At 37.1% G+C, this 230,686-nt stretch carries 184 protein-coding genes and 1 tRNA gene (2 of these 185 cut by a window edge); 67 read left to right on the forward strand and 118 right to left on the reverse strand.

Going from position 1 to position 230,686, the window contains the following annotated elements:
• The 5 genes from SOM16_RS09225 to SOM16_RS09245 form a co-directional block, all read right to left on the reverse strand.
• Positions 1-367: the 5' portion of a hypothetical protein gene (locus tag SOM16_RS09225; protein WP_320463717.1), read on the reverse strand. The gene continues 305 nt to the left of window position 1, outside the view; 367 of the gene's 672 nt are visible here — the first part of the coding sequence; it begins with the start codon at positions 365-367; its stop codon lies beyond the left edge, outside the window.
• Between the two features lie 14 nt (positions 368-381).
• Complete coding sequence (locus tag SOM16_RS09230) at positions 382-1,638, reverse strand: hypothetical protein (protein WP_320463718.1); 1,257 nt, start codon at positions 1,636-1,638, stop codon at positions 382-384.
• A 1-nt stretch (position 1,639) separates the two neighbouring features.
• Positions 1,640-1,816 carry a hypothetical protein gene (locus SOM16_RS09235; RefSeq protein ID WP_320463719.1) on the reverse strand — a complete coding sequence of 59 codons (177 nt, stop codon included), beginning with the start codon at positions 1,814-1,816 and terminating at the stop codon, positions 1,640-1,642.
• A 568-nt stretch (positions 1,817-2,384) separates the two neighbouring features.
• Positions 2,385-2,705 carry a hypothetical protein gene (locus SOM16_RS09240; protein ID WP_131539899.1) on the reverse strand — a complete coding sequence of 107 codons (321 nt, stop codon included), beginning with the start codon at positions 2,703-2,705 and terminating at the stop codon, positions 2,385-2,387.
• A 126-nt stretch (positions 2,706-2,831) separates the two neighbouring features.
• On the reverse strand, positions 2,832-4,613 hold the full coding sequence (locus SOM16_RS09245) for an ATP-dependent nuclease (protein WP_320463720.1): 1,782 nt from the start codon (positions 4,611-4,613) through the stop codon (positions 2,832-2,834).
• A gap of 454 nt (positions 4,614-5,067) precedes the next feature.
• Between SOM16_RS09245 and SOM16_RS09250 the strand changes: the two genes are divergently transcribed.
• Genes SOM16_RS09250 through SOM16_RS09260 form a run of 3 tightly spaced genes read left to right on the forward strand, consistent with a single transcriptional unit; the run spans position 5,068 to position 9,623 of the window.
• Positions 5,068-5,490 (forward strand): (deoxy)nucleoside triphosphate pyrophosphohydrolase, encoded by a 423-nt coding sequence (locus SOM16_RS09250; RefSeq protein ID WP_320463721.1) that lies wholly within the window; start codon positions 5,068-5,070, stop codon positions 5,488-5,490.
• Between the two features lie 4 nt (positions 5,491-5,494).
• On the forward strand, positions 5,495-8,647 hold the full coding sequence (locus SOM16_RS09255) for a DEAD/DEAH box helicase (protein ID WP_320463722.1): 3,153 nt from the start codon (positions 5,495-5,497) through the stop codon (positions 8,645-8,647).
• Positions 8,648-8,663: 16 nt separating this feature from the next.
• Complete coding sequence (locus SOM16_RS09260; RefSeq protein WP_320463723.1) at positions 8,664-9,623, forward strand: HNH endonuclease; 960 nt, start codon at positions 8,664-8,666, stop codon at positions 9,621-9,623.
• Positions 9,624-9,699: 76 nt separating this feature from the next.
• Here the strand turns inward: SOM16_RS09260 and SOM16_RS09265 are convergent, their stop codons facing one another.
• The gene (locus SOM16_RS09265) at positions 9,700-10,311 is read right to left on the reverse strand and encodes a GIN domain-containing protein (protein WP_320463724.1); all 612 of its coding nucleotides are present in this window, start codon (positions 10,309-10,311) and stop codon (positions 9,700-9,702) included.
• Positions 10,312-10,801: 490 nt separating this feature from the next.
• On the reverse strand, positions 10,802-12,169 hold the full coding sequence (locus tag SOM16_RS09270; RefSeq protein ID WP_320463725.1) for a S41 family peptidase: 1,368 nt from the start codon (positions 12,167-12,169) through the stop codon (positions 10,802-10,804).
• A 1,569-nt stretch (positions 12,170-13,738) separates the two neighbouring features.
• Here SOM16_RS09270 and SOM16_RS09275 point away from each other — a divergent pair.
• Positions 13,739-14,485, forward strand: a complete 747-nt coding sequence (locus SOM16_RS09275) for a LytTR family DNA-binding domain-containing protein (RefSeq protein ID WP_320463726.1) — start codon at positions 13,739-13,741, stop codon at positions 14,483-14,485.
• A gap of 231 nt (positions 14,486-14,716) precedes the next feature.
• A complete protein-coding gene (locus SOM16_RS09280; protein WP_320463727.1) occupies positions 14,717-15,805 on the forward strand; it encodes a sensor histidine kinase in 1,089 nt (362 codons plus the stop codon).
• Positions 15,806-15,867: 62 nt separating this feature from the next.
• Here the strand turns inward: SOM16_RS09280 and SOM16_RS09285 are convergent, their stop codons facing one another.
• The 18 genes from SOM16_RS09285 to metG form a co-directional block, all read right to left on the reverse strand.
• Complete coding sequence (locus tag SOM16_RS09285; protein ID WP_320463728.1) at positions 15,868-17,049, reverse strand: lanthionine synthetase C family protein; 1,182 nt, start codon at positions 17,047-17,049, stop codon at positions 15,868-15,870.
• A gap of 2 nt (positions 17,050-17,051) precedes the next feature.
• Positions 17,052-17,588 (reverse strand): hypothetical protein, encoded by a 537-nt coding sequence (locus tag SOM16_RS09290; RefSeq protein ID WP_320463729.1) that lies wholly within the window; start codon positions 17,586-17,588, stop codon positions 17,052-17,054.
• A gap of 7 nt (positions 17,589-17,595) precedes the next feature.
• Entirely contained in the window at positions 17,596-17,988 is a 393-nt protein-coding gene (locus SOM16_RS09295; protein ID WP_320463730.1) for a hypothetical protein, read from the reverse strand.
• Positions 17,989-17,995: 7 nt separating this feature from the next.
• A complete protein-coding gene (locus tag SOM16_RS09300; RefSeq protein WP_320463731.1) occupies positions 17,996-20,203 on the reverse strand; it encodes a peptidase domain-containing ABC transporter in 2,208 nt (735 codons plus the stop codon).
• Entirely contained in the window at positions 20,181-23,357 is a 3,177-nt protein-coding gene (locus SOM16_RS09305) for a lantibiotic dehydratase (RefSeq protein ID WP_320463732.1), read from the reverse strand. The genes SOM16_RS09300 and SOM16_RS09305 overlap by 23 nt, the downstream gene beginning before the upstream one ends.
• Positions 23,354-24,274 (reverse strand): LLM class flavin-dependent oxidoreductase, encoded by a 921-nt coding sequence (locus SOM16_RS09310; protein ID WP_320463733.1) that lies wholly within the window; start codon positions 24,272-24,274, stop codon positions 23,354-23,356. The genes SOM16_RS09305 and SOM16_RS09310 overlap by 4 nt, the downstream gene beginning before the upstream one ends.
• 1 nt (position 24,275) lies before the next feature.
• Positions 24,276-25,418 (reverse strand): lanthionine synthetase LanC family protein, encoded by a 1,143-nt coding sequence (locus tag SOM16_RS09315; protein WP_320463734.1) that lies wholly within the window; start codon positions 25,416-25,418, stop codon positions 24,276-24,278.
• Positions 25,419-25,482: 64 nt separating this feature from the next.
• The gene (locus SOM16_RS09320) at positions 25,483-26,613 is read right to left on the reverse strand and encodes a lanthionine synthetase LanC family protein (RefSeq protein WP_320463735.1); all 1,131 of its coding nucleotides are present in this window, start codon (positions 26,611-26,613) and stop codon (positions 25,483-25,485) included.
• A gap of 8 nt (positions 26,614-26,621) precedes the next feature.
• A complete protein-coding gene (locus SOM16_RS09325) occupies positions 26,622-29,048 on the reverse strand; it encodes an outer membrane beta-barrel protein (protein WP_320463736.1) in 2,427 nt (808 codons plus the stop codon).
• Positions 29,049-29,132: 84 nt separating this feature from the next.
• Positions 29,133-29,348, reverse strand: a complete 216-nt coding sequence (locus tag SOM16_RS09330; protein ID WP_320463737.1) for a class I lanthipeptide — start codon at positions 29,346-29,348, stop codon at positions 29,133-29,135.
• Between the two features lie 11 nt (positions 29,349-29,359).
• Positions 29,360-29,569: a class I lanthipeptide gene (locus tag SOM16_RS09335; protein WP_320463738.1), complete on the reverse strand. Its 210-nt coding sequence runs from the start codon at positions 29,567-29,569 to the stop codon at positions 29,360-29,362.
• 609 nt (positions 29,570-30,178) lie between these two features.
• Positions 30,179-30,841, reverse strand: a complete 663-nt coding sequence (locus SOM16_RS09340) for a S41 family peptidase (protein WP_320463739.1) — start codon at positions 30,839-30,841, stop codon at positions 30,179-30,181.
• 58 nt (positions 30,842-30,899) lie between these two features.
• On the reverse strand, positions 30,900-31,307 hold the full coding sequence (locus SOM16_RS09345; protein ID WP_320463740.1) for a hypothetical protein: 408 nt from the start codon (positions 31,305-31,307) through the stop codon (positions 30,900-30,902).
• Between the two features lie 319 nt (positions 31,308-31,626).
• The gene (locus SOM16_RS09350) at positions 31,627-32,151 is read right to left on the reverse strand and encodes a hypothetical protein (protein ID WP_320463741.1); all 525 of its coding nucleotides are present in this window, start codon (positions 32,149-32,151) and stop codon (positions 31,627-31,629) included.
• A gap of 605 nt (positions 32,152-32,756) precedes the next feature.
• Positions 32,757-33,242 (reverse strand): site-specific integrase, encoded by a 486-nt coding sequence (locus tag SOM16_RS09355; RefSeq protein ID WP_320463742.1) that lies wholly within the window; start codon positions 33,240-33,242, stop codon positions 32,757-32,759.
• Positions 33,243-33,298: 56 nt separating this feature from the next.
• Complete coding sequence (locus SOM16_RS09360) at positions 33,299-34,027, reverse strand: phage integrase SAM-like domain and Arm DNA-binding domain-containing protein (protein WP_320463743.1); 729 nt, start codon at positions 34,025-34,027, stop codon at positions 33,299-33,301.
• A 311-nt stretch (positions 34,028-34,338) separates the two neighbouring features.
• Positions 34,339-34,410: transfer RNA gene (locus SOM16_RS09365), tRNA-Arg, on the reverse strand.
• A gap of 75 nt (positions 34,411-34,485) precedes the next feature.
• The gene (metG, locus tag SOM16_RS09370; protein ID WP_320463744.1) at positions 34,486-36,594 is read right to left on the reverse strand and encodes a methionine--tRNA ligase; all 2,109 of its coding nucleotides are present in this window, start codon (positions 36,592-36,594) and stop codon (positions 34,486-34,488) included.
• Between the two features lie 40 nt (positions 36,595-36,634).
• Here metG and SOM16_RS09375 point away from each other — a divergent pair, with 40 nt between their 5' ends.
• Both SOM16_RS09375 and SOM16_RS09380 read left to right on the forward strand, forming a co-directional pair.
• Positions 36,635-37,534: an LD-carboxypeptidase gene (locus SOM16_RS09375; protein WP_320463745.1), complete on the forward strand. Its 900-nt coding sequence runs from the start codon at positions 36,635-36,637 to the stop codon at positions 37,532-37,534.
• Position 37,535: 1 nt separating this feature from the next.
• Complete coding sequence (locus SOM16_RS09380; RefSeq protein WP_320463746.1) at positions 37,536-37,943, forward strand: DoxX family protein; 408 nt, start codon at positions 37,536-37,538, stop codon at positions 37,941-37,943.
• Between the two features lie 106 nt (positions 37,944-38,049).
• On the opposite strand, the gene SOM16_RS09385 is transcribed toward SOM16_RS09380, so the two are convergent.
• The 12 genes from SOM16_RS09385 to SOM16_RS09440 form a co-directional block, all read right to left on the reverse strand.
• Positions 38,050-39,681, reverse strand: coding sequence for a RagB/SusD family nutrient uptake outer membrane protein (locus SOM16_RS09385; RefSeq protein WP_320463747.1), 1,632 nt, complete (start codon positions 39,679-39,681; stop codon positions 38,050-38,052).
• Positions 39,682-39,700: 19 nt separating this feature from the next.
• Positions 39,701-42,817, reverse strand: coding sequence for a TonB-dependent receptor (locus SOM16_RS09390; protein ID WP_320463748.1), 3,117 nt, complete (start codon positions 42,815-42,817; stop codon positions 39,701-39,703).
• 515 nt (positions 42,818-43,332) lie between these two features.
• The gene (locus SOM16_RS09395; protein ID WP_320463749.1) at positions 43,333-44,844 is read right to left on the reverse strand and encodes a RagB/SusD family nutrient uptake outer membrane protein; all 1,512 of its coding nucleotides are present in this window, start codon (positions 44,842-44,844) and stop codon (positions 43,333-43,335) included.
• Between the two features lie 27 nt (positions 44,845-44,871).
• Entirely contained in the window at positions 44,872-48,069 is a 3,198-nt protein-coding gene (locus tag SOM16_RS09400) for a SusC/RagA family TonB-linked outer membrane protein (RefSeq protein WP_320463750.1), read from the reverse strand.
• Positions 48,070-48,335: 266 nt separating this feature from the next.
• Complete coding sequence (locus SOM16_RS09405) at positions 48,336-49,748, reverse strand: RagB/SusD family nutrient uptake outer membrane protein (RefSeq protein ID WP_320463751.1); 1,413 nt, start codon at positions 49,746-49,748, stop codon at positions 48,336-48,338.
• An 11-nt stretch (positions 49,749-49,759) separates the two neighbouring features.
• Entirely contained in the window at positions 49,760-52,732 is a 2,973-nt protein-coding gene (locus SOM16_RS09410) for a TonB-dependent receptor (RefSeq protein ID WP_320463752.1), read from the reverse strand.
• Positions 52,733-53,018: 286 nt separating this feature from the next.
• A complete protein-coding gene (locus SOM16_RS09415) occupies positions 53,019-53,561 on the reverse strand; it encodes a DUF1735 domain-containing protein (RefSeq protein ID WP_320463753.1) in 543 nt (180 codons plus the stop codon).
• A gap of 29 nt (positions 53,562-53,590) precedes the next feature.
• The gene (locus tag SOM16_RS09420) at positions 53,591-55,228 is read right to left on the reverse strand and encodes a SusD/RagB family nutrient-binding outer membrane lipoprotein (RefSeq protein ID WP_320463754.1); all 1,638 of its coding nucleotides are present in this window, start codon (positions 55,226-55,228) and stop codon (positions 53,591-53,593) included.
• Between the two features lie 10 nt (positions 55,229-55,238).
• The gene (locus tag SOM16_RS09425) at positions 55,239-58,379 is read right to left on the reverse strand and encodes a SusC/RagA family TonB-linked outer membrane protein (protein WP_320463755.1); all 3,141 of its coding nucleotides are present in this window, start codon (positions 58,377-58,379) and stop codon (positions 55,239-55,241) included.
• 798 nt (positions 58,380-59,177) lie between these two features.
• A complete protein-coding gene (locus SOM16_RS09430) occupies positions 59,178-60,686 on the reverse strand; it encodes a SusD/RagB family nutrient-binding outer membrane lipoprotein (RefSeq protein WP_320463756.1) in 1,509 nt (502 codons plus the stop codon).
• A 19-nt stretch (positions 60,687-60,705) separates the two neighbouring features.
• Entirely contained in the window at positions 60,706-63,876 is a 3,171-nt protein-coding gene (locus tag SOM16_RS09435) for a SusC/RagA family TonB-linked outer membrane protein (protein WP_320463757.1), read from the reverse strand.
• A 564-nt stretch (positions 63,877-64,440) separates the two neighbouring features.
• Positions 64,441-66,936, reverse strand: coding sequence for a M14 metallopeptidase family protein (locus tag SOM16_RS09440; RefSeq protein WP_320463758.1), 2,496 nt, complete (start codon positions 66,934-66,936; stop codon positions 64,441-64,443).
• 86 nt (positions 66,937-67,022) lie between these two features.
• Between SOM16_RS09440 and SOM16_RS09445 the strand changes: the two genes are divergently transcribed.
• A complete protein-coding gene (locus SOM16_RS09445; RefSeq protein ID WP_320463759.1) occupies positions 67,023-68,321 on the forward strand; it encodes a UDP-N-acetylmuramoyl-tripeptide--D-alanyl-D-alanine ligase in 1,299 nt (432 codons plus the stop codon).
• 150 nt (positions 68,322-68,471) lie between these two features.
• Here SOM16_RS09445 and SOM16_RS09450 read toward each other — a convergent pair whose 3' ends face one another.
• The 5 genes from SOM16_RS09450 to SOM16_RS09470 form a co-directional block, all read right to left on the reverse strand.
• Positions 68,472-71,330: a TonB-dependent receptor gene (locus SOM16_RS09450; RefSeq protein ID WP_320463760.1), complete on the reverse strand. Its 2,859-nt coding sequence runs from the start codon at positions 71,328-71,330 to the stop codon at positions 68,472-68,474.
• A 180-nt stretch (positions 71,331-71,510) separates the two neighbouring features.
• On the reverse strand, positions 71,511-72,002 hold the full coding sequence (locus SOM16_RS09455; RefSeq protein WP_320463761.1) for a gliding motility lipoprotein GldH: 492 nt from the start codon (positions 72,000-72,002) through the stop codon (positions 71,511-71,513).
• Positions 71,971-73,482 carry a regulatory iron-sulfur-containing complex subunit RicT gene (gene ricT, locus SOM16_RS09460; protein WP_320463762.1) on the reverse strand — a complete coding sequence of 504 codons (1,512 nt, stop codon included), beginning with the start codon at positions 73,480-73,482 and terminating at the stop codon, positions 71,971-71,973. The genes SOM16_RS09455 and ricT overlap by 32 nt, the downstream gene beginning before the upstream one ends.
• A gap of 2 nt (positions 73,483-73,484) precedes the next feature.
• On the reverse strand, positions 73,485-74,633 hold the full coding sequence (locus tag SOM16_RS09465) for a hypothetical protein (protein ID WP_320463763.1): 1,149 nt from the start codon (positions 74,631-74,633) through the stop codon (positions 73,485-73,487).
• A gap of 190 nt (positions 74,634-74,823) precedes the next feature.
• A complete protein-coding gene (locus SOM16_RS09470) occupies positions 74,824-75,552 on the reverse strand; it encodes a DUF3575 domain-containing protein (protein WP_320463764.1) in 729 nt (242 codons plus the stop codon).
• 184 nt (positions 75,553-75,736) lie between these two features.
• Here SOM16_RS09470 and ruvX point away from each other — a divergent pair, with 184 nt between their 5' ends.
• The 7 genes from ruvX to SOM16_RS09505 all read left to right on the forward strand — a co-directional run bounded on the left by ruvX (position 75,737) and on the right by SOM16_RS09505 (position 80,646).
• Complete coding sequence (ruvX, locus tag SOM16_RS09475; protein ID WP_320463765.1) at positions 75,737-76,153, forward strand: Holliday junction resolvase RuvX; 417 nt, start codon at positions 75,737-75,739, stop codon at positions 76,151-76,153.
• Positions 76,154-76,161: 8 nt separating this feature from the next.
• Positions 76,162-76,797: an O-methyltransferase gene (locus SOM16_RS09480; RefSeq protein ID WP_320463766.1), complete on the forward strand. Its 636-nt coding sequence runs from the start codon at positions 76,162-76,164 to the stop codon at positions 76,795-76,797.
• A gap of 52 nt (positions 76,798-76,849) precedes the next feature.
• On the forward strand, positions 76,850-77,521 hold the full coding sequence (locus SOM16_RS09485) for a glucosaminidase domain and LysM peptidoglycan-binding domain-containing protein (RefSeq protein ID WP_320463767.1): 672 nt from the start codon (positions 76,850-76,852) through the stop codon (positions 77,519-77,521).
• 50 nt (positions 77,522-77,571) lie between these two features.
• Complete coding sequence (locus SOM16_RS09490; protein WP_320463768.1) at positions 77,572-78,408, forward strand: glucosaminidase domain-containing protein; 837 nt, start codon at positions 77,572-77,574, stop codon at positions 78,406-78,408.
• 48 nt (positions 78,409-78,456) lie between these two features.
• A complete protein-coding gene (locus tag SOM16_RS09495; RefSeq protein WP_320463769.1) occupies positions 78,457-79,212 on the forward strand; it encodes a hypothetical protein in 756 nt (251 codons plus the stop codon).
• A complete protein-coding gene (locus tag SOM16_RS09500; RefSeq protein ID WP_320463770.1) occupies positions 79,209-79,532 on the forward strand; it encodes a hypothetical protein in 324 nt (107 codons plus the stop codon). The genes SOM16_RS09495 and SOM16_RS09500 overlap by 4 nt, the downstream gene beginning before the upstream one ends.
• Before the next feature lie 91 nt (positions 79,533-79,623).
• Positions 79,624-80,646, forward strand: a complete 1,023-nt coding sequence (locus tag SOM16_RS09505; protein ID WP_320463771.1) for a DUF3078 domain-containing protein — start codon at positions 79,624-79,626, stop codon at positions 80,644-80,646.
• Here SOM16_RS09505 and SOM16_RS09510 read toward each other — a convergent pair whose 3' ends face one another.
• Positions 80,647-81,372: a siderophore-interacting protein gene (locus SOM16_RS09510; protein WP_320463772.1), complete on the reverse strand. Its 726-nt coding sequence runs from the start codon at positions 81,370-81,372 to the stop codon at positions 80,647-80,649.
• A gap of 94 nt (positions 81,373-81,466) precedes the next feature.
• On the opposite strand from SOM16_RS09510, the gene SOM16_RS09515 reads away from it, so the two are divergent.
• A complete protein-coding gene (locus SOM16_RS09515; RefSeq protein ID WP_320463773.1) occupies positions 81,467-82,456 on the forward strand; it encodes an AraC family transcriptional regulator in 990 nt (329 codons plus the stop codon).
• Positions 82,457-82,463: 7 nt separating this feature from the next.
• Here the strand turns inward: SOM16_RS09515 and SOM16_RS09520 are convergent, their stop codons facing one another.
• A complete protein-coding gene (locus tag SOM16_RS09520) occupies positions 82,464-84,887 on the reverse strand; it encodes a DUF5916 domain-containing protein (protein WP_320463774.1) in 2,424 nt (807 codons plus the stop codon).
• 187 nt (positions 84,888-85,074) lie between these two features.
• Between SOM16_RS09520 and ffh the strand changes: the two genes are divergently transcribed.
• The 6 genes from ffh to SOM16_RS09550 all read left to right on the forward strand — a co-directional run bounded on the left by ffh (position 85,075) and on the right by SOM16_RS09550 (position 91,338).
• A complete protein-coding gene (gene ffh / locus SOM16_RS09525; protein WP_320463775.1) occupies positions 85,075-86,415 on the forward strand; it encodes a signal recognition particle protein in 1,341 nt (446 codons plus the stop codon).
• 269 nt (positions 86,416-86,684) lie between these two features.
• Complete coding sequence (locus SOM16_RS09530) at positions 86,685-88,223, forward strand: YifB family Mg chelatase-like AAA ATPase (RefSeq protein ID WP_320463776.1); 1,539 nt, start codon at positions 86,685-86,687, stop codon at positions 88,221-88,223.
• Between the two features lie 526 nt (positions 88,224-88,749).
• A complete protein-coding gene (locus tag SOM16_RS09535; RefSeq protein WP_320463777.1) occupies positions 88,750-89,157 on the forward strand; it encodes a GxxExxY protein in 408 nt (135 codons plus the stop codon).
• A gap of 364 nt (positions 89,158-89,521) precedes the next feature.
• Positions 89,522-89,893: a hypothetical protein gene (locus tag SOM16_RS09540; protein WP_320463778.1), complete on the forward strand. Its 372-nt coding sequence runs from the start codon at positions 89,522-89,524 to the stop codon at positions 89,891-89,893.
• 111 nt (positions 89,894-90,004) lie between these two features.
• The gene (locus SOM16_RS09545; protein WP_320463779.1) at positions 90,005-90,580 is read left to right on the forward strand and encodes a Crp/Fnr family transcriptional regulator; all 576 of its coding nucleotides are present in this window, start codon (positions 90,005-90,007) and stop codon (positions 90,578-90,580) included.
• A gap of 80 nt (positions 90,581-90,660) precedes the next feature.
• Entirely contained in the window at positions 90,661-91,338 is a 678-nt protein-coding gene (locus SOM16_RS09550; RefSeq protein ID WP_320463780.1) for a type 1 glutamine amidotransferase domain-containing protein, read from the forward strand.
• Between the two features lie 56 nt (positions 91,339-91,394).
• Here the strand turns inward: SOM16_RS09550 and SOM16_RS09555 are convergent, their stop codons facing one another.
• The gene (locus SOM16_RS09555; RefSeq protein ID WP_414692255.1) at positions 91,395-91,664 is read right to left on the reverse strand and encodes a hypothetical protein; all 270 of its coding nucleotides are present in this window, start codon (positions 91,662-91,664) and stop codon (positions 91,395-91,397) included.
• A gap of 365 nt (positions 91,665-92,029) precedes the next feature.
• On the opposite strand from SOM16_RS09555, the gene SOM16_RS09560 reads away from it, so the two are divergent.
• On the forward strand, positions 92,030-93,412 hold the full coding sequence (locus SOM16_RS09560) for an MBL fold metallo-hydrolase (protein ID WP_320463781.1): 1,383 nt from the start codon (positions 92,030-92,032) through the stop codon (positions 93,410-93,412).
• A gap of 207 nt (positions 93,413-93,619) precedes the next feature.
• Here SOM16_RS09560 and SOM16_RS09565 read toward each other — a convergent pair whose 3' ends face one another.
• Positions 93,620-94,867: a glutamate-5-semialdehyde dehydrogenase gene (locus SOM16_RS09565; protein WP_320463782.1), complete on the reverse strand. Its 1,248-nt coding sequence runs from the start codon at positions 94,865-94,867 to the stop codon at positions 93,620-93,622.
• A 263-nt stretch (positions 94,868-95,130) separates the two neighbouring features.
• Complete coding sequence (gene proB / locus SOM16_RS09570; RefSeq protein ID WP_320463783.1) at positions 95,131-96,210, reverse strand: glutamate 5-kinase; 1,080 nt, start codon at positions 96,208-96,210, stop codon at positions 95,131-95,133.
• Between the two features lie 224 nt (positions 96,211-96,434).
• Between proB and SOM16_RS09575 the strand changes: the two genes are divergently transcribed.
• The 4 genes from SOM16_RS09575 to def all read left to right on the forward strand — a co-directional run bounded on the left by SOM16_RS09575 (position 96,435) and on the right by def (position 101,052).
• Positions 96,435-98,585 (forward strand): S9 family peptidase, encoded by a 2,151-nt coding sequence (locus SOM16_RS09575; protein ID WP_320463784.1) that lies wholly within the window; start codon positions 96,435-96,437, stop codon positions 98,583-98,585.
• A gap of 90 nt (positions 98,586-98,675) precedes the next feature.
• Complete coding sequence (locus tag SOM16_RS09580; RefSeq protein ID WP_320463785.1) at positions 98,676-99,128, forward strand: hypothetical protein; 453 nt, start codon at positions 98,676-98,678, stop codon at positions 99,126-99,128.
• Between the two features lie 26 nt (positions 99,129-99,154).
• Positions 99,155-100,387: a pitrilysin family protein gene (locus SOM16_RS09585; protein ID WP_320463786.1), complete on the forward strand. Its 1,233-nt coding sequence runs from the start codon at positions 99,155-99,157 to the stop codon at positions 100,385-100,387.
• 104 nt (positions 100,388-100,491) lie between these two features.
• Positions 100,492-101,052, forward strand: a complete 561-nt coding sequence (gene def / locus SOM16_RS09590) for a peptide deformylase (RefSeq protein WP_320463787.1) — start codon at positions 100,492-100,494, stop codon at positions 101,050-101,052.
• 249 nt (positions 101,053-101,301) lie between these two features.
• On the opposite strand, the gene SOM16_RS09595 is transcribed toward def, so the two are convergent.
• The 3 genes from SOM16_RS09595 to SOM16_RS09605 are packed head-to-tail and all read right to left on the reverse strand — an operon-like array spanning position 101,302 to position 103,349.
• Complete coding sequence (locus SOM16_RS09595; RefSeq protein WP_320463788.1) at positions 101,302-101,940, reverse strand: hypothetical protein; 639 nt, start codon at positions 101,938-101,940, stop codon at positions 101,302-101,304.
• A 52-nt stretch (positions 101,941-101,992) separates the two neighbouring features.
• Positions 101,993-102,238, reverse strand: coding sequence for a NifU family protein (locus SOM16_RS09600; protein WP_154280643.1), 246 nt, complete (start codon positions 102,236-102,238; stop codon positions 101,993-101,995).
• A gap of 34 nt (positions 102,239-102,272) precedes the next feature.
• Complete coding sequence (locus SOM16_RS09605) at positions 102,273-103,349, reverse strand: Mrp/NBP35 family ATP-binding protein (protein WP_320463789.1); 1,077 nt, start codon at positions 103,347-103,349, stop codon at positions 102,273-102,275.
• Positions 103,350-103,480: 131 nt separating this feature from the next.
• On the opposite strand from SOM16_RS09605, the gene SOM16_RS09610 reads away from it, so the two are divergent.
• From SOM16_RS09610 to SOM16_RS09620, 3 genes are all read left to right on the forward strand, one after another.
• Positions 103,481-105,628: a biosynthetic peptidoglycan transglycosylase gene (locus SOM16_RS09610; RefSeq protein WP_320463790.1), complete on the forward strand. Its 2,148-nt coding sequence runs from the start codon at positions 103,481-103,483 to the stop codon at positions 105,626-105,628.
• Positions 105,629-105,714: 86 nt separating this feature from the next.
• Positions 105,715-106,257 carry a hypoxanthine phosphoribosyltransferase gene (hpt, locus tag SOM16_RS09615; RefSeq protein WP_320463791.1) on the forward strand — a complete coding sequence of 181 codons (543 nt, stop codon included), beginning with the start codon at positions 105,715-105,717 and terminating at the stop codon, positions 106,255-106,257.
• 52 nt (positions 106,258-106,309) lie between these two features.
• On the forward strand, positions 106,310-106,969 hold the full coding sequence (locus SOM16_RS09620; protein WP_320463792.1) for a phosphatidylserine decarboxylase family protein: 660 nt from the start codon (positions 106,310-106,312) through the stop codon (positions 106,967-106,969).
• Between the two features lie 92 nt (positions 106,970-107,061).
• Here the strand turns inward: SOM16_RS09620 and SOM16_RS09625 are convergent, their stop codons facing one another.
• From SOM16_RS09625 to trmD, 3 genes are all read right to left on the reverse strand, one after another.
• A complete protein-coding gene (locus SOM16_RS09625; RefSeq protein ID WP_320463793.1) occupies positions 107,062-108,237 on the reverse strand; it encodes a mechanosensitive ion channel family protein in 1,176 nt (391 codons plus the stop codon).
• Between the two features lie 123 nt (positions 108,238-108,360).
• Positions 108,361-108,708, reverse strand: coding sequence for a 50S ribosomal protein L19 (gene rplS / locus SOM16_RS09630; RefSeq protein WP_025141628.1), 348 nt, complete (start codon positions 108,706-108,708; stop codon positions 108,361-108,363).
• A 137-nt stretch (positions 108,709-108,845) separates the two neighbouring features.
• A complete protein-coding gene (gene trmD / locus SOM16_RS09635; RefSeq protein WP_320463794.1) occupies positions 108,846-109,520 on the reverse strand; it encodes a tRNA (guanosine(37)-N1)-methyltransferase TrmD in 675 nt (224 codons plus the stop codon).
• A gap of 234 nt (positions 109,521-109,754) precedes the next feature.
• On the opposite strand from trmD, the gene SOM16_RS09640 reads away from it, so the two are divergent.
• Positions 109,755-110,819, forward strand: a complete 1,065-nt coding sequence (locus SOM16_RS09640) for a serine hydrolase domain-containing protein (RefSeq protein ID WP_320463795.1) — start codon at positions 109,755-109,757, stop codon at positions 110,817-110,819.
• A 126-nt stretch (positions 110,820-110,945) separates the two neighbouring features.
• Here the strand turns inward: SOM16_RS09640 and rimM are convergent, their stop codons facing one another.
• The gene (gene rimM / locus SOM16_RS09645; protein ID WP_320463796.1) at positions 110,946-111,473 is read right to left on the reverse strand and encodes a ribosome maturation factor RimM; all 528 of its coding nucleotides are present in this window, start codon (positions 111,471-111,473) and stop codon (positions 110,946-110,948) included.
• 143 nt (positions 111,474-111,616) lie between these two features.
• On the reverse strand, positions 111,617-112,177 hold the full coding sequence (locus SOM16_RS09650) for a 30S ribosomal protein S16 (RefSeq protein ID WP_132531325.1): 561 nt from the start codon (positions 112,175-112,177) through the stop codon (positions 111,617-111,619).
• A 144-nt stretch (positions 112,178-112,321) separates the two neighbouring features.
• On the opposite strand from SOM16_RS09650, the gene SOM16_RS09655 reads away from it, so the two are divergent.
• The gene (locus SOM16_RS09655; RefSeq protein WP_320463797.1) at positions 112,322-112,843 is read left to right on the forward strand and encodes a 5' nucleotidase, NT5C type; all 522 of its coding nucleotides are present in this window, start codon (positions 112,322-112,324) and stop codon (positions 112,841-112,843) included.
• A 254-nt stretch (positions 112,844-113,097) separates the two neighbouring features.
• Here the strand turns inward: SOM16_RS09655 and SOM16_RS09660 are convergent, their stop codons facing one another.
• Positions 113,098-116,118, reverse strand: coding sequence for a VIT domain-containing protein (locus tag SOM16_RS09660; RefSeq protein WP_320463798.1), 3,021 nt, complete (start codon positions 116,116-116,118; stop codon positions 113,098-113,100).
• Between the two features lie 186 nt (positions 116,119-116,304).
• On the opposite strand from SOM16_RS09660, the gene SOM16_RS09665 reads away from it, so the two are divergent.
• A complete protein-coding gene (locus SOM16_RS09665) occupies positions 116,305-116,628 on the forward strand; it encodes a heavy metal-binding domain-containing protein (RefSeq protein WP_090497467.1) in 324 nt (107 codons plus the stop codon).
• An 85-nt stretch (positions 116,629-116,713) separates the two neighbouring features.
• Here SOM16_RS09665 and pfkA read toward each other — a convergent pair whose 3' ends face one another.
• From pfkA to SOM16_RS09685, 4 genes are all read right to left on the reverse strand, one after another.
• Positions 116,714-117,697 (reverse strand): 6-phosphofructokinase, encoded by a 984-nt coding sequence (pfkA, locus tag SOM16_RS09670; RefSeq protein WP_320463799.1) that lies wholly within the window; start codon positions 117,695-117,697, stop codon positions 116,714-116,716.
• Positions 117,694-119,388, reverse strand: a complete 1,695-nt coding sequence (locus tag SOM16_RS09675) for a protein-disulfide reductase DsbD family protein (RefSeq protein WP_320463800.1) — start codon at positions 119,386-119,388, stop codon at positions 117,694-117,696. Before SOM16_RS09675 ends, pfkA begins: the two co-directional genes overlap by 4 nt.
• 147 nt (positions 119,389-119,535) lie before the next feature.
• Positions 119,536-119,985, reverse strand: a complete 450-nt coding sequence (locus SOM16_RS09680; RefSeq protein ID WP_320463801.1) for a protein-disulfide reductase DsbD N-terminal domain-containing protein — start codon at positions 119,983-119,985, stop codon at positions 119,536-119,538.
• Between the two features lie 7 nt (positions 119,986-119,992).
• Positions 119,993-120,769: a biotin--[acetyl-CoA-carboxylase] ligase gene (locus SOM16_RS09685; protein ID WP_320463802.1), complete on the reverse strand. Its 777-nt coding sequence runs from the start codon at positions 120,767-120,769 to the stop codon at positions 119,993-119,995.
• Positions 120,770-120,813: 44 nt separating this feature from the next.
• Between SOM16_RS09685 and rsfS the strand changes: the two genes are divergently transcribed.
• The 3 genes from rsfS (at position 120,814) to SOM16_RS09700 (ending at position 124,062) form a co-directional block, all read left to right on the forward strand.
• Positions 120,814-121,188, forward strand: a complete 375-nt coding sequence (gene rsfS, locus SOM16_RS09690) for a ribosome silencing factor (protein WP_320463803.1) — start codon at positions 120,814-120,816, stop codon at positions 121,186-121,188.
• Between the two features lie 27 nt (positions 121,189-121,215).
• Positions 121,216-123,324 carry an ATP-dependent zinc metalloprotease FtsH gene (gene ftsH, locus SOM16_RS09695; RefSeq protein WP_320463804.1) on the forward strand — a complete coding sequence of 703 codons (2,109 nt, stop codon included), beginning with the start codon at positions 121,216-121,218 and terminating at the stop codon, positions 123,322-123,324.
• Positions 123,325-123,417: 93 nt separating this feature from the next.
• On the forward strand, positions 123,418-124,062 hold the full coding sequence (locus SOM16_RS09700) for a LutC/YkgG family protein (protein WP_320463805.1): 645 nt from the start codon (positions 123,418-123,420) through the stop codon (positions 124,060-124,062).
• A 2-nt stretch (positions 124,063-124,064) separates the two neighbouring features.
• Here SOM16_RS09700 and SOM16_RS09705 read toward each other — a convergent pair whose 3' ends face one another.
• From SOM16_RS09705 to SOM16_RS09715, 3 genes are read right to left on the reverse strand one after another with little or no spacing between them, the layout of a single operon-like run.
• Complete coding sequence (locus SOM16_RS09705) at positions 124,065-125,060, reverse strand: hypothetical protein (protein WP_320463806.1); 996 nt, start codon at positions 125,058-125,060, stop codon at positions 124,065-124,067.
• 52 nt (positions 125,061-125,112) lie between these two features.
• The gene (locus SOM16_RS09710; RefSeq protein WP_320463807.1) at positions 125,113-125,646 is read right to left on the reverse strand and encodes a hypothetical protein; all 534 of its coding nucleotides are present in this window, start codon (positions 125,644-125,646) and stop codon (positions 125,113-125,115) included.
• 11 nt (positions 125,647-125,657) lie between these two features.
• Positions 125,658-126,089, reverse strand: coding sequence for a hypothetical protein (locus tag SOM16_RS09715; RefSeq protein WP_320463808.1), 432 nt, complete (start codon positions 126,087-126,089; stop codon positions 125,658-125,660).
• A gap of 286 nt (positions 126,090-126,375) precedes the next feature.
• Between SOM16_RS09715 and SOM16_RS09720 the strand changes: the two genes are divergently transcribed.
• The 3 genes from SOM16_RS09720 (at position 126,376) to SOM16_RS09730 (ending at position 130,068) form a co-directional block, all read left to right on the forward strand.
• Positions 126,376-128,256, forward strand: coding sequence for a sensor histidine kinase (locus SOM16_RS09720; RefSeq protein WP_320463809.1), 1,881 nt, complete (start codon positions 126,376-126,378; stop codon positions 128,254-128,256).
• Entirely contained in the window at positions 128,256-128,909 is a 654-nt protein-coding gene (locus SOM16_RS09725) for a response regulator transcription factor (protein ID WP_320463810.1), read from the forward strand. Before SOM16_RS09720 ends, SOM16_RS09725 begins: the two co-directional genes overlap by 1 nt.
• Before the next feature lie 79 nt (positions 128,910-128,988).
• Positions 128,989-130,068 carry a ketoacyl-ACP synthase III gene (locus SOM16_RS09730; protein ID WP_320463811.1) on the forward strand — a complete coding sequence of 360 codons (1,080 nt, stop codon included), beginning with the start codon at positions 128,989-128,991 and terminating at the stop codon, positions 130,066-130,068.
• Here the strand turns inward: SOM16_RS09730 and SOM16_RS09735 are convergent.
• The 5 genes from SOM16_RS09735 to SOM16_RS09755 form a co-directional block, all read right to left on the reverse strand.
• Positions 130,065-131,555 carry a tetratricopeptide repeat protein gene (locus SOM16_RS09735; protein WP_320463812.1) on the reverse strand — a complete coding sequence of 497 codons (1,491 nt, stop codon included), beginning with the start codon at positions 131,553-131,555 and terminating at the stop codon, positions 130,065-130,067. The two genes, SOM16_RS09730 and SOM16_RS09735, sit on opposite strands and share 4 nt — an antisense overlap.
• A 148-nt stretch (positions 131,556-131,703) precedes the next feature.
• Complete coding sequence (locus tag SOM16_RS09740) at positions 131,704-132,447, reverse strand: zinc ribbon domain-containing protein (RefSeq protein ID WP_320463813.1); 744 nt, start codon at positions 132,445-132,447, stop codon at positions 131,704-131,706.
• Positions 132,447-133,544, reverse strand: a complete 1,098-nt coding sequence (locus tag SOM16_RS09745) for a Nif3-like dinuclear metal center hexameric protein (protein WP_320463814.1) — start codon at positions 133,542-133,544, stop codon at positions 132,447-132,449. Before SOM16_RS09745 ends, SOM16_RS09740 begins: the two co-directional genes overlap by 1 nt.
• A gap of 1,435 nt (positions 133,545-134,979) precedes the next feature.
• Positions 134,980-135,351: a TM2 domain-containing protein gene (locus SOM16_RS09750; RefSeq protein ID WP_320463815.1), complete on the reverse strand. Its 372-nt coding sequence runs from the start codon at positions 135,349-135,351 to the stop codon at positions 134,980-134,982.
• A gap of 4 nt (positions 135,352-135,355) precedes the next feature.
• Positions 135,356-135,658, reverse strand: coding sequence for a DUF2752 domain-containing protein (locus tag SOM16_RS09755; RefSeq protein ID WP_320463816.1), 303 nt, complete (start codon positions 135,656-135,658; stop codon positions 135,356-135,358).
• 184 nt (positions 135,659-135,842) lie between these two features.
• On the opposite strand from SOM16_RS09755, the gene mfd reads away from it, so the two are divergent.
• The 3 genes from mfd (at position 135,843) to SOM16_RS09770 (ending at position 140,625) form a co-directional block, all read left to right on the forward strand.
• Entirely contained in the window at positions 135,843-139,181 is a 3,339-nt protein-coding gene (gene mfd, locus SOM16_RS09760) for a transcription-repair coupling factor (RefSeq protein WP_320463817.1), read from the forward strand.
• A gap of 89 nt (positions 139,182-139,270) precedes the next feature.
• Positions 139,271-140,407, forward strand: coding sequence for an ATP-binding protein (locus SOM16_RS09765; RefSeq protein WP_320463818.1), 1,137 nt, complete (start codon positions 139,271-139,273; stop codon positions 140,405-140,407).
• Positions 140,407-140,625, forward strand: a complete 219-nt coding sequence (locus tag SOM16_RS09770) for a DUF3820 family protein (protein WP_320463819.1) — start codon at positions 140,407-140,409, stop codon at positions 140,623-140,625. The genes SOM16_RS09765 and SOM16_RS09770 overlap by 1 nt, the downstream gene beginning before the upstream one ends.
• Before the next feature lie 623 nt (positions 140,626-141,248).
• Here the strand turns inward: SOM16_RS09770 and SOM16_RS09775 are convergent.
• Positions 141,249-141,965 carry a DsbA family oxidoreductase gene (locus SOM16_RS09775; protein WP_320463820.1) on the reverse strand — a complete coding sequence of 239 codons (717 nt, stop codon included), beginning with the start codon at positions 141,963-141,965 and terminating at the stop codon, positions 141,249-141,251.
• 194 nt (positions 141,966-142,159) lie between these two features.
• On the opposite strand from SOM16_RS09775, the gene SOM16_RS09780 reads away from it, so the two are divergent.
• Positions 142,160-144,124: a PQQ-binding-like beta-propeller repeat protein gene (locus tag SOM16_RS09780; RefSeq protein WP_320463821.1), complete on the forward strand. Its 1,965-nt coding sequence runs from the start codon at positions 142,160-142,162 to the stop codon at positions 144,122-144,124.
• A gap of 48 nt (positions 144,125-144,172) precedes the next feature.
• Here SOM16_RS09780 and SOM16_RS09785 read toward each other — a convergent pair whose 3' ends face one another.
• Positions 144,173-146,821: a M14 metallopeptidase family protein gene (locus tag SOM16_RS09785; RefSeq protein ID WP_320463822.1), complete on the reverse strand. Its 2,649-nt coding sequence runs from the start codon at positions 146,819-146,821 to the stop codon at positions 144,173-144,175.
• Positions 146,822-147,160: 339 nt separating this feature from the next.
• Between SOM16_RS09785 and SOM16_RS09790 the strand changes: the two genes are divergently transcribed.
• Positions 147,161-147,547 carry an acyl-CoA thioesterase gene (locus SOM16_RS09790; RefSeq protein ID WP_320463823.1) on the forward strand — a complete coding sequence of 129 codons (387 nt, stop codon included), beginning with the start codon at positions 147,161-147,163 and terminating at the stop codon, positions 147,545-147,547.
• Between the two features lie 162 nt (positions 147,548-147,709).
• Here the strand turns inward: SOM16_RS09790 and SOM16_RS09795 are convergent, their stop codons facing one another.
• From SOM16_RS09795 to SOM16_RS09805, 3 genes are read right to left on the reverse strand one after another with little or no spacing between them, the layout of a single operon-like run.
• Complete coding sequence (locus tag SOM16_RS09795; protein ID WP_320463824.1) at positions 147,710-148,519, reverse strand: phosphatidate cytidylyltransferase; 810 nt, start codon at positions 148,517-148,519, stop codon at positions 147,710-147,712.
• 47 nt (positions 148,520-148,566) lie between these two features.
• Positions 148,567-148,773: a putative signal transducing protein gene (locus SOM16_RS09800; protein WP_320463825.1), complete on the reverse strand. Its 207-nt coding sequence runs from the start codon at positions 148,771-148,773 to the stop codon at positions 148,567-148,569.
• On the reverse strand, positions 148,754-149,680 hold the full coding sequence (locus tag SOM16_RS09805; protein WP_320463826.1) for a CPBP family intramembrane glutamic endopeptidase: 927 nt from the start codon (positions 149,678-149,680) through the stop codon (positions 148,754-148,756). The genes SOM16_RS09800 and SOM16_RS09805 overlap by 20 nt, the downstream gene beginning before the upstream one ends.
• 43 nt (positions 149,681-149,723) lie before the next feature.
• Between SOM16_RS09805 and dusB the strand changes: the two genes are divergently transcribed.
• Both dusB and apaG read left to right on the forward strand, forming a co-directional pair.
• Positions 149,724-150,731: a tRNA dihydrouridine synthase DusB gene (gene dusB / locus SOM16_RS09810; RefSeq protein ID WP_320463827.1), complete on the forward strand. Its 1,008-nt coding sequence runs from the start codon at positions 149,724-149,726 to the stop codon at positions 150,729-150,731.
• A 35-nt stretch (positions 150,732-150,766) separates the two neighbouring features.
• Entirely contained in the window at positions 150,767-151,153 is a 387-nt protein-coding gene (gene apaG / locus SOM16_RS09815) for a Co2+/Mg2+ efflux protein ApaG (RefSeq protein WP_320463828.1), read from the forward strand.
• Positions 151,154-151,226: 73 nt separating this feature from the next.
• On the opposite strand, the gene SOM16_RS09820 is transcribed toward apaG, so the two are convergent.
• Complete coding sequence (locus SOM16_RS09820) at positions 151,227-151,922, reverse strand: zinc metallopeptidase (RefSeq protein WP_320463829.1); 696 nt, start codon at positions 151,920-151,922, stop codon at positions 151,227-151,229.
• A gap of 543 nt (positions 151,923-152,465) precedes the next feature.
• Entirely contained in the window at positions 152,466-153,305 is an 840-nt protein-coding gene (gene purU, locus SOM16_RS09825; RefSeq protein WP_320463830.1) for a formyltetrahydrofolate deformylase, read from the reverse strand.
• Between the two features lie 147 nt (positions 153,306-153,452).
• Here purU and SOM16_RS09830 point away from each other — a divergent pair, with 147 nt between their 5' ends.
• Positions 153,453-154,823: a DNA recombination protein RmuC gene (locus tag SOM16_RS09830; RefSeq protein ID WP_320463831.1), complete on the forward strand. Its 1,371-nt coding sequence runs from the start codon at positions 153,453-153,455 to the stop codon at positions 154,821-154,823.
• Between the two features lie 41 nt (positions 154,824-154,864).
• On the opposite strand, the gene SOM16_RS09835 is transcribed toward SOM16_RS09830, so the two are convergent.
• From SOM16_RS09835 to nadA, 5 genes are all read right to left on the reverse strand, one after another.
• The gene (locus SOM16_RS09835; RefSeq protein ID WP_320463832.1) at positions 154,865-155,476 is read right to left on the reverse strand and encodes a trypsin-like serine protease; all 612 of its coding nucleotides are present in this window, start codon (positions 155,474-155,476) and stop codon (positions 154,865-154,867) included.
• Between the two features lie 223 nt (positions 155,477-155,699).
• Entirely contained in the window at positions 155,700-156,713 is a 1,014-nt protein-coding gene (locus tag SOM16_RS09840; protein WP_320463833.1) for a PDDEXK nuclease domain-containing protein, read from the reverse strand.
• 6 nt (positions 156,714-156,719) lie between these two features.
• Complete coding sequence (thiL, locus tag SOM16_RS09845) at positions 156,720-157,760, reverse strand: thiamine-phosphate kinase (protein WP_320463834.1); 1,041 nt, start codon at positions 157,758-157,760, stop codon at positions 156,720-156,722.
• 69 nt (positions 157,761-157,829) lie between these two features.
• The gene (locus SOM16_RS09850; protein ID WP_320463835.1) at positions 157,830-159,056 is read right to left on the reverse strand and encodes a dicarboxylate/amino acid:cation symporter; all 1,227 of its coding nucleotides are present in this window, start codon (positions 159,054-159,056) and stop codon (positions 157,830-157,832) included.
• Between the two features lie 66 nt (positions 159,057-159,122).
• The gene (gene nadA, locus SOM16_RS09855) at positions 159,123-160,175 is read right to left on the reverse strand and encodes a quinolinate synthase NadA (RefSeq protein WP_320463836.1); all 1,053 of its coding nucleotides are present in this window, start codon (positions 160,173-160,175) and stop codon (positions 159,123-159,125) included.
• Positions 160,176-160,570: 395 nt separating this feature from the next.
• On the opposite strand from nadA, the gene nadB reads away from it, so the two are divergent.
• Positions 160,571-162,157, forward strand: coding sequence for an L-aspartate oxidase (gene nadB, locus SOM16_RS09860; protein WP_320463837.1), 1,587 nt, complete (start codon positions 160,571-160,573; stop codon positions 162,155-162,157).
• Between the two features lie 60 nt (positions 162,158-162,217).
• Positions 162,218-162,733, forward strand: a complete 516-nt coding sequence (locus tag SOM16_RS09865; RefSeq protein WP_320463838.1) for a gamma carbonic anhydrase family protein — start codon at positions 162,218-162,220, stop codon at positions 162,731-162,733.
• Here SOM16_RS09865 and SOM16_RS09870 read toward each other — a convergent pair whose 3' ends face one another.
• The 5 genes from SOM16_RS09870 to SOM16_RS09890 form a co-directional block, all read right to left on the reverse strand.
• Positions 162,734-164,293: an Ig-like domain-containing protein gene (locus tag SOM16_RS09870; protein ID WP_320463839.1), complete on the reverse strand. Its 1,560-nt coding sequence runs from the start codon at positions 164,291-164,293 to the stop codon at positions 162,734-162,736.
• Between the two features lie 207 nt (positions 164,294-164,500).
• Complete coding sequence (gene mnmG, locus SOM16_RS09875; protein ID WP_320463840.1) at positions 164,501-166,363, reverse strand: tRNA uridine-5-carboxymethylaminomethyl(34) synthesis enzyme MnmG; 1,863 nt, start codon at positions 166,361-166,363, stop codon at positions 164,501-164,503.
• A gap of 98 nt (positions 166,364-166,461) precedes the next feature.
• Complete coding sequence (locus SOM16_RS09880) at positions 166,462-168,324, reverse strand: ABC-F family ATP-binding cassette domain-containing protein (RefSeq protein WP_320463841.1); 1,863 nt, start codon at positions 168,322-168,324, stop codon at positions 166,462-166,464.
• Positions 168,325-169,859: 1,535 nt separating this feature from the next.
• Positions 169,860-170,297: an rRNA maturation RNase YbeY gene (ybeY, locus tag SOM16_RS09885; RefSeq protein ID WP_320463842.1), complete on the reverse strand. Its 438-nt coding sequence runs from the start codon at positions 170,295-170,297 to the stop codon at positions 169,860-169,862.
• Positions 170,298-170,422: 125 nt separating this feature from the next.
• On the reverse strand, positions 170,423-173,737 hold the full coding sequence (locus SOM16_RS09890; protein WP_320463843.1) for a DUF4175 family protein: 3,315 nt from the start codon (positions 173,735-173,737) through the stop codon (positions 170,423-170,425).
• Positions 173,738-174,704: 967 nt separating this feature from the next.
• On the opposite strand from SOM16_RS09890, the gene SOM16_RS09895 reads away from it, so the two are divergent.
• Complete coding sequence (locus SOM16_RS09895) at positions 174,705-176,207, forward strand: family 16 glycosylhydrolase (RefSeq protein WP_320463844.1); 1,503 nt, start codon at positions 174,705-174,707, stop codon at positions 176,205-176,207.
• A gap of 46 nt (positions 176,208-176,253) precedes the next feature.
• Complete coding sequence (locus SOM16_RS09900; RefSeq protein WP_320463845.1) at positions 176,254-178,626, forward strand: phosphocholine-specific phospholipase C; 2,373 nt, start codon at positions 176,254-176,256, stop codon at positions 178,624-178,626.
• A 185-nt stretch (positions 178,627-178,811) separates the two neighbouring features.
• Here the strand turns inward: SOM16_RS09900 and SOM16_RS09905 are convergent, their stop codons facing one another.
• Together SOM16_RS09905 and SOM16_RS09910 are read right to left on the reverse strand one after the other, a co-directional pair.
• The gene (locus SOM16_RS09905; RefSeq protein WP_320463846.1) at positions 178,812-179,381 is read right to left on the reverse strand and encodes a DUF2911 domain-containing protein; all 570 of its coding nucleotides are present in this window, start codon (positions 179,379-179,381) and stop codon (positions 178,812-178,814) included.
• Between the two features lie 52 nt (positions 179,382-179,433).
• Complete coding sequence (locus SOM16_RS09910) at positions 179,434-179,619, reverse strand: hypothetical protein (protein ID WP_320463847.1); 186 nt, start codon at positions 179,617-179,619, stop codon at positions 179,434-179,436.
• Positions 179,620-179,890: 271 nt separating this feature from the next.
• Here SOM16_RS09910 and SOM16_RS09915 point away from each other — a divergent pair, with 271 nt between their 5' ends.
• The 5 genes from SOM16_RS09915 (at position 179,891) to SOM16_RS09935 (ending at position 187,564) form a co-directional block, all read left to right on the forward strand.
• Entirely contained in the window at positions 179,891-180,517 is a 627-nt protein-coding gene (locus SOM16_RS09915; protein ID WP_320463848.1) for a TetR/AcrR family transcriptional regulator, read from the forward strand.
• Positions 180,514-181,833, forward strand: coding sequence for a TolC family protein (locus SOM16_RS09920; protein ID WP_320463849.1), 1,320 nt, complete (start codon positions 180,514-180,516; stop codon positions 181,831-181,833). Before SOM16_RS09915 ends, SOM16_RS09920 begins: the two co-directional genes overlap by 4 nt.
• Before the next feature lie 8 nt (positions 181,834-181,841).
• A complete protein-coding gene (locus tag SOM16_RS09925; protein ID WP_320463850.1) occupies positions 181,842-182,879 on the forward strand; it encodes an HlyD family secretion protein in 1,038 nt (345 codons plus the stop codon).
• 7 nt (positions 182,880-182,886) lie between these two features.
• The gene (locus SOM16_RS09930; protein ID WP_029281631.1) at positions 182,887-184,434 is read left to right on the forward strand and encodes a DHA2 family efflux MFS transporter permease subunit; all 1,548 of its coding nucleotides are present in this window, start codon (positions 182,887-182,889) and stop codon (positions 184,432-184,434) included.
• A gap of 544 nt (positions 184,435-184,978) precedes the next feature.
• Positions 184,979-187,564: a phosphoenolpyruvate carboxylase gene (locus SOM16_RS09935; RefSeq protein ID WP_320463851.1), complete on the forward strand. Its 2,586-nt coding sequence runs from the start codon at positions 184,979-184,981 to the stop codon at positions 187,562-187,564.
• 102 nt (positions 187,565-187,666) lie between these two features.
• On the opposite strand, the gene SOM16_RS09940 is transcribed toward SOM16_RS09935, so the two are convergent.
• From SOM16_RS09940 to SOM16_RS09960, 5 genes are all read right to left on the reverse strand, one after another.
• On the reverse strand, positions 187,667-187,915 hold the full coding sequence (locus SOM16_RS09940; protein WP_109928908.1) for a DUF6952 family protein: 249 nt from the start codon (positions 187,913-187,915) through the stop codon (positions 187,667-187,669).
• Positions 187,915-188,223, reverse strand: a complete 309-nt coding sequence (locus SOM16_RS09945; protein ID WP_320463852.1) for a thioredoxin family protein — start codon at positions 188,221-188,223, stop codon at positions 187,915-187,917. The genes SOM16_RS09940 and SOM16_RS09945 overlap by 1 nt, the downstream gene beginning before the upstream one ends.
• Positions 188,224-188,238: 15 nt before the next feature.
• Positions 188,239-188,871, reverse strand: coding sequence for a peroxiredoxin (locus tag SOM16_RS09950; RefSeq protein WP_320463853.1), 633 nt, complete (start codon positions 188,869-188,871; stop codon positions 188,239-188,241).
• Between the two features lie 223 nt (positions 188,872-189,094).
• Positions 189,095-191,479 carry a S9 family peptidase gene (locus SOM16_RS09955; protein WP_320463854.1) on the reverse strand — a complete coding sequence of 795 codons (2,385 nt, stop codon included), beginning with the start codon at positions 191,477-191,479 and terminating at the stop codon, positions 189,095-189,097.
• Positions 191,480-192,528: 1,049 nt separating this feature from the next.
• Positions 192,529-193,713 carry a hypothetical protein gene (locus SOM16_RS09960; protein ID WP_320463855.1) on the reverse strand — a complete coding sequence of 395 codons (1,185 nt, stop codon included), beginning with the start codon at positions 193,711-193,713 and terminating at the stop codon, positions 192,529-192,531.
• A gap of 120 nt (positions 193,714-193,833) precedes the next feature.
• Between SOM16_RS09960 and SOM16_RS09965 the strand changes: the two genes are divergently transcribed.
• Positions 193,834-194,355: a YfiT family bacillithiol transferase gene (locus SOM16_RS09965; RefSeq protein ID WP_320463856.1), complete on the forward strand. Its 522-nt coding sequence runs from the start codon at positions 193,834-193,836 to the stop codon at positions 194,353-194,355.
• A gap of 19 nt (positions 194,356-194,374) precedes the next feature.
• Here the strand turns inward: SOM16_RS09965 and SOM16_RS09970 are convergent, their stop codons facing one another.
• The 8 genes from SOM16_RS09970 to SOM16_RS10005 all read right to left on the reverse strand — a co-directional run bounded on the left by SOM16_RS09970 (position 194,375) and on the right by SOM16_RS10005 (position 199,839).
• Positions 194,375-195,094: a heavy-metal-associated domain-containing protein gene (locus SOM16_RS09970; RefSeq protein WP_320463857.1), complete on the reverse strand. Its 720-nt coding sequence runs from the start codon at positions 195,092-195,094 to the stop codon at positions 194,375-194,377.
• A gap of 142 nt (positions 195,095-195,236) precedes the next feature.
• The gene (gene ygiD, locus SOM16_RS09975; RefSeq protein WP_320463858.1) at positions 195,237-196,079 is read right to left on the reverse strand and encodes a 4,5-DOPA dioxygenase extradiol; all 843 of its coding nucleotides are present in this window, start codon (positions 196,077-196,079) and stop codon (positions 195,237-195,239) included.
• A gap of 67 nt (positions 196,080-196,146) precedes the next feature.
• Complete coding sequence (locus SOM16_RS09980) at positions 196,147-196,719, reverse strand: YceI family protein (protein WP_320463859.1); 573 nt, start codon at positions 196,717-196,719, stop codon at positions 196,147-196,149.
• Between the two features lie 143 nt (positions 196,720-196,862).
• A complete protein-coding gene (locus tag SOM16_RS09985; protein ID WP_320463860.1) occupies positions 196,863-197,423 on the reverse strand; it encodes an AraC family transcriptional regulator in 561 nt (186 codons plus the stop codon).
• Positions 197,423-197,926 (reverse strand): DUF3347 domain-containing protein, encoded by a 504-nt coding sequence (locus tag SOM16_RS09990; RefSeq protein WP_320463861.1) that lies wholly within the window; start codon positions 197,924-197,926, stop codon positions 197,423-197,425. Before SOM16_RS09990 ends, SOM16_RS09985 begins: the two co-directional genes overlap by 1 nt.
• Before the next feature lie 74 nt (positions 197,927-198,000).
• Positions 198,001-198,813 carry a hypothetical protein gene (locus tag SOM16_RS09995; protein WP_320463862.1) on the reverse strand — a complete coding sequence of 271 codons (813 nt, stop codon included), beginning with the start codon at positions 198,811-198,813 and terminating at the stop codon, positions 198,001-198,003.
• 2 nt (positions 198,814-198,815) lie between these two features.
• Entirely contained in the window at positions 198,816-199,352 is a 537-nt protein-coding gene (locus SOM16_RS10000) for a heavy-metal-associated domain-containing protein (protein WP_320463863.1), read from the reverse strand.
• Between the two features lie 82 nt (positions 199,353-199,434).
• On the reverse strand, positions 199,435-199,839 hold the full coding sequence (locus SOM16_RS10005; RefSeq protein WP_320463864.1) for an HYC_CC_PP family protein: 405 nt from the start codon (positions 199,837-199,839) through the stop codon (positions 199,435-199,437).
• Between the two features lie 94 nt (positions 199,840-199,933).
• On the opposite strand from SOM16_RS10005, the gene SOM16_RS10010 reads away from it, so the two are divergent.
• The gene (locus SOM16_RS10010) at positions 199,934-200,644 is read left to right on the forward strand and encodes a peptidylprolyl isomerase (protein ID WP_320463865.1); all 711 of its coding nucleotides are present in this window, start codon (positions 199,934-199,936) and stop codon (positions 200,642-200,644) included.
• Between the two features lie 111 nt (positions 200,645-200,755).
• Positions 200,756-201,523, forward strand: a complete 768-nt coding sequence (locus tag SOM16_RS10015; protein ID WP_320463866.1) for an exodeoxyribonuclease III — start codon at positions 200,756-200,758, stop codon at positions 201,521-201,523.
• Between the two features lie 62 nt (positions 201,524-201,585).
• Here the strand turns inward: SOM16_RS10015 and SOM16_RS10020 are convergent, their stop codons facing one another.
• The 10 genes from SOM16_RS10020 to SOM16_RS10065 all read right to left on the reverse strand — a co-directional run bounded on the left by SOM16_RS10020 (position 201,586) and on the right by SOM16_RS10065 (position 210,647).
• Positions 201,586-201,744 carry a hypothetical protein gene (locus SOM16_RS10020; RefSeq protein WP_320463867.1) on the reverse strand — a complete coding sequence of 53 codons (159 nt, stop codon included), beginning with the start codon at positions 201,742-201,744 and terminating at the stop codon, positions 201,586-201,588.
• Between the two features lie 6 nt (positions 201,745-201,750).
• Positions 201,751-202,311, reverse strand: coding sequence for a 5-formyltetrahydrofolate cyclo-ligase (locus SOM16_RS10025; RefSeq protein WP_320463868.1), 561 nt, complete (start codon positions 202,309-202,311; stop codon positions 201,751-201,753).
• 213 nt (positions 202,312-202,524) lie between these two features.
• Positions 202,525-203,085, reverse strand: a complete 561-nt coding sequence (efp, locus tag SOM16_RS10030; protein ID WP_320463869.1) for an elongation factor P — start codon at positions 203,083-203,085, stop codon at positions 202,525-202,527.
• Between the two features lie 107 nt (positions 203,086-203,192).
• Entirely contained in the window at positions 203,193-203,753 is a 561-nt protein-coding gene (efp, locus tag SOM16_RS10035; RefSeq protein ID WP_320463870.1) for an elongation factor P, read from the reverse strand.
• 506 nt (positions 203,754-204,259) lie between these two features.
• Positions 204,260-204,874, reverse strand: a complete 615-nt coding sequence (locus tag SOM16_RS10040) for an ABC transporter ATP-binding protein (protein WP_320463871.1) — start codon at positions 204,872-204,874, stop codon at positions 204,260-204,262.
• Positions 204,875-204,954: 80 nt separating this feature from the next.
• Positions 204,955-205,500, reverse strand: a complete 546-nt coding sequence (locus SOM16_RS10045; protein ID WP_320463872.1) for a GNAT family N-acetyltransferase — start codon at positions 205,498-205,500, stop codon at positions 204,955-204,957.
• Between the two features lie 537 nt (positions 205,501-206,037).
• Positions 206,038-206,823, reverse strand: coding sequence for an acyl-ACP--UDP-N-acetylglucosamine O-acyltransferase (lpxA, locus tag SOM16_RS10050; RefSeq protein WP_154281849.1), 786 nt, complete (start codon positions 206,821-206,823; stop codon positions 206,038-206,040).
• On the reverse strand, positions 206,820-208,235 hold the full coding sequence (locus SOM16_RS10055; RefSeq protein ID WP_320463873.1) for a bifunctional UDP-3-O-[3-hydroxymyristoyl] N-acetylglucosamine deacetylase/3-hydroxyacyl-ACP dehydratase: 1,416 nt from the start codon (positions 208,233-208,235) through the stop codon (positions 206,820-206,822). Before SOM16_RS10055 ends, lpxA begins: the two co-directional genes overlap by 4 nt.
• Positions 208,225-209,301, reverse strand: coding sequence for a UDP-3-O-(3-hydroxymyristoyl)glucosamine N-acyltransferase (gene lpxD / locus SOM16_RS10060; RefSeq protein ID WP_320463874.1), 1,077 nt, complete (start codon positions 209,299-209,301; stop codon positions 208,225-208,227). The genes SOM16_RS10055 and lpxD overlap by 11 nt, the downstream gene beginning before the upstream one ends.
• 122 nt (positions 209,302-209,423) lie before the next feature.
• Positions 209,424-210,647: an HD domain-containing protein gene (locus tag SOM16_RS10065; protein WP_320463875.1), complete on the reverse strand. Its 1,224-nt coding sequence runs from the start codon at positions 210,645-210,647 to the stop codon at positions 209,424-209,426.
• 111 nt (positions 210,648-210,758) lie between these two features.
• Here SOM16_RS10065 and SOM16_RS10070 point away from each other — a divergent pair, with 111 nt between their 5' ends.
• The 5 genes from SOM16_RS10070 to SOM16_RS10090 all read left to right on the forward strand — a co-directional run bounded on the left by SOM16_RS10070 (position 210,759) and on the right by SOM16_RS10090 (position 215,451).
• The gene (locus SOM16_RS10070) at positions 210,759-212,312 is read left to right on the forward strand and encodes a PglZ domain-containing protein (protein WP_320463876.1); all 1,554 of its coding nucleotides are present in this window, start codon (positions 210,759-210,761) and stop codon (positions 212,310-212,312) included.
• A gap of 75 nt (positions 212,313-212,387) precedes the next feature.
• Complete coding sequence (tsaE, locus tag SOM16_RS10075) at positions 212,388-212,804, forward strand: tRNA (adenosine(37)-N6)-threonylcarbamoyltransferase complex ATPase subunit type 1 TsaE (RefSeq protein WP_320463877.1); 417 nt, start codon at positions 212,388-212,390, stop codon at positions 212,802-212,804.
• Between the two features lie 51 nt (positions 212,805-212,855).
• Positions 212,856-213,392, forward strand: a complete 537-nt coding sequence (locus SOM16_RS10080; RefSeq protein WP_320463878.1) for a hypothetical protein — start codon at positions 212,856-212,858, stop codon at positions 213,390-213,392.
• Positions 213,393-213,487: 95 nt separating this feature from the next.
• Positions 213,488-214,714, forward strand: coding sequence for an alanine dehydrogenase (locus tag SOM16_RS10085; protein ID WP_320463879.1), 1,227 nt, complete (start codon positions 213,488-213,490; stop codon positions 214,712-214,714).
• A 59-nt stretch (positions 214,715-214,773) separates the two neighbouring features.
• Positions 214,774-215,451, forward strand: coding sequence for a M15 family metallopeptidase (locus SOM16_RS10090; RefSeq protein WP_320463880.1), 678 nt, complete (start codon positions 214,774-214,776; stop codon positions 215,449-215,451).
• A gap of 124 nt (positions 215,452-215,575) precedes the next feature.
• On the opposite strand, the gene SOM16_RS10095 is transcribed toward SOM16_RS10090, so the two are convergent.
• The 8 genes from SOM16_RS10095 to SOM16_RS10130 all read right to left on the reverse strand — a co-directional run bounded on the left by SOM16_RS10095 (position 215,576) and on the right by SOM16_RS10130 (position 226,058).
• Positions 215,576-216,076: a phosphoglycerate mutase family protein gene (locus tag SOM16_RS10095; protein WP_320463881.1), complete on the reverse strand. Its 501-nt coding sequence runs from the start codon at positions 216,074-216,076 to the stop codon at positions 215,576-215,578.
• 98 nt (positions 216,077-216,174) lie between these two features.
• Positions 216,175-217,545 (reverse strand): RagB/SusD family nutrient uptake outer membrane protein, encoded by a 1,371-nt coding sequence (locus SOM16_RS10100; RefSeq protein WP_320463882.1) that lies wholly within the window; start codon positions 217,543-217,545, stop codon positions 216,175-216,177.
• A 14-nt stretch (positions 217,546-217,559) separates the two neighbouring features.
• Entirely contained in the window at positions 217,560-220,871 is a 3,312-nt protein-coding gene (locus SOM16_RS10105; protein WP_320463883.1) for a TonB-dependent receptor, read from the reverse strand.
• A gap of 74 nt (positions 220,872-220,945) precedes the next feature.
• Positions 220,946-221,965, reverse strand: a complete 1,020-nt coding sequence (locus SOM16_RS10110; protein WP_320463884.1) for a FecR family protein — start codon at positions 221,963-221,965, stop codon at positions 220,946-220,948.
• A gap of 64 nt (positions 221,966-222,029) precedes the next feature.
• Positions 222,030-222,569, reverse strand: coding sequence for an RNA polymerase sigma factor (locus tag SOM16_RS10115; protein WP_320463885.1), 540 nt, complete (start codon positions 222,567-222,569; stop codon positions 222,030-222,032).
• An 89-nt stretch (positions 222,570-222,658) separates the two neighbouring features.
• Positions 222,659-223,705 carry an aminotransferase class I/II-fold pyridoxal phosphate-dependent enzyme gene (locus tag SOM16_RS10120; protein WP_320463886.1) on the reverse strand — a complete coding sequence of 349 codons (1,047 nt, stop codon included), beginning with the start codon at positions 223,703-223,705 and terminating at the stop codon, positions 222,659-222,661.
• 3 nt (positions 223,706-223,708) lie between these two features.
• Positions 223,709-224,722 carry a glycosyl hydrolase family 18 protein gene (locus tag SOM16_RS10125; protein WP_320463887.1) on the reverse strand — a complete coding sequence of 338 codons (1,014 nt, stop codon included), beginning with the start codon at positions 224,720-224,722 and terminating at the stop codon, positions 223,709-223,711.
• 7 nt (positions 224,723-224,729) lie between these two features.
• Positions 224,730-226,058, reverse strand: a complete 1,329-nt coding sequence (locus SOM16_RS10130; protein ID WP_320463888.1) for a D-alanyl-D-alanine carboxypeptidase — start codon at positions 226,056-226,058, stop codon at positions 224,730-224,732.
• Between the two features lie 51 nt (positions 226,059-226,109).
• Between SOM16_RS10130 and SOM16_RS10135 the strand changes: the two genes are divergently transcribed.
• The 3 genes from SOM16_RS10135 to SOM16_RS10145 form a co-directional block, all read left to right on the forward strand.
• Positions 226,110-227,357 (forward strand): aspartyl protease family protein, encoded by a 1,248-nt coding sequence (locus tag SOM16_RS10135; RefSeq protein ID WP_320463889.1) that lies wholly within the window; start codon positions 226,110-226,112, stop codon positions 227,355-227,357.
• 86 nt (positions 227,358-227,443) lie between these two features.
• Complete coding sequence (locus SOM16_RS10140) at positions 227,444-229,954, forward strand: zinc-dependent metalloprotease (RefSeq protein ID WP_320463890.1); 2,511 nt, start codon at positions 227,444-227,446, stop codon at positions 229,952-229,954.
• A 216-nt stretch (positions 229,955-230,170) separates the two neighbouring features.
• Positions 230,171-230,686, forward strand: partial view of a phosphodiester glycosidase family protein gene (locus SOM16_RS10145; RefSeq protein ID WP_320463891.1) — the 5' portion only. 351 nt of this gene lie beyond the right edge of the window; 516 of the gene's 867 nt are visible here — the first part of the coding sequence; the start codon lies at positions 230,171-230,173; its stop codon lies off the right edge, out of view.

Raw genomic sequence — 230,686 nt, forward strand, 5'->3', positions numbered from 1 at the left:
TATTCAATTCCAATATTACATTTGTATTCTTGAGATACTCAATATCGAAATAAGGTTTCAGTTCCGAATAATCAAAGTCTTTTGCATTGTAGAGTATGTCAATGTTCTTTTGGTACATCCCTTTTGAAACGTTTTTTGGTGTATTACGCTTCTTTTCTTTGAGAATCTCTATTTTCTTTTCTAGCTCACTCAATTCCTCTGATTTTAAAACTTGACTGATGGTGCTAGTAGAACACATCCAATAATTACCTCCACCGGAATCATCAGTTTTGACTTTAGGCTTTTTTAGGTTTGCTATAAAAGCCATTCTACTTCTATCACCTTTTCTAATGAACTTAATTACATTGGAAACTGAAATCTTTTTCATATCTGAGTTTTTAACTATTCTAATTCATTCTTACCATACAATAAAACATTAGAAATCAAATACCTTAATTTGAATTTGGTATCATATTCCATTTCCAACACTTCCGCCTTAGAGCACAATTCCAGTAATTGCTTAATATTAGATATCTCATTGTCAACATCTTTCCTAAAGAGATCACTTAACTCTTCAACACCTTTAAACATTCCTCTCTTAGAATTTACTCTTTCAAAAATCTTTGCTCTTAATTCATCAGGAGTATGCTTGTTTTTCATAAAATGTATGTCACTGTAAACACGATCTACTTCTCCAATTAAATCGCCAATGATCTGGTGAGCTTCGACAAATGTAACAGCAGCAATTGTATGCTGAAAAGTCTTTTTAAATTTTATTCCTTCTATCTCCCTATTTGGATAAAGGAATATTTTGCCACCGATTTCTTTTTCCAAGTTAAAATCAATTGTGCTGTAGAATCCTAAAGATGTATTACCTTGGTCTTCATTTCGAATAGTTATGGAGGCTCTTAATTTACCAAACCTTTTAAGGTAATATTCTTTATTAGAAGTTATAGTAATCTCTATTTTTGCTTCACTGATTGCTAAACTTGTAATGTCAAACTTGTAATTTTCATCCTGTTGTAATTTGTTTAATTCAAGCATCGTCAGTGCAAATGTTTCCGCTACGCCATATTCTTTGTACTTTCTGGTGTTGAAGCTCTTTACAAAATAGTCTCCCTTTTGATTATCCTTCAAAATGCGAAACAATTTTTCTTTTGATGATTTATTCTTTCTCGCATAATAATCAGCCCAAGAATTATTTATAGAATTTAATAGATTCTGGTCTCGATGATTTGTTTTGATATAGTTAATATGCTGACTGAGTTTTCTGTCGTCGTAAAATAAACTGAGGGAATCATAGATTGACATTCCTTCGATTTCACCTAAGTCCTCTGCTTCTTCATTTGCACAATTTGCAAGAATAAAAAACACGTCTTTTTCATTATTTTTCACAAACTCAACCTTAGTATCTTTACCTTCACATAAAACCCTATAAGTTTCAAACCTTTTGGTGTAATTTTCAACAATGGCTTTAATAGCGCCTATTTTATCTATGGTGATTTTGTCATCAGTAATCTCGTAGGTTTCTTCCACGAATTGTTTTACCTCATGGTTTTTAAGTATGTCAAACAAATCTTTCGAAGTAACCTTTTTATTTATATCTTGAATTTTTTCAAGACTATAAGTTTTTTGATTGAAGTAATCTAAAGTATCCATATTACCCTTTCTCCTCTATTGTACGCTTGAAAGACAAACCATCTTGTTTTACATCCATAAACTTACCTGTTTGAGCAGCTCCTTTTACCCATTGCTCTTTCTCGCGGTTAAAAGTTTCTGAGCGGTCTTTTACTGCCCCGTGCCTGCGACTATCGCCAAGCTTTCCATTTGTTGCCATTGCTTTAAAATTGAATAATGAAGAAATCGTACTCCATAAATTGAGCACATAATTTAATTCCAGAAATAAGCAAGGCTGGTAACCCCAAGGCATAGGGGAAAAAGAGTACGATTTTGTAGTCTGAAAAGTATATTATTTATACTTTTGTACATGCTAAATAACGAGGCTATCTCAATGTTCGCATTCTAATTCCCTTGGTGCGAATGATAAATTTTATAAGGCTCAGGATATGTCGAAGTTTCCTGAGCTTTTTATTATTTTAACAAACCTTATAATATTAGTCTTATCTATTAGACAAATATATTGAAATGCGCATTTGTTTAGTAATTTAAGTTATTAACAATTTGTTAGCTAAAATAATTAGCCTCTGTCAGTTACATTCTTTTTTTATTTATAATTTTAGTCAAATAGCCAATTCTAAACCGAATCAGAAGTATTGAATCTAATTTGACAAAGGACCTTAGGAAGTTATTCGCTTTCCTCCTGTTATTATAAAATATAGCGCTACTAAAAGATAGGCTACAAAAAAAGGGCTGACAATTTTTATTGTTGCCCGCCCATTTATTTTCTAGTCTTGATCAGCTTGACTACCTTCTTTGAGATCCCATTTAGTAAAATTCTCGGACAGCCACTTCAATACATCAACGCGCATTACTATATTAGATGGCAAATGTTCGTGAATAATTGCCTCTACTAACCTGCACTGTTTCTTCATTGTTAAGTTTTTTAACTTTGCAAATTCATTAATGAGCGGTACGATCTCATATTTTTCATGCCTATCAAATCTATCTCTATCAATTTTGCCTCTGATATTAGGGTTATCACCTGGAACGTGATGCGGATTGTATCCATTAAAATAAAGTTCCGATTCTTTGTAAACGTATGACATATTGTAATATTTAGCTAGTCAACTACATTGATGACTATTGGCTTAGTGTATTTAAATATTTTGCCAGTTTTAATTTCTCCCCATTGGATTAGGAGAAGTTATCATTTTTGACGTCCTACGACATCTTTATCCCAATGCTCTATGCAGCTCAGTTTCCAAATGTTCTATATCAGTCCACTCCACGCAATTTTGTGGCGTCTGTGCATCGTGGTCTACTAACGCGTCCAACAACTGCCTGATTATCTTGAATTTACTTTCATCTTCTGATAAGGTAAGAATCGCATTGTATGGCTTTTCCTTTGATACTTCCATGTCAAAATATGCTTTTTCAAAATTTGGGAGAGATGCGAGCAAACGAACCTTTGTACCTTCAGGCTTGGCTAAAACTGCTTTAAGGATATTGGGATTGTTTCCCCAAGCTGGGTTTCCTTTACCATCTTTTGTTTTTGGCATATCACTATCGTGCAAAACAGAATAGCTCGCCCCAAAATGGTTGAGGATTTTGACTAGAGAAACGATAGTAGCTTTTCCCCTTGCTCTAATGATATGTAAGTCTTTGTATTCCTCAGGAAGTTTGGATTTGATATAATTGAAAGCAGTATATTCGGTGTCACCTTCAACCACAAGCACCTTTCCGCCAAAAAGAAATTCCGCCACATATGGATCACAGATATTCAATAATTTCAGATTTTCTTTGTCGCCATCATCGAGTTTTGCTTTATCCGGACGAAAGATTGTCGTTCCTTCCACATCGCCTTCCGCATTACGCTCTACACGTATAATAGTGGTATTGTCCCTTGAAAAATCAATAAAAATTGGAGAATGAGTGGTTACCATCACCTGCCAATTCCCAAACCCCGGCAAATCGTACAGAACCTTGCAAGCTTCTCTAATTGCGTTTGGATGTAAGCATATCTCAGGTTCGTCAATAAGTAATATATGTGGTCGAGTTGGCACATCATCAGCCATTTTCGGCCTTGTCGTTTCCGAGATATATTTAAGAGCTGTCCAAAGAAGAGTTCTTCTTGCTCCACTCCCTTGTTTGTCTATCGTACTCATATATCCATCCATAGGACCCATCAAAAGATCAGCGGTCCACTTGAAAAGGACAGACTCAGACTTACTATCTGGCTGCGCGTCAAAATTTATTTTATAATTGGGAAATACCTTATCTATTAACTTGCTCAGCTCGTCATTTGCAGAATCAATCTGGCCACGAGTATCCTTGATCACTTTATTCTGAACTACTTCTATGGCATCAAGCATCTTGTGATACTCATTTTTCTGCTCTTCGGTTTTCAACTGGTTTACCTTTTCCAAAATGCCGGCCATCAGGAGTTTTTTTATTGCCTCAGCCTGATCTTCAGGTTTACTGAACGCATCAACCTTGTGCGGCTCAGGCCTTCGTGTATTTGCTACCCCTGCCGGACCAAAGGGCGCCTTTGTTGTATGCCAGTCTCCTGCCGTGACATCCCAGCCACGTCTTATCGGAGCGCCGACATTAGCCCAGGTCCATTTCTCCTTTACCAAAAGCTCACCATTCTCGGTTACATCCACCCACTGTTTTCCAACACGCTCTTCATAGACGATAGTATGTAGTTCGATTTCGGGAAGGTTTTCCGGATTAATAAAGTTATTGGGGAAATCATCCTGTTTAATCTTTGCCTCATTAGAGCCTTCTGACATAACCAGTTCGTAGGCTCGAAGAAGGGAACTTTTGCCGGCATTATTTGACCCCACCAATACGACAATATCATTGAGATCTATGTGCACTGCTTTAGGCCCAATACACCTGAAATTCTTCACGATCAATTTTACTAACCGTGGATTTTGCATATTTGCTATAATCTCATTTTCTTCGTCACTTACACTAGTCTTAACAACTTTGGTCTCTTTAGATTTTGCCATGGTTTAATTTTTATTGGCAAATTAGGTATTAGAAATTCTCATATTGTACGGGAAACCGTAAATACACAATGTTGAGTAACTGAATACTTGGCTACTCATTCCGCATCTAAACTATTCCGCTTAACATAATTCTTCATGAATTTTGGTGAGAAATTCTGATTTTATTATCCTCGGAGGATTTAATACCACACAAAATAACCGAAATTAAGATTTATATACTTCCATATTGATTAAACCAGTTATTCACAAGATGACGAATAACTACATTTACTGAGATATATATAAGAGTTTGTTACCCCAATGCCTCACATTTTTCGATACTTGAGTAGAAGATTAATAATTAATAATTTATAATAACTTAAATTAAGTTTGTAATATAAGCTAAAAAATATCCCATGCTATATAATTCAGATATATGCTAGACCAGTAGTAATCACAATCAGCAATTAACGTCATGTCATCAGATAAAGCTATTATTAAAAAAATCTTCCAAGTAAGCTGTGCCATCATAGTATCCCAGAACAAAAAAATACTGGTTACCCAAAGAAGTTCAAGCATGTCATTACCATTAAAATGGGAATTCCCCGGTGGTAAAATTGAAAGAGAAGAAAGCCCGGAACAAACAGTTGTCAGAGAAATTAAAGAAGAGCTACATATTGAAATTAGCATTAGTAATAAATTGCCATCGATGACTCACAACTATGAAAACTTTAGTATCATTCTCAATCCTTTTATCTGCAAAATAGAACAAGGTGAGATAAAACTCAGCGAACACCAAGCATTCCGTTGGCTTAATCCTAATAAGTTATTAGATTTGGATTGGGCAGAAGCTGATATACCAGTGGCTCAATATTACCTACAAACGCTCAATAAATAAAAATATGTCTTTTGAACTCGGTCTGTACGAACAATTGATTACCAAAATAATTGCTTCAAAACTTGACCAAATGGATGAGGAAAAGTTCTTCATTCAAAAAGCTGTACTCGATAAATCAGAAGCTGCTAGATACTTAAGTGCTTATCTTTCCGAAACTATTCAGTTTGCTTTACAACAAATAAAGGAAGGCGAACACGGCGGCATTCAAAAGAAAATTGAACTATCCAATCAGATTATACAGGTACTTATTTCTGCGTTACCAGATTTAACCCTAACCAATAACCTGATCACATCTGAGGGGCAACTATTAGAAGCCGTGTTATCCATTGAAGATTCACCTTTCCCTGATCTAAAGGAGCATATAAAGCAGATTATGCCTTATACAAGATTAAGTCAGAGCGAATTATTTACTGGTAGTAATGCAGGCATTTCTTTAGAAAGTGAAATTAAAAAAGAAATTCTATCTGCCGATGAAATCTGTTGGCTTGTATCCTTCATCAAGTTTTCGGGCATTAGGATTTTTAAAGATGAACTGCAAACTTTCACCAACAGTGGCCGGAAATTGAAAATCATCACCACTACATATATGGGTGCTACCGATGTAAAGGCAATAGAATTTCTGTCCGGCTTGAAGAACACAGAAATTAAAGTTTCTTATAACACAGAGCATGAACGGTTGCATGCAAAGGCTTATTTGTTTATAAGAAAATCAGGTTTTGATACAGGTTATATTGGCTCTTCCAATTTGTCCCGTTCAGCATTGACCAACGGCTTAGAGTGGAATTTGAAGGTTACCCAAAAAGAAATTGGACATATTATAGATAAGTTTAAAAAAACCTTCGATACCTACTGGGCCGATAAGGAGTTTGAAAGTTATACTATCGGTACTGACAAAGCCAAATTAACCAGTGCTTTAAAGCAACAAAGCACCAGCAATGATCGGGGCATTTTATCTTTCTTTGACATCACACCCAAACATTTCCAACAGGAGATTTTAGAACAATTGGAATCTGAACGGATTAATCATCATCGCTATAGGAACCTCATTGTTGCTGCCACCGGTACAGGTAAAACCGTTATTTCCGCATTCGACTATAAACGGTTCAAGGATCATAACTCGCAGGCAAGATTACTCTTCATCGCGCACAGAAAAGAACTGCTTGAACAGGCTCAGGATATGTTTCGCCATGTGTTACGTGATGCCAACTTTGGAGATTTGTGGGTAGATGGAATAGAACCGATGCAATATGAGCATATTTTTGCATCCGTTCAAACCCTGAACAACCGCTTGCCCGGTTTTAAACTAAGTGCTAACTTTTACGATTTTATCATTATTGATGAGGTACACCATATTGCTGCAAACACCTACCGTCCAGTCTTAGACAAGTTTAACCCTCAAATATTGCTTGGTTTGACTGCTACCCCGGAGCGGATGGACGGCGTTGACATTTTAAAAGATTTTGATCATACCATCGCAGCAGAAATCAGGCTGCCAGAGGCATTAAACAGTAAACTACTTACTCCTTTTCAATATTTTGGCATATCCGATTCAGTGGATCTTAGTCAGGTTCAATGGAAAAATGGCAAGTATGAAAGTAAGGAGCTCACTAAAATTTACACCAGTGATGACCGCCGGGTTCAAGAAATCTTAAATAACTGCGAACTTTACCTCACCGATGTTCATCAGGTAAGAGCGCTTGGCTTTTGTGTAAACACCGAGCATGCAAGGTATATGGCAGAAAAATTCGTTTTCTATGGTTGGAAGGCAGATTACTTAACTTCTGAGAATGCATCTGTTAAACGGGACGGAATGCGTAAGCGTTTATACAATAAAGAAATTAATTTTCTGTTTGTGGTAGATATGTTTAATGAAGGAATTGACATCCCAGAAATTGATACTGTGCTATTTTTACGACCTACTGAAAGCTTAACCATTTTCTTGCAACAATTAGGCCGGGGTCTGCGCCTGGCAACAAACAAAGATTTTCTAACGGTGCTGGATTTTGTAGGTCAGGCACGTGTAGAGTATGACTTTGAACATAAGTTTAGGGCACTCGTAGGAAAAACGAATACACCTATTTTGAAAGAAGTGGAAGAAAATTTCCCGCACCTGCCACTAGGTTGTAGCATAGTTTTAGAAAAGAAAGCAAAATCTGTAATTCTCGCTAATATTAAAGCAGCAACAGGTCTAAACCGTAGGCAACTTATTGTTAAGCTTCAGAATTTCAAGCACCAATCGACACTTACTCTATCTCTGCAAAACTTTCTAAACTTTACAGGTTTGGAATTAGCCAACGTCTATAAAAAGGGGAGTTGGAAAAGGTTATGTGCAGACGCAGGATTAATTGAGAATTTTCAAGAGCCTCTAGAAATTCAGATTACCAAAGGCATTAAAAAACTCATGCAGTCTAATTCTATTTCTTACTTTAGATTTCTTTTGAATTTTATTGAAAATGATTTCAGTATTAGTGCACATGTTACCGAGCAGGAAAGGTTGATGAACCTTATGTTCTATTATGACTTTTTCCAGTCCGATAATAAATCTGATTACAAAACCCTATCGGATTCTTATCGGGCATTGAGATCAAACCGTATAATGTTAGATGAATTAAGTGAAGTAATTCATTACCTTAACCGACAGGTTAAATTTGTAGAAAAACCGATCAGCCTACCATTTGCATTTCCATTAAGAGTACATAGCAGATACAATAGAGATCAGATTTTGGTCGCACTGCAACTGCATCAATTTGAAAAAGCTTCATCCAATCGCGAGGGGGTAGCTTTGAATAGTAAGCTCAATACAGAAGCCCTATTTGTTACTTTAAAAAAATCAGAAAAAGAATACTCTCCGACAACATTATATGATGACTATGCTATTAGTGAAACACTATTTCATTGGCAGTCCCAAAATGCAACGAGTTCAACCTCTCCCAAAGGCAGATCTTACATTGAACAAAAAAAACTAAACAAATACATTTTAATCTTTGTGCGAGAGCAAAATGATGATGAGTTTGGTAATACCATGGGCTATGTATTTCTAGGAAAAGCAGGCTTTTTAGAAAGTAATGGAGATAAACCAATGAATATTAAATGGCTGCTTGATGAACCCATGCCGGCATACCTATGGAAAGACACCGCTAAATTAGCCCAAGCTTAAACATAAATTAGAAATATTGAACTCCGCCCTCAAGAAATACCTCAAAGCATTTATAGGCCTTAAACGTGGTATTACTAAATATGGCCTTGCGCCACATAAGCCAGTTTTATTACTAAGCCTAATTGAACTTATAGATAAAGGTGCAGTAACTAACAATCAATTTGAAGTAAATGCCGATTTGGTAGCAACTTTCAAAGAAAACTGGCTTTTACTTGTTCCGACATTACATCAATCAGATTTTACTCAGCCGTTTTACTACTTACAAAGTGAAAAAGTAGCAGGAAAATCCTTTTGGTCGTTACAGCCTAATTTGGGCATGCAAATTAATTCGCACATTAAATCAGTGAACCGATTAAGCGAAATTTGTGCCTTTGGTTACTTTGGTCCAGAGCTCGCTATTCTATTGATTGATAAGACAAATAGAATAATTGCAAAAAATCTTTTATTGGATACTTATTTCTCCGCTTATAAAGCTAATTATATATCTGCGAAAAATCATGGAGAAGGCTATCTGCACCAACAGGAAGAGTTTGTATTAAATGAACCAGTGACAAACTATAAGCGGGTTATTATTAACACAGAAGAAGATATCTTTGTGCGTAACGGACTCTTCAAAAGGCTCATCCCTAAACTCTACGGTAATCAATGTAGCATTACTGGCATGCAGCTCAGTAGCACATTTGGCCATAGCTTTGTTGACGCTTGCCATATCGTACCTTTCAATGTCAGTCATAATGACAAAGTAACAAATGGTATCGCTTTATGTCCAAATTTACACCGTGCTTTTGATCGTGGACTCGTTAGCATCTCCAATGACTATACGGTTTTACTTTCGAGTCATTTAATTGAAAACGAGAAACATACTTATGCATTAAATAGCCTAGTTCATAGAAAAATTATATTACCAAAAGAACGAATCCATTTTCCTGAGCTTGCTGCAATAACATGGCACAGGGAAAATATTTTTAAGAATTAATAGTAATGTCCAAATAAGAATTTTTCTTACAAAAAAAGCCACCCAATTGGTAGCTTTAACTTTTGATCGATATTTTTTATTTTGCTAAAACCATAGCATTTTGCGCAGCTTCCATGATGCTTTCAGAAGCATATGATTCTGATTTAAGACTCGAAAAGTCAGCTAATTTTACATTCATCATGTTGCTAGCGATCATTGTACTTTGATCGGCAGTACCATTTAATTTTAATACCGCATCATCCTTAACGATGGTATATAAACTGCCTGCTGTAGTTTTAATCTTAGCTGTGGCACTCTGATTCAAAAATAACTGTAGGTATTTTACATCGAAATTATTGTTGGTTACCACAACTGATTGACCATAGGCTTCAATTCTTTCCAAATCCTTTACGGTAATATTAAGTGTTACCTGGCTGGTTTCTTCCGAATTGATAAACAAGGTTTTTCCATCAGTTGATACGGAGGTTTTGGCAGCGTTATAGTTACTCTCACCTTCTATATTTTGCTTGTTACCTTGGGTTAAAACGATTTTCACATTCCCGCTTACCCAGATCCTGTTGAATTTTGATAATGAAGAAGTTTCTGTTTCTGCTTCAACTGGTTCAGCGGCAAAAGTTGCAATTGCTGATGAAGTAAATAATACTACTGTTAATGCTGCTGCGAATAATGTTTTTGCGAAGGTTTTCATATCGTTTATTTAGGTTTTTGCTCTTGTTTGTTATTAAGACGCGGCTGTCCATCAAATGTTTCAGGCAAAAACCTCGTATTATACCAGCATCAGTAACCAGTAGACCAATGCCTGTATTTTCTAGACGAACCTTAGCGAATCTAAAGCCTGACTTGTGTCAAGCTATCATTGTGGCAATTGAACAAACTGATTAATTTAAGCCCGTTTCATCGATTTTTTTAAGCTCACTAATAAATAGAGAGTTACTAGAATTTTTTGGCGTGACAGGGTCAATTAACATCGGTTTACCCATATAAGTCTTATTATTCGTCTTTTAAAACCCTGAACACATTAATAAAATGCAGGCATATCCAAAATTTGGTTTAAAAAACAAGAGAAGTTACGCTATTCATATCCTAATTATTAATTTTTTAAACCTCTAGATAAAAATCATCTCCCTAGCATTAGCACAATAAAAACTATTGAATTAATAACCGTCTAAGAAGCCTAACTATTTTGCCAGGCTTAACAAGCAAGAGAGTAAGGGATCTTCATTTGCGATGAGTTGCAAATGACTGGTTTTAATAAGCAGGTCTGGAATAACGGTCTGATTTGAGTAGCTTTTACAATCCACGCCCTCATCGAGACTGGTTGAAATGGAGACGGTGATTCTGCTATTTGGTAAAATTAAATGATATGATTCCCCAAAATCAGTAGTTTTCTCCCCTGTCGGCTCACCTATCAGGGTAGCCATCTTAAATTTCTTCACACCATCAGCTAACATGTTGGCGCTTGAAAAAGTAATAGGCCCTGTCAATAGGTACACTTTTCCATCAAAGAAAAGATCCGGGCTAATGTATCTTGGTTCTTTTGGCATACAGTCTCCGATTTTCCAGATGCTATTATTGAGCTGTTGAAGGTAATGATTAGCAGTATCCCCATTGGAGATCAATAAATCCTTATATGCCTGACTGATTTTCCAGTTTTTTATGCCCGATAGATTGTACCTGGATTTATTAAAGTAGCCAAGTAATAAGTCAGCGTTAATCGAATTACCCCCCGTATTCTTTCTGATGTCAATAGCGACAGCCCGGATTCCATTCCGTTTGACTACCGAAAAACAAGAATCAAAAAACTTCATGTAAGGCTCATAGTTACCCTCTAGCGTATTTAATTGGATATAGCCCAGCTTATTCTCCATCACTTTGAATTCAAATGGTTTACCAGCAATATTTGGGAAAACGTCTTTTATGAGTTTACCCAAGCTGGTTCCTGCTTCGATTCTTTTCTTGAGATGCTGTCCTTTAAAGCGATAATCAATTATAAATGGAGCTTTGAGACCTGACAGGTAAAGGTTATAGCTTAACATCCTCGTTGCTATTGCTTTTTTATAGGCTTCCTCTCCACCGCTAAAGCCTATTGCCTTTTTGTAGAATTTAGAGATTGAGATATGATTTACCGAAAGAATTTCGGCCCCTGCGGGAATAATATCACTATTTAATTTCCCATTGCTAAATAGATGCATCTTTTCGTCTGCAACAAATGCTATCGGCAGAAACAATGGCTTTGCATAATCCGATTTAAATACTGACTGGATAATTGTGGGTGAAGTATGGGCATCTCCCAGTATAGCGGTTAGTGCGCTAAGTTGAAGAGTGAAGATTTTGGTATTCACGGAATCGTGTAGACTTTCTATTAGCTGCTTAGATTCCTTTTTATATCTGGATTCCGAACAATACAAAAAAGGATTATAGTGCACCTCCAGCAAAAGTTTATTAAAATATTCAAGGTCAAAAATGGCCTCTTTTTTGGAGATTTTCTGGGCTAGACCGTTTGATGTAAATGATAACAACAATAAAACGAAAGCAATAGTTCTCATACCAATAAGGGGGTTTACCAAAGACGGTTAAAATTCATGATTGGTTGCATCAAGAATCCACGTTCAAATGCGCTTTTAACTAATCACTTCCTACTTTGTGATTTGCTTTTTTTTAGTACAACGTATCTGCGCTCAGTTAAAATTAATAAAACACCAATAGAATTCAGTAAAACAAATAAAAATGATATATCTGCATGGGTATCTTTTTTTTTGCAAAGACTTTAAAATATTAAAGAAGCATTGATCGAAAACGAGTTTTAATGTATAATAAAGTCAGAACAAAGTCTTGAAAATTAATAATTTGCACAGCAATGATCTGGTTTGAATCTAAGGAAGTGGTCCCGACGAAGCCAGAACAAGCTTTATTTAAATAACGTTCTGACTAACAATTGCTTGCAAAACATAAACACGACTCACTAACTGTCAAAATGACCGTTTTTGGGCTCAAGTTATCACTCAAATCTACAAAATTGAGTCGTTTACACAAAAAAAATCATCTAAATACAACCAGCTAAAATATTTGGAAATTAAAAAATGATTTCCGCGAACATTTCGGTAACAACAACATACATTTACCCTAATTTTGTGACAGAAAACTAATTAATTAACCCTAATTCTGTGACGAAATATTCACTAATTAACCCTAATTTTGTAACAAAAAGTAGTTTTGCAATTAAAGATTGTCAAATTTTATCAGGTATCTCAAATCGAGAATTACCTAGCCTTGGTTAAAAACATAATTCTAGATTAGCTAGCAGGTTTTGTGGATTATGTAGAGGAAATGATCAGGCAATGGGACAGAGATGATTGATACATGGGAGAGATAAATAATAATTTACCTTTAGAGCTTAACTACCTCAAATGACAAAAGCAACCCACCGTAAAATACAGTTATTCCTTTTTGCCCTATGCGTATTGGTATGTGGGTTTTATTACTATTACTATAAAGGAATAGGGAACTAAATAATACTGCTGTTAATGCTGCTGCGAAAAATGTTTTTGTTAAAGTTTTCATATCTTTTATATTTTAGTTTTTTGCTATTGTTTGTTATTAAGAAGCAGCTTCCTGACAAACGTTGCAGGCAAAAACCTTATATTATACCAGCATCGGTAATGGTTAGACCAACGCTTTGCTCTGTATACTGACCGGGATTAAATCAAATGAATTGTATTCATACTCATCTCTTAATGGTTTTCATTTTTTCTGAATTACCTTCAACTTCTCCATTACTATCTAGCTTTTTGTATATAATTGATAGATGTAAAGAATGCTTTCTAGCATGAGTGTATAAATAATGAGGCCTTATTATGTTGAATATGAATCCGATGTTTGTCTATAATAATTAGCCAAATAATAATTGTTGTTATTAAGGCATGTTACAAAAGATGTATGCTTAATGGCATATAAGCAACAAAAATACTTCTTTACTTAAAATCTATTTCAATTCTTTATCTTAAAATAAATAATTGATATTGTTGCATTTTTTATACAAGATATCTATATTCACGGATATAAAGCCTATTTTACATGAATTAGTTACCCTTCAACAATCTAGATGCTCTTAATAAATGTATAATTGTATTGTTATTGACGATGAATCACACTCTGCTCAAGGTTTAAAAGGATATATAGAAAAGATTCCAGACCTTAACCTGATTGGCTGTTTTACTAATCCCCTGGAAGCATTACGCTTTATCCGTTCAAATAAATCTATTGACCTTGTATTACTGGATGTGGATATGCCTGAGCTTTCGGGAATTGAATTAGCGAAGTTAATTAGGAATATGACCACTAAGCTAGTTTTTACAACTGCCCATACTAGATATGGTTATGAAGCATTCGAAGTTAAAGCAGATGGGTATTTGCTTAAGCCATTTTCTTTAGGAAGATTTTTTGAGATCGTAAACAGCCTTTTTCCTAAAATTGATAACGAGATAGCTGCTGCACCTCAACTTGAAGCTTTTGAAGATTTCTTCTTTGTGAAAAGTAAAGGAGATAATCTTAAAATTGTTAAAGTAAGGTATTCAGATATTATTGCTGTAGAGAGTAAATTAAATTACATTCTGATACAAATGAAGGACCGTAGCGTATTAACGTACATGTCTCTAACCGAAATATCATCAAAATTAACAACTAATAGAGGTTTTGTCCAGTTTCAGCGAAGCTTTATTATAAATACTGATCATATCAGCACCATTGAAGGCAATATGATCAGTATGGATAACGGAAAGAAAATAACTGTCGGCGATTATTTCCGAAAGGATTTTCAAGAATTCGTAGTTAGACTCCTTCTTAAAGCCAAAAAGAGAAAGTAGCTTAAAAGTTATATGTAACACCTGTTAGGGTTATACTTATAGTGTGAGTAGTCGGATCGGTGTTTTTTCTATTTTCCACTGGCTTTGAGGATTTGAAAATAAAAATCGTAAGCTTTGTCAATTTAGTTTGTTTTTGTTTCATCTTTTTGATTGAAAATTAGATGAAACGATGCCCCTAAAAAAAGTTGTTATACAAACAGTGTGTTTTTCTATTTACAAGACTACTCTTACATGAAATCATTTGTTTTAAGAAAAAGTTGGCTACACATATTGATTTGGTCCATATTCATTGGATATGAGACCATCATCGTAGGGGTTGTCTTTGGTATTTTCGGAAATCCGTTAACATATATAGCGCATTACACCATTATAATCTGTTATTTCTATTTACTATCAATAAAAGGGCTGAACTGGGCTTTAAATGGCAAAGGATCTAGGTTTTTTAAGCTCCCTGCTATGCTAATTATTGCCATAGCAAGCTACATACTTATCAACTTTATTGCAGATAATTTACTTATACGCATCGGCGCCATTAATCACGTAAAAAGAATTGATTTAGATGAAGGATATATCCTAAAAGAAATATATCGATGCATTTATTTTACTGGTCTGGCTACAGCCTTTTATTTTCTTTCAACCTATTTGAAAGAAAGAGAGAAAACAGTTCATCTTGAAAGGATGCGACTGCAGAATATCATAGCCGAAGAAAAAATGCAAAGTTCCTTATCAAAGGCTCAGAATGATTTTCTAAGGGCGCAAATTAATCCTCATTTTTTATTCAATTCATTAAATTGTGTTTACCACAATATAGATAATGATCCTGACCTTGCGAAGGAAGCGATAATTATTGTTTCAGAAATTATGCGATATGCAGTTGAAGCTTCTCATAACAACGGTTTAATACTGGTGAATAATGAAGTAAATCAGGCAAGAAAGCTGGCCAAATTACATAAAATAAGAACAGTAGGGAACCAATTTCTCGAGATTTACATGGATGAGGAGGCAGTTCAATATTATATTATTCCACTTGTAATATTAACACTGACAGAAAATATCTTTAAACATGGCAATTTAAATGATCTCACTCATGAAGCTATGATTTCAGTCTTCATGGGCGATGACAAACTTCATATTCATTCGACAAACAAAATCAATGAAAATCCATCAACAGGTGGCACAAATAGCGGTTTATCGAACATTAGAGAAAGATTGTCTGCAACTTATGGGAACGGTTTTTATTTCCATTGTGAGACTGAAAATGACACTTTTAATGTTCGCATCTCAATTCAAACCCAAACGCTAAAACGGTTAAATAAATAGTCTAATTTGATATTTTAAGTATTTGAAGGACTTAAATTCTTTTAATTTCCCCCATCTAAATCCTAACTAATAAGGAAAGCCCTGTCCCATTTAGGTTCGATATTGGATATTGATGAAATAAGAATCAAACCGATTCCGGCTACTCCCTCAATTACGTTTTCTACCTCCTTATATTCGGGATTGGAATATGCTTTGTAACCGGCAAGGCCATTTTTAAATGTTGCCTGTGTGATGGTTTTATTGTACCAGTATTCAGCGGCATCCTTGTATATCAGTTCATCAGTCCATTGATAAAATCTGTTGAATATATGGGCAATACCTGCTGTGCCATGACAGAGACCCGCATCAAAAACTTTATTTATTTTCAAATCTCTTCTTTTAGCGTTGCAGATTGCAATTTCTTTGAATTTTGATAAAAGTTTATCGCTTTTTAAAGCTATCGATGCACGGTAAATCGCAATAGCATTCCCAAGATCTCCATAACACCATCCCAATCTGCTATTCATTCCCAGAAAATCCTCGCTAACATATCCGGGAAAACATGAATTATATGTTTGCTGATTGTTTTGGCAGGATAACAAAAATTCTACTGACGCTATCAATAATCTTTTTAGCTCCTGATTATGACAATCTGTTTCCAGTTGTCTCGCTAGCAAAATTATTCTACTTGATACCCCATGGGCAAGGCTTAGATTGGCAACAGGGAGTGGAATGCTATCAAGTGATGTATGCCAGGTTATTCCCCTGCTACTAACGATTGAATTTGATATTATCAGATTAATGTAGCTCCTAACTTCCTCAGAGCTGGATAGCTCCATCTCTTGGAGATAGAACCAAATACCATCAGCGCCATGGAGAAAGTCAAAGTTTTTTGAATCATTATAAATACCCATTTCCATTACAATGCATTCATGAATATCCTCTTTGTCATATTCCAATTCTAAAAACCCTTCTTTAACCATCAAGTCTATCGCCCAAAAAATGCCTGCTAACCCTGAACAGTGTGTAGATGAATACCATTCGGAATGAATTTTTTCTATTGTGATTTCAAAAATCTCATTTGCCTTTTCATGATATTTCTTATTACTAAAGCATTTTTCATAGTAGAAATAAAATAAACATATCCCTACAGTCCCGTTCATCAGCCCAGGTTTTAGCGTGCTATAGTTCACAGTTGAGAGCTCATCAGCAATCTGATGGATTTTGTCTACAGTTTTCAAATCCTCGAGCAGCGTTTTCCACATGTTTATCTAAAGTTTTTAATTATGGAATTTGGATATATTTCTTTCAGTACCACATCGGTCATTCGTGAAAGATCTTCTGAAGAATATTTATCTTCTATTATCATTACCGATATGTACGCTTCCACTGAATTACTTTCATAAAGGACTTCCTTATCAATTTTCATAATTGAATTTGTAAATTTCAATTGTGAGAGTAAAAACAACTTATACCAGAGTTGATACACTTTAAACAATTCCTTTGCTCGTCCATCAATTCTCTGGGTGACATAATATAAGACCCGTTTTGAGTTAAGAAAATCGTCGATGATCTTAATTACTGTGTAAGAAATGCGTTGGTCAAAAACACCATTTTTTTCTTGGGATTGGATAAAATTAAATTCAAAAATGGAAAAGTCAGAATCCGTATAAAAATTCACCACGTCTTCTTGCCAATATCTCGTAAAATTAACAGAGTAGTCTACATCATTATCAGTAATAAATTTATAATCATAGTCACCAATGCTGATGTATGAGTAAGGTTCAATATCATCGCGCCCCATTTTCAGCCTATTTGATAAGAGTTTTTATAACATTATCCTCAGAATCAACAACAATCTTCAATTGTCCAGATACTGGATATTTTAGTTTAGCACCTTTTAATAAAGAAATACTGTATATCTCTTCGCTGTTTGATGAAAGTTCCTTTAATTGTAAAAATCTGATATTAATTTTTCTATTATCATTTAAAGAAACTTCTCTCACCAAATTCTCTAGTTGATCATGATCCTTACCATTTAGCTTCACCTTTCCGGCCATACCTATTTTATCAGAATAATAAATATAGATAGCAATATTCCTATACCGCTTGGTTTTAAAAGCGAATAAAAAAATAGCCAATGCAAATGTGCCGATCAGATAAGCAATTAAAGGTGTCAACAGTGTTTTATTTTTCAATTTCATTGATCAATTAATTAAAAATTTCCTGTTCAGATAATTGTTTTCTAACTAAATTATAATAATCTCCCTTTTTCAACATAAGCTGATTTAAATCGCCTTGCTCAGTTACAAGACCATTTCTCATGACGATTACATTGTCTGCAAATTGAATTGTACTTAGCCTGTGAGCGATAAGTAAAACTGTTTTTCCAATAAAGAATGTTCTTAAATTTTTGATAATCTCATATTCAGTTTCTGCATCCAGTGAGTTAGTTGCCTCATCAAAGAAAATGTAATCAGGATTCTTATAAACAGCACGCGCGATGAGTATACGTTGTTTCTGACCTTGACTTAAGCCTTTCCCTTCATTACCTATCATAGTATCAGCATTCATAGGAAGTGATTCGATATATTCTTCAAGGGAAGCAATTTTTATTGCATACTTTAAGCGTTCATAGTCTGTAGTTTCACTCATGCTAACGTTAAAGGCTATGGTTGTATTAAATATAAAACTTTCCTGTAAAACTACGCCGCAAGCACTTCTCCATTTTGCTAGATCAATATTTCTGAAGTCTATATCTCCAATATTTATTAAACCTGTGTAATTCTCGTAGTATCCCAACAAGATCTTTAATAGTGTCGTTTTTCCGCTACCGCTCAAGCCGACTATTGCGGTAACCTTTCCTTTTGGTAATAAGATGTTAATGTCTTTGAGCAAGAATGACTGATCTCTGCCGGGATATTCAAAAGACACATTATCAATGGATATACTATTTGATCCTTGAAATACAGGTGTTTTGATTGCCCTTCCACTCTGTTCATCTTCATTTTTCACACTCCAAATATCATACAACCTATCGAAGCTTATTTTTGCATCCTGTGCACCTAAGACGGTATTTACTACCTGCGAGATTGGAGCAATAAGCTGACCAATTATAAATTGAATTGATATCATCTCACCAATAGTTAACCTTGATTTAATTACAAGAGACACAGAGAAATAGGTTAATAATACCTGAGTGCACTGAAAAATAAGTGTGGCTCCTGATTCCTGAAACATTGAAATGTTAAAACTCTTAAATGAGTTTTTTATGAGCCCTGCCTGTTGTTCTTTCCACTTATCAAAATAAGCATTTTCAGCATTGTTGATTTTAAGGTCATGGATGCCGCTTATTATTTGAACAAGTAAACTTTGGTTTAATGAAGAAAATTCGAATCGTTCATGATCGATTGATTTGCGTTTGTTCAAAAAGAATGTAATCCAAGCCAGATACGTCATAGCGCTCAAAACAAACAGAATTAAAAATATAATATTGAAGTATGCCAACACTGTTGCATAGACAACTATACTTAAAATACTAAAAACAAATGAAAATGATGTCTTTGTAATAAATTGCTCTATCCGGTTGTGATCACTGAAGCGCTGGATAATATCCCCGATTTTTCTAGATTCAAAGAACGGCAGAGGCAACTTAAATAGTTTTCCCAAGAAAGAAGATAGCATGGAATAGTTTATCTTACTACTTAAATGTAAGGTAATTCTGCTTCTGATCATTGAAAAAATGCTACTGCTTATAATAACCATCAGTTGACCCAAGAGTATATACTTCACAAAAGTAATATCGCCTGAACTGATACCTAGATCAACAACAGTCTTTGAAAAGAATGGAAGTATAAATTGCAGGGATAGCACCAGCATAAATCCCCAAAGAATTACCAGAAAATACAGTTTATTATTTTTAATATGCTCAAGAAAGAAAGGAGTCATCCTACTTGAACTTCCTGTCTCTGTTTGTGAGTTAAATTTATCAGTAGGTTCAAATACCAGACAAGCGGCTAAAGCATTGTTTGCACTAAAAATCTTTGTTGACAACTTTTCGCTGGTAAGACTACTCATCCCTTTGGCAGGGTCACCAATCAGAAATCTTCCAGATTTGTACGAAAATATAACGGTGAAATGATTCTTTTGCCAATGGATAATTATCGGACTTATTTCAAGCACTTTCTTTATATTGTCAATGGACATTTCGACACAATCAGTCTCTAGCCCAATCTTTTCCGCAGCATTTTTTAGCCCAAACATTGATGTCCCACGAATCTCAAACTCTGATCTTGATCTTATAAATTCGGTGTTAAAATTCTTCCCAAAAAATCTGCAAACCATTCGTAGGCATGCAACCCCACAATCCATTGAACCCGTTTGATACACGAAGTGTTTATATGTTCGAAATAAATTCATTATGATATTTTAATTGTCCAAGTTGAGTCCGGTATTGTTGCTCCATTAATGAGTAGAAAGCATATTCATGAATTCTGTTTTTTGATGTCACAAACCTTACGACTGACATGTGAATGAAACTTGCCAAATATTCATTGCTCAATGCCGTTTCATACGCTGCATAATTGTTTTTGTAAACATCAGCCAATTCAGATTCAAATAAGGTTATGAGATGCTTAAGTTGCGATATGTCTTCGGTCCCGATCCTATCGTTTTTAAAGTATTCGATAATGGTATCCTTATTTTCCCTGAATTTTGTTGTTAAATGCCTTCTTTGCGTCTTGTTTCCATTAAATTCCCTTGCAAACCCATCTCTTCTTTTTAATACGAAATCATATCTTCCCTGTAAATCAATGTCAAAAGCACTCAGATAGACATCGATAATAGACAGTCCGATGAGCCAGTAACTCGATTGAAGCCCCTTCTCATCAAGAATTGACTGACAGCTTAGTGCAAATTCACTATCCAAACTGAATATTTGTTCTGCTGCAACAATCAGATTGCCGCCATAACGCTCAAGTTCCCTATTATAGGCCTCTGAAACTACGTTTGAAATCATCTGGTTAGTTATAAATGGTTCAAGGGCTTTAGAAATTATCTTAAGTACCTCACCATAATCGTCCTTTGAAGTCAGGTGAAATCTAACCCTTAAATGGAATTCAGGATCAGTATACTTTAAAAAGAACCAATTACTACAATATCCTTTTTCTTGTATTAAAATTTTCCGAAGTTGGGATATCGCTGTTCTCAAAATTTTCGAGCTATTTTTAATCCCGGCATAAATTTTCAGGTAAACCCATTCATCGCCAATGTAAAACTGTCTTTGCACATCATCATCAAAATAAATTTGGTTATTATTCTTTTCCTGCTGTCTATAGTCAGATTTGAGGGGAATGATAACTTCATTGAATAACTCTCCAATACTATTTTTAAATAAACCATTTGCAGACTTGTCTCTAATAACTTCCTGTAACGTAAAGGAAGGTAAGGCTTTAACCTCCTCAACAAATACATAAAAGAGGTGTTTATATTCCAAATTGATATAAATATCATGTTGCCTACCAGTTATAGTAAATTCCATGGGAACGTCATTTTTCACTAGCACGCTCCGAATACCCTCCATCATTTGCTTTTCCTCCAGCTGGAAAAATTTATTTATATCAGTAGTATTGAGATACCATGTAGCTGGATAAAAAATGTTATTCTTGTATACAATTCTTGGGATAAATCTAAATAGGTGCTGAAGCGGCTCGATGTCTATAGTTAAATTTATATATCCAGGTTGGACGGTGTCTTGCAAATCGCTCAACAACTTGTACAATGGTAAAGGATTATTATTGAAATTATGGGCATTTGAAAGTCTTGGAATAACTTGTTTTTTCAACTTTCTGGAGTATAATATTAATTCTCCGTTAAGCATACCGATGTATAAATCATCGACTGAGATCATGCCCGATTCCAGAGCGTTCGATTTCGAATAATAACAGATTTCAAATGGTCTGTATTTTGGCCTAGCCATAATATTACCAACTCTATAATCCGTAAGATGATTGATTTCTGCAACTATCTTATTTGGGAAGCATGATTCTTCATATTCGGCAATATCTTCTACAAGTGATTTAATATCTTCGTCCATAAAACCAAATCGTCCTAATAAACATGCTGCACTGCTAGCTCCTATTTGGCCAAAAGTATTCCAGATTTTACCTGTTTCATCTGTAGTTAAGTTTACAAATGCATTAAAGGTAGCTGGAAGATACTTTTCATTTGTATCAAGATTGGACAAATCTTTTTCCATTAAAATTATTTCTCTAGCGCCTTTTTTTCCGGCATCGAGTATTTTTGCGAACAATAGCGCATGTCTGGATTTATCCCAGTTTAAGGTTGTTGTACTTCCCGATGGAGGTGGCATTATAGGAATATCATCGATAAATGGTGTAAACTCCATGAAATCCTTATTAACCATCCCATAACCTATCCCCATTTCCGGATCAATCACCTCTGAAACTTTTACAAACTTATCGTCATATCTATCCGCAAATTTCTTTTTGAAATCCTTTAACGTAGGATTTGATCTAGGTGTGCAAAATTTAATGAATGCGGCTGTGCCAGAAATTATGTCATTTAAAATTTCCTGTTCCAGCATTGCCGGTTCTTCAGGTTTAATAATCGCATCAACCTGAATAGCAAACTTTGCAGGAAAAAGCTTATCAAGTGAGGCTGCCTTTTTAATGATTTCCTGGTAAGTTTCTAAATGAGTAGCTTGGGTATTGGATTCGATTTTCTTAATCATGCTCGCAATGTCAAAAAATATATTTTGACTTTTGTCCAGAAAAGCCTGATTATCTTCGTTGGATATCGTGGCCTTGCTAGCCAATGTGTTTCTTACCTGAATGTCAAATTCCTCCCCGTTAAGATTAGGATCAAGTTCAGATACGAGAATCTTGGAATCGATGAGCTCATGGATGAACCCGGTAGCTTCTTCTTCAGTGATATCTTCGCAGGTAAGGGAATCCGTCAGCTCACTAAATGAGCCTCCCTTACGAGAAATTTTTAATATAGTTTCGATGTACTCGTTTTTTTCAAAACTCGACAAACTATAGGACCTATTTCCATCGGCAATAGAATACTCAACATATCTAACAGAATCCCCAACATTATACATCGTGTTATTTGGAAAATATTTGAGAATACGTCTTAGTTTTCTATCTGTTAGGATGTATTCGACAAAAGAAGCCAAGAAACCCATATCCAGTCTAACATTCGCTTCAAAGGGAAAAATATCAGGGATCTTAATACTGTTTTCCTTACCGAAAGTGCCTATTCCGCATCCGGAAAACATTCCGAAAGGCGTGGAACGGGTGGCCATTCTGATTATATATTTCAGCGCGGTTAATCGAAACTTACTTATTTTTTTATCGTTCAGATTCTCTCCCTTCATAAACGAATCAACCTCATAGGAGAAGTCGGGAGAGGCTATATAAAGAGCTTCACGGAATTCATTTCTTTGAAAAATTGAACGAAGATATTCATCAATATTTTCAGTTTGCTCAAGTAAAACTGGAACAGAATATAACGGTATGCGATAAATAAATTGGTTGAATGAACTGATCATAAATAATTCAAGTTAAATTTTTCGTTAAGTAGATGTAGGGTATCAAGTTTAGCTTCACTATGGAAACTTTTATCGGCAATGATGAAGTCTCCTAAATTATATTTCTCTCCAATTTCAAGAATTTTATCTGTCACAAAATTTGGGCATCCAATAAGCGTATTAACTACAGGCCTTATTGGTGCTTTCGAGGCAAGTTCTTTAGCTTTTTTTTCATCTTTCGCGCAAATTATAGCTAAAGCAAAGCTAACCTCTGGATCTCGGCCATTAGCAGCATGGAATTGATCTCTATATCTATTAAGCAAATCAGGACTTTCAGTCAAACTCTGTAAATCATGAAATGTTGATTTACAAAAATTAAGGTTATTTTCTAGTGCAAAACCAAGGTTGTGACAAAAAGAACCTAATAGATATAAGTCAGGAGTTGTTCCTAAAAATGGTGGGATAAGGATTTCTTCTTTTTGAGCATGTAACTCTTCATTCTGAAAAAATCCAGTAACAGCTTTAATATTTTTCAGATAATTATCTGGCCTTTTTTTAAAAAGCCTTTGAGATAACAGCTGAGAAACTTTTAATGAGGGAGTACCGTTTGAAAAACCTAAATGTACCCGACCAGGAAATATATTTGCTAACAGTTTGTAGTTTAATGCAACAAGATACGGGGAATGATAATTAATCAGAACACCTCCAACACCTATTTTTATTTGTTCTGTATTTGCCAATAATAAAGGAAGCAAAGTGTCTGGAGTTGACCAGGGACTTGATTTATAGAAATTATGGTGTTCAGTTAGCCAAAAGCTTTTATAACCAAGCTTATCGGCTAATTCACAATACTTGAAAATTTCTTCAATCACCATCATACTGTTTATGTCTGATTGCAGGTAGCCGAACTCTAATATCCCAATGTTTATTTTTCTCATATCAGCTAAGTAATAGTATATCGTCCCAATAATTTTCTTCGATCTCTGGCAGAAATGAGAGGCATAGCCCAGTTAACCCTTCTAATATTGACATGTTATTTAACTTAGGAGACCTGAGATCTGAATGTTCTAACCATGTGCGTGTAGTATTATTCCAATGATCGAATGCATCTGAAAAAGCCTTAAGGTTTGTTGCAATAAACAACCTTCTATACATATGCATTATTCCTGAGGAGCCATGGCAAACGTAAATATCAGTGACCAGATTTTCTTTTGGGTTCAGTCTGGAAGTTGTTGCAAGTCCTATCTCAATAGCATCATCAATCACTGATTGGTTCCTCGTATTTTTTCCAATTTGGATGAATGCCAAGGCGATGGACAAATCGCCATAACACCAAGCTAATCTGCATTTATAATTGGCATCATTCGAAGAGTGATATAGCCCATAATCTTCATTTATCCAACTTGGATAAATTGAATCAATCTCTTCGCCAAAACAGTCTCGTCTGTGATTCCTCAAATACAGAAGCCCTTCCGTTATCATTTTGTTGATTAAAAGATCATTAAGCCCTTTATCCAGGCATTTTGACATAATCAGCAACTGTCCAGGTAAGCCGTGTGCTAAACCGAAGTCATAGTCTCTAATATCGGTTCCCTCCAGAATTAAATTATGTATCCGAAGGCCATAGGAATCTCTTTTTGACATTAGAAGGAAATCGTTAATCAGATGTCCTGCATAAGCCTTCACCTTTGGTTGTTCAAGTCTTTTCGAAAAATAGAATAAAACCCCCATCGGTCCATGTAAAAAATCCGAAGTTCCTTTAGCAAAATCATCTCTGGCTAGATTAAATAGCAGTTCATCATATCCACTGAAACTTTCTTCAAAATCAAAATCAATAAAATTATACTTATTCAAATGCCAAAACGTATAAGCTATGCCAGTAATTCCTTCGGACAGACTATGGATAATTTTCATTTTTCCATATTGTTCCTCATTCAAACTAGTGATAATGTATTCTAAAAGCGCAAAGCTTTTTTCTTCGAATGCTGAGACTTTAATCTGTTTTGATAAATAAAAACCTAATAGAGCAAGGCCCGATGCACCTTCAAACAAACCCAACATCAAACCTTCGTCCTTTTGCATGAGCACTCTATCTAACTTCTCAATTAGTTTTGACGGATAATTTCGTTTACTCATAGCATTCATATCAATTCAAATGATGTATTTTCAAGAACAACGCCTTGTTATCTGACAATAAGGAGCCAAAGGCTCCAGTGACTCCCTCTTGAAAGGACATTAATTTAAATAGTCTGGATTTATCCATGGCTATCATCGCTTCGATATTTTGGCTTAGCAGACTATAAGTTCTTATCTTCCATTTTGCACCAACTTTAGTCAAAAAATCATTATTGCAGATTTCACCAATCAAATCAAAATACAAATACATGCCAGATGCCCCATATAGTAATGATACATCGTTTTGCACTTCCATTCTGTCTAATGATCTTCTCCCAGTCGCAATAGCCATTAGCGTCGCTTCTTCGTAGATTGAACAATTCTGCGTAATTTTCGCCCCCTTTAATAGCGCATATAGGATACCACAATCTCCATAACAAAGACTCAGCGAACTGACGTTTTTATCGCCAACAAAGTCCCCAAAAAAGCATGGAAAATCTGCTTCTTTTCTTTGCTTCATTATAAATTTAAGAAAGTTTTCGAGTAGGTGCTTGACTTTATCATCATCCGGATATATCTCCAGGTAGTTACTCAAAAATGCGATGTAAGCTGATAGACCGTGTCCTATGCTTAGATAGATTTTTTCACCTGCAAAACAGCTATTAAAATAATGGAGCCCATCACTATCGATTTGCGAATGATCAATCAGCGCATCACGCAATACTTTTAGTAGTGAATGATCTGGATATTCTGACATAAAGCAAAATGCCGGATAAAAAGCACCAATGAAAGGATCAAAAATCTGATTTTCTAATAATTCTTTAACGCCAGATTCTAAGCTGCCAGCAAGCTGAATCAACAGTTCGTGTACATCATAGACTTTTGCTAAACGTGGTCTTGTTTCATGAATAAGATAGATGAGGTCAGTAAGATCAAATAGCCAGGCCTCGTGCCTGTATCCCCTGTTAAATCTATCGATGCATTCTTCAAAAAATTCATAAAAAGCCTCTTCATCTTCCTTGCGCTTGAACTTTTCTGACCTGTAATAAAAAAACAGCGCAAACCCCGCAAGTCCGTTTCTTATACCTAAGTTATAGATTACATTCGAATTGTCGTGAATTGTCTGCCCCCATTGAGCAGACATTCCTTTTAATTGGAGCATTTTCATTTCTAATTTGATTTAAACCTGGAAGATTCTTGCTTAGCTGATGTATTGGGCGGAGTTGCTGATCTCAGTTTTCCTAAGTTCACTGTTAATGAAAATTTAAATCTTCGGATATTTTGATTATAGATACCTTGGGAATTATATCCATCATAATATCGTTGGCGATCCTGCAGGTAAGTATTAAATAGGTCATTAACATTAAAGGCAATGGAAAGCTTATCTTTAAAAAATTCTTTTTTTAATCCTGTATTAAAATAAGACCTACTTGCTATAAACATTTGATTCGATCGGTTAGGTCCATAAAATCCATAGCTAAATTCCAAGAATGTTTTTTTTGCAATTTCTATTTGATGGTAAGTAAAGCCATATATCAGGCCGAGCCGCCTTTGATCCAGTGAACTTGTAAAAAACCCTGGATTGAAACTTGACTTATAGAAAAATCCAGATATTGAGACTTGCCCGCTCCATTTACCATCAAAAAAAGAAAATGTTGGTGCAAGGGTAAAATAAAACATTTTATTATTGCTTGCATTTTCAGGTCTTACAAGTGTAAGGATTGAATTTTCGACTTGCCTACGTTGTAACAGTATAACATTCCTGGTATATTGATAACCAAAATTAAAGGTTAAGTAGCCCTTATACATGTTTCCGATCCCAATGCCATAAGTAAAGCTAGGATTCAGGTTTTCATTGCCCTGCTGGATAGTAAATTCGTCTATATATCTTTCGTAGTTATTGAGATAACCGTAGTAAGGTCTGTTTATAGTCCTATTTAAGGTAAGGGTTGTTTTAATATCCTTTCCGTTGTAGCTAAGGGAAAAATTTGGGAAGAAGTTTCTAAATGATCTGGCACGTTCGCCTCGACTGATCAAATCTTCATTAATCATCTTTGTATCTTCGAAACGTAATCCCGCAACCGCACTAAGTAAAGGACTGAATTTGTGTTTGAATTCAGAATATAAAGCGTTAGTATTCTCGCTGTACCCAAGGTTACTGGACCGATTAAAGTCTTTATATAAATTATTATTTCTTAAAGTGTCGTAACTGGTGTTATTGGTTATACTACCCCTTGTTATCTTACCTCCGAATTTCAAAGTGTTATTTTTATTGAAAATTTTCTCGTTATCTAGTTGAAAAATATACTGATGACCTTCAAGGGGTATATTCGCAATCACGTTATATTGAGAACGATTTCCTAAAATGTCTGTTATGGTGTTTAAAATTGTTGGTTGATCTTTGGTGAAACCGCTAATATAGCCGAGGTCAATTTTCACTTTCGAACCTAAAGAGTCAAATTTGCTGACATAGATAAAGTCTATGTTATTTAAATTGTCGCGTAAGTTCAAAGCTTTATTTGTGATAACTGAGTTCACATCCACAGGATCAAGATTTGTACTTAGTCTGTCCTCACCTGTTGTTTTTCCATAGTAAATACTTCCTGCTACACCTACAGTAGTCATTTTATTTATTGCATAATCTAAGGCCAAATCAACATATGGAGATTTTGTTCTACTATTTACTATTTGATTATCCGTTGTTCGCACTGCATTTGTTCCGCCAGAATACGTTGAGGATGATTGGTTTTCAACAAGACTATAATCATTATCATAATTAAGGGAGCCATAAATAGAGATTTTGTCTCGTTTAAAACTGAAACTACTATTATGAAAAGATCCAACAAAATCATCAAATGAGATGCCATTTGTTAGACTGAAATTATAACCATCTGCTGCATTCTTTTTTGTCACGATATTGATTACTCCGCCTGAACCTGAGGCATCGTACCTTGCTGATTTGCCATTCATGATTTCGACAGATTTAATACTATTAGCGGGCATAGACTTCAGAAGCTTGACCGCCTGTTCAATAGTAAATGACCGTTTCCTATCATCCACAAGTATTTGAATGTCCGTATTACCATTTAACCTTATATTATCGTTCTCGACCATAACGCCTGGAAGATTTTTAAAGAGGTCAAATACCTTCATTGATGCCAGTCCGGGCATGTTCTGGGGATTAAAAGTAATTTTATCAGCGTCGTATACAATCAATGGTTTTCTGCCTTTTATTGATACCTCCTCCAAATGTGTTACTTGCTCTAAAAACACATTTTGCAACACATCAGTAGCCGATTGGGTTGTGACGTTGGTTACTACCTTTGTGCTATAACCTTTTTTCTCAAAGATAACTTCCAAATTTTTGGAAGGTTCAATTCTAATAGTAAATCTTCCGGTTTCATCACTTTTTGTTTCAATGACAACCAATTGAGATTGCTGATAGACTATCCTAATACTTACAGCAACAATAGGCTGACCAGAGGTACTATTAACAACAGTTCCAGAAAGTGATGTGGATTGTCCGTAAACACAGGGTGAAAAATAAATGAAAATTAAAGTGATGATTATAAAAAAATAGGTATGTCTGATTTGCATGTTTAAGCGGCTTAAAAAATGGCCCCTTCCAAAAATTTTTGGTAGGAGCCAGTCCGAATATCGTTCCGTTACATTAAGATGTTGTTAGTTACAGGTACCCTTGCAACAACTAGCTGCCTCCAAGGCTTGCTCTGCTGGTGAAGGTGTTGAAGGGCAAATGCATGAATCCCCACTACAGGTATACATGGAGCTGGTTCCACTACTCATCATTGCTGCCCCACCGATTAATGCCTGCATTTGTTTTTGCTGCAAGTTTGAAAGTGTTTCTTTCTTGAGTACTAATTTTTTGAAATTCTTCATTTTGTTTGTTGTTAAGGGTTAACTGTCTCTACTGGTTCTTCGGCTTTTTTGCATGATTTTTTACAGCAACTGTCGTTACAATCTGCAGACGGACACCCGGATGTATCCCCACTTGAATAGAACTGAGCTTGTCCACCCAAAACTGCCTGCATTTGCCTATCTTGAAGCGATACAAGTGTTTCCTTGTTTAGAGAAAGCTTTTTTAGAAATTGATTTTTCATAATTTTTGATTTGAAGTTAAATTATATGGATTGAATATTCGGCGTTGAAAAAATAGATCCATCTTAGATAGATTTTATTCCTTATGTAATTTATTTATCCATCTGATTATTTTCAATAAAATCATATAGAAAGCATGAAATTGAGGATAAAGAATCAGTTATTCGGGAAGCAATTTTCGGTTCATGAAAGCGAGGTCTAATCTGTCTTTCGGTAAAAGCCTCATTGAAGAAATAGAAAAAACGTACGCATTACCAAGTTAAGCCCTGTTCGATATTTTTTCATTTTTTAGATGGTTGTTTTTGTTTGCCATGACAAGCTCACATATGGCTGCATAAAGGTCTAGCTACTATAAAAGCTACAAAAGATTTAAGAATAATTAAAAAGAAATCAACTTTCAATTGCTTCAATTGTCTCACTGCCTTTAGCATATGTGAAGGACTTAAGAAAATTAACCGGGAAAACACTTGGTCAATAAAAGTAGAGGAAAACTTATGCTATATGAGAATCCGAAATTATCATAACTTTATCTCCGGTGCAAAAATAGATTGTAAATAAATCATTTTTATCTTTGAGCTACCAAACTTGATCATTTGCTGTTATGAATATATTTAATTGTCCGGTCTATCCAATCTTCTCCGAAGGCATCTAGTATGACATGGACTAATGCCGATATTTTCATAGGCGAGGTATTTTGCAAGACTAGTCATGTCTGTAGGATAGAATAAGAAACGTTTGCTTGGCATTTCTATTATCTTTCCATAATTGCTACTGTAGGCTATTGTGCCCCTTGTTGTCTCACCTAATGTTGTTACATTCTTTTTCTCTTTTAGATTAATGATAAATTGCTCTGAGTTACTTACCGTATTATTGTTTTGCAAAATGAAAACCCTACCACGATATTTTCTTACAAAATCTGCAAACTGGTCTGATGTTTTATTGCCGCCCCCAGTATTATCTCTTAGGTCAATAATAAGTAGGTAGGGATTAATAGATGAGTTTATTTTATTGAAAAAAGCTGTAGCAACATCAATATTTTCCCTGCTGGAATCAAAACTACTTAATCGTAAATACCTAACTCCTTGGTCAAGTTCCTTATACTCGTATCTGCCTTCACTAAAATGAACCGGGGTGCAAATTGGCAAGGCGACCTTTCTATAATTGAGCCCGCTAATTATTCCATTTTGTAACCTCACGTTTCTGAATAAAACATACGGAACCGGAGGACCAAAAAATCGAATGGCATCCATAGATCCCTGTCCTGTCCTGTTCAAAATTACAGCTACAACTTTTGTTCGTAAGTTCTGTAGGTAAAAACTGTTTTTGTTATATTTATAGCCAACAAACTTTTCTCCATCTAAAGTAAGAGTAAATTCCTTCCAAACTATCTGTCGGATACGCTTTATACTTTAATTCCATTTGAGCCACATCAATTTTCGGCTTCAAATATTGAAAGTTTACTAAAGAATCTGGCCTTTTATAAAAACCCAGATGATTGTCTTTTATTGGATAAATCAGCTGCAATAATCTTTGATAAACCTCAAATTCATCATTAGATTTAAGATCCTTGCGTATATGTTCATAAAGTCTCCGATAGCTCGTATCAGTTTTCAATTGCTTTTTATAAGATGGTAACCGACGAATTGATTTATACAAGAAATCCAAGTCTGCAATATTTTGAGCTTCTTGGGCGCTTATTCTCTCCACTATAGCAAGAAAGAAAAGCGTAAACAACAGCATTTTCAGATTTATACTTGAGAAACGATAATCGCTTTAAGCATGTGTTTATAAATAGCTTCAATTATGGCTTTCATGTTTTATTAAAATGATAATAACTCTAAATTATCAAACAATGTAGAAGATTGAACGATAATAACAAGATCTTGTTTTCTTGAACGTCTATCTGATTCTTAAACATCCGTTTTAGACGTACAAAAAACCATTGTCAGCTTTTGATAATGTATTTTCAATTTTCTCTAATGGTTCAACAGCAGACATTAAATCGTCTTTCTTGGCTGCTGGAGTCGTATTCTCGCGGTGATTTTGATCTGTTAGCCTTTTAACGATAAACTTCTTTAACCCTAAGCAAAGCATCTGTTTTATAGTGAGGTAATATATTTAAGATCGTAAGGTCAGTACTAAAAAGGAGGGCAGCAGCCAGCGTATATCCTTCCTCTCTAGTCTGGAAATCCCTTCTCCAGAACCCAGCCTTTTCCAAAAGCTGTCTATCATCTAGGGAAAGCCAAGGATGACTTGCATTGTTACTGCGGATTAGGTTTCGCACTTTTATAAAAATAGCTTTATCAAAATGTTCAAATTTCAGAAAAGGATAAATCTTACTTTCTGTATAATGAGTTCTTTTTCGATTATGCATTTCCGCGATACGATTAGCCTGAAATATCCTAAAATCCCCATCATCGCTGCGATCGTATATTACTTTGTTACTGCTATGGACTTGGGAACTCTCCGGCACCTGAACATGTATTATATATTTATCATCAAGCTTATGAATAACTGGGAAAAGAATATAAGGCGGATCCAGTTTCTGCGGATTGTTACCCATATTGACCAAATCTGTTTTCATCCCATCCACTTTAGATGGATAATACCGATCACGGTGCCGTCATCATCTACGCCGAGTAGAATATTCCCCCCCTTCACGATTCAGCATTGCCGCTACAGACTCAAATAAGTTCGACGGGATTGAGGACAGAGATTTTTTAAACTCAAGCCTAATATTTTCTCGTTTTCCCAATAGGGACCTTACTTTCTCTATGCTCATGCTATGATACTTGACTTCTGCTTATTAATTAACTTGTATCCCAAAGAATTGCGTTCGAAACTCTTTTGGTTTATTTTAAGGTTTTGATCACATGTGTCTAAAAGTTTGTAAAAAAACTGAAATAAACCTTTTGCTCCCCAAAATTATTATTTGGAATAGTCTTAAAAATTCTCCCAACCAAAACCTTACCGGATCAAAAATTTTGTTCTGATTTAATCAAATCCACAAAACTGCAAAAACAAAAATAAGATATTGGATCATAATTTCTCAAACTAGATTAGCGAAACCATTTACTTTTTAATTACCAATTCAACATTAGACCTCATTATACCTAAAGAAAATGCTGTGGAACGAAGCATGACTATGCCATACCTAAACAAAATTTTTTCAATTTCTCGAATATCAACTTATCTAAAAAGCTTCATAACTTTCGTATCACCAGTATCTTCTTCCTTCTTATCTCGGTCTAACAGTTTCTCCTGTAATGCAAACATCTCAGTACTAACTTTTGTATCGATCACCTTCGCATAGTGCTGCGTTGTTTTCAAGCTATTATGCCCGAGCATCTGGGATACGGTCTCAATCGGAACACCATTGGAAAGCGTAATAGTGGTTGCGAAAGTATGACGAGCCAGATGATAAGTGAGTACCTTAGTGATGGTACAAAGATCTGCGATCTCTTTGAGGTAACCATTCATGCGTTGATTAGTGAGCACTGGCAACGCCACTTTTCTCCATCGGCATATCCTGTGATTCTTATACCTGTCAAGAATTACTTTTGCCTCATCCAACAAGGGGATGTGACAAGGTGTTTCCGTTTTCTGCCGTTTGATGAATATCCATAAATTACCGTCATCGCCTCTCGTAATCTGATCCGGGCGAAGCTGCTTCACATCAATATAAGAAAGGCCTGTATAGCAACTGAATATAAAAATGTCTCGAACGATGTTTAACGCTCAAGTGGAAATTCCCTGTTTTTGATCCGATCCAACTCTTCTATATTTAGAAAAGTCCTTGCCTTAGCTTTAGCAGTATTGCGATAATTTAAAAATGGATTACCAACAATCAACCCGGCACCCAGGCAATACAGCATGATTTTTTTCAGGTGAACAATATATTTCCGGGCAGACATTGCATTATTTCCTCGATCTATCCTAAGAAATAGCTCATAATCGGTGATAAATTTAAAATCTACCTTTTTGACGTTAATGTCCTGAACCTCATATTTGAGCTGAAGAAATTGCTTAACATGTCTGATGGAACTTTGATAGGTTTGAAACGTGCTATTACTGTATCCTTTACCAATCAGTTTTTCCATATTGTCAATGTGCTTCTGATAAAGTCTCAGTAGGCTATGGTTAGACGTATTCTTTCCGGTAAGATGATCCCTCAAGACTACCGCTGTCACCTCATCTTCCTTTTCAACAAGAGAGGTATGAAAACGTCGAACTTTTGAGGCTAGCGTGTCCAAGTAATCATTAAGTTCCCGGATCTCTTCGCGCAAGCCAGTGCCTTTCCCTTTAAGCGCAGACCAGAAGCTGGGAATAATTTCCCTGCCGACAGAATATTCCGAATGTTTTCCTTTCACGGTAATCCGTAAATAGATGGGCATCATCTCGCCCTTGATTAAATTTTTTGGTCTTTTCAGATAGAATAGAAGATGAAAATTGTAACTCATAATGATACATTTAAAATTAAACAAATGTACATTTGAGCCAGTGAGTCATCAAGATGTTCGTCAGTCGAACGAACTGTAAATCAATACCTTACAAAATAATCCAGCACCCGAACATTTCGGAATAATTCTAGTTTTGATATTCAATCAATCTACTGACCTACAGTGCTTTACAAGAAACAGTAAATATTCGTCTCACTAAAACCAGTCATTCAGAATGAACAACTATGAGTCTTAACGTGCTATACAAACCAAAACAAAGTCTTGAAAATCAACGATTTGCGCGACAATGTTCTGGTTTGAATCTAAGGAAGTGGTCCCGACGAGAATCGAACTCATATCTAAAGTTTAGGAAACTTCTATTCTATCCGTTGAACTACGGGACCAAGGTAATTTAGATTTGCAGAATTACGATTTTAGATTTACAAATGCAAAAACTAAAATCGCAATTAGTAACAATATTATCTTATTACGCTACCTGCTTCAAATTTTTCTGCAGGTGCTACAAAAGTAAGTTTTCCTGCTGAATTTTCAGCCATTAAAATCATCCCTTGTGATAAAATACCTTTAATTTCTCTCGGCGCTAAATTTACAATGATGCTTACTTGCTTCCCAATGATATCTTCAGGTTTATAATGTTCGGCAATACCCGAAACTACAGTACGTTCATCTATACCGGTATTAACCGTCAGCTTCAAAAGTTTTTTAGTTTTCTCTACTTTTTCTGCAGCAACAATTGTGGCTACGCGAATATCCATAGCAGAGAAATCATCAAAATTAATATTTTCTTTTGCTGGTATAGCTACGGCGCTGTTGGCGGCATTTGTTGATTTGCTTTGATTGAGCTTTTCGATTTGAAAATCGATCTCCGCATCTTCAATCTTCTCGAATAAAAGTACTGCTTCTCCAATTTCATGGCCGCGTTTTAATAGATCTACACGACCAGCATCATCCCAATCATTGCCACCATCTTTTAGCATATTCATTAGTTTCTCGGCGGTAAAAGGCAAAAATGGTTCAATTAAAACCTGAATATTAGCCGCAATTTGAAGCGAGAGGTGCAGAATGGTACGAACCCGATCTTCATCCGTTTTAATTAATTTCCAAGGCTCTGTTTCGGCCAGGTATTTATTCCCTAAGCGGGCTACGTTCATTACTTCGGATAAGGCCTCCCTGAAGCGATAGTTTTCTATCGATGCAGAAATTTTTGCAGGATAGCCAGCCAATTCATCAATTACCGCTTGATCTACTGGTGTAATTTCCATACAGGTAGGTACTACTCCATTAAAGTATTTATGGGTAAGCACCACCACCCGGTTAACAAAATTACCTAAAATGGCTACTAATTCATTGTTATTTCTAGCTTGAAAATCTTTCCAGGTAAAGTCGTTGTCTTTGGTTTCCGGAGCGGTAGCCGTAAGCACATAACGTAAAACATCTTGTTTGCCTTCAAACTCACGTAGATATTCGTTTAACCAAACTGCCCAGTTTTTTGAAGTAGATATCTTTTGGCCTTCAAGATTTAAAAATTCATTTGCCGGAACATTATCTGCAAGGGTATAATCGCCATGCGCCATGAGCATAGCAGGGAAAATAATACAGTGGAAAACGATATTATCCTTCCCGATGAAATGCACCAATTTGGTTTCATCACTTTTCCAATACTCTTCCCAACCACATTTATCACTTTCGTAATTGTTAATGTAATACTCTTCTGCCTTTGGATTCCAAACATCCAATTTGGCATAATTACAAAGTTCTTTGGTAGCAGAGATATAACCAATTGGGGCATCAAACCAAACGTATAATACTTTACCCTCCGCATCGCGAAGTGGTACACGAACACCCCAATCTAAATCTCTAGTCATGGCCCGTGGTTGTAAACCGGCATTTAACCAGCTTTGGCACTGGCCATAAACATTTGGTCGCCATTCTTTATGGCTTTCAATATAAGTTCTTAACCTTTCTTCATATTTATCCAGCGGAAGAAACCAGTTTTTAGTTTCTTTAAGAATGGGCTGATCGCCGGAAAGGGTAGATTTGGGATTGATCAGGTCTGTAGCGTTAAGTGTTGAGCCACAGTTTTCGCACTGATCGCCATAAGCATTTTCGTTCCCACACTTTGGGCAAGTACCCGTAATGTAACGATCTGCAAGAAATTGTTTTGCAGAAGGATCGTAATACTGTTCGGTAACTTCTTCTGTAAAAACGCCTTTATCATATAGGGTACTAAAGAAATCTGATGCGGTTTGGTGATGCGTTTGTGATGATGTACGGTGGTAAATATCAAAAGAAACACCAAACTCCTTAAAAGAATCGCCAATAATTTTATGGTATTTATCTACTACTTCTTGCGGTGTAATTCCTTCTCTTTTGGCCTTTAACGTAATGGGAACACCGTTTTCATCAGATCCGCAAATAAACTTTACGTCACGCTTGTTCGAACGCAGGTAACGGGCATAAATATCTGCAGGAATATAAACACCTGCCAGGTGCCCAATATGAACTGGCCCATTGGTATATGGAAGTGCTGCCGTTACGGTATATCTTTTTATTTTACTATTATCCAAAACAATTTTTATTAATTTGGCAAAGATAAGTGTTTTGAAGATGATTAAGCAGCCCCCATATTTAAAAAAAGGAGATAAGATTGCGTTGGTTTGTCCGGCGAAGAAATTACCAAAGTCTATTGATAAAGCGATAGCGCTTTTAACGGAATGGGGACTTGAAGTAGTTATTGGCGAAAGCGTTTATGCCAGTCACCATCAATTTGCCGGAACGGATGAGTTAAGAGCAGCAGATATTCAACATTTTCTGGATGATTCTTCCATTAAAGCAATTATTGCCGGCAGGGGCGGTTATGGAACTATTCGCATTATTGATGCGCTCGACTTTACACAATTTAACCTACACCCAAAATGGATAGTTGGTTTTAGCGACATTACAGTGCTGTTGTCTCATATTATTGCGCAAAGCGAGATACAATGCATCCATGGCCAAATGCCTTATACTTTTGAAGAAAGCACATTTGAAGCTTTAGATTCTTTAAGAAAAGCCTTATTCGGTGAAAAACAGACTTATGTTTACGAAAGTGAATTTAGTAATCGGCCGGGCGAGGCAGACGGCTTATTAATTGGTGGAAATTTAACCCTAATTACCATGTTACAGGGGTCTGCTTCGGAAATGAATTTTGACAATAAAATTCTTTTTCTGGAGGATGTTGGCGAACACGAATACAGTATAGACCGGATGCTGAGAATGTTAAAAAGGGCTGGAAAACTGGCTAATTTGAACGGCTTGATTATTGGTGCTTTTAACGAAATTGAAGCGGAGAAAATTTCGTTCGGGCAAACGGTAGATGAGGTGATCTGGGATATTGTAAAGGAATATGATTACCCGGTTTGTTTCAATTTTCCAACCGGACATATTGAAAATAACCTAAGTATGGTTTTGGGTGCGGAGGTCTCTTTAAAAACAGAAACAAATAACGTTCAATTTAAATATTTATAACATGGCAATTTTTGATAATTTAGGTAAATACCGCAATACGGGCTTACTGTTGATGCGCATTGGTATTGGCATCATGTTTATTATTCACGGCTTTCCGAAATTAGCCGGCGGCCCCTCAGGCTGGGAACAATTAGGAGGTAGCATGAAAGTAGTAGGGGTAAACTTTCTACCTACATTCTGGGGCTTTATGGCTGCCGTAGCCGAAACATTTGGTGGCTTTTTATTAATTGTGGGTTTGTTTTTTAGACCAGCATGCATTTCCCTTGTTTTCACCATGATCATAGCAGCTTTGGTTCACTTTGGTAAAGGTGATGGATTGGGTGGCGCGAGTCATGCTATAGAATTAGGCATTGTATTTCTTGCTTTAATTTTTATTGGGCCAGGAAAGTATAGCGTAGATAAGAAGTAAATAAATCTTTTAAACCACAAAAGCCAGCAAATTGCTGGCTTTTGTGGTTTAAAACTATAGCGTGACTAAATCAGTGTTAATATATATCTAATCACTTATAATATGCTTAGTAGCCTGGGTTCTGTTGTCCTGCTAAAACAGGGTTAGCCTGGGTTTCTACGGTTGGAATTGGCCAGATAAATCTGAAACTCGTATTCGCTCCTGTATATGGAATTGCTAAAATAGCTCTTGCTCCTGTGTAACCTGCAGCCGCATTATATGCAGAAAAAGCAACAGTAGAGCTTGTTTTTGCAGGAATACCATTTGGACCATATAAGTTTTCTTTAGCCAAACGGTGGATATCCATCCAACGTTTACCTTCTCCTAAAAATTCGATTCTTCTTTCGTTGATAATGCCTTGAATTAAGTTAGTTGTAGCTGGGAAACTGGCAGCAGTATATCTATCCGCAGCAAGAACGGATCTGTTTCTAACGGCATTTAACAATGCTAAAGATTGAATGGTGTTTCCAGTTCTGGCATAAGCTTCAGAAACGTTCAATAAAACCTCTGCATATCTGATAATTGGATTTGCATCTGTCCAGGTTGCCGGATCTTTGTATTTTGCGCTAAAATAGTATTTAGCAGCTACTCCTGTTGCAGCATCTGTTGTAGCTAATAACGTTCTACGAAGATCTGTGGCTTTCCATGATGGATCGTTCCAGATAATTGGAGAAATTACCGCCAAAGCTCTACCTGGTGCTTTTGAATACATAGTACTTAATGAACCGTTGGTTCCCGCATTCCGGATTGTTGAATTTTCAATGGAGAAAATTGATTCCGTATTGCCGTAGTTTGCACCAACGCTGGCAAAGGGACCATCAGGTGTAGCAGTTAAAGCATACCCACCAAGCGCAGTTGGGGCGGTAAAAGTGGCTGCCGTTGCTGCTGTTCCTAATTTTGCGCCTTCAGTGATTACACCCGCATAATCGCCCATATGTAATTTCACTCTTGTTTTTAAAGCTACCGCGGCGCCTTTTGTCGCTCTGGTGATTCTAAGTGAAGCCGTTGATTGCGCTGCTAAGTTTGTTTCTGCAAAATCAAGATCAGAAAGAATTAAATCATAACCTTGCTTAACTGTACTACGACCTTCATTTTTAAATTGTTCTACCAATTCTGGAGTATTAATACCTACCGTTCTTAATACTACCCCCTGATGTGTTGCACCAGTGGTTTCATTATACGGGCGAGCGAAATGAATTAATAATTCATGGTAGCTTAATGCCCTTATGAAACGACATTCTGCTTCGCCTGCTGTAGCAACATCTGTGGTAATTGTACCAGCGGCAGCCGCTTCCTTTAATTTGGTAAGTACAATGTTTGCACGGTTAATAGTGGCATATAAACTTGTCCATAGGGCTGTATTATTTGCTGTAGTGGCATCGAAACTATTTTCGTAAGTAACCAAAAAGAATGAAGGAATTGCCATCATATCTTCACCTCTCATATCTCCCTGAATCGTGTTTGCTGCGCCAAAAGGATAGCCACGATTGGAGTTATCTGTGTATGGACTTGATTGTGCTGCACTATATACCCCAGTAATGGCTAATGCGGCTCTTTGAGGGTTTGAATAGGCATCATCTTCGGCAAAAGTATTGTCAGGTACAATGTCTGTATATTTTTTGCAAGATCCTGCAAATAACATTAAGCCTAATAAGGGCAGCACCCAGGCCTTTTTATTTATGAAATATTTGTTTTTCATTATTAGTTTCTTTAGTCAGTTAAAATCTAACGTTAGCTCCAAATGTGAAGGTACGCTGTTGAGGGTTTCCGTTGAAGTCTGTTCCGTATCCAGCAGTGGCAGAAGCTGCTGTATTTGTTTCCGGATCTAAACCTTTATAGCCTGTAATTACAAATAAATTTTGTGCAGAAGCGTATAATCTGATTCCGCTTACTTTTAATTTATTGGCGAAACTCTGAGGTACTTTATAACCAAAAGCCACGTTGTCTAATCTCAAGAACTTTCCATCTTCTAAGAAACGGGTTGTAGCATCTCCATCTCTATTGATGAAGGTAGATCTTCCAAAATATTGTCTTGGCGTAACCCCATCACCTGGATTAGCAACACTTTGCCATCTGCCTAAGATCTCTGTTCCATTATTTACAAAGTTTTGGTTCAACTGGTCTACGCGTGTTCTGTTGTAGATTTTGTTTCCACCTTGAAATCTTAAGAAGATATTTAAATCAAAGCCTTTATAAGTAAAGGTATTGTTTAAGCCTCCAAACCATTTAGGTAATGAACTTCCAAGAACCTTCTTATCTGTTGATGCAGATAAAATAGCAGAAGCACCTGTTGCACCTGGGTTAGCAGGATCATAAACATTATACGTTTGGGTTGTTACATCACCTTGTATAATTTGTCCGTTCCCTTTAACATATAATGGGTTACCATTCGCCATGTTTACGCCAGCGTATTCATAACCATAGAAAGAATTTAAAGATTCACCAACGCGGATAATGTTGTAAGTGCTGATCTGATCCTGACCTTCTCTCAAAGATTCTACAACGTTTTTCTGACTTGTAAAAGTGAAATTTGCATTGTAAGAGAAATTGTCATTCTTTATAACATCGCCACCAATGGAGAATTCGAAACCTGAATTTAAAATGTTACCCACGTTCTGTGTAATGGTATTTGTGGGAACACCTAGAGACGGTGCTGTAGGTGCATTTTGTACCAATGCATCTGTATTTTGTCTGAAATAATCTGCAGTAACATTAATACGACCAGCAAATAAGCCTAATTCTAAACCAACGTCAACTTTCTTCTGAGATTCCCACTGAAGGTTATAGTTACCAATATTACTGAAGCCAATTCCCGGTTGCGCACCATAAACCGCTGCATTATATTGCCCTAAATACCTAAAGTTACCAATGCTTACATTACCCACTTCCGCATATGATCCACGAAGGCGTAAATCAGAAATAAAACTTAAACCAGAAGCGTTTTTAAAGAAAGATTCTTCAGAAACGCGGTAGGCAGCAGATACACCAGGGAAATAACCTAAGCGATTTGCTTCCGGTAAATTTGAATTTCTATCTGAACGAATTGATCCACCGATGTAATACTTGTTTTTATAATTATAGTTTACACGAGCAAGATAAGATTCTAAAGCTGTTCGAACCAAACTTCCAGATGCTGTTGGCGTAACGAAAGTACCAGTTACGATATTTTGGTTCCAGTAGATATCTGTTAAGTTAGAAACAGAAGCCTGATAGAAAGATGACCTGTCATTTTGAAATTCCTGAACCAAGGTTACACTTAGGTTATGTGCATCTGCAAAGCTTTTATTGTACGACAATACGTTCTGAAGATCTAACCTAATACTAGGAGCAAAAGATTGTGACATACTACCATTACTACTTACTCCATCACCAGCGCGAGGATCAGTATAAATAAAATCATCCACATTTTGATTATCAACACCTACTTGTGTTCTAAATTTTAAGCCATCGAAAAGATTCACCTCTGCATAAGCAGTTGCTAACAAACGATAAGTTTGCGCCCTTCTGATGTTATTATCTAGTATAAATCTTTGGTTACCGATGTTATCAGAGATGGTAACTAAATTATTGCCCTGCCCTAACGCAGTTCTATTTGGTGCAATGTTGTAGCCTGTTACATTTGCAGCGTCATAAACAGGTACGTTGGGTAACATACGAAGTCCACCAAAAATATTTCCAGACAAAGTGTTACTACCTGTTTGTGGCCCTGTGTTGTCCTGATAAGTAAAACCAGATGTTAAACCGAAGCTAAATACTTTATTCACCTTTTGGTCAAAGTTAGCTTTCAAAGAATATCTTTTTAACGAGTTGGAAATGATTACACCTTCCTGGTCGCTGTATCCTAATGAAAAATAATATTTTGCTTTTTCCGTACCTCCAGATGCTGATACATTATGATTTTGTTGAGATGCCGTTCTGAAAAGATAATCTTGCCAGTCTGTATCTACAATCCCACCTTGACCATCAGGCATTGAGAATGCCCGAGGTGCAATACCCTGAGCTGCGTAGCGCTCATTTGCAATTTCAATAAATTGAGCAGCATTTAATTGATCGTATCTTTTAGACACTTTACCAACAGCATAATAACCATCATAAGTGAATGTGGCTTGTCCGGCTTTACCTTTTTTGGTCGTAATTAAGATTACACCACCTGCAGCTCTCGATCCATAGATAGCCGTAGATGCTCCATCTTTTAATACTTCAAAAGATTCAATATCATTAGGGTTAATATCTGCCAAAGCATTTGAAGCTGTAAATCCACCTACATCGCCTGAGAAGATTGGCACTCCGTCAACAACATATAATGGTCCCTGGCCCGAAGTGATTGTATTTGTACCGCGAATACGTACCTGAGCTGGTTGGCCTAATAATCCATTCGCCGTAATTACCTGCACACCTGCTGCTTTACCTGCCAAAGCCTTGTCGAATGAAGGGATAGCCCTGTCCGTAAATTCTTGAGCGGATACACTAGATTGAGAACCAGTAACGTCTTTTCTGTTTACTGATCCGTAACCTACCACTACAACATCAGATAGTGATCTTGCATCATTAGTCAAAACAACATTAAGCACATTCGAATTGGTTACAACACGAACTACAGGCGAATACCCTATAGATGAAAATTCAATACTTGCACCATTAGTAGCCCTGATAGTGAATTTACCTTCAGCACTGGTTGTGGTTCCGCCAGATGCCCCTTTGATTTTTACACTTACACCAGGCAATGGTAATCCATCCTCCTTACCCGTAACTGTACCAGTGATTGTTCTTTCCTGAGCCATAGCAGTACCTGCCAGGAACAAGAAGATGAACAAACTTTGTAAAAGTTTTTTCATAAATTAGTTTAGTTTAGTTAATAATTTTCTCTAATATATGACTAGAAATCTGTAAAGCAAATTTTACAAACAAATTTTGTTTTGCAGATTTTCAACAAAAACCTGCCAGAGTAAGTTAATTTATAGCTACAAATGCTTAAATAATGCGTTAATAGTGTATTTTGTACTGTAAATTTTAAATTAGCCTGAATCTTTTTAACTAAAAAGATACATTTATATTAAAATGAGATAAAAGAAAAATTGCTATGGCATCCATTAATAAATTATTTGTTAATACATAATGAAAGTATGCCCTAATAGAATGGAAATAAACGAATTCCGATAAGAAAAATGATAGAAAATGGTTATAACTATTAGGATTATCATTTACATTTAGGAGAGTTATATCTATTAAATGCAATCTAGATTTGGACTGGAATTATTTTAAGCATCAATTGATAAAAAAATAATAATGTAAAAAGCGGCAATTTTCAATTGAAAATTGCCGCTTTTTACATTATTATTTAAACTCCAGACTATGGATTTTGCGGTCCAATATTTGGATTTGCGTTTAACTCATCACGAGGAATTAAAAATAAGAATCTCGGATCTCCCGCAGGAATTTGCAATACGTTAGCAACAGAAGCTGGAACATAATTTGGAACGTTCGCGATAGTTCTGTCTAAAGGTAAATTCAACCGTTTTAAATCTAAATATCTAAAACCTTCACCCCATAGTTCTACTCTACGATTCACCATAATTTCATCGATCAGGGCAGTAGCCGTATTAGTAGATTTAATAGCGCTTAAATCTCTTTTGGATACTAACGTAAATAGAGCGGTCTGTGCTAATGCGTATTGTCCGCTTCTTGCGTAAGCTTCAGCAAGAATTAAATGCATTTCTGCACTTCTCATCCAAGGCACATCTCCTAAAGATGGGTCACCTATTGCTTTAACGGAGAACTTTCTGGTCATATAACTTCTTCTAACAAATGTAGTTAAGGGCAGAGGGAAATTTACTGCGGTTGGCTGAGGTTCCCACATTTTCTTTCTTACATCTGTTGCAGAAATGAGATTATACAAATTTTGATTAATCATTTTTGGTGTAGAGCGCTGGTAACTTGAATTTGCATTGTACGCAATTTGTGCATAAAACGATCCAAAAGTATCACCTTGCTCCGTTGTAGGATTCGCACCCCACATATATTCTGACAGGTTGATGTTATTAAAACCCGTTTGATAATCCGCCTGACTCATTAACGGGAAAGCATTACCGTCTACAACCTCTTTAGCATATTTAATCGCATTAGCATAATCTCCCATAGTTAAGGCTACCCTGGCTCTAAGACCTTTTGAAACCCATACCCCAGCATGAGTTTTATTAGGAACAGAAACAGCATTTAAAGCAATTGCAGCATCTAAATCAGCTACTATCGAAGCATAAATAGTTTCCACACTAACTCTTGGCATTTTGGTATCAGAAGACTTCAATGGCAATGGAACCGCAAGCTGATTATTAGGCTTCGCATCAGGATTATATCTTGTACCATAAAACTGAACGAGGTAAGAGTAAGCATAAGCCCTTAGCGTAAGCGCCTCAGCCTTTATTCTTGATTTATCAACTGCTAAACCTTCCGCAGCATCAATATTTTCAATAATGTAATTGGCATTACCAATCATCCTGAAAAATGTACGGTAATAATATAAGTTACTTGGTGCAGTATCTGTACGAGGCGCAATATAATTACCTTCACCTGTTGATGTAAACCATGTTGCAGCAGCCTGGTGTAAATCTTCGCCCATAAAATCTATCCCCAAAAGAATTCCGGCAACCCCTGGTTTTCCTTGCGCATTACTTGTAGTAGTAGTGGTTCTTTCGAACATATAGCGATATATCCCATTTAAAGCAACACTTGCATTAGCAGTAGAAGAAAAAATATCCTTGCTATCAATTTTATCTGTTGGTGTTGTTTGAAGATAATCTTTTTTACAGCCCGATCCGCCTAAAATCATACCGGCTAAAATCGCTGAGTAAAATATCTTTTTCATATCTGTTTGATATTATATAATTAAAATTTAGAAAGAAGCATTTAAACCCACACTTAAAATTCTTGCCTGTGGATATACATTGGAGTTAGTTCCATCAAACGACTCTGAAGGATTCAAACCTTTTCTTTTAGAGAATAAGTGTAAGTTCTCTGCCGTTACAAATAATCTTGCATTGGTGACATCGATTTTGCTTAACCAGGTTTTAGGTAGATTATAAGAAAGATTAATGTTTCGAATGGCCAGATAAGATGCATCTATTAACCATCTTGTTGATGTAGCATTGATATTGGCTGAATTACCATAATCAGCACGTGGGATAGAACTTGTTGTGTTAGTTTGTGTCCAAGCCCCTAATAAGTCTTTGTGCAATGCCGCACCAAAAGAACTTGTGCTCATTAAACCCTGGTAATTACTGTCATAGAATTTACCACCAATTTGGTAATTTACCAAAACAGAAAGTGATAGATTTTTATAGCTGAATGTATTGGTGAAAGAGCCCATTAAATCAGGAATAGCAGATCCTGACCGACCAAAAAGAGCATTTGACTGATTTGTAGTATACTCAACCCCGTTAACTGTCCTTTTATTCGTTGCAGCAATAGTTTGGGTAGGATCAGGCAAGTACAAAGCGGCTCCATCTTTAGGATCTACGCCTGCATATTGTCTCAACCAAAATTGATAGTAATCATAACCTACTTCTCTTCTCTTTGTACCACTTATTATTTGTGGTGTTTCTGCAGGAAGTTTAGTTACTCTATTTTTTAATATTGTCCAGTTAGTGATTAAGTTCCAGTTGAAATTATCTGTTCTTACCACATCAGCACCCAACATTAATTCTAGTCCTGAGTTGTACATAGAACCAATATTTCTATTGATTGAAGCAACAGGATCAGATAATGGTTGAGGAACATTAAATAATAAATTGTCTACTGATTTTTTGAAATATTCAATTTCACCATATAACCTTCTTTTAAATACTGAAAATGTTAACCCAGTATTAAACGTATTTTGCGATTCCCATCTTAATTCTGGGTTGGCTACTGATGATAAAAGGGCGCCAGGCTCAGCACCATTGTTTGAACCTAAATCATAAAATGCACGATCTGCATAATATAAACTGTTATTGTTACCATCTAATAAAGTGTTGGTACCACTTAACAAAGCATTGTTACCAACCTGGCCATAAGAAGCTTTCAGTCTTAAATCATCCAGCCAGTTTACTTCTTTCAAAAAGTCTTTATTGATAGACCATGATCCCCCGAAAGAGAAGAAAGTTCCCCATCTCGACTCTTGTGCAAATCTTGATGAACCATCCCGTCTTAATGAAGCATCAAAGAAATATTTATCTTTGTAACTATAACCTGCTTTCGAGAAATAAGACTCAATTCGATCGCTATCTGCCTGTCCGCCAGAACTATTAGAAGTTACAAAATTAGCAAATTCTGTATTTCCCTGTACAATTTGACCAGTTCTGGCTGCGTTAAAACCACGGTAGCTAAAATCATAGTTTTCATGACCAACAAGGGCAGAGATCGTATGATCTCCAATGGTTTTATTGTAGTTTACAATTTGATTAAGTGTGTATGACCTAACCGTGCTATTTGTTTGTGATTTATAGCCATTTTGAGTTACACCATCCCCTACAGTAGGGTTCCAATAAGTATTGCCATTATTATTTCTTAAATCAATACTAAAGGTAGGAGTGAATGTAAAATCTTTTAAGAATTTTATTTCTAGGTAAGTTCTGGCACTAACTTGATTTCTCCTCGTTAAATACTCGTTTAATAATGTTTCATACACAACATGTCTGCCTGGTGAAGCACCTTGTGGACGAGCAACTGCACCTGGTTGATTTCCAAAATCATACCATTGCTCACCAGTTAAATTATTCATAATTGGCTCACCTGCAGCATTGTAAGCACGAACAGGATAAATAGGACCAATGCCTCTTGTAAATGAAAATGCATTTACAAAGCTTGAGCCACTGCCTGTACCAGAATCGTTTGCTGTATTTGCTGTGGTCATGGATCCAGAAACATTTAAACCTGTTTTTAACCAAGGTTTAACTTGTGTATTCACATTAACACGAGCATTAAAACGCTGATAATCAGATCTGATCACAAATCCCTGATCATTTAAGTATCCCATTGATACAAAGAAGTCAGATTTTTCACTTTTACCCGAAAAGCTTAAGTTTGCATCAGTTCTTTTTCCTAATCTTGCCATCGCATCATACCAGTCGAAATTATCATACAATAATGATGCATTCGGATTGAGTTGACCATTTGTGCCTACAATCTGAGCACCGGGAACATTAAAAGGATTATAAACCAGATTAGCAAAAACATCCGTTGAAGCTCTTGTAGATGCCGCTGCTTCTGTTAATGCAGGGGATGCATTATACATCAGGTTATTTTTAATACCCTGCCAAACTAAAGGATAATATTCTTGTGCATTAACACGCTCATATTCAGGAATACCTCTTTCTGAAAAACCTTGCACAATGCTTGCATTAATAGTTGGCTGTGAAGATTTACCTCTTTTTGTTGTGATAATTACCACACCATTAGCACCTCTTGAGCCATAAAGTGCAGATGAAGATGCGTCTTTTAAAACTGAAATGCTTTCGATATCGTTTTGGTTAATATCACCGATACTTCCGTCATAAACAGATCCATCTAATACATAAAGAGGCGTATTTGAAGCTGAAAATGAACCAAAGCCGCGGATTCTAATTCCGGCTGAACTTCCTGGCTGACCATTAGAGGCAGCTACATTAATGCCTGGAGCAGAACCTTGTAACGCAGCGGTAATATTGGTTACTGTTCTGTTTTCTAAATCTTTAGCACCTAGCGTAGCCACTGATCCAGTAATTGCCTCTTTCTTTTGAGTGCCATAAGCCACTACAACAACATCAGATAATGCCTGAGAATCACTAGCTAGACCAACATTGACAATACCTGAAGAGGTTACATTAACTGTTTTGGTTACGAAACCTAGATAGGAAAATTGTAAGCTTTGTACTGCTGAAGTAATCCTGATTGAATACTTACCTTCTCCATTAGATACGGTAACGGATTGTGTACCCAAAGCTTTAACACTAACGCCCGGAAGAGGAAGTCCATCGTCTGAAGACGTTACTGTTCCACTAATTGTTCGATCTTGAGCCATTGCATTGAATGCAATAAACAGAAGCACGAACAAACTTTGTAAAAGTTTTTTCATGAATTTAAATTAGTTTGTTTGATTATTTAATTAATCCGCAATTTATAACATCTCAAAAAAATACGCAACATTTCTGAACCAATAAAAGCATTTAGCGTCTTTTTAAACAGGCGTTTTACATTCAGATGATAAAAACTTAATTGCTTTAAGGTGCCTATTTATATTTTAGCAATAACTTCTTTATCAAAAAAAATTAATAAATACAAAAGCGCCGCCTTCAATCGAAAGCGACGCTTTTGTATTTATTAATTATGTTAAATCAGAAACTAGTAACCTGCGTTTTGCTGACCTTGCAAACCTGGATTGTTATCTATTTCTCTTTGAGGAATTGGTAAGACTGTTTTGGCACCACCAAAAGCTGCAGGTGCATTTCCTACTCTCAACGGCTGTCTATTACGAAGTAAATCCATTCTGCTGTGTCCTTCAAAGGCAAGTTCCTTGCGACGTTCTATCAATAATGCATCAATAAGTGCTTGTTGAGAAACGACCGTTTTAGCGGTAAGGCCTGCTCTTGATCTAATTCTCGAGTTTAAAATTGTAATGGCTTCAGCATTAGGTGTAGCACTCTGATGTGCTAACGCCTCTGCCAGGTTCAAGTATACTTCTGTAGTACGAATAACTGGAGAATTATCTGAATTGTTTACCGCATCAGGAAACTTAGAAGTAAAGAAGTGAGGCAAACCATCAGCAGCTGTACCTGAATTCTTTAAATTATATCTTCTGTCGCCAGGTTCTGAAGTATATGCATTAATTAGGTCTTGAGAAAAAGGAGCGTCACCGCGCCCGCCAACGGCAGCTGGATTATAGTAAGAAGCCCATCCACCAGAACCTGTCCTACCATTGTCGATAGCACTGTTTTGAATAGTAAAAACATCTTCACTTGTATTGCCACTATAAAAGCTATAATTTGGCGCGGTATCATAAATACCTTGAGAAAGCGTACTTCTTGCTGCACTTTCTGCTTTTGACCATTCTTCTCTGTACAAGTATAATCTTGAAAGCAGTGCAAATGCAGCACCTTTTGTTGCACGTCCACGGGTTTCTGCAGCATCAGCATACGACTGAGGTAATACACCTGAAGCTTCCGTTAAATCCTGAATGATTTGCGCATGAACCTGGCTTAGCGTATTCCTCGAGGGAAACTCAATAGTTCCTGTAAAATCAGCGGTAACTAAGGGTACACTTAAATTTGTACCAGCACTTACCTGGAAAGGTTGAGAAAAGAAGTTAGCTAACTGGAAGTAAGCTAAAGCACGTAAAAATTTCGCCTCGGCTATGTATTGAGATTTTTCTTCTGCAGATAATCCTTCAACACCATTCACTTTCGAAATGATCGTATTTGCTCTTGCTATAACTTGGTAATGAATCTGCCACAGTACCTGAACATTTGAATTAGTTGAAACAGCTGAAAAATTATTTAGATCTTGCAGGGTAGGGAATGTGCCTACAAAATCTACATTATTTCCCATATAGTCACCTATTACTTGCGGTAAGCTACCATAAAAATCCAGTGTCTGAGCGGTACTGTATACACCCCTTAGTGCACTAAGCGTAGTGGCAGGACTATTAAAAACTATCTGATCTGAAAGAGATTGTTGCGGTAACAAATCTAGTTCTTTTTTACAGCCAAACATCGATAAAACGATGGCTGAGGTTAATATATAATATCTTAATTTCATTTTTTCAGTTATTAAAGACCAATATTTACACCAAAAGTATACGATTTTGCTTGTGGTAAAGCAAAGAAACTTTGACCTACAACTAAGTTTGATGCACCATTTGCTGAGATTTCCGGATCTCCTCTAAATTCTTTATTCTTAATTGTCCAAATGTTTTGTGCCAAGAAATAAAGTCTTACGCTTGAAAAGATTTTTGTTCTTTGCAAGAATTCTTTTGGAAGATTGTAACCAAAAGTTAAATTCTTTAAACGGAGGTATGAACCATCTCTTAACTGCGCTGTAGAGGCCTGAGAATAAGTAGTTCGAGTGGGGCTATTTAACGCAGGCGCAAAAGCATTTTGTCCAGGCTGTGTCCAATAGTCTAACAACTTAACACTTTTGTTGTAAGAACCTGTACCAAAATTATCTGTGAATGTTAAACCATCAAGGTATACATCATTTCCATAGGTAAAGTTAAAGAATGCTGTTAAATCGAAGTTTTTATAGGTAAAAGTATTGGTGATACCTCCTTGAAAATCAGGATCTCCTTTTCCAGCGATTACTCGATCAGCAGCAGTCGGAGTTGTAGTTGGTGTTCCATCTTTCTTTAGCCATTCTGCATTTCCAGTTTGTGGATTAATGCCATTATAGCGAATCAAATAAAATGAATTTTTTGAATATCCGGTGATTGCACGTTGTACAGGGCTTCCTTGTAAAAAGTCACGACCATCTTCATCAAGATTTTTTGGTAGAGATAAAACTTTATTCTTATTGAATGCGATATTGAATGATGTTCTCCAGGTAAAATCACGTCCCTTTATATTATCTGAGTTTACAGAAAATTCAAACCCACGATTTCTCAATTCGCCGACATTTTGTGAACTGGACGCGAAACCAGTAGTATATGGGAAAGGAACGTTAACAAGTAATGCAGTAGTATTTTTATTGTAGTAATTTACCTGTAAATCAATAGCATTAAATAACCTTGCAGATACACCAATATCTAATTGGGCAGTTTCTTCCCAACTTAAATTAGGGTTTGGCACTACATCTGGGGTTAAACCAGCAGCCCCAAGATAATTGGCGCCTGAAGCGAACGTACCAACAGACTGATAATAGCCTATGTTATCATTACCTGCTGTTCCGTAACTGGTGGTAAGTTTAAGGCTTTGTACGTACTTGTTATCTTTATTAAAAAATTTCTCATTTGAGATCAACCATCCAGCCGATACAGCATAAAAATTACCATATTTTTTATTAGGTCCAAATCTTGAAGATCCATCTCTTCTGAAAGAGCCTTCTAATAGATATTTTTTATCAAAATCATAATTCAAACGAGCAAACTGTGACTCAAGTGCCCAATCATAAATGTTTTCAGATGCTGTAATTGGCGTAGATGCTGATCCCACGTTAGGAAGGTCGTCACTGGCGAAACCTGATCCTTCAACAAAAATCTGAGTTAAAGTAGAGGTTTCAAAACTATATCCTAACAATCCTCCAACGGTATGCTTACCAAAAGTTTTGTTATAATTTAACGTATTGCTGGTAACCCATTTGCGATCAGTATAATTTGATCTATAAGCATATCCACCTGGAGTAAGCAGATCAAGTTCTCTGTATTTTTCGTCAATACCATAGTTATCAATACCCCAGTCAGTTTTTAATTTCAAACCATCAATAATTTTTAATTCTGCAAATGCATTTCCTGTGCTTCTGTCGGAATAATTTTTGTTGATACCTGTAGCAGCAATGGCAACTACATTAGCTACAAAACCAGTATTTTGGAATTGTCCATCTGGACCATAAGGTGTAATATAAGGTAATTGCAGATAAGCAGCAGTTAATGGTGCATATGTGTTATTTTCAGAACCAATTCGGTCCATGTCAACTCTCGAAAGGTTATAATTTAACCCAAAATTTATCTTGTCGGATAGTTTATGTGTTAAGTTTAATCTTCCTGACAAACGTTGTAATTGATTACCCAAAGTATAACTACTTTCATCAGAATATGATCCACCAATATAGAATTGTGTTCTCTCATCACCACCCGCAGCACTCAAATTGGCATTGTTTAATTTTCCAGTCCTTACAACTGCGTCTATCCAATCATAACTAGCTGATGGATAAGTTGGAATAGTTCCATTATTTGCTCTCAAATAATCCGTTCTAAACTTGCGGAATTGATCTGCATTCATCATTTCTTCAGTAGCTGTTGGAGAAGAAAATCCGTTTTGATATTCTGCAGTAATTCTCGTTTTTCCTGACGCACCTTTTTTGGTTGTGATCAAAATTACACCATTTGATCCACGAGAACCATAAATAGCTACTGCGGAAGCATCCTTTAATACAGTCATGCTTTCAATATCATTAGCACTGATATTCAACAATGGATTTAATGAAGATGATCCACCTTGAGCTTGGCTATAATCACCACCAGAAGAATTTAATGGAACACCATCGATTACATAAAGTGGTCTACCACCTGCTCCGATAGACGAACCACCTCTAACCGTAATTTGTGCTTCAGCACCTAATACTCCAGAAGAATTTACCATATTCACACCAGCCGCCTGACCTTGTAAAGCCTGTTGAGGTGTTTGAATTGGCATATTCTTAAATGAACTCGAATTTACCGTAGTTGTAGATTGAGTTGTTAAGGCTTTGCTTTGTTGACCATATCCAACTACAACAACATCAGTTAGTGTTTTTGCATCTGTAGTAAGAGCCACATTAATTGTAGTTGTATTAGATATCACAACAGATTTTGTTGTATAACCAATAAATGAATACTCTAATGTATTCGATCCCGAAGGTACACTAAGAGAATATTTTCCGTTAGAATCTGTTACTGTTCCAGATTGTACACCTTTTACTCTTACACTTACACCAGGAATTGGTAATTTGTCATCCTGAGAAGTAACTGTACCAGTAATTGTTCTGTCTTGAGCTATTGCAGAAAATGCAATAAACAAAAGTACGAACAAACTTTGTAGAAGTTTTTTCATGAATTTAATGTTAGTAGATTGATTAAAAATTTGTAAGAGGCAAATCTAATGTTGTCTGTTTAGTATTTAACATTTTTTAACAACCCAAAAGAATAAATGACAATTTCACGACAAACATCGTTATAAATCTACATTTTGAAATGATTTAAATGACAGGCTATTCTTAGTAAATGACTATAGACGTTTAAAAGACGTCCAACATTAAAAAATTAACCTTCGAAATACTCATATAACATAAAAGCCATCCAAAACTAATTGGATGGCTTTTATAAGTAGAATCTATCTCCTAGTTCGCAGCTACAGCTACGATTATCGAACCAAAGTTACCACTGATGGTACCTTGTGAGGCTGAATTTATCCTTAGCGGAAGTGCATAAGTTGACCCCGATACGAAGTTATTTGTATTTATTGGGATGGTTAAGTTAACCCCTGCTTGCCCTGATGGTATAACAACTGTTGCAGGTAAAGTATACCAAGCAGCAGGAATTAATGTATAAGATCTGCTAGCCTGAGTATTGTGCAAAGTAAGCGCAGCTGCATCAATCCCAAGCCCAACGGTAATATCAGATGGCGCGGGTTTACCTGTACCACTGTAGTTAACCCGGATATTTAAAGGAGATGCTGTTCCTTTGGCAAGCGTTAGCTGATAACGGGCTAATTTCACACTTGCCGTTAAAGAACCAGAGGCGATGAAATCTGGATTATCAAATTCAATGATTGCACCAGCACTATTAGGCGCATCTGGTCCGATAAGCGGATCAGACTTAAGGCAAGAACTTAATGTCAATACGACAAATAATATTGCCAGGTTTTGAAATATTCTTTTCATTTCTTTTCGTTTAAATTTAAATAACTATTCTATCTAGCCCAAAATATTTTGGTTGAATACTTATTGATATTAGTAGGTACATTTGCACCATTATAAGTAAACTCAGTACTAGGATAAAGTAATCTGGTTGGTAATCTATCAGCAGCAGTTGAAACTCCGGCAATGGAAACAATTGTTTGCGCAGGGGTAGCAGCACTGATATCTGGGTTACTTACCGGATAACCTGTTCTTCTAAATTCATTCCAAGCCTCATCTCCAAAGATTAAGTTTAATGCAATGTATTTTTGTGTAATGATGGCTTCTAATTGCTGTGCCAAGCCTGTTGCCAAACCATAGTTTGCAATATATTTAGTTGCATTTGCTGTTTGATAAGCAGTTGCATCGGCAACTGGATCTTTACCAGCAGCAATAGCTCCTGTATTTGTTTTATACAAATATCTATAAGATGCCTGAATGCCTGAGTTAAATAACGTTTGCGGATTACCTGTTATAATACCAGTTAAAGCTGCTTCCGCTTGAAGAAAATAACTATCTGCAGCCAAGATAACAGGTTGAGCAGCATCTGGACCTTTGAAAATTCCAATAGCTTCAAAAGCGGTTGCACTGGTGCCTCTAAACCAAGAGTTTGGTGTAGCGCCACGCCCAGCTGTAGCCAATTGATTGCCCAACTGATTTGTTGCTGTTGCTATTCCTGATTTATAAACTACATTTGCACGTGCCGGATCAGTTAATTTAGTTCCATTATAAAAACTCATAATGAATGGAGTAGGCACATAATTAGAACCTCCTGCAGCTGCTGCATTTGCTGCAGAGTAGGCGAAACCGTTCCATGCTGGGTTTTGTTTTCCAATCACTTTGGTATATCCTGGATTGATAGATGCATCATCAGTTAAAAAACCAGCGCCATCAAAAACCCTGTTCGAAAAGTTTACTTTATTTCCTGCCCTTACAATTAATCTTAACTTAAGTGTATTCGCAAACTGAACCCATCTTGTTATCTCAGCAGCAGGTGTTGCGCTTGAACCAAACATTACATCTGCACTTTTGAAATTACTAGCTGCTGTCGGATTAGCTTTAAATGCTACAATCGCCGCATCGCAAAGATCTGCCAAAGCTTTGTAAACATCAGTTGCTTTATCATATTTAGGTGTAACACTTGCCGCACCTTTTAATGCGTCAGTGTAAGGTATGTCACCATATTGATCAACTAATCTTTGAAAGGTATAAGCTTTCATTAATTTAGCTGCGGCATTAAACTGAGCATAACCAGCTAATCCTTCTGTACGATCAATTACATATTGAAAATCATTGGCAATATCATAGCTATTATTCCATAAACGTTGCCAATCTGTAGATGCATAATCATAAGAAATGATTGCACCCCAACCGCTTACGCCACCACCATTTGCGGCATAGCCTACTACTTGTGAACCATAAAAGTTAAAGGATGCAGTAGTTGTTGCATTTCCAGGATTAGGTATCGTTCCTTCAAGTGCTGTTTGTCCCCAAGTTAAATTCGCTACGGCAGTCATAGCCTGAGGAAGCACTAACTCTGGCGTACCTGAAATAGGTTGATTAGTATTTGTATTAACATCAAGGTATTTTTTGCATGATGATAAGGATATACCAACAGTAGCTGCAAAAAATAATATAAATATCTTTTTCATGATTTCTGTATTAAAAAGTAAGTGATAACGTAGCACCATAATAACGAGATGGAGGCGTTTGCGTTGAATTTAAACCAACTCCATTACCACTGTTTGTATTATTACTACTGTTACTATATTCAGGATCTGTATATACGTTTGTTTTTGGCAGAAAGATGAACAGGTTACGTCCTTGAGCACTGATTCTGGCTGCCTGAATAAATTTAGATTTAGCTAGAAGTGATTTCGGGAAATCGTAACCTAAAGTAATCTCTCTTATTTTCCAAAAGTTACCTGAGGTAATATAATTTTCATCTATGCTCGTTCTTGGACCACCGATAGTCCAGTAGCCTGGTCCACCGTCTTTAATGGTAATATTTGTATTTTGAACATAGGTATTGGTTGCCGGATCCAGGTAAGAGGAGTTAGGGATCACAAAACGCTCTCTATTGTAAGCTACTGTATTGATACCTGCACCACTAAAATCCAAACTACTAGGACCGATTCCGTTATATACAGAATAACCACCTCTATATTCTGCCAAAGCTGTTAAAGTAATCCCTTTAAAGGTTGCACTAAGGTTAATACCGAAGATATCAGTTGGAGCAGCATTACCGAAAATAGATAAAGTAGAGCTTCCCGAAGGATAACCTGTAACACGATCAACAATAACTCTTCCTTGAGGATCTCTGTTATAAGATCTGCCTTGCAATACCGGGAATGGCTGACCAGCAATCCCATAAGAACCTGCATTTGTTGTATTAGACAGGTTTATGCTTGGAATACCTGCTAGTAACTCATCAACCATGTTTTTGTAATGGGCATAGTTCGCTGCAACAGTAACTGTCCAGTCAGATGTTCTAACAGGAACAAATCCTAATGTAGTCTCAATACCTTTGCTACTGGTTTGTCCAGCGTTTAATAAATAATTACTAAATCCGGAAGAGTTAGCAACTGCAGCGGTTACTGTCTGGTTTTTAGTTTTGGTACTATAATAAGTAAAACTTGCATTGATCCTATCTTTTAAAAAGGACATGTCTGCACCAGCTTCAAAAGAATAAGAGAACTCAGGTGTAATATTTGGAGATACAATACTATTACCTACAGTAAACCCACCGATTCCATTATAAGGGAAACCAGAGTTCTGATTGAAAGTAGCATCTAAGCGGTAAGCACCTAAAGTATTTGTAGCACCACCTACGTTAACTAAACCAACTTTAGATAAACCAGCTCTTAATTTGATATAATCAATTGCTTTGATTTCTTTCAATGCAGGAATTGCATCTGTTGGTACAAATGAGATCGTTCCGGCCGGATAGAAGAATGATCTATTGGAAGCAGATAAACGAGAATCCCAGTCGTTACGTGCTGTGGCATTTAAGAATAGATAATTCTTAAAACTCACATTTAATAACCCATAAATAGCTTGTTGACGCGCTAAATAGTTCGTCTCAGTTGCAGTAGGTGTATTAGTACTATTGCTAAGATTAAATAATCCTGGCTGAACCAAGCCACTAACAGAAGCTTCTAAAGATTTGGTACGATCCTGACGCAGAAATGCTGCGGCAATTAAATTAAAATTGAAATCATTAACTGTTTTTTTGAACGACGCTTGAAACTCATTGGTAATACGGCCAGTATATAAAGAGTTATCAGTTACACTACCAACAACATCAGTTCTTTTATAAGCACCAATTTCAGGTCTGGTTTTGATGTAATCGTTAAATCTGTAAATGTCAGAATATGATTTACCTGAATTGTTTCTACTGTTAAATCCAACACGGTAAGTTAGGTCAACCCAGGTTGCCGGGCTATATTTTAAATCCCAGCTTCCAGTGAAATAGTCATTTCTAACGTTTTCACGGAAATTATCAATACTGAAATAAGGATTAGTATAATAAGCATTTGGATACCCACTTGGATCAGCAAAAGGATCATTTTTCCAATCTTTGAACGATGTGATTGGCAAATTTCCTGGACTTTGTAACATCTGATCGTAAAAACCAGTTGAAGTGGTTTGATTGTAACGGTTTTGAGCATAACTCAATGCAAATGAAGTTGACAAGTTTTTAAGCAAATTTCTTGTTCCATTAAAACGAACATTTGCCTTATTAAATCTGTCTTTTGGAAGTGTACCACTGACATCAACATATTGACCAGAGATAAATAATGTCCCTTTTTCATCACCAGAAGATAAAGATAGATCACTCTGACTAGTTAATCCGTTGTCCCAAAAGTCATATTTATCGTTACCCCATTCATAAGGACTTGTTCTTACTGTACCATCTGCTAATGGCAAACCAATTTCTCTTGGTACGCCATCAAAAGCAGGTCCAAACTGTTGGTTCTCATAACCTAAATATAATTTTAAGTCGTTATCTGAACCACCACCAAATTGTTGTTGTAATTTAGGAAAGAATGCAACTTGCTCAACAGTTATACTTTGCTGTGCTTTAATTTCCAACTTACCTTGTTTACCTTTTTTAGTTGTAATGATTAAGGCGCCATTTGATGCATCAGAACCGTAAAGTGCAGCACCACTTGCTCCATTTAAAACGGTTACGTTATCAATGTCTTCGGGGTTTAAATTACCTAATACAGAGTTAGGAACAATAACAGCATCCAAAACGACAAGCGCCTCGTTGTTACCTGTTAGAGACCTTTGGCCCCTTAATACAACCCTAAAATTAGGATTCGTTCCTCCAGACGTTCCGTTAATTTGCAAACCAGCTACTTTACCTAATAAACCACTAGCAATATTGGTTGGTTTAGCACCAATTAATTGCTCAGACTTAATAGTTGTATTTACTGTACCCAAAGATCTTCTACTAGCTGTTAAACCTGCTGCAGTTACGATTACTTCATCAAGAGATGCTGCATCGCCAGCCAAGGCAACATTTACTGTGCTTGATGTACCCAAATTTTTACTTTGAGTGACAAAACCAATAAAAGAAAAGTTTAGGGTATTTGATCCAGCTGGAACTCTAAGGGAGTATTTACCATTTGCATCGGTTACGGTACCAATTTGAGCACCTTGTACTTTAACACTTACTCCGGGAATCGGTAATTTGTCTTCCGTTGAAGTAACTGTACCAGTGATTGTTCTATCTTGTGCATATGCAGCCGTAGCCATGCACAGGAATATGAACAAACTTTGTAGAAGTTTTTTCATAATTTGAAAATAGGTTAGTTAATGATTAATGATTCTCCTAATTTAAGTTTTGATAACTGAGTTAAGAAATATTATTTAACATTTTTTAACAACTTACAGAACTAACAACATAAACAATTAATAATCAGTATATTATTTTTCAATAAGGTTGCAAGATGTGGATGAAATTCCTTTTATATCACTAACTATTTGGTATTTTAAATAGCAGTATTTTTTGATTTTGACGTATGATTAAGACAACAAACGGCATATTTTTTATAAAAAGCATTCATTTTTGTAAAAAAACAATATTATAAAAAATACAGAGCTATTATTTTTTTTGTAAAGATTAAAGTACCTGATTTATAAGATTGTGCTATTATTAGCAAGAGAATCACTTTAAGTAAAGGACAAATAATTAAAACCAACAGTATTGTTTTTAGGTAAAGTAGGCTAAGTTGACACATAAGCCTAGTATATAAATGCCATTATGAAATAATTTACTCTTTTAGGGAAGGTAGTAGTTAACCGAATATATTCTTAATTATAAGTCTTTTGCATTTAACATCAGAAAAATACGAATAATTCTTTTCAAAGAAACTTTAGTTAGATAGAATCACCTATCAGTATTCATGCTTAGCTAATCATTTTTTAGCTGTTTAGTGCATTGCAAGTGAAAACTAGCATTATAATATTTTATGGTAAATAGTTTTGACTCCATCAATGATAGTGAGATTTTGATAATGTATTAAGGCCTAAAAGCGCCAATTTTTCAATTAATAAGTAAACAAAAAGGGAACCCTTAGGCTCCCTTTTTGTTTATGGATTTGGTTTATCCCACCACATTCTTGTATTGATATTGTCAGGACCTTGTTGTACAATAACAGCCTCATAATTGATTCTGTTAGATGTTTTATCGGCCACTGGATACGCTTGTCTTCTTGGAATACCGCCAGCCGTATTGGTTGAACCAGGACCAGGAGTTAAGACAGGGAAACCTGTTCTTCTCCATTCAGACCATGCTTCCCATCCATTAAGAAAAAGGTGAATCCACCTTTGTGTTGAAATCTGCTGAATAGCCGTAGCCGGCGCATAGGCAATGCCAGTTTCGTTTTTAAATGTTGGTGATGCAACACCATAAAGCGCTAATGAAGAGTCAATACCTTCCTCATAAAAAGTTTTTGCGGAAGCATCTCCACCAGAAATCCAGCCAAGTTTAGCCGCTTCTGCTTTCGCAAAACACACCTGTGCGTAAGTTAGCCAATAACCTGGAGAATCTTGTTGTCTAAACGCAGTTCCTAAACGGCTATAGACGTTAGGGATATTAGCCTGCGTTATTCTACCATATTCTAATCCACGAACTGTTCCGTTTGGTAGTGTTTCAGCAAAAACTGGTAATCGTGGATCTGTTCCAGAGCCATTTGCCCTCATATAACGAACCAAAGGCTCACTAACCGCGAAGTCATTTCTGTTTGAAACAGAATAGTTAACATACCAGGGGTTATTATTAATTGGATCTCCGGACAAATATTTATAGGCAATGTCTTCACCCGCACCAATTACATCAGGAAGTGCGGCATTAAATTCTGTTGAAGCTAATCCTCCAGCTGAAGGGTATAATTTCGAAAGCCTTAAAGCCATAAATAACCTTTGAGTAGCTGCAAATTTTTTCCACATCGCCATATCTCCACCCAAAAGAATGTCTCCCTGAATACCGGCACCTCCATCTATTTGTGCTGAGGCTTCTTTTAATTCCTTAAATAAATCAGCATAAATCAACTCTTGTTTTTGATATTTGGGTGTTAAGTTTGTTGCACCTAAAAGCGCCTCTTCATAAGGTAGATCACCCCATCTATCTGTTAATTTCCAGAATACAAATGCTTTTAGAATTCTTGCAGCTGCAAGCTGATTATTTTTTGAACCATTCGCAGTTACTTCAGCTTCCAGACCTCCAGCATTATTTGCATCAATAATCTTTTTAAGGTTAATTAATGCACCAGTATAGAATGCCCAATAAGATTGTCCCGCAGCTGCATCTCCGTAATTTGAACTCGTTAAATATGGACCTTCAGACATGTGTTGTGCCCAAATGAAACCTATATTTGGCCCTATTACAAGCGCAGGTAAACTTTGTGCCTGGCCAGTAGCCGTGGTTACAGAGCCCGAAAGTGCCTGTAATGAATTTGTAAAAAGAGATTTGGTAGTAGGATTCGGCACCTGAGTTGGATCAATATTCATGTCCCCAAAATCACCAGGTTTTTTACACCCATTCAGCATAACACTTGTAAAAACAAGTGAAAGCGCTATATATTGTTTTATCTTAATCATGATTTCTTTCTATTATTAGTTAAAAGCCCAGTCTCAAATTAAAACCAAAAGTTCTGGTTTGAGGCAACTGACCACCTTCCTGCCAGAAATTTTCTAATTCCGAAGGATCTACACCATATTTTTTCCCTGGAGCAGAAATTAGCCATGCATTACCTACAATTAAGCCCAGATTCGCGGATTTCACTAAACCTAACTTTGTTTTAAGAAAACGTGTTGGTACAGAATAACCTAATCTAACCTCTCTCAATTTTAAGTATGAAGCGTCTATCATGAACATTTCGCCTGAACCATTCTGCATGCCGGTATAAAATGCTGAACTAGCTTCAATGTATCTGTTATTAGGCTGTCCATTTGCAAGAACACCAGCAAATTTGTATCCACCACCTTGGGATACCGGTAATCTCCAATCAATACCTTTATCATTTACACCAAGTGTTTCTGTTGATAACCCACTTCCCATATTAAATGCACGAGTTGTTGAGTTGAATAAACCACCTTTTTGGAAATCTAAAGAGAATGAGAAGTCAAAATTGTAAACCCTTAATGAACTAAAAGCACCACCATTATATCTTGGTCTTGCAAAACCTATAAATTGTGCAGTACTAAAAGTTGGCTGGCCGCTGGCTCCAATAATCATATTTCCACTAGCATCTCTGTTAAATTTATTTCCTAACACTCTGCCCCATTCTTCACCTTTTGTTAAGTTCAAGCTACTGCCGAAGAAGGTAGAGTTTTCATACAAAACATTATCCTGATCAGGTGTAATTTCATCAACAATTGTTCTGCTTCTGCTATAGTTTACAGAAATGTCCCATGACACATTTCCTGATTTAATCGGCGTTCCTGTTAAAGCTAACTCGAGCCCTCTGTTTGTTAGTTTACCAGCATTAATCAAATTGCTAGAAAATCCAGTCGCTCCATTCGCAGTAACAGAGATGATCTGATCTTTATTGCTGTTTTTATAGTAAGAAAAGTCAATTCCAATTCTATCTTTTAAAAACTTCAGTTCTGTACCTACTTCGATCGAACCAGATAAAGCTGGCTTAATTCTTCCGTCTCTTAATTGATCCCCAATATTGATTGCTGCATTGTCGCCATAAGACTGTCTAATATTATATTGCAACATCAATTGGAAAGGATCTAAATCCGAACCTACTTTTGCATAGGATGCTCTAAGTTTTGCAAATGAAACTATATTTTTTAAGGGCTCCGGAAAGAACTGAGATGCAATGAATGATCCCGAAACAGATGGATAAAAATAAGAGTTTAAGTCTGGCGCAAAAACAGATGACCAATCGTTTCTTCCTGTAACATCAAGATATAGGAAACCTTTGTAACCTAACGATGCTTTTCCGTATACGCTTCTTACTTCTTTCTCATAAAAGGTATTAGCCGTAATTGGTCTTGCTACAGATGCTGCTATGTTGAAATAATTACGAAAACTCAAACCGCCAGCAGTTTCCATGTTTAAACCTTCTCTTCGCTCATGTCTAATGTTACCACCTAATAAAGCATCAAAGCTAAAGTCGCCCCACGATTTTTTATAAGTAGCATTCAACTCATAGTTGAACTCATTATTGTTATTAGATGTTGTTTTAAAATAATCTTGTTGTAAACCACCTGTTGCCATACGTTCGTCACCTAACAAAGTATTTACATCAGCACGAATTAAGCCTTGCAAAGCCAATTCATTTGTGATATTATACTTTAAGCCCAGGTTACCGAAAATTCTATTTCTTCTGGCCGTACGGAAATTATTGTTTGCAACCCAAAATGGATTATCCCAATATTGGGGCGTGCCAATGGCATCTAAATCTCCACTTCCATTTGGATCTCCAATATTCCAAGAGGTTGGATTACCATTAGGCAGCGTTTGATTCGCCTCCATCTCTTTCATATCCAATTGTCTCTGAAACCATTGATTGAAACCCTGAACAATATTTAAACCATCATTTCTATAACCCTCATAAGGTTGGCCTCTTCTTTCTTCTCTCGAAAATTGTAAATCCGTAGAAACGGTTAATTTTTTACTAATATCATAACTCCCGTTAATGTTAAAAATATTAATATTTCTATTTGAGTTCTGCTGAATCAATGTTCTGGTTTGATTGGTATAGCCTACACGTAGGTTATATGCATCTCCACCAGTAGTAAAGGCAATAGATGTATTAAAATTTCCTCCTGTTTGAAGAAAGTCTTTTATATTATCAGGCTGAGCAGTAATTGGCACTGTTTTACCAAAATTTTCTCCAGGTAACCAGCTATAATATGGTCTATATTGACTACCATCTATTTTTGGACCAAAACTTGCATCTGCACCATACTCTAACATTTTTTGACCGTTAAACGATGCCCATGATGCAGGGTGGATTGTGGGATCGTAGACAAATGTAGGCCATTCAGCAGTATAACCGCCTGCATATTCATTTTGATAATCTGGCAATAAAGCAGCTTTCTCGGCAGTATATCCTGTATTTAATTCAACCGAGGTACCTGGCTTTCTTGAACCTTTTTTATTAGTGATTACCACTACACCGTTATAAGCCCTTTGACCATATAATGCCGCTGCTGCTGCACCTTTCAAAACGGTTAAGCTTTCCACATTATCCATATTTACGTTATCAGCAGTGGTAGGTGTACCATCAATAACGAATAATGGGGCTCCTAAGGATACGCCATTAATACCACGAATGATAATAGATGCGTTATCAAATGATGAGCTCGGAGAACCATTCAATTGAACACCTGCTACTTTACCAGCTAAGGCAGTATTAACGTCTGTAATCCGGGCATTGTTTAATCGATCTCCATCTACCTTAGCAACGGAATAACCAAGGGCTTTTTGATCTCTTGCTCCACCAAGTCCGGTAACTACAACTTCACTTAAAGAAGTAGCATCACCAGCTAATGCAACATTAACAGTTCCAGAGGTACCAATTGTGATTGTTTGAGTCGTGAATCCGATAGAGCTGAATTCTAATGCTGTTGCGCCTGATGGAGTTCTTACTGTAAATTTCCCATCTGCTCCAGTCACTGTGCCGCCTTGTGCACCTTTAATTTTTACGTTTACTCCGGGAAGAGGCAGTTTGTCGTCCGCAGAAGTAACTGTACCTGATATTGTCCGATCTTGTCCTACTGCCGTAAAAGCAATAAACAACAAAATGAACAAACTCTGTAGAAGTTTTTTCATAGTCTAGAAAAATAGGTTAGTTAATGATTAATGATGATCTAAATTAGGTTTTGACCTTCAGGATAAGAAACTTTTTTTAACAATTTTTAACATTTATCAAACAATCTCGGAGACTATTTTTTTAACTCATTGATTATCAGTTTTTTACACAATGTAACAAAAATACTGTATTGCACCATATCAAAAGCAGTTTTTAACCGAAAACAACATAAATTCTAATAAATGCCTTTATAAATCACAAATTTTAGTAAAAAAAGGGTAAAAATTACAGAATTTACATTTTTAAGCTAAAATTGCGTGATAAAAAATACAAATTATTCGAAAATTACTTGTTTTACATAAACATAACACATTAAAACAAAACTTCAGTTAGTAATAACAGCTAATTGGAAGTTGCTTAAATATATAACCCAAGAAGCCTTAAGGGTTTGTGATTTGAAGAATTCATAAGTTTTGATAACAGGACAATGAGCTTTAGAAGTATTTTCCTAATAAAGATCACCTTAACTCTGAACATTGATCTCGTTCATAAATTCAGGTTGCTTCCAGTAACATAAAGCAAGATTAATACCTACAAAACACAACATTACTAAAAAGTGTCTTCCCAGATTCCCAAAAGTTCCTAAAAAGTGGATCATTTGCCAAATAAACTACCGATCCACGACCAAAATCCTGAACCCCGATCAATAATCCGGATTTTAACTCTTCACGAACCTTTTTTCCAACCACTCCAGCCATTAAACTTTTCTCATTTACCATCCCCACGTTCCAACCTTCTGCAAAAGCTTCGTATATTTTGCGATCCGTTTTTAAGGTATAATAAGTTTTACCTATTCCATAGGCGAATGGATGAGAAGCATCCAGATTTACCTTATAAATAGCGCCTGGAATTGAAGTTTCATAATCGTCTTTATCCTTATCCTTAAACAGTAATTTACTAGGTAAAGGCTTTTCATCCTTTTTCACAACAACTTCTTTCTTTTTAATGTTGAAGCCTTTTTTATCCAACACACTCTCAACTGCATCTTCCATTAAAATAAGTTTTCCTCCTTTATTTAACCAGGCCGTTAAGCCATCACCTATAAAGGCACTATAACTCCCATCGGGAAGGATAAGTGTATTTACTTTATTAATATCTAAATTATTGATGTCTTTAGCGGTTAAGATAATTGGTGTAAGATTCAAATCATGTTCTAAATAAAACCAAACTTCGCCAAAGGCCAGAGATGAGACTTCATTTCCGGATACAATAGCTACTTTAGGCTGTTTTAAAATCGGATAAACATTTGATCCGAAATCTTTGCCCTTCTCTACAAACCCACTGGTAATTCCCACAACAGGTTTATTAAGTTGTTGTGTAGCAGACACCACTTTTGATTTTAAGTTTTTAACTGCCCGTTCATTCTCTGTTCTTAATACAATCAATGTTCCGGCAGGATATTCTTTACCTGAAACCGTAAAGGGCTGATCAGCCTGACGAACTTTAATATTGTCTTGCTGCAGCTTATTTAAAACCTGCGCATCTTCTGCAGATCCCCAGGAGAATAACCAGGCTAAGGGTTTTTCGATGTTATTGGATGCTTCCTCCGCAAATGCGAGGTCAGGATATTTTCCTTTAAAACTTTCTTTGCTGGCGTAACCTTTCAAACCAAATACATATGGCAAAGCCCATGCAGTAATATCATAGGTGTTAGAATCAGTAACTAAAGTTTGTGGTTCTAGTAAAACATTCGCCAAAACCGCTCGAGGTTGCTGCATATTCACGATTAAATCATTCCGATTAATAGAAAAACTTTCTTCTTTCTGCGTATCGTAATCGTAACCTTTTCCAGATTTTTCTCCGCCATAAGCAAATTCAATCTTATTCTTCTTTAATAATTCGACTAATTTCTTTTGACGCGATACGTTACTCGCCTTTATAACAAAGGTTTTGTAAATACCTGGCGAACCAGTCATTTCCTGTTGAAAGTATTTTTGATATTCTTCCAGCAGCTTATTATGGTTTTGTGAGGAAACTTCTATGGTAGACATCCCAGTGGTAAAGTGATGCGCAATGCGATCCTTCAATGTTAAAGTATCGCCATCATTGGTAACCACAGATAAACCAGCCCTGATGCCACCCTGCTCATAAGTCATTCCAATTGAGCCATTGTATAAAGGATAAGTATCGCCATAGGAGGGATACAACAAATCGAAACGTTCTTTGGTAAAATACTGCCATCCTTCGGCATCAAAATATTTTGCATTGTTTTTTCCCACCACCACTTGAAAGCTTTTTTGCCATGGGGTAATATCCTGATGAACTGGTTCTGCTGCCGGTGCAAAATAGTAAGGCTCATTATAACTTTGCTCATGAAAATCTACATGTACTTGTGGCATCCAGTCATTATAGAGCGCCAACCTTTGCTGACTTTCTACCTGCGTTTGCCAGGCCCAATCGCGGTTTAAATCAAAATAATAATGATTAGGTCTGCCACCCGGCCATGGCTCAATATGCTCTCTTGATGCGGGGTCGGCATTTGGCGTTTTACCCACCACACTGTTGAAATAATTTACATAACGATCTCTTCCATCCGGATTCAGACATGGATCAATAACCACAACTGTATTTTTTAACCATGCTGTTGCCTGTTGGTTTGTACCTGAAGCCAATGTATAAAGCATTTTCATTGCCGTTTCAGTAGAGTTAGCCTCATTTCCATGTACGTTATAGCTTAACCAGGTGATTACAGGCTGGTTTGCTAAATCAATATTTGTAGCGCCACCAGCTGTTAACTTTAAATTATCCGTACGGATCTGCTCAATTTTAGTAATATTTTCTGGCGATGAAATTATGGCAACCATTAACGGCCTACCTTCGTTGGTTTTACCGTATTCAATTAATTTGATGTTTTTTGGAGAAGCTAAAGCCGTTTGCCTGAAATAATCGGCCACCTTATAATGAGGTGTAAAATGCGATCCGAGTTCATAACCTAAAAATTCTGCAGGCGACTTCACCTGGGCATTTAAAGTAACTGATACAGCAATTAAAGACAGACAAAATGCAATGCTTTTTTTCATAAACAATTAAATTTCATCTAATGTAGTAATTTTGCTTTTTGTTGATGCTAAACATTAATTTTACAGCATATTTTTTACGAATAAACATGATTAAAACCGAGGAATTATACCAGCACTTTCTAAAAAACCCTATAATATCAACTGATACTAGAAATATTATTCCTGGTTCGATCTTTTTTGCATTAAAAGGCGATAATTTTAATGCAAATGAATTCGCCGCGCAGGCTATTGATAAAGGAGCAGCCTATGCTGTGATTGACGAGGTAGAATTTATAGGTAAAAAATGCTTATTGGTTGATGATGTACTTCTGGCACTTCAAAACTTAGCACGCTATCACCGCGAGCAATTAAACATTCCCGTGATTGGTTTAACCGGAAGCAATGGCAAAACCACTAGTAAAGAACTTGTTAATGCCGTATTATCCGAACGCTATCAAACTTTTGCCACATTTGGCAACCTCAATAACCACATTGGTGTTCCACTCTCTATCTTATCAATCACCAATAAAGTAGAAATTGCCATCATTGAAATGGGCGCAAATCATCAGAAAGAAATAGAACTGCTTTGCACTATTGCACAACCTACACATGGCATTATCACCAACGTGGGCATGGCTCATCTGGATGGCTTTGGGGGATTCGAAGGGGTGAAAAAGGGCAAAGCTGAACTCTATGCTTATTTGAAAGCGCATAATGGCTATACATTTATCAACAGAGATAACACCTTTCTGATGGAAATGAGCGCAAATGCGGGCTTAAATAAACTACTCTATTATGGAACTGAAAATGGCAACGCCATTAAAGGAGCCTTAAAAAGTAGTGATCCTTTTATTGAAGTTGAATGGACTAACCATGAAATCCCCTCTTCAGTAAAAACGAACCTAACAGGAAGTTATAATTTTGAAAATATACTGGCGGCCATTTGTATCGGAGATTTCTTTGATCTGCAACCAGAAGAAATCAATAATGGTTTAGCGAATTACCAACCGAAAAATAACCGTTCTCAGTTAACTAAAACAGATCACAATACCGTAATTTGCGATTTCTACAACGCTAATCCAAGTAGCATGACTGCTGCTTTAAACAATATCTCCGTTTTAGCTGCTGATCAAAAGACGGCAATATTAGGCGACATGTTCGAACTTGGCCCTGAATCTGCCACACAACATGAACTTATTGCTAAACAAGCAGTAGCGAGTGGATTAGACCAAATCATTTTTATTGGAAAATATTTTTCTGCCTTGAAAGATCGGTTTGAAGGCCGTTTTTTTGAAACACCTACAGAAGCAGCTGATTATTTACAGCAAAATCCAGTTAAAGACAACTTAGTTTTACTGAAAGGATCAAGGGGAATGAAACTTGAAAACCTATTGAAATATCTGTAAGTAAATAGTGATTAAATAACTGAATTAGTGAATGATTGCGTTAGTAAATGATTGCGTTAGTGAATAAATTAGACAATCCTTATTACCAAAGCTAAAAAAAGCGCTGAACATTTCTGAACAGCGCTTCTAGTTGGTTTGGTTAGTATGATCTTAAAAAGTACAAGCTATTTTTCCATAAACGTACCGTCCGCTGAAACCAAATTGGCTTACTGCTCTCGGATATAAAAATCTTCCGTTTGATGTATTATCTAAACCTCCGGAATAGCTACTTGTAGATGCGCTATTAAAATTATTTGGGTTATTTCTTGGATCGATGTATAACTTATCCGGATAAACATCGAAAATATTATTAGCCCCAACCGTTACCGACCAAACTTTACTTGCGGCATAACTTACCGAAAAATCTGAAACCCATTTTGGCGAAAAGGTTTGATCAAGCTGGGTTGGCAAACCATTTGCCGGAATATTTGGATCAATTGCATTTAAATAGGTCACCTCGCCGAAACGAACAGTTCTGGCTACAAATGATAATTTATCTACATTATATGTTGCCGTAATATTCAACTTATTTTTAGGCACCGAACTTTCAAAACGTGAGCGTTCTAACCGATCGAAAAGTTTTGCTTTCAACGTTGGATCGCTTTCAATTCTATCAGACCCTTGAACACTTCTTACCACTGTTTTATTCACATTTCCGGCGACACTCAAGATCAGGCTGCTTTTTGCACCCAATGTAAATTTATTGGTTAGCACGACGTCAATACCAGCTGTATTCGTTTTAATGGCATTGGTAAAAAATTGCACACTGTTTATTTGCGCAGTTGGATCTACCGTATTTAAAATCTGATTAACCACTCCTGTTGGGACTAAAACCCCTCCAGAACGTTCTCGCGCATACTGACTCGAGAATACAATCCGATCGCTGATGTCAATGTTATAGGCATCTACCGTGAAGGTAAATGTTTTGGCAATTCGACCAGCCAAACCGATGCTTCCTGACTTAGAAATCTCTGGCTTAAGCGTTCCCACACCAAACTGACCTACAATTGGATTACTGTTATTTACCGTTAATACCTGGGTAGCAACGGTTCCCACAAACTGTGTACTTTCATTATTAAAATATTGCTGATGTAAAGATGGTGCTCTAAACCCTGTTGCATAAGCTCCACGCAAAGAAATATCACCAATAACCTTCACCTTACCTGTAAACTTATAAGAGAAATTTGATCCAAAATCGCTGTAGTTTTCATACCGGCCTGCAGCACCTAAAGTAACCCGGGGACCAAATTCAGCTTCTAAATCTGCATAAGTCCCAACGTTATTTCTAGATTGATCTAAAGCATTTGCTGGCTTAAAACCAGGAAAAACCTGTGTTCCTGATGCCGTTGGCGACGTTCCAATTAATCGGCCTCCATTAGAATAAGACAATAATTCTCCTTCCCTGATCTGGTAATTATCAATCCTGAATTCTGCACCAAAAGCAGTATTCAATGCACTTAAGAATGCACCCTCAAAAACATGCTTTTTATTGATATCAAAATTGGTGGTATTTTGTCTGAAAAGTAATTCGCCTGCGTAAAATGATGTCGGGCTTGTTCCTGTTGGTAATGAAGCGTTAACGGTGTTATTGATATCAAACTTGATGTTATTTTCTCCACTGGTATTACTCAAATCATAATCCCAGGTCCCCACTTTTCCCCTCAAGCCTACAGAAAAGGAGTAATCATTAATTTTAGTATCAATTAGCGGAAGAAATCCATTAGGATAAATTGACAAGTCGATTTGCGTGGTTTGGGTAGGCAGGCGATAAAAACCTGCGGCACTTCCTGTTTTATGGGTAAAGCCTGCAGCATAATAAAGTTGCGTCGTTTTACCGAAATTGAACTGGCCATTCAGGAAAGCACCACCATTTTTAGAATCCGAGTTACCAACCCGCATATTATTTCTATCTAAGCCATTCGCGGCTGCTCTTGCATCATCTGCGGCTTTAAGATTAGCAAAACGTGCCTGAAATGCGGCCTCTGTTTCTGTGGCGCCACGAGTGGGATTACCGGAATATAAAAGCGGACGGGTATCTAAACCTCCACGATTGGTGAAATCTCTTTGTAGGTACTGTGCCGCTAAATTGATAAAACCTTTATCATTTTTAAATGCCCAGCCTTTGCTAAAATCGGCCTGAAAGGTACGTCCGTCATTAAATTCTCGACCTAAGGCTTTTGAATCAGATTGACCAAATGATGTGGAGAAACTATATGGAGTAACCTTTTTTAATACAATATTAATTACCCCTGCAATGGCATCAGACCCATATTGCGCCGCTGCCCCATCACGTAATACTTCAATTCTTTCAATAGCCGATACTGGAATAGAATTTAAATCTGTACCTACAGAACCTCGCCCGAAAGTACCATTAATATTTACGAGCGCTGTAGTATGTCTCCGTTTTCCGTTTACCAAAACCAATACCTGATCTGGTCCAAGCCCACGTAGTGATGCCGGATCGATATGATCTGTTCCATCTGCAACAGTTTGTCTGTTTGAACTAAAAGAAGGGGCTACAAAGTTTAAGATTTGGGTTAAATCCGTTTGAGCGAAAACTTTAACATCTTTCGATGAAATTAAGTCTACCGGCACAACGCTCTCGATATTTGTTCTTGGTGTGGATCTGGAACCAATTACAACTACATCACCTAAATCAGATTTAGTTTCTGATAAAGAGAAATCTAATGTTTTAACAGTGTTTTCAATGGCAACTTCCTGTTCTGCATTTACATACCCTGTAAACGTAACCCTAACTTTATAGGTGCCTGCTGCAGGAAACTTCAATACATACATCCCATTTCCATCCGTTGAGGTACCAATCTTTTGGCCCACCACTTGTACACTGGCCCCGGGAATGGCAACCCCTGTAGAATCAGATACCTTTCCTTGCAAACTCTGTGCAAATAATTGGCTCGAAATTATTAGAAAAAAAATGGAAAGAGAGATTTTGAGTAGTGTTTTTATCATAAGTCATTGATTTAGTTGGTAAAACAATGATAACGATTTTATTACAATAAAGATTATTTCCGTGCTTGTTTCTTCAACATACAACAGAAATACTAAGCAAACACCCGATTCTACTCCTCAAGCAGCAATAAAACTAAGAGAAAACTATATTATTGTTAGTTTCTCAATGAAGAAATTAAATTATTTAACCTCTTCCACCAAAACACCTAAATCCACTACCTCAACCAGCGGATTATCTCTCATATTTTGTTCAATTTCTATAGTAAACTGGCCTTTTTTTAAAAAACGATAATTTGTTTGCATCGGAAGTACATAACTGAAAATATTTCCGGACCCACTTCCCAACCACTCGCCATCATTTTTAGCCAGTTTATATTGAAAACGTTTGGTTATTGTATTTTTTCCGTCTTTAAAATGAGCCAGAATAAAAATATTTGAATATTTATAATCAGCAGTGTGCCTTAGCTTAAAATAGATATTATAGGCTTTGCTATTGTCTTTTATTTCGAAGGAATTAACAATATGGTTTCTATAGGTCCACTTTCTTTCCGGGACTTTTACATTAGAATCGATCACACTGGAAGTGCAACCCAAAAATAAGGATGCACCCAGCAGAAAAATAAGCAGATAAGCTTGTCTTTTATTCAGCAGCAGGTTTATTCTCTGAACCATTATCTTTTCTGCGGTTATTATTTTTCCTACGGTTGTTTCTATTTTTATTCTTGCTTTGCTCTGGCTTTGCACCATCCACCATTGGTTCACCTTCTGCTTTAACTACCGGCTTTGGAGGCCTTGGCCCATTATTTTGTGGCTTTGGTCCATTAACATGCGGTGGTTTTTGAACAGGTTGCTGCGGTTTAGGTGTACTATTTTGTTGCACCTTAGGTACATTTTGCTGAGGCTTATTGGCTGCCTGAGGTTTTTGATTTCCTTGCTGCGGCCTAGCATTCGCCTGAGGGCTTTTTTCGCCTGCAGGAATTCTTTCACGTCTGTTCTGGTTGTTATTGCCTTTATTTTTTTGATTGCGGTTTTGGTTGTTTTTACCCTTAGCACGTTCATCCAGGCGGGTAAGACTATCCTGACCAACTACATTTTCATAATCGAAAGATTTTTCAACTATTACCGGAGCAGCCATTTGAACTGCCTCTTCTTTTAAGTTGGGTGCTTTTTTACCTGCCTTATTCATCACCATGATTTCTTTTACACGAGCAGCCTTAACCGGAATCCAGTTTTCATCGCCCTGGTAACTAAACCACATAATTTTCTTAAAGATATCTGTCTTTTGATGACGTGCATATCCTGCTTCGGTATCTAAATTTTCTATACGATCCGGAATATCTTTAAGCGCATCTAAATAAGTATCTAACTCATAATTTAAACAGCACTTTAGTTTACCGCACTGGCCAGCAAGCTTTAAGGTATTTAAAGATAAGTTCTGATAACGGGCAGCAGCGGTAGAAACCGTTTTAAAGTTGGTAAGCCAGGTAGAGCAACACAATTCGCGCCCGCAAGAGCCAATTCCACCCAAACGGCCAGCTTCCTGGCGCATTCCAATCTGGCGCATTTCTATCCGGATACGGAAACTCTCTGCCATTTTTTTAATCAGTTCGCGAAAATCCACCCGTCCGTCGGCAGTATAAAAGAAAGTTGCCTTAGTTTTGTCTGCCTGATAATCAACATCACTGATTTTCATTGATAAACGAAGGTCTAATGCAAGTTTGCGCGCTTTATGCATGGTTTCCCATTCCATTTCTTTTGCAGCGTTCCATTTTTCCACATCAGCCTCTGTAGCCTTGCGATAAATCTTTTTTACTACCTGATCCAATGGCGTTTTTCTTCGCTTCATTTGAACACGAACCAGTTCGCCCGTAAGCGAAACATGGCCTACATCAAAACCACCAGTTGGGCCTTCAACAGCAACCAACTCACCAATTTCCAGGTATATATTGTCGGTATTTAAGAAAAACTCTTTACGTGAGCCTTTAAATTTTACTTCTGTAACCTGAAAAGGTTTATAATTTGAGGGCATATCCAAATTGGATAGCCAATCATGAACTTCCATTGTTTGGCAACCACCGGTGCCGCATGAGCCATTACTTTTGCATCCATTAGGGGTGCAACCACCACCTGTTGAACAACTTCCACATCCCATAACTAATTGTATATATATTGAGTCCCCGTAGGGAGCGTTTTAAACTTGATAATTTTTACCAATTGTAAAGATACATCTAAAAAGAGAATTTTAGGGTTTGCATTCCTTTCTATATGGTAATGCGCCTTTTCTAATTCACTGATTATGGCTTCCGCCATTGGCAGATTAAGTACATGTGTACTCAACTTTTTCGCGGTTTCGAAGGTTAAGGGAGGTAATTTCACCAATTCTTCGGCACCACTTATAATTAAACAGCATTCACGTAAATAATTTACGCCATACTTTAAAAAATTCTTTTGATTCTCTCTTCCCCATTTTGCGGCTACGTCTGTAAAATCGATCAGATCAGGCACCTTATTGCCAAAACCCATTCTTAACCATGCGGTGAAAGTGCCTGAGCTATCATGCTGTGTATCTGCAGCTAATGCTTTGGCCTCGATTAAATTCCCATCAGCCAGAAAGGCATAATCAATCGCCTGATGCTCTGTAAGCCCGCTATTATCAAGCAAGTAGCCAGATATCTCTTCTCCACTTAATTTTGGAATTTTAACAATCTGAGTTCTGGAAAGAATGGTCGTTAAAATCTGATCCTGGCTTTGCGCAATTAAGACAAAGAGGGTATTTGCAGGCGGTTCCTCAATTAATTTAAGTAAGGCATTTCCTGCCTTATCTAAATACTCGGGCAGCCACATGATTAAAACCTTTGTTTCTGCCTCGAAAGCTTTATAACTTAATTTTTTGATAATATCGTGGCATTCTGCAATTGGAATATTGGCTTGTTTGTTCGCAGCATCTAGCTTTGAACGCCAGATATCCATGTCAAAATAAGGATCCTGTAAGAACATATTTCGCCACTCTTCTAGAACATCTACAGCTACTTTTGTACTGGCAGAAGCAAAGAATGGATAGGAGAAATGCAAGTCTGGGTGGATTAATCGTTCGTACTTTCTACAGCTTGAACAATCTCCGCAGCTATCATAATCTCCTTTATTTAAGCAGTTTACATACTGCGCATAGGCCACCGCCAAAGCTAATGCACCAGAACCAGCAGGCGATAAAAAAAGTTGCGCATGGCTCATGCGGTTTTCTTTAACCGTTTGCACCAATTGTTGCTTTATTCTTTCCTGACCGATGATATCTCTAAACTGCATTTGGTGGCAAAATAAGAAATAGATATGAGATTAGCACATTTGCACTAACGAAGTTCGGTTACCGGCATATATTTTTAAACTTGACAGACTTAAAAACCATTTAAAAATGAAATGGATAAAGGTCTTATAGTATAAATCGACATCAAGACCTGAAGCCATCTAAATAGATTAGCTTCAGGTTATTATAAGATTAGAAGCGGTAGCCTATGCCAATATTTGCACGGATTCCTGCCCATGGCCCCTTGAAATCTACCATTGCACCGCTAGCAGTTACGGTATTAGAGGTTTTGCCTACAGGAAGATTAATATCATCCAGGTTACCTTTTAAATCTTTTTGCTCTTGTGCTGTTAATGTTTTTGTCCCTTTTAAATTTCCTCTTGAAATTCCATACTGAGGACCAAAAATAGACCAGTCTAGATAAAAGTTATTTGCAATACGCCATTGCGCTCCAACTAAAACACCAACAGTATACGTATTTATGCTTCCGTTTAACGGAATAACTTCATCTTGGTTGTTTGATCGATATTCATAATTTATGGAAGCACTGTAATTTGCATATTTTAAAAACGGTGCGATATAAAATCCTTTAAAAACCTCATTACCCAGATAAAATTTAATTTCGGGCGTAATTGCAAAGTTGCCTGTTTTTAAACTTCCTATCTGTTCATCAATGCTATTAAAAGAAGAACTGAATGGCAAAGTACCTTTAGGCATTATTCTTAAACCAATACCTACACTGGTTTTTCCATAAATAGCCCTTTCATACTGAATGTTAGCGGTTTTCATAAATAATGATACAAAGTTTACCTTAATTAGGTTATTCCCTGTATCAGCTGTTTTTTGCGAAAATGCAAAAGAAATAGACATTAAGCCAGTAACAATAGTTAGGGCTAGAGATTTTGTAATTTTTAGATTCATATTTTGTTTTTATGATCGTAATACAAGCTGTAAGCCAAGCTACAAACAAACTGGATATCAAAGTATTATATATTATACTAAGTTATAGTCCTGAGTACTATATTCCACATGTGAGGAATTATAGCCCCAATTCTTAAAAAGATCAATAAAATGAAAAACCTTACCTTTGGTGCTTTTAATATTTATGGCCCGGATTTTAGCTTTTGATTATGGCACCAAGCGTATTGGCATTGCCGTTACAGATCCTTTGCAGATTATTGCAACAGGATTGGATACGGTACACCCTAAAGATGCAATTGAATTCCTTAAAAAATACCTGCTTAATGAACAGGTAGAAGCCTTTGTACTTGGCGACCCTAAACAAATGAACGGAACAGATTCTGACTCTAAACAACACGTTAAAGGTTTTTCCACGCTATTAAAGAAAGCCTTCCCAACCATCCCGCAGCATTGGGTAGATGAACGTTTTACTTCTAAAATGGCACATCAGGCCATTATGCAAAGCGGACTAAAAAAGATGGATAGGAGAGATAAAGATCGTGTAGATACCATTGCTGCCACCATCATTTTACAATATTTTATGGAAACCAACCGTTTATAACCGAATACATGAGCCTGATAAACGACGATTTACAAGATTTACTCCTTCAATATTGCGAGCCTGAAAATCAACTGCTGCAACAAATAGACCGGGAAACCAACTTAAAGGTTTTAATGCCCAGAATGATTTCTGGCCATTATCAGGGAAGGGTTTTAAGTATGCTTAGTAAAATGGTTTCACCCAAAAGGATTCTTGAAATTGGCACTTTTACCGGTTATGCAACTTTGTGCCTGGCCGAAGGACTAGCTGAAAATGGGATACTTTATACTTTAGATATTAATATTGAATTGGAAGACATGGTTCGAAAGCATTTTGCTCAATCGCCTTATAATAGCCAGATCAATTATATTTTAGGCGATGCCACGAAAACTGTAAATGATTTGGAAGAAACATTTGATATCGTTTTTATTGATGCGGACAAAAAAAACAACGGCACTTATTATGATTTGATCTTTGATCGCGTTCGCCCGGGTGGAATCATCATTGTGGATAATGTACTCTGGAGTGGAAAAGTTCTTCAGGATAAACAAGACAAAGATACCAGGAATATTACTAGTTTTAATGACAAAATCGCTGAAGATAAGCGTGTTGAAAAATTAATTTTACCTGTCAGAGACGGCCTATTTGTAATCAGAAAAAAATAAAACAGTCTTCATTGCCGCATAAAGGGCAATGGATAAACATGAATAAATAATAATGAGAATACTTACTTTTTGCTTCATCTTTTTAAGTGGATTTATTGCCAAAGCACAGGAAACAGAAAACTACATTAATGAGCATTTAGATTATGCACAGGGCCTAATGCAGGATCATAAAATACCTGCAAGTGTTATTTTAGCCGTAGCTATCCATGAATCAGCTGCCGGAAACAGTAAAATAGCACATCATTTAAACAATCATTTCGGCATTAAGGGACCGAATGACAATACCGAAATCCACTCTTCTTACCGGGATTACGAAAGCGATGAAGAATCTTATAATCACTTTGTAGAAATTATGGAAACCCGGCCTCAGTTTAATAGCTTGTTTGATAAATATGATCAATACGATTATAAAGGCTGGGCCAGGGGAATTGCTAGATCGGGTTATGCACAAAGCCGTACCTGGGCCAGCCAGGTAATTGCACTGGTAAAAAAATATGAACTTTATCGATATGATGATCGCCCTGCTGATTATGTAGAGCCCGTGTACGCCAAACCTGTTTATCACCGAAAAAAAAGACACACGAGTTCGGCAAGATACACCGTAAAATCTGGAGACAATTTAAATCTAATTGCTAAAAGGAAGGGTACAACGGCCAAAGCCATTATGAAAAAGAATGGCATGAAGAGTTCGAAGTTAAAACCCGGACAAAAACTCAAATTATAAGTATATAGCTGTATTCCACTTCCTAAACTCAATTTTATACCCTACATAAAATGAAATTCACTTATCTCTATTTAGCTTTTGCTGTACTTTTCTTAAGTTCTTGCGGAACACGTAAATACTCAAAGAATAATAAGCAGATTGAAAAGGCTGCAAATAAAGCCAATAACAATTCTTACAAAAGCTATAATACGTTAAGTTATATTGATGAATTTAAAGGTGTTGCTGTTGAAGAAATGAATTCGGATGGAATCCCGGCGAGTATTACCCTGGCGCAGGGAATTCTAGAATCTGGCAGTGGAAACAGTGATTTAGCAAAATATGCCAACAATCATTTCGGCATTAAATGCACCTCAGATTGGAAGGGAAAAAATTATTTCCGGGATGATGATCAAAAAAATGATTGCTTCCGGGTTTATAAAGATGCCCGCGAATCGTTCAGGGACCATTCGGAATTTTTAAAAAGAAAACGCTACAGCTTTTTGTTTCAATTGGATAGAAATGATTATAAAAGCTGGGCACAAGGGTTAAGAACAGCAGGCTATGCAACCAATCCAAAATATCCGGATTTGCTTATTGGCGTAATTGAAAAATATCAGCTCTACCAATACGATCAACCGGAAAGTGAGAAACAAAAAATAGCAAGAGAAGACCGCGTATTTACCCAGATTAACCAGAACATTCCTAAAGAAAAAGAAAAATTTGCACCAGTAGAAACGCCGCCGCCTGGAGCAAAGCCTATTCTTGCTGATGGCACTTATACCGTGGTAAAAGGCGACACTTTATATAATATTGCCAAACGATTTAACTTGAGTGTTGATGAACTTAAAATGTTAAACGAAATGTCTACAGACGGCATTAAACTCGGGCAGGTATTGAAGGTTAAATAATGTTAAGCCTAAACATTCCGTGCAGGATATTTGTAGTTTTGTAAACTAATGAAACTTTTTGCAGCCTTAACATTCCTATTGAGCTTCTCTACGATGCTTGTTCATGCACAAACTAAACCTGTGCAGGGCATTGTTATTGATAAGGAAAGCAAGCAGCGTTTAGCAAAAGTTTACATCTATAATCTTCGCACAGGAGATGGGCTTTACAACAATACCAAAGGTGAATTTAGCACCATGGCTATCCCTGGAGATACATTGGTAGCTGCACTTTCTGGTTATGGCGTGGATACGATTGTTTTTCATGGCCAGGCGGCCGCCTACTTTCAGTTAAAATCATTAGGAATCCGGTTACGGGATGTAGTTATTCAAAATAAAAGATTGACGCCACAGCAGCTTTACGAAAAATCTGTACAGGAATTTCGTTACCAAACAAAAAAAGGCAGTGGTAATGATATCCTCAGCCTCGGTAATGGAGGGGTTGGCCTTGGTATTGATGCTATTTATAATTTATTAAGCAGACAGGGAAGAAATGCCCGCCACCTTCAAAAGATATTGGAAAAAGATTATCATGAAGATTTGATTGATTATCGTTTTAATGCCAACTTAGTTGAGAAGGTGCTGGGAATAAAAGAAACTGAACTCATCGATTTTATGCAGCAATATCGCCCCACTTATCAATTTGTGCTCGATGCTGATGATTACTCCTTCAACGTATTCATTAAAAATGCTTACCGGAGTTATCGCTTAAACCCAAAAGCCTTACAATTGCCCAAGCTACCTGATATAACCATAGAAGAGCTTTGAAAGCACCAATCTTAATTATAAAGAATCTGCCAGCAGCAGGCATGGCTATTTTTCCGTTTATCCTACTTAAGAACGAAAAGCTTAAACAAGACTGGAGCATAATCAACCATGAAAAAATTCACCTTAGGCAGCAGCTGGAATTATTGGTGTTGCCTTTCTATATCTTATACCTGATTAATTATCTGATCAACTTGATCCGATATAAAAATCACCATACGGCTTATTTAAATATCGTTTTTGAGAAAGAAGCCTATAAATATGATTTAGAGATCCAATACCTTAAAAAAGGCAATTGGTATGGCTGGCTTAAAATGATTTAACAGTGTAATTTAAGCTTCAGATTCTGTAACGAACTGGATAATCATCCCTAAAACTTTTGTTCTAGAAAATTTTTCGTTTTCTTTGTAACCGATGAAAAATTGTTTAGCCGTTTTTGTTCTTGTTCTAAGTTTCTGCTCTTTAGATTTATATGCACAGGAAATTGATACAATTCCGATTAATACCAAAGACCTGAACATTAAATTAAAGCGCAGTCCTTTACCAAGCAGACAGGGCCCGCTAAATTTCGAACCTGTTAAAATTCCGCCTTACATTGTAAATGCAAAGGTTAATTACTGGAAAACTAAAACTTCGATAGGCATCAATGTTAACCAGGCACAGTTTAGCGATAACTGGAAGGGTGGTGGTGTAAACTCTGTTGCTGTAGGTGGTTTGCTGAACTGGAAGGCCGAGTACAACAAAAATAATTATAGCTATGTGAGCGAGGTCATTTTACAATATGGTAAAATTAAAAACAAAGACCAGTTGCAGAAGAAAACCAACGATAGGATTTTCTGGGATAACAAAGCTTCGTTTCAACTTTCTAAAAACTGGTATTTCTTTGGTTCAATCAACTTTGAATCGCAGTTTGATAAAGGCTTTTCTTACGCAACGGTAAACGGTGTAGAAACAGCTACGCTGATTTCAAAATTTATGGGCCCGGGTTATTTAACAGAATCAATCGGTTTTGAATATAAGCCATCCAAATACTTTTCAACCCGTTTTGGTACCGGTACGGCACGTCAAACTTTTGTGTTGGATGAAGCCTTATTTAACGATCCGGATCCTACAAAACCACCAAAAGAATCTGTTTATGGCGTAGATTATGGTAAAACTTTTAGAAATGACCTTGCTTTCCAGATTGTTTCTGCCTTTGATAAGGATATCTTTACCAACACTAATCTGAAGGCCCGTTATGCCATGCTTATCCCTTATGAAGATTTTGGCTGGAATAGAATAGATCATCGCCTTGATATTGCCTTAACAGCAAAGATCAATCGTTTCATGAACACCAGTTTAACAGGCATTGCTTTATTTGATGAGGATACCGGTACAAATAAAATTCAGGCAAGTCAGACATTGGCATTAGGCTTCGCTTTTGTTTTCCCAAGGTAATCAGTTACCCATTCTTCCTTTCTCCCAGTAGAAGCTACTTTGAATTTGCAGGGAGCTAACGCCTTTATTTTTAAGGTATTTTTTAAACCGCTGTACCGATTTTTCCCTTCCTGTAAGATAGAATTTTGCACCTTTCCACATATCCCAACATTTGGGATGCATGTTTTCCATCCATTCTATTGCATTTTCTGCCGGGAACATTACTTCTGATGAAACCGCATCAATAAGCAGTTTAATGTTTTTTAAAGCGGAGTGATTTTCTTCCTTCAGCTCCAAAATACCAAAATATTCATGTTCCAAATTCGTCGCAATTTTTCCAAAGGATTCATAAAGACCAATACTGGTTTCATCGCCAAAAAAGAAATGTTGATTGGCATTAAGATCATATTGGATTTCGGCCTGATCTACAATTAATGCTAAGCAATCTCCTTTTTGAACATTCTTAGCCCAAACGCTCCCCGGCCCCTGGGGCTTTAAATAGAAAATAATCTGACAGGTATTCGCTTCCCTATTAAAATCTGAGATTGTATAATATCTGTATTCAGCAACATTTACCTGAATTAAAATCCCGTTTCCGGGGATTAAATCCAGTTCGTTACTGGCTTCAAAGGTAATCTGTTTTAGATCATCACCTAATACTTTTGTTTCAACAACAGTAACTTCATGTGTTTTATTACGAATCACTTTTTCTAAAGTATTGGCTAACCAGGGAGACAAATTCGGCATCGTATAATTGTTTAGTAACTTTAAGCAAAAGTAGTTGTCCAATAATTCCCTACGTTTACACCAGAAGGATTAAGATTTATATTAAACGGATTTTATGGCTTTAAGCATTTACGATAACAGTAATCAGCATTACATATTAGTCGATTCGATCAACCAGCAGCAAATTGGTTTGCCATTGGTTACCGAACGGCGTGAGAAATTCAGTTTTCCATTTGGTGATGCAGAGCTTGTTCAAATCGGTTTCTCTGGCATCCATATTATGTATGGAGATGTAAGTGTAAGAGAAAGCAGATTAAGAATAAAATCTTTTGATGAGCCAGAATCAGTTGAGCTTCATTTCGCTATCAAAGGCCATGGGATTCTGGAAAATTTCCTGACGAATAAGAAAATTTCCATTAAAGAAAATCAGCATAATATTGCTTATACTCCTTTTTTTGATGGAATTGCCCAGTTTGATACCAATAAGCCCCATAAGTTTTTCGAGGTTCACTTTCAACGGGAGAAATTTATAGATTTAACGAGTGACAGTAGCACCCTGTTAAAAAAGTTCGGAGACAATATCATGAACAACAAATCTGTGGTAATCTCTGCAGAGAATTTACCCATCAGCTTTGCCATGCATGCCTGTATTAATGACATTATGAATTGTTCTTTTACCGGAGGATTAAAATTGATTTTTTTACAATCTAAATGTGTAGAGTTATTGGCTTTGCAGGCGCAGGCTTTTGATTCTGCAGATCAAAATTCGACACCAAAAACCTTGAAATCTGATTATGATAAGGACAGGATATATTTTGCCAGGGAGTACCTGTTAAGCCGGGCATGTAATCCGCCATCCTTAACAGAATTAGCGAAGGCCGCCGGAATAAATGAATTTAAATTAAAGCAGGGTTTTAAAGAAACTTTTCATAACACCGTTTTTGGTTACCTGAGCGATCATAAACTGATGCAGGCTAAAGAACTTCTGGCAGACCAGGAATTGGATATTAAAAACATTTCAGAACAGTTGGGCTATTCATCAGTACAACATTTCAGCAATGCTTTCAGTAAAAAATTTGGTGTGAGCCCGGGTAAGGCCAGATAATTGTTTCTTAAACCTTTCTACGTTTTTTCTTTAAATCTAAATAATCCACGAAATATAAAACCTTAACTGATAAGCTATTATTTTGTGGCGCATTCAAAATTCCACTCAGGTTTTTATTATATCGCTGTCTGTAAAATGTATCAGATGTTTCTGCAGCATCTTTATAAGAAACCGAAAGCGTACTTCCAGGTGCAAACTGCCAGATATAAATTAAGTCTATATTAAAAACATTGTAATTCCGATCCAATCCTGGTAAGGATGGCCCCTGATAATCTGTCAAGTTCCCGTCAGGCTTCAAGAGGTAGAAATCCTTATTTCGTCGATCACTCCAATAGTGCCGAAGTACAACGGTTACGCCCATTAAATTGGTAAATGTGTATTTAGCATCTACAGAATTTTCTACCGTTCTTCTGTCGTATTTAGAAAAGATCGATTGACTACCTTTAGTGGTCACCCAGTTTACAAAATCATAATTTGGGTTGAAGCTTAAATCAAGTCCGAAAGCCACTTTATCATTCAACCTGAAGTTTTGAAAGAAATAGAAATTGTATGATTTTCCTTTAAAAAGTTGTTGTTCCTGATACCGAATATTTCCGCCAAAATTATAGGCTTTGGCGCGGTTTGGATTGATATAAACACCAATTGTATAGTTTTCCGGTGCCTTATAAACCTGACCATTTCTGGCTTCGTAAAAGTTATTCGCTTTGGCATCATAGTTTACATCCATTTCTGCAGACCATAAATTTTTAAATCGAACGTAAGAGCCGGTTTCAATCCCGAAACTTTGATAATCGCCCGGAGTGGAACGCCTTGAATAAGAAACATTAAACCAATTTTGCCATTCGTTATACCATTTACCAGGCTTAAATATGTTGTAACCAATGCCCACCCGTTGATCTAAAAAATTGTTGTTGGTGAAGAAACCCATATCCGATGGATCAAACTTATCATCTGCATAAACCTGGTTATAACTCCAGGTAAAGTTGCCACTTTGCTTTCCGAACCGAAGTGCATAGCTGTACCCCGTATTGGTTTCTTCTCCTTTTAAAACACTCATTTTACCATTTGCATTGATAAAATATTTATTGCCTTTGTTATTTAAATTGAGTAGTAAAGCGCTAACATTGGCATCATAAGCGCTTCCCTGGCGCAATACATTTGTATTGATAAACGTAGCAGAGCTATTATTTTTTAAAGATTGATCAAAAACCAGAATGTTATAGTTTGTTAAAGGCTGTGTTTCCACTTCACGCAGATTACCCTGGGCATCTTCCACTTCGGTTTGCATACTATTAGTAATGGCATTGAAAATACCGATACCCAAACCCTTTGCTGTTCTTCCGGAAATCTTTGTTGCATTTAAGACTTTGGCTTCTGTCTGATCCTTTACAATCTTATCATTGGCACCTATAGCGTTGCTATTATAATAAGAGGGAATAGAACCAATTCGTTTGGAATAGAACAGGTCGCCTTTATTAAAGAGTTCGGTTCCTTCGGTAAAAAACTGCCGGTTTTCGTTAAATTTAACTTCAAAAGGTGTAAGGTTTAAAATGCGGTTATCTGATTGCACCTGACCAAAATCTGGCACAAGGGTCATATCCAGCGTAAAACTATTGTTAATGCCGTATTTAACATCCATCCCTCCGTTAAAGCGTGATGTCGTATTTTTTACTCCCGGTAAATTAACAGGATAATGATTAATATAGGCAGAAACATATGGCGAAAAAGAAAGCCGTAACGGTGGTTTAATATCCTTAATTCCTGTCCACAATCCTTCCTGGTTAATAAATCCATTTACTTTCGGATCTACAAAGTTCCAGAACACCTGGGTGTTGCTTCTTTGTGTGCGGCGACTAAAATTAATTCCCCAGTTTTGAATGTCCTTACTCGAAAAACGCAATGCTGAATAGGGGATTTTCATTTCACATGTCCAACCTTTATCATCAATTTTGACGGCACTTTCCCACACGGCATTCCAGTTTGGATCTTCATCTCCTACCTGAGAGTATTTGGCATCAAACTGTACCCCGGCTGCCGTAACAAAAAAGCCGTTACCATTCATTTTATCGTAAAACGGATCCACTATTATAGAGATAAAATCGGCATTCCCAATCTGGTCTCTGGAAACCAATTCATGCAAAACACTATCCGGATGATCATACATTCTCGCATAAACATAAATAGCCACATCATCGTAAAGCACCTTCATTTCTGTTCGCCTGTCTTTGGATTCAATTTTGCCTGGCGTTGGTCTCAACTCAATAAAATCACTTGCTATCGGTACATTTAACCAACACTCATCATCCAATACACCATCAATTTTCGGCGTGCTAGCTGTTCTAACCGCCGCCAGCTGCCTTTGTTTGGGAAGATTCTGAGCATTACAAAAAGCAAAAACGAGGAGAAGAAAGAGGGTTAAGTAGCGTTTCATTAGTTTAGGTTAACATCCATAAGACTGGGTTGACATCTAAATGTTGCATCAACCTGAAAAATTAATCTAACCAATAAAGTTTTGACTTTGTGTTGCAGAGATTTACGAGCAAAATTTGATACATTTGCGTTTCATTAAAAATAAATAGTCTTCGCTTTTGGGCAACAGGCTATAAGCTTATAAAAAGATGTTTGATAATTTACAGGACAAGCTAGATAGGGCATTTAAAGTATTAAAAGGACAAGGTAGTATTACGGAAATCAACGTGGCAGAAACCATGAAAGAGATTCGTAAAGCATTATTAGATGCCGATGTTAACTATAAAACTGCAAAAGCATTTACAGATGATGTAAGGCAAAAAGCATTGGGTCAGAACGTACTTACCGCCGTTTCACCTGGTCAGTTGCTGACTAAAATCATGAACGATGAACTTGCTGCCTTGATGGGTGGCGAGGTTACTGAATTAGATACTAAAGCAAACCCAACAGTTATATTAATTGCTGGTTTAAATGGTGCCGGTAAAACTACCTTCGCTGGTAAATTGGCATTACACTTAAAAGGAAAAGGTAAAAAGCCACTCTTGGTTGCGGGTGATATGTATCGTCCGGCAGCGGTAGATCAGCTGGAGGTTTTAGGAACTTCTGTTGGCGTTTCTGTTTATGCCAACCGCCAGTCTAACGACCCTGTTGGCATTGCATTAGAAGGTATTGCGCATGGTAAGCAAAATGGTAATAATGTAATCATTATTGATACTGCTGGTCGTTTAGCGATTGATGAATCGCTGATGAATGAGATTTCTGAAGTTAAGGCAAAGACTCAACCACATGAAATCTTATTCGTAGTGGATTCAATGACTGGTCAGGATGCGGTAAATACAGCAAAAATATTTAACGATAGATTAGACTTCACAGGTGTTGTTTTAACAAAACTTGACGGTGATACCCGTGGTGGTGCTGCACTTTCCATTAAATCAGTAGTAAACAAACCAATCAAATTTATTGGTACAGGCGAGAAAATGGAAGCACTTGATGTGTTCTATCCAGATCGTATGGCATCGCGTATTTTAGGGATGGGCGATGTGGTTTCCCTTGTAGAACGTGCGCAAATGCAGTTTGACGAAAAGGAAGCCGCTGAATTACAGAAAAAAATTCGCAAAAATAAATTCGATTTCAACGATTTCTATAGCCAAATTCAGCAGATCAAAAAAATGGGTAACATGAAAGATCTGATGGGCATGATTCCTGGTGTGGGTAAAATGATGAAGAACGTAGATATTCAGGATGATGCTTTTAAATCAATCGAAGCCATTATCAATTCAATGACGCCATTTGAGAAAGAAAACCCTGATGCTATTCAACAAAGCCGCCGTTTACGCATTGCCAAAGGTTCGGGCAATAAGGTAGAAGAAGTAACCAAACTCATTAAACAATTTGAAGACATGCGGAAAATGATGAAGCAGTTTTCTAACCCGGCAGCCGCAGCAGCGATGATGAAAGGGATGCCGAAAATGCCGTTTGGAAACAGATAGTTTTTGAGCAGAAAGATTAAAGCTTAAAGACTAAAGCAAAGAGCGCATATTGCAGATAAATAAATCCTGACCAGAAATGGTTGGGATTTTTTATTAAGGGTGGAGTTGCAGCATGTGAAGCAGCGTGCTATGAATACCAGTGGAGCCGACGGTTGCGTTCATCGCCGCTTGTTTCAACCATCAGAATTAAAAAAATCTTTCTATATTTATCAAAACCGATTATTCATCCCCGAATAACATAACATCCCGTTCCATTTTCAGTATCATTCATGCTTGTAAAAACATACGGGAGCGCCGTTTTTGGTGTAAATGCACTTACCATCACGATCGAAGTAAGTATTAGTGGGGGCACCAAATACTATATGGTTGGCTTGCCTGATAATGCCGTTAAAGAAAGTTTACAAAGGGTAGCCAGTGCCATCAATGTTGCCGGTTTTCGAATGCCGAGACAGAAAATTGTAGTCAATTTAGCACCTGCAGATATAAAAAAGGAAGGTTCATCATACGATTTGCCGATTGCCATAGGCATCCTTGCAGCATCGGGCCAAATTCCAAATGAAGAGTTGACGAATTACTTTATCATGGGCGAACTTTCTTTAGATGGCGCCATCCAGCCCATTAGAGGAGCTCTACCAATTGCCATACAAGCACAAATAGATGGCTTTAAAGGATTCATTCTTCCTAAACAAAATGTGAGGGAGGCTGCCATTGTAGATGGCCTGATTGCTTATGGGGTTGAAACCTTGGCACAGGTGATTGCTTTCTTCAATAAAAGTGATACGCTGGAACAGGTAAAAATCAATACCAAAGAAGAATTTTTAAAAAACATTGGCAATTATGAACATGATTTTTCTGACGTTAAAGGACAGGAAAATATTAAACGAGCTTTGGAAATTGCCGCCGCAGGTGGGCATAATGTTATCCTGATTGGCCCGCCGGGAGCAGGTAAAACCATGCTAGCGAAACGCTTACCAACTATTTTACCTCCATTAAATTTATACGAAGCACTGGAAACCACCAAAATACATTCTGTTGCGGGCAAGCTTTCTGCTGCAGATGCCTTGATGACTATTCGTCCCTACCGCTCGCCACACCATACTATTTCTGATGTTGCGCTGGTAGGCGGAGGTATAAGTCCGCAGCCGGGAGAAATTTCTCTCGCACATAATGGAGTATTGTTTTTAGATGAATTGCCAGAGTTTAAACGAACAGTGTTAGAGGTAATGCGTCAGCCACTGGAAGACCGTAAAGTTGCCATTTCCAGGGCCCGTTTCTCAGTAGAGTATCCTGCGAGCTTCATGCTGGTGGCCTCTATGAACCCATGTCCATGTGGGTTTTATAATCATCCGGAAAAGGAATGTGTTTGTGCACCAGGTGTGGTACAAAAATACCTGAGTAAAATATCAGGCCCACTCCTCGACCGAATTGATTTGCATGTTGAAGTTACTCCCATTAATTTCTCCGAACTGGCATCATCCCGCGAAGCAGAGAAAAGTGAACAAATCAGAGCAAGAGTGATTAAGGCCAGAGAAATTCAAGACCATCGCTTTGCCGAGAAAGAAGACTTACATTATAACGCACAAATGAGTCCGAAAATGGTAAGAAAAGTTTGTCAGATCAGCGATGCAGGAACAGCACTTCTGAAAACGGCTATGGAACGCCTAGGCTTGTCTGCTCGCGCTTACGATCGAATTTTAAAGGTGGCCAGAACCATTGCAGACCTAGATGGGAGTGAAAATGTGGAACTTGAACACCTCGCAGAATCAATCAATTACCGAAGTTTAGACCGTGATGGCTGGGCAGGTTAGTCTTTTAAAAGAATAATTAAGGTGAAATTATACTAACCATTTAGAAATACCAATTGATAGAATATAATTCTATGTGGACTAAATATCTATATAATTAATATAATATCTAAATAACGCTTTAATTAATCGTGAATTTTATAGCAAAACCATATAGTAATATAGAACATATAGTAATTGATACCGTAAGACATAAATCTATATGAACTAAATATCCATATGGTTGATAATGAAAACATATTAAAATAACGCTTTAATTAATTGTGAATTTTATAGCAAAACAATATAGTAATATCAGTTCCAAATTACTCTAAGATAATCTATATGAACTATATACCTATATGGCTAATAATGAAAACGCATCAAAATAACGATTTAATTAATATTGAATTTATGGCAAAACCACATATCAATAACAAATTAATGTAAGATAATCTATATGAACTAAATACCTATATGGTTACCTATTTCAACCTACCCTTTCACCAATAGTGAAACTTATAACGCCTATATGGTTAAACCGAATATTATGACAAAAACATATTTACGAGAATTAACATACAATGTTCTTGGTGCAGCAATAGAAATCCATAAAGCACTTGGACCAGGTCTTCTAGAAAGTGTCTATCAAGAGTGTATGAAGCATGAATTGCTGTTAAGACAAATAAGCTTTCAAACCGAATTATCAATGCCCGTGCGTTATAAAGACATAAATGTTGCAACCTACCTTAGATGCGATTTATTCATTGAAGGATGTCTCACTGTGGAAATAAAAGCATCAAAAACTATAGAGCCTATTTTCGAAGCCCAGATATTAACTTACATGAAGCTATTAGAAGCTCCCCAAGGGATAATAATAAATTTCAACAGTGTTAATATTTTTAATGAAGGGCAAAAGACATTCGTTAATGATTTTTACCGCCCTTTAGAAGAGTGATGTATATTCATCATACCGCATAAATAAGTTGAGTTAAAACGGTTATAAAAGCTATTTTAATCGGAAACTCCCGCACAATTTTATCCGAAAGGAAATTCTTATTCTTCTAAACTAAACAGTTACATCTTTTTAAAAAGCTATGGAATTTTTTATGATCAATTCCTGAAAACAGCAATCTTAAAAATATTGAACAACAAATAACCCTCTGATTGTCTAAATTTTTTAAATAAGCCATCATCGTTTTCAACTTGCCTAAACCTACATTTATAATCTAAATTTTATTTTGGCACAGTCATTGTAACCAGGCTGCTACACTAACTTGATTTGCAGATTACAAAAGCAAATTTTAAATGAAAACAACAAGATGAAAAAGACAATTCAAATTTTCAGCATGCTTTTAATAGCATTAACAGTAATGGTTTCCTGTAAAAAAGATACCGATCCGGCAGATAAAGATTTCTTCGTAGGTACCTACCGTGGAAGTGTTTCCTACAGTAAAGATGGCAATGAAATTAAAAGTACTGATGGAAGAGTTACTGTAACTAAGGTTAACGATACCTATAGTTTCTTCTTCGGAAACAATATTCCGGACATTACAGGTGTAAAATTTCAGGAAAGTGGAAATACATATGTAAGTGTGGGTACAGGATTAATTGGGATTACCATTGATGCCAGTAATTTAAAGATTGCCGTTGCAAATTCCAACGGTAACTGGACAGCCAACTGTACTCGATAGTATCAAAGAAAATTTAGGGTCCCGATGAAAGTCGGGACTTTTTTTTTTGCATTTCCATGGAGTTTTTGCCTCAACAATCAATTCAGTTCTGATTTTTCTTAGCTTTATAAAATGAGTGTGGAATTAAAAAAGCATATCCAGGAAATTGTTTCGTTAACGGATGAAGAGTTTGAATACATCAGCAGCCATTTCAAACCTAAACAATTTAAAAAACATCAATATTTAATTCAGGCTGATGAGCAGGTAAAAACCATTTACTTTGTAATCAGTGGCCTTTTAAAAGCAACATTTAATGATTTAAATGGCAAAGAGTACATTATTCAGTTTGCGATGGAAAATTGGTGGATCTCCGATTTTCAGGCTTTCTATAACAATGTAAAATCGATTACCAATATCAGTTGCCTCGAAAACGTAGAACTGCTGGCACTTTCCAAAGAAAACCTAGATAAGATCTGCCAGGAAAACCATAAAATGGAACACTTTTTCAGAGTTAAAAATAGTTCAGGTTATGTGGCCTTACAGCAGCGGATTTTATCATTACTCACCACAAATCCACGGGAACGCTTTGAGCAGTTTTCCCGTCAATACCCACAATTGGGGCAAAGGCTTTCTAAAACTATAATTGCTGCATACCTTGGTATTTCGAGAGAAACGTTGAGTAGGCTTTCTGCCAAAACTGTGATTTAACGCACAAAAAATCTGTGATTGAAGTCCTATGCAACTAAAAAGTATTGCTTTAACTTTGACTAACATTAAACATTAATGATATGAGTAAAAAAGTTTTATTCGTGCTTACGAGCCACGACGAATTAGGAAATACAGGTAAAAAAACAGGATTTTGGTCGGAAGAATTAGCCGCTCCATATTATGCTTTAGCAGATAAGGGTGTTGAAATTGTACTGTCATCCGTTAAAGGCGGTCAACCACCAATTGATCCAAAAAGTGAAGAAGCTTCCTTCCAAACCGAGACTACTAAAAGAATGGACAGTGACACTGTTCTTCTTGATAAACTAAAAAACACCATTCCATTAGCAGACGCTAAAATGGAAGATTTTGATGCCGTATTTTATCCAGGTGGTCACGGACCGCTATGGGATTTAGCAGAAAACAAAACTTCTCAAAAATTGATCGTTGATTTTTATACCGCCAACAAGCCAGTTGCTTTTGTTTGCCATGCACCAGGTGTGTTGAAAGATGTAAAAGTTGATGGAGAATATTTGGTAAAAGGCAAAAATGTAACCGGTTTTACCAATACTGAAGAAGATGCTGTTGAATTAACCAATGTAGTACCATTCCTGGTTGAAAATATGTTGGTTAAAAATGGTGGAATTTATACCAAAATCGCAGATTGGAGTCCATATGCAGTTGTAGATGGCTTATTGGTAACTGGCCAAAACCCAGCATCATCAGAAAAAGTAGCGGAAGAATTGTTAAAACTTATTTAATAATTCAAAATTTTCTACTGGTCGTATACTATGCAACCAGTAGAAAATTTATGTTGTTATAATTCTTCTTCGTCTTCATCCTCTTCAGGCACATATTTTTCTATGGCTTGCCCAATTGCATTCACCTCTTCATCTTCTTCAAAAATCGGAAGTTCTGTTTTATAATCCATTTTCAACCAAATGGAAGAAGTGTCTTTTTGAATCTGAATATATTCTCTTCCATCTTTAAAAATGGTATAAGAGTCGTTTCCTTCAGGGAAAACAGAATAATTTACCGGGCCTATTTCTATATCAAATGGTTCTTGCATTGCTCTTTTTTTCTTCAAAGATAATGGTTTAAAAGATTAATATTTATGCCTTAATCTAAATGGAAAATAGAACAGCCAAAGATTTATCTCGAAGGTTATCATTTAATTTATAAAGCGGTGAAAGATTTTGATAAGCAAATCGCAAGGCGTTACGATGGACTGAAAAATTCTATATTTTAGTATCCCACAATTGATTTATTAGTGCACCTTATCATTATTGAAAATGATTTAAGTGAGTTGATGGAAGAGAGAAGAAATACGTTGCTCCGCATTGCAAAAGAAAGAAGAGAAACCTACCAATAACTAAAAAATTACTTGCTGCTGCTTAAAAATCCCATCATTTGTACTATTTTACACCAAACTATTTACCGTAAGATTAGAAGATGAAGTTAACGTTTTGGGGTGCTGCGCAACAGGTAACAGGAAGTATGCACCTGTTAGAAGTTGGGCATTATAAAATACTGATAGATTGTGGTTTGGATTATGAAAAGGAAACCTATCAGGAACATAACCAACAATTTCCTTTCGATCCGGCGACTATAAATCTGGTTATTTTAACCCACGCACACATTGATCATTCAGGTAATTTACCTACACTGGTTCGCTTCGGTTTTGACGGACAAGTGCTTTGCACACCACCAACAGCCGATTTAACTTCCATATTATTGTTTGATTCTGTGGAGCTTTTCTTGCGTAAACAAAGTAGAAAGCCACGCACAAAACGAGGTAATTTCAGCGGTCCAAAACCATTATATCTCCACAAACATGTGATGGATACCATTGATCGTTTTGTAACCATTGCCTTCAACAAACCATTCAAAATTAATGGCGATATTAGTTTAACTTTCATTCCGGTAGGACATCTATTAGGTGCTGCTGCGGCCGTGTTAACCATTAATGAAAATGGAGAAGAAAAGAAAATCGCATTCTCGGGTGATATTGGCAGGGAACATTACCCAGTACTCGTAAAGCCAGAGCCTATTCCAGAAGTAGACTACTTTGTATGTGAAGCTACCTACGGCGGCCGATATCATACCAAAGACCAAACACTTGAAGAAAGATTGGTAAAAGAAATTGAAGAAGCATGTATCAAAACACCTGGACGATTAATTATTCCTGCTTTTAGTATCGGCAGAACGCAATCTTTAGTTTTTGCACTGAACCAAATCTTTACTAAAAAGTTATTGCCTCCCGTTCAGATTTTTGTGGATAGTCCAATGGCTATCCATGCCACCGATGTTTACCGCAAACACCATAATCTGGTTAACCAGGAAGCAAAAGATTTTTACAAAACCATGGGCGATGAGTTTGAATTTGAACACCTGGCTTATGTGCAAACCATGAAGGAAAGTAAGGATGTTTCCAATTATTTTGACCCCTGCATCATCATTTCATCTGCCGGAATGCTGGAGGGCGGACGTATTCAGGATCACTTGTATTATAACATTCAAAACTATTATTGTACCATTCTTTTTATTGGCTATTGCGCCAAGGGGACGCTTGGTTATAAACTCTTGAGTGGCGCACCTATTGTGCGGATTAAAGACCGGGAAATGATGGTTTATGCAACTATTCGCCAAACAGATTTACTTAGCGGGCATGGTGATCACGATGATTTAATGCGAACAGTAAAACAAACAGGTAAGCCTAAAAAAGTTTTTCTGGTGCATGGTGAAGATAAAAGCTTAAAAAGTCTATCCGCTGCTTTGCAGGAAGATGGTTTTGATGTAGTAGCACCTGAAAGGGGAGAAGTATTTGAAATTTAATTGTTAAATCATATTTAGTTCCCGCGATTCGCTCTCTTAAATGCTTAATAACAAATTAACATCTTTAAACCGAATGCACTAATTTTTTTGCTTACCGCTATTCTTTGCTGACAAAACTTAATAACACATTAACTCTTTTTTCAGTGAAAGAAATAAGATTGTCTTCCTGCACCCTGAAATGTGCTGTTCTTCTTATCTCCCTCAAATCTATTTCCTCACCTGTCCATCCCCTCGAACCACCCATTTATAACTCGTTAATTCTTCCAAACCCATTGGGCCGCGGGCATGGAGTTTTTGTGTGCTGATGCCAATTTCTGCGCCCAGGCCAAACTGACCACCATCGGTAAAGCCTGTAGAGGTATTGGCGTAAACCGCAGCGGCATCCACCTCATTTAGAAATCTTGTAATGTGTTCTGCATTTTCAGAAATAATGGCCTCACTGTGTTTTGAACTATAAACGGCAATATGATCTAATGCTTCATCTAAATTTTCAACTATTTTGACGGCAAGTTTTAAGGATAAAAATTCAATCCCGAAGTGTTCTGCCTGAGCCACGTTTAACAAGTGTGAAGGATAGGTTGATTGTAAAATAGCAAAGCTCCTTTCATCAGCAAAAAGTTCAACTTTTCCATCAGCCAGCGGTAATAAAAGTTCAGACAAATCAGCCAATCTCTGTTCATGAATCAGCACACAATCTAGTGAATTACAAACGCTCACCCTTCTTGTTTTAGCATTGAAGATGATTGTCTTTCCTTTCTCCAGATCTCCAGTCTCATCGAAATAAGTATGTACAATTCCAGCTCCCGTTTCAATAACTGGGATTTTACTATACTCCCGAACGTAAGTAATCAACGATTGACTTCCACGTGGAATCAACACATCTACAAAACCCCTTGCATTTAACAATGCTTCAGTTGCAGCACGTTCAGCTGGCAATAATGTCAACACATCTAGATTAATATTGTGCGCAGCTAAAACACTGTGAATAATCTTGGCAATCGCCAGATTGGAGAATTCAGCATCGCTTCCGCCTTTTAAAACCGCTACGTTTCCGGTTTTGAAACACAATGAAAACACATCTGCCGTAACATTTGGCCGGGCTTCGTAGATTACGCCAACCACCCCAAGCGGAACGCGGATCTTTTTTAAATCTAAACCATTTTCTAAAACCTTTTCAGATAGTACTTCATTCAGTGGACTAACTAAGTTCTGCACATTTCTAACATCATTAGCAATATCTGCAACACGAGTCGCTGTTAGTTTTAGACGATCATATTTTGGATCTTCGGTGGGCATCTTAGCGAGATCGTTCTCATTTTCCTGCAAAATGACTGCTGTATTATCCACTAAAGCCGTTGCCAAATCAGCAAGCACAGTATTTACTTTTTCTTTAGATAGACTGATCAGATCTCGAGTCGCTTTTTTAGCTTTTTCGAAGGATGTGGAGTAGTTCATGTTTATTGTGCGTGTTGAGTTGTGGGTGTTTAGTAGTAAGCATCAAGAATAGGAGCAGAAAGACTGCTTCCACCTTGCAATTCCGACGTCACCAGTTAAAAACTGCGGCCTAGTGTACGGATACCACCTCTATAATTCATTATGTCTTAAACCGCATTGACCGCTGCGATAAATTTACTTTAATTACAATTGCTATAGCCTTTCCGCTTTGGTCTTTCCGCTTTAGACTTTCCGCTTTGGTCTTTCTGCTTTAGGCTTTCAGCTCATATAGCCGAATAAAAATAATCATAATGTACCAAGGCTTTTTGCTTCTTTTGACCAATTCGCTCTCTTGCTTTATCCGATCCATATTCTGCAATCCCTAAACCAATTAGCAGATTCTGTTCATCAATAATCTTAATAATATCACCTTTTAAAAAATCTGTTTGAATTTCTATAATCCCAACGGGTAACAAGCTGGTGGCTTTACCAGATGTTAACACTGTTTTCGCTCCATCATTTAACTTAACAATGCCCGTTGCCGCTGTTTCAGAATGCGCAATCCATTTTTTCTTCCCTGATTTACTTTTTTCCGGAACAAATCGCGTATGAATTAAATCCTGATCAAGCAAAGCAGTTAACACATTATCCTGGGTACCATTCGCAATATGAACGGTGATGCCAAGTTTAGCCACTTTTTGCGCCATGGTCGATTTGGTAATCATTCCGCCCCGGCCAAACTGCGATTTTCCGGTTTGAATAAAGGAAGCCAGATTGGAAACAGTTCCTGAAATCTTTTCAATCACCTGCGAACCCTCAACTTTCGGATCGCCGTTATAAATCCCATTTACGTTCGAAAGAATAATTAAGGCATCAGCATTTAGCATAGAGGCAATTAATCCTGCCAACTCATCATTATCAGTAAACATCAATTCAGTAACAGAAACTACATCATTTTCATTCACCACCGGAATCACATCGTTCTGCAACAGAATTTGCATACAATTTTTCATGTTCAGGTAATGGGCACGATCACGAAAATCTTCCTTAGTCACCAACACCTGGGCACACTTAATCTGATGTTCGGCGAAAAAATTAGAATAGGTATTAATCAGTTTTACCTGACCAATGGCCGCCAATAGTTGTCGGGTGGTAACTGCATCCTGCCTTTCAGAAACTTTAATTAAACTTCTGCCAGCTGCAACAGCTCCGGAAGAAACCAAAATAACTTCTATACCTTGCTTCTTAATTTCTGCCAACTGATCTACCAAATGATTAATTCTTCCTTCATCTGGCAGTCCATTCTCCTGCGTAATTACATTCGAACCAACTTTAACTATTATTTTTTTATACCCTAACTTCATTACTATATTAATGCCATTTGCTTTGGCAATTTAACATCTATTTTATTAATTCAGATGATTATCTATAGGCTCGATCGATTTTTACGAAAATGATAATTAGTTTGAAGTTGAGCGTCTGGCGTTCGAAGCCGATCAACCTAATAACCCCCATAATACTTCTGAACCAATAACATTGAACTAATGAACTATTTCATTAAATTGCCATCACCTAACCTGAACCAAACATGAAACGTATTTTACCTTCGCTGATTTTGCTTGGCGCAATTTCAGCTTGTAATAATCCTCAAAAAAAAGAAATGAAACCTATAGAATGGCCAGCTGCAAAGGCACCTGTGGCGGAAATTATTCCGCATAAACGTACTATTCACGGCGATACGGTGGTGGATAATTATTACTGGATGATTGATTACTTCAAAAAAGGACCAGACAGTACCAAAGTGGTTAATTACCTAACGGCAGAAAATAAATATCTCGATGAAATGATGAAAAGTACCGATGCTTTTCAGGCTGATCTATTTAAAGAAATGAAAGGACGAATTAAGGAAAAGGACGAATCTGTCCCTGTTTTCAGAAATGGCTATTTCTATTATTCACGCACAGAAGATGGTAAACAATATTTCAAATACTGTCGTAAAAAAGGAAGTTTAACCGCCCCGGAAGAAATATTGCTTGATGTTGATGAAATGGCCAAAGGACATTCTTATTTCAGTGCAAATGGCTTTAAAGTGAGTCCAGATAATAAATTATTAGCATTTGGGGTAGATAAAGTTTCCCGCAGACAATATACTATTCAAGTGAAAAACCTCGAAACAGGCGAGATTTATAAAGATGCCATTACCAATACCGAAGGCCCGGGTGCCTGGGCAAACGACAATAAAACGTTGTTTTATACCTCAAAAAATCCAATTACTTTATTAAGTGAGAAGATAAAAAAACATACGCTAGGTGCTGATGCAAAAAAAGATGTAGTCGTTTACGATGAGAAAGACAATACGAATTATATTGGTGTAGGAAAATCAAAAAACGGAAAGTATATTTTTATTGCTTCGCAAGGTACGCTAACTTCTGAATATAAAATGATTGATGCTGACCACCCGGAGACTGATTTTAAAGTTTTCGCAGCGCGATCTAAAGATGTTCTTTATGATGTAATGCCAGTTGATGGGAAGTTTTTAATTCTCACGAACTGGAAGGCAAAGAATTTCCGGTTAATGGAATGCCCGTTGGATAAAACAGAAAAGGAAAACTGGAAAGAAGTGATTCCTCACCGTACGGATGTTCTTCTGGAAAGCGCCGAAGAATTTAAAGATTACACCGTATTATCAGAGCGCAAAAATGGCTTAACGGAATTGCGTGTGCTAAAGAAAAGCGGTGGCGATTATTACATCAAATTTGATGAGCCTGCCTACGATGCAGGTATTGGCGCTAACCCGGAATATGACAGCAAAACCTTGCGTTATTCTTATACATCATTAACTACGCCGAGTTCGGTTTATGATTATGACCTGGAAAAGAAAACACAAAAGCTAATGAAACAGCAAGAAGTTGTTGGAGGCTATAATCCTAAAGATTATGTAACAGAACGCATTTTTGCAACCGCAAAAGATGGAACTAAAATTCCGGTTGCATTGGTGTATAAAAAGGGCTTTGAAAAGAATGGTCAATCACCGTTGCTTCTTTACGGATACGGTTCTTATGGCTCAAATTCTGATGTTTATTTTTCTTCTGTTCGGTTAAGCTTGCTGGATCGCGGTTTTGTTTTCGCTATTGCGAATATTCGCGGCGGACAAGAAATGGGCCGCCAATGGTATGAAGATGGTAAGTTGATGAAAAAGAAAAATACTTTCACGGATTTTATTGCCGCAGGCGAATACCTAATTGATCAAAAATATACTTCCAAAGGCCATTTATACGCCAATGGTGGAAGTGCGGGCGGCTTGTTAATGGGTGCCGTTGTAAATCTTGCTCCTGATTTATGGAATGGTGTAATTGCCGATGTACCTTTTGTTGATGTAGTAAACACCATGTTGGATGAAAGTATCCCACTTACCACAAACGAGTTCGATGAATGGGGAAATCCAAAGAAGAAAGATGCTTACGATTACATGAAAAGTTATTCTCCTTACGAAAACGTGGAGAAAAAAGCTTATCCGAATATGCTAGTCACAACGGGTTTACACGATAGCCAGGTACAATACTTTGAACCTGCGAAATGGGTGGCAAAGTTAAGGGCAATGAAAACAGATCAAAATGTATTGTTCCTAAAAACCAATATGGAATTTGGCCATGGTGGTGCATCCGGTCGCTTTGATTACCTCAAAGAAGAAGCTTTAGGCTATGCTTTCTTCTTTAAACTGGAAGGAATTACTAAATAACTTTTAATGTTAAGCCTGTTGAAATTTAGCTATTTCAACAGGCTTAACCTTTGTTTTATAACTCACCTCAACATCCAATCTAAATCCTAAATGAATTCTAAATTAAAACAGCTTCAAGTTATTCATCTGGCATTGTGCTTTGGCGTATTTCTCTTCGCAGCAGTCACCAGCTTTATCAATAAAGATCAGTTTTACTTTGATGCCAATCCGACTAATACAGCACCTTTCAATCCCATATTTCCGATCGTAGGCTTGATTACCATTTCAGTAAGCATCATTGCTTATAAAAATTTAATATCGAAAATTGATAAAGCAGCTTCTGTTGATGTGAAAATAAACCAATACCAAACCGCATTTATCGTAAGCGCTGCACTGTTAGAAGGCGGTGCGCTTTTCAACCTTGTGGGTACCTTTATATCACACAATGCGTTCTTTCTAATTTTTGCTGCAGCTAACTTAATTTTCCTCATCCGCAACAGGCCAACAAAAGATAAATTGATATCCACTTTACAATTGCAATATCCTGATACCGAAACATTGTAATCATTTAGCCGTATCTTTGTCTGCTAATGGAATACAATGTTCACACTTTACCGAACGGCATTCGCTTGTTGCACGTGCCATCGGCCTCAGCCATATCTCATGCCTGCATCATCATTAATACCGGCTCACGCGATGAAACTGAAAATAAAGCTGGCTTAGCACATTTCATCGAACATCTGATCTTTAAGCGTACTGAGAAACGCAGCACGAACCAGATTTTAAATCGATTAGAAAGCGTAGGTGCAGATTTAAATGCCTATACCACTAAAGAATATACCTGCGTTCATGCTTCATTTTTGAATCCTTATTTAGACCGTACATTAGATCTTTTTAATGATATAATTTTCCATTCTACCTTCCCGGAGGAGGAGATGGATAAAGAGAAAAGTGTAATTCTGGATGAAATTGCATCCTATCTGGATCAACCGGAAGAAGCCATTAACGATGATTTTGAAGACATGTTATTTGCGGGAAATCCACTCGGCAATAACATCCTCGGCACAACAGAATCGGTGCAAAGCTTCACCCGGGAAGATGTAATTAATTTTAGAAAAGCGAATTATCGCACCAATGAAATTGTGGTAGCAGTAATTGGAAACTATAGCCTCAACAGCGTAGTAAAAAAAGGCACTAAGCATTTTGGCAATGTTGAGGAAAATACACCTGCAATACACAGAATAAAACCTGCTGTTTTAAAACCAACTACAACCACAATATATAAACCGATTATGCAAGCGCATTGCATATTAGGCACGCAGACTTATTCTGCGCACCAAAAAGAAAAAGTTGGTTTAATGCTTTTAAACAACTATTTCGGCGGAAATGGAATGAGTTCGGTGTTGAATTTGCAGATTAGGGAAAAATATGGAATTGCATATACTATTGAATCTAACTTTTCGCCGCTAAGTGACACCGGAATTTTCTCCATCTATTTTGGAACAGATAAAGAAAAACATGCCAGGGCACTGTCTTTAATTTTTAAAGAAATTAAAAAATTGAGGGAAAATCCTTTAAATGACCTTCAATTACAAAAAGCCAAAAATAAATTTATTGGTCAGATTGCTTTAGGGGAAGAAAATAGAATCGGACTGATTATCTCTATGGCGAAAAGCTTAATTGATCACAACAGAATAGACGCTCTTGAAACTGTTTTTAAGAAAATAAATGACGTTACCACACAAGAAATTGCACAAATTGTGGATGAGGTTTTAGATATCGAAAACCTTAACATCTTTACTTTCTCGCCAATAGCAGAATAATTGTTATTTTTGCAAATACAATTCGTTGATTCGATTGGTATTGCCAGACTTTAGGTATTGCTTCAATGCTCTTTAATGGCTGGCGAAATAAAAACTATTACATAATGAAATTACCTATAGTTGCTTACGGAGACCCCGTTTTAAAAAAGGTTGGAACTGATATCGATAAAGATTATCCTGAATTGCAAAAGCTGATTAGCGACATGTTTGATACCATGTATTATGCAAATGGGGTTGGCTTAGCTGCTCCTCAGATTGGCCTTCCGATTCGTTTGTTTATTGTTGATATAGGCGAAGATGAGGATGGAACGCCTGGCTATAAAAAGGTATTTATCAATGCAAAGATTATAGAAGAAACAGGAGAGCCGTGGTTTTTTAACGAAGGCTGCTTAAGCATTCCGGATATCCGTGAAAACATTTCCCGAAAACCAAATATTAAAATTAATTACCTCGATGAAAACTTTGTAGAACATACAGATGATGTTGATGGAATGCCAGCGCGTGTAATTCAACATGAATATGATCACATTGAAGGAAAATTATTTACAGATAAGGTTAGCGTTTTGCGTAAAACGATGCTTAAAAGCAAATTGGATGCAATTTCAAAAGGAAATATCCAAACGGATTATAAGATGAAATTTCCAAATAAGAGTAAAAAAAGATAAAAATTTATTGAATGGGAAGATGGCAACATCTTCCCATATCGTTTTTTGAATGCCCAAGACTTCAGGCTTATAACTCACGACTTAAGTATTAGTCAGATATAGCTGTTCATAATGCTTTTTAAGCTATAGGTTGAACGCCCAGGACTCCTAACTCCTAACTCCAGACTTAAGTATTAGTCAGACATAGCTGTTCATAATGCTTTTAAGCTATAGGTTGAACGCCCAGGACTCCTAACTCCAGACTCCAAACTAATTTTCGTTTCTCTTCTTATCCCCGTCGAAAATCTGCTGCATCAATTTCCCCCATGCAAAAGGATTTAATAAAGGATTAGTTTGCACCATATTTTTATTAATCATTCTGTCGAAGTTGTAACGGTAGTTCTGACTGCCAATTTCCTGTCCATCACGAGGTAGCGTTTGGATCAATCCATCAATTGATGACCTGGAAAGATTCTTTTTGGCAATCGCCATATCATCATCCGCAAGTTTCATGGACAGAAACTCGCGGGTAAATTCTTCTGTTGTTGCCCAGGGAAAAACACGAACCGAAGGTAAATCGATTACATTAGATTTCAGTTTAACCATAATGGTATACTTACTATCTGGCGTACCTTCTGGAATAACGGTAGAGAATTTTTTATAACCAATGGCGGTGAATAGAATGGTATCTCCCGGATTTACGATAAATGTAAAATAACCCCTGTAATCTGCAGCGATACGCTTGCTATTTGCAGACAAATTGGTAATGGTAACATAAGGAATTACATTTGAACTATCAATATCAGTGATGATCCCTGAAAATTGGATAAGTTTTTCCCGGGCCGGTCTTTGCTGGGCAAAACTGGCAACGGAAAAAAATAAGCAAATTAGGGCTACACAATATTTCATTGTGACAAAAGTAATTTTAAAAATAAAACTTCCTTGTTAAATAGTGTTAAAGCTAATCTTGCTCTGCCATATTCACGGCAACCACTGAGGTAATTTGAGGTACAGCTTTCATAATTGCCTGCTCGATACCAGATTTCATGGTCATGAAACTCATTGGGCAGGAGCCGCAGTTACCCAATAGCTTAAGCTTTACGGTACCCTCGGCTGTAATTTCTTCAACAGAAACATCACCTCCATCAGCCTTTAAATATGGCCTTATAGTTTCCAATGCCTGTTCTACTTGCTCTGTTAAATTCATTATAAGTTTTTTAAAATATAAAAATAGTAATTTTTTAGCAATTCACCATTTGTGCATTGTTGATGGATATTTGTTGCGCAATCTTACTCGCGATATCTCCAAATATAACATCCAACAATGGATTTTGGTTTAGTGCTACAGGTTTGCCATTATCTCCAGCTTCAGAAATGCTCTGGATAATTGGAATTTCGCCCAAAAATGGCACATCAAATCGCTCCGCAAGCTTCGTTCCACCACCCTTACCAAAAATATAGTACTTGTTATCCGGTAATTCTTCTGGTGTAAAATAAGACATATTTTCCACCACGCCTAAAATCGGAATATTAATTCCCGGCATTTTAAACATTGCCAGTCCTTTATGCGTATCTGCCAGTGCAACCTGCTGTGGCGTAGTTACCACAACCGCACCCGAAATGGGAAAACTTTGCGTAATGGTGATGTGAATATCGCCCGTTCCTGGTGGAAGATCTACAATTAAATAATCCAGTTCGCCCCAGTTGGTATCATTAAATAATTGCTTTACCGCATTCGAAGCCATCGGACCACGCCATGGCACCGGCTGACCTGGATCTGCAAAGAAGCCTAGTGATAAGATTTTTATTCCATATTTTTCAATCGGAATGATTTTGGTTTTCCCATCTGCCGTTTCCTCTGCTCCAGGTTTTGCATCAACCAAATCAAACATGGTTGGTACTGATGGGCCATAAATATCAGCATCTATTAAGCCTACTTTAGCGCCATCTTTCGCCAGCACTACTGCAAGGTTACTAGATACGGTAGATTTGCCAACACCACCTTTCCCTGAAGAAACTAAAATAATATTTTTGATGTTATCCAGTGATGATGAATGAGTTGGCTGGGTAACTCTTGAAGTAACATTAATGGCCACTTCAGCATCTGCAGATACAAAATGCTTAATGGCATTTGTACAGGCATTTTTCAGCATCTCCTTCATTGGGCATGCGGGCGTAGTAAGCTCAAGCGTAAAACTTACGAGGTGTTCAGAAATTTTTAAATCCTTAATCATGTTTAAGGTGACCAAATCTTTTTTAAGATCCGGATCTTCTACATTTTTAAGTGCATCTAAAACTTGTTGCGGGCTAATTTGCATTGTATTAGTTTAAATTCAAAATTAACAAAACATAGCCACAAATACTTTTATTTAGCCTTTTAAACTGTAATTTTAACACGAAATAAACATTTAATTGTTACGTTTAAGCAATTAACCATTTTAACGACCATATGCGAATACCAAAAATCAAGATCCCCAAAAAATATTTAAAAATCGGAGCCTGGGTTTTAGGTGTTTTTTTAATTGTTTGTATCTCTCTGGGCGCTGTTGCCTATTCTAAAAGGGAAGCCCTCCTGAAGAAAATGGTGGCCAAAGCAATAGCTAAAGCAGATAAAGACTATGGCTTAGAAGTAAAGATCGGCTCTGCCGGATTTACAGGTTTGAGTACCGTAAAAATGACGGCTATTTCTGTAGTTCCTAAAGATCGCGATACGCTTTCCAACATAGGAGAACTCAGCATCGGCGTAAAACTATTTCCCCTGATCTTTGGTAATGTTAAATTATCGGAAGTCGAAATGAGCGACGGCTTTGTGAGTGTGGTTTTAAAAGATTCTACTACAAACATTGATTTTATTTTAAAAAGGAAGAAAAAAGACAGTACCGAGAATAAAGGCAAATCGAATCTGGCTGAGATTGCCAATAATATTCTGAATCAGGTTTTATATAAAATTCCTGATGATATGGATGTTAAAGATATGGTTTTCAAATTCAATGATCATGATACCGCGCAACTTAGCTTTGCAACTGCAGCGGTGATTGATGGTGGAGATTTAAAATCAACCATTAACGTTAATAATGGAGAATCTACCTGGCATGTAGACGGTTACGTAAATCCTGGAAGTAAGGAGTTAAGTTTCACAGCTTACGCTGACGGAAAGAAACTAGAATTGCCTTATCTAAACAATAAACTGCATGCTAAACTGAGTTTTGACACCCTGCAAACCGAGTTGAAAAACGCGAAATACAGTGGCAATGACTATAAAATCTCAGGTTCCTGGTCGGTGAAGAATATGCTGATAAATCAGCCGCGTATTGCTTCAAACGATATTATTGTACAAAGCGCAAAATTGGATGCAGATATTTTAGTTGGTCCAAATTACATCACATTGGATAGCACTTCAACTGCTTTCCTTAAAACGGCTCAAATCCACCCATACATCAAATACACGTTAGGAAAAAACAAGATTTACGAGTTAAAACTAACAGCAGAAGAACAAGATGCACAAGGTGTTTTGGATGCCTTTCCGCAAGGTTTATTTGAGTCTTTGGAAGGACTTAAAGTACAGGGAAAGGTGAAGTACAATCTGAATTTTTACCTGGACACCAAAATTCCAGATAGTGTTCGTTTCAGTTCTACTTTAACGCCTGTTGATTTTAAAATAACCAAATGGGGGAAAACTGATCTTCAAAAAATTAACAGTCCATTCGTATACACACCATATGAGTATGGTAAACCGATGCGAGACATCACAATCGGGCCATCCAATCCCAACTTCACACCATTAAATCAAATCTCTAAAAACTTCATCAATGCAGTATTAACGGCAGAAGATCCATCTTTTTTTACACACAATGGTTTTGTAGAAGAATCTATCCGGAAATCAATCGCTGTAAATTATAAAGAAAAGAAATTTAAGCGCGGAGGAAGTACCATCAGTATGCAGTTGGTTAAAAATGTTTACTTAAGCCGTCAGAAAACCTTAGCCCGGAAGGCAGAAGAGATTCTGATCGTTTGGTTAATTGAACACAATCACCTGGTAAGCAAAAACAGGATGTTGGAAGTGTATTTCAACATTATGGAATTGGGCAAAAACATCTACGGCATCGGGGAGGCATCAAGATATTATTTCGGAAAACAACCTGCAGATTTAACTATCGGTGATGGATTATTTCTAGCCAGTATTGTACCCAAGCCAAAAGCATCTATGTACAAATTTATGGCTGGCGGTGGCCTGAAGCCTTACATGTTCAACTATTTCCGTTTTATGGGGAATATTATGGCCAGAAGAGGTTTAACCCCTGCCGATACTGCTGGTTACGGTTTTTATAATGTTAGGTTGAGAGAAGGCTTACGGCAATATTTAGCTCCCGATACTGCCGCGGTTGATACTACTGCATTTGATGGGGATGATGACGAAGGAATGCCTCCTGTGATTATGCAGGATAATAATAAAAATCTTTTCGACCGTATTTTTGGCGGTGGCAGAAAGGATACTTCGAGCGTCAAACAAGCTGATACTACTAAATCTAAAAAACAATTAAGACAAGAGCGGAGAGAACAGCGAAGACGGGAAAAGGAGCTTGAAAACGGAGGTTGAGTTAATTTTTCACCTAAGTGATTTTAACTAATAGCCGTGGTTAACTAACCATTCAACTTTATAACATTAAATATTACAGCAACAACATGCACAAAATAAAAGTAGAGGATAAGGAGTTTGAAATCTTTTTAGAAAACGATATTATTATTAAACGGATTCGTTTAATGGGCATTCAGCTCAATGTGGATTATGAAGATAAGTGTCCGTTGTTTATAGGGGTATTAAACGGGAGTTTTCTGTTTATGGCAGATTTAGTTAAAGAAGTTAATATTCCTTGTGAAATCGCTTTTATACGTGTAGCATCATATGAAGGCACATCCAGTTCTGGTGAGGTTAAAGAATTGATCGGTCTGCCAACAAACATTGAGGGCCGGGATATTATTATTGTTGAAGATATTGTAGATACCGGCTTAACTTTAACACACATTCTTAAAATGATTAATGAAAAAAATCCTGCTTCAGTAAAAGTTGCTTCACTACTATTAAAACCAGCAGCGTTGAAACATGATATTGATGATTTGGCATACATTGGTTTTGAAATTCCTAACGAATTTGTAGTCGGTTACGGATTAGATTATAACGGCTTGGGAAGAAACCTGATAGATATTTACCGGGCTACTGAGGGATAATTTTTAAGTGGATTAATTTATTTTTTGCACCTTTGCCCAATAATTCATCACCATGACCATACACAAAGAAGGCTATACCACTATAGCCATAACCATTTTACTTATTTTCGTTATCAATGCCGTTGTTGATTACAAATACTATGACATTACCTGGTTACGTTGGTTTATCTACATTTTTTCTGCTGCCTTATTTATTATTGTATTGCAGTTTTTCAGAAACCCAAGCCGCAGCTTTTCTGCTGGCGATCACCTGGTAATATGCCCTGCAGATGGCAAAGTAGTGGTAATTGAAGAAACATTAGAAGGTGAATACTTTAAAGATAAACGCTTACAGGTATCTATTTTTATGTCTCCGGTTAACGTACACATCAATAGAAACCCCATTTCTGGAGTGGTAAAATTCTTCAAATACCATCCTGGAAAATATCTGGCAGCCTGGAACCCAAAATCATCTACAGAAAATGAACGCACCACCACTGTGGTAGAGAATAAAAGTGGGGTACCTGTTTTGTTCCGCCAAATTGCAGGCGCTCTAGCCAGAAGAATTGTGTGGTATGTAAAAGAAGGAGATCAGGTAGTCCAAACCGAGCAATTTGGTTTTATTAAATTTGGATCCAGGGTTGATGTATTTCTACCTGTTGGAACGAAGGTTAACGTAGAACTTAATCAGGTAGTAAAAGGTGGCATCACCACACTGGCTACTTTAAGTTAAGCAGTTGGTACTATAATATAAAAACCCCAATTTGGAAACAATTCCGAATTGGGGTTTTCTTTTTTTAGCGGATAAAAAAACAGAAAACAAACTTAATCCGTCGCGTCATTCCCGACTTCTTTTTCAGCATCTGAAGCCAATGGACGATCGCTGATTAAACGTTGGGTAGGATAAGCAAAATCCGATTGATTACGCATTACAATATCCATAATCTCCAGGTTAATTTCCTGTCGGATATCTAAAAATGTATCATTGTTCAATATGGTAACAAAGTAATTAATTTCCACAATCAATCCAGAGTCACCAAAGCTTTTAAAAGAAGCCGTTCCATCGCCACTTGTGCCTTCGTGTGCATTGATGTAAGCTTCAATTTCGGTTACAATTCGCTTTACAGATTCTGCAGTAGTTTCATAAGTTAAACCAATTGTAAAGTTTACCTTCCGGGAGTTTCTAAGCGAAAGGTTTTCCAAAACACCATCAATCATCCCACGATTAGGGATAGTTGCCATTGTGCGTTCTGAAGTACGGATCCTGGTGCTTCTGAACCCAACTTTCTCTACCGTTCCTTCTACACCATCCACCTTAACCAGATCGCCTACTACAAAGGGCTTATCCAGAAATATAGTGAAAGATCCGATCAGGTTCTCGAGGCTTTCCTTTGCGGCCAGCGCGATTGCGATCCCACCAATTCCTAAACCGGTAATCAGGGTTAATACATTCACTTCAAACACAAAGCCCAACAGCGTAAAGAAACCAATGAAGATGATCAAGGTTTTAAAAAGCTCCTTTAGAAAGGGCACCAGTTGATCATCGGATTTATTGCTTGTTAGTGAGGCTTTGAACAACAATACATGACTGATAAAATCAATAATTCTTAAAATAATCCAGAAGACGGAAAGAATAATCATAAACAGAAAAATCCTGTCTATACAATCGCCCAGGCTTACCGGAACGGATATTTTTACTTTCCCAACTAACTTTCTGTAATGAAATATGGCCACCTCAAGTGGGTGCTTTAATTGATTAATGGCCAGGTAAAGGGTAGTTAGTTGAATAAACACCTCAATCGGTTTTACGAGCAAGGCCACAAAGGCATCATCATGCGATTGCTGAGAGAAATTTTTAAAAAGCTTAAATAGGAGTTTACTTAGCAACTTAGAAAAAACTCTTTTAAGAATTATCCCCAGGAAAAGAATTGCACCAAACAGGCAGTAGGCCTTAACCGTATTGCCCCAAAATACCTGTTCGAAAAAAGCAGTGTCTAACATATATAAATATCTAAAATTTTAGGTAATAATGAGATTTCTGCTAAAAACATTTCTAATAAGCGGTGTAAACGAAAAAACCTCCACGAAACTAATCGTGAAGGCTATATCTTATAATAAAGAGTATTATTTTCTCAAAGATTTGATACGAGCAGCTTTACCAGTTAAAGCACGTAAATAGAACAATTTCGCTCTACGAACTTTACCATAGCTATTTACTTCTACCTTCTCAATATTAGGAGAATTGATAGGGAAAATACGCTCTACGCCAATACTGTTGCTCATTTTACGAACTGTGAAAGTTTCGTTAGCACCAGCACTGTTACGTTGAATTACAACACCTTGGTAAATTTGAATACGTTCTTTATTACCTTCGCGAATTTTATAGTGTACGCTCACTGTATCGCCAGACTTGAACGCAGGAAAATCTTTTTTCGCGATGGCCTGCTCTTCAACAAATTTTACTAAATCCATGATTTTAAGCTATTAAATCGATATTTCAACCCGTGAAATTCGGATTGCAATATTAGGGATTTTTTTTCAATTAAAAAAACTAATTTTATTTTTTCCACATTCTTTTAGAATTCCACATTAAGCAGGTGTAAACTCTTCTATTCCAAAAGGTCAGGCCGACGTTGTTTTGTCCGCTCTAAGGCCTGTTCATGTCGCCATTCATTCACTTTCGCTTCATGCCCACTTAATAAAATATCTGGCACCTTATGGCCTTTCCAATCTGCCGGGCGGGTATAAACCGGCGCATCCAATAACTCTCCCTGAAAACTATCAGAAAGGGCAGAGGTTTCGTCATTCAGAACACCTGGAATCAAACGCACCACTGCGTCTACCACTATCGCAGCCGGCAATTCTCCGCCACTCAACACATAATCGCCAACAGAGATCTCGCGCGTAACGAAAATATCCCGGATGCGTTGATCTATCCCCTTGTAATGGCCACAAAGGATAATGATGTTTTGTTTGCCAGATAATTCATTAGCCGTGCTCTGATTAAGCGTTACGCCATCGGGACTCATGAATATGATCTCGTCATATTCTCTTTCCGCCTGAAGCTTTTCTATACATGCAGCAAAAGGTTCAATACTCATCACCATTCCACTTCCGCCACCATATTGGTAATCATCTACACTTTTTTGCTTATTGGTTGAATAATCCCGCAGGTTATGAACAACAATTTCTGCAATACCCTTTTTTTGGGCGCGCTGCAAAATAGAATGGGCAAAAGGACTTTCTAAAAGAGCTGGTAAAACGGTAATGATATCGAAACGCATGGCGCAAAGTTAAGTCTTTAGTCTGAAGTCTATAGCCTGAAGTCGAATTTTCTAATTGAAAGCGTATTCGCACAGTCCTATTCATAAAATTATTCCAATTATCTATTAAGCAATCATAATAGGCATTTATTATTTATCGCCAATTTTAACTCTTGATAACAATGATATTTTCCTCAAAGTGTAACGTAAGTATAATCTCTAACGTCATATATTAGAAACTAATCCCACTGTTAAATGAAATATCTTTTACTATTGGCTTACATTCTGATCATTAACTATAATGTGCATGCTCAATCTAAAAATATTAAAAAATTCATTGCAGACTATGCAAGCCAACATCAATTTAATGGAACTATATTGATAAAAAAAGATGCAAAGATTATTTATCACCAAAGTTTCGGATTATCAGAACGCTCCTTTAATTCACCAATTAAAAACAATACAAAATATCAGATTTGTTCTATCACAAAAACATTTACAGCGGTTCTAATTCTCCAACTAATGGAACAAGGGAAGATAGATCTGAATAAAACAATAAACAGCTACATTCCTTCCTACAAGGGGGAAGGCGGCTCAAAGGTGTCCATCCACCAATTGTTAAACCATACATCTGGAATGAAAAATACAGATACAGCTACAGACGCTCATTTTATGAGGTATGGAATTGGGTTTTATCATAAGCCGTATACTTTAGAGGAAATTATAGATAATTTCTGTTCAAATCCACTTATTAACGAACCTGGAAAGACATTTGATTACAACAACGGGGAATACATGATTTTAGGAAGGATTTTAGAAATAATATACCAAAAACCCTATGAAAAAATTTTAGAAGAGCAAATTCTAATTCCATTGCACATGAGTAATTCTGGTATCATCAATCATTATAAATTAATACCAAACTTGGCCACGGCATATTATGAAGGTAAAAACATTAAATTAATTCCAAACATACCTTTATATATTGAGGATTTTTCTGCCGCAGGCGCAATGTACTCGTGCACAACAGATCTGATTAAGTTTAATAACGCTCTTTTTAGTTATCAATTGATCAATAAAGAAACGCTAAATCAATTATTAACTCCTGGTTTAGATGATTACGGATACAGTGTTTGGATAAGAGATTACAAAGGAGTTACAGATAAGTATAAAAGAATGGAAAGATACGGAAGAATACAAGGTGCTAACTGCGCTTGGTTTCATTACCTAAACCATAATGTTAGTATTATCATGCTGTCTAACACGAATCTGACTGACTTAGGTGATTTTGCAGTTAGAATTGGAAAAGCAGTTTTTTGATTTTAGGCTATCTGTAAAGCGATATATGTTGCAATAAAATACCATTAACTAATTATAAGTTTAATCCAAAATATTTTACACAAAGAGGCCTAACTACAGATGTGAAGCTGCTAAAAAAATAAGAATTTAATTTACAAGATAAATATCCAGCAAACCTTCTGGTAAATCGAGTGTCAGAATTTTTTCTTCATCATCAATTTCTACAATGAAATCTTCATTTAAAGGAAAAAGAATTTCTGCTCCTTTATAAGAAACCATGGCGATAAATTGTTGAGGATATTCATTTACTTCTAATATTTCACCAAGTTCGCCAAGCGTTTCATCAATAGCTAGGAAACCTTTTAAATCTGTATAGAAGAACTCGCTTTCATCACGCTCTGGCATGAGGGCAATCGGTAAATAAAGCTTCTTTTTTAATAACGGCTGGGCTTTATCGATATGGTCTACATCATCAAAGTTAAAATAACCTGTTTTATTCACCTGCAATTTGGAATCAGCCACAAAATAAGGCACAAGCTTTCCGTTCATATCCGCAAAAACTACATCAAATTCGAGTTTTTCATATTCATCAAATTCGAAAAATACCTGAACCTCACCCTTTAAACCTCTGGTTTTAGTAACGTAACCTACGTAAAATGCTTCTTCATGTTTCATATCAACTCAAACCCCTGAAGGGCTTTTAAATTATGGCCGTCATCCTGAAATAATTTCAGCATGATGAATGTGTAGAAAATCCTTTAAATAAAAATAGCGTTCCGAAATTCGGAACGCTATTTTTTGAATCAAAATAATTAAAATTATTCTGCTCCTTCTTCTTTAGTTGCTTCTGCTGCAGGTGCTTCTTCAGTAGCTTCAGCTTCAACAGCCGGAACTTCTTCTTCAACAACTTCTTCTGCAACTGGTGCATTTTTAGCCGCAATTGCTGCTGCTCTGTCTTCTTTTTTCTTAGCTTCTGCCGCTAATGCTGCTTTACGCACATCTGCTTTAGAAGTAGCTAAACCTTCTGTTTTACCAGAGATTTTACCAGCTTTAGCATCAACCCAAGCAGTGAATTTTTCGTCAGCTTGTTCTTGTGTTAAAGCACCTTTTTTAACACCACCTTCTAAGTGTTTTTTGTATAAAACACCTTTGTAAGATAGAATAGCACGAGCCGTATCAGTTGGTTGTGCACCACTGTTAACCCAGGCTAAAGTTTTTTCGAAGTTAATTTCGATAGTAGCAGGATTGGTGTTTGGGTTATAAGAACCTAAACGCTCAATGAATTTACCATCACGTGGAGAGCGGGAATCTGCTACCACAACATGGAAAAAAGGCTTTCCTTTTTTACCGAATCTTTGCAATCTGATTTTAGTTGCCATTTTTTTTCGTATTTATGTATTCAACATAGTTCCCGGAGCTACATACTGCGGGGCTGCAAAGATAACTAAAATACTGTAAATTAAAAACATAGTTTAATATCTTTATTTTCAGGAGATTTAGCCCAAAATACTAGCAGGTACACTATGGAAAGAATTGCCATTGATATGGATGAGGTTATTGCCGATCCGCTTAAAAAATTTATTCAGCTTTATAACCGTGATTATAACGTTCCTTTAGATTTAATAATTGACGCCGGGAATGAAATTTACAACCATGTTCCGGCGCATGCAAGTGAAAAATGGTTTGAATATATTAATGAACCAGGATTTTTTCGTAATTTAGATATCATTACGGATAGCCAGCGTGTGATCAAAGCCTTGCAGGAGAAGTACGATGTTTATATCGTTTCTGCTGCAATGGAATTTCCAAATTGCTTAAAAGACAAGTACGACTGGCTGGCAGATCATTTTCCCTTCATAGATTGGCAACATATTATTTTTTGCGGAAAAAAGATAGTTGATGTCGACATTATGATTGATGACCGCACCAAGAATTTTGTCAATTTTGCGGGCAGGCCTTTATTATTTACTTCGCCACACAACTTGCTCATTACGGAATATGAACGCGTAAATACCTGGGAAGAGGTTGCCGGACTATTGCTTTAATATCATGGAAGTCAAAGTGTAGGCTTTCATCGTTTCTGTAGCCGGGCTTTCCGCTAAATCTTTTTGTAATTAAAGCTGACAACTTGTTTTCTATGAAGATATTAAGGTTGTCAGCTTTTTAAAACACAAAAGATATCGCTTCAATCCCGCTTAAAAAACTACAGCTTGCAACAATCAATTAAGCCTGCTTTAAAATTATGATTGATTTTTCTGGTTTCAATCCGTGAAATCATTTTATCAGTGCAATCATTCTTTTAAAAAGAGAACTCACCAACCAAGCTACCACCACTATTTCCTGCCACCATTGGCAATACAATCACTTTTCTTTGTTGCTTACCCGTAGCATAATGCGTATAAATCTCAGCAGTTACAGTTGTAGGTCCGCTAATGTTAATTTGCCTGTCGCCATAATAATTCACTTCAATTTTATATTTTCCTTTCACGGCTTTCTTAAGCATAAATTGCTCCGGCCCATAACCGGAAGTAAAATCATTACTGATTCTTCCGCCAATTTTCGTCCTGGAGTTTCCATAATATCCTTTTTCGCCAGCCGGATCTGTTAGCCATAAATCAATATCGGTATCATTTTTATTCCAGTTCAATACCACCCGAATGTCAACAGGTAAGGGTTGGATTAATCTTTTGTCAATCTCTTTCTTATTTAATTTAGTGCCATATTTGCTGATTAGGTTATTGATTTCTGAGATGACAATTTCTTCTATACCCTGATCGCGATCGGCAATCTGACTGTTGTAACTTTTTGTTAAAATCCTGTACAAATTATCCAAAGCTTTTTGATACTGACCGGCATCTGCTAAAGCCAACGCATAATCCCGATTACTTTGTGCATCCATTGGCCGCCATTGCAAAACTTTTTCTGTAACAAAAATTTCTTCGCTATAATTTCCAGTCTGCTTTAGTTTATAAGCCAGCGTTTTATATAAATCGGCATTTTCCAGATCTAAATCAGCAATGTTACTTAAAATCGTTAATGCCCTAACACTATCTTTTTGCTGGTAAAACCAATTCGCTACATCGAAATAAAACATAGGCGTACTGATATAATTTGGGCGTACTTTTAGATAAGCCCGGTAAGCACTATCAGGTCTACCAACCAGGCTTTTCATATAATTCTTGTCACTTTTAAACTCCGGGATAAAAATAACAGGTTGCGGAGGAGCAACGGTTCTATTCGCCTTGCCTATACTCACGCCGGCTAATCTACCTTGCAGGGACTCTCCGTTATTAACTGAACTAATTCCCCTAAGCCTAACCGAACTTTCTGTTACCATGCTTTTCGCTTGAGAACTATATCCAACAACAACCACTTCTGCAAGTGCCTGTCGATCATCAAAGTTTGCCCCGGTAGCCGATACAGGAGGTGGCGGAGTTTGAACGGACCGCTCATTCCTGGAACTATTGTTTGTGACTACATTATCCTGACTTACAATAACACCCTCTGGAGTTGGATATTGTGCTGGTTTACCCAAAGGTATTTTATAATCAAAGTCAGTATTCCACCAGGTTTTTAATTCTTTCGTCATGGCCACCGCAGCATTTAATAAATCGGTTTTTCGCTCCTGGTTGCTAATTTGTCTTTGCTTTAAAGCAGCCTCGTAAGCCTGGCGTAATTCAACCGGAGGTATGATATCATATCTTAAATAATCTGTCAGATTTTCCAGAACAATCAGGCTTGTATTACGGGTAACGATACCAAACTGTTTACTGAGTACGCTGATATCATCTTTGTTTGCATCATATTGAATATCCATTTCTGCAATTTTCTTTTGTGCCCAAACCCGGCTTATATCAATACTACTCAAATTATGTTCAGTTGCATTTAAACGAACCGGCTGTTCTGAAACAACAGTTGATCCATATCCAAACTGCAATACAAATTCGGTATTTAAACCATTTAAGATTCCCGCTACCGCGAAATGTCCATCCACATTTATAGGCATAGATGGATAAGTCTGGCGAACATCACCCCCGTTCTTAATCCCTAAAAATTGCAGGTTTTCCTGGTTTAATTGTTTAAATGCATCATTGGTAGCTAATGCATTTAAGTTTATAAACTGTCCGCCTGTTTTTAGGCTGATGTATTTCAAAGTGCTATAATCAGCTTTTAGCGCGGTACTGATGCAATGAACCGGCTTATTAAGTGAAATAGTATTTTTGCCAAAAGTTGATAGGCCATCGCTGAAAAAAATGTACTCATCAGCCTGGAAAGAATTTGCATTAATCGCGCTAAAATTCGTACCGCCATCATAAACTATTTTTTCCAGCACATCTTTTAAGGCTGCCCAATTTCCGCCCTTAATATTAAAAATACCACCATGCTTAAAACCGTTATTTAACAAACCCAGCTGAATGGTGAGGTTCTGTTTCTGTTTAATCATCAAGCCTAAAAGTGCTATTTCTTTTTTTGTATCGCGTTGCAAGCCGCTTAATGAACAATCCCAAATTAGACCAATCCGATTTGACCATTGCCTTACCCTGCTTTGAGATTTAGGAAAAACATTAACCAGAAAGTAATATCCATTTGATGCTTTTTGCATTTGAACTTCTGGCAAATCATTGCGTTTAGGTATGTTTATGGTCAGGCCATTTTTAGGCTGATAGTTTACCTTGTTAATTTCGCCTGTGTAAGTATTGCCCCTGGCATTTAAATAAAAAGATCCATCGGGTTGTTCTACTAATTCTGGCTTAATTACACTTTCAAAAACAGTTGTTTTTAACAAAAACTTTTCAACTGCCTGCCCATAGTCTAATGGCAAATGGTATTTTAAATTACTTTTATTAAAAGATAATTCTTCTTCATAACCAATCATTATTGTTCTTTCCCCATTCGCTGGTAAGGGATAAATTCTGGTTCTAAAATTATTTCCTTCTACTTTTTCCAGCAAACCCGGGTCCACTCTCCGGCGTTCAATGCTCTCAAAAACTTCGGTTGCTTTAGCCTTTTCTACCGGAACGGCCGCCCTCATTTTACCGTTAATATCTAAAGCATACCGACTTACACTTACGCCCTCTGGCATTGGCAAAGTTAATTCCCCTTCTAAAACCCGGTTGCTACTGTTATGAAAGGTCATTGTCATTACTGTAGTAGCAATGTTTCCGGTTATCTGCACATCAATGCTAAGCGCCTGGAGTTTAACCACGTTTTTTTGTCCATCTGTTGATGCCTGCTGAACTTTTAAAACTGGCATTTGGGCCGGTGCAATAAAGGCAAGGAATAATAAAGGGAAGGCGAGTAGAAGTTTTATGTTGCGCATAGCTTAAGGTTTTTATAGTGATGCAAAAATTTGAAGGATTGCATAAATTATTTTTTAGCCCTAAACCTTAATATGCCTTAATCAAGCAGTAAATTACAAATGGCAGGCGTTATCCATAAAAAGATTCATAATGTAATAAGCTGTAACATTTTACAGGTAAAATATTCTAATACTAAAAATCGAACTATGTTAGTAACCACAACGCCTACAGTTGAGGGCAGAAAGATTATAAAATACATTGGCCTGGTGACGGGCGAAACCATTATCGGAGCAAATATTTTTAAGGATTTATTTGCCGGTATTACCGATATTGTCGGCGGAAGATCAAGCTCTTATGAACGCGTGCTTCGTGAGGGGAAAGATACCGCGGTAAATGAGATGCAACAATATGCTGCTGCTTTAGGTGCGAATGCCATTGTGGGTGTAGATTTAGATTACGAAACAGTGGGGAGTGGCGGAAGCATGTTAATGGTAAGCGCCAATGGAACGGCGGTTATTTTGGCAGATTAAAGATATTGCTTATTGCGAAAACTAAGCAAAACAAGAAAGTCTTTCCGGTGCGGGAAAGACTTTTCTTTTTGATATTATTTAGTGATTAGAAAGATAAGATATCGATCAACTTTAACCACTTTGAACTTACCTTTTCAGCATCAATATGTTTAATTGCATGATCAAATGGCGTAAATACAATCTCCCTGTTCATCTGTCCGGTCATCACGCTTCTTTCTCCATTAATTAAACCTTCCACTGCGGCAACACCTAATTGACTGGCCAAAACACGATCCATACAGGTGGGTTTACCGCCACGCTGAATGTGCCCTAAAACCGAAACTTTTGTATCGTAATGCGGATATTTAGCCTGAAGAATTTCACCTACTTTAAATGCACCTCCATTTTCATCACCTTCTGCAACAATAATGATTTTCGAAGATTTGTCTTTACGGCTGTGCTCTAATTTATGCAAGATATCATCAGCATTCATGTTCGCTTCAGGAATCATAATTGCCTCAGCACCTACACCAATACCACTTCTTAAGGCAATTAAACCAGAATCGCGGCCCATCACTTCAACAATAAACAATCTATCATGAGATTCTGCTGTATCTCTGATCCTATCTACGGCATCAATCACCGTATTAATTGCCGAATCGTAACCTATGGTAAAATCTGTTCCGGCTAAGTCATTGTCTATTGTTCCCGGCAAGCCGACAATAGGAAAGTCAAATTCTTTGGCAAAGACATTTGCTCCTGTAAATGTTCCATCTCCACCAATTACCACCAAAGCATCTATTCCTTTTTCTTTCAGGTTCTGATAGGCTGTTTTTCTGCCTTCAACAGTTCTGAAAGCTTCGCTACGGGCCGTTTTTAAAATCGTTCCGCCGCGCTGTATAATGTTGGCAACCGATTTTCTATCCATCGGGATGAAATCATTATTGATCAATCCTTCGTAACCACGGATAAAACCTGTTACTTCTATATCGTAATAAATTGAAGCCCTTATCACGGCTCTTATTGCGGCATTCATGCCTGGCGAATCGCCACCAGAGGTTAAAACACCTATATTCTTTATCTTACTCATTTGTTTTTGTTCTGAAAAGCTGCCTTTCCGCTGTCTAAAAATTTAATGTAGTTTTCAGGATTATAATCTGCTCCCTGAGGAGGTACTAACACGTTTCCATCTCCATCAACAATAACGTATTGCGGCTGAGAATTGCTGTTAAAGGTTGATGCCTGAAAATCGCTCCATTTTTTACCAATGGTATTTATTTTTTTATTACTGAAAGTAGAAACAAAATGTTCCTCAACTGGCAATTCGGTTTTATCATCCACAACCAGCTCTGCCATTACAAAATCGTTCTTTAATCTCTTTGCAACTTCTGCATCAGACCAGACATTATTTTCCATCTTCCGGCAATTTACACAGTTCCAACCAGTAAAATCAATTAAAACTGGTTTACCCAATTCTTTCGATGCCTGTTTGGCTTGTTCAAAATCATAGTAAGGATCAAATCCTTTTGGGGTTAGGCGATGAAAAAGCTCCGCATATTTCTTTTCTTTTATTGATGTTTTCGCGCCTGCAGATGGTTGTGAAGCAGTTAAATTATTTAAATCAAAGTCTTGCGTTGCCGTTGGAGGCAGAAATGCACTGATAGATTTCAAAGGCGCTCCCCACATGCCTGGTACCAGATAAATTACCCATGCAAATACCACTATCGCTAAAAACGTTCTGGGTACTGATAAATAAGGTAAATCACTATCGTGAGAAAATTTAATTTTACCTAATAAATAGATGCCCATCAGAGAGAAAATGGCGATCCAGATGGCAAGAAAAACTTCTCTGTCTAACAAGTTCCAGTGATAAGCCAAATCTACGTTTGATAAAAACTTAAATGCGAAAGCCAGTTCAATAAAACCCAAAACTACTTTTACACTATTTAACCAACCACCAGACTTGGGAAGCGATTTTAATAACGAAGGGAATAAGGCAAATAAAGCGAAAGGGATGGCTAGCGCTAATGAAAACCCGAACATTCCAACTGCCGGGCCTAAACGATCACCCTTTGATGCTGCATCTACCAGCAAAGTTCCAATAAGCGGACCTGTACAGGAAAATGAAACCAAGGCTAAACTGAAAGCCATAAAGAATATGCCCATCAATCCACCTTTATCAGATTTTGCATCAATTTTATTAACGAATGCACTTGGCAAGGTGATCTCAAATGCCCCTAAAAAGGATGCACCAAAAACTACTAGCATCAGGAAGAAAAATGCATTAAATATGCCATTTGTAGAAAGGGCGTTCAAAGCGTCTGATCCAAAAGCGATGGTAACCAGCATCCCTAATGCTACATATATTACGATAATAGAAATACCATAAATTACCGCCTGCCCAACGGCCTTGCTTTTGCTTCCTGCCTTTTTAGTAAAGAAACTAACGGTTAATGGGAGCATCGGAAAAATGCAAGGCATTAAAATGGCGGCGAAACCAAAAAGTAATCCTTTGATAAAAGTTTGCCAAAGCGTTAATTTATCCGCATCACTTGTACGCGTTTTTACAACAGATACACCTGTTTTTACTGTATCCTTCTTAACCGAATCTTTAACAATGCCATTAGCAGCACTATCTTGTGCAGATCCAACCTCTGTAAAAACCATATCATCTGGCGGAACAGTTGCCGTGGTATCTTGTACCAACATGGCATAACTTTTAACAGCTGGCAAGGCTAAAAACATTGCAGCCATTAATAACAATAATAAAACCTTTTTCATTTGTGTGTCTCGTGTGTGTTTGAGGCTGTGAAATTAAGCATAATTTTATAAACCATGAGTTTAATTACCCTTACACAAGGTAGATTTTACTTTAAAAAGAAACAGTCCCGATTTTGTCGGGACTGTCTATAAATTTCTTTTAATCAATTATTTAACCGGAATACTGAATTCTATTTCTTCTGGAGGAAGACATTGTCTGTCATTACAAACCATAAACTCTACTTTTCCCTTAACCGTTGTAGCCGCCTTATTTAACTTAATCTTTTGCTGGAAAATTACCGATTTTTCAAAATAGCTTACATTCATTTTGAAGGTATCTTCATATTTAGTAATGGCTTTGGGTTCTACCATTTTTCCAACCAATGAAAAATCTTTAGAAGGAGAGAACGTAAATGTAGTTTTTACCGGTCCGCCATCTTTAACGTTTTGAGAATAAATGTGCCATCTATCTTCTATGGTTGCTTTTAAATAAAGAACAGCTTCTGTTTTGCTAACTTTTTTCGCAACGTAAGACCATGTAACTGGTTTTTCAATTTGAGCAAACGCTCCTGCAATGGTAAATAATACCAAAGATAGCGCAAGGGTGATTTTTTTCATTGTGTGTTTATTTTGTGTGTATAAATTCTATTTCTTTGAGATTAAAAACTTCCCGTCCTTTATCAGATTCTACGACTAACTGCCCTCCATCTTCAACTCCGGTAATTACGCCTTCAAAAATCTCTCCATTATGAAGGTAAGACGCCTTAACGTTAATATGGTATAATTGCTTAAGGTAATTTTTGTGTAAAATATCATAATTGCCTGATTTCAATAGCAGGTAATATTTCTCCATAAATATGGAAATTTTCTCTAAAATATCGATCAAATGAGTTTCCTTTTGTAAAATCTGTATTAAGGAGGTCGCTTTATTCCGAATACTTTCAATAAAATTTACCTGGTTAATGTTTAGGCCAATGCCAATAACAGATGATTTGATTGTAGTGCCTGTCAGTGTGTTTTCGATTAATATTCCGCCAATCTTTTTATTAAGATAATAGATATCGTTAGGCCATTTTATCCTTATCCCTTCGCGAACAAACTGACTCAATCCTTCACTTACAGCTAAACTAACCACCATATTTAAGTAAAACTGCTTATCTATGGGTAAAAAAACAGGTTTAAGATATAAACTCATACTGATGTTTTTACCTGGCTCCGTTTGCCATATGCTCTGTTGCTGCCCTCTTCCAGAAAATTGATTGTCTGCCATAATTACAGTGCCCTCTGCTAATGGCTCGGATTTTGACAGCATTTCCTTTAAAAAGTTATTAGTAGAATCAACCTCTTTTAATTTGATTAAATTTTGACCAACAAATAGTGTCGAAAAAGTGTTATTTTGCAAGTGTTGAATTTATAATATTGTAATTCCAAAAATAAAGCATTTTAATGGTAAAAAAGAAAATAGTAGCCCTTTCTACATACCTTTCTGAGTTAGCCGTACAAGGCATACAAGAGAAAAAAGGAGAAGATATCGTGCGGTTAGATCTAAGAAATATTCATACATCAGTAGCAGATTACTTTATTATAACAAGTGCCAATTCTGGCACCCAGGTAAAAGCAATTGCCGATAGTGTAGAAAAAGAGATATATAAGGCCACCCAGGCCGATCCAAGACATAAAGAAGGGCAGGAATCTGCTGATTGGATTATTCTTGATTATTTTGACGTGGTTGTGCACATTTTTAAAACAGAAAAGCGCCACTTTTATGGCATAGAAGAATTGTGGGGAGATGCCGAAAGTACAAATTACCAAAGCGCTTAACCTTTAGAACCATTTTGAACAAAACAAATGAACGATAATCAAAATACGAACGACAGTAAAAAACCGGGAAAAAGAATTCCAAATATCCCAAAAAAACCACAAAAAGGACCAAAGTTTAATGTTTTCTGGATTTATGCCGCAATCATTATTGCTGTTATTGCAGCTCAACTATTGTTCTCTGGCGATGGTGGTAAAAAAGTAGACTACCCGGAATTTGAAAGTAAAATGCTTTTAACCGGAGATGTAGAACGCCTGGTCGCATTCAGGTCTGAAGATTTGGTTAAGGTTGAAGTTTATATCAAACCTGAAGCCTTAAAGAACAAACCAGAATATAAAAAGTATAAAAGTACAGGAACATTTTCTGCTGTAAATACTGGCCCAACCGTATATTTTAATGCGGGAACAATGGATGGGTTAGATAAACAACTTGCAGAATCTCAGAAAAACTTACCTGCTGGTCAAAAACCTATTTTGGCAGAAAAAGATAGCCGCAGTAATCCTTTCCTGGGTTTATTGGTAAATATCGGTCTTCCTTTATTACTTTTAATTGGTTTCTGGATTTTCATGATGCGCCGTATGGGCGGTGGTGGAGCTGGCGGAGGTCAGATCTTTAGCATAGGCAAGTCAAAAGCAACCCTATTTGATAAAGAAAGCCAGGTTAACATCACGTTTAATGATGTAGCCGGACTGGAGGAAGCCAAGCAAGAGGTAATGGAGATTGTAGATTTCCTTAAAAACCCTAAAAAATATACCAATCTAGGAGGTAAAATTCCTAAAGGAGCTTTATTAGTTGGTTCTCCGGGTACAGGTAAAACTTTATTGGCGAAAGCTGTAGCTGGCGAAGCACAAGTACCATTTTTCTCTTTATCTGGTTCAGATTTCGTGGAGATGTTTGTAGGTGTTGGTGCATCACGTGTGAGAGATTTATTTAAGCAAGCAAAAGACAAGGCACCATGTATCATCTTTATTGATGAAGTTGATGCCATTGGCCGTGCTCGTGGAAAAAATAGTGTAATGGGCGGTAACGATGAACGTGAAAATACATTAAACCAACTATTAGTAGAGATGGATGGATTCGGAACTGATTCAGGAATTATTATTCTTGCTGCAACGAACCGTCCTGATGTTTTAGATTCGGCCCTATTACGCCCGGGTCGTTTTGATAGACAAATTTCTATTGATAAGCCAGATTTAGTTGGTCGTGAGCACATTTTTAATGTTCACTTGAAACCAATCAAAACTGCTGAAGAAGTTGATGCAAAAAAATTGTCAGCGCAAACACCGGGTTTTGCTGGTGCTGAAATTGCTAATGTTTGTAATGAGGCTGCACTTATCGCAGCGCGTAGAAATAAAGAGCAGGTTGACATGCAGGATTTCCAGGATGCAATTGATCGTGTAATTGGTGGTTTAGAAAAGAAAAATAAAATTATCTCTCCGGAAGAAAAACGAATCGTTGCTTATCACGAAGCTGGTCATGCCATTGCCGGTTGGTTTCTGGAGCATGCAGATCCTTTGGTTAAAGTTTCCATTGTTCCACGCGGTGTGGCAGCATTGGGTTATGCGCAATATTTACCTAAAGAACAATTCTTATATACTACCGAACAATTAACAGACGGTATGTGTATGACAATGGGCGGTCGTGTTGCAGAGGATATTACCTTTGGTAGAATCTCAACCGGTGCACAGAATGATTTAGAACGCATTACCAAGCTTGCATATGCCATGGTAAGTATCTATGGAATGAATGAAGTTGTTGGGAATGTTTCTTTCCATGATCCGCAGAATGAATATAATTTTAACAAACCATATTCTGAAAAAACTTCAGAACTGATTGATGTTGAAGTTCGTAAATTGATTGGTGAAGTGTACATCAAAACCAAACAGTTATTGATAGACAAACAGGATGGCCTGGAAAAATTAGCACAGAAACTACTGGAAAAAGAAATTTTATTCCAGGCAGATCTGGAAGAAATTTTAGGCAAACGTCCGTTTGATACCCGTACTACTTATGATGAATTCGTAAATGGAACAGGGGATCAAAGCCCTGCTGCAGAAGGATTAATTCATGATGGCGTAAGCGATACAGATATCAACAAAGAAGTAAACGGATTGAACCCTGCTTCAGATAAAGCCTAGTATTGTGATGCGTTAAATTGCATATAAACACAATTATACATATGTTTGAACCCTTGAGCCTTGAAAAGTTCAAGGGTTCATTTTTTTATCCCAATGAAAGATAATACGACAGCGAAAGAGCAGATCTTAAAAAAAATAAGAAAAGCGCTCTTAGAGAAGCGTGAAAATCCATATCCAAACTTAGAGGAAAGTCCGTTATACAAAAAAAATACGGAGGAACTCGAAGTTTTATTTGCTGAACAACTGACGGCGATATCGGGTAATTTTATTTTTTGTGAAGATGGAATCGATTTTTTTGAAAACATGCTCCAACTGGCAGATCGATTTAAGTGGCGTAAAATCTATTGCTGGGAACCTGAACTTCAAGACTTTTTAGCTAAATATGAGTTTCCCTTTTATCAAACCGATAAGGATTTTGAACAGGCAGAAGTTGGGATTACACTTTGCGAAGCATTAATTGCCCGCAATGGAAGTGTAATGGTGAGTAACCAGGGAGCGGCTGGAAGACGGTTGAGTATTTTTCCCCACCACCATATTGTCATTGCAAAAACCAGTCAATTGGTTTTAGACCTTAAAGATGGTTTTCAGTTATTAAAGAATAAGTACGGCAATCAGATTCCATCGATGATCAGTAACATTACCGGCCCAAGCAGAACCGCAGACATCGAAAAAACGCTGGTTTTAGGTGCCCACGGTCCGAAAGAGCTTTTTGTATTTATGATTGATGATTTGAGCTGAGTTTAATTGCTAATGTAGCCGTTGCTCTTCGCCGTATACTTTAAAAAGCCTACAGCTATCCCCGCTCTAACCCAGGCGTAACGATCCTTGAAATAGATATTATATGGATCTTCGCCATAATAACCAATATTGACTGTAAAAGCAACTTGTCTCATAAACTTTGGAGAATAATAGCCGGCAGCCTCAACGTTTAAACGTCTTTGCGCCATAAGAAAGTTATAGTGACTATATTTATTAATCGCATAAGAAATGTCAAAGTCCCATCGAAAACGTTCTTTATTAAGTGATCCTTTATCCGTTTCTGTGAGTTTTTTCTTGTCTTTTGCAGTAAATAGAGTATCATTTTGTGTGAAAAAATCCTTAAAATAAACATAGTCACGATAGGATATTTTGTAGCTAACCCTGCTAAAACCATAATCCCCTTTTATTATTGAATCATAATTAAAAATCTGATTTTTAAATTCTATTTGGTGGTTCCAAGAAGACCAAGTGACTAATTGATCCTTCTTTATTTTACCCCAGTTATATCGAAAATAGGCATAGTTCGTTGAAAAATCCCAGTTTTCATAATTCAATGTTCCTACAGCTGATCTAGGCGTTTCATCCTGTCCATTGGAATGATGCATAAATCCTGCTGTAACATATTTATAATTATCTTCACTATTATTCAACCTATAGTAAGCGGCTGCCCCTATTCTAAGATCTGGGGTATAAACTGGTTTAGAATCCTGTCTTAACATTCTGATCGTAAAGTCTGGAATTATGGCTAGTGCCAGCCTAGACCACTTTGTACCCATTGCCATAAATGGAGTAGTCAATCTGGCTGTAAAGACATACTTATTCTTTGAGCCTATTTCTCCTAATGGCGCAATGTATGAAAGCGGGTGGTTCTCTCGATAAAAATCTATGAACCGAAGATTCAGATAGCGTGTAGAATCTTGAGCTTTGATGTGTATGAAACAAAAAAGCGTTAAAAATAAGAGCGTAATTTTTTTCATGAGAAGAGCGTTAAGGTATAAATTAAGAAAAATTTAACATTTTCTGTAAAGACTAATGTTGATTTAAAATGCCATCTGCAACTGATTCTGCAATATTACCTACAGCGTATGGAACAGAATAATTACGCTTTGCATTTCTAGAGTAGGAATGATCGAAACCAATTTTATGCGTCCATTCATGCACATAATGATTAACTAATTCAGGAATAGTCATTATGTCAAACATTTTAGAGTATGTATAAACTTCTTTCTCCTCTGGCCTCCCAAATCCAATTACCGAACCATCAGAGCCATTAATAAGCTCAAGGTAAAGATCTATAACATTATTTTGAACATTGCCATATTCTTCCTTGGCCATGATAACCATCTCATAAACCTCTGAATTTTTATAAACATGGTCTATGTAATTTCCCCAAATATTCTTTCTATAAAAGAAAGTATTTTCACCATTATGCTGAAAACCTAAAATTTGTTCTTTAAATTTTTCTGAGTTGATAACTTCTTCCATGAAAGCAATAACCTTTGTTAGTTTATTTAATCTGGAATCTAGATAATTTGACACCTGCTGCAGCTTGATACTAGTCATAATATTATTATTTAAGATATTACTGTAACTGGACATAATAAATCATACCCTTTGTTATATAAAAATTTAATTAATTTTTTTACAAGCCATTCCATAAATACACCCCCAGGTATAATTGTAGCTATTGCCTCTAATATTATATCAATAAAATCTTCAAGAGTTGCCTCCCTGCTTAAAAATTTACAAATGAGAACCCTTATTTGCTCAAGAATTTTGCTTCCATTAATTTTAAAGAGACCTCTATTGGACTCGAGCGCCTTACCTTTATATTTAATGGTATAATCATTATTAGAAGCATCAAGTGTTAGTGCTGTATTATAATAATCACCCAACTCAATTTCCAGTTCATCCTGATCTGGAATACTAACATCGTCAAGATTTCTTAGGCTCTGTTTAATTTCTTCAATTGATAATGGCTGTAATTGTAAATTTCTTAATAGCATGACGTTAATTTTATTCCTACTCTTTTAATATGCAGTTTTCGGAAACCCTGTTTTTTTAGTTTTTAAAATTTATCTCTTCAACACTAGTTTAATAAGATCATTGTAAAAGTAATACGAACACACCCCTTCCGCATATACCCACTATCCGGTATATTCCAGTGCCTCTAAACACTTTACTTTTACAGGGTTAACATCTATTTAAGTCAGAGATAAAATGAGGAAAAATTCATGCCTGATGAGCAAATGCATTTTAAATTCTATATTTTTACTAGCAAACGCTCCAACGATGAATAAAAATTTATTCAATCTGATTTTACTTTTTTGCCTATCTGTACACTTCTGTTCCGCCCAAACCGGAAACCCTATTTTAATTGATACTGCCAAAAAATTCAGTATCAGCAAACACGGGTATTTCTATGAAGACCGGCATTTAAACCTGACAATCGATTCTCTTGTCCGTTATAAAGCAGCTAATAAGTTGATCCAATTAACCCCGGGGAAAGTCTTTAGCAAAGGCTATACACAATCTTATTACTGGGTTGCTTTCGATGTGGAGAACACACTGAATCAAGCGGTACATCTGATGTTTAAAGAGCAGAGTTCGAGCATCAACCAGCTTCAACTGTATAAACTGGATGATGGCGGAAAAATTCATCCACTGGGTTTAACCGGCGATCATTTTCCTTTTAAACAACGTCCATATCGCAACCGCAGCTTTATCTACCCAATGGTACTGGCCACCCATGAAAAAGCGACTTTCTTTTTATGGGCCGATAAGCGTGGTCAAAATTTATATATGCCAATGTCAATTGGCCGCGATGTAGACATTATTCAGGCAGAAATTCCACAACACACCTTATTTGGATTCTATACCGGTGTATTTGTATTTGCCATGATCTTTAATTTGCTGCTGTTCGCCTCTGTTAGGGATAATATTCACTTATATTATGCCATATACATTTTTTGTATGCTCATCTTTATCCTGGAGGAAGAGGGGCTTGCTTTCCAGTGGATTTATCCAAATTTGCCCGGACTTCAGGATTATATGCGCCTGATTATGGCTTCATTAAGCTGTGGTTTGTTGATTCAGGTAATGCAGCTTTTTGTAAATCAGAATGAATCCAATAGTCGCATGTTCCACTTTACAAACTACTATAAACGCTTTTGCTGGGTCATGGCAATCATTCCTGTATTAATGCTCTTCAAATCATATATCATTCTTGAGAAAATAGTTTTTTACATCAATAACTTCCTTGCGCTGCTTACCGTAATTGTCATTATTATTTGTGTAGTGGAGCGAATTAAAGCAGGATACAAATTAGGCTGGTATTATTTTATAGCAACGGTAATGCTTCTCCTGGGTGTATTCAACTATATTTTTAACACGCTGGGAATCACAAATTTCAATCTACTAAAGCCCAATGGCTTAGTGGTGGGTTTAACTGCTGAAATTATATTTCTTTCTTTCGCCCTTACGCAACGCTACAATTTTCTTAAAAAAGAGAAAGAAATGCTGCTGGAAGAAAAGAGTAAACACCAGGTTGATTTAGCAGATGGTATTTTTAATGCACAGGAAGATGAAAGAACCCGCTTAGCCCGGGATCTTCATGATGATCTCGGTGGAACACTTTCCATTATTAAACTCAATATTACAGCGTTTCAGCATAAGGCTTTACAGCTTACGGATGATGAACGTGTTTTTTATGATAAAACAATTGGTATGATTGAAAAGGCTTGTTTAGACCTGAGGGAGATTTCACATAATCTCATGCCTAAAAACTTTGAGCAATCTGGTTTAATTGAAACGTTAAAGGAACATTTTAGAACACTCAACGAATCAAGTAAAATTAAGTTTGATTTTGTCTTTCAGTTAGAACACGCCATTGAAAGTACCATGGAGATTACCATTTACCGCATTGTTAATGAGCTCATTAATAATATCATCAGGCACTCCTATGCCTCAAAAGCAACCATACAAATTTTATTTTTTAATGAACAAATCAGTATTATGGCCGAAGATAACGGCATCGGTTTTAATCCTGATACGGATAAAAAGGGAATCGGAATTCAGAATATTCTTTCCCGTGTAAAATACTTAAACGGAAAGATCCTGGTAGACAGCAATCAAAATGGCACCACCACTACAATAGATATTCCCCTTAAATAATGGAGCACATAGAACAAAAAACAATTACATTAATGATCGCAGATGATCATAAACTCTTTGCAGAAGGATTATCTGCCATTCTATCTAAGCAGCCTCATTTTAAAATAATTGGAATGGCAGCAAATGGAAAGGAAATTTTGCATCTGCTTAATCATCATTTACCTGATATTTTGATCATCGATTTAAATATGCCTATCCTTGACGGGGAAACGGCATCCGAAAAAATCAGACACTTATTTCCATCGGTTAAAATAATGGTATTGTCTATGTACCACACCATAAAATTAGCGGCCAAATTAAAAGAGATAGGCGTGAGCGCTTTTATTCAGAAGGATACCGACGCAGATAGCCTGTTTAAAATCATTTCAGGAATCCAGCAGGGAAACTGTTTTTTTGAGAAGGCAAAATCCAACCCTTCCTTAGCATCTAGTCATAACATCGACGATCATTTTCAAAAAAGCCACAACCTCACCTCACGCGAAATGGAAATCCTGAAGCTAATCAGTATTGACTATACTTCACAACAGATTGCACAGAAATTATTTATCAGTTTAAACACGGTAGATACCCACCGAAAAAACATGGCACAGAAGCTAAATGTTACCGGTAAGGCGGGATTATTAAAGTTTGCTTTAGAAAATAAGCACCGCTAAAATTTTATTTATTTTCGATATTCGAATATAATTGATATTTTTATACTACATACCGTTTTAGTATGCGGTATTATAATTTATGAGCAAAGTAATAAATACGGTAATAACCGGCACAGGAAGTTACATCCCTGAAAATATAATTTCTGGTAATGAATTCCTGAATTCCACTTTTTTTGAGAACGGAAATCGCATTGAAAAAGAAAATGCGGAGATCATCCACAAATTCTCTGAGATCACCGAAATCGTAGAGCGCAGATACATCAGTGAGCAACAGTTAAGTAATCACATTGGTGCTAAAGCTGCTGAAAAGGCCATTGAAAACGCAGGCATTGATAAAGAGACATTGGATTATATTATCTTCTGCCACAATTTTGGTGACATTCCATCAGGTAGCAACAGGGTTGATATTCTTCCATCACTGGCTGCTAAAGTGAAGCAACAATTGGGAATATTAAATCCGGATTGCGTCGCTTATGATATTATTTTTGGTTGTCCTGGATGGGTTCAAGGATCGATACAGGCAGATTACTTTATTAAAAGTGGTGATGCCAAACGTGTAATGGTAATTGGCGCAGAAACCTTGAGTAGAATTATAGATCCGCATGATCGCGACAGCATGATTTTTTCTGATGGAGCGGGTGCGGTGATCTTTGAAGGTAAAGAAGAGCAGGAACAAAAAACCGGAATTTTAGCCCATAAAACGGAAACCCACGCTGTAAACTATGGTAACTTGCTTACCATGGGCAAAGGATCGCATCCGGAAGAAGACAACGGGAATTTATATCTTAAGATGAATGGCCGTAAGCTTTATGAGTTTGCCGTAGTGCAGGTTCCTCAGGTAATTAAAAAGGCAATAGACAAGGCAGGATTAAGTGTAGACGATGTTAATATTGTATTTGTACACCAGGCAAACGGCAAGATGGACACTGCAATTATGAAACGGCTTTTTAAACTTTACGGTAAAGATACTGTGCCAGAGAATCTGGTTCCTATGACGATTTCCTGGTTAGGGAATAGCTCTGTGGCTACCGTACCAACCTTGCTTGATTTAGTTTTAAAGGAAGAAGTTAAAGGCTATAAAGTTAAGGCCGGAGACGTGGCTGTTTTTGCCTCCGTAGGTGCCGGAATGCACATCAATGCATTTGTATATCGGTTTTAATTAGCCAGTCTTTTCAAACCTGCTTTCGCCTGGCTTTCAATGCTGTTCTCATATTCATGATTTTTCATGGAAATAGCAGTGTTGAAAGCCTCTTTTGCTTTTACAAAATTTCTTTTCTTCTCATAAATCTTACCTATCTGTACCGCTGCATTTGCAGCAAAATAATATTTCAGATTTTTCCCCTGATTAATTGATGTCTGATAAGCTGCTAATGCCTGATCATCCTTATTCATTCCATCATAAACCCTCCCTAACCGATAATTAAATTCGGCTTTATCTTTATCGCTTGCGTAATCTGAAGTTTGTTTATCAGCCAGTACCTGCAAAGCTTTAGTTAAGTATCCTCCGTCAAATAATAACCTGGTTTTTAAAAGATCAACAGGGGGCAGCGGAGCAGAAGCTTCATTTTTCGCTTGCTTATCCTTCTCTGTGTAAAGGAAGCCATTATTAGTGGTCTTTGCCACAAACGTATTACAGCCTGTTTTATCGCCTTTTAAAAGTGAAATCCACGCAAGATGAAGATTAGCATCCTTCACGTAATTAACGCCCTTATTTGATTGCAAAAAGCGATTGAAATAAATTCCTGCATTGAGATCTAATTTATTAAGATGAGCAATGCCTTCCAGGTAATCGAGGTAAGGAAATGGTTGATAAACCCCGCCTTCCGGTTTTTTGGCTAAAATTTGAATGGCTTCGTCATTACGGGCATTTTTCAAACACACGTAGCTTTGTAAGTAACTTTTTAAAAGACTGGTGTCGGCAATACGCTCCGTATATTTCATTGTTTTAGCATATGCGGATGGACTATGTGCTACATCTGTAAGTACATAAGCATAATAAAATACCACTTCTTCATAAAATGGCTCATACGATGATTTAGGCAAATAATCTGCAAGTTTTTCAAACATATTAAGTCCGGTTTGCATGTTTCCCTTAATGCCAAAAGTAGATAATGCTGTCTTTAATGCACCATCTGGTAGATTTCCTAAAACGGCATTTATTAAACCTAGACCTTTAAAGTTGAGTTGGAAATCCGGAAATTTCTTTGCGTTTTCCTGAAGTAGGCTATTGGCTTTCTTAACGTCCATTGCCGCATTAAAAAACTCACCAAAACGCCCACGAATTAAGGCCCACTGCAAATTTATTTCAGCTTGTGCATATAGATAGTATGGAGATTTTTTATCATCATCACTGATTTGATCTAAGCGGGCAGATTTATTACCCTTAAGCCGATCGAAATCAGATTTACTTTCTGAGGTAACGATTGTAAAATAATCTACATAATTTTCCAATAGCGGAATGATTGCATTATTAGGATGCTGCTTCTTTTCTGTGGATATATAGGCTCTGGCATTCCCAAGCTTTAGCTCGAAAATACTTTTATATGCTTTAAGGCAATTGGCGTTGAAATCGAAATTTGCAAAAAGCGATGAAGAAGGCCATATTAATAGCGCAGAAAGCAAAATGAAACGCTGTTTTTTCGTCATTTGTTGATGGTATTCATTTGGTTTAATTGATAATAGCCGAAATGAGACAGTATTTTTAAACGTTAAAATATTATTCTTGTTTTGCGTATAAGCAAAAAAACGCCCCGATTTGGTCGAGACGTTTTAAATAATATAATTTTGGGTTTAATTAACCTTCTGCTACTTCGTGCGTTAAAGCCTCATCAACAAGGATACGACCACAATGCTCGCAAACAATAATTTTTTTACGCTGGCGAATATCTAACTGGCGTTGAGGTGGGATCTGGTTAAAACAACCTGAACATGAATCACGATCAATAGTTACTACTGCTAAACCATTAACCGCATTCTTGCGTAAACGTTTATAAGCAACTAATAAACGTTCCTCGATTTGAGGTTCTGCTTTATCAGCTTTCTTTTGTAAATCTTGTTCTTCTTTTTCAGTTTCAGCAGTGATTACATCAAGTTCACCCTTTTTAATTTCCAAATCTTTTTTTCTACCATCTAATTCTGCTTTTGCAGCTTCATAGATTTCAGTTTTAGAAGTGATTTCGAAACCGTGTTCTTTAATTTTTTTCTCAGAAACCTGAATATCTAAGCCTTGAATCTCAATTTCTTTGGTTAAAGCATCGTATTCACGGTTGTTTTTAACTTCTTTTAATTGAGTATCGTATTTTTTTATAGAAGACTGAGCATCTTTGATCGTATTTTTACGCGTTACGATTGAATCTTCCAGGTCATCAAGCTCCGCTTTGATTTTTGAAATTCTAGTCTCTAATCCTAAAACATCATCCTCTAAGTCGGCAACTTCCATTGGTAATTCGCCACGTACCTGGCGGATTTTATCAATTTTGGTGTGGATATTTTGTAATTCGTATAAAGCTTTTAGCTTTTGTTCTACGGTTTGTTCCATTAAAACAAGTAATTTATGGGGTTTGTATTTTGCTCCGTTAAACGGATTGCAAAGTTAGTAAATTTTTTCTGAATAATTTCAAGCAATAAATTTGATGTAAATTGTTCAGTTTCAAAGTGTCCAATGTCGGCAATGATGATTTTTTCCTCTGCATCGAAAAACTCATGATATTTAAAATCAGCCGTAATAAAAGCATCTGCTCCTGCTGCAATTGCTTCCTTTAAAAGGAAACTCCCGGAGCCGCCACACACCGCTACTTTCTTAATTCTTTTTCCTGTTACTGCAGTATAGCGAACTACTCTTGCCTGCATCCTATCTTTTACCAGGTGCAAAAAGTCATAGGCATCCATATCGTATTCCAGCCAACCCAACATGCCAGATCCAACCAGTTGGTGTTTGTTTTCCAGTTTGTAGATGTCGTAAGCAACTTCTTCATAGGGATGGTTTTCAAACAGCGCAACCAAAATCTTTCTTTCTACTTGGGTAGGATAAACAATTTCAATCCGGGTTTCCGCTTCTTGGTGGCGAACACCTCTTTCACCCACAAAAGGATCGGATGCTTCATTGCCTTTAAAGGTGCCAAAGCCGTCGGCATTGAAACTGCATTCACTATAATTTCCAATGTTACCGCCACCAGCATAAAATAATGCCGAACGAAGCTGCTCTGCCTGTGCATGCGGACAATAGGTAACCAGTTTTTTCAATAATCCTGCTTTAGGGGAAAGTACTTTAGTTCCGCTCAAACCCAACCGCTCGCAAATACGGGCATTTACCCCTGTATGTACGCTATCCAGATTGGTATGAATGGCATACAAAGCAATGTTATTTTTGATGGCTTTTAATACCACACGTTCTACATAATTTTTTCCATTTAGCTTTTTCAAGCCTTTAAAAACAATAGGATGATGCGTGATGATTAAATTACAACCGGTAGAAATGGCCTCATCCACAATGGCTTCAATACAATCTAAAGCAACCAATGCTGCACGAACGTCCATATTCGGATCGCCAACGATCAACCCTGAATTATCGTAATCTTCCTGATAGTTTAGTGGCGCAATACTTTCTAAGTAATTGGTAATCTCGGATAATTTCATGGTATAAATATAGAAAAGGTTTTTGTTGAAATGGAATATAGCAGAACCGTTGTTTTGACGTTAATGAAACCCCAAGACACTTTATAGAAATAGAAGTTAAAATAATAGCAATTATCGGGAAGAAAACACAGCATGCACGGATTAATTTTAAACCCAAACAAATGAACTATTGACTAATGAACTAATAATATTTATTGCCACGGAAACACAGAAAACACGGATCAGATTAAACCTAAACTAATAAACCATTGACAAATGAACTAATCTACATTGTGTTGCCACGGAAACACAAAACGCACGGATCAATTTTAAACCCAAACAAATGAACTATTGAGGAATGAACGAATAGATATTTATTGCCACGGAAACTCAGAATACACGGATCAATTTTAAACCCAAACAAATGAACCATTGACGAATGAACTAATAATATTTATTGCCACGGAAACACAAAACGCACGGATCAACTTTAAATCCAAACAAATGAACTATTGACGAATGAACTAATCTACATTTTGTTACCACGGAAACACAAAACGCACGGATCAACTTTAAACCCAAACAAATGAACCATTGACGAATGAACGAATAGATATTTATTGCCACGGAAACACAGAATGCACGGATCAATTTTAAACCCAAACAAATGAACCATTGATGAATGAACGAATAGATATTTATTGCCACGGAAACTCAGAATACACGGATCAGATTAAACCTAAACTAATAAACCATTGACAAATGAACTAATCTACATTTTGTTGCCACGGAAACTCAAAATACACGGATCAAGTTTAAACTCAAACTAATGAACTATTGACGAATGGATTAATACATATTATTGCCACGGAAGCTCAGAATACACGGATCAATTTTAAATCCAAACAAATGAACTATTGACGAATGAACTAATAATATTTATTGCCACGGAAACTTAGAATACACGGATCAACTTTAAACCCAAACAAATGAACCATTGACGAATGAACTAATAATATTTATTGCCACGGAAACTTAGAATACACGGATCAACTTTAAACCCAAACAAATGAACCATTGACGAATGAACTAATCTACATTTTATTGCCGCGAAAACACAAAACGCACGGATCAATTTTAAATCCAAACAAATGAACTATTGAGGAATGAACTAATCTACATTTTGTTGCCACGGAAACACAAAACGAACGGATCAACTTTAAATCCAAACAAATGAACTATTGACGAATGAACTAATAATATTTATTGCCACGGAAACTCAGAATACACGGAAAATTATCATAATGTCAACTGATGAGGGCTTGGCAAAGCTAAATTCTTATCATTTTGTTATGGCGTAGTCTGTACAACTTATGGGTAGAAATAAAAAGTCCGCAAGCCCGATTTTCGTCGGTTGCGGACTTTTTATTCTAGGGAACGGGTTATTTATTAATGCTTATTGAAATCCACCGCCCATTCTTACCATTTGTAAGCTTTCGAAAACTGCTTTCTGGTTATATTCAAAAGCCAGGCTTTTATGGTTAATCACGTCTACAATCGTTCCAATCATACATAATCCTCCGGTGAAAAAATATAAAAGCCCCATTCCGATCTGGCCGATAACAAACCGGTGAATTCCGGCAAATCCTAAAAATCCAATAAGGGCAAGCAATAAGATTTCAGAAGGTTGTTTTCTTCTACTTCCGTAAATCATGAGGAAGTTGCGCAACTGTTGCTCATTTAAGCCTGTAGTTGCTTGTTGTAAGTATGCATATTCCTCTGGCGTTATACCTGGTAACGACATTAAAGGTGATTGAAATATATCCATGGTTTTATCTGTTTGTGGTTAATATTTTAAATTTTTGTTTATTCCTGATCAACGTATAAATTCTGTAAACTATAATTGAAATTGCCGGAAACCCGAACCAATGTTCGGAAAAGCTTTCGGTAAATTCGCCATGAAAAATATGACTAATTGACCTCCCCAGTCCGCATCCCGGACACCAGCCTTCATAACCTAAATTAGCCAGCGGACAAAGTGTAAAGTGATGCTCATGACCATTTGCTGTTGCCAGTAACACTAAAGCCATCACCCAGAACGCAAGTTCCAATGGGAAGTTTTTAATGTATCTCATGCTTTCAATTTATATGTTTTAGAAGATTTGAGACGTGCTTTGTTACAGGAATAGACGCTTATTCGACCAACTGTAATTATAAACCGACGAATCGTGAATTGCGTGCGAACAAACATCGTACAAACTTAAAAAACCTTTAACATAATTCGCGGTTAATATTAAAGAATAAGCTTATTTTTGTGCCTTGAACATTCGCGATTTAATAAACAGATACAAAACAGACGATAGGGTAACTCAATTTACCAAAGCGTTGAACGCTTCAAAAAGCCCGAAGATCCAATTAAAAGGTTTAGTAGGTTCTGCTGACGCTATTGTTGCCCTTTCCTCTTACTTTTTACTTCATAAACCAATGCTCTTTATTCTTCCGGATAGGGAAGAGGCAGCATATTTTCAGTCTGATCTGGAAAGCGTGCTGGATAAGCAAGTGTTATTATTTCCATCATCATACCGCAAATCATTTGATTTTACTCAGGTAGATACGGCAAATGTATTGGCACGGGCCGAAGTATTAAATGAACTGAATCATGATTCGGAATATGGAAAGATTGTGGTTTCCTATCCGGAAGCCATTGCTGAAAAGGTGATCGATCGATCTGCGTTAGAGAAAAATACGTTAGAAATTAGCTTAGGCGCTAAGCTGGGTATCGATTTTATAAATGAATTTTTAATTGATTACGATTTTGACAGAAGGGATTTTGTTTATGAACCCGGTCAGTTTTCCATCCGTGGAGGTATTGTAGATATTTTTTCATTCTCTTCCGATTTACCTTACCGGATTGAGTTTTTTGGCGACGAGGTAGAAAGCATCCGCAGCTTCGAAATTGAGAGTCAGCTTTCGGTAAACAGCGTGAAATCGCTTACCATTGTACCGAACGTGCAAGCCAAATTTTTAACTGAAAGCAACATCAGCATCCTTGATTATATTGATCAGGATACACAGCTTTGGCTTAAAGACGTAGAATTTACCTTAGATATTGTAAAAGCCGGTTATAAAAAAGCTGTTGAACTTTGGAAAGCCCTTTCTTTAGCAGATAAAGCGCAGAACCCAGAATGGATTGATCCTAAATTTGCCTTCAGCGATGAGAAATTGATGGGCGATCATCTACACGATTTTCCTTTAATAGAATTTGGAAAACAGTTTTTTTATAAAACAGACGAGCGATTTGAGTTCGAAACCAAACCGCAGCCTTCTTTTAATAAAGATTTTAACCTGCTCATTCATAACTTAAAGGAGAATGAAAAAGAAGGAATTGTAAACTTCATTTTTACTGATTCACCTAAGCAAATCGAGCGGCTATATGCCATATTGGATGACATTGACAAAACAGCGAAGTTTACACCAATCAACAGTATGCTCAGAGAGGGTTTTGTAGATCCCCAGATTCAAACGGCCTTTTACACCGATCACCAGATTTTTGATCGTTATTATAAATACAAGCTAAAAAAGGGTTATCAGAAAAGTCAGGCCATTACGCTTAAAGATTTACGAGAATTAAAATCTGGCGATTATGTTACCCATATTGATCATGGGATAGGAAAATATGCCGGATTGGAAAAAGTGGAAGTAAATGGCAAAACGCAGGAAATGATCCGCCTGATTTACGCAGACAATGATTTGCTTTACGTAAATATTAACTCCCTTAACCGCATCGCGAAATACAGTGGCAAAGAAAGCGGTGTTCCAAAGATGAATAAGCTGGGTACTGATGCCTGGGACAAGCTTAAAAAAACCACAAAAAAAAAAGTTAAAGACATTGCCCGGGATTTAATCAAACTTTATGCATTAAGAAAAACCCAGGCTGGAACGGCTTTCTCTCCCGATGGTTATTTACAAACCGAACTAGAGGCTTCCTTTATTTATGAAGATACGCCTGATCAACTGAAGGCCACCCAGGATGTGAAAAAGGATATGGAAGCGCCACATCCAATGGATCGTTTGGTTTGCGGTGATGTAGGCTTCGGTAAAACAGAAATTGCCGTACGTGCTGCATTTAAAGCGGTTGCTGAAGGTAAACAGGCTGCCATTTTAGTTCCAACCACCATCCTGGCCTTACAACATTTTAAAACCTTTTCTTCCAGGCTGAAAGATTTCCCGGTTACGGTAGATTATATTAATCGTTTCAAAACCAATAAACAGATTAAAGATACACTGGCAGAAGCCGCATCAGGGAAGGTTGACATTTTAATTGGCACGCATCGTTTGCTGAGTAAAGATGTGAAGTTTAAAGATCTCGGCATCATGATCATTGATGAAGAGCAAAAGTTTGGCGTAACAGCGAAAGAACGACTAAAGGCTGTTCGTGTTAATGTAGATACGCTTACGCTTACGGCAACACCTATTCCAAGAACGCTGCACTTTTCTTTAATGGGTGCGCGGGATTTATCCATCATTAGCACACCACCGCCAAATCGCCAGCCAGTTAGCACCGAATTGCATGTTTTTAACGATAAACTGATTCAGGAAGCTGTTCAGTTTGAGTTAGACCGTGGCGGACAGGTTTTCTTTATTCATAACCGGGTGAATGATTTAATGCAACTGGGTGGAATGATCCAGAAACTGGTGCCAAAAGCCAGAATTGGAATTGCCCATGGAAAACTTGATGGTGATGCCCTGGAAGATGTAATGCTCGATTTTATTAACGGTGAGAAAGATGTTTTGGTAGCCACTACCATTATAGAAGCTGGTTTGGATATTCCAAATGCCAATACCATCATTATCAATCATGCTCACATGTTCGGTTTGAGCGATTTACACCAGATGCGTGGCCGTGTAGGCAGAAGCAATAAAAAAGCATTCTGTTACTTACTTTCGCCACCACTTTCTACTTTAACTTCTGAAGCCAGGAAACGATTAAGTGCAATTGAAGAATTCTCTGATTTAGGAAGTGGATTTAATGTAGCCATGCGGGATTTAGATATCCGTGGAAGTGGAAATTTACTGGGCGCAGAGCAAAGTGGTTTTATTGCTGAAATTGGTTTTGAAATGTATCATAAAATTTTGGATGAAGCCATTCAGGAATTAAAAGAAGCAGAGTTTAAAGGTTTGTTTGAGAATGAACCTGAACGACCATTTGTGGGCTTTACTCAAGTAGATACCGACCTGGAATTGTATATCCCTGATGCTTATATCACTAATATTACTGAACGTTACAATCTATATACTGAACTTTCTAAATTAAGTAATGAAACTGAATTGGCCGTTTTTGAAAAACATTTAGCCGATCGTTTTGGTCCGGTACCACCACAAGTGAAAACCATGTTAAGTGTGGTTAGGCTACAATGGTTTGGTAAAAAGCTAGGCTTTGAGAAAATTAGCTTTAAGAAAAATAGCCTTCGTGGCTACTTCTTGAGTGATAAACAATCGAAGTATTTTGATTCTAATACATTTACCAGAATCTTAACTTTCGCTCAAAATCATCCACGCATGTGTAACTTGAAAGAGGTAAAAAACACCTTAAGGATTGCTTTTGATAATGTAAATACCGTAGAGGAAGCGATTCAAACTTTAGAACTAATTGATTAAAAAACGTTAATTCAGTCAGTCGGCTGACTGAATTAACGTTAATTCAGTCAGTCGGCTGACTGAATTAATATAAATTTGTATATTTGGATATGCAAGGTCAGATTTCCAGATATCTAAAATCAACCATTCTCAACAAAATCGGGAAGAATAAGGTAATTTTACTTTTCGGAACCAGAAGGGTAGGTAAAACCTGGCTCATTGAACAAATCACTGCTGAAGTAAACATCGCATATCTTTTTTTAAACGGAGAAGATCAGGATATACAAACCCTACTTGCCACCAGAACCGCGGCAAACTACAAAAGAATTTTAGGGAATAGTAAATTATTGGTGATTGACGAGGCCCAGGTGATTCCTGAAATTGGCAAAATTTTAAAATTGCTGATTGATAGCTTTAAGGACCTGACGATTATCGCCAGCGGTTCATCTGCCTTTGATCTTTCCAATCAAACCGGAGAGCCACTTACTGGTAGAAGTATTACTTATCATCTTTATCCTGTTGCGCAACTAGAACTGGCACCAAACGAAAATGGCTTACAAACTACTCAAAACCTGGAAGAGCGGTTAATTTTTGGTTCCTACCCTGAAATATTTCAATTGGAAACCCTGGCAGAGAAAGCGCAATACTTAACAGAACTGGTTAAGTCATATCTGCTGAAGGATATTTTAATTTATGAAAATATTCAGAACAGCAATAAACTATTTGATTTGTTAAAGCTTGTTGCGTTGCAAATTGGCTCAGAAGTTTCGATTGATGAGCTTTCCAGGTCATTAGGTATTAGCAAAAATACCGTTGATCGTTATCTTGACTTACTCTCGAAAGTCTTTATCATTTATAAAGTAGGTGGATATAGCAATAACCTTCGCAAAGAAGTAACAAAATCTTCTAAATGGTATTTTTATGATAATGGCATCCGAAATGCAATTGTTAATGATTTTAGGTTGTTATCACTTAGAAATGACCAAGGCATTTTGTGGGAAAACTATGGGTTTAGTGAGCGGATTAAAAAAACGAATTACGAACAACAGGGTGCTCAATATTATTTTTGGAGAACTTACGATCAACAGGAAATTGATTTAATTGAAACGAAAAATGGAGAGTTAGTAGCCGTAGACTTTAAATGGGGCAATCAAAAAAAGAAAATTCCCGGCTTTTTCGCGAAGAACTATCCAAATGCCTCTTTTTCAATTATTAACAAAGAAAATTACTTAGATTTTATACTTTAATGGATCCTACCTTATTACTCGATTTAGTGAAAATGCAAATGCCTTATGGCAAATATAGAGGTTATCTGATCTGTAATATTCCAGAAAGTTATTTGCTTTGGTATAAGGATAAAGGCTTTCCAAAAGGCAAACTGGGGGATTTGATGGCGACGATGTTTGAGATTCGGGTTAATGGGTTGGAATATTTATTAACGCCATTGAAGAACCAAAATCGGTAAAAAGAGCTGAAATAATCCAGCATAGGCTAAGAAATGTCCCGCTGATGAGATGATTTACGCAGAAAAAAATCTGCGTATTTTGCGCAATCTGCCGGGATATATTTAGATCTCACAACCGCTTTCATCGCAAATGGCAGCATTATTTTTATTTAACGAAGTAAGCGTGGTTTTAGGCTGAGCATCTTTCAAGGCGGTAAAAATTTGAGTTAAGGCTTCAGTAAAAGCTTCAACTGGCTGAGCACCTGAAACAACATACTTAGCTGAAAGAATCCAGCATGAAGAATGCTAAGAAATATCCCGCGGATTAAGATGATCTACGCAGAAAAAAGTCTGCGTGTTTTGCGCAATCTGCGAGATATATACTTAGATCTCACAACCATTTTCATCGCAAATGGCAGCATTATTTTTGTTTAACGATGTAAGCGTGGTTTTAGGTTATATCTCTTTCCAGGCACTAAAACTTTGAGTTAAGGCTTCAGTAAAAGCTTCAACTGGCTGAGCACCTGAAACACCATACTTAGCTGAAATAATCCAGCATGAGAATGATAAGAAATGTCCCGCGGATTAAGATGATCTACTCAGAAAAAAATCTGCGTGTTTTGCGCAATCTGCGGGATATATATTTAGATTTCACAACCATTTTCATCGCAAATGGCATCATTATTTTTGTTTAACGATGTAAGCGTGGTTTTAGGTTGGGTCTCTTTCCAGGCACTAAAACTTTGAGTTAAGGCTTCGATAAAAGCTTCAACTGGCTGAGCACCTGAAACACCAAATTTTCTATCCATTACAAAATATGGAACACCTCGGATCCCTAGATTCTGGCTTTCGTAAATATCATAACGAACGGCCTCAGCAAACTCATCACTATTCACAACCGCTTCAGCTTCTGATCTATCTAATCCAATTTCAACAGCAAGGTCAATTAAAACTTCAGATTCCCCAATGTTCAATCCATTTACAAAATGTGCTTCAAATAGTTTTTCCTCAGCAACATCCTGTAGATTATGTTTAGCAGCCAAATGAATGAGACGATGTGCATTAAACGTATTTGCTGGAATATTATGCTCGAAATCAATTTTTAATCCGGCATTGGCTGCCATATCGCTTACCTGCTTCGTCATCTGCTTCGCCTGGTCTACCGGCAGTCCTTTGCTTCTACTCAGGTAATCATAAACGGTCTCGTTGCTTATATTATTATATTCGGGATTTAACTGATAACTTTTCCAATCTACTTCAATTTCATTTTTAAAAGGCAATTTATCTATAGCCTGTTCAAAATGTCTTTTACCTATATAACAAAACGGACACATTACATCCGACCAAATTTCTACTTTCATAAGGTAAAAGTAGTTTCTTATGTTTTAAAGTAGGTAAACTCAAAGTAAAAAGCCTTGATATCAAAAGAGGCATTTATACCTCACCATAGGGGAAAAATTTACCCAATCCAAATAGATCAGTCTACATAAACACCTTATTATGCATAAAATAAATATGGCACCATTTTGCACTATTCAATTCAAATATTAATATTATGAAAAAAATGCTTTTTACAGGCCTGGTAATTACTGGCCTGTATTTTGGTGCTTTCGCGCAGCGACAAGCAGATTACTCTTCTAAGTTCCAAACCAAAATTCAATCTATCATATTAGATAATTTAACTGGAAACATCATTGTTAAGGAAGCAAACGGGGTTTCGTCTTTTAACCCTCAAACCAATACAATTGATTGGAATATTACTGATGAACAGCTTGGAAAAACAACTAACATGTCCAAATTAATTAAGGTTAACGATGCGCTAAATGATCCGGATTTATTAAAAATTTTCCAGTCTTCAGATCAATTGGCATTTATAGAAAATACACCGTACATTCAGGCTAATATCAATTCAAAAGATGTGATTATCAACGCTCTTGATGGCAAGATTATGTTTAACTCTGGCACCACAAATTATAGGCTTTTGTTAAGCCAATACATTCCCAGTGATCAAAAGTTTCTGTTTCTTGTTACTGAGGGTAAAGATTTTAAATGTATTCTTTTCGATCCTAAAACATCTAAGGAAATATGGATTACTTCCATAGGTACTAAAGATGGAATGCTAAAATCATTACTGGCTAATTCGGTTGCCAATAATATGGGCTTAGGGCTATCTAAATTAACTACGAAAGATGAGGTTGTGGCCACTAGCGATGCTATTTATGCAACGATAAACAATCACCTGTTTAAACTTGATAAAGAAACCGGTAAAATAGCATGGTCGATTAAGGAAAATGTTAACAGATTTTATCTTTCAAATGATAATAAACACATCATTACCATGCGCAATGCAGGTAGTTTGATATCATCGAAAAGGGCACTAAATGCGCTCGACACAGAAACAGGTATACCATTATTTAAAGAAGATATCATAACAAAGTACATCTCATATATTGAGGACTGGGGAAATAAATTTTTATTGGCTCATTCTAACGGATTCAATTTCTTCGATTATAATACCGGTAAAAAGATTTGGAAAAAAGACGCGAAAGGCGATGATATCAAACAAGTTATTGCCATTGATAAGGACTATCTGTATATAGCAGATAATGAAATGAGTTTAATTGATTGTGATGGTAAACAGAAATGGAAAAATTTCGTTGAAATTAGTGATGACAAAGCTGATCCCGTATATTTTTTAAATAAAATTGATAATAATAAAGTATTTTATTTAACCGGCACTTATGGTAACATGGTAGATTATACTACCGGAAAAAAGATCTGGAAGGGAAATATCAAATTTGATCCTAAATTGCCTTTACTTTATGCTTTTGATGAGTCAAACAAATCTTTTCTGGTTTTTAATGATGAGAAAATTTACAAGTTCGATCCTACAGCTGTGGAAAAACCCGAACCCTTTGCTAAAATTAAAGTTAGAAATGACAAAGCCTTAAGTACCATTGGCCTATTTGATTGGGGTGTATCGCTAAGTGGCGAAAATGAAGTGATAGGCGTTGGTAAAGACGGATCTATTAAATTTAAACGTACCTACAAAGAACCAGGAGCTGCAGCCCGGAGACTACTTAAGACAGGAAGTATAATCGGCACATCGTATTTTGGTGCGGTATCAAGTATTCAGGGAGGGCTTTCGGAAGCAACCTATGTGGTTAGGGATGGAAGTGGAAATATTAAACAAGGTTACCTACTCTCAGAAGCATCCAGAGAAAAATTGCAAAGTAAATCTATTTTAAACAATAACATTTCTAGCTCCATCTCCGCAACAGTATCCGGTCGTATTAATTCAAGATTCAAAGCCTTAAAACAAAATAACGATTTTGCATATATTTTTGCCCGCGGTGAAGGTGATCAAACGAATTATCTTGTAAAAGTAAGTAAGGCAACAGGTGAAGAAGTAGACAAAATTGCGGTTGATAACACAAAACCTATCTATGAAATTGACTATTTAACAGACAACTTATATTACGTATATCAGAACGAATTGAGGGTTTTTTCTAAGAAATAAATACTAAACAGAAAGCCAGTAAATATTGCTGGCTTTCTGTCATTAATTTCACTTATATAACTGATTAAATATCAGTTTAAACGTTCCATGAGTTTGTGCTCTAAAGGCAATTTCGGGACCAAAAGCAAATAGCTTGCCTTTCCCTACACTGGCTTCGAAAGCTGTTACGCCATCCTGCAAATAAGCCTGGCCCCAAGCCCAACCGCTACGCAAAGGCGTAGCAGAATCAAACCACATTAGTGGCTTAATTTTTCCGGCTGCAATTGCATCACCAGTCAGTTTAAATACCGGGCTGTTATCAAAATAAACATCAGCATCTTTTTCCATTCCCCAGTTGGCAGGTTGTTTCGTATCTACTTCTACCTTTAAAACACTTCCTGGAACATAATATTTCTCCGCCGGCAATCGCTTTTCTTCTCCGTTTATAATTTCTGTCATGGCACTCCGAACCGGAAGATTTAAATGGTAAGCTAAATTGGTACTACTGCCAATGGTTACAATATTTCCGCCATCTTCTAAAAACTTCTTTAGCTGAGGCACAGATTTATCTGCAGTAACTCTCCCCAAACGGTTTCTGTAATTGGCTGGAATATCTTCTGCCTTTGGTCCGAAAGCCCTCGAACCAAAACCACCACCTTGTGGAGAGGGAATTGCACCACCAACAAAAATAACGACATCGTATTTAGACTTTAGATTGCCCGCATCTATATCCTGAGGATAAATTACAGTTGCATCGTAATGATATTGCTCCATAATGAACCGCATCCATCCTGAAGCCATTGATCCGCCATAGTTATCCCATAAAGCAATTCTTGCAGCAGAAACCTTGCTTTTGTTTTTTACTTCGCTGGTTTGCTTCAATTTTACATTTGCTTTCTCGATAATAGATTTCCCTGCCGCAGAAACATAGAAATCTCCATTTTCATTTGAACGATATACTGGGATGTTTTTCTTTAACAAATCGTTTACAGCAGTATAAGAATCGTTTTGAGCGGCACTTAATACATAGCTTGTTCCGTTTAGTTTATTTTCAGGAACCAGAAGCTTTCCATAAGGGTTTTTCTCAAATGGCCCGTTGAAATCATCCTGAATACGGTCAAATTTAACATCCATTAAGTAAGCCAATGTCCAGCCCGCGGCATCATAAGGGGGGATAGGCGCACCACCATCATACTTAAAATCATTTGGATGATCTTGCGGCTCAAACATGTCTAATACATGCGGGCGAAATGCCTGATCTGTTTTAACTACGTAGCTTCCTGCCGGATATTTTCTTCCAGAAACAGAAAAAGGGGCAGTTGCTTTTTCGACCACAATACCCGTACGAATAAGTGCGTTCAGAAACTTAATAGCAGAATTAAAATCAGGTTGATCAGCAGATAAAATATATCCTCTCGGATCTCTGTTTGCCGCAGCATTCATCACGGTATCAAAATACTTCACATTCATCGTGTTTCTACCACCAAATTCGAAATCGCCTGCGGCAGTATTCGATCCGCCCTTTTTGGCAGCAGCATTAATCGCTTCTATTTTTTTCGGAGAGAAAGACCAGGTATCTTTTTTGCCTTTATCAATTGAATTTCTACCCATTTGATAAATATTAAAGAGCAATTCATCTGCGTGTCGCTGCGCATAATTCAACACCGCGTAATTCAATGAAACGGAATAATCAATTGAATTTTTAAAATACCATTTTCGGGGCGTTACCGGATTTGGGGAATCGCTGTTTGGCAGTAAACGAGCAGGTACCAAAGGGATTTCGGAAGGACTGGGGCTACCCACAATTTCCGTAAGTAAACCAATCATATTATGAAAATAAGTGGTTGTTCTTAAACCTCCGTTGTACCAGGTAGAGAATACCGATCCTCCACGTTGCGTATAACCTGGTTTTCCTTCTACATTTAACCTGGTGTGCATGGCCGCCCCAACAGCATCTAAACTTGTCAGAAGTGTTGCATCAAACACATAGTTGAAAGGGTCGCGATAAGGCGGACCAGCAACCACAGTTCCGGCTGGGCCTGCCTGGTGGTGGTTATACATAATCTGCGGAATCCATTCTATGAAAAGCTGTCGCCCGATGTTTTGTGTTTCCTTTAAATTAAGCATAAAGAAATCTCGGTTATTATCATGACCTGCATATTTCTCATAAAGCACTGGCAATCCGGATAAAGATCGTTTAGCGGTATCTTTTTCACGCATGTACCAATTGGTAACCAACTCTTGCCCGTCTGGGTTGGCATGCGTAAATAAAATGATTACATTATCCAGAATTCTAGTGGTTTCAGGATCTGTTTTCGAAGCAAATTCATATGCGGTTTGAATTAACTGATGTGCACCTACAGTTTCTGTGGCATGTAAGCCGCCATCAATCCACACGATAGCCTTTCCTTCTTGTGCTAATGCTCTTGCCTTTTCAGGCGTAATTTCTGCGTGAGCAAGTTGCTGCGAAATCTCTTTATATCGATCTAATTTCTGAATGTTTTCTGGCGAAGAAACAATCACCATGTATTGACTTCTGCCTTCTTCGGTTTTGCCGATATCAACCAATTTAACACGCTTTGATGCCTGAGCTAACTTTTTAAAGTAAGCCTCGGTTTGCGTATAAGTGGCCAATTGGTAATTATCACCAATATTAAAGCCAAAATGCGACTTGGGTGATGGGACATCCTGGGCATAAGCCATACCCGAGGTTATCATTAAAAAAGTAAAGCATGACTTTCTTAAGTAGTTTTTTATCATAATCAGGATTGTTTCTTGGATAATCAAATATAATAGAGAAACGAACCGGAAAACTGCATGCTGTAAATTTGTTACACGAAGATTTTGAAGTAAAATGGGTTTTTATTTACCGTTTATAAGGAAGACTATTAAAAAAGATTATTCAACCCAAAATTTTCAAAAAGGAAAGCCTTATAAAGAATTATCCAATAATATTACACGCTAATTTTTTGATAAAATGTTGTTTAAAGTAGTTTAGGAATATTAGATTTGGCAAGTTCCAGCAATAGGGGCAGTTACAATGCCATATCAATTATTATGACCTTAGAAGAAAGAATCAAAAACTCAACTACGAGCATCTTTAAAGCCGTTTTTCCAAACACCACAAATCATTATGATACCTTATTTGGTGGCACAGCCATGCATTTAATGGATGAAGTGGCTTTTATTACGGCTACGCGCTTTAGCAGGCAGATTATGGTAACAGTAAGCAGTGATAGAATTGATTTTAAAAAACCAATTCCGGCAGGTACTATTGTGGAATTAATTGGTAAAGTAATTCACGTTGGAAATACCAGTTTAAAAGTAAACGTAGAGATTTATATCGAGCAAATGTATGCTGAAGGCCGTGAATTAGCCGTACATGGAAGTTTTACCTTTGTAGCGATAGATGAAACCAAGAAACCTGTTCAGGTGATCAAATAGCCTAAATCTTCTTTTAACTAAAAAACTACCTTCATTTTTTATGTAAACTTAATGGGTGCTATAGATTAAAAAACATGCTAATAAATCTAGCGTTCATTTTCAGTATCGCTTTGCGTTCTTTGCGTACAACATTGCCTTTCTGCAGTTAAAACAGATGAGAACTTAATACAAAATCAGGTATAGATAAGCATAAACTACTGGTGCCGCCAATAATAACCCGTCGAAACGATCTAACAAACCGCCATGACCAGGCAATAATCCGCCACTGTCTTTAGTATCCAAACTGCGTTTTAACATCGATTCTACCAAATCTCCAAGCGTACCGAAACAGGCAATCAATACCGCCATTCCGGCCCAAACCCATGATGGGTTTTCGGTAAATACATAAGATAGTCCGAAGGCTACGACAACGCTGGTAAACATCCCTCCAAAAAAACCTTCCCAGCTCTTTTTAGGAGAGTGACGCTCGAATAATTTACGTTTGCCATATCTTACACCAAAAAGATATGCCCCGGTATCGTTCGCCCAAAGCATTAATAAAAAAGCCAATGGTAAATGAAAGTTATATTCACTCCAGTTTTTTAAAAAACCCAAAGCATGGAAAAAGCAGAATGGAATGGTTACATAAACAAAGCCAACAAAGGTGTAAGAGATATTGGCAAATGGAATTTTATTTTTCTTGTAGAGCTCAGAGATAAAAACAGAAAAGATTAGCGGAATACACAATAAAAGGTATTTCACATCATATTTGAGGTAATGCAAGCCTGCAGCCATCAAAAATATCAGTGCTCCTGCAACAATACCAATATTCCGATGTGGGCGAATTCCAGAATTTTTAATCAGTTTATAAAACTCAAAAAGAGATAAAATACTTAATACCAGATAGAAAATAGTAAAAGTGTAACTCCCTAAAAAGATAGAGCCTAACATTACAATGGTAAAAAAGAAAGCTGTTATTGCCCTGGTTTTCATGTCGAAAATGGTAAAATAGATAATGGAAAATGTGAACGATTCAAGATTTACTCAATTTCATTCTCAACAATATACTCAATGGCTTTGTCGAAATCACTTTTATTAACCAACACATGAATTTCACCTAAGTGGTAGGCAGACAACTGCTTATTCATGGTTACAGCTGGAATTCCAGCCTCTGTTAAACCCTGTTTTAATACCTCTGCTGTAAATGTATCAGTGGTAACATATACTTTAATCCAATTTTCGCTCACGTTCTGTGTTATTTTTAAAAATTTGAAACAAAGCTATGGTAATTATTGCACTAATTAAATATCCATACCAAGGAAATCCAATCGGCTCATCTGCATTATTCAATGGCATGTTGTGTTTTTGCATGTAAAAAGCTGCACAAACTGCATAGGCATTATTAATAAAATGTGCAACAATAGCATACCAAAGACTTCCGCTGAAGTAATATAAATAACCAAAACCAGCACCAAGAAGCATCCGTGGAATAAAGCCATAGAACTGAACATGTATGGCACTAAAAATAATTGCCGTAAGCCAGATCGCTACATGCGGATTGCCAAAAGCCTGGTTCAATGATCTTTGTACGCCACCACGAAACATTAATTCTTCTCCAATAGCAGGAATAACAGCAATCATAAAGAGGTTTACCACAAAATCAAAGTTGCTTCTGGCTGTAAGAAGGTTTATGGTTAATTGCATTGCGGCATCTTCCTTTTCTTTCATCCAACGCTCTATGCCGTTTAAAAATTCAGGTAGTACCATTTTCTGGTTCCAGATGGCCGTCCATTCCATAAATGGCATACTCGCAATCATAATGATTAATACGAGCATTAAGGCCAATATTTTTGGCTGCTTTAATCCATAAAATGAATTTACTTTTTGTTTTTCTGTCAAGGCGAGGGCAATCCCAGGCAAAATGAATGTTCCAATAGAAGAAAGGATCTGAATAATTTTCAGGCCACTCAAATATTGTGCATCGCCAGTTAAAAGCGCATTGAAATTATGTAGCAAGTCCATTCCGTACATTAAGAAATTGATTGCCATTCCAATCATTCCGAAAACGAGCCCGCCAATCATTCCGTAAAATAGAAGTAAAAGTAATTGTAAGAAAGGATTGATTTCCTCCTTGTTAGGTGTTACAAAATTCATTATTTGTACCTTTGTGTGTATTATTAATCGTTGAAGATAGAAAATGTCTGTTAAGATAGGAAATATTGAATTAGGAGAGTTCCCTTTATTACTTGCTCCCATGGAGGATGTGAGTGATCCGCCCTTTCGCTATGTATGCAAAATGAACGGTGCAGATTTGATGTATACAGAGTTTATTTCATCTGAAGGCTTAATTCGTGATGCAGCAAAAAGCATCCAGAAATTGGATATTTTCGAATATGAAAGGCCAATTGGAATCCAGATTTTTGGGGGAGATATTGATCACATGCGGGAAGCATCTGAAATTGCCTCAGCCGCTGGCCCAGACTTAGTTGATATTAATTACGGTTGCCCTGTTAAAAATGTAGTCTGCAAGGGCGCTGGCTCTAGCTTACTTCGAGATATTGATAAAATGGTAAAAATGACAGAGGCTGTTGTTAAGGCATCTCATTTACCTGTAACCGTAAAAACACGTCTGGGTTGGGATGATGACAGTAAAAACGTTTACGAAGTAGCAGAACGCCTTCAGGATGTTGGTATTCAGGCCTTAACCATTCACGGGAGAACAAGGGCTCAGCTTTACAAAGGCGAAGCGGACTGGTCATTAATCCGGGAGATTAAACGCAATCCTCGCATAAAAATCCCAATTTTTGGAAATGGCGATGTGGATAGTCCTGAAAAGGCAGCCAACTGGCGAATGGAATATGAAGTAGATGGTATTATGATTGGCAGGGCTGCTATTGGCTATCCGTGGATCTTTCGGGAGGTTAAACACTTTTTTAAAACGGGAGAACATTTACCTGGCCCCACCATTGAAGAGCGAATTGAGGTTTGTAAAACCCACCTGGATAAATCTTTAGCCTGGAAAGGACCAAAAACCGGTATATTTGAAATGCGCAGGCATTATGCTAATTACTTTAAAGGTTTGCCAGACTTTAAACCTTACCGCATGCGTTTAGTGGCTGAGCCAGACATTAATAACATTTATAGTATTTTAGAAGAAGTGGTAGAAAAATTTGCCAACTATGATGCTACAAACGTAATGGCTTGATTTTTGAAAAGAATTTTATTCATTCGTATATCACCATGGTTACAGCAATTACAGATGGAGTTAAAGTTTCAGTAGAAACCATTTATCAGCCAGAATATTCAAATCCGGCGAACGAGCATTTTATGTTCGCTTATAGAGTAGAAATTGCTAATCTTTCTGATTATGCGGTACAATTATTACGTCGTCAGTGGTTTATCTTTGATTCAAACAGCAGTCGTAGAGAAGTAGAGGGTGAAGGTGTTGTTGGTCTTCAACCCATAATTCAACCTGGAGAAACGCACGTTTATGTTTCAGGATGTAATTTAAAAACCGATATGGGTTGCATGAAGGGAAAATACCTGATGAAACGCACAATGGATGATTTGGAATTTGATGTAGATATTCCGGAGTTTTCATTAGTAGCTCCATACAAGCTTAACTAATATTATAAAAATATATAAAAAAAGCGGTAAGAATTTAGTTCTTGCCGCTTTTTCATTTTTCAACTGTATCTTTTTAATCTCTGCTTCTTCCAAAAAGCATTGATGCATAATAGAGTAAATTTGCCAATGCACCTACCGCTGCTACTACATAAGTCATAGCAGCCCACCAAAGTGCATCTTTTGCCTGAATGTTTTCCTCTTGTGTCTGCATTACTCCCTGATTGTTTTTCAACCAAGCCAATGCCCTGTTACTGGCATCAAACTCTACTGGTAAGGTAATAATACTGAAAACTGTCACTAATGCTAATCCAACCACACCAATTGCTAAAACGATGGGCGTAACGTTAACAACCAATAGCATTACACCTATTAATAATACCCATTGTAAAAGATTAGAAGATATGCTTACCAAAGGTACCATAGTACTTCTTAAGTTTAACCATGAATAAGATTTTGCGTGCTGTACGGCATGCCCACACTCATGTGCGGCTACTGCTGCAGCTGCAACACTTCTGCTGTAATACACATCTGTACTTAAATTTACAGTTCTATCTGATGGATTATAATGATCGGTTAATTGCCCTTCTGTGCTCATCACCCTCACATCGTAAATTCCATTATCATGTAGCATCCTTTCAGCTACCTCTTTGCCCGATAACCCAGAGCTGATTTGCATTTCGGCATACTTAGAAAACTTATTTCTAAAACGCCATTGTACAAACATGCTCAACAATAATACCGGGATGATTAATATTAAATAAACTCCCATTTTCTTATGTATGTTTTTCGATTTGCGTATATCAAAAAGCGTTCCTATAATATTTAAGCACCTAAATACTACATTTATACCACATGATTTAGGACCTTAGGTTATTGATTGTAGATATATTAAAAGCCTTTTTGAGTTAAACTAACAGGTCCAATCATATTTTCTTTACCAAAAATCTGGTATTTTTACCATTATTATCACAACCTCTTATACTAATCCAAAAAGTCATATTTTCATCAAAAACGATGGTGTACTTCCCTTAGAAGTCTTTTTAAACCATTACCGTTTAATTCGATCAATGATAAAAGATTTTTCAAGTTAATTTATTGTTGATCCAGGTTCAGGTAAAAAGGGAATTCGCTAATAAATAAAAGATTGATTAGCAATATATTTCATTTGTGAAATTATCACTAATCAGTTATTGCCTAATGTGTATCGAAAATTGAACAATAAAATTTGATATTTACCTATTGTTGAAATCTGAGGTAGCCTTAGCATTACAATTTTAAAGATGTATGGGTAGCACCTCAGCAGTAGTAACAATTACCTGAAGACCACCGTCTTATTTCCGCTCACAAATACCCTGTCTTCAAAAATAAGCTCTAGCGCATCTAGCAAAACTTTTTTTTCGATTTCTTTACCAGCCCTAACCATTTCCTTTACACCAAAATTGTGATCTACATGTGTGGTATGTTGCGTAATAATTGGCCCTTCATCAAGGTTATCCGTAACAAAATGAGCGGTAGCCCCTATAATTTTAACGCCCCGTTCAAAGGCTTGCCTGTAAGGATTAGCTCCAATAAAGGCAGGTAGAAATGAATGATGGATATTAATAATTTTTCCTGCAAAATCTTTAACAAATTCTGCAGACAGTATTCTCATAAATTTAGCCAGCACTACATAGTCGACTTCGTATTCTTTAATAATATCTTTTATCTCTGATTCGAATTCTTGCTTATCTTTATTTTCATGGCTAACATAAAAATAAGGAATACCCAGTTTTTCTGTCAAATCTCGTAATCCCTGGTAGTTGCCTATAACGCATTGAACGTTTGCACCAAGGGTTTTAAACTGATTCTTAATCAGAATTTCCGCTAAACAATGGTATTCTTTGGTAACTAAAATAGCAATTTGTTTCTCTTGCTTTGTGATGATATCCACCTTTGCATGGTCAGGAAGATTTTCTAAAAGCTTAATTCTTAATTGATCTGTCTGATCATAATCTCCGGTACAGGCAATCCGTGTAAAGAACGCTTTATTCGCCTCATCTACGAATTCTCGCATGGCAATGATATTAAGCTGATAAGCAGCCAAAATTCGTGTAATGGTGGTGACCAAGCCAACCTGATCAGGGCATGAAATAAGAATAGTTAATTTATTCATCTTAACATTTAATTACTCAATGATAAGAATTTTGATCACAGATTTTTAGATAATTATGATGTTCAGAACTTATCTGAGACAATCATTTAGCAAATTATTTTGGTAAATACCTTAAAAATATTCATTTTTACTAAATATTTTATCATTATGGATACTATCGTTATTGCCCTCCTTGCTGTTGTTTTAGTGGTTTTGGTTTTAATATTTTTAAAGAAACCACAAGCTGCCGTTGGTGTAATTTCTATTGAAGAATTTGAAAAAAACAAAGCTGAAAATGAATCTTTGAAGATTAATTTAGCGAAGACTGAAGAACGTGTTGCCAATCTGGTGATGGAAAAAGAGCATATCACTGTGCTATTGAAAGAAGAACAACAACGCTTGATCGAAGAGTTACAAGGAGAAAGGGATCGCTTGGCAGATGCCAACCGCGAGCTGGAGGGTACACGCTCTTTTTATATGGCAGAAAAGGAAAAATTAGCTGAACAAAAATTAAGTTATGAGCAATCTCAACAAAAGCTGAATAAAGATTTTGAATTAATTGCCAATAAAATTTTAGAAGAAAAATCAAGCAAATTTGTAGAGCAGAACAGAACTAACCTGGATTTAATTTTAAATCCGCTAAAGGAGAATATTAAAGCATTTGAAGACAAAGTAGAGAAAGTTTATAAGGCGGAATCTGATGAAAGAAATATTTTGAAGGGCGTGATTTCAGAATTACAAATTCAAAGTAAAATGATCCAGGAAGATGCTAATAATCTAACCAGGGCATTAAAGGGCGATAGTAAAAAACAAGGAAATTGGGGTGAGGTAATTCTGGAAAAGGTATTAGAGCGTTCTGGTTTGGTGAAAGACCAGGAATATCGCATTCAGGCTTCACTTGTTTCGGCAGACGGTGGTCGATTCCAACCTGATGTGGTAATTGATCTTCCTGATGATAAACACTTAATTGTGGATGCTAAGGTGAGTTTAGCGGCTTACGAGCGCTCGGTATCCGCCGAGACAGAAGAAGAGCGTGAAGGCTACGTAAAACAGCATTTGGCTTCCATTAAAAATCATATTCAGGAATTATCTGCTAAAAACTATCATGAGTTATATAAAATCAACTCTCCGGATTTTGTGCTGCTTTTTGTTCCTATTGAATCTTCTTTCAGCATCGCTGTTCAGAAAGATGCTGAATTATTTAATTTTGCATGGGATAGACGGGTAGTAATTGTAAGCCCTTCTACACTATTGGCCACCTTACGTACCATTGCCAGTATGTGGAAACAAGAGAGACAAAACCGAAATGTAATGGAAATTGCACGATTGAGTGGCTCTATGTACGATAAGTTTGTTGGCTTCGTTTCTGACATGGAGAACATTGGAAAACATATTAAAAATGGACAGGATGCTTATGATAAAGCCTTAAATAAACTATCTGATGGATCCGGAAACTTAGTTAATACTTCAGAAAAGATTAAAAAGCTGGGTGCAAAGGCAACCAAGCAAATTGATATCAAATACTTGGATCAAGAGTAAAATATTAGTTTCGAACCAGTATAGATCGTTATGTGTGGTATTTAATTAGACTTCTTAATTTTATCCAAAAATGGTATTATATTCGTTAGCAGATAAGGTGAAAAATAAGACTTTCCTGAGCTGGGATCTTCGGTTTTCCCAGATACAATCCCTATCACAAATTCGTTTTCATCGATTACAGGTGCACCACTCAATCCGCCAAACTGTTCTGGTACAAGCAGATCTTTTAATAATATTCTATTTCCAATTGTTTTCTGGTATTCAAATTCATAAACTCTTTGTTCGCCACTTTCCATTTTTCTTGTCCAGCCCACTACATAAAGTTTTTCTCCCGCAACCAGCGGTGTCATTCTTATCTCCAGTGCTTTAACTTTTGACTTATTTTCACGGATCGAAAACATAAGCCAATCATCATCGAAAGTCGATTTTTCTGAGAGTTTCGCAGTTTTGTCCTCGTTTAGCAACTTAGCTACCCTAACCTTTTCATTAGGATTTGTAAGGCTAAAAAGCGACCAATTTTTTATCCCGTTATCAAATGAGACGGAGTGCATTTTATCTGATTTTATAAATTTTAATAAATGCTTAGCTGTTATAGCGAAAGTATCCTGATTATATTTTAAAAGAAAGCCGCAACTGAAACGGGGGCTGATCAAATTTGGAATCCAAAAAGTCTATCTGATTCACTAAGGCGATTTGATCAAATTTTTTATTAGACGCTTTATCCTGACTAAAAGCGTTAATCGTAAATAAAATTACAAGAATAATTAAAGAGGCCAATTTCATGTAGTGAATATAACCATTTTGTAAAGAATACTTCGCATGATGTTAATCACCTAATTTTCATTAAGCAAAAGACATTTTTTGGAAGATTAGTTATCAGAGCCAACCTTTAGTATTTAAATCCTCAATAAGTTGTTTTAATTTTTCTTTACTTGGTAACACAGTAGCGTATTTACTGGCGAAAATTTGTTCATTATTTTCTGGTAATGTATATTGTACAACAGCTTCGCTTTTATCCTGACAAAGAATTATCCCTATCGTTTTATTTTCATCAGACAGTTTAACTTCTCTATCATAATAATTAACATACATCTGCATCTGACCAATATCTTGATGTTTTAATTCTCCGATTTTTAAATCGATTAATACAAAACATTTAAGTACTCTATTATAAAAAACAAGGTCAATTTTAAAGTGCTTCTCATCGAAAGATATTCTATTTTGCCTTGCAACAAAGGTGAATCCTGTTCCTAACTCTAGCAGAAAATGTTCTAATTTGTCAATTAACTTTTGCTCCAAATCATTTTCTGAATAGGTAGTATCATCATGCAGTCCTAAAAATTCTAAAATATAAGGGTCCTTTATTGCATCTTTAGGTCTTTCAAAAATTTGGCCTTTTGTAGAAAGTTCTAAAATTTGCGCTTTATTTCTACTGAGGGATAATCTGGTGTACAAAGCTGAATCATATTGTCTTTGTAGCTCCCTCAAACTCCAATTATTTTTAGATGATTCTATTTCATAAAAATTTCTTTCCCTTTCATCATCTATTCTCATCAATTTTAAATAGTGAGACCAACTTAAATTGAATTCGTCAGACAGTGTCTGACGTTTTGAAAAACTATTATAAAAACTCCTCATTTGTTTGATATTGGTTTCGGAGAAACCTTTACCAAAATCTTGAGTCAGTTTTTTAGACAATAGCGGTATCAATTGTCTTCCGTAATCTGCTCTTTCTTTACCTTTTAGTTCTTCTTCTACGATCATCTTACCAATTTCGAAATAAGTTAAAACCATTGTTTGGTTAACCGTATTGATAATTTTATTGCGGGAGTTATTCAGTAAAGCTGAAATTCTTCCAATAAAATTTTGATATGATAAATCGCTGTTCATTAGGATTTATTTATTAAAAGCATTCCATCCCTGAGCTTTCAACTCGTGAACATTGTTCGATTTGGAAACCATTTTGCAACCAGAATTCTTATCTGTAACGTGTCCAATCACAGTAATATCTACATCATGTTTCAACTTCTTATAATCTTCCTGACTAATCGTAAATAACAATTCATAATCTTCACCACCACTTAAAGCACAAACAGTTGGATCAATTCCCAATTCGCGGGCTGTCTCGTAGGTCATTGGATCCAGCGGAATTTTATCCTCGTAAATAGTGATTCCTTTATCACTTTCTGTTGCCAGGTGTAAAATTTCAGAAGCTAAACCATCAGATACATCAATCATCGACGTTGGTTTAATATTCATATCTTCTAATAATGCAACAATATCCATCCTGGCTTCAGGTTTTAACTGCCGCTCAATGATATAATCTTTTCCTTCTAAATCTGGTTGAATCTCTGGATTTTCCAGGTAAATTAATTTCTCTCTTTCTAGAATTTGAAGCCCTACATAAGCGCCACCTAAATCGCCGGAAACGCAAAGCAAATCGTTTTCCTGCGCACCATTTCTATAAGTTACCTTATCAGCATCAGCATAGCCAATACTGGTGATGCTAATTACTAAACCTTGCTTACTTGAAGAAGTATCGCCACCAATTAAATCTATATTGAATTTATTACAAGCCAATTCAATTCCTTTATAAATTTCTTCAACTGCTTCCAATGGAAACTTGCTAGACAAACCTAAAGAAACAGTGATCTGACTCGCTTTCCCATTCATGGCATAGATATCACTCAGGTTAACCTGAACGGCTTTATAGCCTAAATGCATCAAAGGTACATATGCCAAATCAAAGTGAATTCCTTCTAAAAGTAAATCAGTAGAAACTAAGATTTGTTTGCCTTTTGCATCTAAAACAGCCGCATCATCACCAACACCTTTTACTGAATAATCATTTCTGATTTTAAAATTAGTAGTTAGGTGTTTGATCAAACCAAATTCACCCAATTCATTAATATCTGTACGCTCTTTATTCTCAAACATATCTTTATGTAGGATTTCTCCCTATTTTTCTTTAAATATTAAACTCATCAATTCTCCTATCAATGAGAATTATAACTTATTTTCCATCCAATTTTTACCTTCAGTAAACCTGGCGATAAGCATTGCTGCCACATTATCGCCAGTTGCATTTAACAAAGTGGCCATAGGATCTACCAAAGTACCAATAATCATCGCGGGAGGTAAGGCTTCTGGCGGTAGTTGATAAGCAGAAATCATTAATAATTCTCCAATATAGCCACCATTCGGAATTCCACCTTCTACAATACTCACTAAGACGGTAATTCCCAAGGCTAAAATGATGGTATCAACATGCACTAAATCCTTACCAAAAATAGCAAAAACTACTGCTATCTTGATAATGGAACTAATACTGGAACCATCTTTATGTAATGTAGAACCTAACGGAACCGTAACATTTGCGATGTAAGCAGGTACACCCATTTTCGAAGTTCCTTCCAGGTTTGCAGGAATTGTTGCAATACTGCTACAAGTACCTACAGCAGTTAGCGAAGGCACGATATTATTTTTCCAGAATAATTTAATGGCCTTAAATCCACCGGCAATGAAAGCGTACAAGGTGAAAAATACGACAAAATAAAAAGCACCAACCCCATAATATAATCCTAAAGCCTTAGCATAAGTACCAAACAGTTGCGGACCAAAAACACCAACCTGATAAGCAAAATAGGCACCTAAACCAACGGGACCTAATTTCATAATGATAATGATTAGTTTTTTCATCACCTCATTACCAGACACCAAAAAGTTTTTAAATCCATCACCTTCCTTGCCAGCTGATAGTGTGGAAAAACCTACTAAAACTGAAAAAATAATCAGCGCCAGCATGTTCTTCCTGCTTCCGATTTCAAAAAATTCACCTACGGTTAACAGCTGTGTCATTTGCTCTCCAAAAGACTGAACTTTTTCTGTTTCAATTGGAATAGGATTATTACCCAAAGCCTGATGAATGGGAAAAATCCAGGTTGCAACCAGCGTTAACACAGCTGATATCAGTATGGTAGATAAAAAAACCAACACCATAACTGTCAGTAACCTACCCAGCTTTTTAGTACGATCGATGTTTGCTATCGCTGATGACACTGCAAAAAATACCAGCGGAATCACTGCTGTAAACAACAGGTTTAGAAATATATCTCCTAAGGGTTTTATACGCTCAACATCTTTCTCAAAAATTAAACCAACTATGCTTCCAACGGTAATCCCCGCCAAAAGCCACAATAAGCCTGAATAATTTTTAAGAATGTTATTTTTCATAGCTCTTTTTTTTAACACGAAAACAAATTTTACTTCGTGCTAATCTGTGTTTCCGTGGCAATTTTTTTATAAGCCCAATTCTGCAGAAATGTCAAGCATTCTTTGAATCGGCAAACGTGCTTTTTCAATAATATGGTCTGGAACCGTTACTTCCGGTGAACCATTTTTAAGACATAAATACAATTTCTCCAGCGTATTTCTCTTCATGTAAGGACAATCATTACACGCACAACTGTTGTTTGGCGGAGCTGGAATGAACGTTTTATCCGGACAAGCTTTTTCCATTTGATGGATAATACCGCTTTCCGTGGCTACAATAAATTCAATTGCAGGATTAGCGATGGCATATTTTAGCAGCCCGGTGGTAGAACCAATGTAATCAGCCATTCTCAAAACAGGTTCTTCACATTCCGGATGTGCAATAAACTTTGCATTTGGATGGCGCTCTTTCAATTTGGTAATTTTTTCCTGAGAGAAAATTTCATGAACCATGCAAGCTCCATTCCAAAGCACTAAATCCCTGCCTGTTTTTTTCGCCACATAAGCGCCCAGGTTACGATCCGGACCGAAAATAATTTTTTGATCTTTTGGTAAGCTTTCTACAATTTGAACAGCGTTGGTAGAAGTACAGACAATATCACTTAAAGCCTTTAATTCGGCGGTACAATTTACATAAGTGATCACCAAATGATCAGGATATTTTTCTTTGAATTTTTTAAACAAGTGCGGTGGACAACTGTCTGCCAAAGAGCAACCAGCTTTTACATCAGGCAGTAAAACTTTTTTAGCAGGAGACAAAATCTTGGCAGTTTCGGCCATGAAATGTACACCTGCAAATACAATTACCTCAGCATCAGTCTTTGCCGCTTCTTGAGATAAACCCAAACTATCGCCAATATAATCCGCAATATCCTGTATATCAGGTTCTTGATAGTAATGCGCTAAAATAATTGCATTTTTCTCTTTTTTTAATTTCTCAATTTCAGCAAATAGATCCAGGGTAGGATCAATTTCTTCTTCCACGAAACCTTTTTTGTTGATTTCTTCTAAGACATCTATGTTCATTTTTAAATTTTCCTTTTTTGAATTTTGACGTTGGTCAAAGATAAAGCTTTCCACGTCTCAATAATTAATAAGTTATTTTAAATAAATAAATCTTGTTTGTTTATTAGTGTGTTAGTATTGTTGGCAAGTTTCGAAAATTCCTTCGTTAATCTAAGTTGTTAATCGTTTACTAACATTTAGATTACATTTTTCTAATATGATGAGATTGATTTTCAGCACTATCGAAAAACGTCTTAAATGTTATCAATATTGGAATGTTAATTGTTTATAAGTGTGAGAAAAGTTAATTACTTGCACAAAGGTGCTTAAAAATTGGGCAAAAGATTGTGGCAAATTGTCTTTTTACAGTAGCTTTAAACATTCAAATTTATTTGTTAGCATTATTTCTACATAAAGCTAACAGTTGTTCTATAGTTATCAACATCGTTGATAAAGTAAATGTTTTTTAAATGAGAAAAGTAGATTTTCTGGTAATCGGTTCAGGCATAGCGGGTTTGAGTTTCGCACTTAAAGCTGCGAAATTTGGTAAGGTTTTAATTGTCACCAAGTCAAATGAGGATGAATCCAATACAAAATACGCCCAGGGAGGCGTTGCCGTTGTTGTAGATGAGGGTGATTCTTTTGATAAACATATACACGATACGCTAATTGCGGGGGATGGTTTATGTGACGAAAAAATAGTGGAAATCGTTGTAAAAGAGGGTCCCCAGCGAATTCAGGAGATCATAGACTATGGGATAAATTTTGATAAGGATAACGCTGGTTTCTATGACTTGGCCAAGGAAGGCGGACACTCCGAACACCGCGTTTTGCACTATAAAGATATCACCGGATATGAGATTGAACGCGTGTTGCTAAAAGAGATTCATGAGAATTCCAACATAGAGATATTAACACATTACTTTGCGCTTGAGTTAATCACCCAGCATCACCTTGGTAAATTTGTGGATAAACGTACCGAAGATATTAACTGTTATGGTGTATATGCCTTTAACACAGAGCTTAACGATGTGGAAAAGATTGTGGCAAACGTAACAGTAATGGCTGCTGGTGGCGCCGGGCATGTCTATTCTGCCACAACAAATCCGGTAATTGCAACCGGCGATGGAATGGCAATGGTTTACAGAGCAAAGGGAAAAGTAAGAAATATGGAGTTTATTCAGTTCCATCCAACCGCGCTGTATCATCCTGGAGAGTATCCGTCGTTCTTAATTTCTGAAGCAGTTAGGGGTTTTGGAGGTGTTCTGCGACGTAAAAACGGTGAGGAATTTATGCATGAATATGATGAGCGTAAATCATTAGCACCTCGTGATATTGTTGCCAGAGCCGTGGATAATGAAATGAAAAAATCTGGGGATGATTTCGTTTATTTAGATATTACCATGCGCAAGAAGGCAGATATTTTAAAGCATTTTCCTAATATATATGCAAAATGTTTATCTATCGGCATAGATATGACTAAGGATTATATTCCGGTTACGCCTGCTTCTCATTATATGTGTGGCGGAATTCTGGTAGATGAATACGGTCGTTCTTCAATCAAGAATCTTTATGCTTGTGGCGAATGTTCCTCAACCGGATTACATGGTGCCAATCGATTAGCTTCTAATTCGTTGCTAGAGGCTACGGTTTTTGCTCACCGGATTTATCAGGATGCTATTGAAAATTTTGAAAAGAACATTATTCCTGATCATATTCCAGAATGGGACGCAAAAGGCGTGACACAGACTGATGAAGAAATTTTAGTTACACATAACCTTAGAGAGTTACAAAAAATAATGGGTGATTATGTGGGCATTGTTCGTTCAAATTTTAGATTGGAACGTGCACATCGTCGTTTGTTTTTAATTTATCAGGAGACAGAAGAATTTTATAAAAAGAACGAAGTGTCTGTTAAACTTTGTGAATTAAGAAATGTAATTCAAACTGCTTATTTGGTAATTAAGTCTGCTATGCAGCGAAAAGAGAGTAGGGGATTACACTTTACTACGGATTATCCTGATCATGCAGCTGAATTAAAGGATACCGTATTTTAAGAACTAAATTCCCTGAAGAGCGCTTTAACCAATAATTCATTTTACATCTACCGTTTCATTATGCCTTTAATACTGCCTGTAAAAGATAAATATCCAAAAATCGGAATTGAAAATTTCATTGCTGAAAATGCCACCATTGTTGGTGATGTAGTGCTGGGGAATAATTGTTCGGTTTGGTTCAATGCAGTGATTAGAGGCGATGTAAACGCCATTACTATTGGTAATGAGACTAATATCCAAGATGGCGCTGTTATTCATGCTACCTACTTAAAAGCCGCTACGCATATCGGTAATCGTGTCTCAGTGGGACATAATGCCATTGTGCATGGTTGTACCGTTCAGGATAATGTTTTAATTGGTATGGGTGCAATTGTTATGGACCATGCAATAGTGGAACAATATTGCATCATCGCTGCAGGCTCCGTTGTTCTAGAAAATACAATTTGTGAAAGTGGGTACCTGTATGCTGGTACCCCAGCTAAAAAGATAAAGCCCATTACTGAAGAGCAAAGGGCTTTATTAAATAAATTACCAGATAATTATGTGATGTATTCGAGTTGGTTTACCAACCCATAATTACTCCTTTGGCGGTGGTGGAATAGTCAGGTTATCTACACGTTCCCAATTGGCACGTAGTGATTTTTCATCAGGAGAATACCATATTTTTTCTGGTTGGGTACCTTCTTTGATATTTCCCGTATCCCAAATGCCATTCTTGTTTTCATCGTAAACTACACGGATAAAATATTTTCCTGCAGGATAATTAGCGAAGTTAATTGATCCATTTTTTGAGATATTGTATCCTTTAATGGTGTTTTTCTTTTCATCAATAAACTCTACAATATAACTTTTAGTAGTGTCGGGTACAGCGATATTCAAGGCTAAAGTACCATAACTATCAGTAGTTTCGAGCCTGAATGTCTTGTTAATTTCTTTATTCTTTGCATTAAATATTGCAGTGAATGCTCCCGGCGCAAATTTAATATCGTATGTTTTTTTATTTCGCCAGGTAAACTTAATATAATATTTTAGAAAGTCTACACTATCCTTCACCACTTCAAAATTTGTTCTCTTCACAGAGTCTTCGAGGAGTGTAATTTTAGATTGATCTGCCGCGTTTACCGGAAAGTTGAAGTTTAATGTGTATCGTTGATATGGATTTAACTTACCGGAGCTGATATTGTCTGTTATTGTTAAATCTCTGGTATAATTATCCTTTCTGCCACGGTTAAAATTAACCACCTGCAATACTTTACCTTGATCCTGGATGGCCAGTTTAACAGAGTCAAAGCTTAAATCTGTCAACCAAACTTTAGCGGTATCGTTTAACTTATTAAAAAATACACTTTTGCCAACATCGGCAGCCGGAGGATCCATTACCGTTATTTTTGGCTGCTTTAACTTTTGATTAAATATCAGCGAAATACTTCCATCATTATTGAACTTACGATCCAAAATTCTAAATTCAGGTGCAAGCTCTTTAAATACCTGAAGATTAATATTTTCTATGTTTTTATCGATTGTGATTGGCTCTTTGATGTATCCTACTTCATCTGATAGCTGTTGATAAACTTTGTCTCCACCACCTTCTGTTTCCTTTAATGCATACACTTTGTATAGGCCTTTTCTTAAATTATTTAATTTATAGTTTCCAGAACTATCGGTCAGTGTATAAATAGATGCGCGCTTTTTTCCAAATAAGGTATCACGTTCAACTGGTAGGATGAATACAACGGCTTCTTTTTCAAAGTTTCCAGTTAATGCATTACTAACTTTTCCGCTTATTGAAAGAGAATCTATTTCTGCACCTGTAGAAAAGACATAAGAGAGATTTTTGATAATGTTATTTTCATTTATATCTGCAACAGACTTACCGAAGTTTAAAGTGTACGTGGTATTCTTTTCTAAAGTATCTTGTAAGTCAACTTCGAGAATTTTTTTTCTTGCCTTTAAAATAGGAGGGCGTTCCTGATCTGGTGAAATGGAAAATTCCTTAAATTCATTATTAAGTTTTACAAATTCGTCAAATTCGATTACGATCTTCTTGGCATTAAAATTACGGGTCAAATTTTTTGGCGTCATCACTACTACCTTTGGAGGTTTAGTATCTTTTGGACCACCTTGTGGTGTTTGCATGCTTGCACACCCAAAAATGAGAAGCATGAAGCATACAACCACATAATTTTGAATACTAAAATATCTATATCTTAAATTTGGCATTTTTTAAGCGATCTAACGAATTATTACGTTTTTTGGAACCACAACATTAAAAAAACTTTTTAACGTCTTATATATGATTATATTAATCCAAGTTATTTAAATATATAAATAACTGATAATCAATTACTTATTTATAAAAACCATTAAAACTGATATATCTGAAGGAGAAACACCGGAAATTCTTGAAGCCTGACCTAAAGTTCGTGGTTTTATCTTAAATAATTTTTCACGAGCTTCTTTAGAGATAGAACTTATCTTATTATAATCGAAATCTGGCTTAATTTCTTTGTCTTCCATTTTAAGCATTTTTGCTACAATCTCATTTTCTTTTTCGAAATAGCTTTCATACTTAATTTTAATTTCTGCCTGTTCAATCGTCTGATCATCTAAATCTTTGGTAGCTTCAGCTAAAGGTTTGCTCACTTTTATAATATCTTGTAAACCAACATGCGGCCTTCCGATTAAACTGTGAATTTTAACATTTTGATTTAAAGGACTTGAACCTAAATTTTCTAATGTTTCATTTACGTCGCTCATTTCTATTCCCTGAGTTTTAGTAAACTTAACCAGGGTATCTGCGTTGGCTACTTTTTGCTTCACCTTCTCTAAACGCTCGTCGGAAATCAGCCCCAATTGATGGCCAATAGGAGAGAGGCGGATATCTGCATTATCTTGTCTTAACAATAGACGATGCTCAGCTCTTGATGTGAACATGCGATATGGTTCATCAGTTCCCTTAGTTACAAGATCATCTATTAATACACCTATATAACTGTCTGATCGTTTCATAATCAGTTCATGTTGATCAGTAATTTTTTGATGCGCATTTATACCAGCCATGAATCCTTGGCATGCCGCTTCTTCATATCCGGTAGTTCCATTAATCTGTCCAGCTAAAAATAAATTGCTTATTGATTTTGTTTCTAGCGTAAGAGATAATTGAGTAGGCGGGAAGAAGTCGTACTCAATAGCATAACCTGGCCTGAACATTTTTGCATTCTTAAAGCCAGGAATTAACCTAAGTGCTCTTTGCTGAACATCTTCAGGAAGCGATGTAGAAAAACCATTTACATAAATTTCACACGTGTTCCATCCTTCTGGTTCTACAAAAATCTGATGTCTGTCGCGTTCGGCGAAGCGATTGATTTTATCTTCAATAGAAGGGCAATATCTTGGGCCTAATCCTTTGATTCTTCCGGTAAACATCGGAGACTTCTCAAAACCTTCTTTCAGCGTTTCGTGAACTTCGCCATTGGTGTAAGTGATCCAGCAACAACGTTGATCTGTCGAAACTTTAGTATCAGTGAAAGAAAACTTGTTAGGGTTTTCATCTCCCCACTGTTCTTCCATTTTGGTATAATCTAAACTTCGTCCGTCAACACGGGGTGGAGTACCAGTTTTCATTCTTCCTGATTCCATTCCCAATTCTACTAGTTGTTCTGTGATTCCAGTAGAAGCCCGTTCCGCTGTTCTGCCGCCTCCAAACTTTTTTTCTCCAATATGCATTACCCCATTTAAAAACGTACCGTTAGTAAGCACAACTGCTTTACTTTCTATATCGATTCCTAATGAAGTTTTTACGCCGTAAACTGTATTTTCTTTTACTAAAAGACCAACTACATTATCTTGCCAGATATCTAAATTAAGTGTGCGTTCCAATGCTAATCTCCATTCTTCAGCAAATCGCATTCTATCTATTTGTGCACGGGGACTCCACATTGCAGGTCCTTTAGATTTATTTAACATCCTAAACTGGATGGTAGATTTATCTGATATAATACCTGAATAACCACCCATTGCATCGACTTCGCGGACGATTTGCCCTTTAGCTACACCACCCATGGCCGGGTTACAACTCATTTGAGCGATAGTGCCCATGTTCATTGTAATCAATAAAACTGATGATCCTAAATTAGCTGCAGCTGCAGCAGCTTCACAGCCTGCATGGCCTGCGCCAACAACAATCAAATCATATTTTGAAAACATTCTATTCTATTTAAATTGTTTCACGTGGAACAGTAGTTTATGTTTATTTAATTCAATAGATGTTTCACGTGAAACATCTATTGAATTACACGTTTTTCCTATTCAGATAATTCTAACCAACGTAAGGTTAAATCATCTAATTTAGTTTTTAATAATTCAATCTCTGAAGAAACTTCCTGGATTTTAACGTAATCTGCCGAATCAATATTATTGAGAATTTTCGTTAACTCAGTTATTTTATCTTCAGTCGCTGTCATTGCTTTTTCACTATCATCTAACTCTTTCTGTTCTTTAAAACTCAGTTTTTTAATAGATTTTGTTGGGGTGTTTTCAGGTGTTGGTACATTGACTTTTTTAGAATCCTGCTTTACTTTTGGCTGATCTAAACTTAAACGATATTCAGAATAATTACCATTATATATCTTAACCACACCTTCACCTTCCATAATAAATAGTTGATCACTCATCTTATCTAATAGGTATCTATCGTGAGAAACCAGCATTAAAATACCAGGGAAATTTTCTAAGAATTCTTCCAAAACATTTAGGGTGTCAATATCTAAATCATTAGTGGGCTCATCTAAAATTAAAAAGTTTGGGTTTTGCATCAATACCTTCATCAGGTTCAAACGCTTTTTTTCTCCTCCGCTTAATTTTTCTACCATTCCGTGTTGTTTCTTCGGTGGAAATAGAAAAAGTGTTAATAGGGCAGATGCCGTGATCACAGAACCATCTGCCATCTTTATATATTCAGCATCAGATTTTACAATATCGATTACCCTTTCTTTTGGATCAAAAGTTAAACCGCCTTGTTTATAATAACCAAAAACTGTTGTATCACCCGTATCAACATTCCCTGCATCAGGAATTAGTTGACTTGTAATAATATTTAATAAGGTGGATTTACCAGTTCCATTTTTTCCAGCCAACCCAATTCTGTCGCCCTTTTTAAAGGTATAACTAAAATCGTTAATGATGGGGCGTCCGTCAAAAGCTTTTGCAACGTGTTCAACCTCAATAATTTTACCACCTTGACGCGACATTTTCATTTGCAAGTTAATGGTCTGATTATCAGACTTCTTTTTAGATTTCTCTTCTAAATCATAAAAAGCATTAATTCTGGCATTAGATTTCGTTCCACGGGCCTGTGGCATGCGTCTCATCCACTCTAATTCTTTCTTTAATAACTGTTGATTCTTATGTAAAACCGTTGCATCCTGAGCTTCCCGCTCTGATTTCTTTTCTAAATAATAAGCGTAATTACCATTATAATTAAAAATCTTACCTCTGTCTAACTCAACAATCGTATTGCAAACGTTATCCAGGAAATATCTATCATGGGTAACTAAAAGTATAGTTTTTTGTCCGGTAGTCAAAAGTTTTTCTAACCATTCAATCGTATCAATATCCAAATGGTTGGTAGGCTCATCTAAAACTAAAATCTCCGGATCTTCGATTAATAGTTTAGCCAATGCCAAACGTTTCTTCTGACCTCCTGAAAGTGTAGCTATTTTTTGCTGCAGGTGAGTTATACCCATCCTGTTAAGAATAGTTTTAATCTCATGCTCGTACTCCCATGCGTTGTGCTCACTTAATTCTTCGTATAAACGGTTAAGTGTCTTTTCATCGGGATTAGGATCTTCTATTAATTCTTCATATTCTTTAATCAGCTGCTGTTGCTTATTTTCTAAAGAGAAAATGTGATCACTGATAGAATAACCTTCTGTAAACTGAGGCTCCTGATCGAGAAATCCAATTTTAACAGCTTTATTTTTTACAATTTTACCTTCCAGCGGAGGGAACCTTTCGGCAAGTAATTTCAGTAAGGTACTTTTACCAGCCCCATTAATTCCAACTAACGCCACGCGTTGACCAGAGTTAATCCCTAAGGTTAAATTTTTAAATAGCCATTCATCATGATAACCATGACCTAAGCCTTCTGCCGCAATTAGTGTGCTCAATTTTTTTGTATTTCGGATTTATAAAGGAAAATTAGTGCAAAAGTAAGTATAAATTATTTGGAACAGAGACATCATGGATCAAACCTATTCTGTATCAGTTAAAAATGGCAGAATATTGATTGTTAGTTGAGATCAATTTGCTTCGGAAACACGGAATAAATTCTCATACTCCGTGATATCCGCGTTTCTGTGGCATAACTAGAGAGGGAAGTAGTGGCTGCAATTTACATCTTAATGAAGGCTAAAAATGAAGTTGCCACGGAAACACAGAAAAGCACGGAAATAGATTCTCATACTTCGTGATCTTCGCATTTCTGTGGCATAAATAAAGGTGAACATCGCGGCTGGAATTGTTTTTACAGCTTAATGGAGGCTAAAAACTACTTTGCCAAGTAAACACAGAAAAGCACGGAAATAGATACTCATACACCGTGATCTCCGCGTTTCTGTGGCATGACAATAAGGGAAGTAGTGGCAGGAACTGCGTTACATTTTAATAAAGGCTAAAAATGAAGTTGCCACGGAAACACAGAAAAGCACGGAAATAATTCTCATACTCCGTGATCTCCGCGTTTCTGTGGCATATAAGAGAACAAAGTAGCTGAAATTGCTTACAGCTTAATACAAGTTAAGAAATAATTTGTCGAGGAAACACAGAATAGCACTGAAATAAATTCTCATACTCCGTGATCTCCGCGTTTCTGTGGCATAACGATAAGGGAAATAGTGGCTTGAATTGCGTTACATCTTAATGTAGGCTAAAAATTAATTTCCCACGGAAAGATAGAATAGCACGGAATAAATACTCATACTCCGTGATCTCCGCGTTTCTGTGGCATAACAATAAGGGAAGTAGTGGCAGGAACTGCGTTACATTTTAATAAAGGCTAAAAATGAAGTTGCCACGGAAACACAGAAAAGCACGGAAATAACTCTCATACTCCGTGATTTCCGCGTCTCTGTGGCATAACTAAAGAGGGAATTAGTGGCTGGAATTGCGTTACATTTTAATAAAGGCTAAAAATTAATTTGCCACGGAAACACAGAAAGGCACGGAAATAAACTCTTATACTTCGTGATCTTCGCATTTCTGTGGCATAACCTTAGGGGAACTTCAAACGAAAACAGCGGCTGGAATCGCTCCGCCGCTGCTTCAATCATTAACTAAAACTAAACTATTTTTTTAAATGCTTTAAGCCATTAAGCGATAGCATGAGGTCATCTTCTGGTGTTTTTATATTGATAAGACAATAGATGCCGCCAAACGTTTCAATGGGTTTCTGGATAATATACCAGCATAGGTTAATTATCGACGAACTGCTCTCGTATATAGACGAATGGGATAGGTGTATGGAGAAACCAACTTCTAGAAGTTGGTCTTTATGGTGTTGTGGGTATTATATTACTAGAACTGTTTAGATACAGTTACAGGTAAGTCACACATGGTAATCTTTTCACTAATTTAGAATACCAACGGTAGTATCAGATAGATTCTACTTGAGATAAACAACAACTATTTTCAGTATATGTCTGGTTTAAACCAAGCCAACATTAGTTCTATAATTCAAATACTCATCTTCTTTTTGAGTCATCAAAGCTTTCGCTACTTTACCTTTATCCTTGTAGCCTAACAAATGGAGTGTTCCATGAATCATAATGCGGCATACCTCATCAAAATCATTTGTGTTAAATGTTTTTGCATTCTCTTTTACCCGTTCTATGCTAATGAAGATATCGCTAACGATTTGCTTATCTATTTCTGAATTATCAAAAGTAATGATATCAGTGTAAGTATCGTGATTTAAATATTGTTGGTTAATCCCTAAGAGGTACTCATCACTGCAGAAAATAAAGTTGAGTTCCTGCAACTTAAAACCCTCCTTTTCTATGGCGGCTTTAATCCATTTTTTAACCTTTAGTTTTTGAGGGAGACGATAAGAAATTGATTCTGTAAAAAAGGAAATTGCAGGCATTTTAGTTTGTTTAAGGCTGCAAATTTAAGAAATATTATGCAGGTAACTTAGCTGCAGGTTTGCAGATTATTTCTTTTTAAAATTCAATTTAGGATTTCTTGCTATATGGAAGATAGCAAAGATTATTACTCATCATTTAATGATTTTAAGTATTCAGCGATTTTATTTTTGTAATAATAATTTAAACTAGGCGGTAGCTTCTGCAACATATCGTTACCATTTTTTTGCTGTTGCTTATATTGTTCAAGCATTTTTTGGTAGGACGGCGGAAACTCCTTTGCCGCTTTACTTTCACGTTTAGCATCTTCTTCCTGGTCACGCTCTGCTTTTTCAGCATTTAATAATTTGGTTAACAGCTCTTTCTGCCTGTTCAGTGTTTCCTGTTGTAAACGCTTATTAACCAAATCACTTTCCGTCTGTTTCATTTCTTTGATGGCTTCATTCAGGTTACCCATCTTGCCCGATCCATCTTTATTTTCTTCGCGGTTAATTTTTTCCAATGCCTGGCGAATCATTTGCTGCTGTTGTGCCATCTTGCCAAACTCCTGGCTCATCTGTCCTTTGCCAACAGTCCCTTGGTTGCCACCAGATTTTTGCATCTGCTCACGAGCCTTTTGCATACTCTTATTTAATTGCTCCTGCATCTGCGAAAGTTGTTTCATCCCTTGCTTTTGCTTCTTACCACTACCACCTTTTGAATTTTTGCTCATGTTCTGCAATTGATTAAGCGCTTCGCTTAACATCAGAGATAGATTATTGATCGAAGTCATGGTAAACTGCTGATAACGATTCGCATCTGGCGTTCTTCTTTCTCCCAAATTTTCTAAACTTTTGTCGAGGTTGAAATTGATCTTATTCATTTCCTCGTTAACTGTTGATTCAATTTGAGGAACGCGTTTACTTAGGGCATACAAACTATCTGCAATAGTTTTCAGATTATCTTTGATGCTCCTTTGTTTTTGAACATGGGTTGTATACGATGGATCTGCCTGGTTCATTTTTTTGAGTGTCAGCATCACTTTTTCCTGTTCAAATGATGTATTTAATAAGTTTTCCAATAAACGGCGCAATTCTTTAGCATTCAGGTTATTTTCCATTTCCTCGCCCTGTTGCTGCATTTCGCTCATTTTTTTTGAGAGCTTCTCCATTTGTTCGCCCGCTTTTTGTTGCTTCTGACTAGCGCCTTTAGCATCTTTTTTATCTAATGCATCTTTACTGTCTTGTTGCTCTTTTTGTATCTCCTGAACATCTTTTTCAGGGTTTTCAAACGGATTTGGCTTCTCTAAAGATTTATTTTTTTCTTCCAGTTTCTTCAAATCATCTTTTAAATCTTTCATCTCCTTATTAAGGGCATCTTGCTTCTGTTTAAGCGATTCATTATCTTGTTTTTTGTCTCCGGTTTCTTTGCTTAATTCCTTTTGTTCTTTTGCCAACTCATTTAAACGGTCGATATCATTCTGAAGACTTTGTTCAAATTCTAGTTGTTTGTACAACTCCAAAATTCTATCTAATTCATTTTTAAGGGTTTTATTATCCAACTGCATTTTCGAAAGCTCGTTCTGCGTCTGATCCTTATTTTTCTCATTCATTAAATTCTGAAGCTTTTGCAAGAGCTCCTTTGTTTTGTCGTCAAGCACATGATCGAACAAATCTTTAATCTGCTTTTGCTTTTCCAGAAGTTCTTCGGTTTGTTTTTGATCTTCCTGCTGCTGGATGTTTTTATCATTTTGTTCCTTAATCTCCTTTACTGCTTCATCCAATTGCTTTTGTTTCTCTAATAGCGCTTCAATTTGTTTTTTATCCTCGAAAGAGATCTGTTTTTTATCAATTAAACTTTCTGCAACCTTTTTACTTTCCTTTTCAATCGTGTTGGCTAAACGAATGGCCGATTGAACTTTTTTCTTTAGTGCCTGGCTGTTCGCATTTACCAGTTCTGCCGTTTCTTTTTGAGTTGGTGATTTAAAGATTTTAAGTTCAGAACGGGTAATTTTAGCACCGTTAACACCATCGTTATCAGCAACTTCAAAATAATATTCAATATCTTGTCCAGGCTTCACTGAAACCAATTTCAAGTCCCAGAAATAGAAGAATTGGTTTTCTATAGCATTACTTTTGATTGGGATATTTTTAGTAACCGCACTGATGAGTTTATTATTTTCCTTGATATTATACTTGAAACTTAATCGGCTAAAGCCATAATCATCAGTTACCTGTCCGCTAAAATATAACGCTTTATTGCTTATTGAATCTGCCTTTTCCTTTACTGCTATTTCTGGCGACTGATCTTTAATAACCGTAATTTGATGTGATAAAGAGTCTTTTACAGCGATAAAATCATTCTTAGGCGTAATGCTATACTTCGAATTATTTTTGATGGTAGTGCCAAATGCCGATGCATTTTCTATCACCTTCAGTGTATTTTCGGTACCATTTAAAATGAAAAGGAGGGCGTTACTTTTTTCTGTTTTAAAGTTCCAGGTCACCCGAGTGCCTTCTGGTAAAAGCATATCGCCAACATTTGCAACCACTTCATTTTTTTTACCCAGGTAGCCCGGATAGCTTAAAGTAGCAGTTGCGCTTAACAATTCAGGACGTGGTTTAACGTTAATCAGAAACACGGCAGAACTAAAACCACCACCTTTAAAGATTAGTTTTTTATCGCTCTGTACATTTTTAAGCGTGTAATTAAATTTGGTAGTCTGTTCTTTTTCCAGCTTATAAGTATTCTTTTCATCCTCCACATATACGTCCGCTGGAAGCTCATCTCCTTTCAATTTCAAGTGAAGTGTGAGGTCATCGCCTTGTGTAATGATTAGATTTTTATTCAATAAATTGAAGCTAAAGGGTGCTTTTGGAGCGATATATTCATCATATTTCAAGAAACTTGTGGTTCCATCGCGTAAAATAGCAGGAGCAATAATTGCGATGAGGAGAATAACAGCAAGCGGACCAAACAGATATTTAAGGTATTTCTTATTATCATGAATGCGAACAGCCGTGTAAAAGGGAACAGGTTTTAACTCCAATATTTTCTGATCGATACTGGCCAGAATCAGCTGATTATTTTCAGGGCGTTGCGCTGATAACTGCTGTAACTGAAGCGTATTTAAAAGTTTATCCTTAATATCGTGAAAGTGGTCTCCAATAATTACGGATGCTTCATCAAAAGAGAGGTGCTTGCCTAATTTCAACATGGAAAGAAGTGGCTTGATGATTAAAAAACCAATCAGTAAGAAACCAATCAATACATAAGAAAAGAAGATAAATGTTTTGAATCCGGCTGTAGGGTTAAGGTAATACAAGCTTAAAAATACTACTAAATATAGGGCGAGGAGCGTGGCAGCCGCGTAGATGCTCCCTCGCAAAATTCTATTCAAATAGAACTTACGGATAAACTCTTCTATCTTTTTTAGTAATTCATTGTAGTTATTGCTTACCATATCACCGTAAATGTAAAAATTGTTCCCATCAATTAAAAGAACCTGCTGTAAGGTAACGCGTTTATTTCAAATCATTTATTTCCTATTCCGTGTAAATCTGTGTCTCCGTGGCAACATTTTTATGGACTTGATTTTTAACCACATATAATCTTTGCTATGTGTTGGTATTTTTTGCCACGGAAGCGCTGAACCACGGAAAATCTTCAAACTTGTTCCGTGAAAATCTGTGTTTCTGTGGCAATATTATTAGCCACATCATTCCTTGTTATGAGTTGGTATTTTTTGCCACGGAAGCACTGAACCACGGAAAATCTTCAAACCTATTCCGTGTAAATCTGTGTTTCCGTGGCAATATTATTAGCCACATCATTCCTTGTTATGAGTTCGTATTTTTTGCCACGGAAGCACTGAACCACGGAAGATTCTTCAACCCTATTCCGTGTAAATCTGCGTTTCCGTGGCAATATTTTTATTCTTCTAATTATTAACCACACATAACTCCTTGCTATGACTTGGTCTTTTTTGCCACGGAAGCACTGAACCACGGAAGATTCTTCAACCTTATTCCGTGTAAATCTGCGTTTCCGTGGCAACATTTTTATTCTTCTAATTATTAACCACACATAACTCCTTGCTATGACTTGGTCTTTTTTGCCACGGAAGCACTGAACCACGAAAAATCTTCAAACCTATTCCGTGTAAATCTGTGTTTTCGTGGCAACATTATTAGCCACATCATTCCTTGTTATGAGTTCGTATTTTTTGCCACGGAAGCACTGAACCACGGAAGATCTTCAAATGTATTCCGTGTAAATCTGTGTTTCCGTGGCAATATTTTCAGTCTGATTATTAATCACATCCTCATTTAAAAATTGTTATCTTGATTAACTTAATACAAAGGTTACATAGATTTAAAATTGATCTTGCTCTAAAAATCTACTTTTGATCTTTCGTAAAAAGCCAAAATATGAAACGATTATATATATTAACCTTTATGGTTTTAATTTTCACAGCTTCGTTTGCTCAAAAATTTAATTGGAATAAAAATCAGGTCATTGCTCACCGCGGAGCGTGGAAGAAAAATAAATTTCCTGAAAATTCAATCGCCTCTCTTAAAGAAGCAGTTCGTTTAGGTTGTTATGGATCTGAGTTCGATGTGTGGATGACTTTGGATAAAGTTTTAGTTATTAACCACGATCCGGAATTTCAGGGGTTAACGATAGAGAAAGTTAATTATACCGATTTACTGACCAAAACGATGAGTAATGGGGAGAAAATTCCTACACTGGAAAATTATCTGCTGGAAGGTAAAAAGCAAAATACAACCAAATTAATTCTGGAGATAAAGCCATCCCTGATCAGCAAAGAAAGGGGAATAGAAGTAACCAATGCCAGTATAGATATGGTTAAAAAACTAGGTATGCTGGATTGGGTAGAATACATCAGCTTCGACTACGATTATTGCAAACGGGTGGTTGAACGATTACCAAAAGCAAAGGTGGCCTATTTGCGTGGAGAAATCAGTGCGGCACAGCTTAAAGCCGATCGATTAACGGGCGCAGATTATCATTACAGTATTTATCAGAAAGACGGATGGATAGAAAATGCGCATCAACTGGGTTTAACCGTTAATGCGTGGACAGTAAATGCAATGCCGGAAATGCAATGGCTTTTGGCGCATCAGGTAGAGTACATTACCACTAATGAACCCGAATTGCTTTTTGAACAATTGAAGAAAACGCCAGTGGCTACAGGCTGGAAATTAAAATGGAGCGATGAATTTAATGATGCTGGTTTGCCATTAACAAAAAACTGGAGTTATGATGTCGGCGGAAAAGGCTGGGGTAATAACGAATTGCAATATTATACAGATGCTGATACATCGAATGCCAAAGTAACTAAAGGCAACTTAAACATCACAGCACTTAAAATAGCAAAGGATAAAAATGAATATACCTCGGCTAGGTTAGTAACCAAAAACAAGTTTGATTTTAAATATGGAAGGGTAGAGGTGAGGGCAATGCTTCCAAAAGGAAGAGGTTTTTGGCCTGCAATCTGGGCGTTGCCTACAGATTGGAAATATGGCGATTGGCCAAAAAGTGGTGAAATAGATATTATGGAGCATGTTGGCTATGAGCCAGATAGCGTGCATGGAACAGTGCATACTGAAAAGTTTAACCACATGATTAATACTCAGGTAGGGAAGGCTTTGAAAATTAATCCATATGATGCTTACCATGTTTACGCAGTAGAATGGTTTAAAGATAAGATTGACTTTTTCATTGATGACCAAAAATACCTCACCTTTAAAAATAATGGGAAAGGGAGTGCATACTGGCCATTCGACCAGAATTTCCACATCATTTTAAATATGGCTGTTGGTGGTAACTGGGGAGGTAAAAAAGGAGTGGATGATGCCATTTTCCCGGCAACTATGAAAGTGGATTACGTAAGGGTTTATCAGAAATAAGGAAATATAAGTTACGAACTGAAAACTGAAAATTGTAAACTGAAATATGGATTCTCGCAGGGCATTTTTAAAAAAAGCAGCGTTATTTGCCGGGTCGGCAGGCATGGCTAGTGTATCATCAGCAGCAGTAATTAAAGCAATGGCTATTGATCCGGAATTAGGGAGTAGCTTTTACGATGCTGAACACATTGTATTTCTGATGCAGGAGAATCGATCTTTCGACCACATGTTTGGAACGATGAAAGGTGTACGTGGATTTAACGACCCACACCCACACATTCAACCAGATGGAAACAAAGTTTGGCTGCAAAAAGACGGTCAGGGGTTTACTTATGTACCATTTCATGTAGATATCAATAAAACTAAAATTACCTGGCAAGGTGGTTTGCCTCATTCGTGGAATGATCAGGTGGCGGCGCGAAATGGTGGTAAATATGATCAATGGGTGCCCGTAAAAACACCAATGACACTAGCTTACTACGATAGAAAAGACATTCCGTTTTATTATGCATTAGGTGATGCTTTTACCGTTTGCGATCAGCATTTTTGTTCCTCCTTAACTGGTACTACGCCAAACCGCCTATTTTTCTTTACCGGAACAGTTCGGGGAGAAAAAAGTGCGAATCAAATAGCTGTAGTTAATAATGATCAGGCAGAATCACAAAATAATGTGTTTGTAGATTGGCCAACTTTTCAGGAAACGTTAGAAGATAATGGGGTAGATTGGAGAATTTACCAAAATGAACTGTGGACATCAAAGCTTCCGGAAGGAGAGGTGGATGATTGGTTGGGAAATTATGGAGATAACCCCATTGAATACGTTAGCAGGCATCATGTTAAGCTTTCTGCTTACTTCAGAAAAAATGGCGACCATACCGTGAAACCACCTTTATCTGCTGCGCAAGTACAGGCGAAATATGATCAGCTTTCGCAGAGAGAAAAGAACCTGATAGATAAGGCTTTCCAAACCAACATCAAAGAAAAAGATTATCTTGAACTTGAACCTTTCACATTTACTAATGATCAGGGTAAATCTGAAACCATTAATATCCCTAAAGGAGACATTTTTCATCAGTTTCGAAAAGATGTAGATAGTGGTAAACTACCAACAGTATCGTGGCTGGTGGCACCACAGCGATTTTCAGATCATACCAGTTCCCCGCTTTACGGAACCTGGTATGTAAGTGAAGCCTTAGATATTTTAACCAAAAATCCTGAAGTTTGGAAAAAGACCATTTTCATTTTAACGTATGATGAAAACGATGGCTATTTTGATCATCAACCACCATTTGTGGTTCCAAATCCAAATGATCCAGCTACAGGGAAAGTATCTGCCGGAATAAATTATGCAACAGATTTCGAAAACAAAAAAGGAAGTCCGATTGGCTTAGGCTACCGAGTACCATTTGTGGTTGCTTCGCCATGGAGCAGGGGAGGTTTTGTAAACTCTCAGGTCTTCGATCATACCTCATCGTTGCTGTTTATGGAAAAATGGCTAAGTAAGAAAACCGGAAAACAGATAAAAAGTGATAACATCAGCGACTGGCGAAGAGCAATATGCGGCGATCTTACTTCAGTATTCAGGCCGTATAATGGAGAAGAAATTAAACGCCCAACACCATTAGAAAGAGACGATGTGGTTGCCAGTATTGGTAATGCTAAAAATAAGCCGGCTCAATCCGGACCAACGGCTTTAAATGAAACAGAAATTTCAAAAATCAATAAGTTTGAAGCCTTTTCATCCCAAGCCTCTGCGCATGCTCCAAAACAAGAAAATGGAACAAAGCCAGCATGCGCACTGCCATATCAACTGAATGTAGATGCGAATGTGGTAAATGACCAGATAGAAATCCTTTTACAAGCGGCTAAAACACCTTTTGGTAATCCTATAGAGAATACAGGTGCGCCATTTAATATGAGCACCAATGCCCGTTTTAAAGGTGTTAAAGGAAAAATATGGGCTTATGCAGTGAAGGCTGGTGATCAATTACAGGAAGTGATCAAGATCAATGATTTTGATGGGCAGGTTTACGACCTATCGATATCAGGACCAAATGGCTTTTACCGACATTTTGCCGGCAATAAAAACAACTCACACATTCACATCATCGCTTATCCTGAAGAGATTGGATTAGTGCCTAAAAAGCTTTCAGGTCATCTGATCTTATCGTTGGAAAACAAAGGAGATAATCCAACGGAAATTCAAATTATAGATAATAAGTATCAGGCAAGCGAGCAGAAAATTCACTTGAAGGCAAAAACTACTTTAAAAGTTTCATTAGATCTTTCTAAAAATGCCAACTGGTATGACTTCAGTATCATAAAGAAAGGGAAAGAGGTTTTTAAACATCGCTATGCTGGCAAGATAGAAACGGGAGCGATTACCACAACCGACCCTTTTATGGGGAATGTGCTGTAATATTTCAGTTATTGCAAATATTATTGATTTATACGCAAAAAGACGCAAGCTCATTCAGTTTGCCATCTCATTGAAAAAGGCTGTGCGTAATGAAGATTTATGTGCTCTTCGTGGTTCAAACCATGGCTTTGCGATTCTGAGATTTTTTCCTTTGTGGTTAAGAAAAAAAGGCCTTGTAGGCCGACCTAAAACCCTATTGGCAATTCTACCTGGATTTTATCCCAGGCGGCAATTAAGGATGCACCATTTGTAAGCGGCAAAAATGTTAAAGAGAAATATTCAATGGGCTTGGATAGGGCTTTAACAGGAACATCAACACGAAGTACGTCTTTGGTTGCATCGTAAGTAAAAGCGCCCCACTTATCTGTTTGCTTATTGATGATGATCGTCCACTTATCTTTATTCGGGATCGCAAATAAGCTATAAGTACCGGCTTTAATTTTTTTACCACCAATGGTCACTTTTTTAAAAAAGCGAATTTCTGTACTTTCATTGGCTCCAAAGCGCCAAACCTTTCCATATTGTTCCAGTACACCAAAAATTTCTCGCCCTTTCTTTTGCGGACGGGAGTAAATAATCTTGATAACAGGCTTTAACCCCTCACCATCTTTTGATTTTGGTGTATTAATAGGAAAATAAAGAATATCAGCCGGGCTAGGATCTGCAAGAGGGAATTTTATTTCGGTAGAGACACGCTCCTGAGCTTTTGTACTAAAGCACAACAAAGCGAAAACAATAATAAAAATATTTCTCATTTGCTTTGAGTTAATTCAATTCAAAAGAACATTCTTGGTGGGTAACTGCGGGTTAGTATTTTCTACCTTTAACGATAGCATTTAAAAATAATCCGGCGGTTAACATTCCTAAAACACCACCTAGCGTAGCGAAGATGTAATTCTGAGTAATGATTGCTCCAGTTAAAACGCCAAAAAATAATCCTAATGCGTAATATAACCAGTTGAAATTATTGCTGCTGTTTTCTTGTAAACTCATTTTTTAAATATTTGGTGGCAAAGTTAGTATTTATTTTAAAATTTGATTTGTGATAAGCAGTCAATTTTCTAAATAATTAACAGTTTTTGCTATCAAGATGTTTCATGACGATAAAAAAATGAAATCCTTAGCCTAAATCTCCCTGCTTATCAGTTAAACAAAAAAATATTAATTGCTATTAATTAAGGCTTTATCAGGGTAATGTAAAAGAAGTATGAAAACATTTGGATATTAATCAAACGATTGATTAATTTTGTGCGATCAAAAAGAAATGAAAATAGAAAAAATAGATAAAAAACAAGCCATACTGGATGCGGCCGAAAAACTGTTCTGTGAAACAGGTTATGAGGGCACATCAACCCGTCAGATTTCGAAGGAATCGGGTGCTAACATGGCAATGATTAATTATTATTTCGGTTCAAAAGAAGGGGTATTTATTGAGATTATGAATAGCCGCATTGCCGGTTTCGGTTCTCAATTGAAAATCATTAATGAAGATAAGATTTCTGCAATGGAAAAATTGAACCGGGTAATTGATGGCTATGCCAATCGCATTCTGGCTAACCCGTCTTTTCATAAAATGATGCATCGGGAGTTGTCGTTAACCCAGCGCCCTGAAATGTACAATAAAATTAAAGATGCAATGAGCCAGAACATGCAGTTGCTGGAAAAGATTTTAACTGATGGGCAAGATGACGGGAGTTTTAGAGAAGCCGATAACAGGCTCATTATTGCCACCATTATGGGAACGCTTACCAATATTGTGATTTCTCCAAATAAAGTTATACCGGATTCTGACTTCGATTTAAATGTGCCTAAAGATAAAAAAATGATGAAAGACAGGGCGGTGGCTCACCTACAAGATTTACTAACAGTTTATTTAACAACAAAAAAATGATCCCCAAATCAATAAGATTAATGCTTGCGGCATCATTAGTTCCTGCGGCTTTATTTGCACAAAGCTCAAAAGAATTAAACATTAACCAGGCAATTGAACTTGGCATAGCCAATAGTAAAAACTTAAAATTATCTCAGAATAAAATAGATCAGGCTGTTGCACAGCTTGAAGTGGTTAAAGATAATGTGCTGCCATCAGCAAATGCCAGCTTCATTTACAACCATGCTGAAATTCCCACCACTACTTTCACCTTACCCGGAGGTGGTTCATCTTTGCAACTTCCTAAAAGAGCTGATGCTTTTGTAGGTACTGCGGCCATTCAGGAATTGGTTTATGGTGGGGGTAAATTAAAATATGCCAAAGAATCTACTAAATTATTAGCAGATGTGGCCCGCTTAGATGCCGATAAAAGTAAGGAAGAAATTACCTATGCGGTAATCAACACCTATTATTCGCTCTATAAAGTGGCACAAAGTAAAAAGGTTGTCGATCAGAATTTAGAATCAATTGCTGCACAGATTAAACAAGCACAGCGCTTCTTTGAGCAAGGTATTGTAACTAAAAACGATGTGTTGCGTTTCCAGTTGCAACAGGCAAATATTACGCTGAGCCAAATGGATATTGAAAGCAATCGTAAAATTATTAACTACAATCTCGATATTCTTTTGGGTCTGCCAGAAGATACGGAGCTTAAAATTACTGATCCAACCCTGAGTTTAAAATCAGTAGGATCATTAAATGATTATATCACCCAGGCAATGACTAACCGCCAGGAACTGAAACAACTTGATGTGCGGAACAAAGTTGCAGATTATAACATTAAAACCGTAAGGGCAAATACGCTACCCACCGTAGCTGTTGGTGCTAACTTGTATTACATTAATCCAAGTGGAAATTTCATTCCACCGGTTAATCAGTACCTAATGCCTGTTACCGTTGGCGCAACGGTATCTTGGAACATCGCCAGTCTCTGGACCAATAAAAATAAAGTGAGCGAGGCTAAAATTGAACAAAATGAGATTACGCTTCAAAAAGACGTTTTAACTGATCAGGTTAAAACAGACATCAATAAAAATTTCCAAACCTACCAGGTGGCTGTGAATAAAATCCAGGTGCTGGAAACCTCAATAGCACAGGCAACTGAAAACGACAAATTGCTGGCATCAAAATATAAAAACAATGTAGCTTCAGTTACCGACAGAATTGATGCTGAAACGCTTTTGTATCAGGCTAAAATAAATCTGGAAATAGCGAAAGCGGATGCAGGCATTGCATACTATACATTACTAAAATCAACAGGAAAAATAACGCAATAAATACAGCAATGACAACTGAAAAGAAAAAAAAGAATATAGTAGTACCAATCATTTTAGGTGTATTACTCGTAATAGGTATCGTTTTTGGTATCGTAGAATGGAATTATTACAGCAAGCACGTAGATACGGATGATGCCCAGATTGATGGCGATATCAGCCCCGTGGTTGCACGAGTTGGTGGTTATGTAAAGGATATCAATTTTGAAGAAAATACACACGTAGCCCAAGGACAGGTTTTAGTAAAACTTGATGATGATGATTTTAAGGTAAAATTAGAGCAGGCACAATCTGGCCAGAAAGGTGCAAATGCTGGTGTTGGCGTAGCTCAATCTCAAATTATTGCAACACAGGCGAATACCAGCACAGCAAAAGCAAATGTTGCTGCAGCAAGAGTTAAACTAAACTTAGCAAATAAAGATTATGCCCGTTATGCAAATCTTGTAAAAGACGGATCAATTACGCAACAGGCATTTGATCAGGCAAAAGCTACACAAGAATCTGCACTGGCAGCTTTTCAGGCCGCTCAGGATCAATATACCGCTGCGGTTAAACAAGTAGGCACAACACAATCTCAACTGGCAGTGAGCAACAATGTAATTAGTCAGCGCCAGAGTGATATCGATTTTGCAAAACTTCAATTGTCTTACACAGACATTAAAGCGCCTGCAACTGGTATCGTATCTAAAAAGAATGTTCAAAAAGGTCAATTGGTTCAAGCAGGACAATCCTTGTTTTCTATTGTGAACGATGGTAGTATCTATGTTACTGCAAACTTTAAAGAAACGCAGTTAGAAAAAATTAGAACAGGTTCTAAAGTGGAAATTGAAGTTGATGCTTATCCTGATGAGAAAATTCAGGGTGAAGTTTATAACTTCTCTCCAATAACTGGTGCAAAAGGTTCTTTATTGCCGCCAGATAATGCCACAGGTAACTTTGTAAAAGTTGTTCAACGTATCCCTGTAAAAATTAAAATTCATCCATCAAAAGAAATGTTAGCCAAATTACGTCCAGGAATGAGCGTTAAAGCTTCCGTTTCTACTAACTAATCATATAATGGCCGAAGTAGGTTTAAAAAAGTGGATTATTACTTTTACAGTAATCACAGCGTCTTTATTGGAGCTGATTGATACGACTATTGTAAACGTAGCAATTCCTCAAATACAGGGAAACCTGGGCGCTACCCTCGAAGATATCGCCTGGTTATCTACTGGTTATGCTGTTGCGAATGTGATCATCCTGCCCATGTCGGGCTGGCTGGGCAGTCGTTTCGGGCGTAAAAATTATTTCTTAACCTCTATTATCGTTTTTACATTGGTTTCATTTTTATGTGGTAACGCCACATCTTTAAATGAACTGATTCTGTTTAGGATTTTACAAGGCGTTGCCGGTGGCGGATTGATTTCAACCGCACAAGCCATTCTGATCGAAACCTGGCCCCGGGAAGATGTAGGTATCGCCACAGCTTTATTTGGTTTAGGTGCCGTTGTTGGCCCTACCGTGGGCCCAACCATTGGTGGTTATATTTTAGAAGTAGCCGATTGGCCATGGATTTTCTATGTTAATATTCCCGTCGGAATCCTCGCCGCCTACTGTACCTATACCTTTATTCGAGAGACACCGAAAGACGGAAAAGGGAAGCCCGTGGATTGGTGGGGAATTGCTTTATTGGCAATAGCCGTGGGTAGTTTGCAAACCGTTTTAGAAAAGGGAGAAAGCGAAGATTGGTTTTCAACTCCATATATTACCGCATTGGCTGTAATATCTGTTTTCGGCTTACTGCTTTTCATCTGGAGAGAAACTGCTACCGAGTTTCCTATCGTAAACCTTCGGATTATGAAAAAAAGAAGCTTCTCTATCGGGATGTTTACCTCTTTTATTTTAGGATTTGGACTTTACGGTTCGGTATTCGTTTTCCCTGTATTTGCGCAGAATTTGTTAGGGTTTACGCCCTTACAAACCGGTAAACTTTTCATTGCAGGAGGTATTTGTACCATTGCCATGATGCCATTTATTGGTATTATGCTTAAGAAAGGAGTGCCGGCACAGTTTATGGCTACCGGAGGAATGTTTTTATTCTTCGTTTTCTGTTGGATGCTGAGTAATTCTACATTGGCTTCAGGCACAGGTGATTTCTTTTGGCCATTGGTGATCAGGGGTTTTGGTATGGCGCTATTGTTTGTGCCTTTAACTACGCTGGCTATGCAAGATTTATCCGGAGCCGAGATTGGTCAGGGTTCTGGCTTAAATAACATGAGCAGGCAGCTTGGAGGTTCATTTGGAATTGCAGCATTAACGACTCTAATTCATGTTCGTGCCGGTTTCCATAGAAATAACCTGCTAACCAACATCAATGAATATAACCCGGCTTTTACCCAAAAATTAAATGCGCTAACCAGTGGCTTTATGGCTAAAGGTACTTCTTTTATAGATGCAAAATTAATGGCCATGAAAGCAATTGAAGGTACCGTAATTAAGCAAACCATGCTGCTTACCTATAGTGATGCTTATTGGGTTGCAGGGTTGATTATGTTATTCTCTATTCCGCTTCTTTATCTGCAGAAATTTAAGAAAAATGCAAACATTGTTACTGATGCGCATTAAGGTGTCGTCTCCTTTTTAAGGGTTATTTATTAGGTTAGGTCATTGCGCTACCTTTCCACAAGAGAGGGATTCAAAGAACGGTGATTTAACCTAAGGATTATTCATATGTGAAGGCGGTTGCGGGTACCGCGGCAGAATGTTATTTTCTATCGGTTTGTGTCTCATCAACTGAAAAATTACCGGTTGATGGGGTAAACTTAGGCTGGTTGGTAAGACAGCAACCAGTAGGAGTAGTAGGTTGATGAATAACCAATTTCGTGTTTTCCTTGCTTTTTTCGCTTCGCCAGCTATGGTTAAATGCCTAAAAATCCTACAAAACAAAAACAGCCGGTGTATTTTTGATACATCGGCTGTTTTAACCCAAAAAATTAACAATCTATGCAATGCCCTTAAACATTGCAAATGTCTTACTTCGCTATCAAGTAGCCAAATAAGATTCTAAAATTAAAATTTATTCTACAATTTTCCAAATTGTAAGCCTTAGAATTTTAATACCTTATGCATTTTTTGTAGTATTACCCTATACAAAACAATTGCTTAAGCTATGCCAAAACTCCGTTTGACTACACAGCGAGAATCTATCTTTAATAACGAGGTGATCTCGAAATTCGAGCTCTTTAACAGTCTTTTTTTAACGCTTCCTTTTTATAAAATAAAAGATACCGGTACATTATTGCCATTGTTCTTTAAAAGTTGTGAAGAAGGAATTTTAAATGGCCAGAAACCTGCGCAGGTAATCGAAGAATTTTTTGCAAAGTATACCAATTATACTGAACGTAAAGACATCACTGATTTGTTGTTCCGTTTTATTCAATATATCGAACGCCAGGTGGTGCTTTTTGATGCTGTTGAGGATGCCTCATTTAGTAAGCTGAACACAACCGATGAACAGAGTACCCTTGCCTTTATTCTGAAAAAAAATGCTGATAATAAGCCAATGCTTTCAAAAATTGAAAAGCTGATTGATGAATTATCATTACGATTAGTTTTAACGGCGCACCCTACCCAGTTTTATCCTGGAAGTGTTTTAGCGATTATCACTGATTTAACGCAGGCCATTCGCGAAAATAACATTACCTCAATGAATTCGCTTTTGCAGCAACTGGGTAAAACGCCGTTTTTCAATAAAAAATCGCCAACACCAGTTGATGAAGCTTTGAACCTTGCCTGGTTCCTGGAAAATACTTTTTACTTCGCTGCGGCAAATATCCAGGAAGAAATTGACCAGAATCTGGATGAATACAACCTGGAGAGCAAAAAAATCCTGGAGCTGGGTTTCTGGCCGGGAGGTGATCGTGATGGAAATCCAAATATCCATGCCGATACCACTTTAGAGGTTTCTAAAATGTTACGCCAAATTCTTTTCCGTTGCTATTATCGCGATTTCAGGGTAATTAAGCGCAGGATTACTTTTAGAGGTGTGGAAGAAAACATTGCTAAACTTCATGATGTGTTGTATAAAAATGCTTTCGATCAAACCTGCGAACTTTACGATATCTCTGATGAGTTACAGGAAAACTTAAATAAGATTAAAGAAACTCTGCTCGCTGAGCATGATGGTTTATTTGTGGATTTAGTGAACGATTTAATTCGTAAAATTGATCTGTACGGAAATTATTTTGCATCGCTTGACATCCGCCAGGATAGCAGGGTGTTGAGAAATGTGCATGCTTATTGCCGCCAGAACAAGCCTATATCTTCCCTTTATCCGGAAAATTACGATCAACTTTCGGAAGCTGAAAAACTTAAACTGATCTCATTCAAAGAAGCCACGCCAGTTTATGTTACAGACGCTGACGATTTAATTAACGATACCATCCAAACGATAAAAGAAATAAAAGGAATTCAAAAACGCAATGGAGAAAAAGCCTGTCATAGGTTCATTATTAGTAACTGCCAGCAAGCGAGTGATATTCTTCAGCTTATTGAACTTTTCTTATGGAATGGCTGGAGCAAGGATGCTTTAACCATAGATTTTGTGCCGCTTTTCGAAACCGTAAATGATTTAAAAGGTGCTGCAGATATTATGGATATTTTATATAGCAACCCATTTTATAAAGCGCATTTAGCTAGCCGTGGCAATAAACAGGATATTATGCTGGGTTATTCTGACAGTACCAAAGATGGTGGTTATTTAATGGCCAACTGGTCGATATTTAATGGAAAGACTACCCTGACAGCTATTGCGAAAAAACATAATATTCAACTGGCCTTTTTTGATGGGCGCGGCGGACCACCTTCCAGGGGTGGAGGTAAAACACACCGTTTCTATGCCTCTATGGGTAAAGAAATTGCGAACAAAAATATGCAGTTAACCGTACAGGGACAGACCATTAGCTCACAGTACGGCTCAGTAGAAAGTGCAGAATTTAACATCGAACAGTTAATCAACGCTGGTATTTCTTCTGGTTTGAAAGAAAAACACAACGTATTACTAGATCCTGAGAACAAAGCCTTACTTGATGAAATGGCTGAGGATGGTTACAGCGCTTTTGTAGCTTTACGTGAACATCCACTTTTTGTAAGTTATTTGGAAAAACTATCTCCGCTTAAATTATTATCTCAGGCAAATATTAGCAGTCGCCCGGTAAAAAGAAACGGCGGAGGTGAGATGAAGTTAGAAGATTTACGGGCTATTAGTTTCGTTACGGCCTGGAGTATGTTAAAACAGAACGTACCAGGTTTCTATGGAATGGGTACAGCGATGAAGAATCAGGAAAAAGTAGGAAACTGGGATAAAGTAGTGAAGGTTTACGAGGATTCGGATTATCTTAAAACAATCGTTGATAATTGTATGATGAGCATGAGTAAATCAGACTTTGTTATAACGGCCCATTTAGCTAACGACAAAGAGTTTGGTGCTTTTTGGACCCAACTACACAATGAGTTTGAATTAACGAAAGAGATGCTTTTAAAATTATCAGGACAAGAAACGCTGATGGCAAATTATCCTGTTGATAAAAAATCTATCGCCACCCGTGAAAAAATTATTCTTCCGCTGGTTCTAATACAGCATTTTGCTTTAGAAAAACTTCAGCATAACCAGAATGAAAAAGATCAGACAGCGCTGGAAAAACTCGCGGTTAGAACGGTGTTTGGTATTGTAAATGCAGGTAGAAATTTGGCTTAAAGTTAGTGGAAATATAAATGGCCGAAATGCCTAAGAATAATAAACCCCTCATAGATTTGCATCTACGAGGGGTTTTATTTTAAAGCAACCGATTAAAAGGAATTACCGATCAATCGAGCCCATTACTTTTTGTCCGAAGGCATTTAATGCGTCTTTTTCAACAGCACCATCGCTTACCATTTGGTGTACTTCAAGTGCACCACAAATATTGGTAATCATCTCGCCAGCAACATCAACCTCATGCTCACTAACCCCTCTGAATTCACAGAAAGCCTCTAGAACCTCTAAAGTGGTTTCGAGTTGAGCAGGAGTAGTGTTCTGAAATAATTGTCTTATAACCGGGATCTTCATTATTTTATTTTGTTAAAAAGTTCTGTTAAACCTTCCGCTTTGTTGGTTTGCACCTGATCTACCAATTTGCCGCCTTCAAAAGCCGCAAAGGTTGGTAAATTATCAACGTTTGCAAATTTGCGTGAATTTGGAAGTTTCTCAGCATCAACAATTAAGAAAGCTACATCTTCATTTTCAGCAGCTAACTTTTTGAACTTTGGTTTCATGATTCTGCAGTTACCACACCACGATGCGGCATACTGAACCATAACTTTTGAGTTATCAGCTAAATATTGTTGAAGATTATCTTCTGTTAATTCTAAAAACATATTGTTTAATTTTTACTAGTTCGCAGCTAAATATTCAGCAACACCATCTCTGTTAGCGTTCATTGCTTCTTTTCCTTCTTCCCAGTTTGCAGGACAAACTTCGCCATGTTTTTGAACGTGAGCGTAAGCATCAATTAAACGTAAATATTCTTTAACGTTTCTTCCTAATGGCATATCGTTAACACTCTCGTGGAAAACTTTACCAGTTTCGTCAATTAAATAGGTTGCTCTGAAAGAAACATTTGAACCAGAGAAAGATTCGTTTCCTTCTTCGTCATAGTTAACTTCCTGATCTAAAATATCAAGAATTCCAGATAATTGTCTGTGTGTATCCGCTAAAATTGGATAAGTAACACCTTCAATACCACCATTGTCTTTTGGAGTATTTAACCATGCAAAGTGAACTTCGTTTGTATCGCAAGAAGCACCAATTACAATGGTATTTCTTTTTTCAAACTCAGGTAGCGCCGCTTGGAAAGCATGTAATTCAGTAGGGCAAACGAAAGTAAAATCTTTTGGATACCAGAATAACAATACTTTACTGTTTTTATTTACAGCTTCTTCAAATACATTGATTTTCATGTCATCACCCATATCTGACATTGCATCAATACTAACACTTGGGAATTTTTTACCTACTATTGCCATGTTTTTTTATCTTTAATTTATGCTGCAAAGGTACGGCGAAAACATGTCCAAATCAACCCATATTTATGAATAGTTAATTGTATTTATTGATAACGATATAGGCAAAAACTATAATCTTCGCAAAGGTTATAACAATTAGTTATTAATGGCTTAAGGAATGAATAGGGGATGCTTTTATCGTGTTTATAGTCATCGGAAGATTATGCACCAGGTTCAAAAACTCCTATTTCTTCAAGGTATTTTCATACAATTTAAAGATTCTTTTATATTCATCTGTCCAGCTGCTTGGCTCGATAAAGCCATGGTCTTCAACAGGATATACAGCCAGTTCCCAATTGTCTTTACCAAGTTCAATAAAACGTTGAGAAATGCGCACTATATCCTGGAAATGTACATTTACATCTACCATTCCATGCGCCATCAATAAATTACCTTTTAGTTTATCTGCGAAATAGATTGGCGAGCTTCTTTTATAGGCAATAGGGTCATTAAAAGGTTCGTTTAAAATATTTGAAGTATAACCGTGGTTGTAATGCGCCCAATCGGTAACAGAACGTAATGCCGCACCACTTGCAAATACATCGGATTCATTAAACATAGCCATAAGGGTGATAAAACCACCATAAGAGCCACCGTATAAACCAACATGTTTAGGATTAACACCATATTTTTCGACTAAAAATTTCACGCCATCCACCTGATCGGTTAGGTCTTTCCCACCCATGTGTCTGTAAATTCCGGTTCTATGGTCGCGACCATAACCCGAACTTCCGGTATAATCGATATCAATCACCGTATAACCATTATCTGCCAGCAAATTGTTAAACATATACTCGCGGAAATAAGTACTCCAACCAAAGTGAATATTTTGTAAATACCCGGCACCATGAACAAATACAACCGCAGGATGATTTGGATGTGGTTTGTTTGACTTATAAACCCTGGCATAAATATCTGCACCATAGCGGTTTTTAAATGTTACCATATCAGGTTCGCGCCACTTATAACTGTTAAATTCTGTAGAACTAGACGCTGTAACTTTTACTGCTTTTGCACCAGGCTTATTCGGCTGAAGATAAAGTTCGCCGGGTTTATTAAGGTAGGAATAATTGATAGCCAGGTATTTTTCATCTGGAGAAAGCGTAATTTCATTCAATCCCTTCAGGGTGCTGATTTGAACTGGCTGCCCACCATTTACACCAATTTTGAAAAAATTAGTAATGCCCGGATGTTCCTTATTTGCTTTAAAATAAAAGGTGGTTTTATCCTTCGATAATTGCAATGTTTGTACCTCCCATTTACCCGAGGTGAGCTGTTTCTTTTCTCCAGAAGCGATATTGGCAACATACAAATGTGAATATCCGGTTGCTTCACTTTGGTAGTAAAAACGGCTGTTATCTATCCAACCCGTATTTCCTTGATAAAACCCGCTGATGCCAGGGCCACCAATCCAGGCCTCATCCCGCTGCCGATCTACCAGAGAAAACTTTCCGGTAGCGGCTTCTAACTTCAAAATCCAACGGTCTTTGTTATCTAAAGACGTGGCTATTAAAATTCCTGCTGTTCCGTTTTCATTCCACATCGGACCGAAAAAATTAACCGGGCGGTCTGCATTTTTCTTTTTTAAAGTATCCAATTCTTTCGGGTAATCCTTTAAATAATCCGGCAAATCTTTAATGCCTGGAATACTCCCGGTTTGGAGTGCATACACAGTATCTCTTTTCGTGTCGTAAATGAATCCCTGAGCAATATTTTCATTTTCTCCAACCTTCGTTCGGCCAGGAATATCTTCCGTATATCCAGATGCCGTAACATAGTTTGGAACAATGGTGTTGTGGTTGTTTTGAGCAGGAGTGGTAAGCTTGTAAGTAATATACCTGCCATCCGGACTAATCACCACACCATTCAGAAATTTGTCTTCAGTATAAAGTTCTTTTAAAGATTTTGTATCGGCAGATGCTGTACCAAAACGGCTTCTTCCTGCACGGGCACCACCTCGAGTTTCTGCATTTCTTTTTTTGATGATGTCAAACAATGCCGTTTGCTCACCTTTCAACCACTTGTCTTGTTCCGTGGCTGATTTGGACGCTGATCGACCGGCTTTTTTACCTTTTACAAAATTGGTTAATTGCGTAGTTTCTGCAGATTTAAGGTTGACCTCAAATAGATTATCCCCTTGTTGATAAACTACATTTCCGTTCACTAAGAAAATAGGATTGCTTTCACGTTCTAATGTATTGGTTAGACGGATTTCCTTTTTGGTCTTGAAATTTTGAAGATAGATATCTCCATTTTTTTCGACAAGGCCAGCTGACTGATCTTTATTATAAACGTAATTTAAAGCCAGCAATTTCTCATCTTCTTTTTCGACAGCTTTAATAGGTTTAGCAGAAGCATTTGTAATTTTATAGAGTTCCTCTTTTGCTTTGTTTTCTGGGTTCCAATTGAAATAAAGTGTCTCGCTATCGGCTGTCCAGCGAAAATTAGTAGGTGTAGCGCCCATCCATTTTGGATCACGCATAATCTTTTCAACTGTTAACGGACCGATTTGCTGTGCGAAAGTATATTCACCTGTACAAAGCAAAAGAAAAAGTAAATATTTCTTCATGAATTTTAGTTTGGATGCCGCAATTTAGATAATGCGCAAACTAAACAGGTAAGGAAATGGAAATGTTACAACTGCTTTAAAAAGAGTATAGACACGGAAGCACTAAACGCACGGAAAGGATAGTTTAAATTCCGTGTATTCTGTTTTCCGTGGCAAAAAATTTATTACACACGTGATTAGGTGCAAAAATAAGGTTGCCACGGAAGCACTAAACGCACGGAAATGAGAGCTTAAATTCCGTGTATTCTGTTTTCCGTGGCGAAATTGTCTTGTATACTTGATTTAGGTGCAAAAATAAGGTTGCCACGGAAGCACTAAACGCACGGAAAGGATTGTTTAAATTCTGTGTATTCCGTTTTCCGTGGCAAAAAATATATTACACACGTGATTAGGTGCATAAAAATAAAGTTGCCACGGAAGCACTAAACGCACGGAAAGGAGAATTTAAAATTCCGTGTATTCTGTTTTCCGTGGCAAAAAATCTATTATTTGCTTGATTTAGGTACATAGAAAAAGTTGCCACGGAAGCACTAAAGGCACGGAAATGATAGTTTAAATTCCGTGTATTCTGTTTTCCATGGCAAAAAATATATTATATACTAGATTAGGGCCTATAAAAATAAATTTGCCACGGAAGCACTAAACGCACGGAAATGATAGTTTAAATTCCGTGTATTCTATTTTCGTGGCAGAAAATATATTACATACTGGATTAGGGCCTATAAAAATAAGGTTGCCACGGAAGCACTAAATGCACGGAAATGATAGTTTAAATTCCGTGTATTCTGTTTTCCGGGGCAAAAAATCTATTATTTGCTTGATTAGGTGCATAAATAAAGTTGCCACGGAAGCACTAAACGCACGGAAATGAGAATTTAAATTCCGTGTATTCCGTTTTCCGTGGCAAAAAATCTATTATTTGCTTGATTAGATGCATAAATAAGGTTGCCACGGAAGCACTAAACGCACGGAAATGAGAATTTAAATTCCGTGTATTCTGTTTTTCGTGGCAAAAAATCTATTATATACTAGATTAGGGCCCATAAAAATCATCTGATTACCCGCCCTGTCCTGTCAACATTTACATCATCAAAAGGCTTCAAATATTCGTTGATAATAACTGAAAACTCCCTCCTGGTCAAAACCTTTTTTAAATCATATTTTGAAGAAAATTTATAGTTCTTATTCCATTTTTTTTGCAATTCTGCTTTGGTGGCATCAATAGCTTTATTACCAACATAAGTAACCAGAGAAATTGTATTTTCTAAATTAATGGGAACGTCTTTGTGATCGTCAAACCAGATTTGAGCTTTATAATAATAATCTTTTATTGGCTGTTTGATTTCCTCATAAGTAACTTCCTTCTCTGGATAAAAGAAAGCTTTTTCAGTTTTGACTTCAGCTTTTAGAATCCCGGTGATCCCTATTTTCTGGATGGCAAGCCAATTCGAATCCGTAACCTTTACATCATTAAAGGGCATCAACGAAAGTTTATAACTCAGGAGTTCGCCTTGAATTCTTTTTAAATTGGATAAGCTGGTTTTTGTTTTAAAAAAGGCCGCATATGAAGCTGTTGCACCAGCTGCCTGACCAATTTCAGCATTGTTTGGATCAACGTATAGTAGGTTTTCCTGATCTGAGATCAACAAATGATATAAAGATAAAAAGTTTGAGGTACCAGTTATACCCGAAATTGTGGTGCGATAAAAGTTTTCTGTATAATTTAAAGCACTTAAGTCTGCGGATTTTAAATTCGCAGTTTTTAGCTGGGAAAGTACCATATCGCTATTGTCTGCAATAATTAGCACCTTGGCTTTTATGGTTTTATCTTTACTTAATTTCGCTTCCCATCCACTGCCGGAACGCGCCAGGGCAATTATGGTGGTGTCATTTATAATCTTAAACAGTTTAATGCTGTCAACCTGATTTTTAACTGACTTTTTCTTTTTTGGTTGACCTGATTTTTTCTCTAAATCCTGAGCATATGCAATTACTTTCTGTTGTACATGCTCATAAAGGTTGTAAATTTCTGCTGTTTTTGTTCCCTTAATTTTTTCCAGACTAAAAGGAGTGCTTTGGGTTACAATTAAAACACTGCAACCAGAGCGAGAAACCTGTAACCCTGATGAGTAGGCCGCATCATTATTTCCCAAGACCAATACATCTGTTTTTATGGTTTGAGCATGAATAATTGTTGGGATTAAACACATGAAAATAAAAAATAGCTTTTTCATCCCTGGGATTTTAAATGGAATGCAATATGCTTTAAATCGATGAAATTTTGGTCATAATATGTATTCATTTTAACTAAATTAACAGATGATGATTTAAATGACTACTTTGGTTTTATGGATATGGAACAATTAAAATACCCTATTGGACAATTTGTTATGCCTGAAATTTTCAATCAGCACCAGGCTGATATCTGGATTGCTGAAATTGAAGCTTTACCCAACCAGCTTAAAAGCGCTACCGAAAGTTTGGTTAGTGAAGAATTAAATCAGACCTATCGCCCAGGTGGTTGGACATTGAGGCAGGTTATTCACCATATTCCAGATAGCCATGTTAATGCATACATTCGTTTCAAGCAGGCCATTACAGAAGATATTCCTGTGATCAGGCCTTACCACGAAGAGTTGTGGGCAGAAACTGAAGATGCAAAAAGTGGCGATATTGAAATGTCAGTTGCTTTATTAACTGCTTTACACCAACGTTGGGTAATCTTTTTAAAAACATTAAAGATGGAGGATTACCAGCGGAAATATATTCATCCTGCTCAAGGAAAGGAACTTACGCTGGCCAATATGCTTGGGATGTATGCCTGGCATGGGAAACATCACCTGGCCCATATTTCGAATACAATAAATAAAGCATAAAAAAATATTGTTCAATTAATTACATAAATACCAGCATGGCCGCACTCATGGCTATCATAATGGCATCTTCAACAATGGTAACCGTGCTCATTGGCAGGTTAAATACGGCACCCAAGCAGGCGCATTGAATCTTCTTTTTATTAATTACACTTTCTAAAACGCCGAGAATACTTACCGTCATTACAACTAATGTTACCCAGTTTACAATAACAGGAGATAAATTAAGCGCAAAACTTAAACCTAAACCAAGTTCAATAAAAGCATAAATGTATCCCCAAAGGTTAAACTTTTTAGCCACGATATCGTACATCGCATAGCTTTCGGCAAAGGCCTTCAAGTTTAGCATTTTGAAAAAAGAGAAGGTTAGGAAAAAACCAGCCATGAAAATGCGCATAAATACCATAAAATCTATCGTATTATCCTGCCATGAAGTTATTACTGATATGGCTATAACATATCCAAAAATTAATAAAATGGGCTTATAAGTTTCTACCCATGATTGGGTTGCCGTGCTGGCTTCGACAATTGAGTCGCTTGTAATTTGGTATTTGCTGTCGGCGCCACCCAATGCCTGTTGTAAGGTAGCTAAGCCGATGTGTTTATCCATGCTGATGGTTGCCGATTGTGTATCTTTCGAAACCTCTACGGCAGTTACATCAGGTAAAATTAAAAGGTTGCTTTTTACTTTATTTTCGCAACCACCGCAAGTCATGCCAGTAAGTTGATAGGTATGTGTCATATAAAATGTTTATACAAATTTACCTATCGGTTGGGCGATAACCGTTATAGAATAATCATAAAATGTTATAGAATTTTATACTAGTAAAACCATTCTATTGAAAGCGAATTTTGACTAAAGACTAAAGACTAAAGACTAAAGACTAAAGACTAAAGCTCTCGCTGCCGACTAAAACAGAGGTCATGGTGAGGGAACCACCAACCGCTTTATCGTTAAAGAAAGAAAGTTCTTCCTGATCGTTCTTTAACCCAAGCGTGTAAATAAGAGGCAGGTAATGTTCTGGAGTAGGAATGGCAAGCATGGCATCTTTTCCTAAGCTACTGTAATTAATTAGTGGTTGATGATCGCCATTGATAATTAGACTTTTGAATTTATCATTCATCTCATTTGCCCAATCGTAGCCACCACCGTTGATCATTTCCCAGCTCAACATCCGAAGATTATGCACCATGTTTCCGCTGCCGATAACTAAAATGCCTTTTTTTCGAAGTGCATAAATTTCCTTTGCAATTTCATAATGCTGCGCAGGAGATTTAGTGTAATCTATACTGAGTTGCAGAACCGGAATGCTTGCTTCGGGGTACATATGTCTTACAACTGTCCAGGTGCCGTGGTCTAATCCCCAATCGTGATCAAGCTCAATATGGGTAGAATGGGCCAATGATGAAATCTCTTTAGCCAGTTTTAAATTGCCTGGGGCTGGGTATTGGACATCAAATAAAGCTTGCGGGAAACCACCGAAGTCATGGATGGTGGATGGAAAATTCATCGCCGTTACAAAAGTTCCGTGCGTGTACCAATGTGCTGAAACAACTAATACCGCTTTTGGTACAGGAATCTTTTTCGCCAGATTAGCCCAACTTTCGCTATACTCATTGTGCTCAATACCATTCATCGGCGAACCATGACCGATAAAAAGCGTAGGCATCAGCGCTGTTGGTGCTAAGCCTTGAGTAAAACTCCTAAATTGAGATAGTGTTGACATATTAACTTAAGATTGTCAGCCTGAGCTTCTCAAAAACATTTTTTGATGCTCAAACTGACAAGATCATTTATTTGGCTTGCACGAATTCTAAGTTCAATTTGATGGTTACATCTTTCGCTACGCCAGCACCAGTTGGATCATATTTAATATTATAATCTAGTCTGTTGATAGTTGTTGTGGCGCCGAAACCAGCTTTGGTATTTCCTTGTTGGTCTTTTGCCGTTCCACCATATACCACTGCAAATTTTACATCTTTTGTTACATCGCGAATGGTTAATTTTCCTGCCAATTCGTAATTATTGCCACTTAATTTTTTGAACGAAGTGCTTTCAAATTTCATTGTTGGAAATTTCTCGGCGTTAAAGAAATCGTCTGTTTTTAAATGACCATCTCTCATATCTACACCGGTTGTAATGCTGTTTACATCTACTGTGAAAGCAATTTTAGCATCAGTTAAATCTGGTTTCGCTGCAGTAACTGAACCATCAAATTTTTTGAATGAACCATCTACAAACGAAATGCCCATGTGCTTAACGGAGAAATTTACAAACGAATGCATTGGATCAATTTTCCAGCTGGTTTGTGCAAAAGATGCCACACTTATAGACGTAGCTATCAAGAATAAGAATAATTTTTTCATGTTGTTTTTTTAACAAAAGTACACGGCGGACTACCAATAGCGTGTTGATGTATGGTAAGAAAGCTTATTTAGCCCAAACTAATCCATAAAGAAAGCAAATGGCTATATCTCCCGCAGTATTTTTGAGAAGAGTGATCGCTTAATTAAATCTCATCTAAAGTCTTTCGCTTATCAGATGTATCTGATTTATAAGCTGAAGGTGTAGTGCCTGTTACTTTTTTAAATTGAGCGGAAAGATGCGCTACACTGCTATAGTTAAGTTGAAAAGCAATTTCGCTCAGGGTTAATTCTCCATAGGTGAGCATCTCTTTTGCCTTTTCAATTTTCTGTGCAATGAAGTATTTCTCAATCGTCTGATCTTCAACCTCTGAAAAAATACTACTCAAATACGGATATTCAAGATGAAGTTCTTCGCTTAGATAGGTGGAAAGATTAATTTTTAAGGGATCTTTTAAGTAGTGAACCAGGTTAATAATACTGGTTTTTATTTGTTCGGCAATTTGAGTTTTTCTGTCTTCTAATAATGCAAAACCAAAAAGGCTCAGGTGCTTCGCAATTTTGATCTTCTCTTCCTGCGAAATATCTTCAGGCAATACTACTTCACCCAATTCTACCCTAATCGGGTTAAAGCCAAGCTTCTCCAGCTCAGCCTTAACCACCATTTTGCAGCGGTTACATACCATATTTTTGATATGTAATTCCATTATTTTGATTTGATCGTCTCAGCAACATCACCACAATCAAACATCATACTTCCATAATACGGGTTTTCGATGTTCTCTTTTTCGTTTAACCAACTGGCTTTTGCCATTGGGCAGTGCTGAACGTAAACGGTGCCACTATTAAACGGAATGTTTCTAATGGTTTTAATCATCGCAGATGAGATACTTTCGAAAGATTTTCTTTGCGCTTTGATGTCTTTACCAGCTGCTAATTCGGCTGCTTTTGCCTTGATGATTTTAGCTTGCTCCATCCAAAGTGTATGTTGTGTTGCAGGCAGATCTTTATGAGGGATGGCATCCACCTTTGCTGATAATGCTTTAACCTTTTCCTTTGCCACATCCATTTTATCTGTTGCCAATGCATTTTTGACATCATAATAAGCAGTTAACAATTGATTAAATGCCACATCTGTTTTACTTTGTGCAAATGTTAATTTTGTACTTGCGATGGCGATTATTGCCACCATGATCATAATTTTTTTCATCTTATTTATTTTTGTGAACCTTGTATTCGCATCAATCAAGGTTGGATTGCGAACGAAGATTCATTAAGTTTAAATTATTTTAGAACATTAAAAAAGTTAAATTCTGCTCTTACCAGATACATGTTTTTGGTGTATCTGTCAGTCATGTTTCCCGCTGCCTGAAAACGGTAACCCAAATCAATTCTGGTGGTACTATTCAAAATCACCTGAACTGCTGGTGCTAAATCCAGATAGCTTTGACCAGAACCGGGATCAGTTTTACCTAACATTTCAAAGTATACATTGAAATTTGGTTCCTTGTAGTTTTTGTAAACAAAGGGTAATACCAGATAACCAGATGATAAACTGTAGGAGAGCATGTTACTTGGTCTCGACATTCCTGTAATTTGTCTGTCGTTGTCCTTGAAAGCATGCGCATAACCCAAAGTTGCTGATAGGGCCAGCTTATGAAGCAGCTGTGTTACTATAAATCCACCTTGAATACCGCTATTATCACCCTCCAGGTTAATATCTTTGGTGTAAGTTGGTCTTTTGCTGGTGCTGATTCTTCCGAAGGCTGCCGCTCTTAAATGACTTTGGGCTTCATCGATGGAAAGAAAGCGATATTTAGCATACAAACTTCCACCTTCTAAACGGTATTTTCCGTCCATATCAGACAAGAAAGCCTGAGCATGCATCATCAGGTTTTTATTAAAGCCAAACATTACCTCAGGAATGGTTCTGCTTACAAAACCAGGATTGTTAAACATCCCTTCGTTGGTTAGGCGAACACCGATAGACTTTGTAGGCATATTGCTTGCTGGCTCAGTAAACACATAGAGCTCCTGACTAAAAGCATATTGAAAAGCGCTGGAAATAACCAGCGCCAAAAATAAAAAACGCCTCATTTTTAAGAAAGAACAAGGTGATAAACGCGCGTTTTCTTTCCATTTACTACAGCAGCACCGCTAGCATAAGCATCAGAACTGATCGATGTGGCTTGCTTTTTAAATGCTGAACCCGAGATAAAATTTTTATCTACTACAGCAGCTTTCACTGTTCCATTTAAGGTTTTGTTTTTTGCATTTACAAAACGATAAACGTTTCCATCAACAATTGCCTGGCCTTTATCATCTACTTTTACCTGGTTAAATGCAAAGTCTGCTGTTAAACCACCCACAGAAAAACCAGCATCCTGAACTTTTTTACGCACTAGATCAAGATTGATATCTGCACCTTTTTTGAAGGTAAGTACAAAGATGTTTTTATTTAAATCTGGCTTTACAGCAGAGATGAAACTCAATGTTTCTAAAGATTTTTGTGTTGCATTTGAACACATAGAACAGGTTAAGCCAGTTACTTGTAAATCTGCACTTGATATTTGTTGAGCCGAAACTTTAACGGTGAAAAGGAGCATAATAATGCTCAATAATTTTATTGTTTTCATGATTTTTTGAAATTAGAATTTAAGAAAATGTCATATTGAGCCTATCGAAATGTTTTACGCATCGATTGGCGAATGACGACTCCTAATTCCTAAAAATGCAGTTGAAAACATGCAGCGCAACCCGGGAGGAAAGTGGGGGAGCCTTATTCGAAATTTTGCTATAAAATTCCGGCTTAATGTTGCTTAGAAATTCTAAAACTGGCGGGTGAAGAAACAGTTGAATAGAAAATAACTTTGGCATTTGAATCTGTGCCGCTGTTTGATGACTATCTTTAACTTTAACGGTTACCTGTGTGTTTTTGCAGCAACCATCATCCTTTTTCTTCTCCGCAGGAATTTCCTTGCAGAATTTACATGAAATCTCATCGCTAAAAAGCTTTACATTTTCCAGTTTCCCACCGCAGAAATGCAAGCTCAAAGCAAAGCCCATTACACTAACCGCATAAAATACGGCCAGGCTTAGTGCTATTTTCTGTTTGAGTTTCATTTTCACAAAGATAACGTAAAAAATAGGGCGATAGCATAATAATTCTTTAACGAATCTCATTTTTAGTTTAAATTAGGCGCAAAATATCTTTCAAATGAAGAAACTCCTGCTATTTGTTTTGTTTTTTAGCTCCCTTTCCGTATTCGCTGCTAAGCCTAAAAATCAATATGTCCGTGTTAAAACTGAATATGGTGAGTGTATTATTAAGTTATATAATGAAACACCGCTACATCGGGATAACTTTCTGAAGCTTGCCAAAAAGGGGTACTATAATGGAACACTATTTCATCGGGTGATCAAGACTTTTATGATTCAGGGCGGTGATCCTGATTCCAGAAATGCAAAGCCCGATTCTTTATTGGGCGAAGGTGGGCCGAAATACACTATTCCAGCAGAATTTCGTGATAGTTTGTTTCATAAAAAAGGTGTTTTGGCTGCGGCAAGGGAAGGTGACCTGGTTAACCCGGCTAAAGCATCCAGTGGAAGTCAGTTTTATTTGGTGCAAGGGAAGATTTTTACAGATGAACAGTTAAATACTCTGGAAGAAAAACGATTGAAGTTCAAAATTCCTGAATGGCAGCGGCAGGTTTATAAAACCATTGGTGGTGTGCCCCATTTAGATCGGAATTACACAGTTTATGGCGAAATCGTTGTAGGCTTGGAGTTGGTGGATAAAATTGCTGCGATGGAAACAGATAAAAATGACAGACCCAAGCAAGATGTTAAAATGGAGATCACTGTGCTTAAGAAAAGAGAGGCCAGGAAGTTGGAGAAGCGGTTGGCTCTTGGAACTATTAATAACTAATCGTTTATCTATTGATTAAAGGCTCCTGGCGATTATCCAGAAAAAAGATTAATGGCTGCTAAAAGTTTTTCGGCATACGCCTTCAATCAATAATTTATAGATTTGCCATTCATGAAAATCATTTCCTATAACGTTAACGGCATTCGTGCCGCAAGCACCAAAAACTTCTTTGGGTGGCTACAGGCTACAAACGCAGATATGGTTTGTCTGCAGGAAGTAAAAGCTTTGCCAGAACAAATTACAGAAATCATTGCTTTGATTGAACAGTTGGGGTATCATCACTATTGGTTTCCGGCGCAAAAGAAAGGCTATAGTGGCGTTGCAATCCTCACCAAAATTAAACCCAATCAAGTAGTTTTTGGTTGCGATGAAGAATGGATTGACCAGGAAGGAAGAATTTTAAGGGCAGATTTCGATGACTTTTCGCTAATGAGTTTATATATGCCATCGGGATCAAGTGGCGACGAAAGGCAGTTAAAGAAATATGCTTTCATGCGGTTTTTTGATACTTATATTGAAGGATTGAAGAAAGAGATTCCTAACCTGATTGTGAGCGGAGATTATAATATCTGTCATACGCCTATGGATATTCACAACCCAAAATCAAATGCCAATTCATCTGGTTTTTTACCCGAAGAACGAGAGTGGATGCAACTATTTTTAGATAATGGTTTTATAGATGCTTTTAGGTATTTTAATAAAGATCCACATCACTATACCTGGTGGAGTTATCGGGCAGGATCGAGAGGGAAAAATTTAGGTTGGCGAATTGATTATCACCTGGTTACCAAACCAATGGAGGATAGATTGCGAAATGTAAGAATTTTACCTGATGCTATTCATTCAGATCATTGTCCGGTGCTATTGGAAATTGAATAATACAACAAATAGGCTTTAGGGGATTATGCAGTTTGGTTTAAGCAAAAAAGCAGTAACTTAATTTACAAGTGCTCAGCCTCGTATTTTTCTCCGGCTTTTAGCATTAATTCAATCTGCTTTAAATCTTCCTGGGTAAGTTCCTCTTTTTCCTGTAATTCAAATACAGCAATCATATTTTCTTCGTATTGTTTTTCAGTTTTAATAACGATTTCGGTTGCCATGTTTGCTTAAAATTTGATAATTTCCGTGGGTGTAATGCAAAAATCTAAATTGATGTCATGCTCATTTACATCGTCTATTTTCGATATTGCAGGTGACAAAGATAAGCCTATTTTTTGAGCATTTATATTTTCAAGAAAGCGATCGTAAAAGCCTTTTCCGTAACCTACACGGTATCCCTGCCTGTCGAAAGCCAGAAGCGGAACGAGAACCAGATCTATTTCGCCATCATGTATAATACCTTTTTGCGGTTCAAGAATATCGTAAAGGTTCTTTTGTAGATCGTGAATGCCCAGATACTCATGATTCGTCATCAGTGCGGTGTTAAAGTCTGCTTTTGGAACGGTTATTTTAATGTGGGGATGATTTTGTGCCAGCCATTCTAGTAATAGAAATGTATTAGGTTCTTTTTTTTCTATAATCGGCAAGAAAGTATGAAGCGTTTTTATGCTGCTGAAATCTAAAGTCGAAAATAGATTTAGCAATCCATTATTCAGAAACGTGTAAGTTTCCTCATTTAAGGACAGTCTTTCTTTTAAGGCCTGTTTTCTGATCTCGCTTTTAAGCATTATAACAAAGGTAGGTAATTGTAGCAATTTGAAATGAAGCTGTTTGCGCTTTGCAATGGAAGATGGTAGCTATAACGATTAGCGCCATAATATCATTTTCGAAATAACTATTCTTCAATCTTTTCCGCGCAAATCCATGTTGCCATGGCAACTTTCAAAACTAAAAAGCCCTTAGAAATAAATCTAAGGGCTCTTGTTTAAATATGGTTGTGTTTACTTCACACGTTCTACGTATTCGCCGGTACGGGTATCAACTTTGATTTTATCGCCCTGGTTTACAAACATTGGCACTTTTACCTCTACGCCATTCTCAAGCGTTGCTGCTTTTAATGCATTGGTAGACGTATCACCTTTTACAGCAGGCTCAGAATAAGTAATTTCAAATTCAGCGAAGTTTGGCAACTGGCCCATAATGGCTTCATCGCTCTCCATAGAAACAATTACGCTCATGCCTTCTTTTAAGAATTTAATGGCAGAACCGAACAATGATTTTTCTACATTGTATTGCTCGTAAGTGTTGTTATCCATTACCACTAAATAATCGCCATCTTCATATAGATATTGATAATCACTAGTTTCTACACGGCAAATTTCTACGGCCTCGTCTGTATTCATCCGTGCTTCTACAATTCTACCTGATTTAATGTTACGAAATTTACCAGTGTAAAAAGCACCACCTTTACCTGGGGTGCGGTGATTCCATTCGTCAACAGTAACCAATTCGCCATTTAAACGAAGAATGTTACCATTTTTAATTTCTGATGCTTTAGCCATATGATGTGATCCTTAATTGGATTTATATTTAGTTTTTAATGAGCGCAAAGGTAAAATTTTTTTATTTAAAACCTATAACGGTTTAAGGGATAAGCACAATGGATAAGCTATCTTACTCGTTCTATGTATGCGCCAATACGGGTATCAACTTTAATTTTATCACCCTGATTAATAAAAAGTGGTACTCTGATTTCTGCTCCGGTTTCTAGCGTGGCTTGTTTTAGCGCGTTAGTGGCCGTATCGCCCTTAACTGCAGGTTCAGAATAGATAACCAATAATTCAACACTAATAGGAAGCCGCGCAATAATAGGTTCGTCGCTTTCGAAGGAAACAGTTAAGTTCATGCCTTCTTTCAAAAACCGAATAGATTCTCCAAAAAAAGACTTGGGGATATTGTACTGCTCAAAGTTTTCATTATCCATCACGACCAAATAACTGCCATCCTCGTACAGGTACTGATAATCGTTGGTTTCTACCCTGCAGAAAGTAACTTCTTCATCAGGGCGAAAGCGGTATTCTACTATTTTGCCTGTTTTGATATTGCGCATTCGAGCTTGATAAAAAGCCCTTAAATTTCCGGGTGTACGGTGAATATATTCTTCTACTGATACCAACTCTCCATTAATTCGTAGCACACTTCCGGTCAGTACATCTGATGCCTTTGCCATTTAATAAATTTGTTCTGTTGTTTTTTGAAGATCAAAGTTAAATAAATCAGTATTGATTTAAAAAAGCAAAGCAGGATTTTATCCCCGTTTAGGACTTATAAAAAAAATATCTGATATTTTTTTAAGGTTGAACGACGAGCATTGGGTTTTTTTAAAATCTCCGATTATACCACGCGTTGAAGAAATTGGATTGTCTAATTAGCGGGTAATTAAAAAATCTCGGTATAAAAGAAATGCCTTTGGGAACCACTCCAAAGGCATAATCAACCTAAACCTCAAACTAAACTATGAAAAACTCTTTGCCTTTTAGGGCTATATATATGATTCTGCAAATGCAGAAAAAACAATCAATTACTTGAAGAGATTAATTAAATAATTGTTTCTCTTTTTGGTGGTGCAAAGGTAAGAACTATTTATCAATTACAAAATATTTTTTTAAAAATAATATTATAATACAAATAGATGACAAATAGGCCGGGTTGCTCCGCGATTAAATGAGGCTTAATTTATTTGTAATCAGAGATTTGAGTCTGATAATCACAAAAATCATACTCATGAATTTGATTTGACCCTATAATGGTTAATCTTCCTGAAGTGAAGTTCTCCATTAAATTTCGATACCAGTCTACCCCCTGAATATCCAGGTTGCTGGTGGGTTCATCTAAAAATAGAATCGGAGAATCTGAACAGCAAGCCAGTGCAAGCTTCGTTCGCTGCTTCATTCCAGAAGAGAAATATTTAATTTCTTTATTTGCTGATTTTTCTAGTCCAAGAATAGAAATTAGCGATTTTTGATCAACTCCGGGCGCAAAATTTTTAAATTTGAAATGGAAATCAATAATTTCTTTCAATGTAAAAGTTTCCACTAACTCCAGGTAAGGGGCAGCCAGGCTGATTTGTTTATAAATATCCTCAATGGGAATATCTTTACCTGCTGAAAATGAGATCTGCCCTTCAGAAGGGGTTAGGCTTCCAGTTAATACACTGAGTAAGGTTGATTTACCAGAACCATTTGGTCCGAGGATAGCATAACGTTTGCCAGATGTAAACTCCGTGCTTAAATTCCGAAAAATCCACTCCTTGTTAAATCTCCTGCCAATATTTGTTAAGCTTATTTTCATTCTTAGAGTATCATGTATTAAGGTATGAGTATCGGGTATTGAGAATTGAGTTTCGGGTATCAAGTATTTGGTATCAAGTATCAGGTATTAAGAACTGGATTTTTGAAAACTAATTTCTTTTTCATGCAAACACTATTGTCTACACCCATGTATTGACCATAATTTGGCGTGATCTGATACCCAACTTTTTGGTAGAGCGCAATGGCTTCTGGTTGCATTTTGCCGGTTTCAAGAATGCATTCAGTAAAACCAAGTTCTTCAGCCCATTTTTCGAGCGCATGAAGTATTTTAGAAGCAATGCCCTGTTTTCTATAATCAGGATGAACAAACATGCGTTTAATTTCTGCAGTGGTATCTGAGAAAGGTTTGATGGCTCCACAGCCAGTTGGTATTTCATTTTGGTAAGCAACCACTACTTCTTTAATGGCATCTACCTTATTAAACTGTGAATAAAAAGCATGATCATCACCATCTCTTATCGCTAAATCTTTATCCAATTGCGTAACCAGTTGTCTAAAATCGGTTTGATCTGAATCGGTTCGGATTAATGTTAAATTGCTCATGAGCGGGTATTTTGCTTTTATTTTACCACCTCGGAAATCAAGATCAGGGGTGTTGTATTGCATATAAATTGTTATGAATATTTATGCTTTATTTACCACCTCAGACACCTTAGTTTAAGGTTATGACCTAAATTACTCCTTGGTACTTAATACTTTTATTTTACCACTTCAGAAATCCAGGATAAGGGTTGTCGTATTGCATATAAATTGTGATGAATATTTATGCTTTATTTACCACCTGAGACACCTTAGTTTAAGGTTATGACCTAAATTACTTCTTGGTACTTATACTTTTATTTTACCACTTCAGAAATCCAAGATCAGGGTTGTTGTATTGCATTGAATATTAATGGTTATGAATATTTATGCTTTATTTACCACCTTAGACACCTTAGTTTAAGGTTATGACCTAGATTATTTCTTGGTACTTTTATTTTACCACCTCAGAGATCCAGGATCAGGGTTCTTGTATTGCATTGATATAAATTTTATGAATATTTATGCTTTTATTTTACCACCCCAGAAACTTTAGCTCAGGGCTTTGGTTTTTACCCTAAACCCTAAACCCTAAACCCTAAACCCTAAACCCTAAACCCTAAACTAGCTTCCCATGCCGAAACCCTTCATTACGCCACGGTTCGAGTTACGGATAAAATCTACAATTTCATCGCGAATTTCCGTTGGTTTGAATTCAGCTTCGATCATATCTAAAGCCTTGGTTACGTTATTGTGTTTTACAAAGAGCACGCGGTAAATTTCCTGAATTTCGTCGATCTGTTCGTTGGTAAAACCTCTTCTGCGTAAACCAACTGAGTTAATTCCTGCATAAGATAGGGGTTCGCGGGCTGCTTTTACGTAAGGGGGTACATCTTTACGCACCAATGATCCACCGGTTACAAAAGCATAAGAACCAACCTTAACGAATTGGTGAATCGCCACTAAACCCGCTAAAACCACGTTGTTTCCAATCGTAATATGTCCTGCTAGCGTGGTGCTGTTTGAAAAAATACAATTATCGCCTACTTCACAATCGTGCGCAATGTGAGAATAAGCCTGAATTAGGCAGTTACTTCCGATAACTGTTTTCCATTTATCCTTAGTGCCACGGTTAATGGTAACACACTCACGGATGGTGGTGTTATCGCCGATTTCTGCAGTGGTTACTTCGCCCGCAAATTTCAAATCCTGAGGCTCACCGGAGATTACTGCTCCCGGAAAAATGCGGCAGTTTTTGCCTATCCGGGCACCATCCATAATGGTAACATTCGAGCCAATCCATGTTCCTTCGCCGATCACCACATCTTTATGTATCACGACAAAAGGTTCGATCACTACGTTTTCGGCAATTTTTGCCTGTGGGTGTATATATGCTAAGGGTTGTATCATGATTCGGCTGGTTCTGCTTGTTTAATTTTTGAAATTTGTGCCATCATTTCGGCCTCGACAACGATTTTCTCCCCAACCATACCTACACCTTTCATTTGGGCAATGCCTCTTCTGATGGGTTCAAGCAAATCGCAACGGAAAACAATAGTATCGCCTGGAAGAACCTGAGCCCTAAAGCGAACGTTATCTATTTTTAAGAAATAGGTTAAATAATTACGTGGATCCGGAACGGTACTCAAAACCAAGATGCCACCTACTTGTGCCATGGCCTCAATTTGAATCACACCCGGAAAAACCGGTGCGCCAGGAAAATGCCCTTTAAAAAACTCTTCATTCATGGTTACGTTTTTAACGCCCACCACGTGGTTTTTTGAAAGTTCTAAAATCTTATCTACAAATAAAAATGGCTGACGGTGAGGCAAAATATCCATAATCTGAACTACGTCATACAATGGTTTTGCACTTGGGTCGTAAACCTTTTGAATTTTCTTGTTTTTCTCTTTTTTAATGGCTGCTTTAATTTTTTTAGCAAAAGCCACATTCGCAGCATGGCCCGGGCGGGCAGCCATAATATGGCCTTTCAAGTGTGTACCTACCAAAGCTAAATCGCCAATCATATCTAATAATTTATGACGGGCAGGTTCATTTTGGTAGCGTAACTCCATATTGTTGAGAATTCCCTGAGGAGCAACATCAATATCAGCACGATTGAAAAGCTTCGCCAGGTGGCTTAACTCATCTTTTGTAACCTCTTTATCTACAATTACAATGGCATTATTTAAATCGCCACCTTTAATTAGATTGTGTGAAAGTTGGTATTCTAATTCGTGCAGGAAGCAAAAAGTACGGCAAGAAGCAATTTCCTTTTTAAACTCTGCAATCGTATTAATGCCCGCGTGCTGACTTCCTAAAACAGGAGAGTTATAATCAATCATACAGGTGAAGCGGTAGTCATCCAAAGGCATGGCTACGATCTCAACTTTTCTATCTTCTTCAGTATAGGTAATGTTGTGAGGAATGGTAAAATACTCACGATCTGCATTTTGCTCAACCGTTCCAACTTCTTCAAGCAGGTCTACAAACTGAATAGAACTTCCATCCATTATGGGTGTTTCCGGACCATCTAATTTAATGAGTACATTATCTAAATCCATCCCAACCAGAGAGGCCATAACATGTTCTACAGTACTTACGCTTGCGCCATTCTGGGTTAAGGTAGTGCCACGGGAGGTATCTGTTACATTGTCTGCATCAGCATCTATAATAGGATGACCATCCAGATCAATACGTTGAAATTTAAACCCATGATGTTCAGGGGCAGGGCAAAATGTCAAAGTCACATTAGCGCCAGTGTGTAAACCAACACCAGATGCTGATACTTCTTGTTTAATCGTTTTTTGTCTAACGTTCATTGTGTATTGTATTCTTTTCCAGTTCAGCCGTAAGCTTTTTCAATTCCTCTTCGAGTGTGTTTATTCTTTTCTCTATATCTGGAAGATGCTTGAAAATTACTGAGGCCCGCATCCAGTTACGTAAAGGTTGCGCCGGACTGCCGTGCCACTGTTTATTTTCTTCTGTAATATTAAAGTTAATTCCGGCCTGTGCGCCGATTTGGGTACCCTTTGCTAAAGTTAAATGGCCTGCAATACCAACTTGCCCACCTACAACGCTGTTCGGGCCAATTTTTGTACTGCCAGAAACGCCAGATTGAGCAGCTAAAACGGTGTTTTCACCGATTTCTACATTATGTGCAATCTGGATCAGGTTATCAATTTTAGCACCTTTTTTAATAACTGTAGACCCCATTGTGGCACGGTCTACCGTAGTATTGGCACCAATCTCTACATCATCCTCGATAATTACATTACCGATCTGCGGAATTTTATTGTAGGTACCGTCTTTTTGAGGTGCAAAACCAAATCCGTCACTCCCAATAACGGTATTGGCATGTATAATAACCCTGCTTCCAATTACAGTATTATGGTAAATTTTTACGCCAGAGAAAAACGTACTGTTTTCGCCAATTTGTGAGTTGGCGCCAACAAAAGTCTGTGCATTAAGTTTGCAGCCATCACCAATCACTACGTTTTCAGCAACATATGCAAAAGCATCTATAAAAACATTAGATCCGATTTTTGCCGTTGGATGAATAAATGCCAGCTTGCTTATGCCAGACAAAGTTGCCTGTGCATTCATTGCTTCATTATATTTATCCAATAAAATAGTAAAAGAACTATATGGATTATCAACACGGATTAAGGTGCTGGTAAACGGCTGATTAGGGGTAAAATCTTTTGAAACGATAACAACCGAAGCCTGCGTAGAATACAAAAAATTCTCGTACTTCGGGTTGGAAAGAAAAGACAATGAGCCTTCCTTCCCGTCTTCTATTTTAGAAAGTTCGGTAACGGCTACATCCGGGTTGCCATCAACGGAACCTGCTAAAAACTCGCTTATCTGCTTTGCAGTAAATTGCATCGTACAAAGGTATATGTTAAATTGATATGAACAAAAAAACCTGTAAGGGTTAAGGCGTGTATATTTTACACAATAGTAAGACTTAAAACGGCAGTAGGTGTCAAATATTTTGTTAATTAATCTTAAATCCCTCGCGGATAGCAAAGAATGTACTTCTCTACTGTTTTTTGTAGCGATTCCAGATTTGATAAATCTGAAGCTTTTGCAATATCTACGATATCGTTATTTTTCATTAAAATTTTAATATTGCCTACGCCAGCATTGTAAGCCCGGTTTTGAATCGCATCAGTAAATACGAAATAACGAACTTCATCTGGCTTAATCCCCAGCAGGAGAATCGCTGCATCCTTTAAAAATGCCACACGATCTGCATTTGCCCTTTCATTTCCCATTTCCACCTTATATAAATTTCTGGAGGTAAGCATCTGGCAGAGGGTAGCAAGTATCTTATCAGGATGTTTTGTCCACACTTTTACTGCAGCGTAAATATCCTGATCATCCAGGTTGGTGAAATGCTCAAGATTATTATGGTGGGAGAAAAAGTTATTTTCGTTAATATCGTTACTTAAAAAATAATGAAGAGATGGTGAGGCAAATAAATCCTGTCCGTTCGAGGCAATCTCTTTTGCGCGCTCCAGGAGCTTCACAAGAATCATCTCACCAGATATTACGGTTTTATGCAAATACACCTGCCAATACATTAAACGGCGGGCTATTAGAAATTTTTCGATAGAGTAAATCCCTTTTTCTTCAATCACCAGGTTATCATCAAAAACATTAAACATTTTAATAATCCGGTCAAAACTAATTACACCTTCGCTTACACCTGTGAAAAAGCTGTCGCGATTTAAGTAATCCATCCGATCTAAATCCAGTTGACCAGATATTAATTGATGAAGAAATTTTTTGTGATAAGTGCCGTTAAACACCTCGATAGCATGCGTTAACTTTCCATCGAAATGAAGATTCAGATCATGCATCAGCTTTGCTGAAATGTCTTCATGTTTGATTCCGGTAACTAAAGAATGTTCTAAAGCATGTGAAAAAGGACCATGACCAATATCGTGTAGTAAAATAGCCAGTGTTGCCGCTTCTTCTTCTCCGTCGGTAATGATATGGCCTTTGCTTCTTAAAATTTCAATAGCCAGGCTCATTAAATGCATGGCACCCAAAGCATGGTGAAAACGCGTATGCAAAGCCCCTGGATAAACCAAATGAGTCATTCCAAGTTGTTTAATATACCGCAAACGCTGGAAATAAGGATGCGAAATGACATCGTAAACCAACGCTGATGGAATACTAATGAAACCGTAAACGGGATCATTTATGATTTTCTTCTTATTCAATAGTTAAAAATAGTTAAATAGATAGATACGGTACAAAAATTGCTATTTTTATTTGTAGTTTGATTTACCTGCCTAAATTTAAAGGCAATACATATCTTTTTTTACAAAAACATGCAAGAAACTAAAATATTGTGGGCCGACGATGAAATCGACTTACTTAAACCCCATATATTATTATTAAATGATAAAGGTTATAACGTAACAACCTTTACCAATGGAAATGATGCCCTGGAAGCTTTTGGAAAAGCCCATTTCGACCTTGTTTTTCTGGATGAAAACATGCCAGGTATGAGTGGAATTGAAACGCTTTCGGCCATTAAAAATCTGAATCCTGATGTTCCGGTAGTATTGATTACCAAGAGTGAAGAGGAAAATCTGATGGAAGATGCCATTGGAAGTAAAATTGATGATTATCTAATTAAGCCGGTAAACCCTAAACAGGTTTTGTTAACGATTAAAAAGTTAATTGATAATAAACGCCTGGTAAGCGAAAAAACCTCCATGGCATATCAACAGGATTTCCGCCGTTTAGGTATGACACTGGGTGATCGTCTGAGTTATGAAGAATGGATCGATGTTTACAAGAAAATTGTTTTCTGGGAATTAGAGCTTGAAAAGCTGGATGATCCGCAAATGCATGAAATTTTAACCATGCAAAAGCAGGAAGCCAATACGCAATTCACCAAATTTATTGAAGAAAACTACCTCGACTGGATTAAAAATAAGGATACAGCACCTTTATTATCTAATGAATTGCTGAAGAAAAAAGCCTTTCCACATATTAATGATACTACACCCGTATTTTTTATTCTGATTGATAACTTACGTTACGATCAATGGAAAATTATCAATCCGTTAATTTCTGAATATTTCAGAATTGATGAAGAAGATATGTATACCAGCATTCTTCCAACGGCTACTCAATATGCACGTAATGCAATCTTCTCTGGCCTGATGCCGTTAGAAATGGAAAAACGTTTTCCGCAGCTTTGGCAAAATGATGATGACGAAGGCGGTAAAAACATGCACGAGGAAGCATTCCTTGCAGATAATATCAAACGTAACTTAAGGAAAGATTGCAAATTCAGTTACAATAAGATTTTAACTTTTGAACAGGGTAAGGATCTCGTTGATCAAACCAACAACTTGTTGCAAAATGATTTCAACGCCATTGTTTTCAATTTTGTCGACATGCTGAGCCATGCCCGTACTGATATGCAAATGATTCGGGAGTTGGCGAATGATGATGCAGCTTACCGTTCCTTAACCTTATCGTGGTTTGAACATTCACCACTTTGGGATTTATTAAAAAAGATTTCTCAAAAACAGGTAAAAGTAGTGATCACCACCGACCATGGAACGATTCGCGTTAAGAAGCCAGTTAAAGTAATAGGTGATCGTGCTACAAACACCAATTTAAGATATAAGCAAGGACGAAATTTAAATTTCAATGCGAAAGAGGTTTTTTTAATTAAAAATCCACATGATGCTTTGTTGCCGAAAATCAACATCAGCAGCAGTTACATTTTTGCCCGTGAGGATAGTTATTTCGTTTATCCAAATAATTATAACCAGTTTGTGAATTACTATAATGAAACCTTCCAGCATGGAGGAATTTCGTTAGAGGAAATGATTATTCCGGTAGTAACTTATTCACCGAGATAAAACCTTATTGAAAAGGAAAGGTTAAAAGGCAAAAGCGATGCATTTATGTATTACTTTTGCCTTTATTTGTATAAAATGGAGATAGCAGTTAACGATTTATCTAATTTGCCCACTGCTGCAGAAGCGCTTTTAGCCTTTGCCGGAGCAGCGAAAATTTTTATTTTCGATGGCGATATGGGCGCTGGTAAAACAACTTTCATTAAATCATTTTGTCGTGCTTTGGGGGTAACAGATGTGGTATCCAGCCCAACCTATTCTATAGTTAACGAGTACGAAAGTGCTGGTGGCCCGGTGTACCATTTTGATTTTTACCGCATCAAAGATATTCAGGAAGCCTATGATTTAGGCTATGAAGAATACTTTTATGGTGGGGGGATTTGTTTAATTGAATGGCCGGAAAGGGTAACTGAATTATTGCCGGATCATCTTGTAAAAGTAGAGATCTCCATCCTGGATGAAAATCAAAGAGTCTTTAAATTCAGCAAGGTGTGATAGTTTATTAACTCTTACAACTTATTGCTATATTTATTAAAAAAAAGCAATATGAAAAATCTTGCCTTAATAGTGATTTACATTTGTCTTGGTTATAATGTATTTGCACAAAATTCGTACTGCGATTCTGTAAAGAAAAAAAATGATCAACTTTCTGAAAGAATTAAAGCGCTGTCGAAGGAAAACGAATATTTTCGGAAATCTTTAAATATTCTGACACCAACTAAAAGTGTTGAGCAAGGTGGACTAACTTTTAACCTCATAAAATGTGAAGGTAATATAAAGGAGCAAACCATAACACTCACTTGTTTTATAATTAATCATAAAGCCAACAGTGACTTTCAATTTGAGAAAGCTAATTTGACAGATATTCAAGGTGCTAACTTTTTAAGTTATGACTTTAAAATCGGAAATCAAGATGTTCGGAATACGCTATTCACTGACACGCCCTTAGCGACTAAAATTACATTCAAGAATGTTTTACCGGCAACGCAAATGATAAAGGTTATAGGTCTAAATTATTACGGCACAGGATTATTTGATAAGGGCGTGTTCATTTTCAATAATATAGGTGTTGTATGGAAATAATGTTAGATGCCTTCTTTACTTTTAAAAACCTAATATTTAGTACATTTTCCGTACCTTGAACGACCTAAAACAAAAACATTTTTTTTATAAGTAAGATGGCTACAGGAATACGCGAAGGCATGGCCGATATCGCTCGTCAGGGTTTATTGCAAACACAGGAAGCGACATTGGAAACCAGAAACAGGAAGAATAGCCTGAACATCGGAATACCCAAAGAAATTTCATTTCAGGAAAACAGAATTGCTTTAACGCCTTTGTCTGTTGCATTGTTGGTTAATAATGGTCACCATGTTATTTTAGAAAGTGGTGCCGGTATTGCTGCAAATTTTTCTGATTCTGAATATGCAGAGCAGGGAGCCAAAATAGTTTACGATAAAAAAGAAGTTTTTGATTCTGATATCATCGTGAAAATTGCTCCACCCATGTTGGAGGAAATTGCCATGATGCACAAAGGGCAAACGTTGATTTCGTCTTTACAAACCGGGACGCTAAAACAGGATTACCTCAAGGCCTTAATGCAAAAAAAGATTAATGCTTTATGCTTTGAAAACCTGCGTGACGAAGGAAATGTGCTAAGCGTAGTTAGGGCAATGAGTGAAATTGTGGGTTCTACTTCAATTTTAATTGCTGCCGAATATTTGAGCAATGTAACTGGGGGAAAAGGTTTAATGTTAGGCGGCTTTACAGGTGTGCCACCTACAGAAATCGTGATTTTGGGAGCAGGTACCGTTGGGGAATATGCAGCAAGAACAGCTTTGGCATTAGGTGCTGAAGTTAAGGTTTTTGACAGTTCAATTTATCGCCTCCGCCGCCTGCAAAATAATTTAGGAAGCCGTGTTTTTACTTCGGTAATGCAGCCAATAGTTTTGAATAAGGCCATTGTAACTTGCGACGTAGTGATTGGCGCCATCCGAGCCAGTCATGGAAGAAGTCCTTGTGTGGTGATGGAAGAAACTGTGGCAAGGATGAAACCACATTCTGTTGTGATTGATGTGAGCATAGATCAGGGTGGTTGTTTCGAAACTTCTGAAGTAACAAACCATACCAACCCGACATTTAGAAAGTACGATGTGATTCATTATTGTGTGCCTAATATTGCATCCCGGGTTCCCCGTACTGCATCTTACGCACTTACCAATATCTTTGCGCCTATTTTATTAGATATTGGCGAATTTGGCGGTTTGATGAACATGGTTTGGAATAATCCAGGCATCCGCGAAGCGCTTTATATGTATCAAGGGAATTGTACCAATAAGGATCTGGCAGATATGTTTAATTTGCCTTTTAAAGACCTTGAATTGCTGGTGGTTTCGAACCAGTAAATTGATGTTAGTCATTGAGAGGTAGGAAGCAATGAAACCCTATTTATAGCAAGCTCAATATGAAAAACAAAATCCTAATTTTATTTTTATTCGTTTCTTTCGCTGCTTCGGCTCAAAACGGAAAAGGGTCAAAGCTAGTTGTTGTTAGTTCTTATAATCAATACCTGGTATCGGTGAAAACCAATCCTAATAATGAGTTGGTGGAGATTAAAAAAGCCATTCCAAACATCACACTGGATATTCGCTACGCAACAAAGAATAACTTCATGAAACAAGTGATGTATAAGCAGGCGAGGGCATTTGCCAGAAAACCTGTGGTAGAATCATTAAAGAAAATTCAAAAGGAGCTTAATAAAAAAGGCTATGGATTGAAGATTTTCGATGGTTATCGGCCTTATGCAACTACTGTAGCGTTTTACAAAAAGGCAAGTGATAAAAACTTCGTGGCTAATCCTGCAAAAGGCTCTAAACACAATAGGGGATGTGCGGTAGACCTCACCATCATTAATCTTAAAACAAGAAAAGAGCTTGCAATGGCTACGCCTTACGACAGTTTCTCTGCTGCTGCCGCAGCAAATTATGAACCCGTAACCAAAGAGGTGAAAAAAAACAGAGATTTCCTGATTGCTACCATGAAAAAATACGGATTAAATGTACTGGAAAATGAATGGTGGCATTATGATTTTGTCGGCTGGCAGCAGTATAATTTAATGGATATTCCTTTTGAGAAACTTTAGGTGGTTCATTGGTCATTAGTTTATTGGTCATTAGTCATTGGTTCATTTGTCTGGGTGGTTAGAAAGGCCGGATGCAATATAAATTCAAACTTCAAACTTAAAACTCCAAACGCTCACATCCGAACTAAAGATGATGCGGTCTTCCGAACTGATCCATTTTCACCTTTGCCTTATCGTCCTTCACCGTTAAGCGGAAAATGTAATCGTAATCATCATCGGTGAGCATTTCTTTGGGTCTTTTTCCGCCAAAGGCTTCGATGATTTCAAGAACGGTATTAGAATGGCCAGCCACAATCACTTTTTTGCCAGCATAATTTTTCTTTACCGAATCAACCAAAGATTTTGGATCACTGTAGTTGATCACCTTTGGGATGACCATGGAATCTAAGGTTTGGCGGGTTCTTTTATAAGGCGTACAAAAAGCAGCATCGAACTTCGTTTTCTTTAAAAAAGTGGCCAGGTCACCTGCTCTTATTCTGCCTTCATCAGATAATTCCGGATCTTTATCTTCAGGATTAGTTTTATCTTTTTCAGCATGTCTCACTATCCAAACTTCTGTGGTTTGAGCTAACGTAACGGTAGCAAGTACGAAACTTAAAGAGAGCAGAAGGAAAAGCTTTTTCATTTTATAAAGATTGAAAATTTTTTCGATTAAAGGCAAATTGATCCATAAAAAAGCCGGTATCGCTTTTTGTGATACCGGCTAAATAGGTCTTTAAATAATTAGTAGCCGGTATTTTGCCAGCCCGTTTTATTGTTTACGTTATCAATTTCTGCCTGGGGAACAGGATAAATGCTTCTGAAAGCTGGAATGCCAGGAAAAACAGTTCCTAATTGATTTGTTCTTACGATGTCGAACCAACGGTCGGCCTCCAGGGCAAACTCAAGTCTTCTTTCCAGGTAAATTGCCGTTCTGAAATCATTTTGTGTGGTTAAAGTTGCTGCAGTTTTAGGCGTTGCGGCCGCGTTGGTACGCACGGCATTTAGTGCCCTGAAAGCTTCAGCATTGCCATAAGCAACCTCATTCAAGGCTTCGGCATACATCAATAGTACATCGGCACAGCGAATTACAGGGAAATCGCCACTTACCTCGGTAGAATTCGAAACCGGACTGTTGAATTTTCCCGGGCGTGCGCCTGTACCCGTTGGGGCAACCAATGCCCTTCGGTTATCTGCCGCTTCAAAAATTGCCTGTGGAATGGTGATCGTATTCGTGTTGTTATTATTCCGGTAACGATTATCCTGATTCACGGCTTCTTTAACGCCACCGTTTAAGTATAAAACAGCGAAGATAATATCCTTACTGGTTTTTAAACCGCTCGGAAAAGTAGTGGTTTGTGGCACAAGAGATAAGACACTTCCTGCATAAATAGCATTTACGATTGGCTGTAGGGTAGAAGCAACCAGATCATAACGTTTCTGGTAGAGATAAACCTTTGCCAGCAAAGCAGATGCAGCGTAGCTGGTTGCACGGCCGCGTTGTGCATCAGCCCAGGTAGTTGGCAGTTTTGAAGCCGCATCAGTTAAGTCAGCGATAATTTGCTGATAAACCTGTGCTGAGGTAGCTCTTGTATTTGCCCTCGCTTCGTCTGTTTTTTGAACCGTTAATACCAGTGGCACATTTCCCCAGAGCCGGGTTAAGTTAAAATAACTCAAAGCACGGATAAATTTCGCTTGTCCGATGATTTGATTCTTTGTGGCATCAGACATGGTAATTCCCGGCGCCCGATCAAGCACAATGTTGGTACGGTAGATGGCTTTATAATGCCCCTGCCACGCACCAGAAAGGATGTTATTTGCAGATGTTTCTGAAAATACTTCGATTGAATTTCTTACTCCAGCGCCAGAACCCGGATCATTATCCGTTAAATTATCTCCGCGGATTTCTCCTAAAGTAAGTAAGTTGTTTCCATATAAACTATCGGTTTGAAGCGCATCGTAACAACTTACTAAACCACCTTGTAAACCTTTTTCATCCACATAAAAGGTGTTTTCGGTATAGGAATCAAGGGGTTTTAAATCTAAAAACTTTTTGCATGAGGTGGCAGAGATGATGAGGCCACAAGCAATAATGGGTATGATATATTTTTTCATCTGATTATGATCTTTTATAACGTAATGTTTAAACCGATTGATGTTGTTTTTGCAGTTGGATAAACGCCGTAATCTTCTCCGTTTGTTGTGGCATCTGTTCTGTTCGTTACTTCAGGGTTATAGCCAGTATATTTGGTGAAGGTGAATGGATTTTGCATTGAAACGTATAACCTCAATTTGGTTAAAGAAATCTTTTTGATCCACTCAGTAGGGAAGGTATATCCTAAAGCAATGTTACGGATGCGGAGGTAGGAGCCATCTTCCACATGCCAGGTAGAGGTGGTGCCATTGCTGCCTTTCGCCACACGGTTCGCCCTAACATCTTGTCCGCTGCCAGGATTACTTTCCGAAACCCATCTGTCTAACGAACTCACCACGTTGTTCATATTTCCTTCTTTGTTTGCGAAATATCTTCTTGATAAGTTTAATATTTTGTTACCATAAACGCCTTGCATGGCTACGTTAACGTCGAAACTTTTATATTCTGCAGAGGTGGCAAAACCATAAGTAAACTTTGGTAAGTAATTGCCTACAATCTCCCGGTCTTTCGTTAAATCAATAATACCATCGCCATCTACATCTTTAAATTTAAAATCACCAGGTTTAGCGGTGTTCAGATCGAAGTTTCCTTGTGTATCTGTATAGTGCGGGTAAGCATTTACTTCTGCCTGATTTTTGAAAACACCAAGTACAACGGGTAAGTAATAAGATCCGATTGGCTCGCCCACACGGGTTAAGAAATAAGCATTTGCCACAGAGCCTGTTCTGATGATATCGGCGTTTCCAGGGCCCAACTCTACCACTTTGTTTTTGTTTTTAGAGAAATTGGCACTTGCTGTCCATTTCACCCCGCCAAATTGTTGCTGGGTGCCAAGGTTAATATCTATCCCGCGGTTATTTACTTTACCGATATTTTTTAATTCTGTAGAAAAGCCAGTGGTTAGTGGCACCGGTACGTTTAAAAGTAAATCGGTTGTATTACTGTTGTAGGCATCAATAGATAAAGTGAGCTTGTTATTGAAAAAAGCGGCATCAAAACCTACGTTTAGCTGCGCCGTTTTTTCCCAGCTTAAATCATTATTAGGCTGCGCAAAAGGTGCAGCTCCATTAATTACACCAGGTGTTCCGCCACCGAAAACATAGCCATAGTTCGTCATCGCGCCTTGCGATAAATAGTTGGGAATATTGAAATTACCTGTTAAACCATAACTGGCTCTGATTTTTAGATCTGAAATGGCTTTTGCATCCTTTAAGAATTCTTCTTCAGATAGTCTCCAGCCTACAGAAGCTGATGGAAAATAACCCCATTTGTTATTGGTTCCAAACCTGGAAGAACCATCTGCACGTAGCGAACCTGTAAACAGATATTTTCCTTTGTAGCTGTATTGCAGCCTGGCAATGCCTGAAGCTAAAGACCATTGCTGCCTGGTTGAGGTTCCATTTGTTACTAAACCAGCACTTAAATATTCAATCTGATCACTAATAAAACCTCTGGTGGCCACAGCATAATTACCGCTCTGATCATTTTTTTGATTAGACCAACCTACTAACGCGCTCAGGTTATGATCGCCAAGTGTTTTAGTGTAATTTAAGGTTTGTTCCAACAACCAATTGCTTTCTTTGAGGGTTCTGGAACTTGCCTGTGCATCTGAAGCCGGATTGCCAGCTGTGTTTGACAATGGAATAACTGAAGGGCGGAAAGTATCCTCCGTGCTGTTTACCATATCTATCCCCAGCTGAACCTTATATTTAAAATCTTTAATAATTTCTGCTTCTACAAAAGCATTACCTGTTAATCTATTGGCGCCGAAATCATCTTTCTGAAGCATGGCCAGGGCAACGGGGTTCCAGGCTTGTGTTTCTCCGTTTCCGGTGATTACCAAGCCATTTGGCAAAGTTGTTCCCTGACCAGGGCTCCAGGCATTTTGCGCAAAACTATAACCGCCATTGGCATTGTACACTGGCCAGAGCGGCGCATAATGTAACGCCGAAGCAACAATTCCACCTGCATTTAAGCCATTTGCGTTTGATGCATTGTAAGCACCATTCGCATTGAGTCTTTTCTCTTTAATTACCGAAGGAGTAATATTCACGCCATATTTGAAAATTCCTTTATTTCCTTCCAGATTTAATCTTCCGCTGTAACGTTTAAAGCCACTATTCAGGATAATCCCATCCTGGTTAAAGTATTCCATTGATGCATAATACTTCATTTTTTCACTGCCACCAGAAGCCGAAACCGAATGATTTTCTATTCTTGCTGTTCTGAAGATTTCATCCTGCCAGTCGGTATTGGTTAAGCCTCGCTGCCCTTGCAGATAAGGCAAAATTTCTGTCGGAATCACCGCACTTGTATTGTTGCCAGAGTTAATCAAACGCTGCACATTGCTATCATTAATGCTATAGCCGATGAGTGGTGCGCCTGTTGCTGCATTTCTGCGGTTAATGGCATCCATAGCATCAGCGTAGGTGTTATTTCGGGCATCCAATGTCATTTGTGAATATTGATAAGCATCCATCATTTCTATCTTATTGGCCAGACTTTGCCAGCCCGTATAGGTATTGGCACTGATGGTTGCTGTTCCGCTTTTACCTTGTTTGGTGGTAATTAATACCACACCGTTTGAGCCTCTTGAACCATAGATCGCTGCGGATGAAGCATCTTTCAGAACTTCTATTGACGCGATATCGTTCGTGTTGAGTGTATTAATGTTGTCATTGGAAATCGGTACACCATCAATTACATATAAAGGATTAGACCCTGCAGTAATGGTTCCAACACCGCGTACTTTAATGGATAGTGGGCTACCTGGAGAACCCGATCCCTGCGAAACCTGCACGCCAGCCATTTTTCCAACCAAGGCCTCTGCCGCATTATTGATGGGCTGATTTTCTAAATCTGAAGCTTTGATACTCGCAATTGCCGTAGTCACATCCTTTTTCCGCTGACTTCCATAACCTACCACAACTACATCTGTTAATGAAGAGGCTTCCGGATTTAGTTGAATTAAAAGTGTTGCCTGTTCTCCGGCTTTGAGAAGGTAGTTCTGAATCGTTTTAGTAGTGTAACCGATAAAAGAAGCACTGATGGTGTAAGGAACACCTGCCGTTAAGCCTGTAAGTTGAAACCTTCCTTCCGGATTAACCATAATCCCCTTTTTTTCATTGGTTTTTGTGTTGAGTAAAAGGATGGAGGCACCAAGCAGGGGTTGCCCGGTTTCATCTTTCACAATCCCGGTAATCTCCGATGTTTGAGCCCAGGCAGTCGCCGTAACTGATAAGATCAGCAGGCAACAGAAGAGTTGTTTTGTAAATTTTCTAAGCATAGTGTAACAGTTAATTAGGTTTAAGGCATTGTTTTTTCAAGAATAAAAGGATAGTCTAGTAAAGTATATTGGGTTTAGTTTTGAATCAGATAACCGGCTGTAGTTTTAGTCTGTGTGAGATCGTTTAGTTCAGTAAGTTCCCCCAGGATTTGATTAAGGCTTTGTTTGGTGTTGATACTTCCGGTAAAAGATATTTCCTTAAGGTCTTGGGCGTTATATTTAATTTCAACTTTGAAGTGCTGTGCTAATTTATCCAATACAGCTGCTAGCGGAATCTGGTTAAATGTTAGCTCAGCAGTCGTGTTTTTTGGTTGTGCCAGAGTTTGTTCGGATTTAATCTTAACCATGTTATCGATGCGGTTGTATACCAGCTCATTACCAGGAGATAAAATCTTACTAAATGATTTCAAGCTGGCGGAATTAATATTTTTCACCCAAACTTTTCCGGTGTGGAGCACAACTTTAACTACCTTACTTTCTTTAACTGCCGTAATGGTAAAAGAGGTGCCTAAAGCCATGGTAGAAATACCATTGGCGTAAACGATAAAGGGGTGTTTTTTATCTTTAGCAACTTTGAAAAAGCTTTTACCCAGAAGATATATTTCTCTGCGCTGCTGAACAAATGGCAGTGCATACCGCAATTCGCCGCCCGGGTAAATTTTCACGGTTGATTGATCTGGAAGGATAACCAGTTGATTTTCTTCTGTATAGTTTACAATGGATTTCCAGGTAATTTGATCAGGATGCTTTGCAATGATATTTGTTTTTTGAGCGACTTGTTTAACCGATTGGTGCTGATTGGAAACGATGAGTGCTGCAATACTGATAATGGCTAAGATCGCTGCCGCTGCCAAAAGCCGTAGCCAAACAGATGTCGCTTTTTTTGCGCTGGTTTGTGATTTAATACCTTCAAACAAAGCATCACTTTTTTCAGTAGTTAAGGTGGCGTTTTGAAGATCATCCCATTCATCTCTGGTTAACAGGTGATCTGGGAAATCTTCAATTTCCGCTAAATAACCGGCCACCAGAAGTCGTTCTTCAGGGGTGCATTTATTTTGAAAATAGCGGTTAAGTAGTTCTTCAGAAACACTCATATAAACCAATACGATTCAAAATGAGGAAAACCCGTAATCAGTTTAAAATATTTCTCTCAGAGAATTAGCTCAGCAAAAGGAGCAAAAGCATGGGGAGGTAAACATAGCCAAGTTGTTTAACGGCTAAGGAGATGTGTTTTTCTACTGTGCGTGGAGAGATGGAAAGTTTCTCCGCAATTTCCTTATAAGAGTAGCCATGCAGGCGGTTTAAAACAAAAACCTGTTTCCGTGTAGGCGGCAGGCAATCCAGTACTACTTCCAGCTGCTGCCGGTTGTCGTAAAGATGTGTCACATCCTGCGGGGATTCAGCTCGTTCAGTATGGTAGATTTTAAGGTTTTTCTCCTCATTGGCCACTTTCTTAAAATAATCTAACAGTGTTGTTTTGGCGATTTTAAAAAGTTGAATGTCTAACGTAAAATCTTCAGTAAGGGTGTGTTTAAATTTCCAGAGTTTGATGAAAGCCATTTGGGTAAGCTCTTCTGACTGATCGGAACAAAGCGTTTTCTTAAAAAAGTAGGCATATACCTTTTTATGGTATAGTTTAAAAACTATCTCGAACGATAGGTGATCTCCGTTTTTGATCTCTTGGATATAGTTTGACACCACAGCTCAAAACTATTTGGTTAATGTTAGCTTAAAATAAATATAGTGTTATTTTATCAAATGCTTAACATTAAAAAGAAAGGACAAACTTATTTTTTTGAAAGCATTTTAATTAACGAATTAATGTCTTTTTCTTCATGCCAGCTACTCAAAATGATCCTGTTGATGGGATCACTGGCTTGAGTTGGATAAGGGAAAGATGAAATGAGGATATTTTCTTTAAGCAGTGTTTGATCAATAGTTGGATTTGTAATTAAAAATGCCGGAAAACCGGGTTCAAATTTCCATTCGCTACCTAAACTTGCGGCAAATAAAGTAATGTTTTCCTGAAGCTTAATCCATTGTGCTTGATAAAGATCTTCTGCATGGATAAAGGCATAAAGTCCGGCGGCGGCAGGTGGAGATGCCCCGACGAACATATTGGTGCTTTTTAATCTGGAGATAATTTCCTGAGGGCCTAAAATCAATCCGGCATCTATACCCAAAGCCTTGGCCAGAGAAGCAATCACTACGCAGGTGATGTTTTCCTTATGCGGCAAGGCTGATAACGCACTTAAGCCTTGATTGTTGACACCTATACCATGAGAATCATCTACAATCAACACGATGTTTTTATCAGGATCTACAGCATTCAGAAAACTAAAATCATAGATTTCTGGCATCAGATTATTCATCGAATTACTGATCAATACCCAGTTTTTCTTAGTAGAGATATTAATTTGGTTGATCATGTCATTCTTCCAGCTCGTAAAAGAACCTGAAATTGCTGGCGGTTCATTTATCCAGAGCGCGGTATGCGTATTTGGGGCATATACCAACTCGCCTAATGATGCGAAATATTTTACGGTTAACTGCGCGGCCAGGTAGCCACTGGAAGTAATCAGTGCATCTTCAGCCTGATAACGTGCTGCGGCCACTTTTTCTGCATCATTATAAACACCCAGTTGAATATTATTACTCCGGCTGGTACCATTATTTAAACCAAACTTTTTAATTCCTTCTACAAATAAATCCTGGAATCCAGGGTGTTGCGGAATACCTAAATAAGCGGTGCCACCAAAATACAAATAGCACTTTCCATCGATGGTAATCTCATTAGAAAAAGGTTGATTAATTGATTGGAACCGTGTATTCATTTCTTAGTTATAATTCCTTCCCAGTAAATCGTTTGCGGCTTTAATAATTGACTTATCTCCATTATCATCGTGATAAAATTCCCAAAACATGATTCCATTTGCCCTTTCTTTTGCAAGTGTTGTTTTTCGTTTGGTCGTTACCGTTCCATTGAAGAAATATTCTACACCATTTATTGTGGCATAATCTAAGCTGGTATCCGTGTTGGCAGCTACAAATTCCCGATAGGCCTTACTGGCATTTGCAGCATTTTTACCATAAGCCGGGATCCCTAAAACCGCTTTTTCTTTCGGCATTCCGCGAGTGCCCAGCCAGTAATTCAAACTGGCAACTGCCATATTATAAGATGCATGTTGAGTGGGCTGTTCCTTGTCCCAGCCAATTCCATCATAAACCATAATATTAAAGAAATCTACAAACTGAAAAACCTCCGTCTTTAATCCATCCCGGATACTCCCGGCATAAACCCCTGGGGTAATGGCCGTGCTTAAAAACTTTCCATGGTGGTGCAAGGAGTCTGATAATTCTTTGACCAGCAATAAGTAATTATCTGCAGATCCATTTGCGGTGCTTGGATATTCCCAATCCAGATCAACACCATTCAGGTTGTTTGTGCGGGCAAATAACAATACGTTTTTAACAAAAAGATTTCTGGCTGCTGCAGATGCTGCCATGGTTACAAAGATGCTGCTTGTTCCGGAAATGGAGATACCTGTTTTAACCCCATTTGCCCTTCCTTTTTGCATCACTGTTGCAAATCTGCCAGGTTGCTCAAGCGGTGCCAAAGAACCATCTGGGTTTGGATTTAAAAACGCATAAAACAGGTGCGTAATCATCTTGTATTTTGTATCTGCCACGTCAGCAGGATCGCGGTAACTCGGAAAATAAGAAACAATTTTAAAGCTGATATCTGAAACATAAGGGGTAGCTTGCTCAACATCCGCTAGGCCATCGCTTTTCTTACAGGATGATATTGCAAATAGCAGCGAAACGCCAATCAGGAAGTATATCTTTCTCATATCACAATTAAAACTGATCGTGTATATAGGTCATAATTCTGACCATTTCTGCCCTTACCTCTGCGGTTTGATTGATAAAATTATTGTTCATAAATGCATAGATATAGGTTTTACCCTTTTTTGTTAAAACATAGCCACTTTGATTGTGCACTCCACCTAAAGACCCGGTTTTGCCATAAACAAAGGGTTGATCTGTTTTAGGATAAGCATTTTTTAACGTTCCGGTTTTACCTCCCGAGGGCAACATGTCAAAAAGCTTTTCCCTGTTATTTACCAGTTTATATATAGAATCGAGTAGGTAAATGTTATCCCGTGGGGTAAACAGGTTTTGGCGCGACAAGCCCGAGCCATCTGCCCATTTCACTTTATCGGGTAAAAATGAGAGGTAGGTTTTGGTGATGTGCTGAATCGCTTTTATGGTACTTAAAGTATCTCCAATTTGATTAGAACAAACTAGGAGCAGGTGTTCGGCGATGAAGTTATCGCTTGGCAACATCATGTGTTTTAAAACTGAATCACGTTTGGCCCCAGGCAGTGTTTTTGCATCAGCGGGAATTTTCATCTTTACCAGGCCAACAGGTTTGCGCAAGGTATCAGCTAGTACTTCCACTGTAGTTTGGATGCTCGTTTTGTATGGGTTCTGCTGATTGTATCCGGGTTTTACTGCCACAGCCGGATAGCGAAAGTGATTGGTAAGGAAATCTCTGGTTACTTGGAAATTGCCCGTAGTTCTGGTAGAATCTACCTCAAAACATGGTGCGAAAGCTTTAGGTTCGATATTGATTTTATTCGCCCCAGCATAGGTAGAAGTAACCATATTATCCATAATGGGCATCTCAGTAATTTCTGGCTGGTAATAATAATCGTAATCGTCCCAACTCCAGCCGTCGCCAAAAAATGCCCCGGAATACCGGCCCGGCGCAAAAAAAAGTTTTTTATTGCTGGCTTGAAGAAAATTATAGGCTGATTTATCTTTTACCGCAAACTGTAAGAAGGATGGATCTCCTGTTCCCCAAAAAATTAAAGAATCATTTCGTTCTACATACTTCAATGCCGGCATCAATTCTGGCAACATTTTTAAACTTGCATAGAACGTATAAAGCTTGGTGTTTGATGCAGGTGTGAAATACTTGTCTGCATCTTTTTGAAAGATCATTTTTTTCTCTTCCATATTGTATAAAGCGAAACCAACCTGATACTGCTTAATTACCGCTGAATTTTTAAATTCTTTAGCTACTTTTTTGGCAATGATGTGGTCTGTAGAACAACTGGTTAAGACTGATATAAGCAGCATTAAGGCGGCAAAAAAAGAATAGTAGGCTTTATGGTGAAACATCGTGCTTAATTAGAAGTGATAATTGCGAACTAATTTATTAAATTTAATTTAATGTTAGCCAAATATACCTGTGTAACCTTTTTGGTGTTTTGCAAACTTGTAATTTGCCTGGCCTTGCTATTTTCCTTTTTTAGTGGTTATGCACAAGATTTTATGTTCTCTGGCAATAGAACAAAGCAGTCTATTCCTTTTAAGTGTATTAAAAATCTCATCGTTATTCCATTGTTCGTCAATGGCAAAGGGCCTTACGATTTTGTCTTGGATACTGGCGTAGGCCCCTTAATTATTACAGAGCCTGCTATTATAGATTCGCTTAATTTCAGCACCATGCGCAAAATCAAATTATCAGGTTTGGGGGTAGAAAATGTGGATGCTTATGTATCTCAGAATGTGAGTGCGCAATTGGGCGGGGCTAAAATTAAATATATCCCAACGGCTGTTCTAAAAGAAGACCTTTTCAATTTATCCGGGCATTTGGGGATTAAAATTTTCGGCCTGATTGGCTTTGATTTTTTCAATAGTTTCGTGATCGATATCAGGTATAGCAGCAATCACTTAATATTTTATGATTTAAAGCGGAAGGTAAAATACCGGGGCAGTAAAGTTCCGATTTTGATCGAAAGGAATAAACCCTACATTGTTGCAGAGGTCGAAATTGATGATACGACAAAAGTAAGAACACGCTTACTCATTGATACCGGAGCAAGCCATGCCTTATCTATGGAGATGTTGGATGGTAATGCTTTTCCTGCTCCCGTCCACAAAATCAAGGCAAGCCTAGGGATGAGTTTAAGCGGGCAAATTAAAGGCTACGTGGGGAGAATAGGTAAATTTAATCTTGGTGGCTATGTGTTCGATGATGTGGTCGCGGGATTTCCCGATTTTGAATCGATATCATCGAAGATTGATCTCACTAAACGGAACGGAAATCTGGGGGGTGAGATTTTGCGCAAATTTGATGTTCAGTTCAATTATCAGGAAAGTTTTTTATACCTCAAACCAAATGCAAACCGCAAAAAAGCCTTTCAGCACGATATGTTGGGCATGGTAGTTTACTTCGAACAAAATCAGTTTAACCGGGTGTTGATTGGAGAAATTGATGAAGATTCGCCAGCCGAAAGGGCAGGTTTTTGTCCGCAGGATGAAATTATAGGAATTGATTTTAAATCTATTAATACGTATACGTTGAACGATATTAACGAGCTTTTTAAATCATGGCCAAACCGAACAATCATCTTTGAAATTTATCGGGATAACCGCGTTTTCTTTAAGTTTGTACGGCTTGAAAAAAGGATATAACCTCTGCTGGTAATTTTCTAGTTACACAATCATAATCAGGTAACAAGCCTCTAACTTCGGACTCTATAATACTTACTTATTCATCAATGAAGAAACAACTTAGCGTACTTGCATTTGCAGGTATGGTTGCGCTTTGCTTGGCAGGATCAAATTCAGCATACGCACAAAAGAAAACTAAAAAGGGCACAACTAGCCCGGCTACTCCTGCAACAGCCGCCCCCGCTGCAAAAAAAGAAGGCATTAAACCATTTTCTGAAGTGATTACGGCCAAAGCCAGAACTACAAACGGCTTATTTAAGACCCATAAGGTTGAGGATAAATGGTATTTTGAAATCCCAGACAGTTTAGTAAACCGCGAAATGCTGGTAGTTACCCGCTTGGCTAAGGCACCTGTTGGTATAAAAGTAGGTAATCAGCAATATGGTGGTGAAGAATTAAACGAACAGGTTTGGAAATGGGAGCGGAGAGGCAAACAGGTTTACATTCGCGTACCAAGTTATGCCACCAAAGCAGATCCCAATAGTGATATGTATGAGTCGGTTAAAAACTCTAATCTAGATCAGATTTTGGCTGGTTTCGACATTAAAGCTTACAATAAGGATACTACAGGTGTGGTAATCGATGTAACTGATTTTTATAATGGAGACATTATGGCAATTGGTGCTACAGATCAGATTCGTAAAGCATATAAGGTTACCGCTTATGATGCTGCCCGGTCTTATATCGACACCGTAAAAACCTTCCCAATTAATATTGAGGTTAAAACCGCAAAAACTTACAAGGCTGCTGAATCTCCAACTGATAACAGTAATGCTGCAGTAACTTTCGAGTTTAATACTTCAATGCTTTTATTGCCAAAAACGCCGGTTAAAGCCAGGATTATGGATAGCCGAGTGGGCTTCTTTGGCCAGTCGCAATTGGATTATGGAACAGATGCACAAAAAGCAGAACGTACTGCTTATATCCATCGTTGGAATCTGGTTCCAAAAGATACCGCTGCTTACATCAGGGGCGAGTTGGTAGAACCACTTAAACCGATTGTCATTTATATTGATCCGGCAACGCCTAAAAAATGGGTTCCGTATTTAATTCAGGGAATTAACGATTGGCAAGCAGGTTTTGAAGCAGCAGGTTTTAAAAATGCCATTATTGGTAAACAAGCTCCAACCGCTCAGGAAGATCCACAATTTAGTGTAGAAGATTCCAGGTATTCTGTTGTGCGTTATTTCGCATCGGATATCGCAAATGCTTATGGGCCACATGTGAGTGATCCACGTACCGGACAGATTTTAGAAACGCATATTGGCTGGTACCACAACGTGATGAACTTGTTGAGGAACTGGTATTTCGTTCAAACAGCGGCAATCAATCCAGAAGTGCGTAAAGCTAAATTCACGGATGCGCAAATGGGCGAATTGATTCGTTTTGTGTCTTCACACGAGATTGGTCATACCTTAGGCTTGCCTCATAATTTCGGTTCCAGTTATGCTTACCCGGTAGATTCTTTGCGTTCTAAATCTTTTACCGATAAACACGGAACAGCTCCTTCTATTATGGATTATGCCCGTTTCAATTATATCGCTCAGCCAGGCGATGGCGTAACTAAACTGCACCCACAAATTGGCGAATATGATAAATGGGCAATTAAATGGGGCTATTCATGGCTTCCGGGAAACAAAACAGCAGAACAGGAAAAAGAAATCCTGAATCAATGGGTATTGAAAAATGCAGGTAATCCATTGTACTTCTATGGTCGCCAGGGCACAAGCCTTGATCCTCGTTTGCAAAGCGAAGATTTAGGTGATAACGCTATGAAAGCCAGTACTTACGGTATTGCTAACTTAAAGAGTATTTTGCCAAATGTAGAAAAATGGACCTACCAAAAAGGCAAAGACTACAGTGATCTAAAAGAAATTTACACGGAAATTGTTGGTCAGTTTAACCGTTATATGGGTCATGTAACAACGAATGTTGGTGGATTGAGTGAGAACTTTAAAACTTACGATCAGGCTGGTCCGGTTTATGCTTATCTGCCAAAAACTAAACAGAAGGAAGCAATTGCATTTTTTAACCAGCAATTGTTTACCACGCCGTTGTGGTTAATCAGCAATGATCAGTTAAATAAATTTGATAACGGTGTGTTGTTAAACCGCATCAAAGCCGTACAAACAAACACGCTTGGCAATTTATTAGCAGCGCCACGCATCGCCCGTTTATTGGATAATGAAACTAAAAACGGACCAACAAAAGCATATACCTTACCGCAGATGTTTACAGATTTAAGGTCTTCGGTTTTTGCTGCAGGCAGAGCCGATGCATTTAAACGCAATTTACAACGTGCTTACGTAGATCGTTTAGAAAATCTAATGACTAAAGAACCTGAACTTCCAGTAGGATTTCCGGTTGATTATGCAGCAAGCTACGGCTTAACTCCGGTTAACGTTGCCTTGTCTGACATCAGGCCGTTGGTTAGGGCAGAACTTAAAACGTTATTGGCAACCACAAAAGCAAGATCTGCTGCGGGAGACGCCATCACGAAAGCACATTACGAAGATTTAAATATTAGAATCAAAGATATTTTAGATCCAAAGAAATAAATGAAAGGATTAAATGAGATCATGATGGGTGGAACATCAACTTTCATTCTAATTCAATCATTCACTAATTCAATCATTCTTTAATTTACTAATTAAAAAAACGGAGCGACCATCTTTTGGTCGGCTCCGTTTTTTGTTCTAGCTGAATGTATAATTATTGATGGGTTAATTTTAAGTTTAAAACAAAGATTTAGTTTTATAGCAAATTGAGTGCTGATGTTTAAAAAACGATTAATCACTATCTTATTATCGCTTTACTTAATCCCGGGGTTTGCACAAAATGCAGATTCGGTTAGCGTAGTGAAAACCAGATGGCAGAAAACCAAAATTGCCCGGCAGGTAAAGCTGTTTCGCCATCATTTTAATAAGAATAACCTATTCGGAGCAAATGAAAACATCTCATTTATTGAAGTTGAAAATTCAGGAAGAAAAGCTGTTTTTGCTTTAGGTGCTGAAGAGAAGGAATTGATCAAAACCAGCGATTTTGGCAAAAGAGAAGCTGCAATAGTCGCGCTAAATGGCAATTTCTTTGATGTGAAAGATGGCGGTTCTGTTGATTATGTTCGGGTAAATGGAAAAGTAACTAATACCAATCGACTGGATAAAAACAATAACCGGGCAAAACATCAGCAAGCAGCTGTGGTTATAGAGAAGGGCAAAATTGCAATTAAAAAATGGGATGGAACGGCGGATTGGGAAACAAAACTCCGCGAAGAAAATGTTTTACTTAAT

The sequence above is a fragment of the Pedobacter sp. CFBP9032 genome (genome assembly GCF_034045265.1).
In the GTDB taxonomy this organism is placed as follows: domain Bacteria; phylum Bacteroidota; class Bacteroidia; order Sphingobacteriales; family Sphingobacteriaceae; genus Pedobacter.

Bases quoted from the DNA above. Each gene is read 5' to 3' on its own strand.
- SOM16_RS09230 (WP_320463718.1), bottom strand. From the start codon at position 1,638: ATGGATACTTTAGATTACTTCAATCAAAAAACTTATAGTCTTGAAAAA.
- SOM16_RS09235 (WP_320463719.1), bottom strand. From the start codon at position 1,816: ATGGCAACAAATGGAAAGCTTGGCGATAGTCGCAGGCACGGGGCAGTA.
- SOM16_RS09240 (WP_131539899.1), bottom strand. From the start codon at position 2,705: ATGTCATACGTTTACAAAGAATCGGAACTTTATTTTAATGGATACAAT.
- SOM16_RS09245 (WP_320463720.1), bottom strand. From the start codon at position 4,613: ATGGCAAAATCTAAAGAGACCAAAGTTGTTAAGACTAGTGTAAGTGAC.
- SOM16_RS09250 (WP_320463721.1), top strand. From the start codon at position 5,068: ATGTCATCAGATAAAGCTATTATTAAAAAAATCTTCCAAGTAAGCTGT.
- SOM16_RS09255 (WP_320463722.1), top strand. From the start codon at position 5,495: ATGTCTTTTGAACTCGGTCTGTACGAACAATTGATTACCAAAATAATT.
- SOM16_RS09265 (WP_320463724.1), bottom strand. From the start codon at position 10,311: ATGAAAACCTTCGCAAAAACATTATTCGCAGCAGCATTAACAGTAGTA.
- SOM16_RS09270 (WP_320463725.1), bottom strand. From the start codon at position 12,169: ATGAGAACTATTGCTTTCGTTTTATTGTTGTTATCATTTACATCAAAC.
- SOM16_RS09275 (WP_320463726.1), top strand. From the start codon at position 13,739: ATGTATAATTGTATTGTTATTGACGATGAATCACACTCTGCTCAAGGT.
- SOM16_RS09280 (WP_320463727.1), top strand. From the start codon at position 14,717: ATGAAATCATTTGTTTTAAGAAAAAGTTGGCTACACATATTGATTTGG.
- SOM16_RS09285 (WP_320463728.1), bottom strand. From the start codon at position 17,049: ATGTGGAAAACGCTGCTCGAGGATTTGAAAACTGTAGACAAAATCCAT.
- SOM16_RS09290 (WP_320463729.1), bottom strand. From the start codon at position 17,588: ATGGGGCGCGATGATATTGAACCTTACTCATACATCAGCATTGGTGAC.
- SOM16_RS09295 (WP_320463730.1), bottom strand. From the start codon at position 17,988: ATGAAATTGAAAAATAAAACACTGTTGACACCTTTAATTGCTTATCTG.
- SOM16_RS09300 (WP_320463731.1), bottom strand. From the start codon at position 20,203: ATGAATTTATTTCGAACATATAAACACTTCGTGTATCAAACGGGTTCA.
- SOM16_RS09305 (WP_320463732.1), bottom strand. From the start codon at position 23,357: ATGATCAGTTCATTCAACCAATTTATTTATCGCATACCGTTATATTCT.
- SOM16_RS09310 (WP_320463733.1), bottom strand. From the start codon at position 24,274: ATGAGAAAAATAAACATTGGGATATTAGAGTTCGGCTACCTGCAATCA.
- SOM16_RS09315 (WP_320463734.1), bottom strand. From the start codon at position 25,418: ATGCAAAAGGACGAAGGTTTGATGTTGGGTTTGTTTGAAGGTGCATCG.
- SOM16_RS09320 (WP_320463735.1), bottom strand. From the start codon at position 26,613: ATGCTCCAATTAAAAGGAATGTCTGCTCAATGGGGGCAGACAATTCAC.
- SOM16_RS09325 (WP_320463736.1), bottom strand. From the start codon at position 29,048: ATGCAAATCAGACATACCTATTTTTTTATAATCATCACTTTAATTTTC.
- SOM16_RS09330 (WP_320463737.1), bottom strand. From the start codon at position 29,348: ATGAAGAATTTCAAAAAATTAGTACTCAAGAAAGAAACACTTTCAAAC.
- SOM16_RS09335 (WP_320463738.1), bottom strand. From the start codon at position 29,569: ATGAAAAATCAATTTCTAAAAAAGCTTTCTCTAAACAAGGAAACACTT.
- SOM16_RS09345 (WP_320463740.1), bottom strand. From the start codon at position 31,307: ATGCTGTTGTTTACGCTTTTCTTTCTTGCTATAGTGGAGAGAATAAGC.
- SOM16_RS09350 (WP_320463741.1), bottom strand. From the start codon at position 32,151: ATGAAAACAGATTTGGTCAATATGGGTAACAATCCGCAGAAACTGGAT.
- SOM16_RS09360 (WP_320463743.1), bottom strand. From the start codon at position 34,027: ATGAGTTACAATTTTCATCTTCTATTCTATCTGAAAAGACCAAAAAAT.
- SOM16_RS09375 (WP_320463745.1), top strand. From the start codon at position 36,635: ATGATTAAGCAGCCCCCATATTTAAAAAAAGGAGATAAGATTGCGTTG.
- SOM16_RS09380 (WP_320463746.1), top strand. From the start codon at position 37,536: ATGGCAATTTTTGATAATTTAGGTAAATACCGCAATACGGGCTTACTG.
- SOM16_RS09385 (WP_320463747.1), bottom strand. From the start codon at position 39,681: ATGAAAAACAAATATTTCATAAATAAAAAGGCCTGGGTGCTGCCCTTA.
- SOM16_RS09390 (WP_320463748.1), bottom strand. From the start codon at position 42,817: ATGAAAAAACTTTTACAAAGTTTGTTCATCTTCTTGTTCCTGGCAGGT.
- SOM16_RS09395 (WP_320463749.1), bottom strand. From the start codon at position 44,844: ATGAAAAAGATATTTTACTCAGCGATTTTAGCCGGTATGATTTTAGGC.
- SOM16_RS09400 (WP_320463750.1), bottom strand. From the start codon at position 48,069: ATGAAAAAACTTTTACAAAGTTTGTTCGTGCTTCTGTTTATTGCATTC.
- SOM16_RS09405 (WP_320463751.1), bottom strand. From the start codon at position 49,748: ATGAAATTAAGATATTATATATTAACCTCAGCCATCGTTTTATCGATG.
- SOM16_RS09410 (WP_320463752.1), bottom strand. From the start codon at position 52,732: ATGAAAAAACTTCTACAAAGTTTGTTCGTACTTTTGTTTATTGCATTT.
- SOM16_RS09415 (WP_320463753.1), bottom strand. From the start codon at position 53,561: ATGAAAAGAATATTTCAAAACCTGGCAATATTATTTGTCGTATTGACA.
- SOM16_RS09420 (WP_320463754.1), bottom strand. From the start codon at position 55,228: ATGAAAAAGATATTTATATTATTTTTTGCAGCTACTGTTGGTATATCC.
- SOM16_RS09425 (WP_320463755.1), bottom strand. From the start codon at position 58,379: ATGAAAAAACTTCTACAAAGTTTGTTCATATTCCTGTGCATGGCTACG.
- SOM16_RS09430 (WP_320463756.1), bottom strand. From the start codon at position 60,686: ATGATTAAGATAAAACAATATATAGCGCTTTCACTTGTTTTTACAAGT.
- SOM16_RS09435 (WP_320463757.1), bottom strand. From the start codon at position 63,876: ATGAAAAAACTTCTACAGAGTTTGTTCATTTTGTTGTTTATTGCTTTT.
- SOM16_RS09440 (WP_320463758.1), bottom strand. From the start codon at position 66,936: ATGAAAAAAAGCATTGCATTTTGTCTGTCTTTAATTGCTGTATCAGTT.
- SOM16_RS09445 (WP_320463759.1), top strand. From the start codon at position 67,023: ATGATTAAAACCGAGGAATTATACCAGCACTTTCTAAAAAACCCTATA.
- SOM16_RS09450 (WP_320463760.1), bottom strand. From the start codon at position 71,330: ATGATAAAAACACTACTCAAAATCTCTCTTTCCATTTTTTTTCTAATA.
- SOM16_RS09455 (WP_320463761.1), bottom strand. From the start codon at position 72,002: ATGGTTCAGAGAATAAACCTGCTGCTGAATAAAAGACAAGCTTATCTG.
- ricT (WP_320463762.1), bottom strand. From the start codon at position 73,482: ATGGGATGTGGAAGTTGTTCAACAGGTGGTGGTTGCACCCCTAATGGA.
- SOM16_RS09465 (WP_320463763.1), bottom strand. From the start codon at position 74,633: ATGCAGTTTAGAGATATCATCGGTCAGGAAAGAATAAAGCAACAATTG.
- SOM16_RS09470 (WP_320463764.1), bottom strand. From the start codon at position 75,552: ATGAATCTAAAAATTACAAAATCTCTAGCCCTAACTATTGTTACTGGC.
- ruvX (WP_320463765.1), top strand. From the start codon at position 75,737: ATGGCCCGGATTTTAGCTTTTGATTATGGCACCAAGCGTATTGGCATT.
- SOM16_RS09480 (WP_320463766.1), top strand. From the start codon at position 76,162: ATGAGCCTGATAAACGACGATTTACAAGATTTACTCCTTCAATATTGC.
- SOM16_RS09485 (WP_320463767.1), top strand. From the start codon at position 76,850: ATGAGAATACTTACTTTTTGCTTCATCTTTTTAAGTGGATTTATTGCC.
- SOM16_RS09490 (WP_320463768.1), top strand. From the start codon at position 77,572: ATGAAATTCACTTATCTCTATTTAGCTTTTGCTGTACTTTTCTTAAGT.
- SOM16_RS09495 (WP_320463769.1), top strand. From the start codon at position 78,457: ATGAAACTTTTTGCAGCCTTAACATTCCTATTGAGCTTCTCTACGATG.
- SOM16_RS09505 (WP_320463771.1), top strand. From the start codon at position 79,624: ATGAAAAATTGTTTAGCCGTTTTTGTTCTTGTTCTAAGTTTCTGCTCT.
- SOM16_RS09510 (WP_320463772.1), bottom strand. From the start codon at position 81,372: ATGCCGAATTTGTCTCCCTGGTTAGCCAATACTTTAGAAAAAGTGATT.
- SOM16_RS09515 (WP_320463773.1), top strand. From the start codon at position 81,467: ATGGCTTTAAGCATTTACGATAACAGTAATCAGCATTACATATTAGTC.
- SOM16_RS09520 (WP_320463774.1), bottom strand. From the start codon at position 84,887: ATGAAACGCTACTTAACCCTCTTTCTTCTCCTCGTTTTTGCTTTTTGT.
- ffh (WP_320463775.1), top strand. From the start codon at position 85,075: ATGTTTGATAATTTACAGGACAAGCTAGATAGGGCATTTAAAGTATTA.
- SOM16_RS09530 (WP_320463776.1), top strand. From the start codon at position 86,685: ATGCTTGTAAAAACATACGGGAGCGCCGTTTTTGGTGTAAATGCACTT.
- SOM16_RS09535 (WP_320463777.1), top strand. From the start codon at position 88,750: ATGACAAAAACATATTTACGAGAATTAACATACAATGTTCTTGGTGCA.
- SOM16_RS09540 (WP_320463778.1), top strand. From the start codon at position 89,522: ATGAAAAAGACAATTCAAATTTTCAGCATGCTTTTAATAGCATTAACA.
- SOM16_RS09545 (WP_320463779.1), top strand. From the start codon at position 90,005: ATGAGTGTGGAATTAAAAAAGCATATCCAGGAAATTGTTTCGTTAACG.
- SOM16_RS09550 (WP_320463780.1), top strand. From the start codon at position 90,661: ATGAGTAAAAAAGTTTTATTCGTGCTTACGAGCCACGACGAATTAGGA.
- SOM16_RS09560 (WP_320463781.1), top strand. From the start codon at position 92,030: ATGAAGTTAACGTTTTGGGGTGCTGCGCAACAGGTAACAGGAAGTATG.
- SOM16_RS09565 (WP_320463782.1), bottom strand. From the start codon at position 94,867: ATGAACTACTCCACATCCTTCGAAAAAGCTAAAAAAGCGACTCGAGAT.
- proB (WP_320463783.1), bottom strand. From the start codon at position 96,210: ATGAAGTTAGGGTATAAAAAAATAATAGTTAAAGTTGGTTCGAATGTA.
- SOM16_RS09575 (WP_320463784.1), top strand. From the start codon at position 96,435: ATGAAACGTATTTTACCTTCGCTGATTTTGCTTGGCGCAATTTCAGCT.
- SOM16_RS09580 (WP_320463785.1), top strand. From the start codon at position 98,676: ATGAATTCTAAATTAAAACAGCTTCAAGTTATTCATCTGGCATTGTGC.
- SOM16_RS09585 (WP_320463786.1), top strand. From the start codon at position 99,155: ATGGAATACAATGTTCACACTTTACCGAACGGCATTCGCTTGTTGCAC.
- def (WP_320463787.1), top strand. From the start codon at position 100,492: ATGAAATTACCTATAGTTGCTTACGGAGACCCCGTTTTAAAAAAGGTT.
- SOM16_RS09595 (WP_320463788.1), bottom strand. From the start codon at position 101,940: ATGAAATATTGTGTAGCCCTAATTTGCTTATTTTTTTCCGTTGCCAGT.
- SOM16_RS09600 (WP_154280643.1), bottom strand. From the start codon at position 102,238: ATGAATTTAACAGAGCAAGTAGAACAGGCATTGGAAACTATAAGGCCA.
- SOM16_RS09605 (WP_320463789.1), bottom strand. From the start codon at position 103,349: ATGCAAATTAGCCCGCAACAAGTTTTAGATGCACTTAAAAATGTAGAA.
- SOM16_RS09610 (WP_320463790.1), top strand. From the start codon at position 103,481: ATGCGAATACCAAAAATCAAGATCCCCAAAAAATATTTAAAAATCGGA.
- hpt (WP_320463791.1), top strand. From the start codon at position 105,715: ATGCACAAAATAAAAGTAGAGGATAAGGAGTTTGAAATCTTTTTAGAA.
- SOM16_RS09620 (WP_320463792.1), top strand. From the start codon at position 106,310: ATGACCATACACAAAGAAGGCTATACCACTATAGCCATAACCATTTTA.
- SOM16_RS09625 (WP_320463793.1), bottom strand. From the start codon at position 108,237: ATGTTAGACACTGCTTTTTTCGAACAGGTATTTTGGGGCAATACGGTT.
- rplS (WP_025141628.1), bottom strand. From the start codon at position 108,708: ATGGATTTAGTAAAATTTGTTGAAGAGCAGGCCATCGCGAAAAAAGAT.
- trmD (WP_320463794.1), bottom strand. From the start codon at position 109,520: ATGCGTTTCGATATCATTACCGTTTTACCAGCTCTTTTAGAAAGTCCT.
- SOM16_RS09640 (WP_320463795.1), top strand. From the start codon at position 109,755: ATGAAATATCTTTTACTATTGGCTTACATTCTGATCATTAACTATAAT.
- rimM (WP_320463796.1), bottom strand. From the start codon at position 111,473: ATGAAACATGAAGAAGCATTTTACGTAGGTTACGTTACTAAAACCAGA.
- SOM16_RS09650 (WP_132531325.1), bottom strand. From the start codon at position 112,177: ATGGCAACTAAAATCAGATTGCAAAGATTCGGTAAAAAAGGAAAGCCT.
- SOM16_RS09655 (WP_320463797.1), top strand. From the start codon at position 112,322: ATGGAAAGAATTGCCATTGATATGGATGAGGTTATTGCCGATCCGCTT.
- SOM16_RS09660 (WP_320463798.1), bottom strand. From the start codon at position 116,118: ATGCGCAACATAAAACTTCTACTCGCCTTCCCTTTATTATTCCTTGCC.
- SOM16_RS09665 (WP_090497467.1), top strand. From the start codon at position 116,305: ATGTTAGTAACCACAACGCCTACAGTTGAGGGCAGAAAGATTATAAAA.
- pfkA (WP_320463799.1), bottom strand. From the start codon at position 117,697: ATGAGTAAGATAAAGAATATAGGTGTTTTAACCTCTGGTGGCGATTCG.
- SOM16_RS09675 (WP_320463800.1), bottom strand. From the start codon at position 119,388: ATGAAAAAGGTTTTATTATTGTTATTAATGGCTGCAATGTTTTTAGCC.
- SOM16_RS09680 (WP_320463801.1), bottom strand. From the start codon at position 119,985: ATGAAAAAAATCACCCTTGCGCTATCTTTGGTATTATTTACCATTGCA.
- rsfS (WP_320463803.1), top strand. From the start codon at position 120,814: ATGGTAAAAAAGAAAATAGTAGCCCTTTCTACATACCTTTCTGAGTTA.
- ftsH (WP_320463804.1), top strand. From the start codon at position 121,216: ATGAACGATAATCAAAATACGAACGACAGTAAAAAACCGGGAAAAAGA.
- SOM16_RS09700 (WP_320463805.1), top strand. From the start codon at position 123,418: ATGAAAGATAATACGACAGCGAAAGAGCAGATCTTAAAAAAAATAAGA.
- SOM16_RS09705 (WP_320463806.1), bottom strand. From the start codon at position 125,060: ATGAAAAAAATTACGCTCTTATTTTTAACGCTTTTTTGTTTCATACAC.
- SOM16_RS09710 (WP_320463807.1), bottom strand. From the start codon at position 125,646: ATGACTAGTATCAAGCTGCAGCAGGTGTCAAATTATCTAGATTCCAGA.
- SOM16_RS09715 (WP_320463808.1), bottom strand. From the start codon at position 126,089: ATGCTATTAAGAAATTTACAATTACAGCCATTATCAATTGAAGAAATT.
- SOM16_RS09720 (WP_320463809.1), top strand. From the start codon at position 126,376: ATGAATAAAAATTTATTCAATCTGATTTTACTTTTTTGCCTATCTGTA.
- SOM16_RS09725 (WP_320463810.1), top strand. From the start codon at position 128,256: ATGGAGCACATAGAACAAAAAACAATTACATTAATGATCGCAGATGAT.
- SOM16_RS09730 (WP_320463811.1), top strand. From the start codon at position 128,989: ATGAGCAAAGTAATAAATACGGTAATAACCGGCACAGGAAGTTACATC.
- SOM16_RS09735 (WP_320463812.1), bottom strand. From the start codon at position 131,555: ATGACGAAAAAACAGCGTTTCATTTTGCTTTCTGCGCTATTAATATGG.
- SOM16_RS09740 (WP_320463813.1), bottom strand. From the start codon at position 132,447: ATGGAACAAACCGTAGAACAAAAGCTAAAAGCTTTATACGAATTACAA.
- SOM16_RS09745 (WP_320463814.1), bottom strand. From the start codon at position 133,544: ATGAAATTATCCGAGATTACCAATTACTTAGAAAGTATTGCGCCACTA.
- SOM16_RS09750 (WP_320463815.1), bottom strand. From the start codon at position 135,351: ATGGATATATTTCAATCACCTTTAATGTCGTTACCAGGTATAACGCCA.
- SOM16_RS09755 (WP_320463816.1), bottom strand. From the start codon at position 135,658: ATGAGATACATTAAAAACTTCCCATTGGAACTTGCGTTCTGGGTGATG.
- SOM16_RS09765 (WP_320463818.1), top strand. From the start codon at position 139,271: ATGCAAGGTCAGATTTCCAGATATCTAAAATCAACCATTCTCAACAAA.
- SOM16_RS09770 (WP_320463819.1), top strand. From the start codon at position 140,407: ATGGATCCTACCTTATTACTCGATTTAGTGAAAATGCAAATGCCTTAT.
- SOM16_RS09775 (WP_320463820.1), bottom strand. From the start codon at position 141,965: ATGAAAGTAGAAATTTGGTCGGATGTAATGTGTCCGTTTTGTTATATA.
- SOM16_RS09780 (WP_320463821.1), top strand. From the start codon at position 142,160: ATGAAAAAAATGCTTTTTACAGGCCTGGTAATTACTGGCCTGTATTTT.
- SOM16_RS09785 (WP_320463822.1), bottom strand. From the start codon at position 146,821: ATGATAACCTCGGGTATGGCTTATGCCCAGGATGTCCCATCACCCAAG.
- SOM16_RS09790 (WP_320463823.1), top strand. From the start codon at position 147,161: ATGACCTTAGAAGAAAGAATCAAAAACTCAACTACGAGCATCTTTAAA.
- SOM16_RS09795 (WP_320463824.1), bottom strand. From the start codon at position 148,519: ATGAAAACCAGGGCAATAACAGCTTTCTTTTTTACCATTGTAATGTTA.
- SOM16_RS09805 (WP_320463826.1), bottom strand. From the start codon at position 149,680: ATGAATTTTGTAACACCTAACAAGGAGGAAATCAATCCTTTCTTACAA.
- dusB (WP_320463827.1), top strand. From the start codon at position 149,724: ATGTCTGTTAAGATAGGAAATATTGAATTAGGAGAGTTCCCTTTATTA.
- apaG (WP_320463828.1), top strand. From the start codon at position 150,767: ATGGTTACAGCAATTACAGATGGAGTTAAAGTTTCAGTAGAAACCATT.
- SOM16_RS09820 (WP_320463829.1), bottom strand. From the start codon at position 151,922: ATGGGAGTTTATTTAATATTAATCATCCCGGTATTATTGTTGAGCATG.
- purU (WP_320463830.1), bottom strand. From the start codon at position 153,305: ATGAATAAATTAACTATTCTTATTTCATGCCCTGATCAGGTTGGCTTG.
- SOM16_RS09830 (WP_320463831.1), top strand. From the start codon at position 153,453: ATGGATACTATCGTTATTGCCCTCCTTGCTGTTGTTTTAGTGGTTTTG.
- SOM16_RS09840 (WP_320463833.1), bottom strand. From the start codon at position 156,713: ATGAACAGCGATTTATCATATCAAAATTTTATTGGAAGAATTTCAGCT.
- thiL (WP_320463834.1), bottom strand. From the start codon at position 157,760: ATGTTTGAGAATAAAGAGCGTACAGATATTAATGAATTGGGTGAATTT.
- SOM16_RS09850 (WP_320463835.1), bottom strand. From the start codon at position 159,056: ATGAAAAATAACATTCTTAAAAATTATTCAGGCTTATTGTGGCTTTTG.
- nadB (WP_320463837.1), top strand. From the start codon at position 160,571: ATGAGAAAAGTAGATTTTCTGGTAATCGGTTCAGGCATAGCGGGTTTG.
- SOM16_RS09865 (WP_320463838.1), top strand. From the start codon at position 162,218: ATGCCTTTAATACTGCCTGTAAAAGATAAATATCCAAAAATCGGAATT.
- SOM16_RS09870 (WP_320463839.1), bottom strand. From the start codon at position 164,293: ATGCAAACACCACAAGGTGGTCCAAAAGATACTAAACCTCCAAAGGTA.
- mnmG (WP_320463840.1), bottom strand. From the start codon at position 166,363: ATGTTTTCAAAATATGATTTGATTGTTGTTGGCGCAGGCCATGCAGGC.
- ybeY (WP_320463842.1), bottom strand. From the start codon at position 170,297: ATGCCTGCAATTTCCTTTTTTACAGAATCAATTTCTTATCGTCTCCCT.
- SOM16_RS09890 (WP_320463843.1), bottom strand. From the start codon at position 173,737: ATGGTAAGCAATAACTACAATGAATTACTAAAAAAGATAGAAGAGTTT.
- SOM16_RS09895 (WP_320463844.1), top strand. From the start codon at position 174,705: ATGAAACGATTATATATATTAACCTTTATGGTTTTAATTTTCACAGCT.
- SOM16_RS09900 (WP_320463845.1), top strand. From the start codon at position 176,254: ATGGATTCTCGCAGGGCATTTTTAAAAAAAGCAGCGTTATTTGCCGGG.
- SOM16_RS09905 (WP_320463846.1), bottom strand. From the start codon at position 179,381: ATGAGAAATATTTTTATTATTGTTTTCGCTTTGTTGTGCTTTAGTACA.
- SOM16_RS09910 (WP_320463847.1), bottom strand. From the start codon at position 179,619: ATGAGTTTACAAGAAAACAGCAGCAATAATTTCAACTGGTTATATTAC.
- SOM16_RS09915 (WP_320463848.1), top strand. From the start codon at position 179,891: ATGAAAATAGAAAAAATAGATAAAAAACAAGCCATACTGGATGCGGCC.
- SOM16_RS09920 (WP_320463849.1), top strand. From the start codon at position 180,514: ATGATCCCCAAATCAATAAGATTAATGCTTGCGGCATCATTAGTTCCT.
- SOM16_RS09925 (WP_320463850.1), top strand. From the start codon at position 181,842: ATGACAACTGAAAAGAAAAAAAAGAATATAGTAGTACCAATCATTTTA.
- SOM16_RS09930 (WP_029281631.1), top strand. From the start codon at position 182,887: ATGGCCGAAGTAGGTTTAAAAAAGTGGATTATTACTTTTACAGTAATC.
- SOM16_RS09935 (WP_320463851.1), top strand. From the start codon at position 184,979: ATGCCAAAACTCCGTTTGACTACACAGCGAGAATCTATCTTTAATAAC.
- SOM16_RS09940 (WP_109928908.1), bottom strand. From the start codon at position 187,915: ATGAAGATCCCGGTTATAAGACAATTATTTCAGAACACTACTCCTGCT.
- SOM16_RS09945 (WP_320463852.1), bottom strand. From the start codon at position 188,223: ATGTTTTTAGAATTAACAGAAGATAATCTTCAACAATATTTAGCTGAT.
- SOM16_RS09950 (WP_320463853.1), bottom strand. From the start codon at position 188,871: ATGGCAATAGTAGGTAAAAAATTCCCAAGTGTTAGTATTGATGCAATG.
- SOM16_RS09955 (WP_320463854.1), bottom strand. From the start codon at position 191,479: ATGAAGAAATATTTACTTTTTCTTTTGCTTTGTACAGGTGAATATACT.
- SOM16_RS09960 (WP_320463855.1), bottom strand. From the start codon at position 193,713: ATGAAAAAGCTATTTTTTATTTTCATGTGTTTAATCCCAACAATTATT.
- SOM16_RS09965 (WP_320463856.1), top strand. From the start codon at position 193,834: ATGGAACAATTAAAATACCCTATTGGACAATTTGTTATGCCTGAAATT.
- SOM16_RS09970 (WP_320463857.1), bottom strand. From the start codon at position 195,094: ATGACACATACCTATCAACTTACTGGCATGACTTGCGGTGGTTGCGAA.
- ygiD (WP_320463858.1), bottom strand. From the start codon at position 196,079: ATGTCAACACTATCTCAATTTAGGAGTTTTACTCAAGGCTTAGCACCA.
- SOM16_RS09980 (WP_320463859.1), bottom strand. From the start codon at position 196,719: ATGAAAAAATTATTCTTATTCTTGATAGCTACGTCTATAAGTGTGGCA.
- SOM16_RS09985 (WP_320463860.1), bottom strand. From the start codon at position 197,423: ATGGAATTACATATCAAAAATATGGTATGTAACCGCTGCAAAATGGTG.
- SOM16_RS09990 (WP_320463861.1), bottom strand. From the start codon at position 197,926: ATGAAAAAAATTATGATCATGGTGGCAATAATCGCCATCGCAAGTACA.
- SOM16_RS09995 (WP_320463862.1), bottom strand. From the start codon at position 198,813: ATGAGGCGTTTTTTATTTTTGGCGCTGGTTATTTCCAGCGCTTTTCAA.
- SOM16_RS10000 (WP_320463863.1), bottom strand. From the start codon at position 199,352: ATGAAAACAATAAAATTATTGAGCATTATTATGCTCCTTTTCACCGTT.
- SOM16_RS10005 (WP_320463864.1), bottom strand. From the start codon at position 199,839: ATGAAACTCAAACAGAAAATAGCACTAAGCCTGGCCGTATTTTATGCG.
- SOM16_RS10010 (WP_320463865.1), top strand. From the start codon at position 199,934: ATGAAGAAACTCCTGCTATTTGTTTTGTTTTTTAGCTCCCTTTCCGTA.
- SOM16_RS10015 (WP_320463866.1), top strand. From the start codon at position 200,756: ATGAAAATCATTTCCTATAACGTTAACGGCATTCGTGCCGCAAGCACC.
- SOM16_RS10020 (WP_320463867.1), bottom strand. From the start codon at position 201,744: ATGGCAACCGAAATCGTTATTAAAACTGAAAAACAATACGAAGAAAAT.
- SOM16_RS10025 (WP_320463868.1), bottom strand. From the start codon at position 202,311: ATGCTTAAAAGCGAGATCAGAAAACAGGCCTTAAAAGAAAGACTGTCC.
- efp (WP_320463869.1), bottom strand. From the start codon at position 203,085: ATGGCTAAAGCATCAGAAATTAAAAATGGTAACATTCTTCGTTTAAAT.
- efp (WP_320463870.1), bottom strand. From the start codon at position 203,753: ATGGCAAAGGCATCAGATGTACTGACCGGAAGTGTGCTACGAATTAAT.
- SOM16_RS10040 (WP_320463871.1), bottom strand. From the start codon at position 204,874: ATGAAAATAAGCTTAACAAATATTGGCAGGAGATTTAACAAGGAGTGG.
- SOM16_RS10045 (WP_320463872.1), bottom strand. From the start codon at position 205,500: ATGCAATACAACACCCCTGATCTTGATTTCCGAGGTGGTAAAATAAAA.
- lpxA (WP_154281849.1), bottom strand. From the start codon at position 206,823: ATGATACAACCCTTAGCATATATACACCCACAGGCAAAAATTGCCGAA.
- SOM16_RS10055 (WP_320463873.1), bottom strand. From the start codon at position 208,235: ATGAACGTTAGACAAAAAACGATTAAACAAGAAGTATCAGCATCTGGT.
- lpxD (WP_320463874.1), bottom strand. From the start codon at position 209,301: ATGCAATTTACTGCAAAGCAGATAAGCGAGTTTTTAGCAGGTTCCGTT.
- SOM16_RS10070 (WP_320463876.1), top strand. From the start codon at position 210,759: ATGCAAGAAACTAAAATATTGTGGGCCGACGATGAAATCGACTTACTT.
- tsaE (WP_320463877.1), top strand. From the start codon at position 212,388: ATGGAGATAGCAGTTAACGATTTATCTAATTTGCCCACTGCTGCAGAA.
- SOM16_RS10080 (WP_320463878.1), top strand. From the start codon at position 212,856: ATGAAAAATCTTGCCTTAATAGTGATTTACATTTGTCTTGGTTATAAT.
- SOM16_RS10085 (WP_320463879.1), top strand. From the start codon at position 213,488: ATGGCTACAGGAATACGCGAAGGCATGGCCGATATCGCTCGTCAGGGT.
- SOM16_RS10090 (WP_320463880.1), top strand. From the start codon at position 214,774: ATGAAAAACAAAATCCTAATTTTATTTTTATTCGTTTCTTTCGCTGCT.
- SOM16_RS10095 (WP_320463881.1), bottom strand. From the start codon at position 216,076: ATGAAAAAGCTTTTCCTTCTGCTCTCTTTAAGTTTCGTACTTGCTACC.
- SOM16_RS10100 (WP_320463882.1), bottom strand. From the start codon at position 217,545: ATGAAAAAATATATCATACCCATTATTGCTTGTGGCCTCATCATCTCT.
- SOM16_RS10105 (WP_320463883.1), bottom strand. From the start codon at position 220,871: ATGCTTAGAAAATTTACAAAACAACTCTTCTGTTGCCTGCTGATCTTA.
- SOM16_RS10110 (WP_320463884.1), bottom strand. From the start codon at position 221,965: ATGAGTGTTTCTGAAGAACTACTTAACCGCTATTTTCAAAATAAATGC.
- SOM16_RS10120 (WP_320463886.1), bottom strand. From the start codon at position 223,705: ATGAATACACGGTTCCAATCAATTAATCAACCTTTTTCTAATGAGATT.
- SOM16_RS10125 (WP_320463887.1), bottom strand. From the start codon at position 224,722: ATGAGAAAGATATACTTCCTGATTGGCGTTTCGCTGCTATTTGCAATA.
- SOM16_RS10130 (WP_320463888.1), bottom strand. From the start codon at position 226,058: ATGTTTCACCATAAAGCCTACTATTCTTTTTTTGCCGCCTTAATGCTG.
- SOM16_RS10135 (WP_320463889.1), top strand. From the start codon at position 226,110: ATGTTAGCCAAATATACCTGTGTAACCTTTTTGGTGTTTTGCAAACTT.
- SOM16_RS10140 (WP_320463890.1), top strand. From the start codon at position 227,444: ATGAAGAAACAACTTAGCGTACTTGCATTTGCAGGTATGGTTGCGCTT.